The following is a 227,262-nucleotide window of genomic DNA, read 5'->3' as shown; positions in this document are numbered from 1 at the left end:
AGGTCCTTGGAAACGGCTGAGGAAATTTCAGATATTGCTTTCGGATTTATGGGCTCCAAGGCTCTTTTTTCTGCACTTCATGTAGATTTGTTTTCACTGCTTTCCGAAAAGACCTTGACGCCACAGCAAGTTGCTGAAGAAAGCGAGCTTGATCTTGATCGCGCCACAACACTGTTGACCGCGCTTACGAGCCTCGGGCTGGTGCGCCGGGAGGGAGCAGGCTTCACCAATTCGCCCGCAGCGGAGGCGTTTCTGGTGAAAGGACGGAAGTATGATTTCGGCGACTATCTGCGGTTTCAGATCGACAAGCAGATGTACCCCTTCATGACCCAGCTCAACGACGCCCTGACGGACAGTCTGGAAGACGACCAGGTTGCTTCCTACGAGACGTGGTTCAGCGACCCGGAAGAAGCACGGCTTTATTCCCGGTCCCAGCATGCAGGCTCGCTTGGGCCCGGGCGGGGACTTGCCAAGCTCGTGGATCTGTCCGCTGCCAAGCAGTTGCTAGACGTTGGCGGTGGCACCGGGGCCTTCTCGATTTCGCTTTGCAAGGCGTATCCGGGACTGCGATCAACCGTTCTGGATTTTCCGAATGTCGCCAAGGTAGGCGAAGAGTTCATTGCCGAAGAAGGCCTGCAGGACCGCATCCGCTATGCGCCGGGCAATGCCCTGAAGGACACATGGCCGGACAGCGCGGACGCAGTGCTGATGTCCTATCTCTTTTCCGGCGTCCCGGGCACGGCCATTCCCGGGCTTGTGCGCAAGGCGTTCGAGGTTCTGACACCGGGCAGTGACTTCATGGTGCATGACTTCATGGTCGACGAAAACCGCGACGGGCCGAAGCTGGCCGCGCTCTGGCAGCTTCAGCACACCGCCTTTAACCCGGAAGCCCGTTCGATCACGAGTTCCTACGTTGCCGGCTTGATGGAAGCCGCCGGGTTCACGGATATCGCAGTTGAAGTGATGATCCCGGGCATGACGATGCTGGTGCACGGCCGCAAGCCGGAATAGCATCACGCGGAAAACTGCGGCAAATGGGCATGATGTCCGTTTGCCGCAGTGCCTGGAACAGGCAAACGGATTAGGGACAAACTCTACGTGTTTTCCCTAAGATCCGGAGAAGAGATGTCTGCTTCATCTGCCCCCAAGGAAGTCCTGGTGCTACGGCTGCTTCTGGCCGTGCCCATCTTGAACCTGTTTCTCAAGGAAGCGCTTTATGGCGCGGACGATGCCAAATACTGGTTCATCGCCAATCTCGCGATGATCTGGGCGGTGTCGATCTATGCCTTCGGATACCCGGCGATCATCCTGCCGGCGCTGACCATGGTGCCGATGGCCTTCTTGTGGATCCTGGACGTCTGCCGCTGAGGCACAGCTCGCATGCGAGACATGGCAAGACAGGATTGCCAACCGCAAAGCGTGCTGCCGTCTTGAGGACGCAGCGCGCTTTTGCGTTTTAACAGTGCCGACTGATTGTCCGGTTAGCGCTTGCGGCGTTCGACGAACACCGCGCCCTTGAAGGAGAACACCAGCGTGCCGTCCTGATTGAAGGCCTGCATGTCGGAATGAACCAGACCCCAGTCCGGGCGGGTCCGGCTTTCGGTCTTGCCGGTGACCACACGCCGGTATCGCAGCGTGTCACCAACAAAGACCGGCCTGATCCACTTGAGATCCTCGAATCCGGGCGAGGGGCCGATATTGGCTGGTGTTTGCCCTGCTGCCAGCGCTTCTTCCTGAAGAGCCTTGTGCCTTGCGACCCAGAGCTTCATGAATACCGCTGCCGTGTGCCAACCGGAAGCGCACAGGCGACCGAAATGGGTCTGCGCGGCGGCCTCCTCGCTGAGATGAAAAGCCTGCGGATCGTATTTTTCCGCAAAACGCACGATGTCTTCCCGGGTGAAGGTGTGTTCCCCAAGGTCAAGCGTGTCACCCACTTCAATATCTTCGAAAAAGGCACTCACCGGGCGACCTCCCGTCTTGCGAACAGGTTCGGGTTTTCCCAGACGAGCACTTCAATGCCCTTCTGGTTCTTGGCCGTCACGCGAATGTTGACAAGTCCAAGGTCCGGTTTCGACCGCAAGTCTCTTGTGTCGAGTATTTCGACCCGGGCCGTTAGGCAGTCACCTGGATGAACGGGACGCTTCCACTGCAGTTTGGTGATACCCGGCGAACCTCGGCCGCTTGTTCTGGTCAGGAAATTTTCGGCAAGCAGACGCATCACCATCGAACCTGTATGCCATCCGGAGGCGGCGAGCCCGCCGAGGATGGATGCCTTGCCGGCCTCTTCGTCGAGGTGGAAAGGCTGCGGATCGAACTCGGCAGCGAAATCGATGATTTCGTCCCTGCTGACGGTGAGGGAGCCCAGCTCGAAGACCTGACCAGGTTCGAAGTCTTCAAAATAAAGGAGATCGGTCATGAATTCCGGTGGTGTTGGCAGTCCGCGGAAACGCGATGGTCCGCGTTCCCGCCTTGAGATTGGAAGAAAAGATCAGTCGTAATAGATCTCGTTATCATCCATGTAGACGTTGCTGGCTTCGCAGATATCGATGTCGATCGGATCGTCGAGAACTTCGGTATCGTCGTCGGCCAGCCAGCCGACCTGGAAGGTCTGCGCGCAATTGCCGGTGTCCGCGGCGAACTCGGCTTTCGCGCTTTCACCCGGCGAAAGCGGTCCGGACAGCCAGTTGTCCGACCAGCCGTCGCCGTCATTGGTGTAGAATCCGACGACAACGTTGTCTTCGGTGTTGTTGTAGATCTGGAAGTACCCTTGCGAGCCGGTTCCCTGTGCGACGGCTGCAGTCGCAGACGCCAGGAGGGCAAGGCCGAGAGTGGCAGATTTCAGTAGCTTCATGGCACGTTTCCCAGGTGGGCAGCCTTGCTGCCCGACAGTGTTGCGTTCAGAAGCTAGTCCCAGCCGTATCGGAAGTAAAACTAAATCCGCCAGCCTTCGTTCTTGCCTGGATCGCCGGTTATACGGTCACGTATTTGCGCCAGTTGTGCTCTTCTTGGAAGCCCAGAACCTCGCGGATCTTGCGGTTCGAAAACAGGGCCTCGTGCTCGCCGAGTTCCCGGCTCAGCGGCACATCGGGGAAGAAGCGCTTGAGGATTTCCGCATTCGGAATATCGACGGAATTCGTGTCGTTGCCGGCGTTGAAGACCTGGTAGCCGAGCCCGTCCTTTTCGAGGCAGCGGTTGACGATCTGACCGAGGTCGCGCGCATCGATATAGCAGAAGATGTTTCTGCGGCGTTGCGCAGGATTGGCAAAGAAATCCGGGAACCGGTCGTATTCGTGCGGCTCGATGACATTGCCGATCCGCAGCGCATAGATATCGAAGCCGGACCGGCGCTGGAAGGCGCGGGCGGTCTGTTCGTTGACCACCTTGGAAAGCCCGTAACTGTCCATCGGGTCGACGTCATAATCTTCTTCGACGGGCAGCACCTTCGGGTCGACCACGCCATCGGCGAAACAGACGCCGTAGGTGGTTTCCGAAGAGGCGATCACGATCTTGCGGATGCCGAGCTTCACGGCGGCTTCAATGACGTTGTATGTGCCGATCGTATTGACTTCGAAGGTTCTGTTGTCCGGATGAATGAGAATGCGCGGCACGGCCGCGAAATGGACCACCGCATCGAAAGTTGGCACCCCGTTGCCCGGTTCCAGTTCATCGAAATTGGCGTAGCTGGTCATGACGTTGAACATTTCACCCGATGAGGTGATGTCGGCGATGAGGTTGTCGACACCTGGATGATCAAGCGGTTTCAGGTCGACATTGACGACGCGATGTCCCTGGGCCAGCAGATAGGGAATGACGTGCCGTCCGGCCTTGCCGGAACCGCCGGTGAACAGAATGCGTTTCTGGGTGGTCATGGTTCAACTCCCCTGTTTTTGAGTTGCGTACATCATGGCCATTCCGACGCCGGAAGCCAGTGCCTGTTTTGTCTTTCTGGAAGAAAGACCTTGTTCTTCCGGAATGTGCCGGTGTGAGGGGCTGGAAGTCAGCAAGATTTATCAAAAAGCATGGTGCTAGGGTCCCATCAATCGAACGGGGCCAAGTCCATGACCAATCACGAAAAACTCACACTCTCACCGCGAGACAACGGCTATGTCCGCCGTTTCACAAGGGTGATCGAATATATCTACGCCAACCTCGACGAGGATCCTGATCTGGCAACGCTTGCCGAGGTGGCAGCCCTTTCTCCCTCACACTGGCACAGGGTCTGGCAGTCGACCTATGGCGAATCCATCTTCGCGACGGTCAAGCGTCTGCGCCTTCATCGTGCCGCGGGAGACCTTGCCTATACGGACCTGGCCTTGCCCGTCGTCGCAAAACGGGCCGGTTACGGCAGCCTGGAGGCTTTTTCACGCAGCTTCAAACAGGCTTACGGCCAGACCCCCACCGCCTACCGCTCCTCCGTTTCCTCGCGCCGGGTTCAGCCGGCCAACGGCGGTGCACCACTTCCCAAACAGAAAGGACCAGCTCCAATGCATGACGTTTCCGTCAAAACCCTTCCTTCCGAAACCCTGGCCGTGCTGCCTCACCGAGGCGCCTACATGGAAATCGGCAAGGCATTTGAGACACTTTTCGGCATTCTGGTGAGCCGTCAGCTGGTCGACCGGATCGGTGCGATGAAGGCGCTCTATTATTCCGACCCGACCCATGTTGCCGAAGATGATCTGCAGTCGGCTGCCGGAGCGGTCATAAACGATAGCTTCCCGGTCGATGCTCCGCTCGAAAAGCGGGAAACGCGTGCCGGTGACTACGCGGTGCTGCGTTACAAGGGACCCTACGCCGACATGAAATGGGCCTACGAGTGGCTTTACGGCGAGTGGCTGACGCAGTCCGGCCGTGAACCGGACGATGCGCCCTGTCTGGAAGTCTATCTCAACAACCCGCGCGACACGGCGCCGGCGGACCTTCTGACCGACATCTGCCTGCCTCTGAAGCCTGCTGCCTGAGCTCTGTTTCAGAGCGGCCAGAACAGCAGGATGGCCGGGATGCTGACGGCCAGGACGAGGATCTCGAGCGGCAGGCCCATGCGCCAGTAGTCGCCGAAGCGATAGCCGCCCGGGCCCATGATGATGGTGTTGTTCTTGTGGCCGATCGGCGTCAGGAACGCACAGGACGAAGCAACCGCCACCGCCATCAGGAACGGGTCGGAGTTCACCTGAAGGGAATTGGCGATCTGGACCGAGATGGGCGCTGCGATCAGGCAGGTGGCAACGTTGTTCAGGAAGTCGGAAAGGGTCATCGTCACCACCATCAGGATGGCGAGGGTGACCCATGCCGGAGCCGTCGAGGTGAGGGCGAGAATACCGTCGGCGATCAGCTGTGCGTTTCCTGCTTCCTCAAATGCTTGTCCAAGGGGGATCAACGAGCCGAGCAGCACGATCACCTTCCACTCCACGGACTGATAAACCTCCGATCCGCTGATCAGGCCGGCGGCGGCATAAAAAATCACACAGGCAGCCAGGGCCACCGGGAGATAGGCAAGGCCAGCAACGGCTGCTGCAATCGCAACGGCAAAGCCTGCGATCGCCAGCCAGGCCTTGTTGCGCTGCATGACGCCCGTCTTGCGTCCTTCCAGAGGCAGAACACCAAGCCAGGCGCAGGCGCTTTCCAGCCGCTCCGGGGTGCCCAGCAGCAGAAGCACATCACCCGGGCGTATCTCTTCGTGGCGAACGCGTTTCTGTACGCGGCGACCCTGCCTGGAAATGCCGAGCAAGGTAACGCTGTGGCCGTAAAGGAGACGCATGTCGAAACTCGACCGGCCGATGATCCTGGCATTGTCCGGCGCGATTGCCTCGATCAGTGACAGGGCGTCGTTGTTCAGGCCGCCCTTGTGCTGTTCTGAGCCGGCGAATTCCAGCTTGGCGGCGCCCATGAAGGCCTCGATGGCCTTGGGGTCGCCTTCCACGAAAAGGTAATCTCCGGATTTGATCGCCTCGCGGCGGGCAAACCCGCGTACACGCCGGCCATTGCGGATGAGGCCGATGATGGCGACATCCTTCTCGTCGGCAACTGGGTATAGATCGCCGACAGTGAGCGGCTTTTCTTCCGAGATTTCCCCGACCTTCAGTTCGGCCGCATAAAGGCTTTCGGCAAAGCCCTCTTGCTTCGGCTTGTCCCGGAAATGGCGGGGCAGCAGGCGCCAGCCGAACAGGGCAACAAAGGCAATGCCTGTCACTGCGACCACGAGGCCGACAGGGGCAAAATCGAACATGGAAAAGGGCGCGCCAAAGGCATCCGAACGATACTGCGCGATGACGATGTTTGGCGGTGTTCCGATCAGGGTGATCATGCCGCCGAGGATGGTTGCGAAAGACAGGGGCATCAGGGAGAGGCCGGGCGAACGTTCCGCCTTCTTGGCCGCCTCCATATCGAGCGGCATGAGCAATGCCAGCGCGGCCACGTTATTGATGATTGCCGACAGACTGGCGCCGACGATGGCCATGAGACCGATATGCCGCGACAGGCCTCTGGAAGCGGAAATCACCACGCCCGCAATCAGTTCCACGGCACCTGAGTTCATCAGCCCGCGCGAGACGATCAGCACGAGGGCAATGATCATGACGGCGGAATGGCCGAAGCCGGAGAAGATTTCCTCGGAAGGGACGAGACCCAGGAACGCACCCAGGATCAACGCGCCAAAGGCAATGAGATCGAAGCGGATACGGCCCCAGACCAGCAGTGCGAAGACAGTGCCGAAGAGGACGAACAGGGCAATCTGGTCAAAGGTCACGAACAGGCTCCGGCAAAGACTTCAAAATCCGGGTTCGACCTGAACATGGCCGACCCGCAATCTCAAGACCACTTAAAGGACTTGGTCCGTCTTCCTTTGCATTTCCGGCCGAACAGAGCTGGACAGCGCCGTTGTCGGAGAAACCGGGACCACGACTTCTAAACACGGATTGCCACCAAAAGGTTCCGCAGCTTTCAAGGGCGAGAGAAGGCCAATAAGACCAGGCCCGGAAAGCGGCTGCTTTCCGGGCCCTTGCAATGCGGCAATACCGGGGATCTCAACGCGAGCGCGCACACGCCCACCCGGGCCTGTCAAATGACCCTGACGGTCAGCTCCGGCAAGCCGTCGATGGTCGCCAGCATGAGATCGCCGCGCTGGACGGAGCCGACACCAGCGGGGGTTCCGGTCAGGATGACGTCGCCCGCACCAAGCTGGAACAGCTCGGACAGCTTGGCGATAATTTCCGGTATTTTCCAGATCAACTGGTTGAGGTCGCCTTCCTGGCGAAGCTCTCCGTTCACGCTGAGAGCAATCCGGCCCTGGTCGAGGAAGCCACTGTCTGCCGCCGGCATGATCCGGCCGATAGGGGCAGAGCGTTCAAAAGCCTTGGCGGCTTCCCACGGGCGCCCCGCCTTCTTGGCCTCCGCCTGCAGGTCGCGGCGGGTCATGTCGAGGGCAACGGCGTAGCCGTAAACATGTTCAAGTGCACTGGCTGCCGGGATGCTGCGCTTGCCGGACTTCAGAACGACCGCGAGTTCGACCTCGTGATGCACGTCGCTGGATAGGGGCGGATAGGGAAACTCGCCGGAAGGATCGAGGTTGTCCGGGTTCTTCTGGAAGAAGAACGGCGCTTCCCTGTTCGGATCGTGGCCCATCTCCACGGCATGAGCGGCATAGTTTCGACCGACGCAATAGACCCGGCGGACTGGAAAACCCTTCTGGCTTTCGCTGACGGGCAGGATCGTGGGGAAGGGAGCCGGAATGACGGTCGACATCGCAGACACTTTCGAGAATTGACGAAAGCCTGCTTGTACCGGGTTCGGCAGCATCCTGTCGAGCGGGAGTTATGTTCGCCCCGGTGGAGCCAGCCTTTGCCGTGCGATTTGTTGGGCACACCAGAGGCGTTCAGGCCGGAATGCAGGTGGTCCTATTGCCCTGGACTACGTTGGAGCCGGCTCCGCTTCTTCGTCCTGGCTGATACTACCGTCCTCCGAAGGCATGAACCAGATGACCACGAAGGCCAGCAGGCCGGCAGCGATCATGTAGAACGCCGGCGCGAGCTGCAGGTGAGTCTTGTCGATCAGATAGGTGGCAAACAGCGGTGCCGTGCCGCCAAAGAGCGCCAGCGGGATGTTGTAGCCGATGGAATAGCCGGTCACGCGTACGGACACCGGGAACTGGCCGACCATGGCGGCCATGAGCGGGGCAAAGAAGGCGGTGAGAATAACGGCCATGCCGAGCTGGCCCAGAATGACCATGACCGGATCCGGATGATGCACCAGCCAGAACATCGGCAGGGCGAAGAGGGCGACACCGCCCGATCCGAACAGCAGTATGGTTCTTCGGTCGATCCTGTCGGCGAGATAGCCGACAATCGGCAACAGCAGCATGAAGACGACCATCACGCTGGTGTTGATCGTCAGGGCCCGGCTTTCCGTGAACTTGACGTAGTCGACCAGGTAGGACGTGAGATAGACGAACGTCAGATAGAAGCCGACGCCGTTGAGGATGTTGCACGCTATCGTCCGCAGCAGGGCGGGTCGGTGGTTGCGCAGGACCTCGCCAACCGGAGCACTGACAGGATCGTGCGAGGAGGGCGGTTGATCCCTTTCTTCTGCCTTGGTGCCGCTGCGGATCATGAAACCGGTCAGGCCGACCAGCAGACCGAAGGCGAAGGGAATGCGCCATCCCCAACTTCCCAGATCGTCCGCCGGCAGGAGGCCGGTTGCCAGTGCCGCCACGCCGGAACCGAGCAGAATGCCGAATGTTGCTCCGACCAGGGCCCAGGAAACCGTGAAACACCGACGCTTGGGCGGGGCTATCTCGTAGAGATAGACGGTCGAGCCGGTGTATTCGCCGCCGACGGAAAGCCCCTGCAGCAACCGCAGCAGCGTCAGCAGCACGGGTGCGGCAATGCCAATCTGGTCGTAGGTCGGCAAGAAGGCGATCAGCGTCGTCGGAATGGCCATCAGGGCGACGGACAACAGAAGGGCCCGGCTGCGGCCGGTCTTGTCGGCAATATGGCCGAGCAGCAGACTGCCGATGGGACGCATGAGGAAGCCTGCCGCAAAGACACCGAAGGTGCTGATCAGGCTGACGGTCGGATCGTCACTCGGGAAAAACTGTTGCGCAAGGATGGGGGCAAGATAGCCGTAGACGGCGAAATCGTACCATTCCAGCGTGTTCCCCACCGTTCCCGCAATGATCTTGCGGATCCTGGTGTCGCTTCGTCCCGCCATATTGGCCCCTCCTGCAGGTCGAATTCCCGTTTGTCCGGGTAACCCTAGAGGGGATATCTTTATCTTCCGTTTCCGTGCCTTCTGAGGCAGGCGGCTGACCGGGAGGTGGAAGCGGACGGGAAACGCGCAGGCAGCGCCTGGCTGCCTGCGCGGGATTTCGTCAGGTGTTGAACTTGAAGAGCAGGACGTCGCCGTCCTTGACGACATATTCCTTGCCTTCGTCGCGAGCCTTGCCCGCTTCCTTGGCTGCGGTTTCGCCTCCGAGGCCGACGTAATCGTCGTAGGCAATGGTCTGCGCGCGGATGAAGCCGCGTTCGAAATCCGTATGGATCACGCCGGCTGCGCCCGGGGCCTTGGTGCCTTCGGTGATGGTCCAGGCGCGGGTTTCCTTCGGGCCTGCCGTGAAATAGGTGATCAGGCCCAGCAGGCCGTAGCCTGCGCGGATCAGCCGGTCGAGGCCCGGCTCTTCAAGCCCGATGGTCTCCAGGAACTCTTCCTGTTCTTCCTTGTCGAGCTGGGAGATTTCCGCCTCGATGGCAGCGGAAATCACGACGGCGGCAGCGCCTTCTGCCTTCGCCTTTTCGGCGACCTTGGCGGAGAGGGCATTGCCTTCGCCTGCGGATGCCTCGTCGACGTTGCAGACGTAGAGAACCGGCTTTGCAGTCAGGAGGTTCAGACCCTTCAGGATCTTCTCTTCATCCGGACCGGACACTTCCAGAACGCGTGCCGGCTTGCCGTCCTGCAGCAGGGCCAGCGCGGCTTCCATGACGGGCAGCACAGCCTTGGCTTCCTTGTCGCCGCCGGAGGCCTTTTTCTTCAGCGGTGCAATGCGGCGCTCAAGGCTTTCCATGTCGGCGACCATGAGTTCGGTCTCGACCGTTTCGGCATCGGCGATCGGGTCGACAGTGCCTTCCACATGGGTGATGTCGTCGTCTTCAAAACAGCGCAGCACGTGTGCGATGGCGTCGACTTCGCGAATGTTGGCCAGGAACTGGTTGCCGAGGCCTTCGCCCTTGGAGGCGCCGCGCACGAGGCCGGCGATGTCGACAAACGTGATGCGCGTCGGAATGACTTCCTTGGACCCTGCAACTTGACGGATCGCGTAGAGGCGCGGGTCCGGAACGGCAACTTCGCCCGTATTCGGCTCGATGGTGCAGAACGGATAGTTGGCAGCCTGTGCAGCTGCCGTCTTGGTGAGCGCGTTGAAGAGTGTGGACTTGCCGACATTCGGCAGTCCGACAATGCCGCACTGGAAACCCATGGGAGTTCGCTTTCGGTTGGTCTTGAGACTTTGCAGCGCTAAATGCCCGAGCCGGGTCAAGAGGTCAAGGCTTTGGCGGACTGCGGGCGGGTGTTTGTCAAGAGCATGTCAGGATGAAGCGGCAAAAGGAAAGGCGTCCGGCGATGTGATCCGGCTGAAAGCTTCCCTCCGGTTGTTTATCGGTTATAGTCGTGTGGGTGTTTTGGGCGATTGTTTTGGGAATTGGGACGCGATGATTTTCAGTCGCAAGAAACACGGGTTTCTGTGTGCATTTTCCGGCAGCCTGTTTGCCACCCTGGCTGCCGTCACCACTTGTGCCACTGTCTTCTCGGCAAATCCGGCATCGGCTCAAAGCTTCAATCCGCGTGATCTGACGGGCCTTTTGGGCGATGCGCCGATCGATCCTGCGCTGCTGGAAGGCGTCGGACAGGTAAATGTCACGCGGGCCTATATCCCCGACGCGATCGACCTGTCGCCAATGATGCCACCACCCCTGCTGCAGACTTACGGCAGCTGTGTTTCCTATGCCATCGGGTATGCCATGCGCGGATATTACGCTGCGCTTGAAAACAACGTGGAACCCGGCAACCGCACCTTCACGCCAAGTCCGGCGTTTCTCCATTCGCAGATCCGCAACCGGCAGGAGGCCTGTGAAACCGCCGGAAGTCATGCGTTTCTGGCGATGGCCTATTTCAAAGGCAACGGCTCTCCCGACCAGGACGACATTCCGGACGCAGCCATGTGTTCGGAACGGGTGGAAACCGCAACGATGGCCCCCGACAGGTTCCGCATTCGAGACTTCCTGTTCGTGTTCGACAAGGGTCGCCAGCGCCGCAACGCGACGGATCGGGATCTGGATGCGATCAAGCAGCAGCTGGCGGCGGGGAACCCCGTGGCCACCGGGTTCCTGATGGTCGGCGTGGTGCCGTCCTCCCAGACGCCGGACGGGGTGACGCTGCAATATCTGAAATCGGGAGAGATCTACCAGGGATCGCTCGGGCGTCACAGCGGGGCCGCCGGAGGCCACCAGATGGTGTTCGTCGGGTACGATGAACGGCGTCAGGCATTCCTCGTCCAGAACTCCTGGGGGCCATACTGGTCCGGAGACGGGTATGGCTGGATCAGCTACGAGGCAACGAAGGCCGACATGCACAACGCGTCGATCATGCGCACGTCCATCGTGCCGCCGCGTCCGGTGCCTGGGCTGACCAGAACCGACCGGGACAATGAGGTGGCCTTTGCAGAGGATAGCTGCAGCAGCCTTTACGTGAGCGAAGATACGCCGGACGGCATGCCGCTGCTCGCCGGTTTCGTGAGTACTCAGGAAGCGCTCCGGAAACTGGAAGCGGAGTTTCCGCCCGAGCAGCTTCAGAAAATCGATGTCAGGCCCTGGCCCGTCTGTGAAGCCCTGAAGACCCTTGCCCGGCCACTGGCGGAACCTTCGCGACCGCGCATTCGGCTCTTGGGAGGCAGCGCGGATCTACGCTACGGAGATTCGCTGGCCTTCGAGGTGACTGCGCCAGATTTCGCCTCGTTTCTCTATATCGTCTATCTGCAGGCCGACGGCACTGTGGTGAACCTCTTGCCGCGTCGCGGTCCGGTGCGCCAGCAGGTGCAATTCGGCGACCGTTTCGTCTATGGCGATGGCCGGCAGGGGCGTCAGAAGTTCACCGTGCAGCCACCTGCCGGATCGGAAGCCATTATCGTGATTGCAGCTCATAGCCCCGTCATCCAACTGGAAGAACTGGAAAACGGCGGATCCGGGCAATTCTCCATGCCTGTGAGCGCTGAAGGCGGCGCCGGTACCGCGGACGACAGATATTTCCTGACGGCATTGCGGGCAGGGATGGCGGACCGGCCGGACGAAATGAGCCTGCCACGTGAGATTTCTGCAGCCGTCCTTCATTTGACGATCCGGGAAGAGTGACACTCAAAGGTTTCGACATGCGCTTTCTTATCGAATTTGCAACCGCCCGCCTGGCATTGGCACCCGTTCTGGCTCTGCTGGTCCCCTTGATGCTGCCAACCAGCGTCTCCGCCCAGTCCGTCACGCCGGATCAGATCATCAACGCGTTGTTGCCAGACGCCGGCGCGCCGAAATCCCGGTCCATGCGAAAGCAGGAACCGCACCCGTTTCGCGGGATCAGCATCGAGGGCCAGTTGCCGCCGGAAGTGGAGCTGCCGCGCATCAATCTGACGGTCAATTTCGAGTTCGATTCCGCCTCACTGACCAACGACGGCATTCTGACGTTGCAGGCGCTCGGACAGGCCTTGCAGGATCCCCGTCTCAGGAACATGCGTTTCCAGATCGCCGGGCACACGGACCTGCGCGGCACGTCGGCCTATAATCTGGACCTGTCGAAACGAAGGGCCTTCATGGTCGCGGAGTTTCTGGCAGCGTTCTATACGATCCCCCGTGAACGGCTTGTGCCGGTGGGGTACGGCGAAAGCCGTCCTGTCGATCCGGGCGATCCGGCCAGCGGCCGCAACAGGCGTGTGGAGATCATCAACGTTCAGCCGCTGTCCTGACCGCCAAAGGCAGGCAGCCCGGTTGTGCCGGTGTTCTTGGAGGGACCGGCCTCAGTCGCCGCCGCCGAGCAGCTTCTTCAGCATGTCAGCCATGGGCCCTGACTTGGGCAAATTGACTGACTTACCTTGCCGGGCCTGGCGGATATGGCTCTGGCCCTTGGGTTTGGCTGGTGCGGGGGTGCCCTGTCCGGGGGCAACGGCCTTGGCGGCTCCAGTCGTGCCATCCTTTGCCTTGCCGTCCTGGCTCTTGCCCTTGCGCTGTGCCTTTTCGGGCTCCAGGGCCAGGGTCAACTTGTTGGCAAACTGGCTGTCCTTGCCTTCGGCCAGCAATGCAGCCTGATCGGCGACTTCCATCAGGAGCGGCTCGAGCCAGTCCCGATCGGCCTTTGCGAAATCACCCAGCACGTAGTTGGACACCAGCTTCTTGTCGCCCGGATGACCGATGCCGAGGCGCAGCCGGCGGTAGCTTTCGCCAATATGCGCCGTGATTGATCTCAGGCCGTTGTGGCCGCCGTGGCCGCCGCCGATCTTCATGCGGAATTTCGCGGGCGGCAGGTCGAGTTCGTCGTAGATGACGACAATGTCTGCCGGCTCGATCTTGTAGAACCGCATGGCTTCGCCGACAGAGCGGCCGGATTCGTTCATGTAGGTGCTGGGTTTCAGCAGCAGGACCTTTTCCGAGCCGAGGCGGCCTTCGGAAACCTGACCTTGAAAACGGGCTTTCCAGGGCTGGAAGCCGGAGTGGCGGCGATGGATCTCATCAACGGCCATGAAACCGATATTGTGCCGATTGCCTTCGTATTTGGCGCCCGGATTGCCCAGGCCGACGATCAATTTCATGGTGTGCCTTTCAAGGTAGAGCGTGCTGCATTTAGCGCAATGCAGACCGGCTGGCTAATCCTGAAACAAAAAAGCAGCCGATGGCGGCTGCTCTGCAAGTTTTCCCGCAAGGGGAAGGGAGGCGGAGACCGCCTCCCGATTTTTGAAGCAAGGCTGCAGCTTATTCAGCTTCGCCTTCACCTTCTTCTGCTTCAGCTTCGTCGTCGGTCTCTTTCATACCGGCCGGAGCAGCGATCGTGGCGATGGTGAAATCGCGATCGGTGATGGTCGGCTGGCAGCCTTCCGGCAGCTTAACTGCGGAAATGTGCAGGCTGTCGCCCGGCTGTGCCTTGGCCAGGTCGATTTCGAGAGCTTCCGGAATGTTGTCGGCCGGAACGGTCATTTCGACGGTGTGGCGAACAATGTTCAGGACGCCGCCCTTCTTGATGCCCGGGCAGGTTTCTTCGTTCAGGAAGTGAACCGGAACTTCAACCGTCAGCGTGGAGCCCTTGGCAACGCGCAGGAAGTCGACGTGCATGACGTCGTCGCGTACCGGGTGCAGCTGGAAATCCTTGGCAATAACCTGATGCTTTTCGCCGTCCACATCGATGATACCGATGTGTGTAAGGAAACCACCCTTGTGCAGGGTAATGGTGGTTTCTTTCACCGGAATGGTGATCGGCAGTGCCTGTTTCTTGTCGCCGTAGATCACGGCAGGGAGAAGGCCTTCGCGACGCAGTGCCCGTGCGGCCCCCTTGCCCACCCGGTCCCGTGCCGACGCCTTCAGCTCATAGCTGGCAGCCATGGCAAAACTCCTTCGAGTGTATAGGTAACGGACCGGCGAACCACCGTGCCAGAAGACTCATGTTGTCCGGGATCGGTCCAGAAGCGCCTCCTCCAGGGGTGCAGGCGCGAGCGCGGATATACCCAAAGCGCAAGGAAAGTGCAAGTCCGCAGTCGCTCGTTTGTCGCAGGGAACTGCGGAAATTTCAAGCTGGTCACCCGCAAACCGGTCTGTAACACAGATTTGCTGAACCTTCCGGTTGACCGATTGGCTCGTCCGGAAGAGGCTGCGGTCCTCTGTGCGGGTGTGTCTCCCGCTGTCCGAAACCGTTTTGCTGACCTTCCCTGTCTGAAAGAATCGACCCCATGGCCATCGATGAAGACCTCAACGACCGTTTGCGCGAGGCGCTTGGAAACAGGGCAGGCATCAGCGAAAAAAGGATGATGGGCGCGATGTGCTTTCTGTTGCATGGCCACATGATCGCGGGTGCCGACCGCACCAGGGAGGGCGAACGGCGTTTCATTTTCCGTCTTGGCAAGTCCAGCCATGCTGCCGGGCTGGCACTGCCGGGTGCTGAACCGATCGTTCAGGGCGGGCGCACGTTGAGTGGCATGTTCTTCGTCGGTGAAGACGATTGCACCGACGAAGTTCTCCAAAATTGGCTGGATCTTGCCATCGCCAATGCTTTGACACTGCCGCCGAAAGGTGCCTGACCTATCCGTTGAGCCTTTTCGATGTGTCTTCCTGAAAGGCCGGGTCGGCTTTTTTGGCGAAGGAGACACGCCAGGGTTCAGCCAGCTCTTCAAGTTCTGACAGAGCCTTTGCCACCGCCGGATCCAGCCGAGGGTTGAACCGGGCGTGGATCACCTCGCGCAGGTTCCAGTCAGGGCAGGGGCGTTCAACGACGGTCAACTCGTCGCCTGCCTGAAACGACCCTTCCTGCAGCACCCGGAAATACCAGCCGGTTCGGCCTGTCTTCTGGAAATGGGCTGCCTGCGTGGGGTTGTCTGTGTGCATGTTCAGCTTCCAGCAGGGCTGGCGGCCCTGGGAAATCTGCATGCGGACCGTGCCGGCCGACAGGATGTCGCCGATGCACAGGTCTTCCTCGGTAAAGCCTTCTGAAGCGATGTTCTCGCCGAAACCGCCGGGCTGATAGATTTCCGCCTTTTCCGGAAAGGCGTCCCGCCAGTGGGCATAATGCTCCGAAGGATAGATATGCAGTGCCTTTTCCGGTCCGCCATGTACGGAAAGATCCGCCTGACGGTCCGTGGTGATGCCGGTGGAGCTGACCTGGAGGATACCATCTGCGCGGGTCTTGCGGATGGCAGACGGCTCCTTGCCCTCCCAACGGTGTTCTGGTTCCCCGGTGAAGAGGGAGACGATACGGGCTTTGGCGGTCATGGCTGATGGCTTTCGGCTGGTGTGTGTTCGTGGCAGAGCTGTGCGGCATCGACAGGCGAGAGCGGCACGTTGAGCAGCTTGCAATAGCCCCCCGTTTCCCGTGCCTCGTGATGGCGGCAGGTGCGGCAGAGGCCGAATGAGCGGCCCCCCCGCTGGTGCAGCATCGTCAGGACAAGTGCTTTCAGGGACGAGGCCAGCGACGCGGCGACGTCCGGCGGCAAGGCGTCGATGACATTCTCCAGAGACGAAGGGTCATGCAACAGGTCCCGGCCTGCCTGGGTGACGTCATAACGAATGCTGCGCTTGTCTTCGTCAGAACGCGTTTCGGCAATCAGCTCCTTGCGGGAAAGCGCCTTGAGGGTTTGCGAAGCCGTGCCGCGTGTCGTTGCCAGAAAATCGGCCACGTGCGAGGGCGCGCGTGAAAAGCGGTTTGCCCGGGCAAGATAGTTGAGCGCAGCAAACTGTGACGGGTTCAAAGGCCCGTTCCATTCCTCGGCAGCGGCAAGACGCGTCAACCGGTCGATCAGGTCGCGAATGGTCTGTGTGTCGGTTGGAGCAAACATGCTCTCTATGTAGCGAGTCGAAATTAAACTTGCAATAGTTTCGACTCGCTACTAATAAGACTGCGTCCTCAATCAAGGAGAAAGCCGATGTACAAATCCATTTCCCAAGCTGTTTTGATCGCAGGTATGTCAACGATCGCCCTGCCGACTGTGGCATCTGCAGGCGGCAATCACGCGCTCCACCAGACGGGAGCAATCCTGTCGCAGGAAAACCCGGAGATCGACCCGAACTACGACATCCTGGCCGCCCATGTGCACCGCAAGGGGCGTGTCGTAACCTTCCACATGACACTGAAGGGAACGGCCGGTGCGAGCGTGCTGGAGGCAAACGGTGCGCTCGCAGGGGCGTCGGTGCAGTCCTATGTCTGGCCAACGTCACTGAAGCCGGAAACGGTCGGGTTTGAAGGGGGGAACGGCATCCTTGCGCTGGTGGCTACCAGCCATCCGGATTTCGACGACACACCGCTTTTTGATGAAGATGGCGACGGCGACCTTCTGAACGATGGCGCGAAATGGCACTCGCACTGGGTGGTGCTGACACCGAACGAGGCCTGCGGTGCCGGCGCACTCTCCGTGCAGGATATTCCCGATGGTACCAACCCGAAGATGCCGGCCACCTGGCCGGGCCTGCCGATCTACATCGACAGCCCTGGATTTTCACCCGTGTTGGAGGCAGAGGAAATTACCCTCAACGTGGCCTTTGCCGATGAAAGCACTGTTGAGACCCTGTCGTATGACGGCGTCACGTCGGCCCTGCGGGTGAACCAGAACGTCCACGCCCCACTGCTGTGCGTCGTCGACGTCTTCGACGTTGCCTCCGGCGATCTCAGCCTGCCGGGAAAATTGACCGGGAACTGAGCCGCATCAGCACCAACCACTCACCGCGTCATTGCCGGGCTTGTCCCGGCAATCCATGCCGCGACCGGGCCGGGTCCCTAGGCCGTGACTTGGGCAAGGAAATGGAATGGATGCCATGGTCGAGCCATGGCATGACGGGGGAAGGGGGCTCTGAGGGGCAGGGGTCGAACTTGGAAAAACGGTCAGCCCTCGTGCGGAGCGTAGGAGGCCGGGTCGACTTGGGCCGGACGTCCGGGGAGGGTGAGTTGCGCCTGCCGGGCCGGGGTTGTTGCGATCACCTTGCCGGACTTGACAACTGCAAGACGCGTTGCCTTCAGGCGAATGGCCTCGATCGTGTCCCGGGCCTGCAGCAACACGAAATCCGCCTTGCAGCCTTTGTCCAGGCCGTACCCGTCCAGGTTCATCGCCTTGGCCGGATGCGCGGTGACGCAGTCGTAGCAGTAGCGGATGGCGTCGCGGCTGGTCATCTGGGCAACGTGAAGCCCCATGGAGGCGACCTCCAGCATGTCGCCGGAGCCCATTGAGTACCAGGGGTCCATCACACAGTCGTGGCCGAAGGCGACATTGATGCCGTAGGACCGCATCTCCGGAACACGGGTCTGGCCGCGGCGCTTGGGATACGTGTCGTGGCGGCCCTGGAGCGTAATGTTGATAAGCGGGTTCGCAATGGCATGCACTTCCGCTTCGGCGATCAGCGGCAACAGTTTGGAGACGTAGTAATTGTCCATGGAATGCATGGACGTCAGATGCGATCCGGCAACGCGGCCCTGCAGCCCGAGGCGCTGGGTCTGATAGGCGAGCGTCTCGATGTGACGTGACATCGGATCGTCGGTCTCGTCGCAGTGCATGTCGACCATCAGACCGCGTTCTGCCGCGATTTCGCACAGCCGCGCGACCGAACGGGCACCGTCGTCCATGGTGCGCTCGAAATGCGGAATGCCGCCGACGATGTCGACGCCCATGTCGAGTGCCGTCAGAAGGTTCTTCTCGGCAGTGGCAGAGCGGTAGAGCCCGTCCTGGGGGAAGGCGACCAGTTGCAGGTCGATGTAGTCCTTCACCTTCTCTCGCACTTCCAGCAGGCCTTTGACGCCGGTCAGCTTGTCGTCGCAGACATCCACATGGGTGCGGATTGCCAGCAGTCCCTGCGAGACGGCCAGATCGCAATATCTCAGGGCCCGCTCGACAACGGCATCAACCGTCAGGATGTCTTTCAGTTCTCCCCAAAGCGCGATGCCTTCCAGCAGCGTGCCGCTGCGGTTCATGCGCGGCAGGCCGAGCGACAGCGTCGCATCCATGTGGAAGTGGCTGTCGACAAACGGCGGCGACACGAGGTGTCCGCCAGCATCGATCACCTGGCCGGCGTCCGCCGTGATCCCGGCTTCCACAGCCTCGATACGGCCGTTCCGGCAGGCAATGTCGATGCCGTGGCGGCCGTCGGGCAGGTTGGCGTTCTTGACGAGGAGATCGAAACTCATGGGACTGTCTCAGCGTTGACCACGGAAGTAGGGCACAAGAAGAGCCCTTGGATAGTCTGCCCGGCGGGCAACGACAATCAGCGCGGCGATGGAAAGCAGATACGGCATCATCAGGAACACCTGGCCGGGAATGAAACTGCCGACCTCGGTCTGAAGACGCACCTGGAAGGCATCAAAAGCCCCGAAGAGCAGAGCGCCGATCAGGGCCTTGCCGGGTCGCCAGGAGGCGAACACCGTCAGGGCGATGCAGATCCAGCCACGGCCGTTGACCATGCCGAAGAAAAACGCGTCGAAGGCCGACATGGTCAGGAACGCGCCGCCAAGCGCCATGATCGCGGAGCCCGCAACCACCGTACCGATGCGGATCGCATAGACCGAGAGGCCCTGCGATTCCACGGCAGCCGGATTGTCGCCGACCGCCTGAATGGCCAGGCCGAGCGGGGTCCGGTAGAGCACATAGGCCGTAACCGCGACCAACAGCAGGGCGAGGAAAGTCAGGGGCGTCTGCTGGAACAGGGCCGGCCCGAGGAACGGCAGGTCGCTCAGGCCCGGAATGTCGAGCGGCTTGAAAGCCTCGATCCGGGGCGGTGACGAGACATCCGGCAGGGCCGTCCGGTAGATGAAATAACTGAGCGAAGTGGCAAACAGCGTCACGCCAATGCCCGAGACGTGCTGAGAGAGCCCGAGAGGCACGGTCAGAATGGCGTGGATCAGTCCGAAGAAGGCGCCGGCCATCGCCGCGACCAGAACGCCGCCCCACAGGCCTGCGCCGAGCCAGACCGCCATCCAGCCGGCCATGGCACCGGCGGTGAAGATGCCTTCGATGCCGAGGTTGAGGACGCCGGCGCGTTCGCAAACAAGCGCTCCGATGACGCCGAAGATCAGCGGGGTCGCGATGCGGAGCGCGGCCGCCCAGAAGTTGGCGGAGATGAGAATGTCGAGGATCTCGGTCATTCTGCCGCCTCCGGGTTTGCCTGGCTGCCGACGAAGCGGATCTTGAAGCGCAGGAACAGACCGGAGACGAGGACGCACAACAGCGCCATGGCGACGATCAGGTCTGCCAGATAGTTGGAGACACCAGTGGCACGGGACATGGAATCGGCCCCTACAAAGATGCTCGCAATGAAGAGAGCCGCCAGAACGACACCGGCCGGGGAGAGCCCGGCAAGCATGGCGACAACGATGCCGGAATAACCGAAACCGGGTGATAGGTCAGCGGTCAGATAGCCTTTCAGACCGGCAACTTCACCAACGCCGGCGAGACCTGCCAGCGCGCCGGACAGAAGCCCGACGCGAATGAAGGTTGCGGTGACCGGAATGCCGGCGTGTCGGGCGGCAGCGGCGTTCTCGCCGACCGCGCGGATTTCGAAACCCCAGACGGTGCGTTTCAAGAGGAAATAGACGCCGAGCGATGAAACGAGGGCGATGACAAGACCCCAGTGAATGCGCATCCGGTCCATCAGCTTGGGCAAGGCCGCTTCATCGAGAATGGGTTCCGACTGTGGCCAGCCCATGCCCATGGGGTCCTTCATCGGGCCTTCCAGCATCATCTGCACGAAGAGCAGGATGATGAAGTTCAGCAGCAAGGTGGTGACGACTTCATCGACGCCAAGCCGGGTTTTCAAAAGGGTTGGACCAAGCATGACCAGCCCGCCGGCGAGCGCACCGGCAACGATCACCATGGGAATGAGAAGGTAGGGCGGTGCGGAAATGACGCCGGTGCCGACGGCAACCGCCGCAAGGGCGCCGGCATAAAGCTGGCCTTCCGCGCCGATGTTCCAGAGCTTGGCCCGGAAGGCGACGGCTGCCGCCAGGCCGGTGAGGATCAGCGGTGTCGCCCTTGTCAGCATTTCGGTGAAGGCAAAGAGTGAGCCGAAGGCGCCCTTGGCCATGAGGCTGTAGGCTTCGAACACCGACAAGCCGGCAAAGGCCATGGGGATGGCGGCAAGCACCAGGGCAGCAACGGCGGCGGCAATCGATACACCCAGCATACGGGAAACGGAGGAGGGGGCACGCGGTTCGAAGCGGATCATGCTGCGTCCTCCGCATTGTGGCCGGCCATCCTGAGGCCGAGAGAGCCGCGGTCCAGCATCTCGCTCGGTTCGGCTTCGGAAAGATGCCCGCGGTGGATCACGGCGATCCTGTCGGAAAGGCGCATGAGTTCGTCGAGATCCTCCGAGATCAGGATGACACCGGCCCCGCGGTCGCGAGCCGCCAGCAGGCGCTTGTGAACATCGGACGTGGCGCCGACATCCAGCCCGCGCGACGGCTGGGCAGCCAGCACCACCTTTGGAACAGTTTCAAGGGTTCTGGCCAGTACGATCTTCTGGATATTGCCACCCGACAGTAGCCGCGCCGGGCTGTCCTCACTCTGGCAACGGATATCGTAGGCCTTGATCAGGTTGCGCGCCCGCTCCCGCATGGCGGAGAACCGCAGCAGACCGAGGCGCTGGTTTTCCGGTTTGCGGATGGCTTCGATGGCAAGGTTTTCCGAAACGCTCATCGCTCCGACAATGCCGTCGTGGTGACGGTCTTCGGGAATGCGGGCAAGGCCGTTGTCGATCATGGTTCGGGCACTTGCGTGGCCGATCACCGTGCCTTCCAGCGTCATGGATCCTTGGGTGAGCGGTTCCAGACCGGAAATGACCCGTGCAAGCGTCGTCTGGCCGTTGCCCGAAACTCCGGCAATGCCGAGGATTTCACCGGATTTCAGCGTGAGATCGACCGCGTGCAAGGCGTCGCGGCCATGTCCGGCGGAGGCCTTGTTCAAGACGAAAAGCGGTGCGCCCGGTGTGCCGGGGGACCGCATTGTCTCGACAATGGCATGGCCGACCATCAATTCGGCCAGCTTGCGCCGGTCGCATTCCGCTGTCGGCAGGTCGGCCACCTTGCGGCCACCGCGCAACACGGCGACCCGGTGCGAAGAGGCAAGGACTTCCGCCAGCTTGTGCGAGATGAAGATGATGCCGAGCCCGTCGTCGGCCAGCTTTTTCAAGGTCGCGAACAGAGTGTCGGATTCCTGGGGTGTCAGCACAGCGGTCGGTTCGTCCAGAACCAGCACGCGGGCATCGCGGTAGAGCGCCTTCAGGATTTCCACCCGCTGTTTTTCGCCGACGGAAAGCTGGGAAATACGGGCGTCGAGGGAAACCGTCAGGCCGGAGCGGGCCATCAGCTCTTCCAGTTTGCGGCGCGCAGGCGCCCGGGAAGAGGAAAGCGCGGCAAGCCGTTCCGTGCCCAGAAGGATGTTGTCGAGCGCGCTCAGGTTTTCGGCAAGGGTGAAGTGCTGGTGCACCATGCCTATGCCGGCCTGGAGCGCGGCATGCGGCGACCCTGGTTCCAGTTCGCTCAAGCCGGAGCCGTCCGGCGAAACCATGACCCGGCCTTCGTCGGCCACGTAGTGCCCGAAAAGGATGTTCATCAAGGTGGTCTTGCCGGCGCCGTTCTCGCCGAGAAGGGCAAGGATCTCGCCCTGTTTCAAATCGAGCGATACGTCGCCATTGGCCGTCAGAGCGCCGAAGCGCTTGGTGATGCCGTCCAATCGCAGCACGACACCAGCGTCCTGTGCCGGACCTGCCATATGATCCCCCCGGGAAAAGAATGAGTGCCGCACTTGAACCCCGCGGCCGGGAATCGCCGGCGGTCATTGTGACCGCCGGACGTGGCAGGCGAAAGCCTACATGGTGGATTTCGGTTCGCTGTCGTTCACATTGACGCGGAACAGGCCGTCGAGGATTTCCTGCTCCTTGGCCTTTGCCGCGGAAACCGCGTCGGCTGGAGCAAGGCTTTCGTCAACAACGAAGCTGCCGCCGCCGTAGGACATGAAGCTGTAGGGGCCGAAATCGGCAGGTTCAAAGGTGTCGCTGGCAACAAGGCCGATCGCCTTGTCGATGGTCGGTTCCATGTGCCACAGCGCGGAGGACAGGATGGTGCCCGGATAGTCGCTTGCCGTGTCGATCACGTTGCCGATCGCCAGAATGCCCTTTTCCTTGGCCGCATCGGAAACGCCGAAGCGCTCTGCGTAAAGAATGTCCGCACCCTTGTCGATCATCGCGAAGGCAGCTTCCTTGGCCTTGGGCGGGTCGTACCAGGAGTTGATGAAGGTCACGAGGAACTTCACGTCCGGGTTCACGGAAGTTGCGCCTTCCATGAAGGCGTTCATCAGGCGGTTCACTTCCGGAATGGCGTAGCCGCCGACCATGCCGATGACATTCGACTTGGTGGTGGCGCCGGCGATCATGCCGGAGAGATAGCTCGGCTCGTGGATCCAGTTGTCGAAGACGGCAAAGTTCGGCTGAGCCGGTCCGAAGGACGACCCCATCAGGAAAGCCGTGTCCGGATATTCCGCAGCCACCTTGCGGGCGGCACGCTCGACGGCGAATGCTTCGCCAACCACCAGATCCATGCCCTGTTCGGCGTATTCGCGCATGACGCGCTCATAGTCGGTGTTGGCAACGTTTTCGGAGAAGGTATAGGTGATTTCACCGCGTTCCTGGGCGGCTTTCAGCGCCTTGTCGATGCGGCTGACCCACTGCTGTTCGACGGGAACGGTGTAGATCGCTGCAACCTTGACCGGGTCGGCGGCATTGGCGGAAGGAACGGACAGTCCTGCCGATACTGTGACAGCCAGAGCGGCCGTCAACATGGCCCTGCGGGCCCTGGAAAATGGTTTGGAAGTGAGCATCTGAAATCCCCTGGAAAAGACCTTGTGCAGACTTAGATGACCACAAAATATGCGTGCTCACAAGCTGGGCAGGAGCTTCGGTGGCAAATTTTTTGAACAATTGGGAAAATTTGTGAAGCTTGGCGCGGACTGGTTGTGAGGGGTGGAAACTACCCGTCCGGTGTCGGCGTGAATGCGGCCCGAAGGAGCGGTTACAAGGTCCCGGCTGCAAAACCTGTGGCTGCCGGCATCCGGCTCCGATTCCCTCCCGCCGGCTCGGGCACGGCCGCAATTTTACGGCAGCGAGCAATACGGCAATCGCGGAAAAGGCAAGTCTTGCAGAAAAATGTGGGCTGAACGCAAAAACGCCCGGCACGGGCCGGGCGTCTTGAGCAGTCGACGTTTCGGCGATTAGCTGAAGAGGCTGGAAACCGACTTTTCCAGTGCCGTGCGGTTGATTGCTTCGCCGATCAGCGGGGCAATCGAGATTGCACGGATGTTGGCTGCAGCCGTGATGGCGGCAGTCGGTTCGATGGAGTTGGTGATGACCAGCTCCTTCAGCTTGGAAGAGGTCACGCGGGCAACGGCACCACCGGACAGAACGCCGTGAGTGATATAGGCCGTTACCGACTGTGCGCCCTTGGACAACAGGGCTTCGGCAGCGTTGCAGAGCGTGCCGCCACTGTCGACGATGTCGTCGACCAGGATGCAGTCATAGCCTTTGACATCACCGATGATGTTCATGACTTCCGATTCCCCGGGCTTGTCGCGACGCTTGTCGACGATGGAGAGCGGAGCTTCGATGCGCTTGGCAAGTGCACGGGCGCGCACCACGCCGCCGACATCCGGAGACACGACCATCACATTGTCGGTCGCGTAGCGTTCCTTGATGTCGCGCGTCATGACGGGCGCTGCGAACAGGTTGTCTGTCGGGATATCGAAAAAACCCTGGATCTGACCGGCGTGGAGATCCAGGGTTAGAATGCGGTCGGCACCGGCTTCGGTAATGAGATTGGCCACCAGCTTTGCCGAGATCGGGGTTCGGCCGGAGGCGCGGCGATCCTGCCGGGCGTAGCCGAAATACGGAATGACCGCGGTGATGCGGCGGGCAGAGGACCGGCGGAGCGCATCGATGATGATGAGCAGCTCCATAAGGTGGTCGTTTGCCGGGTAGCTGGTCGGCTGGACGACGAATACATCTTCGCCGCGTACGTTTTCCTGGATTTCTACGAAGATTTCCTGGTCGGCAAACCGCCGGACCTGGCATTTGGCGAGAGGGGCATCCAGGTATTTGGATATTTCCTCAGCCAGGGCTCGGTTGGAATTGCCCGCGACGATCTTCATGAGCCGCAAGTCCTTCTGGTGCGACGGCGGTTTTGCAGACAGGTTGTGCCTTGCAAACACGCGGAAAGGCCTAGGTCTTAAGTCATGTGCCGGGTGCCGGGAGCCTCGCTCGGAAACCCTCGGCAGGCGGCGGCGTTGTAACAACCAAGCAACCGGACCACAACAGGCGTTCGTGCCTGACGCCCGCTTTTTTTTATTTTTTGTGACGCCACGCCGGAATTACCCGGCAAAGCAATTCATTATCGGTTGAGCCAAGCCTTGATTTCCACCATCGAGCGATTGGCAATGCGTGACAGCGTGCCGGAGCTGACAGCCTGCCATGGGTCGCCCGAGGCTCCGCCGGTATCTTCCGTTCCGGAGATTCGCTTCACGCGGCGACCAGAGCTGTCGACGATGTCGAAAACGTAGAAGACCGTGCCGTTGGAAGGCTGCCCGGTGGCCGACAGATAGCCATTGACCCGGTAGGTGGCGGCCGCGCCGATGCGGCGTACCAGCGTGATGCCCTGTTTGCGGGCTTCGGAGCCGATCATTTCGGACAGCTCGTCGGCAATGTTGCCCGGTGCACCGGTAAACGGTTCGAACGCGAAGGTGATGCCTTCTTCCGGGTCGACCTGACCGGCGATCGTCGGCGCGGTGACAGTGGTCGAGATCGGAGTAGGGGGCTGTGGAGCAGCCTGACAGGCTGCAAGCCCTGCTCCAAGCAGTAGAACCGCCAACAGGCGCCGGGAAGAAATGGATTGTTGGGTGGTCTTGTCTGTCATGGAGACGCTTGGCTCTCGCGGTCGATATCGTCGTGGCAGCGGCCCTGCCGGAAACGCGAAACGCGAACCGGGCCGCAAGGTTGAAACTGGTTTAGCCTGACTTGACCGGCAGGTCGAGAGGCAGCTTGGACAAGCACTCTGGCGTTCCGGTCGTGGTCAGATAGGTCTGGCCGAGCGTCATGGCGGTTCCGGAGTTGGAATCCATCAGGATCATATGCATGAAGATGACCATGTCGGGCTTTACCTCGGCCGGATTGGCCCGGTACGCCATGGGCATATCCATCCAGCTTGGTGTGAACCTGGCACCCAGGGAATAACCGCAGGCGTTCAGCCGGTGCGGCATCAGGCCATGAGCGTCCACCCGTTCCGCATGAGCGTCGAAAACATCGCCGAATGTCTTGCCGGGAACGAGCTGTGTTTCAACGGCGGCCAGTGCTTCACGTGCGGCGGTGTACATCTCCAGATGCCGGTCCGTCGGCGTGCCGATCACCACTGTGCGCATCAGTGCGGCATGGTAGTGGCGGTAGGCGCCTGCCCATTCCAGTGTCAGTTGGTCCTGTTCGGACAGGTTCCGGCGACCTGCCTTGTAACGGCACAGGAGAGCGTCGCGGTCGGAGCCGATGATGAACTCGTTGCCGGGGTAATCGCCGCCACCTTCAAAAATGGCTCCCTGCATCGCAGCCAGGATGCGGCCCTCGTCGGCTCCGGGGTGGATTTCATCCATTGCCGCATAAAAGGCCTTGTCCGCCAGCTCCGCGGCCTTGCGCACATAAACGATTTCCTCGGCGCTTTTCACCGCACGAAGTTCGGGGATCAGGGGCGAGGCATCGCTGACATCGGCGAAACTTGTAAGTTCCTCGTTCAGCTTCAGGGCTATTTTGCCGGTCATGCCCTGTGTGTCGTATTCAACGCCCAGCTTGCAGCCGAGCAGGTCCATGTCGAACAGCAGTTCCTTCAGCTGCAGCACCGGGCTGGCGGAGCCGCGGTCGATCCAGATGCGGATGTCCTCGATGTTCGAGGTGTGCTTGGCCTGGCGTTCGTCGGCAGATCGGGTGAGGAGCACCCGGCGTCCTTCCTTCGTCACCACGAGGCACTGGAAGAAGCAGAAACCGAAGGTGTCGTAGCCGGTCAGCCAGTACATGCTCTCCTGGGCGAAGAGCAGCATGGCATCCAGCTTCTGCGCCTCCATGGCGGCTTTCAGCTTGTCAAAGCGGCTTTCAAACTCGGCATCGGAAAAATGAAGTGCCATGGGTGGTCCTCACAAAAGTGCAATCGCGCTGATCTGGCGGCCGTAATCCGGTTCCTTGCGATGGGTCGTCCGGCGGTAGGAGAAGAAGCGGTCTTCATCGGCATAGGTGCACAGTGCCAGGTCGGCAACGGCCCCCAGTCCAAGAGCCTGAAGCTTGTCCGTAATGAAGGCGGGCAGGTCGAACATGAAGTGCTCTGCCCGTTCCGAAGGCTTGAAGTAGCGGGTGTTGTCCGGGTGTTCCTGAAGGAAACGTTCCTTGAATTCGGGGCCGACCTCATAGGCGCCCTGCGAAATCGTCGGACCCAGCACCGCCGTGATGTTGGTTCTGGTCGCGCCGAGAGCCTCCATGGCGGCAACCGTATTCTGCAAGATGCCGGTAACGGCGCCTTTCCAGCCTGAATGGGCAGCGCCGATGACACCCGCCTTGGTATCTGCAAACAGAAGCGGGCCGCAATCGGCCGTCGCGATGCCGATGGCAAGGCCCGGTGTGGCCGTGACCAGGGCATCGGCCTTGCGGTCTGCATCCTGTGCGAACGGTGCGCTGACAGTGATCACGTCGGCGGAGTGGATCTGATAGGGGGACACCAGGCGATCGGCACCAATACCGAGCTGGCCGGCAACACGGTCGCGGTTTTCAAGAACGCTGCTGCGCTCATCGTCCGAACCGAGACCGATATTGAGGCTGGTGTAGATGCCGCCGGAAACGCCGCCCTGGCGGGTGAAGAAGCCGTGCCGGATGCCATCCAGCTTCAAGACGTCTGCTTCAATTTTCATTCAGGGCTCCTGAGGGGGAGGGGATTCGCCACGCCAGCGACTGATCCTTGGGGTGTTCAGGACGCGCTGTCAAACGGGGGAAACGAATTTCCGGAATTCGTCACTGCGAGCACCTTGAAAAGATCCCCCATCTGGTCAGGCGCGGCCAGCCGTTCGACGGCATCGCGGATCGCCTCCTGTTCGCTGTGGGTTTTACCCGCACCAAGGGCACCTGCCCGTTCCAGAAGACCGGTGCGAAGCAGGAATTCGCCCTGGGTCAGCGGTTCCAGCGTGTGTGCTCCCGCCCGGACAGCCGCCGCCGCCAACGCCTCAAAATTCACATGGGCGGTCAGATCCGCTTCTCCCGGATGAGCCAGGACGTCGTCATAGGCGTGCCTGTAAAGTGCTTGCAGCGTGTCGCCGGCAGCAGTCTTCAGATACCCGTAGTCAATGAGGAGTGCTGCACCGCCGCTATCTGCAATCCGCCGGCCGATTTCTTCGGCGATCGCATTGGCTGCGGGCTGGGTTTCGAAGATCGTGCCGTCCGGTGCAGTGGAAAGGCCAGCGGGCACAGCGTCATCGGGCAGACGGGCGGTGCCGACACCGAAGATCAGCTCTCCGTGCTGCGAAAGCCCGATCTGGCGTTCCTGCCAGCCGTGTTCGGTCTTGACGAACTGATGGATCGGCAGGGCGTCGAAAAACTCGTTGGCAACCAGGATCAGCGGGCCGTCCGGAACGTCCTGGAACCGGTCGCGAAACTGCGGTTTCAACGGACCGCGCTTCAGAGCCGCTGACTGCATGTCCCTCAGTCGCTGGCTGGTCTCAACCAGGTTCAGGCGAGCCGCCTTCACAAAGGCAGGACGCAGGGCTGCCATCCGCAAGAGGTCGGACATCAGTGTGCCGCGACCGGGCCCAAGTTCGACCAGCTGAAATTCCGCGGGCTCTCCAAGTGCCTGCCAGGCGGACAGGCAGGCTGCCCCGACGAGTTCGCCGAACATCTGGCTGACTTCGGGTGCTGTGACGAAATCGCCCGCGGTGCCGAACGGTTCGCGCGTCATGTAGTAGCCGGCGTCCGGGTCCCCGAGGCAAACGGACATGTATTGTGCGACCGAAAGCGGGCCCTCGGTTTCGATCCGTACCTTGATCCTGTCTTTCAGTCCCGTCACGCCGCGGTTGCTCCGGTCCGGCGCCGGGCGGCCCAGATCATGGTTGCGAGGCCCGCCAGGATCATCGGTACAGACAGCAGTATGCCCATGGTGAGAAAGCCGCTCAAATAGCCGATATGGGCATCCGGAACCCTGTAGAGTTCTGCTATCGACCGGGCGATGCCGTAGCCGAAGGCAAAGGCACCGGCAAGAAAGCCGGGCTTTTGCAAAAGCTTGAAGCGCCGGCTGAGCACCATCAGAACCAGAAACAGCACGATGCCTTCGAGCGCGGCTTCATAGAGCTGGCTTGGATGACGGGGATCCGGTCCGCCGTTCGGAAAAACCACGGCCCAGGGTACATCCGTCGGCCGTCCCCAGAGTTCGGAATTGATGAAATTGGCGATACGGCCGAAGAACAGGCCGATGGGAGCCGCACAACCGGCAAGGTCGAACAGGGTCCAGATCGACAGGCCGCGTTTCCAGGCAAACAGGATCATCGCGATGACGGTGCCGGCAAAGCCGCCGTGGAAGGACATGCCACCGGTCCAGATCTCGAGCGCTTCAGCCGGGTGGGCGATATAATAGCCCGGATTGTAGAACAGCACGTAGCCGAGGCGGCCGCCGATGATGATACCGAGCGTTCCCCACAGCACGAAGTCGTCGATCTCGAGCTGTGTGGGGCGGGCAATGCCGCCCCACAGCCGGTCGTTGGCCACCAGCAGACGCATGTAGCGCCAGGCCAGCAGAATGCCGACGATATAGGCAAGCGCGTACCAGCGCAGGGCAAAGGGCCCGAATTCGACGAGTACAGGATCGATTGCGGGAAAGGGCATAACCAGAACAGGCGGCACGGCAGAACCTTCCGATGGTGCGCGGGCGGGTTTCGGGCTGAACGCTTGCGCGATCTTGTCCGCCTCGTCAAGCCGACACGGGTTTGTCAGGCCGGTGGGGCGCTGCCCGCAAGAGGGTTCGGGAGATTGCTCCTGTTGATAGTGAATTCGGCTGCGGCGGAATTGGTCCTTGAAGTTCCCGCCATTCCCTCATACCTCTCTCCCATCGCATGTTTTTCCGATCAAGGAGGGTCCGATGACCCAAGGCCCGAACCGTCTTCTCGATGATTTTGCCAAGCTGATGACCGACGCCGCCGGTGTTGCCCAGGGTGCCCGCCGCGAGGTGGAGACTGCCTTCCGTGCGCAGGCCGAGCGTTTCCTGTCCGACATGGACGTGGTTTCGCGCGAAGAGCATGAAGCGGTTAAAGAGATGGCAGTGCGCGCTCTGGACCGGATCGACGAGCTCGAATCGCGGATCGCCAAACTCGAAAATCCGGAATCCGGCGCTGCTGGAGACGCTTAACCCGATTTGTTGACGTCGATGTGAGCGTTTTCTGTTAATAGTTGATGACAGAATTACGACGCGTGAACATGGCGGGTTTGCGTTGATTTTGGGCAGTGTGATGAAAAATACCGCTGAGTCGTCCACAAGTTTCGGCTTTTTTCGCTCAATTGGTATGTATCGCTTAAGTCAATCCTGCTCCTATACTGAAAGATAACAGGGATTCGTCGGAGCAAGACGGAACCGGTTCCCTTCTAAAAGGGCCGTAACAGGACGCGTTTTGCTCCTCCGGCATGGGACTTTTCCCGGCGGCCCGCCCGGTTATCGTGATCGGGTTCCAGGCCCCCGGCTCAGAAGGGGAGTAGGCACATGAGCCTCATCGAGCTTGAACTCGAGCGACCTGGTAATCCCGTTGACACCATCGAGACGTTCGCCGCCTTGAACGACTGGACGTTCGAAAGGTCGGACGAAGACGAGATCACCATATCCCTGGAGGGGAGCTGGTGTGATTACCACGTCTCCTTCTCGTGGATGGAGGAAGTCGAAGCCCTTCATCTTGCCTGCGCTTTTGACCTCAAGGTCACCGAATTGCGCAAGACGGAAGTTGTCCGTCTGCTCGCACTGGTCAATGAACAGCTCTGGATGGGCCACTTCGATCTCTGGAACAAGGAGAACGTGGTGATGTTCCGGCAGTCGCTGCTTCTTGCGGGCGGTGCGGAGGCCTCCTCGGCACAGATCGAGGGAATGCTGACAAATGCCCTTGAAAACTGCGAACGTTTCTATCAAGCCTTTCAATTCGTCGTCTGGGCCGGTCATTCGGCAGCCGAGGCGTTGAATACGGCCTTGTTTGAAACCGCAGGAGAAGCATGAGCTTTTCAAAGGAACGGCCTTTCCTTCTTGTCGGAGCCGGCAAGATGGGCGGGGCAATGTTATCAGGCTGGATGGCGGAAGGGATCGATCCCGCCGCCATCGTGGTCAGCGACCCGCGTCTTTCCGAAGAGATGGACGCGCTCCTCAAGAAACACGGCATCCGCCATGTGACTTCGGTCCCGGATGACCTTACGGCTGGCATCGTGCTGGTGGCGATCAAGCCACAGCTCATGGACCAGGTCCTTCCCGGGCTGAAGTCTGCCGTTGCTGCAGACACGCTCGTGCTGTCGATTGCGGCGGGTACTCCGGTTGCCAAATTCGAGGAATACTTCGGCAAGGTGCCGATCTGCCGCTGCATGCCGAACACACCGGCCATGGTCAAACGCGGCATCACGGCGGTGTATCCGACTGAGGCAGTTTCCGCTTCTTCCCGTGAAGATGTCACCAAACTTCTGTCGGCGGTCGGAAAGGTGGTCTGGCTCGACAGCGAAGACCAGATCGATCTGGTGACCGGTGTCAGTGGATCGGGCCCAGCCTATGTTTTCTTCCTCGCAGAAGCCTTGAGCGAAGCGGGCAAGCAGGCCGGGCTTCCCGAAGAGATAGCTCATGAGCTGGCCGTTGCCACGGTGTGCGGGGCAGGGGAGTTGATGCACCAGTCCGGTGAACATCCCTCCATCCTGCGCCAGAACGTTACCAGCCCGAACGGCACGACGGCTGCTGCGCTTGACGTGCTGATGCACGCCGAAGGATTGCAGCCGGTTATGAGCGAGGCGGTTGCCGCCGCCGTCAAACGCGCGCGGGAGCTGGCCGGCTGAGGTCGTCCCGGCAACACGGGTTTAATCAGACAAAAGGCCGCCGGAACTCCGGCGGCCTTTTGGTTACCTGGCCTGAAAGCCGAAGGGCCTTCGAGCCGCATGGCGCGATTACTGCGCGTTGATGGTCGAAACGGCAAGATTGGTCAGCTTGCTGTTTGCCGCCTTTTCCTGGTCGAGAATGCCGGTCAGCAGGTCGTGGGCCTCATCGTGGCCGAGGACCTTGGCCCATTCGCGCAGTGTTCCGTAGCGGGCGATCTCGTAATGCTCGACCGCCTGGCAGGCAGCCAGCAATGCTGCGTTCCTGGCCGCGCCGCTCGCCTCGCTGATGATGCCGTCGGTTTCCTTGATAAGGCCTTCAATGGCATCGCACTTCTCGCCTTCCGGCTTCTTTCCGAGCGACTTGAAGACCTTTTCCAGAACCTTGACCTGGGATTTCGTTTCCTCCAGATGCTCACCGATCGCATCCTTCAGTTTCTTGCCGTTTGCAGCTTCCTGCAGTTTCGGCATGGTCTTGGTCATGGTTTTTTCGGCGTAGTAGATGTCCTGAAGCGTATGCTCGAAAGCATCGGCAAGCGTTTTCATGGGGCGTCCTTTCACAAGATGCGCTTGGCCCGGGGCGGGGCTCGGCAAAGGTCTGTCAAAGCCACCCGGAGACGATCGGCGCGATGCTCCGTTTCAACGGGGCTTCGCGTGGGGGAACCGATCGCTCGGGCGGAACAGGTCATGAGAAAGGTGACCGGGAGTCCTTCCGGACACTCCGTACACGGTCTCAGGCCCGTCAGTTCAGGAAACGCCGTGCCAGTCGGTTTGGTTCCTGTCCGGTGCCTGCATTTGCCTGAGACCCGCGTTCCTGGAGGGGCACTCCGACAGCCTGCGGCAGCGGGCCACCCTTTTCTGCAAGCGCCTGCGATCCTATGTTGAGGGCTGTAAACACACAGGAGGGCCAGCAATGGCGACCGCGAAGACCAAGCAGAAGATCCTGAAGACCTTTCTCGATCTGTTGTCGGAACATCCTTATGAAGACGTCTCGCTGCCGTTGATCGCCGAGACGGCCAAGGTCAAGCTTTCCGAAATGCGCAGCGCTTATGCCTCCAAGCTGAAGCTGGTTGCCGCCTTCCTGGAACAGATCGACACCGCTGTTCTGGACGAACGCGACGAGGATATGGGCGACCAACCCCCGCGCGATCGCCTGTTCGACATCCTGATGAGCCGCATCGACGCCATGGCCGAACACAAGGAAGCCGTGCGTGCGCTCCACAAGGCGGCGCGAAAGGATCCCGCCCTTGCGCTTGACTTCAACGCCCTTGAAGTGCGCTCGCAGAAATGGATGCTGATCGCTGCCGGGATCGATGTTTCCGGGGTCAAGGCAACCCTCGTTGCCCAGGGTCTCTCCGTTGCCTTTGCCCGTGTCATCGGCGTTTGGCTGGACGAGGAAGACGAAGGCATGCCGCGCACCATGGCGCGCCTCGACAAGGAACTGGACAAGGGCACGTCCTTCATGAAGCGGCTGAACAAGCTGGACGGCGTCGCAAAAGGCATCCGGTCGTTCTTCCGCAAGGCATCGGAACGCTCTGGCCGCCGCGGTGACAGGGCGGAAAGTGGCCGGGAAGACACAGACCTCGGCGGAGAGGCCCCGGCAGGCGCCTGAGCGCTGCCCGGGCCTTGCGAACAGTCATCTGACCGTCCATGGTCGCTCGCGGAACAAAAGGAATGTTTTCGTGAGCGATCAGATCAGTTTTGACGATTTCCTGAAAGTGGATGTGCGTGTCGGCCGCGTTATCAAGGCCGAGGAATTTCCCGAAGCACGCAAGCCTGCCTACAAGATGCAGATCGATTTCGGTCCGGAAATCGGCATCAAGAAAACCTCTGCACAGATCACCAAACACTACACGCCGGAAACCCTGGTCGGAAAGCTGGTGATGGCGGTGGTCAACTTCCCGCCGCGCCAGATTGGCCCCGTCATGTCCGAAGTGCTAACACTCGGCGTTCCGGATGCTGATGGCGAAGTGGTGCTGTTGTCGCCGACCAAGGACGTTCCGATCGGCGGTCGGCTTTACTGATCCGGCGCGCCTGGCCCCGTCTCCAGGGACAAGCTCGTTTCAGGGTTGCAGATTTCGCGCAAGCCGGTTCTGGCGTTCGATCACCCTCGGCAGGTCGATCGTGGTGATCTGACCGTCGTTGACGACCTGACGACCTTCCACGAACAGGTGTTTGACGCGTGTCGGGCCGGCGAGCAGCAGGGCCGCCGGATCCCAGCTGCCCGCGCTTTCTATGCCGGAAACATCCCACAGTGCGATATCTGCACGTTTGCCGAGGGCAAGCCGGCCGCAGTCCGGCCGGTTGAGCACATCGGCTCCGCCACGCGTCGCGATTTCCAGGGCTTCGCGGGCAGACATGGCATCCGCACCGTTGGCCACCCGTTGCAGCAGCATCGACTGGCGCGCTTCCAGGACCAGGTTGCCGGCATCGTTGCTGGCCGAACCGTCAACACCAAGGCCAACCTTCACCCGGGCGTCGCGCATTGCGCGAACAGGGGCAATGCCGCTGCCAAGCCGGCAGTTGGAGCAGGGGCAATGGGCAACGCCGGTGCCGCTGCCGGCGAACAACCGGATTTCCCGATCATCCAGTTTGACGCAATGGGCGTGCCAGACATCCGGCCCGGTCCAGCCGAGATCCTCGGCGTATTGACCCGGTCGGCAGCCGAATTTTTCCTGCGAGTAGGAAATGTCCTCATCGTTTTCCGCAAGATGGGTATGAAGCATAACCTTCTTGTCGCGAGCCAACAGAGCCGCATCGCGCATCAGGTCCCGGCTGACCGAGAAGGGTGAGCAAGGGGCAAGGCCGACACGAACCATTGCGCCTTCTGACGGGTCGTGAAAGGCGTCTACGACGCGAATGGAATCTTCCAGAATGCTGGCTTCCCGTTCAACAAGGCTGTCGGGCGGAAGGCCGCCGTCGCTTTCGCCAATACTCATGGCGCCACGGGTCGGGTGAAAGCGAAGGCCGATCTCTCTTGCGGCGGCGATGGTGTCATCCAGCCGCGACCCGTTGGGATAGAGGTAGAGATGATCGGAGCTGAGCGTGCATCCGGAAAGTGCCAGTTCGGCAAGTCCGGTTTGCGCGGAAACGAACATTTCCTCCGGGCCGAAGCGGGACCAGATCGGGTAAAGGGTCTGCAGCCATCCGAAAAGTAGGGCGTCCTGGCCACCGGGAACGGCTCTGGTCAAGCTCTGGTAGAGATGATGGTGCGTGTTCACAAGGCCGGGTGTCACGACGCAGCCACGAGCGGACAGCGTTTCGCCGGAGGTCTCCAGGTCTTTGCCGATTTCCGCAATCACGCCATCACGCAGACGAATGTCGACGGCTGACAGTTCCCGGCGGTCGTCATCCATCGTGAGGACGGTTTCGGCATTTTTCAGCAGAATTTCAGGCATGGTGCATTCCTCAAGTCCCCGTCTCATCGGAATGCGCTCGGCTGGTGGAAAACGGGGGCAAGAACCAGCAAGCCATTTGGTAGAAAATTGATGTTTGCCCAGTCAACCGGAAATTGGGTGGCGATTGTGTTCAATCACCTTGAAAGACTTTCAAATGAAACAAACTGGTGGCTGAAAAGGCAAGTCTCACGGCCAGTATGGCGGCGAATTCCTGCCTGGAAAGTAAAGTTTTCCTATGCCGGGATACGCAGCCGTGCCCGCAAGCCGCCCATTGGGCTGTCTTCGAGATAGAGGTCGCCGCCATGGGCACGGGCAATGTCACGGGCGATGGCAAGGCCGAGGCCGCTGCCGGTTTCATCCATGTTGCGAGCCAAATCCAGCCGGTGGAAGGCCCTGAAGGCAATCTCGCGCTGGTCTTCGGGAATGCCCGGGCCGTCGTCGTCGACGGTGATGGTGATCCAGCCTCTGTCGACCCGGCCGAGTACTTCCACTCGGTTGCCGTACTTGCAGCCGTTGGTGACCAGGTTGGAGAGGCAGCGCTTCATCGACAGGCGCCGGATCTCGACTTCCGGGAAACCTTCGAACCGGGTCCTAACATCGTGGCCCGAGATCTCCGCTTCTTCTTCCAGTTCCTCCAGAAGCAGCGACAGGTCGGTCTTCTGGATGTCCTCGTCGCCATCGCCGCTGGCGAAGGCCAGATAATCCTCGAGCATGTGGCTCATCTCGTCGACATCCTTGCGCATCGCCTCGCTTTCCGGCGAGCCGCCGAGGAACGCGAGCTGCAGTCTGAGACGCGTCAGAATGGTCCTGAGATCGTGGCTGACACCTGCAAGCATGGTGGTACGCTGCTCGATCTGCCGTTCGATGCGCCGTCGCATGTCGATGAACGCAAGGCTCGCCTGGCGAACTTCGCGTGCGCCGCTGGCCCGAAAGTTTTCCACCGGCCGGCCCCTGCCGAAGGCCTCAGCCGCATTGGCAAGGCGCACGATCGGGCGGATCTGATTGCGCAGGAACAACAGGGCGATGATCACCAGAACCAGCGACGTGGAGAACATCCAGACCAGGAAGATGTGCGAGTTGGAGGCGTAGGTCTGGCTGCGCCTTGTGAAGACGCGCAGGATGGAATCCTTCAACTGGATGCGGATTTCGACGAAGCGGGACCGGCCGACCGTATCGATCCAGAACGGTTTGCCAATGCGCTGCCCGATCGCCTGGCTCAGTTCCTGGTCGATGACGTCGAAGAAAGGTTTGGGCGTCGGAGGGGGCAAGGGTTCAAGCGGTGTCACCGTCATGGACATGCCGAGCGCCCGCGAGGCGAGTTCCTCGATGTTGGCGTAGTCCGGATCCTGCGGATAGTTCTCCAGAACATAGACCACGGCTGCAATTTCGCGCACCACGGCTTCCGACATCCTGCGCGAAACAAGCTGGTAGTGCCTCTCCATGAACACGAAGACGAGCACCGACTGCAGGATCACGATGGGGGCGACAATAATCAGGAAGGTCCGGGTGAACAGGCCCTTCGGCATGACCCGGTACATGAGCCTGGCGACCTGACGATAGACCGCCATCAGCGGTTTCAGGGGAACCGTCAGGGGAACGCGCCGGAAGAAGCTGTCGAGTCTCGCCATTTGTTTCCGGCTCAGTCGCACGCGAGCCTGTATCCGATGCCGCGCACCGTCTGCAGGTAGATCGGGTTTCCCGGATCCGTTTCGATCTTGCGGCGCAGCCGGTTGATCTGGACGTCGACCGTCCGCTCACCCAGGCCGCTATCATCACCGACGATCTTGTGGCGAGGAACGGTCGCGCCCGGTTGCTCGGCAAATATCGACAGGATCTGCTTTTCCCTGTCCGTCAGGCGCACCATGGCCTCGCCGTTCTTGAGTTCACCCCGGGAAGAATTGAACGAAAACGGGCCGAAGCGGATCTCTTCGCTGACAATGACCGGCTGCTGGTTGCCACGACGCAGGATCGCGGCAATGCGCAGCATCAGTTCCCGCGGTTCGAACGGCTTGGAAAGGTAATCATCAACACCGGCTTCCAGTCCGGCGATCCGGTCCGGGGCCTCGGAGCGTGCGGTGAGCATCAGGATCGGGACGGAAGAGTCCTGGCGCAGGGAAACGGCAAGTTCCAGACCGGTCTCACCCGGCATCATGACATCGAGGATGATCAGGTCGAACTCCAGCCCGGACAGGCACGTACGGGCTTCGGCCGCATGGGCGGCGGCGGTCACACGATAGCCGTTCTCCTTGAGCAACCTGGACAGAAGGTCCCTGATGCGCTTGTCGTCGTCGACCAGGAGAATGTGGTTGGCGTTGTCGTCAGGCACCTGGGCATTCATGTCGGCTTTGTCGTCCTTTTGTGACCTCTGCCGGTCAATCCTTCAGATCGTAGAGACTGCGTATCAGCTGCAGGATCTGAGGCCGCGCTTCGGGATCGATCATTCGGAGCAGAAACCTGCGGATAATTTCGTCGCTGCCATCTGGCAATCCAATTAGGGCGCGTTCAAGGCGCTTTTGCTGCAGGCTGGTAAGGTCCACAGCAAGGGCGTGTCCGCGTTCGGTGGTATAGAGCAGTCTCTGCCGCCTGTCGTGATGGCCTTCGCGCTGCTCGATGATGCCGGCGTCCACCAGTTGCTTGAGCACCCGGCCAAGGCTCTGCTTCGTGATCCGGAGAATGCCGAGCAGGTCAGTGACCATGATGCCCGGATTGCGATCCACAAAATGCAGAACACGGTGGTGTGCGCGGCCGAACTCGTACTTGGCCAGTACGTCATCCGGGTCACCGGTGAAGTCGCGATATGCGAAAAAAAGAAGCTCGATAAGGTCGTAGGACAGCGCGTTGGCGCCATCCGTATCGTCCCCTTCGGGCTGCCTGGGCCGAACCCCGTCCGTATCCCGTCTGAGGGGCGGTTGGTCCGGTTTGAAATTTACGTCAGTCATATTGACTTAATTCTGGTCGATTGTTACTTCTATCCGGTCGCGAACGAAATGATCGGTCTTTTTGATGCATTTTCACGCATCAGATGATAAACGAATCCTATCATCGTCGCCGCGGCCATCAGGATACCGATAGTTGGCGTGCTGTGCAAAAAATACAGCGGTAAAAAAGGCGCAAGTCTTTGGCGTCATTTGCCTCTGTTAAAGAGAAAACAAAACAACGCTCATAGAGCGAGCGGGAGATGAAAAATGGCTGGAACGCCTTTTGATCAGCTCAGTGGTGATATCTGGTACGACGGCACTTTCGTGCCTTGGTCGGAAGCCAAACTGCATGTTCTCAGCCACGGACTGCACTACGGCAGCAGCGTGTTCGAAGGTGAGCGTGCTTATGGCGGCCGGATCTTCAAGTCCGAAGAGCATACGGAGCGCCTGCTTGCATCGGCGCGCATGCTCGGTTTCGAGATCCCGTACACTGCTGAACAGATCAACGCTGCCAAGGAAGAAACCCTGGCGCGCATGAACCTGACCGATGCCTATATCCGCCCCGTCGCCTGGCGCGGTAGCGAGATGATGGGTATTTCGGCTCAGCACAACACCATTCACCTGGCGATCGCCACCTGGGAATGGCCGAGCTACTTCAAGCCGGAAGAGCGCCTGAAGGGCATTCGCCTGGATATGGCCGAATATCGCCGTCCGGCGCCTGCAACGGCACCGTTCAAGGCGAAGGCCGCCGGTCTCTACATGATCTGCACCATCTCCAAGCATGCCGCGGAAGCCAAGGGCTACACCGATGCGCTGATGCTGGACTGGCGCGGCCAGGTGGCCGAGGCGACCGGCGCCAACGTGTTCTTCGTCAAGGACGGCAAGATCCATACGCCGACGCCCGACTGCTTCCTGAACGGCATTACCCGCCAGACGGTGATCGGTCTGGCACGCGACCGCGGTATCGAGGTTGTCGAGCGCGTGATCATGCCGGAAGAGCTGCCGGAATTCGAACAGTGCTTCGTTACCGGAACGGCCGCTGAAGTGACGCCGGTTTCCGAGATTGCCGGAAATACCTATCAGGTCGGCGATATCATCAAGACCCTGATGCAGGACTATGATGCCGCTGTGCGTCCGCAAACTCCGGCCCTGCAGGCCGCAGCAGGCTGATAGAACTGCCGCACGGCAAGGACCAGAAAGGCGGGCATTGGCCCGCCTTTTATTTTGCGGTTATGTCGGAATGCGCCGTCAAAAGGAGCTTGCCGAGTAACTTGGCGCGTTCCACCGACCGGTCGCCATGAAGCGGCCAGGTCTGCGTCAGACCTTCCAGAAGAAGCGAGAGTTCGATTTCACAGCCCGCAAGCCCCGTTGCGCTGGCGGCGCGGTCGGCCACCTGTGTCTTGTGTTCCTTCAGGAGATCAAACAGCTTCTCGTCATGGGGAGCAGATGCCACAGCGGCATGGAACAGGCAGCCCCTCGTGGTTTCGGTTTCCATCCAGCTGGCGACCCGGTCGAGGATTTTACCAAGAGCTTGTTCCGGATCGGCCGGCAAGTCGCCAAACACCAGTTTCAGGTAGCGCCGGTGCCGATGCTCCAGGGCCGCGTAGACCATGTCTTCCCGCGACGGCAGGTATTTGTACAGTGTGCGAAGGCTTACGCCCGCCGCATCTCTCAAATCTCCCACGCTTGGTGAGGCAAAGCCGTTTTCGGCAAATGCCTGCTCAAGTCCCGAAGCGATCCTGGTCATGGTGTCGGTCATGCTTGACTATGTAGAATGATCGTTCTACACGTGGCAAGTAGAACGATCATTCTACCAAAGGAAAGCATATGGCGATCCCCGAAAAGATGAGCGGTGTCGTGCTGACGGGGCACGGCGGACTTGAGAAGCTGGTCTGGAGGACAGACCTGCCGGTTCCCGTGCCCGGAAAGAACGAGGTTCTGATCCGTGTCGGTGCGTCGTCGGTCAACAATACCGATGTGAACACCCGAACGGGGTGGTACTCCAAGGCCGTGCGTGGCGACACCGCCTCCGGCGCGGCTGACGGATATTTGGCCGACACCGGAGCGGATGGCAGTTGGTCCGGCAAGCCTTTGACCTTCCCGCATATTCAGGGCGCTGATTGTTGTGGTGAAATCGTTGCGGTTGGCGACGGCGTCCCGGCGAGCCGGATTGGCGAACGGGTTCTGGTGCGGGCGCTTCAATCCGTCGAAGCAGATGGCCAGGAACCTGCAATCTGGACCTTCGGGTCAGAGAGCAACGGTGGATTTGCACAATACGCGACGGCAAGATCTCACGATGCGCTTGCGATAAACTCCCGTCTGAGCGACGTCGAACTGGCTTCGTTTCCCTGCGCCTTTTCCACGGCTGAAGGAATGATGCAGCGCGCTGGTGTCAAGGCTGAGCGTGTGCTGATCACAGGGGCGTCCGGCGGGGTCGGCTCTGCGGCGATTCAGCTTGCCAAGCGCCGGGGGGCGCATGTCACGGCGGTTACCAGCCGGGAAAAAGCAGCCGACTTGCGGCTTCTTGGAGCCGACGACACACTGGATCGGGACGCGGTTCCGCTCCAACAGTCCTTTGACGTTGTGCTGGATCTCGTTGGCGGCCCTTCCTGGGGCAAGCTGATCGATGCGCTTTGCAACAGAGGGCGCTACGTCACATCGGGTGCGATAGCCGGGCCAATTGTCGAACTGGATCTTCGGACGCTCTACCTGCGTGATCTGATGCTTCTTGGAAGCACCTATCAGCCGGACAACGTCTTTCAGGACCTTGTGAGCTACATCGAAGCGGGCGAGATCCGGCCGGTGGTTGCTGAAACCTATCCCTTGCGCGAGCTGCGTGCCGCGCAGGAAAAGTTCCTGGAAAAAGCCTTCATCGGAAAAATCGCAATTGATGTCGGCGCGTGAAGCGCCGACATCAACATTTCATTCTCAGTCCTGGGACTGCTTGTCGTGCATGGCGTGGAACATGCGGCCACGCTCGGCGTAGAGAATGCAGCCGATGGCGCAAAGTCCATAGACTGTGTAGGCGAGGCCAAGGGGCTGGGTCGTGCCATCGAAAAGCTGCCCCATGATGTACCCCAGGATCGCGCCGCCAAGCGTCGAAATGGTGCCGATGACGGAGGAAGCGGTTCCGGCGATGGCGCCGAGCGGTTCCATGGCCATGGCATTGAAATTCGCGCCCAGGAAGCCGAAGCTGGTCATGATCAGCGTTGCCAGTATCATGAACGCCCAGAAGTTCTCCAAACCTAGAAACGCCAGAAGCCACACGATAAACCCGAGCGCGGTGTAGACGACCGCTGCCCCATGGGAGAGCCGCCGCATGCCGATGGCTTCCACCAGCTGCGCGTTGGTGAAGGACGCACCGGCCATGGTGATGGCAATGGCAGCAAAGACGATCGGGAACAGCGTCCCAAGGCCGAAAATGTCGACAAAGATCTGCTGCGACATGGCCAGGAACGAGAACAGGCCGCCGAAAATGAATGCGGTGCCGACCGTGTATCCAAGGCTCACGCGGGTGGTCAGAGCCGTCATATAGGCACTGACGATGGTGGAGACTTCCATCGGGCGGCGGTTTTCGACCGCCAGGGTTTCCGGCATCCTGAGGGCGGACCAGATCATCATCGCAACGCCGTAAATGAGCAGAAGCGCGAAGATCCAGTGCCAGCCGGCAATCAGGAGAACTGCCTGGCCGATGGAGGGCGCGACCACGGGAACGGCCATGAAGACCATCATCACCAGTGACATGACCTTGCCCATGCGCCTGCCGGTGTAGCAATCGCGCACGACGGAAAGCGCCGTGACGCGGGCAGCCGCACAGCCGATGCCCTGAAGGACGCGCGCGATCAAAAGCGTGTCGAGATCCATCGCGAAGATGGCGCCGATACTGGCAAGGCTGTAAAGCGCAAGGCCGCCGACCAGGATGCCGCGCCGCCCCAGTGCATCTGTTACCGGGCCGAAGAAGAGCTGCGCCCCACCAAAACCCACCAGATAGGACAGGAGCACAAGCTGGCGGTTGTTCTCCTCAACGATGTTGAGTGCATCGCCAATCGCGGGCAGGGCCGGCAGCATGACGTCGATGGCCATGGCATTCAGCGCCATGATCATGGCGATGATGGCGACAAACTCGGCAAAGGGAATGCCTGGCTCGCGCAGAACTTCTGAAGAAGAGCCTGAAGCACCCTTTTCTGCCGCCGGCGTTGCGGCGGCTGTGCCGGAGGGTTCACTGTCGTGTTTCACGGGGTCGGACCAATTCAAATGGGTGGGCTGCCGGGGCAGCCGCAAAGCTTGAGAATGGGAAAGAAGCGGCAGAGCGGCCTTGAATCAATAGCAGACTATTCGCTTGTGCAGCTCAGGTCCAGCGTGCGGCGTCCGTGTCGTCTTCGGTTTTCGCTTCCACCCAGGCTCCGGTGCCGCCTTCCGCAGGGTGTTCCTTCTTCCAGAAGGGGGCGCGGGTTTTCAGGTAGTCCATCAGGAAGTCGGCAGCCTCGAACGCGGCCCGGCGGTGGGAAGAGGCAGCGATCACCAGAACGATGTTATGCCCTGGTGCGATCTTGCCGAAGCGGTGGATCACGGTGAGGCCTGTCAGCGGCCAGCGCTCTGCCGCTTCTCCGGCAATCCGGGTCAATTCGGCTTCGGCCATGCCGGGGTAGTGTTCCAGTTCCAGTGCCGCCAGGGTTCCGGCTTCATCCCGGCACAGACCTGTGAAGGTCACCAGCGCACCGACGTCCTTGCGTCCTTCTGTAAGACGAAGGCTTTCGGCCTGCAGGTCGAAGTCTTCTGCCTGGACGCGGACAAGCGGGGTTGTGGCCATCGTTCAGCCGCCTGTCATGGGCGGAAAGAAAGCGACTTCCCGGGCATCGCCAAGCGCAGCGTCGGTTTCCACATGCATCTGGTCAAGTGCGACGCGAATGGCGTCTTCTTCCTCGAACGCGGCGGCGTGATTGTCGTCGAGTGTCTTCAGATGCGAGATCAGATCAGCAACTGTCGCAACCGATGCCGGAACCTCGATGGTTTCCTCTTCGACGCCGACCCGTTCACGGACCCAGGCGAAATAGCGGATGTTCATGAAACCTCCAGGTGGTGTGCGGTCAGGGCCGGTATGAAGGCGCCTATTCCGTTATCAGATGGCCGATGCCGGCCCGGAAATAATCGTACCCTGTATATAGGGTAAGCAGGGCGGCGAGCCAAAGTGCCACGAGGCCTGTTTGCGTCGTATAGGCGAACACGGTGTCGCCCGCCGGGCCTGCAAGCAGAAAGGCGACAGCGATCAACTGGACGGTGGTCTTCCACTTGGCAAGCTTGGTAACGGGAACGCTGACCTGCAGTTCGGCCAGAAATTCGCGCAGTCCCGAGACCAGGATTTCCCTGCACAGGATGATGATTGCCGCGATCATGGTCCAGCCGTAGATGGTTCCGTCACCGGCCAGCATCAGCAGACTGACGGACACCAGCAGCTTGTCTGCAATCGGGTCGAGCATGCGCCCGAGCGCGGACTGCTGTTGCCAGGCCCGCGCCAGGTAGCCATCGAAGAAATCGGTGATCGCTGCCAGAACGAACAGCGCAAGCGCAACCCAGCGGGCTGTGTTGCCTTCGAAATAAAAACAGACCGCAACCGCAGGAACCGCCAAAATGCGCCCATAGGTGAGGAGATTGGGCAGGCTCAGGACAATATTTCGTTTCATGTCGGCTTTCGGATTTCGGGCTGAACCCGGCGCTTTCGGCCCGGGATACGGGTTCCCGGCAGCGCCATGACTATTCATTTCCGGTGAAGATCCGGTCCTTGCTCAATCGAATATGCTATCGCCGACCTGGTCAATCATCAATTTGGCCTTGCGGATCATCTCGTTGGCCGCAGCTTCCTCGTCCGGCAGCGTGTCTGCACGAATGAAGGTATGCACCTTGGTTGTCTCGCCAACCTGCTTTTCAATCCGGCCGCTGACCTGCCATTGGCCGTTCGACAGCTGGGGCTGAGCGACGATCAGGTAACCGTCATAGTCCACCGTCGTTGCCTTCGAGGCGCCTTTGTTGCCGTCTCCGGAAGAGCCGAAAAGGGATTTGAACATCTTGCCGAGCATCTGAGGCCTCAATCCGTTTCATTTGCCCCCTTTTACGAGGGGCGGGGAAGGGCTTCAAGGGGAGAGGCCGGAGAAGCTTGCGGGAATTTGCATTCTTCAGCGCAAGGTGATGGCGCAGAGGCGTTTCGTCCGGCCTGCTCACGTGTTCGGCGATTTGAGGTTCCTGCGTTGACCGGCTTGAAGACCTAGCGGTCGAGCACGACGAAACCCTGACGTTCGAAGGCTTCGCGCGCGTCGGGGCCCTGGAGATAGGCTAGAAACTCTTCTTCCGCGGGTGTGTCCCGATTGGCCAGATCCGCCACCGGATACACAATCGGCGGATGGCTTTCTGCCGGAAAGGTTCCAACGACAGTCACATTGTCCTCTGCCACGGCGTCCGTGGCATAGACAATGCCGTAGGGCGCTTCACCCGTTGCCACCAGCGCAAGCGCGGAACGAACATTGTCCGACTGCGCTACACGTGGTTCCGCCTCGTCCCACAGCCCGAGGCTTTGCAGGGCTGCCTTGCCGTAAATGCCTGCGGGAACCGCGTCGACCAAAGCCATCGCAAGACGGTTGTCGCCCAGGATTTCGGGGAGGTTCAGATCGGCCGAAATATCGAGTGGCTTTGCTTCACGGCCATGTGCAATCAGGACGAGGGAATTGTTCAACAGGTCGAACCGGGTGCCGGCCTCCAGCAGCCTGTCCTTTTCCAGAACATCCATCCAGTCCGGATTCGCCGAGATGAAGATGTCCACCGGTGCTCCCTGCTGGATCTGCCGCGCCAGCGCCGAAGAGCCCGCAAGTGATATCACCAGATCGTGTCCGGTGGCTGCTTCGAAACGCTGTTCGATCTCTTCCAGGGCGTCCGCCAGGCTTGCTGCGGCAAAAACGGTGACTTCCCCTGCTGCCGCAGTGGTTGGCTGAGCCGCAAGGCCTGCAAGAAAGGCCGCACCAGCCAAAGAGCGCAAGCAGGCGAAGAGACTGGAATTGGACATGCAGCTGGTTCCTCAAAATTGCGATATGTTTCTTCGGGAATATCGCAGGCGAAGCTGCCAAAAGGCAAGCGTTATATTCCGTCGGGAATATCGCTTAGCAGGGTCTTCAGTTTTTCAATGTGCGGGTCTCCGGCGGCACGCGCCTTCAGTTCAATCGCGCGATACTCCTCGAGAACGGCGAGGCCGGTCTCGGTAATCTGCGCCCCACCGCCTTTTGCGCCGCCGCGGCTGCGTTCCACGAGGGGAGAGCGGAACATGGCATTGAGTGTTTCCACTAGTTGCCAGGCCCGCTTGTAGCTCATGCCCATCTCACGGCCCGCGGCCGCTATCGATCCGGTGCGCTGAATGCGTTCCAGCAACTCGGCCTTGCCGGGGCCCATCATTTCGTCCGGGCCGAACACGAGGCGGATGCGGAACCGGGGACTGCTGTCTTCGTCTCTCATGCGCCGATATTGACCTTGCCGGCCACGCCTGGACAAGGCGCAAATTTCGGTTCCGCGGGTTTGTCCAAGTGTGCCGGCGAGGTCGTCGCCGACGGATTGGCTCAGCGTACGGTAGACCCGGGCAATTCCGGACCGGTGCGCAGGTACCGCGCACCGGCTCGTTTGGTCTATTCAGCAGCCTCTTCCATTGGGCTCTGCCGCGCTGTGGCAAGCTCGCTTGCATCTTCCCAGCCGGGGGCATCGTCGAAAGCGATAACGGGGCGCTGTTTCTTCCGGTTGAGCAACAGTCTGGTGGCGTCCCGCTTGGCATAATGACCCGCCGGATCGGCAGCTGCCTTGGCGAAGGCGATCATGCCGAGGTCGATGTCCGCAAAGACGAGGCCTTCTTCGTCCTGAGCAATCTGAGTGCCGATTTCCTGTCCGTCCGGAGCGTAGATGCGGGTATAGCCGCCGCCGAGCGGGCATAGTGCTTCCTTTTCCGGATCGCCCTGGCAGAGCTCGTCCTGGATGTCCCTGGTGACCAGCGAGCAGGGTGCAAGCACGAAACAACCGCCTTCAACCGCGTAGATCATCGACGCCGCGTTGTTGACTTCGTGGCCAAGGGCGTAGGCCGTGCCCTTGTAGAGGTGGAGATTGGGCCAGGCGGCGCAATGGATCTGCTCGTTCTGGGCATACATGGCGTATTTCGACAGCGGTTGCAGGTGTTCCCAGCAGGCCAGCTGGCCGATGCGGCCGAGGGAGGTTTCGACCACGGCAAGATCAGAGCCGTCGCCTTCGCCATAGACCGTGCGTTCCACGTGGGTGGGTTTCAGCTTGCGCCGCCGGTTCACGACCGTGCCGGTCTCGTCGAAATGCCATTGGGCTATATAAAGCGAGCCGCCGTCACGTTCCGAGCAGCCCATGGAAAGCTGGATGTTGTTTTTCCGGCAGGCGTCGGCCAGGCGCTTTTCATGGTCCGATCCGGCGACGATGGAATTTTCGAAATAGCGTCCGGCAAACTGCATCTGCCAGGCGACGGGGCCGAGCCAGATGTAGTTTGGATAACCGGGCAGCCAGGTTTCGCTGAAGGCGACCAGTCTGGCTCCGGCTGATGCAGCTTCCTCGATCAGGCGCACGGCCTTGTCGATGCCGGCATCAAGATCGAGAAAACAGGGGGCAGCCTGGACGGCTGCGACTTTGAATTGCTTGGTCATGTGATGTCCTCCTAGGCCTCCCAGCCTGCCGGAGTGACGAAGAGATTACTTTTGCCCCTGAGCCAAAAAACTTGCGTTTTTGGGCAGACTGCCGAAAATCGACCAGTCGAACACGGAAACGGATATGAGCGGCCAGGCCTCATACAGCACAGTGGACATCGCCCCGCGCGATCGCTTCGCCTATTGGCGGGAAGCAGTCTGTGACTCCTATGTCCAGCTGGGCTGTGAAGCAGGCGAGGGCCCCGGTTTCGTCGGCAGTCTGGATATCGAGCGCCATTCGGCCCTGTCCGTTTCCAGAGTGTCCGGGACAGCCCACAGGGTGGTGCGGCGTCCCAGCGACATCCGGTCGGCGTCGGAAGCCGATTTCCTCGTCAGCCTGCAGACCGCAAACTCCTCGCGTCTGACCCAATTCGGAAAAACATCGGTGCTGCGTCCCGGCGACATGGTGGTCTATGACAGCACCCAGCCCTATTGTCTGGATCTGACGGAACCCTTCTCGCAAACGGTCCTGCAGTTTTCGAAGGCAAGTCTGCTCTCCCGATTGCCATTTGCCGAGACGCTCGGCGGAACCTGGATCGACGGGCAAAGCGACATCGGCCGTCTTGTGCGGGAGAGCATCCTGGCGTTTTCAGCCCACTTGAACAGCGGCTCTCCGGCGTTCGCCTCAACGCTTCAGGAAACACTTCTGGACCTTGTGGCGACCGGGCTGGCGGGCAGCCGCAAGAGCGAGCTGGCGCTTTCCTCGTTCGATCGTCAGATCCTGCTCAGGGCGCGCAGCTGCATTGCGCGCCGCATTCACGATCCGGAGCTGGACCGGAACCAGGTGGCGTCGGCCACCGGACTGTCGGTACGGCGTCTCAACGCGATCTTCCAGTGCGAAGGGTCTTCGATCGCAGGCGAAATCCGGCAGAAACGGCTGGAGGTCGTTGCAGCGGCGCTGCATGATGCGAGATTTGCAGCGATGTCGATCAGTGAAATCGCGATGCGCTGCGGGTACAACAATCTGCAGCATTTCTCGACACTGTTTCGCAAGGCTTTTGGCCGTTCGCCCCGGCAGTACCGGGGCGAGGAAGAGTAATCGCGGTAAAGGGTCCCGCGAAGGTGAAATCAGGCAGAGGCCTTGGCTGACTTAAGCTCGTCGCGGATTTCGATCAGGACGTCGATTTCCGACGGGCCGGTCTTGACCTCAGGCTCTACGTCGTCCGGCTTTTCAGCCATGGACTTGATCCGATTGACCGACTTCACAAGCATGAAGACGACAAATGCGATGATCATGAAGTTGATGCAGGACGTCAGAAAGGCGCCATAGGCGAAAACGGCGGCTCCGCTTTCACGAGCAGCGGCAAGACCGGTGCCGGCAGGAACCTCCCCGGACAGAACGACATACATGGAGGTGAAGTCGATGCCGCCGATGATGAGCCCGATAATCGGGTTGATCAGGTCATTGACCAGGCTGGTGACGATGGCGGTGAATGCTGCGCCGATGATGATGCCGACGGCAAGGTCCATGACGTTGCCCTTGGCGATAAAGTCGCGAAATTCCTTGATCATATGCATACCCCAAAAGTCTTCGGATCGCTGACCAGAGTGCGCGCGGTAGCACCTTCAACGAATTGGGCTGCGGCGGGGCTTCTTGTCAGAAAAACCGATAATCCTGCTCTAGGGGGCTTTGTCCATCACAAAGTGAGGGCACTGCGACCAGTCCGAGGTGCGGTGCTGCAAGGTTCCGAACGGAAAGTGGCGATCAGCCCAGCTTCCGCTCGCTCCAGTGACGGCGGCAGAGCGAGACATACTTGTCATTGCCACCAATAACGACCTGGTCGCCTTCCTCGACGATCTTGCCGTCCGCATCCAACCGGGCAACCATGGTTGCCTTGCGTCCGCACCAGCAGATGGTCTTGATTTCCTTCAGATTATCCGCAAGCGCCAGCAAGGCGGCGCTGCCGGGGAAGAGCTTTCCCTGGAAATCCGTTCTGAGGCCGAAGCACATCACCGGAATGCGCAGCGTGTCGGCCACCCGGGCGAGCTGCCAGACCTGGTCTTCCGTCAGAAACTGGGCTTCATCGACGAAGACCGCGTCGACCTTCTTCGCTTCGTCGGCGCGCAGTATGTGATCAAAGACGTTGTCAGCCGAGTTGAAGACATCGGCATCCGCTCCCAACCCGATACGCGATGCGATCCGGCCCTTGCCGCCCCGGTCGTCGAAGGCGGCGATCAGGAGCAGCGTGTTCATCCCGCGCTCCTCGTAGTTATAGGCGGCCTGCAACAGCACAGTCGACTTGCCGGCGTTCATCGAGGAGTAGTTGAAATAGAGCTTGGCCATGCGGAACTTTGGGAATCGGTCTTGAAGTTGCGGGCAGTTTTCAGGAAACCATCCGAAGCCTCAAACACTTTCCGGTTGAAGTCACAGCCAATGTCGCAATTTTCAGGTGCCGGGCGCAGGTCGCCGAAGTCAGTTGCTCGGCGTCTGGGCGATCTCCACGATCAGCGGCAAATGATCGGAACCGATATCGGGGCCAAGCGAAACGTTGACGATCTGGATGTCCCTGGAAACGGCGAACTGGTCGACAGGCGCACCGAGGATCCAGTGCAGGCTGTAGTCGAAGAAGAAGCGCGTCGTCTGCGGCCATCCGTCCGGATAGGCCGTCTTCAGCCCGTTTCGTGTCAGTGTCTGCTGGAATCGGGCAGACCAGGGTGAACTGTTCCAGTCGCCGATCGCCAGAATGTTGCTGCCGTTGTCGGCCTTCAAGGTATCGATGACGTTATCGGCCTCGTCGAAATAGCGGCGCTTGTTCTCCCAGCGGATCTTCGAACGCGGGCTGTCCGGATGAATGACCAGGAGATGCAGCGGCGCCGAGCCGGTGTCGACGGAGAGCGACAGCAGTTCCCTGTCGCCATCGTAATAGACATTGGCCCCGGGAGGGACATCGCCAGAGATGACACGGGTTTCTTCCGACGTTAGCGGAAAGCGGGAATAGACCGCCAGGCCTCCCAGGTCTCCGACCTTCAGGTATTCGGGAAATCCGTTCTTGCCGGCACCGCCGGTCGGCAACCCCAAGCGTTGCCAGCGGCGTTCCTGAAGCCACCACAGCACTTCCTGAAACACCACGACATCAGGCTGTTCCTTTTCCAGAAAGGCTTGCAACACCTTGTCGCCCAGAAACAGGTGTTCAAGGTTGATGGAGACGATCTTGAGCGGTCGATCTCCCGGTGCCGCGGGACCAAGGGGCTTGGTGTTGGCAAGCGTGCGAGCTCCGGTGAACCCGGCCAGGCTGAGAAAGGCGATCACGGCCACGAACCAGGTCAACCGGTACATCAGACGAAGCCGGTGCCGAACGAGGAAACCGGCCGCACCGCCAAGACACCCTGCCAGGCCTGCGGCCAGAAACTGTCGCAGGAAGAAGCTCATGTTGTCCGCAAGCCAGACGTCCGGCGCCAGAAAGGCAAGCAGGCCGAGCACACTGACTGCAATGGCACCAAGGCTTCCGCACCAACCAATCAGGGATAATACGCTATGGATCAGGGAACGCGGTTTAGCCTGGGGCTTTCGAAACATGGCAGCCTGGGTCCGATTTCATGAGAAGGCGGCTGTGCTTAGCACGGACTGTGCGGAAGGTGCGACCTGTTTTGCCGCAAAGTCAGTTCGCCTTTGCCTCGAGCGCTGCCAGCAGCGGCTGAATATGCGCTTGATAAGCCTTCCAGCGCCCGACGGACGAGCCATAGACAGGTCGGCGTGCCTGCTCGCGGCTGAATGTGAAGATCTGGGTGGTCTCATCAGGGGGCTTCAGACAATCGTCGTCCCAGTCCAGGCCGGTATGGGCGAGCAGGGCCCGACTTTCCGTCTCATTGTCGCTGACAAGGCTTTCATAGGACTGATGCCTCAAGGCAACCGGCAGAACCTCTGACCAGTGGGCCATCAGATCACGGTAGAGATTGAAATAGCGGCCGAGTGAAGCCTGGCTCTCATTGTAGGAATGATGCGGCGGTAGCGGCGTCATGTAGATCGAAAGACAGGTGTCTTCCGCGCTCCGCGTCACATGCACGAAACTGGCGTTGGGAAAAAGAAGGGCGAGAAGCCAGAGGTTTTCGTAATTGTGAGGCATCTTGTCGATTACACGGTGCGCTCTCTTGTCGATATCCTCCAGATGGGAGAGATAGCGGCGGCCGATGCGCTGAGCGTCCTGCCGTGTCATCTGACGGGCAGTCTCAAAGAGTTGCGGGCCGTGTGTCCGGCCGGACGCCAGATCATGAATCCGATCGGGGATGAATTGAAGCTCCCCCGCGGCCCGTGCTGCGGGGTGCCGGCCGATGATCCGCTCGACCAGGGTCGTGCCGGAGCGAGGCATGCCGAAAACGAAAACCGGCCTGTCACTTGAAAGCGCCCAGTCTTTCCGCTGTTCGAAAAACTCCCGGTCAAAGACGCCCTTGCAGGTTTCCACGAAGGCTTTCTGGACGCCCGGATCGTGGGCGGGGTAAAGGCCCGTCCGGTATCCGTCGAAAAAGGAAAATGCCTTGCCGGTGTCGCCTGCAGCGTCGCAGATCTTGCCTGCGGCAAACGCAAGACGGGTGACTTCGGCGGTTGCGGCGCCTTGTGGCAGGTTCGCAAGATGCCGTTCAATCCCCTCCAGGACACTCACCTTGAGAGTTTCGTCCTGAGCTTCGGCAGCCGCGGTCAGGATTGCTGGATCGGAAGGGGCCTCTGTGAAAGCGATGCGAATATGGTTTTCAGCAATCTCCCGATTGCCGAGGGTCATTTCCAGTTCGAAGAGGCCCAGATGAGCACGTGGCGACTGCGGATCAGCCTTCAGAGCCTGCTCGAAGGCCTGCCGGGCAAGTCCGGAGCGCCGGAGATCGGCGTAGACTTCACCGAGTACGCGTTGCGCGTATTCAGACCCCGGGGCGAGCGACGCTCCTTTGCGCGCATGAGGCAGTGCGTCTTCGCTGCGCCTCTCGATGTTGAGTGCGCTTGCGAGTGTGGTGTGAACCACTGCTTCCTTTTTCGCGCCTTTTGCGGCCTCTTCCAGATGGGGGATCGCCTGCGCGGTCCGGCCGAAGGAGAGGCAGGCGATGCCCAGGCCATACCGTGCGCGGGCATTGCGCGGATCGTTCTGGAGCACTGCCTCCAGAAGCGCCTGAGCGCGGTCGAATTGTCCTGCTTGAAGAAGAGCGAAAGCTTGTTCGGTCGGATCTGGGTGCATCTTTGTCCGGTGGTCTGCACCGCACAAGCGGCTGGTCTCGCGAACACACCCGTTTCCAAAAAAGGCGCGAAAGACGCGCCGGGTGCCGGTTTGTCGCTACAGCTTGTGATAAACCGGCCTGAAGATGCAACCCTCCGGTGTCAGGTTTCGATCCCTGCAAGTCCTTCGAGCAGCGGGCCAATGTGATCCCGGTACTTTTCGAAACGGTTCACGGCCCCAGTATGAATGGGTTGCCTGACCTGGGCCATGGAGAAGGTGAAGACCTGCGCCTCATTGCTTTCGTGATGGCGGCAGGCATCGTCCCATGCCAACCCGGCGTGACTAATCAGTGCGGGGCGCTCCGTATCCGGATCGCTCACAAGGGTCTCGTAGGACTGATTGCGGATCTCAACCGGCAACACCGTGCTCCAGTGCGCCATCAGCTTTCTGTACTGGCCATAATAATGGGCGAGCGATTGCTGGCTTTCACAGTACCCGTGCTTGCCGGGCAGGGGCGTCATGTAGATGGAGACGCAGGTATCGGCCGGGTTGCGGCTGACATGGCAGAAATGTGCATTGGGGAACAGGAGGGCGATCAGCCAGAGGTGCTCGAAATTCTGCGGCATCTTGTCGATCACGCGGGCACTTTTCTTGCTGAAACCGTCGAGCAGGGTCAGGTACTTGCGGCCGATGCGCTGGGCGCTCTTGCGGTCGAGGGCCAGGGCGGCGTCGAAGAAGGCGTTGTCACCGGTGTGGCCTTCCGTCAGGCCATCAATCTGTTCGTCAAAGAAACTCAATTCACCTGCGGCGGTCGCCTTGGGATGAGCGGACAGGATGGCCTCGACCAGCGAGGTGCCTGATCGCGGCATGCCGAAGACAAAGACGGGTCTGTCGCTGGTGAGGGCAAAATCCTTGCGGTCTTCGAAAAACTGTTTCGAGAAGACTTCCCGGCAGGTTTCGACATGGCGTTTCTGCCGGTCGGCATCATAGTGGCCGTAAAGGTCGTTTCGATGCTGCCCGAGATAGTGAAAGGCCTTGGGTGGGTCGCCGGTGTCGTCGCAGATCTTGCCGGCTGTGAAGGCAAGCCTTGCCCGCTCGACCTTCGCCATCGGCCGGTCCACATCGTTCAGCAGGGTCTCGATCTTTTCCAGCGCCTCTTTCTTCAGTGAAAGGTCGGAGAGGTCCCTTGCACTGATGAGAACCGAGGGTTCCTCGGGAGCCAGTTCCAGTGCGCGCCGGAAATGGGTTTCGGCTTCGTCCATCTTGCCGAGCGAGACTTTCAGCCGCGAGAGCGCCAGATGCGCGATCGCCGATGCTTCGTTGATGGCAAGTGCGTTTTGAAAGGCATGTTCGGCCATGACGGGCCGCCGCAGCCTTGCGTAGATCTCGCCCAGGGTGCGGTGGGCGAATTCGGACTTGGCGTCGAGGGCGACTGCCTTGCGCGCATATGGCAGGGCCTCCTCGAAACGGTTGTCGAGGGTGAGGGCATCCGCAAGTGTCGCGAAGATGACGGCTTCCTTCTTCGCGACCTTCGCGGCAGCTTGTAGATGTTCGATTGCCCGGGATGCGTGACCGTGGGTCAGATAGATGACACCAAGCCAGTGATTGACCTGCGGATCGCGCGGATTGGCTGCATTGAGATCGGTCAGGATCTCCAGCGCCATGCCGTAATCCTTTGCGTCGATGCACCGAAGCGCGGCTTCCAACGGGTTTGACACTCTCAGAATTCCTTGGCTTTGGCAAAATCATTGGCCGGGAGGAGCCGCCGGCCGGACGTCCTATTCATGAAAATGGTCATAGACCAGTTTGGCAATCGCCTCGGAAATGCCGGGCACGGCGGCCAGGTCGTCGACCCCTGCCTTGGAGACGGCCTTGGCCGTGCCGAAGTGGCGCAACAGGGCCTTCTTCCGCGTCGGACCAACACCCGCGATCTCATCCAGCGGGTTCCTGGTGATGTCCTTCTTGCGGCGGGCCCGGTGGCTACCGATGGCAAAGCGGTGCGCTTCGTCGCGCAGGCGCTGGACGAAATAGAGGACGGGGTCGCGCTCGGGCAGCATGAAGGACTGCCGGCCGGGGATGAAGAATTTCTCCCGTCCGGCATCCCGGTCGGGTCCCTTGGCGATGCCGACGAGCGGGACATCGGTAATGCCGAGGCTTTCCAGCGTCTCGCGGGCCGCGGTCAGCTGGCCCTGGCCGCCGTCGATGAGCACCAGTTCCGGCCAGGCCGGTACGCCGGTATCGGCAGGCGCCGTTTCCAGTTCGCTCTCATCAGTATCCTGGAGGGCTGGGTCGACCGCCTCCGGTTTGCTGTCTTCGCGGGCGTGTTCCTTCAACAAACGGGAGAAGCGCCGCGTCAGCACTTCGCGCATCATGCCGTAGTCGTCGCCCGGGACGAGATCTTCCGACTTGATGTTGAACTTGCGGTACTGGCCCTTGGCGAAGCCTTCCAGGCCCGCAACGATCATGCCGCCCACCGCATTGGTGCCCATGATGTGGGAGTTGTCGTAGACCTCGATCCGGCGCGGTGATTGGGGCAGGTCGAAAGCTTCCGCGACGCCTTTCAGCAAACGGGCCTGGCTGGAGGTTTCCGCAAGTCTGCGGCCAAGCGCCTCGCGTGCGTTGGTCAGTGCGTGGTCGACCAGTTCCTTCTTTTCCCCGCGTTTGGGGCAGGCGACGTCGACTTTTCGGCCTGTGCGTTCGGAGAGCGCCTGCGCGAGAAGGTCCTGTTCGCTCAATTCGTGGGAGAGCAGGATCTGACGTGGAGCGGGTTTATCGTCATAGAACTGCGCCAGGAAGCTTTCCAGAATATCGGCTTCCTCGAAGGACTTGTCGGCCTTGGGGAAGTAGGCCCGGTTACCCCAGTTCTGTCCGGTGCGGAAAAAGAACACCTGCACGCAGGTCTGGCCGCCTTCCTGGTGGATGGCGAAAACGTCGGCTTCCTCGACCGACTGCGGATTGATGCCCTGATGCGCCTGAATGTGTGACAATGCCGACAGGCGGTCGCGGTAGATGGCTGCGCGCTCGAACTCCAGATCGGCGGACGCGGCTTCCATCTGCTTTGCAAGCTGGGTCTTGATCAACTGGCTGCGGCCGGAAAGGAAGGCCTTGGCCTCCGACACCAGGCCGGCGTAATCCGCCGGATCGATTTCCCCGGTGCAGGGGCCTGCACAGCGCTTGATTTGATACTGCAGGCAGGGGCGGGAGCGGTTTTCGTAATAGCTGTCCGAGCAGGTCCGGATCAGGAAGGCTTTCTGGAGTGCATTGATGGTGCGGTCGACCGCGCCTGCCGAGGCAAAGGGTCCGAAGTACTCGCCCTTGCGCTTGCGGGCACCGCGATGCTTGACGATCGCGGGGGATTCATGATCCCCGGTCACCAGGATATAGGGAAAGGACTTGTCGTCGCGCAGCAGCACGTTGAACCGTGGCCGCAGGCGCTTGATCAGGTTGGCTTCCAGAAGCAGGGCTTCCGGCTCTGTCTGGGTGACGACGAATTCCATCGACGCCGTCGCCAGGATCATGCGCATGATCCGGTTGGACTGGCCCTGCAGGCGCGTGTAGCTGGTGACCCGTTTCTTGAGACTGCGGGCCTTGCCGACGTAGAGAACCTCGCCGTTTTCGTCCAGCATCCGGTAGACGCCCGGCCCGTTGGGCAGGCGCTTGACCTCGTCGGCAATGACCTCGACACCCTTGCGTGCGGGGGCATTGCCGGTCTCCGGCGCGGATACGGCGCTTTTTTCAGAATCAGTATCGTCCTGCATGCCAGACATTTAAGCCGCGCAAGGCGATAGGGAAAGAGGCGGGTGCGGCGAAGCGGTGCTCTGCTGCCAACTGGCGGCCAAAAGTGTCTTCAGGAGGTGTGACCCAGCACATAGACGGTGGCGATATAGGCGCAATAGGCCGCGGTCATGACAGCGCCGGATATACGGCCGAGACAGATGCGCATTCCAGCCAGGATTGTCAGCAGGATCGCACAGGCCAGCATCACCCAGATATCCAGCTTGAGGACTTCCTGCGGCACGTCGATCGGCACGATGACGGCGGTGATGCCGATGATGGCAAGCAGATTGAAGACGTTGGAGCCGATGACGTTGCCAATGGCGACGGCACCATGCTGGCGAATGGCGGCCATGACCGTGGTGGCAAGTTCGGGCAAGGAGGTGCCCAGGGCGATGACGGTCAGGCCGATGACGGCTTCGCTGACGCCCCAGGAGGTTGCGATCGACGTTGCTCCGCTGATGGTGAAATGCGCACCGAGCGGCAGGCCGACCAGGCCGAGAAGAATATAGGCAAGCGCGATCCAGACGGAATCGGGAACATCCTCAACCTCGTCCAGGCCATCATCGTCTTCCATCGGGATATCTGCAGCGGCGGCGCCCGCGGATGCCGCGGCGATGGCTTTCTGCTCTTTCCTGTGCTTCTGCGCCATCATGGTGGAGGCTGCAAGGAAGACACCGAGCAGTGCCAGAAGAATGAGGCCGGCGGTCAGGCCGATGGGCGTGAAGAAACAGAGCGCCATGAAAACAATGGTGACTGCGACCATGAACAGCGCGTTGCGCGTTGCGCCGGTTTCACCACACGGGGTTGCCGCAATCAGCGCGGGCATGCCCAGAACCAGAAGCACGTTGGCGATGTTGGAACCGACCACATTGCCGATGGCGATGCCGCCGGCGCCTTCCAGCGCGGCTTTCAGGGAAATGACCAGTTCGGGAGCAGAGGTGCCGAAGGCGACGATGGTCAGACCGATGACCAGATTGGGAATGCCCAGACGCTGCGCAATACCGACCGAACCCCTGACCAAGACATCGCCTGCGATAATCAGAACAACAAGTCCGCCTGCGAGGCTGATGTAGTCAAAGAGCATTTACGAATTTCCGGTTCGGGTCAGTTTCAATCTTCGAAGGCGGCTTCAATGTGGCAGCGCCAAAGTTCAACTTGGCGCCTTATACGCAATAGATCGGTGAGGGGAAAGCCGCGGACAAGGATCTTTCTACCGGCCAAATGGGGTTCCTGAATGCAAATTGCAATTGTCTTTACGGGTCTTTCATCCTGTCAGAATGTTGCCTCCATTTGTCATCAAAACTCCCCATTCTCAATCCTGATCCGCCACAAACGATCTCCATATCTTGTCATTGGGGGAGAGTGAGGACGCGGCTTTATACCCGTCCAACTCGCAACTGGCCGGCAATTTCCGGCCAACGCACTAATGGATAAAGTGGATCTGGAGTACTCAAATGAAACGTCTTGCACTTGCTGGCATGGCCCTGACAGCCGCGACGGTCGCATCGGCGCCTGTCCTGGCTGCGGATTTGCCGCAGTCGCCGGCACCGGCCTATGAGGCGGTTCCGGCTCCGCAACAGAGCATCGATTGGACCGGCCTTTATATCGGTGGCAATCTCGGATGGGCTTTCGGCCAGTTCGACAACAAGGCCGGCAACAACACCGGGCTTGGAGTGGATGCGAACGGCATCGCCGGCGGTCTTTACACCGGTTACAATTTCCAGGTGACGCCGAACATCGTGGTCGGCGCGGAAGCCGACTTCAGCCTGACCGACCTGGAAAAGTCCAAGTCCAACGGTGGCCTGACCCTGCGGTCCAAGTCTGACTGGAACTCCAACTTCCGTGGCCGTGTCGGTTACGCCTTCGACCGTTACATGGTCTATGGCGCCGGCGGTCTGGCAATTGCCGACCTGGAAGTTTCCGGCAATGGCGACACGGACAGCAAGACCGCCCTGGGCTGGACCCTTGGCGCAGGTGGCGAAGCAGCCATCACCAACAACATCAGCGCCAAGCTGGAATACGTCTACCAGGATTTCGGCGAACAGGATTTCAACCTGAACGGAACCGGCGTGAGCTCGGATTTCAACAATTCGCAGGTTCGCATGGGCATTGGCTACAAGTTCTAAGCCAGCCTCCCGGCCGATACGGAAAACCCGGTACCGCAAGGTGCCGGGTTTTTTCTTGTCTGCTTTCCGGGTGTCTTCGGCCGGCTGCGGCAAAGAGAAACGGCTGACGGGCGAACAGGCGGCCGGCGTATACAAGACGATACAAGTCGTTACAAGCTTTTCAGAATTTCGCCCCAGTACCGTGTTAGTTAAGGAACCTGACGTTAAGTGCCGGTGCCCGGGTGACTTCCCTACAACCCGCTAGCCCGGCCCTTCAGGTGGAGAGGCGAATGCGGTTTCTGATGCGCGGACTTGTCGGTCTGGCATTGATGGCGATCATGATCGGGTTTGCCGGTTTTGGCGGCTACCGTCTGTATACTGCCATGACGGCAGAAGAGACCGCGCAGCGACGTCCTGCCCGCGAACGCAGCTATTCGGTCAATGTCGCCGAGCTGACATCGCAAACGGTCGCGCCTGTCACGACTGCCTACGGCCAGGTGGAAAGCTGGCGGACGCTGGAACTCAGGGCCAGCTCGGAAGGCAGGCTTGTCGAGGTTGCCTCCAAGTTTCGCGACGGTGCCGCCGTCGCAAAGGGCGAACTGCTGCTGAGGATCGATCCGGCCAATGCGGAATTCCAGGTGCTGGACGCGGAAGCGGCCCTTGCCGATGCCGAGGCCCAGAAGGCGGAAGCCGCGGAAGCCATTGTCGGTGCCGAGCAGGAACTGGAAGCAGCCCGGCGCCAGCTGGACTTGCGCAAGCAGGCGCTGGAGCGTCAGCAGCAGCTGAGGGACAAGGGGTATTCCACGGCCGTACAGGTCGAGACCGAAGAACTGGCCGTCGCCTCCCTTGAACAATCGCTCAGCAATCGCCTGCAATCGGTCATCACTGCACGCAAGCGCATCGAGCGGATGGACCTGACGGTCAAGCGAGCCCGGCTCGCTCTGGACGATGCCAGGCGTACCCTGGAGGAAGTCACTCTGACGGCCCCCTTCACCGGTTATTTGTCTGAGGTCAACGCCACGCTGGGGCGCCGCGTCAGCTCTTCGGAGACGCTGGCCCTGTTGATCGATCCGGCGGCGCTGGAAGTTCGTTTCTCGCTGTCGACCGACGAATTTTCCCGGCTGCTGGATACCAGCGGAAGTCTGGTCAAGGCACCCGTCACTGCAGTCCTGCAGCTGGGAGGCCGGTCCATCGAAGTTCCAGGTACCATTGACAGGGCCGCGGCCGTGGTCTCTGAAGGCGAAGCGGGGCGGACGCTGTTTGCGACGCTGGATCTGGAGCCGGGTACGGTGCTGCGGCCGGGCGACTTCGTGAAGGTGAATGTGCTTGAACCGGAGCTGACCCGTGTCGCGAAGGTGCCTTCGGCGGCGCTGACGGAAGACGGCCGCATGCTGATCGTTGGCGAAGGGGATCGGATCGAGGAAATCAAAGCGACGATCCTGCGCCGGATGGGCAATGAAGTCATCGTGGCCAATGTCCCCTTTGGCGCTGATTACGTGCGTGAGCGCTTGCCGCAGCTTGGCACCGGTCTGAAGGTTACTCCCCGGCGCAACACCGGGGGGCAGGATGACCCGCAACCTGACGAGCCAGCGACGGCGCAGGCGCTGGAAGCGGGCGAAGCGCGTCTCTCCGGCGACCTGGTTGCGCTGGAACCTGAACGACGCGCGGCGCTGATCGATCAGTTGAACAGGTCCGACATGCCGGAAAACCGCAAGGCCAGGCTGCTTGCCCTTCTGAACAAGCCAATGGTGCCGAAAGAGCTGATCGAACGGCTGGAGCATGGCGGCGGTAACAGCGGCTGAACACCGCTGTAAACCCTGTCACATCCGACCTGATATTCTGATTGGAGTGTCCCGACATGCGTTCTCCTGGCGGATCGCAATTTGCCTCGCTGCTGGACTACATGGTCCGGCACCGCACAGCGGCGAACCTGCTACTGGCCATGATGCTGATCAGCGGGTTCGCGGCTTCGACGCAGATCCGGACGCAGTTCTTTCCCGATTTTGTCCGCGAGGAAGTGGACGTCGTCGTCAATTGGTCGGGCGCCGGGCCTGAGGATCTCGACCGGGCCGTTGTCGAAATCCTGGGGCCGCAGCTACTTGCCATCAACGGTGTCGACGAAGCCACATCCGTTGCGCGCGAGGGCCGGGCGAGCATCGAACTGGAGTTCGAGGACGGCTGGGACATGGGCCAGGCAACCGACGAGGTGAAGGCCGCCGTCGATCAGGCCCGCTCCAGTCTTCCCGAAGGCATCGACGAACCGGTGGTCACCCGCAGCGTCTATTCCGACCGGGTGACAGATGTCGTCATGTATGGGCCGGTCGATATCGACCAGCTTGCCCGCTTTGCCGAAGATCTCCAGACCGTCTTTTTCCGCCAGGGCGTCACGCGGGTCACCATTCGAGGACTGGAAGACCCGATCATCCGGGTGAATGTCGGCGAGAACATGCTGGTGCGGCATGGTCTGACGCTTGCCGAAATCGCTGACGTTGTTTCGGCGGAGATGGAAACGACGCCCGCAGGCGATGTCGCGGGCAGTTCCGCCCGGCTGCGTACCGGCCAGACCCGGCGCAGCGAGCAGGAGCTGGGAGAGATTGTTCTGAAAGCGCCCTCGCAAGGGGAAAAGCTTGAGCTGCGGTCCGTTGCCGACATTGTCACCGAAGGGGTGGAAAGCGGCCGGGCCTATTATCACAAGGGCATGCCGGCGGTGGTTCTGAGGGTCAGCCGCAGTGCCCAGGGAGACACAATCGAGATCCAGCGGGCCGTGGAGCGGATCACAGCGGACTTCCAGCACACCCTTCCAGAAGGTGTTGTCGTTCAGCTGACCAACACCCGCTCGCAGGCGATCATCGACCGGCTAGACATCCTGGTCGAAAACGGCATCTTCGGGCTGGCCCTGGTGCTGTTGTTCCTGTTCCTGTTTCTTTCAGCCAGAACGGCCTTCTGGGTGGCTGCCGGAATTCCGGTGGCGATGGCCGCCACGATCGGCCTGATGTATGTCTTCGGGATCACGCTGAACATGATCTCAGTGTTCGCGCTGATCATCTGTCTCGGCATCGTCGTGGATGACGCCATCGTGGTCGGCGAGCATGCCGACTTCCTGCACAGGCGCGGCTATTCGCCAGCGGAAGCCGCCAGTCTTGCGGCAAGGCGCATGACGGCACCGGTCTTCTGCGCCTCCATCACCACGCTGATTGCCTTTGTCGGGCTGGTTGCCATCGGTGGGCGCTTCGGCAGTCTTGTCGCCGATATTCCCTTTACGGTGTCGGTGGTGTTGATTGCCAGCCTGGTGGAATCCTTCCTCATCCTGCCGGCCCACATGAACCACGCGCTGAAGGCCAGCAAGAAGAAACACTGGTTCGACCTGCCCAACCGCCTGTTCAACCGGGGCTTCGTCTGGTTTCGGGAAAAGCTGTTTCGCCGGTTCGTCGGCTGGGTTCTCGCCGTGCGGTATCCGGCTATCGGCTTTGCGCTGATGGTCCTGGCGCTGTCGCTCACCTTGGTTTTCGACAAGTCGGTTCGCTGGCGGTTCTTCAACGCGCCGGAACAGGCGGTGGTTTCCGCCAGCATTGCCATGATGCCCGGGGCAAAACGCGATGACACCAAGGCGATGATTGCGGAGATGGAACGCGCGCTTGACGTGGTCAACCAGCGATACAGCGAGCAATACGGCGCCGAACCGGTGGTCTTTGCGCTCTCCACCGTTGGCGCTACGGCAGGGCGCGGCCTTATGGGGGCAGATACCAAGGACGCCGACCAGCTTGGCGGCATTTCCATAGAACTGCTCGACCCCGACCTTCGGCCCTATTCGGCCTTTCAGTTCATCGGCGACTGGCGCGAGGAGATCATAAATCCGCCGCTTCTGGAAACGCTGGCCCTGCGCGGCGAGCGCTCAGGCCCGGGGGGCGACGCGATCGACATCAAGCTCTACGGCAACTCCACGGAAAACCTGAAAGCCGCTGCAGAAAGCCTGAAGCAGTCTCTGGCGCCTATGGAAGGCGTCAGCGCGCTGGAGGATACGCTGGCCTATGACAAGCCGGAGCTGAACCTGACGCTGACACCGCGCGGCGAAGCCCTTGGCTTCACCACGGAGGAAATCGCCCGCATTCTGCGCAACCGGCTGGAGGGCATCGAGGTTGCCGAGTTTCCGATCGGCAGGCGAACGGCAACGGTGAAAGTGCTGTTGCCGGATGAGGAAACGGATGCCGCGTTTCTCTATTCAACGCGGGTGCGTACCGATGCCGGCACTTATGTTTCCCTGAGCGAGATTGTCAGTATCGACAGCACCTACGGCTTTGCCTCGGTCCGCCGCAGCGACGGGCTGCGCACGCTGCGGGTCTTCGGGGATGTATCGGAGGACAATCCGGCAGCCGCTGCCCGAGTGACCGACATGCTGCAGAACGAGCTTCTGCCACAGCTTGCCGCCGACTATGACGTCGAAAGCGAGATGAGCGGGCTGGCGGAGCAGGAACGTTCGTTCCTCTCCGATGCGCTGATCGGCTTTGCCATGTGTCTGGCCGGCATCTACCTGGTGCTGTGCTGGATCTTCGAATCCTGGACCCGGCCGCTGATGATCATGATCATCATTCCCTTCGGCTGCGTCGGTATGATCTGGGGCCACTACCTGCACGGTATTCCGCTGTCGATGTTCTCCGTGGTCGGTTTCATCGGCATGGCGGGCATCATCATCAACGACAGCATCGTGCTGGTGACCACTATCGACGAATACGCCAAGGACCACCCCTTCCGGCAGGCAGTGGTCAACGGTGTTTGCGACCGGTTGCGGGCGGTCGTGCTGACGACTGCAACGACGGTGTTCGGCCTGGCGCCGCTCCTGTTCGAGACCAGTCGCCAGGCCCAGTTCCTGCTGCCGACAGTCATCACGCTGGCCTACGGGCTGGGCGTCGGGCTGTTCCTTGTCATCCTTCTGGTGCCGGCTCTGCTGGCGGTGCAGAAGGATTTCGGTCAGGCGATCACCAGTGGCAGGCGGCTGCTCAAGCTTCGAGGCAGGACGCCGCTTTCCGGTGGACAGGCGTGACCGCAGGGGGAGGGTGCAGTGATGGACTGGAGCAAAGCCTGAAACCGGATCGGAACACCTGATCCAATCCCGACGTCTTACCAGAAAAGTATCTGATCAAGGTCAGTTCAATCAATCGTGGAAGGAGACACGCATTGGACCGTCGTTGGCTGGGCGATCGTGCCCTGTCTGTGCCCGTTCTCAGCTTGGGGACGGCGAGTTTCACGTCCGGGCCATGGTCCGGCAATGATGCGGGTGCAGCCCGGCGTCTTGTCGACATCTGTCTCGACGAGGGGCTGAACATGTTCGACACCGCGGACGTCTATGCCGGCGGAAATGCCGAAATGGTGCTCGGGCAGGCAATCAACGGGCGCCGGGACAAGGTGATCATCTCCACGAAGGCGGGTTTGCGGACCGGGGCGGGCGAACATGACGTGGGCAGTTCACGCAGCCACCTGCTGACTGCTGTCGAGGGAATGCTGAGCCGTCTGCGCACCGACTATATTGACCTGTTCCAGCTCCATGCGTTTGACGCAATGACACCGGTCGAAGAGACCATGGAGGTGCTGGATGACCTGGTGAAAGCGGGGAAGGTTCGGCACCTGGGTGTCTCGAACTATGCCGGCTGGCAGTTGATGAAGTCTCAGGCTGCGGCACGATACAATGGTTGGCAGCCGCTGGTGGCGCACCAGGTGTATTATTCGCTCATCGGCCGCGATTACGAATTCGAATTGATGCCACTGGGCCTGGACCAGGGCGTTTCAGCCCTGGTGTGGAGCCCGCTTGGGTGGGGGCGCCTGAAGGGTGGTGGGAAGCATGCTTCAGCAGGCCGACACAAGGACGCAACCCCGAACTATGCACCGCCTCTTTACGACGAGGCCCTTCTGGAGCGCGTACTTGCAGCGTTGGGGGAGGTGTCTCGTGACACGGGCAAAAGCGAAGCCCAGGTCGCACTGAACTGGCTTCTGCAGCGGCCGACCGTGGCAAGCCTCATCATCGGCGTTAGCAGCGAAGCTCAGTTGCGCAACAACATGGAGGCCACCGGCTGGGAGCTGGCTGCCGAACATATGCGTCTGCTTGACGAAGCCAGCACCACTCCCGTTCCCTATCCGTATTGGCACCAACGCGCATTCCCGGAACGCAATCCGCAACCGGTCTGATCATCGTTCCATCCCATGCCCAAACGGCGGGGGAGGGAACGTCCTAAGTGGATTAGAAGGGGCAGAGTGCGACCATTTCACATGCCGGTTTTCGGTAGCATGCCGAGGCCATGCCATGCGGCCTGATCCCGCTGCCAAGGGCATGAAACCTGCCGAAATGCTCGATGAGCTGGATCGGTCTATACACCTTGCAATCAAGGGGTATCTGATGCCCAACAATCAGAACAGGAAACTGGTCGGCGGCAACATCCACAGCGTCTGGGGACCAACCCACAAAGCCCCCGGCCTAGGTTGCTTCAAGGCCTGCTTGCAAGCAGGCCGGTTCGCGGCTTTGTACTTCGCTTGAGCCCTATGGCTCATGCCTCCCAGGTTATCAATCCGGGTTTACGCAGTGGATCCCTCTTTCGATTTGTGCAAAACCACATCATGTGCTTAATTTTTACGCGAATATTAACTGGGGACTAACCCCGTCGATTTTGATATATATAGTACAGGTTGTTTACCTGTGTGGTTCCAAATGAGTGATCATCAGTTCAATACCTCGGTCAGGATGGGCTCCGAACGGAATTTCGGGCTGGTCTTCGCCGTGGTCTTTTTGCTGATCGGGCTGTGGCCGGTCACTGGTGGCGCCGCGCCGCGATGGATTTTGCTATCCCTTGCGGCAGTTTTTATTGCCCTTGCCATGTTTGCGCCGCAGAGCCTGCGCCTACCCAACAGGTTGTGGTTCAAACTGGGTCTGCTGCTTGGTGCCGTGATGGCGCCGGTGGCGATGGCGGTTGTCTTTCTTTTAATCTTCATTCCCATCGGTCTTGCGATGCGAGCCAGCGGGAAGGATCCGCTTTCAAGGAAAGTGGATCCGAATGAAAAATCTTATTGGATTCCCAGAACCGACCAGCCGAAGTCCATGAAACTGCAATATTAGGACAAAAATACCGGCACGGTTCCCAGACAAAGCAAGGAATTGCCTCTATGTCGATGATCGCCGAATTGTGGGGTTTTCTGCGTGATAGGCGGAAATTCTGGCTTTTGCCAGTTTTCATTGTACTGGCGATTTTCGGAGCGCTGATCGTGCTCAGCCAGGGCTCGGCGGTCGCCCCCTTCATCTATGCGCTGTTCTAGACCAGTGACCGCGATCCTGGGGATCTCGGCGCTGTATCACGACAGCGCCGCTGCACTGCTGGTCGATGGCCGGATCGTGGCCGCCGCGCAGGAGGAGCGCTTTACCCGGCGCAAGCACGATGCGGGCTTTCCCGCCCATGCCATCGCCTACGTGCTGGACGAGGGCGGGCTGGACCTTGCCAGCGTCGATCACGTCGCGTTCTACGACAAGCCCTTCCTGAAGTTCGAGCGCTTGCTTGAGTCCTATCTGGCCTATGCCCCGCGCGGTTTCAATTCGTTTCGGATGGCGATGCCGGTCTGGCTGCGCGAGAAACTGTTCCTGAAGGATCTGCTGAAGCGAGAACTGAGCCTTTTCGAACCGGGCTTCTCCGTGGACAAGCTGCTGTTCGCCGAACATCACATCAGCCATGCCGCCAGTGCCTTCTACTCGTCACCCTTCGAAGAGGCGGTGGTGCTGACCATCGACGGGGTGGGGGAATGGGCGACGACCACGGTCGCGATCGGACGCGGCAAGGATCTGGAAATTCAGCGCGAACTGCATTTTCCGCATTCGCTGGGCCTGCTCTATTCCGCCTTCACCTATTACACCGGCTTCAAGGTGAATTCCGGCGAATACAAGGTGATGGGGCTGGCCCCCTATGGGCAACCGCGATTTCGCGACCTGATGCTGGATCGGATCGTTGATGTAAAGCCGGACGGCTCGTTCCGGCTGGATCAGCGTTATTTCAACTATGCGGCGGGTCTGACCATGACCAGCAAGGCCATGGAGGACCTGTTCGGCCACTCTGTGCGCCAGCCCGAGACGGAACCGCTGACACAGTTCCACATGGATATCGCCGCCTCGGTCCAGGCCGTGACCGAGGAGATCCTGCTGCGCATGACCCGCGCGCTGGCGCAGGAATACGGGATCCCCTCGCTGTGCCTTGCCGGCGGGGTGGCGCTGAACTGCGTGGCCAATGGCAAGATCTTGCGCGACGGCGCCTTTCGCGACATCTGGGTGCAGCCGGCGGCGGGCGATGCCGGGGGCGCGCTCGGGGCAGCGCAGGCCGCTTGGCATATGGAACTGGGCCAGCCCCGAAAGGCGCAGCCCGGCGATGCCATGCGGGGTGCCTATCTGGGGCCAGCCTTCGACGACGACCGGATCGCGGCGGATCTGACAGCGGCGGGGGCCAGCTTTACCCGGCTGGACGAGGGTGAGATCCTGGCCCGCAGCGCGCAGGCTCTGGCGGATGGCAAGGCCGTAGGCTGGTTTCAGGGACGGATGGAATTCGGGCCGCGCGCCCTTGGCAACCGGTCTATCCTTGGCGACCCGCGCTCGGGCTCCATGCAGAAGTTGCTGAACCTCAAGGTGAAATACCGCGAGAGCTTCCGGCCCTTCGCGCCCTCTGTCCTGCGCGAGCATGTCAGCGAGTGGTTCGATCTGGACGGGGACAGCCCTTACATGCTGTTGGTCGCCGATGTTGCCGAACGTATCCGGCGCCAGATGACGTCCGAGGAGCAGGCTCTTTTTGGCATCGACAAGCTGAACATCCGCCGCTCGGACATCCCCGCCGTGACCCATGTCGATTATTCGGCCCGCGTGCAGACCGTGCATCGCGACACCAACCCGAAATATCACGCGCTGATCTCCGCCTTTCACGACCTGACCGGCTGCCCGCTGCTGGTCAATACCTCGTTCAACGTGCGCGGAGAACCGATCGTCTGCACTCCGACCGACGCCTTCCGCTGCTTCATGGGCACCGGGATCGAGATGCTGGTCGCCGGCAATTGCCTGCTGGAGAAAGAGGCGCAGGACGCCTCACTGCACGAGAATTACGAAAACATGTACGAACTGGACTGACCGGAGGAGCCCTTGCACATCTTCGGCCGCCATCGCCGGATCGCTACCATCTTGTGCCTGATCCCGGCGGGTTACTTCCTGCTGACCGCGATCTTTGCGCTGGTGCATTTTGACGATTTCGCCTCAGACCTGCCCAGGCTGCTGCGTTATGTACTGGGGCCGCTGGCGATTGCCGCGCTGCTGGTTGGCTGCGCCTGGCTGCTGTCGCCCGACAATGCGCTGACGATGGGGATTACAGCCTGCTCGATCCTGGCCGGGATGTTCATGTTCGAGGGGTACATGCGCTGGCATAACCTGCCGCAGCGGATGGGGCTGGCCGGGATCGTCGATGGCGGAACCGATCTGGAGCGCTATGGCGGCGCCATGCCTCCGGCCTATACGATCAAGGCCCTGAATGCCAAGTTGGGGACCGAAACTCTGGCCGAGGCGGTGCTGGCCGGGACGCCCGGAGCCGAGATGCTGCTGTGCAGCCGTATGGGCGTGCCGGTCACGACACGGATCGACAGTTACGGTTTTCGCAATCCGCAGCCGGAAACCGTCGCACCGGTCGATCTGATGATCCTCGGCGATTCCTTTGCCGAGGGGATTTGCCTCGACGATGGCCAGCATTTCGTCGACCAGATGCGTGCGGGCGGGGCTTCGATCCTGAACACTGCCAGCCGGGGCGCAGGCCCCTTGTATGAACTGGCGGTCCTTGGCCGATATGGCCCGCATTTTCGCCCCCGCATCACCGTTCTGGCCTTTTTCGAGGGGAACGACTGGGAAAACCTGTCCGTTGAAACAGAACAGCCGTGGCTGCACGAGGCCCTGGCGCCGGAGGCCGATTTCGGCCCGATCGAGTTGGATGCGGCGCGGCGCGCGGACGCGGCCCGGATCATTGCCGGCTGGTGGCAGGGCACTGCTGCCACTCTGGAGGAATATCTGAGCCGCCGGGCCTATTTGCGCAATTTCCTCGCCCTTCAGGAAACCGCCAGCATCCTGGGGCTGCACTACCCCAAGGCGGCCAGCGACAACCCGGTTTTCGAGCAGATCCTGCATCGCATGAAGCAGATCGCGGATGGCTGGCAGGGGCGGGTGGTGGTGGTCTATATCCCCGCTCTCGACCAGTTCGGTGGGGTGTTTCCGCATGGCTTTCTCAGCGCTCCCCTACGCGAGAATGTGGCGCGCGCAGCCGAGAGCGCAGGGCTGGGTCTGATCGACCTGACCCCGACCTTTCGCGACTATCCCTCGCCGCTGGGTCTTTATGCGCCGGATGCGCATCTGAATGCCGAAGGCGCGGCGCTTGCCGCCGGCACGATCATGGCCGATCCGCTGATGACCCTTCCCTGACCCAACCTTGCCGAGTGGACGCTTGGTGCCGCGATGCCGTCGTTTTCCGCGCCGTGGTTGCCGAACTTTGCACATGGCCGTGCACCACCCCTCCAGCGTCGGAATGCCCTGTTTCTGACAACGGCGTTGACAGGCAGCCTCGTCATGTCTCCCGGGCTGACGACGCCGGCACGAGCGCAAGATCTGATTTGGGACGGCGCAGGGGCGACAGCCCAGGGCACTGTCGAAGGCGGGTCAGGACAAGGCGGCGAGGGCTTCTGCGTGCAGTGTGGCGTTGGCCGCGGCGAGAACCTGACCTTCAGAGTGCAGGCCCAGCCTTTCACCTTTCCAGTCGGTGATCACGCCTCCCGCACCCTCGATAACCGGAATGAGGGCCATGTAATCGTAGGGATGCAGATTCATTTCGAACACCAGATCAATGTGGCCTGAAGCCAGCAGTCCGTATCCGTAGCAGTCGCCCCCGAAGCGGCGCATGGCGACCTTGCTTGAGAGTGCCTCGAACTGCGCGCGTCCCTCGGTGTCGAACGTGTCGGGCGTGGTCGTGTAAAGGATCGCGTCGGCCAGTCGGTGCCTGCCACTTGTGCGGCAAGGTTCATCATTGAATGTTGAGGGTTCACCACGTCGCCCCGTCCAGCGTTCGCCGGTCGGCGGTATCGAGATGATGCCGAGTTCCGGTGTCCCGTTGAAAAGGCAGGCAATGAGCGTGCCGAAGGTCGGCATCCCGGAAACAAAACTCTTCGTCCCGTCAATCGGGTCGAGCACCCAGAGGTATTGGGCATCCAGACGTGCGTCCTCGTGCTCTTCGCCAAGAATGCCATGGGCCGGGAACTCTTTGAGGATGCTTTCACGCATCGCGGCCTCGATGGCGCGGTCAGCCTGCGTGACCGGGGAAAGGTCGGCCTTTTGTTCCACGTCCAATGGCTTGCGGAAGTAGGTCATCGCCATGGCGTCGGCCACGTTGGCGAGCCCGTCGGCAAAACGCGCCAGCATCTCCGTTTCGGGCGGCGTCGTGGAGCTTTGCATGGGTTTTCCTTGTCTGCGGGGAAGCTGGCAACGATGGTCAGCCGGCAAATTAACTCTAGACAAAATCCACAAAAATGCAAGACTACACAAATATCCCCAGAACCGCGAACAGAGGACGCGGCAATGACAAAGGGTCTCGGGAGGATCCGATCCGGGGCAGGCACTGGCACACGAACACGTGGATCAACAAGGAGAGACGACAATGAAGACCTGGACGAAATTCACCTTGGCTTCGCTGTTTGCCGTCGGCATGACGGCAACAGCCTCTGCCGACGAAATCACCGTCTACACTGCGCTTGAGGAAGAAGAGATCGCGGCCTACATCGAGGCCGCCCAGAAGGCGATGCCCGATACCGAGATCAATGTGCTGCGCCTGTCCACGGGCAAGCTGGGCGCGCGTCTTCTGGCAGAAGCGGGCAACCCGCAAGCCGACGTGATCTGGGGCTGGGCCGTCAGCGCCATGATGGATCCCCAGATCCTGGAGATGCTGGAACCCTACGCAGCCAAGGGCGTCGATGTTCTGCCTGCCTCCTTCCGTGGTGAAGATGGCAAATGGTTTGCTCCGATCGGCTACATGGGCGCGTTTTGCGTGAACACGGCACGGCTTGAGGAAAAGGGCCTGCCAATGCCGAAGAGCTGGAAGGATCTCGAGAACCCGGACTTCAAGGGCGAGATCCTGATGCCGGACCCGAATTCTTCCGGGACCGGATACCTGCACGTCAATGCGGTTCTGCAAACCATGGGTGACGAGGCTGGCTGGGCACAGCTCGAAGCCGTCGATCCGAATATGGCACAATATACTTCATCCGGTTCCAAACCCTGCAAGTCCGCACGCGTCGGCGAATACACCGTTGGTATCTCTCTGGCATTCACCGCGATGCAGTCCATCGAGGAAGGTTATCCTCTGGCAATGGTCTTCCCCGAGGAAGGCGTTGGATATGAACTGGAAGCATCCGGCCTGATGGAAAGCTCCGACAACAAGGATGCGGCAAAGGCCTTCCTCGACTGGACGATGTCTGACGAGGCAATCGGTCTCTACCAGCAGTACAAGGCGCTGATCACGGTTCCGGGTGTCGATGCTTCGCAAGCGGCTGAAAAAGCGGGCCTGCCGGCTGATATTTCGACCGTCCTGGCGAAAATCGATTTCGTCACCGCGGCCAAGAACCAGACGGCCGTGAAGGAAACCTGGAAAGAAAAACTGGGCCGCTGATCGTGCCCGCGGCAGCTCCGGCTGCCGCCAGAAGCGCGCGGGGCTTCACTGGAGGCCCGCGCACCTTTGACAGGAGACCGATCCGCCGTGTACTTGACCGTCCGTAACGCCACCAAGACCTTCGGGGCCTTCAAAGCGCTCGACAATGTCTCGATCGAGATCGATCGACGGGAATTCGTTTGCCTGCTGGGTCCCTCCGGCTGTGGCAAGACGACACTCCTTCGGCTGATCGCCGGCCTGACGGAGCTGAACAGCGGCGAAATCCTTCTGGAGGGGACTGCGCTTTCGAACCTTCCCGCACGCAAGCGAGGCTTCGGGATCGTCTTCCAGTCCTACTCGCTCTTTCCCAACATGACAGTGGCCGAAAACATCGGTTACGGGCAGAAGATCCGTGGTACGCCGCGATCGGAGATTTCACGGCGCGTGACGGAACTTCTGGAGCTGGTGAAGTTGCCGCAGGTCGCCGGCAAGTTTCCCGGTCAGTTGTCCGGCGGGCAGCAGCAGAGGATTGCGTTGGCACGGGCAATCGCCGTCGACCCGCGCGTCTTGCTGCTGGACGAACCGCTTTCGGCGCTGGATGCGAAAGTCCGGGCCGAACTGCGAGACGAAATCCGCCATGTTCAGCGTTCGCTCGGCATTCCAACCTTGATGGTGACACATGACCAGGAAGAGGCACTGGCGCTGGCGGACAAGATCATCTGCATGAACCATGGTGTCGTGGTGCAGGCCGGCACGCCGGAAGACCTCTACCATCGACCGGCGACGCGCTTTGTGGCGGACTTCATGGGGATCAGCAATCTCGTTTCTGCTGCCCCGATCCGGCGTGAATACCCGGATCTGATGGCAAAGTGGCCGGGGGGATCGGGGACGGAGCATGTTGCCTGCATTCGCCCTGAACAGATCAGTCTGACCCCGGCGCGGGACGGCAACGCCACGGTGCGCAGCATCAGTTTCCTTGGCAATCTCAGACGGCTTGAGGTCGACAGCGCGATCGGCCCGCTGGTTGTCGAGACCCACGGGTATAATTCCTGTCACGAGGGCGAACGCGTGAACCTGAGCATTCCACCGGAAGCCTGCACCTGGGTGGCTGACGACATCACCCACCAGCCTGCCGAGACCGCCGCATGAGCGGTGTGGAAACGATGACCACGCCAGCGCGCAAACAACTGGATGCAGACCGGCTGCTCACACTTGTTTGCGTTGGGCTGCCGCTGATTGGGCTCGTCCTCTTTTTTCTCTACCCGATGGTGATCGTGTTCCTGCGTTCCCTGACGGTTGACGATGGTTACGGGTTTGCCAACTACACGAGGGTTCTGGGGTCGACGGGGTTCTGGCGTGCGACCGAACATTCCCTGATCATGGGGGCTGCCACCACAGTTCTCAGCGTCTTCCTTGGTTTCATCATCGCGCATGGGCTCTATCGCTGCGCTTTCCGGGGCAAGTGGCTGATCCGCGGCGTGATCGTCCTGCCGCTGCTCGCTCCCTCTCTCGTACAGGCGCTCGGGCTGATCTTCCTTCTGGGACGCAACGGCGTCATCAGCCGTGCCCTGGGTGTCGAGATCGAAATCTATGGCTTCTGGGGGCTGTTGATCGCCAACACTCTTTATGCCTTGCCGCAGGCGGTGATGATTATCGGCGCGGCGCTGGTCCTGCTGGACGCGCGTGTTTACGAAGCTGCGGAAGTCATGGGGGCTTCGCCGTCACGCCAGTTTCGCGACCTGACCTTGCCCGCGGCGCGCTTCGGGATACTCAACGCGGCTTTCGTCTGCTTCACAATCACGATCACCGATTTCGGCAACGCGGCGGTGATCGGCGGGGACTACTCGGTTCTGGCGACCGAAATCTACTCTCAAGTGGTCGGCCAGCGGAATTTCAACATGGGAGCTGTCGTCGGCATCATGCTGTTGTTGCCGACGGTGGTTTCCTATGCGATCGAGCGTCAGGCGATGAAGCGGCAACAGGTCGGACAGATGGCTGGCCAGGTGCCGTATCGGCCCTCCTTCGCACCCGTGCGCGACCCGGTCATGGCGTTCCTGTCGCTTCTGGTCTGCACCGGCATCGTCGCGGTTATCGGCATTGTCGTCTACGCAAGCTTTGTCACCTTGTGGCCTTACAACATGGCGCTGTCGTTCAAGCACTACGACATCACATTGGCCGGGGGGTATTCCTCGCTCTGGATGACCATCGTGATATCGCTCATGGCGGCGTCGGGAGGCACGCTTGCCGTCTTCCTCCTGTGCCTTGGGCTGCGCCGCCTTCCGCGCAGCGTGGCCCAGCCCATCCAGATGCTGGCCGCCATGCCGGCCGCAGTGCCCGGGATGGTCCTGGGGCTTGCCTATATCCTGACTTTCAACTCAACCGCGACGCCGCTCTACCTTCTCTATGGGACGGCGGCCCTCATCGCGATCATCAACTTCTACCACTACCACACGCAGGGTTTTCTGACGGTGATGACCGGTTTTCGCCAGTTGCCCCGGGCGCTCGAGGAAGCTGCAGACAGTCTTGGAGCTGGAATGGCAAGGACGGCCGTCGATATCGTCGCGCCGTTCATTGCCCCAATGCTCGTTTCAGTGTTCTTTTTCCTGTTCATGCGGTCCATGGTAACCCTGTCGGCAGTCGTCTTCCTCACCACGCCTGACCTGAGTGTCGCGGCTGTCACCATCATGCGGCTGGACGATGCCGGTCTGACTTCGCAGGCGGCAGCCTTTTCCACCTGTGTGATGGCGGTCGTGTGTATTGCGCTTTTGAGCATGAAGGGAACGCTGGTGCTGATGGGACGAGGCAACCGGAGCAAGGTGCGGACCTGATGTGGGCGAAAGAACGTCACCGGCTCATCCTGTCCATGCTGAGTGCGAGCCAGCAGGTGAGCGCCAACGATCTTGCGCAGATGCTGAACGTCTCTCGCGAGACGGTGCGCCGCGATTTGCTGGACCTCGAAGAGTCTGGACAGGTCAGCCGCGTCCATGGCGGCGCGGTCTTGCCCGAGCCGCGTTCCGAGGAGCCCTTCCGACAACGGATGACGACGCAGATCCGGGCAAAGTCGGAGATTGCCCGCAAGGCTGCCGGACTGATCCAACCCGGACAGACGATCCTTGTGGACGCGGGCACCACTACAGCCCTGTTTGCCCGCGAACTGGCCAAGCTGTCGGATCTGTCGGTGATCACCAACTCGATTGATATTGCCACCACGCTGCAAGGGGCTGGCAAGGATGTGCTGCTGCTCGGTGGACGGATGGCGGCCGACGTCCCTTCGACGGTCGGCGAACTCACCTTGTCTGAAATCCGCCGTTTCCGTGTCGACCTGTGCTTTTCGGCTCCGGTTGGGGTGCATCCGGTCAAGGGTGCGTTCTTCTACGACCTGCAGGAGGCCGAAATCTCCAAAGCCATGGCGGCACAGGCGCAGCAGACGGTTATTCTGGCCGACCAGAGCAAGCTTGGAAAAACCAGCAGGGTTCAGGCCTTGGAGGCCGGAGAGATCGGCAGGCTTGTGACAAACAGGGCAGCAACTGAAGAGCAGGTAGCGGCCTTCCGCCAAGCGGCCATAGACGTAATGGCTTGAGAAGCGAAAACCGCTCGATAGACACGACCCGATTGCACAACGCGGTACAGATTTTCTGCACTCGCGCCTGGTTCGGCAAACTGAAACCTCTATTCAATGTCGTCTTCGTTCAGCTCTGGTGGAGGGAACGGCCATGGCGACATGGGGGATCGACACCCGCATCACGTTGCCGCTTCGCCCCATTCATCCCCAGCCTGCGTTACTCCCGACCGGATATCGACAGCCTTGATATCGAAAGCCCATGGTTTCAGCTTCCCGGCTCCATCCATTTTCAGGTCCTCAAGGAAGGGGGGTGAAAGTTCCAAATGGGTCAGCCAGGCTGGACAACGGGCAATGTTCCATCCCGGTTTGCGGGCCCTCGACGCTTGCGACATGATACAATTGATACAAACGGCAAGGCCAAACTGAAAAGAAGCTTACGTAGAAATGAGGTCCGGCCTGCCGCCCTTGCCGAGGCGTTGATACAAAGTGAGATCCAATGTTGCTTCAAGACGGAGCGAGTGCTTCTGAAAGTGAAGCCGATAGAAACCGGATCCAGCTGCTCATGGAAGAAGCTGTCGAGGCGCTGAGCGATGGCTTCGTGCTCTACGACAGTGACAGAAGGCTCGTTTTCGCAAACAAACGCTATGCGGAGATGCTGGGTCCGCACAAGGATCTGCTTGTGCCGGGCGCGCGGCTTGACGATATCGTCGGCAGCGCTGTCGGCAGTGGGCACATTTCCTTCGTTCGCAGCCCTGAAGGCGGTTTGCCTGGTGTCCTGGAAACCCTGGCAGCCAGGGGAAAACTGAAGATCGAGATCAAGGTTGCCGACGGCAGCCAGCACAAGATCTATCTCAAGCATCTGAAAGACGGCAGCATTGTCGTGAAGGTTCGCGACATCACGGAACAGCGGACCGCAGAGGCGCGTGCAAGAGAGATCCTTTACGGCGCGGTTGATGCCGTCGACGTTGGTATCGCGCTCGTCGATGATGATGACCGGCTGGTGTTTGCCAACAAGAAGTTTCGGGAGATAGGCGACCCGGACGGGAGGCTTTTCGTCCCCGGCCGTGCGATGCGCGACATCCATGGCGAGGCCATAGCATGCGGCCTGATCCCGCTTCCGGGGGGCATGAAACCCGCCGAAATGCTCGATGAGCTGGATCGGCTTATACGCCTTGCCATCAAGGGGTATCCGATACCCAACAATCAGAACAGGGAACTGGTTGGCAGCGCCTACGAGACAAATCTGAAAGGACGGCTGCTCACGATTGAAGACGTCACGGATCGCGTCAGGGCGGAGCGGCGCTTTACGACCGCGGTTGAACGGTTGCCGGTTGGCATCGCCTTTGAAGGGCCGGACGGGCAGTTCACGCATTGCAATGATGCGTTTGCAGCGCCCTTTCACCTGAACGCGGCCGAAATTCTAAAGCTGTCGGATATTGAGCGGATCGACTTGCTGGCACCGCAGATATCGATGGTTGCCGGTCAGGAAGTAGGTGACCGCGCGGCTGAGCTATTCACCGCTGCGGTCAAGCAGCAGCGCGAGACGCTGGAACCCATGGAGGTTCGCTTCTGGGATGGCCGGCACTACCGTGTCGAGCGAGCCATCTCCGAACACAACAGCCGCGTTGTCGTGGTCACCGACATCACCGCCTTGAAAGAAACCGAGGCCAGAAGCCTGGCCACCCTGAATGATGCCATTCAATCTCTCGATGAGGGGTTGGTGCTCTTCGACAAGAGCCTCAATTTCGTGCTCGGGAACCGGCTCTGGTACGAAATGTACTTCAGTGAACTGGCGCCGCCCGTTGCCGGGGAGAACATTCTCACCATCCTGGGCCGGTTGATCGACAACGGCATCGTTCTTGTTCCCGAAGGCGAAGACAAGACGTCCTATATGTGCGAGCTGACGCTTCTGGTGAAATCCTACCAGAAGAAGCAGGCCATCCATCTTGCCGGTGGACGTATTCTGCTGGCGTCAGCCCACAGAACCGAACTGGACGGGTACCTCGTCTCCTTTATCGACGTGACCGAGCAGCGACGGGCCGAGGAAGAGCAGCGCGAGGCGGATCTGCTTCTGCACAAGATCGTCGAGGCCTGCCCGGCAAACTTTCTCGTCTCCCGCATCGAAGATGGAAAAATCATCTACTGCCCGCCTGCTTCACGAGAGCGGTTCGGCGATATCGACACGACCCTCAATTTCTTCTTGAAGCCGGAGGATCGGGAGCGGTATCTGGAAGCGCTCTTGCCGACGGGAACACTTGATGATTACCGGGTTCAGTTCCGCAGGGCCGACGGTTCAATCATGGAAGGCATCACCGCCGCCCGCGTGACCGACTACAAGGGTGAGAATGTCATCGTGTCCTCCACAAGGGACATTTCGGACCTTCTGGCCATGCAGGAGGAATTGCAGAAACAGCGTGACATTGCCCACCAGAACGAAAAACTGTCCGCCCTGGGTGAGCTGCTTGCCGGTGTCGCACACGAACTCAACAATCCCCTTTCCATCGTTACCGGTTACGCCCAGATGCTTCAGGGAAAGCTCAAGGACCCGGTTCTGGAAAAGCGCATCGACCGCATCGCGGAGGCTGCCGACAGAAGCGCGCGGATCGTCAGGGCTTTCCTGTCCATGGCGCGCCAGCGACCGGCAAATCTGGAACCGTGTACGCTGAACGAAATCGCCTCGGTTGCCCTTGATCTTGCCGGCTACGGGCTGCGCTCCAACGGAGCCAGGATTGAGACGGAGTTTGATGAGGATCTTCCTTCAATCCTCGGCGATACGGACCAGCTGGTCCAGGTCGTTACGAACCTCATTATCAATGCGGAACACGCCCTTTCGCCGCTTGGCGAAGACGCGGTGCTTGTGCTGCGGACGTTCCACGACGGAAGAGACGGCCAGGCAGTCCTTGAAGTCCGGGACAATGGTCCGGGGATGACGAAGGAAATCAGGGACCGCATCTTCGAGCCGTTTTTCACGACAAAGGACGTGGGTGAGGGGACAGGTGTCGGCCTGGCATTCTGTCACCGGGTTGTCGACACCCATGAAGGCACTCTCGAAGTCAGTTCATCCGTTGGCAAGGGGACGAGTTTCTTCGTGCGGCTGCCCGCAATGGAAACTGAGGCTTCAATTGACACCTCGCAGGCCCAGCCAGGCGGAACGCATCACCGCAAACGGGTGTTGGTCGTTGATGACGATGTCGCGGTCAGCGAACTCGTTTGTGACCTGCTGGCAGATCTCGGATGCCAGGCAGTACAGGAAACCAGCGCACGCAAGGCTCTTGCGCGCCTGTCTCACACACCCGTCGATCTGATTATCAGCGACTACAAGATGCCGGGCATGGACGGTGCCGCATTTTACAACAGCCTGATCGGGTTATCGCCCGGTTACAAGGATCGTATCGCCTTCATGACGGGCGATGCCATGGGGAAGTCCGTTCAGACATTTCTGATCGAAAGCGAGCGCCCCTACATTGAAAAGCCCATTTCCAAGAAGGATCTGGCTTGTTTGTTAAATCAACTGGACAGCAGGAAAAACACATCATGAGCGGGGCTCCGGGTGCGAAGCAAATTTTGGTCTGTGACGACGAACCTCATCTTCGCGAAATGGTTGCCGAGTATCTCGCCGAGCGCGGCTATGATGTTGTTGAGGCGCCGAACGCCAACGACATGAAACGGCTTCTGGAGAGCCTGGAACCGGCGCTGATCATTCTGGACGTGAACATGCCTGGTACGGATGGTCTGACCGCGTTGCGTGACCTTCGAACCACCTCGACCGTGCCGGTAATCATGTTGACCGCAGCAAGTGACGTGATCGACCGCGTGGTGGGGCTGGAAATGGGAGCCGACGATTATGTCGGCAAACCTGTCGACCTGCGCGAACTGGAGGCCCGGATCAAGGCCGCACTGAGGCGCAGAAGTTTTGACGAGACAAGTGCGCAGCAGAAGGATCGGCAAGCAGGCACAGTTCCCTTTGGTACCTGCCGTCTGGATCTGGACGGGGCGAGGCTGATCGGTGGCGACGGTCAGGAAATTGCGATTACGTCGATGGAGTATCAGCTGCTCAGGGTGTTCGTCGAGAACCGAGGGCGCGTTCTCAACCGGGACCAGTTGCTGGAACAGGCACACGACAAGGGCTGGGAACCTTTCGATCGTTCGATCGATCTGCGTATTTCAAGGCTGCGCCGCAAGATAGAACTCAATCCCACAAAACCCGAGACCATCAGAACGGTCCGTGGGTTGGGCTACGTCTTCAATTAAGTGCTCTTCCCGGCGACCCGGGAAACTCCTTAAGCTGTGATACCTGCCGCAAATTCCAGTTCGTCGAAGCCGGAATTTGCGTCCTGTTGGCCAGCATCCACGCTTTTTGGCGCATCAATCCAGCCCCAGATCCGCGTTGTCTCCTTGTGAACGGTAACAATTGTACCTTTGGTGTGTGCAGGGGCGGGATTTTTGATACCAGGCGGACATGGGAAAACGCTTTCCCCGGCGCGTGATCCGGCTTTCCAAGTTTTTTCAAAAGATGTTTTTCTTCAGTCGTTTACACAGGTCTTGTCTGGGGTTTTGTCGCCCAGCTCAATGCCCGTTCAGACCTCGCATTTGAAACAATGTGTCGGATATTTCTGTGGGGCGATCGCCCGGATACAATTGAAACACCCGGTGAAACGAGGCTGAAAAGAAAGGTTCCCATCTTTGGTGTGTCGGCAAGGTCGCCGACGCCAAAACCAAATGGAGAACTACTATGATGAAAACCACTTCTTTCGCACTGGCCGCTGTCATGTCCACGTTCCTGATCCAGGCAACACCTGCTTCCGCTGGCCAGAGCTGCTGGGGACTTGAAGGTCAGGCGCTTCAGGATTGCATCGACAATCTTGTCGACGAACTTGGCAAGATCGGTCACGAAAGCAATTCCGAAACGCAGACCGTGAAGATCAAGAAATCTTCCCGTCAGAAATCTCGTTGAGGCCTAACCTCGACCGGAACTGACAACCAGAAACCCTCGGCGTGAACAAGACGCCATAAGGGTCACCTCTCCTGCGGTGCAATTCGACTGGAATTGATGTGTTTTGGCTTGCTTGCCAGGTTTTACCCATCAAGCCGTTGAATTGCCCGCAGACAGGTTTTCATGAAGAAGACATCTGAAACGGCCGGTTGGCCCCTTCAGGCAAGCTCTCTTCTCCAGGCGTTTTGAAATTTCTACGCCGTTTTTGAATGCCTGCTTTTACCACCTAGCCCAAACTGTCGAGCAACCGATTTCAAGGCACGGCGCTGACTGACTTGTTCGGTTTTCGGTCCGGCTCATTGCAGGAAACGGAGGTGCTCAATGAACCAAGAATTGGTCAGCCCTTCTGATTACTGCTCTGCTGGTGTTGCAATAAAGGACTTCGGTCTGTCCAACAACAAAGGTCATATTCAAAGCCTAGGAACCGGTATTGCTATCTGGTGAGGTGGTGTCAGGTTGGGTCCTAGTAACAACGGAAATTAGACGTCAGAGTAGAATTTATGCTCGCATTGACGTTGATGCCGAAAATGGAGAAGCAATTGTCTCGCACTGCGGTACCGCCATACGGCGGGATTTCAGACTGGAGCACGCTGCGCGAGGTGGCAGCGCAAGGATACTCCGATGCAATTCTTTGCCTTGCCAGCATAGAGATTGTCGAGCGCTCCAACCGTGATAGCGTCTTGGGCCCACTAAACGAAAATGGAGCAACCAAGGCGGCGCGTTTGATGGTTGATGCCACCCTTTTTCGGGTCCAAATCTTTATAGTTCGCGCGTTTGCCCCAGTTCGGTACCCAGACGATCTTCATCTTAGAGCGGCAATAGATTTTTTAAAATATGACAACAGGGTTACTGAGGAACAGCGGATTGAACGCCGATCTAACCTTGAAATGGCAATAGCGCTTTTCGATGCCGCGGCTGTTGATCAACGCCTTGAGCCACTGAAACACATGCGGGACAAGATGCTGGCACATTGGGCGCGGCCAAACGAAAGCATCCCCAAGCCCCGGTATGTTGACTTGTTTAGTTTTGCTAAAATGACTTGCTCCATTTGGGAAGAACTCTCATTTGGTGCGGGAACAGTTATGATCGAACTTGATAATCAAATTGACGCCTACCGTGAGGCGGCTGACGATTTTTGGTCTATTTGGGAAAAGAAGTCGGGCGCTTAGGCTAACTATCAATAATTGATTCTGATATTTTTCTACAGCTAAGTGGCGAAAAGCCAATGGAAGGGGCCAAGACATGGCTTGGGCCCCTCCTGTTCTGTAACGGCAGGGTTATGCAGGGACTGACGGGTATTTCATGCCCGCGACTTCCTGCATCAGGCGGATCACCTGTGTGCTGTAGCCCGCCTCGTTGTCATACCAGACGTAAAGGACCAGCCGGTCGCCGTCGACGATGGTTGCCTGGCTGTCGACCACACCGGCATGGGTGGAGCCGACGAGGTCGGAGGAAACCAGTTCGGTTGAGGCCGTGTAGTCGATCTGGTCCTGCATCGGCGACTGCACGGAAATCCCGCGCAGGTAATTGTTCATTTCCTCGGCGGTCGTCTCGCGCTTGAGGTTCAGGTTGAGGATGGCCATGGAGACGTTGGGGATCGGCACCCGCACCGCGTTGCCGGTCAGCTTGCCCTTCATTTCCGGCAGGCACTTTGCGACCGCGCTGGCAGCGCCCGTGCTCGTCAACACCATGTTCAGGGGCGCGGACCGGCCACGGCGATCCCCGCTGTGGTAGTTGTCGATCAGGTTCTGGTCGTTGGTGAAGGCGTGGATGGTTTCCACGTGGCCGTTCTCGATCCCGAACTCGTCGTTGATCACCTTCAGCACCGGGGTGATGGCGTTGGTGGTGCAGGAGGCCGCGCTCAGGATCCTGTCCTCCGCCGAGATGTCGCCATGGTTCACGCCATAGACGATATTCTTGATGCTGCCCTTGCCCGGTGCGGTCAAGATCACCTTCGCTGCCCCGGGGCATTTCAGGTGCTGGCCAAGACCATCCTCGTCGCGCCAGATGCCCGTGTTGTCGACCACCAGTGCATTGCGGATGCCGTATTTGGTGTAATCGACCTCGGCAGGAGAGTTGGCGTAGATCACCTGGATGTAGTTGCCGTTGGCGATGATCGCATTCTGCTCTTCGTCAACGGTGATGGATCCGCTGAAAGCGCCGTGGACGGAGTCCCGTCGCAGCAGGCTGGAGCGTTTCTTCAGGTCGCCGGCCTTGCCGCCGCGCACGACAATCGCGCGCAGGCGCATCTTGTTGCCGGCGCCGACGCGTTCGATCAGCATGCGGGCAAGAAGGCGTCCAATACGCCCGAAGCCATAGAGAACGACATCCTGCGGTTCCTGCAGGATGGATGTCTTGCCGGTGTTGATGCTGGCCAGCTGCTTCTCGAGGAAGCTCTTAACGTCACCGCCTTCTTCCATGTAGCCGTGGCACAGCTTGCCGAGGTCGACGCGCGAGGCGGCCAGGTCCATCTCCAGCATTGCCTTGACGATTTCGAGGCTCTTGGTGACGTCCAGTTCCTGCCCGGTGATCTGCAGGGCATAGCGGTGTGCCTTGAGGATCTCGATGGCGGAGTTGTTCAGAAGACGCCGGCCGAAAATCCGGATGTTGATGCCGTAGTCACGGTAGAGATGCCCAACCAGCGGGATCATCTGCTCGGCAGCGGACTGTTGTTCCTTCCAGTTGTCGAAGTGGTTATCCATGGCCGCCATACACAAAACTCCCTTATGGTCTTTCCAGCGCGCTGAGTGGCAAGTCTTTGTCCTGCGCACGGTCTTTAGCTCTTGTGGAAACGTAATGTCCATAAGCAGTTTGAAGACTAATCGATTGAAATTTGGGGAGGGTGCTTTTGGTCGCATCCAGGCCGCTGGAAGCGTTACATCTGGAACCTTGCAAGTGCAGATAATCAACTCGCAGAGACTTGGTCTGAACGCAGAAGTGCAGAGCAAAACCTGGTAATTCACGCCCGTCGACGGCATTTGCTGTTGAATTCGGACTGCGGTTTCAAGCAGACATCGGGCGTCAGGCAAGTCCTGTGTTGATGACGTATCGGCTTCCGGAAGTCATGGGGTCGCGAGGCCTTTTCACACCCCGAGTTCACGCAGGCCTTTCTCTATCGTTTCGCGAGCGCCGTTTTCGGCAAACGGGAAGGACGCGAAGAAGACTTCCGAACTGATTTCCGGATCTGCCTGTCTCGCCCGGGCGAGCCATTGCCGGGCTTCTGCATTCTTGCCGACCAGGTGTGATGTCAGCGCCGCGATCAGGGAGATATGCTTGTGCGCACCAGGCATCTGCGCTGCTTTCACAGCAAGCTCTGCCGCCCTGTGCCTGTCGCCCAGTTGCAATTGCACCAGCGCACGTGCCGACACCATGCCATAGGCAAGCGGGTCGAGCGGACTGAGGTCCAGCGCCAGAGCAAGATCTGCATCGGCCTGCGCTGCCTGACCTGCCATCACGCTCACCAGCCCGCGTGTATAGACACCCTGCGCGAAACTGGGGCTGAGGCTGGTTGCCCGGTCAAACCAGGCGATTGAATCTTCCAGCCGGCCATCGAGCCAGGAACACCGCCCGGCATTGAAGTGAGCAAAAGGATCGAGCCTGTCGGTCTCCACCGCCTGCTGCGCCAGCGCGCGGGCCTTTTCGACCTCGGCTTCGGGATCTTCCGCAAAGCGCATGAAGGCTGATTGAAAATGCGTGAAGGACAACCCGCCCATGGCGCCGGAAAAATAGGGATCGCGTTCCAGGGATCGTGTGAACAGTTCTGACGCGCGGGCGTTGTCCTGCCGGTTGAACCGGTACATGTGATCCAGCCCCAGGTGAAAACAGGCCCATGCATCCAGTTCTCCCGGAGCGCGTCTGCGTGCGATGCGCACTTCGTTCTGCGGGATCTGAACCGCCAGACTGGCAACGACATGGCTTTCGATTTCCGGTCTGAGCTGCTGCAATTCGGACAGGCTGCCACGATAGTGTTCCGCCCAGATCGTGCCGCTGCTGGTCATGTCGATCAGCGAAACGCCGATCGTGACGCTCTCACCCGCAAGTTCGACCGTGCCGGTGAGCCCATAGCGAACGCCGAGTTGGCGACCGGCGGACAGCGGGTCCACATCGGGTCCGCGAAAGCGGAAGCTCGATCCACGTGCGATAACGAACAGCCAGTGCAGGCGCGACAGATCCGCAATGATGTCGGCAGGCAGCGCATCGGCCACGATTTCGTGCTGGCCCGGTTCGCCAAAATACTGGAATGGCAGGACGGCGATGGAGGGCCGCCCGTCGCGCGCGGTCTTCAGCGCTTCCTCAATTGCCGGGGCGGCCTGTTCCTCGGTGATCAGGCCCGAACGCGCCGGGGGTGCCTTTGCCTGGAGACTGGAAACCTCGGTTTCCGCGACAAACCGGAACCCCTTGCCATGGATCGTCCGGATGACTTTCTGTGTGCTGCCCTTGTCCCCGACAGCCTTGCGCGCAGCCTTGATCCGCGCTGCCACGGCGGTTTCTGAGACAATCCGTCCGTCCCAGACATGCTCGATCAATTCGTCCTTGCTGACCATCCGGTCGCGGTTTTCGACCAGCAGCAAGAGAAGGGAGAGGACTTGCGGCTCGATCGCCACGCGTTCGCCATCACGGCGCAATTCGAAACGTGTGCCGTCCAGTTCAAATCCGTCAAAGGTAAACACCAGGGCGTCGGCTTGCGGCACACGTTCCCCTTTCCCCGAAAGTCTTCATGAAAAGGTCAGTTATATTCATGTCCCCGTCAAGCATTGCCGCTGGGTAAGGCGTATCTCTTGTTCATCGGGAACGTCCGATGTTGCTTGGAAACACTGTTACTTAAACTAGGAGATATGAAATGCCGCTGGTTACGATCGATGTCATCAAGAACGTTTTCACCCCCGAACAGAAGCACCAGCTGATCGAAAAGGTGACCGAAGCCATGGTCGCCGTGGAAGGCGAAGCCATGCGCCCGGTCACCTGGGTTCGCATCATGGAAGTCGAGCAGGGTGACTGGGCCATTGGCGGTCAGCGCCTGGGCGCAGCGGACGTTCATGCCATGTCGGGCAAGAAAGTCGCCTGACGCTGCAAAAAATCTGTTGCAAGAAGGGCCGTGCCTTGTGGCGCGGCCTTTTGCGTTTTGAACGGAAGATGCCGGTAGGCGCTCATGCGCAATGAGACCCTTGCTTCCATGCTGAACGCATCACCTGCCGTCAAACCTCAAGCGAGGGAAAATCGTCCTGCAGCTTGTCGGAATACCTGCCGTCGAACGTATGAAGCCCCGCATGGCGAATTTCGGTCTGGTAGTCCAGCCAGATGGTGCCACCGCAACCGCGTACCCAGCGCAGGCTGAAGCTCTGGTCCTCATGCAGGAACAACCGACCGCTTGGCGTCGGAAGGTGGCCGAAGAAGTCGTAATACTCCATGTCGGCATGGGCGGGGATCAGCGACATGTCGGGGTAGTTGGTGACGACACCGCGTTCCACCATCGTTTCCGGCACCTTCCGGCTCAAGAGCGTCAGGCCTTGGCCTCCGGCGGGAATGGAGATGAAACCATCCTGGTGCTCGGGGTGCCAGTCGGTGTTGTCATAGTCGCGAAGCTGGTGATTGTAGGTCATGCAGCGGGAAACGAGCTGTTCCATCGGGCTGCGCTCGGCTTCCGGCAGGGCGGTTTCCGCTTCAATCAGCTGCCGGAGCAGATCCCAGTTGTAATATTTCTGCGGGTAGGACGCGCTGACGAAATCGCCGCCGAAGGCGACCAGACGCCACACGGCCTCAGGCGTGAACTCCATGTCGGAGTCGAGCATCAGCATGTGGCTGAATTGCTTGTGGGCGAGGAATTTGCTCATAAGGTGGTTGCGGTTGATGACGAGGTTTGCGGCACCATAGGTTTCGAACACAAACGGCAGTCCGTGGTGCTGGAACTCCTGCGTCAACGCGATGAGGGAGCGAACCGTCGGCAGTTCGACCTGGCCGCGGGTCGGCATGGCAATCATGATGATGAGTGGTGTTGCTCCGTCGGTCTCATTCGCCATTTCCTGTTGCCTTTCTAAAGGTGATGCCGGGGCATGGGTGTCGGGTGTCTCGGGTCAGGCGTCAGGACCTCGGCAGAGTTTCACCGGTTTCCTATGGTGCTTTCTTTGGAGTTACGAGTTGCGCCGGTCGCAGCTCTTCTGCTTCCTTGAACAGTGAAAAGGTCTGGTTCACGTAGCCGACGACTCCATTGATCTGCTGCAGATAGGCTTGCAGCTCCGGAGTGTGTTCCGCTTCCACCAGCTGGATGGCGCGAGACTGCGGATAGACTTCAAAAAGAACATAAAACAGCGGGTCTCCGCGGTGCAGGATGAGGGGAGCGGAGATATCGTGCCATTCGAACGCCCATGTCAGCGTTCTCGGCCAGACGTTGATCGGGAACCTTCCCGGTATCATCAGGCCGGGAAGCGAAGATTTCCCGACATGCTGAAACGGTGGCAACTGAGACATGTAGGTGGGTTCGTCCGCAACGAAGATATACGGCAGGCGCATCTGCAGGATGGGGCGGTCGGGCGAGCGCCATTCTTCGCGCGGATGAAGGATGATCAGGTGAGCGAAGACATCGTCTCGAACCGAGGACATTGGCCCGTCGGCGTTCACGACCACGGGTTCACCGAAGTCGGTTTCGGCCATCTGAAGGGAAAGGTCGCAAGGGCATAGTACTTCGAAAAGCCTGCTTTCGAGCCCCAGGACCGCAGGGCAGGCTGTCACGGATTTGGCATGGGTTCGCTGGCGCGGGGCTGAGGGCTGTTTCAGCCTTTGCGGTGGCTTGTAGACCAGTTGGGATTCGTCGCCCGCCAGCAGCCAGCCGATCGTTGCCTGCCCGCTACCTTCAGTGTTTCCGCCGCTTGCATCGACGGTAACGTTGAAACTCAGCACGGGAGCACCGCCCTTGTTATCGCCGGAATTGTGCACTGATCCAGGGCGGAGCTGGGAGCCAGCGATTGAGGCTCTTGTCGAGATAAAGGCCGGTGACGGTGTTGTAGGAAACGGTCACGGGCTGGCGGGTAAAGGGATCCGTGACTTGCCGCGTCTGAATTTGAGAAACGCCGTAGCCCGGTGAGAAGACGGTATTTGCGTTTGGAACCGGTGACCCCGCGCGCCCCCCGTAGACGGTGTTCATTATCGCGCGCCGTGAGCCGGGATGTCCCGGGTGGATGGTGTTCATTCCCGGTCGGCGGTAGCCTGCGCCACCAGCATAGACGGTCTCCATAGCTGCCCGCCGGAAACCGGGATGGCCGGCATAGATGGTATCCATCCCAGGTCGGCGATGGCCGGGATGTCCAGCGTAGATGGTATCCATCACCGGTCGGCGATAGCCTGGATGACCTGCATAGATGGTGTCCATCACCGGTCGCCGCGCGCCCGGATGCCCTGCATAGATCGTGTTCATCGCCGGCCGTTTGGAGAAGGGAGCGTATCCAGCCGGACCGGCGGTGAGGGTTTCGGAATGCATCTGTCCGGGCCGACTGCCCATGGAGCTGTCGGCTGACGGTCTTCTGCCTGCGCCCAGTTTTACGAGATCTTGATCGATCCCCGGTTTCTTTCGGTCAACCAAAGCTTATCCCTCAAGAACCAAATACTATAAAAGATTTAAGTGCTAAACTGACATAAAGTTACAAAATGCCTCTGCTTTCCGCAACTCCTTTCAGAGCTTCACCTACGTTCCTGACGACATTGCTCCAGTCACGCGGATGCTGTTGCCGGAAAAAACGCATTCCGGGATACCAGTCCGAACGATCTCCCTCAAAGCAGTGATACCAGTGGGGAAAAGTGTCGAGCAGAAGCCAGACCGGTGTGCCGATCGCCCCGGCAATATGTCCCACAGCACTATCGGTCATCACGATGACGTCCAGCGACTGGATCATGGCGGCGGTTTCGGCAAAATCGAAATCGTCACAATCGATGACAAGATCACCCAACCCGCCTTCGATGAGCTGGCGATGGGGCGGCCCTTTCTGCAGGCTGTAGAGTTGAACGAAGGGCAGTTCGGCAAGCGGCAGAAAATCCGAGAGCTGCGCTGCCCGGTCCGCGTTGCCACCGTAGTCCACGTTTCCCGACCAGAGGATGCCGACACGAAGCGGTGCTCTCGCCCTTGCAAGCAAGGCGTCTCGCCTTCCTGCAAACGCCGGATCGCACTTCAGGCGCGGAGGTGGGTAACGGGACGGATCATCGACACCAAGCAGATAAGGCAGTGACAGAAGCGAGATCTGATACTCGCAGCCATACCCAGGGAGCTCTTCAGCATTCTCGACCCAGATGTCGACACCTTGAAGGTTCTGCAGGAGGTGCGACAGGGCCGGGGGACACAGGAAATGGACGCTTGCGCCGGCAGCCTTCAAACCTGGCAGAAACCGAGCTGCCCAGATGATGTCGCCGTGCCCACCCTCGGGCAGAACCAGGATTTTCCTCTCCGTTGGCGGAGATCCGTCCCAGAAGGGCAGGTGGTGAACGGCGGCCGGAGTGATGCCGGCGCCGAAGCGATGCTCCCAAAGCGGCCAGCCACGCCGATAGTCCCTTTGCCCCAGAGCCAACCAGGAGGCTTCGATAGCTGAACCGGCATCGTCCGGATCGCCGCGCAAGAGCCTCTGAAAGATGTTGAATGCCTCGCCATGCCAGCCTGATCTCGAGCGGGCGACGGCCAGGACATAGTCTATCTCAGGATCGTCCGGCTGCAGGTTTTTCAGCTGTTCTGCCACGGCCAGGGCATTTTCCGGGCGTCCGAGGCGCAGATAGTGCGCAGCAAGGCGGTGCAGGGCGACGATGCTTGGCGGCGTGATGGCAGCAGCCCGGGTAAGACAGGCGAGTGCAGCCGTATCCCGCTCCTCCAGTAGATGAACCTCCGCCTGCAACAGCCAGGCGTCCAAATGATCCGGAGCGAGTTTCAGGCAGGCATCGGCATAGGCAATCGCCGTGGCACATTGCTCCCGGCCGAAGCTTCGCAGCGCCATTTCGTACAAGTCATCTGCCGTCAGTGGGCCGGGGTCTCTGGTCATTTGGCCTGCTGTGCTGTCCCGTTCACGTTGCTCTGTAGACTTCGTCTATGCCGATAAACTCGATCACCTCGTATCCCTTTCCGGCCATGAAGGAGGGGATCTCGGGACTGTCGGTAATGTTCTCGATGGTCCACACTTCGACCGGGATGGTCTCGAAGGGAAACTCTTCCAGGACAGCCATCTCGCCGCCTTCAACGTCGAGAGACACATAATCGATATGCTCAATTCCCGCGTCTGCCAGTATCTCCCTGATCGAGCGGACCGGTATCTTTGCAATGCGCTCGTCGTGCTCGGGATGCTGCCGGATCCTCTCCAGAAGGTCCGGAGCGATGTTTGCAAGCAGACCGCCGCTTTGGGTGTAGCCGGCTCGGATTTCCAGGAATTCCGCGAAAGGTGTCGGCGAGCCGACCGCAGCGTTGAGGCAGCTGCAGCCGCGAACGGACGTCGCCTTTGCAAAGTTTGCTGGTGACGGCTCAATCAAAAGCCCGGTCCAGCCAAGTTCCTTTTCGAAGAAAAGACTGTTTGAACCAGTGAGCCCGTCATATCCGCCAAGTTCCAGGAAAACGCCGCCTGTACGGTGTTTCAGAACCTCGTCGTTCAGGAACTTGTCCTGGCCGGATTGGCTGAAATACTGCTGGTGCATGCCCAGGGCCTTTTCCACGGCCCAGATCTCGTGCCGTAAGCCGCCCCGGCTCGGTCCGAAAACATGTTTCAGCTGACCGACAAGCGTTTCCCGAAGGTCTGTCAGGGCTTGCGGGGAATACTCGCTGTAGAATTCCGGCATGGTCATGAGGCAGTGAGGTCCTGGCTGATTTGAAATTGCTTTGAATTGAATGGTTCAAATCCATGCGAAAGTTACCTTAGGTTAGTTCAGGGTGCTGCCCAAATTCAAAGTCTTTGGTGATCCCGCTGTAAGGGGGCGCAAGGAGCACGCACTGGAGAGGGCGAAAGGTGACGGCGCGAATGAAAGACCAGACATCCGCATCCAGCCTGACCGAGGCATTCCTGGAGTGGTACATCGCCAACCGGCACAGTCCGGATCTGGCCGAGCTGAATGACTATCTGCTGAATGCCGCCTTGTCGGCGCGGGGCTACAACAATCTGGAGAGCGGCGAGACCTTCTTCGTGAAAGAGATCCTGGCCGCCACTGCACCGAGGCTCTGTTTCGACATCGGTGCGAATGTCGGCCGATACAGTCTTGATCTGTTGAACTACACGTCCGCCGACGTCATTGCCTTTGAACCACTGCTCTCAACGCATGGAGAGCTGGTGCGAAACACGCAGGCCTATGGCGACAGGATCGTTTGCGAAAACGTCGGCGTTGGTAACTTCGACGGCGAGGGGATACTGCATTTCGATGCAACGAACCCTGTTCTTGCCTCCTTCTCGCAGGAGGTGAAGAAGGTGAGTTATGTCACAAACGAGCAAACGGTGAAGGCGCGGGTGACGTCGCTTGATACCTATTGCCGGGTAGCCGGAATTACAGCGGTAGATCTTATCAAGATCGACACGGAAGGCTTTGAGACCGAAGTGTTCGAAGGGGCCGCCAGGGTGTTTTCCGAAATCAGGCCGCGGTTCATCCAGATGGAGTTCAACTGGCACCAGATGTTTCGCAGCAGGACGCTGAACGACTTCGCGGAAATGCTTCCAGAATACGACGTCTATCAGTTGCTGCCGAACGGTTGGACGCGGCGGGAGCCGAGAGATCCATTGGCGAATTTCTACCAGTTTTCAAACTTCGTGTTCGTCTTGAACGGACAAGGGGAGTTTCTGCAGACTGCTGACAACGGCGTATGATTTTATCTCGACAATACGAGACCCGAGTTCCGTATTGATCTCCTGCTTCAGTGCCGCGCGTTTGTCATTTGTCTGGTAAATGCGTCGTGCCAGATCCACGAAGCGGTCCTTGCAATCCTGCGATCGGTCGTAGTTGCGGATGTCGTCTTCGAAACTCCACAGACTTTCATTGAGGCTTTTCAGCCGGGCCTTCCAGGTGTGGACTTGGCCCGTATCAGGCATGTGCCGGTCGTAAATCTCGCTGAGCGAAGCCAATTCGAAGCGGACGTGTTCCAGTTTCTCCGGAGCGGATATGCGGTCGGCCTTGATTTCAAGGATGGTGATCTTGTCGAGGAGTTCAGCCGGTGAAATCGGTATGTAGATCATGTCGACCAAGACACATGCCTTTATGTTCATCCCGCCTGTTTCAGAACTGTAGCATCAAGTCGCTGGTCCGTTAATTGGTGTGCTTGCAGAGCAGGGGCACTGAACCTCCCTCCGAACAAAAAAAGCCAGCCCTGCGTCACCAGGGCCGGCTGATTGCATGTTGCTGCAGGCAGGCGATTACTGCAGCAGGGCCGGGGCGTTGTCCGGAACGGGGGCAGGCGGCACCTTGGTGTCGGTGAAGGCGGGGACGGCTGCTTCAAAGGCGTCCAGCCAGGCCACAAGTTTCGGATGGGTCTGCCGCCATTCACCGGCAAAACGGATATCCAGATAGCCGAGGGCGCAGGCGAGCGTCAGGGAGCCGGCATTGACGTCTGCAGCGGTTGCCGGAACAGGTGGCGTGTTGTCTTCAAAGTGCTTCAGGCCACGGTCCATCTTGGCTGCCTGATAGGCGTCCCAGGCCGGGTCGCGGTACTTCGGTTCCTTGAAGCGCTTCTCGTAGACCCGAAGGATGGCCGCATCCATGATGCCGTCCGCCAGTGTCTGGTCGCGCAGGACCGGAAACCGGGCTTCGCCTTCCGGAAACAGCTTGCCGCCGCCCGCCAGGAAGTCGAGGTATTCCAGAATGACGGAGCTGTCGTAGAGAACATCACCGTTTTCCAGGACCAGCGCCGGGATTTTGCCGAGCGGGTTCTGGCTGCGCAGGCTGTCAGAGGGATCGGCGGTATTGGCGTCTTCGATCTCGACCTTGCCCTTGAGGCCGAGAATGGACAGGGCGAGCTTCACCTTGCGGCCGAAAGGCGAAGGGGGAGACGAGCGAAGTTTCATCATGGGTCCGAACTCCTGAAAGAAGAAGGCGGTTGGGGTGTCTAAGACGGTTAGCGTGCGCCGGGTGGCGGCACGGACAGGCTGCCGGCGCGGCAGCCGGATCTGTCGACCTCGCGGCAGGCACGGAATTCCAGATCCCGCGTGAGGCAGATGCGGACTTCCTCAAGTTCGCCCCGGTCGCAGGTGACGGCAAGCCCGTCCTCCTTGAGGCCCGGATTGGCAAGCCGGAAGGCTTTCTCAACGGTATCGGGTGCGGCCTTGCCGCGCTTGTCGAGTGTGCGGAAGGCCCCGGGGATGGTGATCTTGTCGAAAGCCTCGCGGGTGAGGTCGAAGTAGTCTTCCGGCGTCAGGCCGGAGCAGGTGCCATGCTTGCGCCACTCGTGGAAGACGAGATTGTGGCTTGGCATGATGTCTTCCATCGAAACGGCGATTTGCCGGTCGATGCGCTTGGGCGCGCCGGGGCAGCTTTCCGGGAAGCCACGCTCGTATTGGGGCCACAGGCCATGCACGACGAAGCGAAAGGGCTTGGAGACATCACATTGATGCGGATTGACATCCGCGCCCTGTTGCTTGCAGTAGGTCGGCGACCAGGACAGGGCGAGGACATAAAAATCGAATTTTCCGGACTGATCAGCTGAAGCTGGCAGGCTCAGAAGTCCCGCCAGAAGGCAGGCGGACAGTCTTCCGATATGGCCGAGCAGCGCCATGGATCAACCTTCTTGGGGAGGCCGTGGCCTTAGTGCGGGCGCGCCGTACTGCAATGGTCGCCGTAGACCCGCCACTTGTCCAGAGGCGCGAGGCAGGCTTCCACATTCCAGCTGAGCCCGACGAAACCGGCGTGCTCTTCCACCATGTAGTGGACGGACTGAATGGTGCCGTCCGACAGGCTGGCCGTGCCCTTGCAGTAGCGGCGCTCGATCGGGCTGACGTCATTGCCGCTGTTGTTGACTTCACTGATGCCGTCGATGCTCAGGATCGTGCGACCGCCGTAATAGTCCTTGCGAGCCCGGGCGACGGTGCCTGCGACGGCACTTTGAACGGATGCGGCCGTGCAATCCGGCAAGCGCTTGTCACTGCCAAACGAGAAGTAGACACGGTCGTCATTCGCGGCAGCCGGTGCAGCCAAGCTTGCGCAAAAGGCCAAGGCTGACAGGGTCAAGCAGACGGATCGGGCAATACTCACGGCATAAACTCCGGAAATCAAACTGTGTAGGAGACGATGGGGGAGCCGGGTCGGAAGGTCAAGGTTCGATCCCGGTAAAAGTGTCACTGTAGGGGCTTTATTCGCCGATCAGCTGCGTTACGTTCCAGCTGGTGCCGGGTCCCTGGTGCAGGACGTCACACAACCAGGGCAGAACCAGACGCATTTCCTCCGCAAGCGTGAAAGGGGCGTTGATCAGTGTCATGCCCGAACCGAGCATTCTGGTGTCCGGGCCGCTCTTGCCAACGTTGAGGTCGAGGCTCAGTACGTCGCGCAGGCCAGCTTCGTCGAAGTCGCCATGCATGCGCCGGATCGCTCTGACATCCTTCATCGGATACCAGAGTGCATAGGTGCCGCCTGGCCATTTCCTGTAGGCCTTCACGACGGCGTCGGTCATGCGGGAGAATTCGTCCGTCACCTCGAAGGCGGGGTCGATCAGCACAAGACCGCGTTTCTCCTTGGGGGGCAGAAAGCTTCCCATGGCAAGCCAGCCGTCCAGGTGGATGGTCTTGACCTGATGGTCTCCCGCGAACCGCTCCGCGAGCGTCTTGAAATCCGCCGGGTGGAGTTCCGTCAGCGTCAGGCGGTCCTGCTTTCGCATCAACTGCCGTGCGACCATGGGCGAGCCCGGATAAACCTTCAGCGCGTCGCCGCCGTTGAGCGCGCGCACTGCCGTCAGCCAGGGAGCAAGCAATTCGGCTATCTGAGGCGGAATATCGGCCTCAAGCACCTTGCCGATGCCCAGTTGCCATTCACCTGTCTTCTGCATCTCCTGCGAATTGAGATCGTAAAGACCGATGCCCGCGTGGGTGTCGAGGATGCGGAAGGCTTTGTCCTTGCGCTGGAAATAGGCGATCAGGCGGGCCAGCACGACGTGTTTCAGGACGTCGCCGATGTTTCCCGCATGATAGGCATGGCGGTAGTTCATTCGGACTGGTTCCCGGAGGCAGGTTCAGCATCGCGCTTGAAGAAGATGACTGCCTTGTCGCCGTGGTCTGCCTTGCCGATTTCCGAGAAACCGAGACGGCTGTGGAACCGTATCGAGCCCGGGTTGGCAGGGCGTTCGTTGACTTCGCAGACGAAAACACGACCACTGCCGGCAAAACGTTCAAACAGCGCGCCGTAAAGGGCGTCGCCGATCTTCTTGCCCCGAAGGCTCTCGTCGACGCAGATCCGGTCGGTGTAGGCAAAATTTGAAACGCGTTCGCTCAGCCATTGATAATTGCGGCTGTCATAGCCGGCGCCGTCGCCCAGGCACAGCAGGAAACCGGCAGGCGTGTCGTCCACGACTGCAACAAGACAGACAAGGGCGGAATTGACCAGATCAAGCAGTTCTTCGGCCGTCAGTTCGTTGACGGCCGGAACAGCAGCATTGTTCAGCGGCAGCAACGCGCCGAGGTCGCCCGGCAGGAACGGTCGGATGGTCAGGGTATCGGATGAAACGGCAAGCATGGGGCACCACGGTGGATTTCGGACCCGCCTTATAGGGGCTTCGGCAGGAAGTGGAAAGATGTCCGCTGGATCCGTTGATTGCAGCTACTGCTGAGGATCTAGGGAAACCGGCACGGCTCCAAGTCAGGTCGGGGGAGGCGGTGCCGGCATTGTCGGTAAAAAGAATGTGGGCGCAGCAAGGCTGCGCCCACTTGCTTCATGCTCTCAAGCCTCTGTGTGGCAGGGGCTAGGGGAGCTTATTCTTCGGCAGGTCCGCCGTCGTCTTCCTGCGGTGCGTCGCCTTCTTCAAGCGCCTGCAGGTTGACCGCTTTGGGGCCCTTGCCACGACGATCCGGTTCGGTCTCGAAGGACACCCGCTGTCCGCTGTCCAGGCCGGCAAAACCGGATCGCTCGACCGCGGAAATGTGCACGAACACATCCGCATCGCCTTCGTCCGGAGTGATGAAGCCAAAACCCTTGTCGTTCTTGAAGAACTTCACGGTGCCAGACTGACGCGGGCCACGCTCGACCGGGGGCATGTCGCGCCGGGGGCGCTGCTGACGGAAGCCGTCGCCTTCGCCGCCTTCGCGCGGGCCGCCGCCATATCCGCCGCGTCCGCCACCGCCGTAACCGCCTTCACGGCCACCGCCGCCACCGTATCCGCCACGGCCACCGCCGCCGCCGCCATAACCGCCGCCATCGCGACCACCGCCGCCATAACCGCCGCCTTCGCGTCCGCCGCCGCCATAGCCGCCGCCTTCACGTCCGCCGCCGCCGTAGCCACCACGGCCACCGCCACCGCCGTAACCGCCACCGCCTTCGCGGTCGCCGCCACCGCCGTAGCCACCACGGCCACCACCGCCGCCGTAACCGCCCCGGCCGCCGCCATAGCCGCCTTCTTTATTGTCGTCGCGGCCGTAGCCGCCACCAAAATCATTGTCGCGTCCGCCGCGGTAGCCGCCATCCCGGCCGCCGCCATAGAAGTCTCCACCGAACTCGCTTCCGCCAAAATCACTGCCGAAGTCTTGCGGACCGCCAAACTCGCGCTTGCCGCCGCGCCGACCACGCGACCGCCGGTCCGAATCACCATCGTGCATTACCGAATCACCTTAATTGTTGCGCCCTTTCGGCACATAACGACCAACCTCACCCGCCTTCACAGTCGAGTCACCACACTCAGGCGCACTCCGTGCGTCTGATCAACATTCTGGGATCGGGTTGAAACAATCTTGCCACATCCCTCTCCAGCCGCTGCGTTATCATCATAAGGGCGGGACAGGGAAAATCGCAAGAAAATCCTTGGTGCAGGCGCTAATTGGAAGCGTTTTTCGGAGGCCAGGTACTTGACCAATTGGACAAGTCAGGTTCCGTACCGTCACATGTTTTCCTGGCCGCTTCTTCCAGCAGCACCAGGCCGGTGCCGTTCCACACCCATCGGTTCCACAGGCCGCATTCGCCAACTCCTGAACCCTTGAAGTAACTTACGAGCTGTTGATCGGCCGGAATCCATCTTGCGTTGTAGATGAGATCTGTTGCGACCGGACCCTTTTCCGACATGCGGGCGACATGCACCTGACGGGCTGCACCGTCCTTGCCGGAAAGGACAGCTACATAGGGGCTGTTGTAAGCGGTTGGAGCCCCGCAGGGGATGATGTAGAGCGCGGCGCTGTCGGCAAGCGGCACCCGAACGGCATTCAGGCTGGCGAAGATGGTCGGGTCGATTTCAGAGCACAGGCGGTTGGCAGACCAGACGGCAGCCACTTCCGGCGGGAGCTGGTCGGCGCTCATCAGCGGAATGGCGTGCGGGGCGTCCCTGGCAGGGTCGGTGCCGGGGGAGACGATGGCTGCAACGGTGCCGGTGCGGTCCTGGCGATTGTCGAGCCACAACAGACTGGATTTGAGGCCGAGGAGGGGGACGGGTACCGCGACCGGGTCGGTTCCGGTGGTCGCAGGTACGCTGATGGTGAGTTCCTTGCCCTTGCGCATGGCGTCAAGCAGCGTCGTTGTCGCCGGGCCTGTCGGATACCAGAAGCCTTCTCCACCGAGCGGACGGAAGCCGGCTGGCGGATTGACAGCCGGCTGCATCTCACGCAGCTGTTCGATCGGCAGCGCCTCGATCGGAGCGCCGTCGACCTCGAACTTCAAGGTGCCGTCCTTGGGCAGCTCAGTGTTGGTGGTTACACGGACAAGAGGCTGGGCCTCCGCCTGCCAGTCGCGGACGATGCGCACATCGACCCAGACCGACTGGCTGCGGGTGAACGAGGAGGCAAAGCACACGCCGGTATTGCCGCAATCGACCGTCCAGCTTTCGAAGCTGGGCGTCGTCCGGCCAGGCTGCGCCATTGTGCTCGAAGCGCCCAAAAGCGCTGCGGCAACAGTCATCAGCAATGTCAACAGTCGTGGCGTCATCAGCTCCGGCTATCCGAATGTGCTTGGCGTCTTCCAACAGGTCCATACATCTTGTACGAAATGCACGCGGCCAGGTGAAGCCGCGATTGACCAGAAACACGACACCGGATGGTGTTGTCCCGTATTTGTTACAATGGGCCGTGCGAGGCCGCTGTTGAAGGAGGCTACCATGGCGCAGGACACGACGAACTCCGGTGGGGATGAAAATCCGGAAGACGGCATGCCGCCAATCCAGGTGATGGTGATTGCCGTTACGCCGTTTCAGCAGAACTGTTCGCTCATCTGGGACCCTTCATCCATGCGCGGAACGGTGGTTGATCCGGGCGGCGATGTCGACAAGATCCTGGCAGCCGTGAACAAGCAGGGCGTGAATGTCGAAAAGATCGTTCTCACGCACGGTCATATCGATCACGTTGGCGGTGCGGCCGACCTGGCCGAAGCGCTGAAGGTGCCGGTGGAGGGGCCACACGAAGCCGATCAGATGCTGATCGACAGGGTGGCCGACCAGGCGGTGCAATTTGGCGTGGAAGGCGTCAAACCCGTGATGCCGGATCGCTGGATGGTTGAAGGCGACCAGGTGGAAATCGCCGGGCGGATGTTCGATGTTCTGCATTGCCCGGGCCATTCACCCGGCCACCTGGTGTTCTTCGACAAGGAACTGCGTTTCGCGATTTCCGGCGATGTTCTGTTCGCCGGCTCCATCGGTCGCACGGATCTGCCGGGCGGCGATCATGCGACCCTGATCAAGTCGATCCGCGAAAAGCTGCTGCCGCTTGGTGACGATGTCGCCTTTCTTCCTGGTCACGGCCAGGCCTCGACGATTGGCCATGAGCGTGAGACCAATCCGTTCCTGACCTGAGGTGCGGTGATGCCTTGATCCGGCGAGGGATTGCCCGCTTCGGGCAGCCCTCGGCGGGTTGGAAGACTAGAAATCTGATGCTGCCTGAGGTCCTGCTGCGCCGGTAGGGCGACGGCTAATGACTTTACCTGTTAGAGCAGGGCTCTCAGATCGTCGATGCGATCATTGACCAGCCAGCCGTAGTAGTTTTCCTGCGGCCAGCTTTGGCCGCTGCGGCGGTATTTCGCAGCCCGGCCCCAGGGATCGCCGAGATTGTAGAGCGTCGCGGTCAGGCCAGGGTTTTTCGAAATATCCACCTTGCCGACGGATTTATAGGCGGCAATGGAGTCCTGGATGATCGCGGCCATGTAGTGCAGCGAGATGTTCGGGTCCATGGTGGCCTTGTAGACTGCCTCTGAATCGGCTGCCGTCAGCTTGCGGAAGTTGCTTTGCTTGGCAACCCGGTCGGTCATCTTGAGGACCGTGAGCGGGCTCAACTGGCCAAGGCCGAAGCTCTGGCCGGAATAGAGCGGCTGGAAGAACGCTTCGTTGAAGTTCTTTTTCGGGTAACGGACGCCGTCAACCGAACGGCCGCGAAACTTGCCGTTCCAGACGTTCTCGTAACAGGACCAGCGGCGGTCCGAGCTTTTCTGAACATGGTCCTTGCGGCAGCGTTCGAACTCCGGGCGTTCGACGAACTTGTCGACGTGCACTCCGTTCAGCTCGAAGTCGAAGCGGATGCCGGCATAGGCGAGAGCCTTGACGTAGTAGGACTGGGCGCTGTCGAGCGTGTCGTAGTTGTAGGTGTGTTCGCCGACGATGGCGCCGATGATGTGGATCGGGTCGATGCCGTAGCGGGCGGCCACGCGCTTGATGGACCCCATCAGGCGGCGATCACGCTTCAATACGGCCAGAACCTTGTCGAACTTGGCATCGTAGGATGATTTGGAGGCGGCGGTACGGCGCGAAGAGGCGAAGGGGATCTTCGGCTGGCTCTTGAACCGGTTGCCTTCCGGCACCACCCGCACGGATTGGGCTTGCACGGTCGTACTTGTCGCGAGGGGCAGCGCCAAAGGAGCCAGGAGCAGGCCAAAAACCAGACATCCAGTCACCAGTCTGGAAATTCGGCCGAGATGACGGGTCTTCCTGCACACCATAATTTTTCTGCGCCTGGCTTTATCTTGTGTTTCTCGCCGACCAAATGCGGTCGTGCCGGCGAGCTCCAGTTGGTTCACATAGCTCGCTGGATGCGACTGTAAATAACTCATCTTGCAAAAAGCCCCCAGAAAAAACCACCGCAGCCGCGAAGATGCAACCGGTTCCTGTCTCTAGGGCAGGGACATCAACAAAGAAGTGATACCGGTCACAGCCCGGTGGATTGTTAGGAGCCGGGTGCCGAACGAAAGGCCGCGGCAGGCCCCATGCGCAGGCGGACAGCCTTTGGAACGTCCAGGAAATCGTAGAAGGCCCGGTGCTGACGCAAGCCGCACAACTCGCGCTGGATGGTGACATGCCAGAGAGCTTCACCGGCGTCGGCAAGCCGGTTTTGCAGGGTTTCGCTATCTGTTTCGGAACCGTCTTCCACCGATTTCAGATTGGCGAGAGCTGTCTCCAGCTTTTTGGTAAGCCGCGAAAGCGTGGATGCCTTCTCGTTGAGAATCTCGTTCTCGAGCGCTGCCGAGAGCGGATCCTTGTCGGCAGGTCTGGTCAGTTGAGGTGGGCGTACGGTCATGGCGTCGGTAGCTGTTGCGGCAATCTCACGCAGGGTCACACGGCGGCTCCTTTCGAGGCAAGCCTTTTCCGCAAGAGCCGACGTCGATTGAAACGCGGTGAGGCTCGGCCTCGGGAGGGCCAGAAGGTCGATCTGTTTCTCGGGAATTAGTCAATTCAACCGTAACTTTTAGGTGCTACCTACCCGATTATCTACGCATTTATACGGATCATTCCCGACCATGTTCAATGTGCTTGGCTGCATCTTCTATCAGCACAACATCGCGCTTGTGGGGCTCGCAGCTCTCGTTTGTCTGTTTGGATCGGCCGTTACCCTGCGGCTGTTGCGGCGTTGTGTGCGTGCGCAAGGCACACAGCGTCTCGGGTGGCAGTTTCTGGCGGCCGTTGCCGGTGGCGGCGGTGTCTGGACCACCCATTTCGTTGCAATGCTGGCCTACGAGCCGACCGCTCCGGTCTCGTTTGATCCGGCCCTGACACTCATTTCGCTTGTGATCGCGATTGTCGGGCTGTTTGTCAGTTTCGTGGTCAGCGGCCTCGGTAGCGGAAAGATCCTGACCGGCATGGGTGGGGCTCTCGTCGGAATTTCATTTGCGGCCATGCATTACACCGGGATGTTCGCCTACCGGATCACAGGGCTCGTCGAGTGGGACTTCGGCTACATCGTCGCGTCCGTCCTTTTGTCTGTTGCCCTGTCCGCTGCCGCGATCACCTTGATCTGGCGCACCTACCTGGGCTCTCGTCGGTATTGGGTTGCCGTTGCCCTGATGGTGACCGGGATCGTAAGCCTGCATTTCACCGGCATGACTGCGTTGCGGATCATCCCGATGTCGCAGAATTTCACGGAGGTCGATAACGGTGCTGCCCTTGCCCTTGCGTTGGCAATTGCCGTTGTTGCCCTGCTGGTTGTCGGCACCGGGCTGACGAGTTTCCTGATCGATAACAATGTGCGAGCCATATCCAGGCGGCAACTGCACCATGTTGCCGCTCATGACGCACTCACGGGCTTGCCGAACCGCACGAGCTTCCAGAGGCAGCTTGCCGGAAATCTCGATGGGTATTTGAACCCCGGCAAGAAGCTGGCGGTGATCGGGATCGATCTGAACCGCTTCAAGGAAATCAACGACACCTTTGGCCACGCTGCGGGTGACGAGGTTCTGCGCATCCTGGCCCGGCGCATGGAGCAGATCCTGCGCGATGATGAATTCATCGCCCGTCTCGGCGGCGACGAATTCGCAGCCATCAAGCCTTTCAGCGACAAGGATGAAATCCTGTCTTTTGCGAAACGGATAGAGAGCGTTTTCACCCGTCCGATCGAAATAGGGGCAATGGACGGCATCGTTGGCGCGAGCCTCGGGGCGGCGATCTGGCCTGACGATGCCCAGACGCCGGACGAACTGGTCAACAATGCCGACCTTGCCATGTATCACGCCAAGCATGGGTTTCTCGAAACGATCTGTTTTTACGATGCCAACATCGGTGCGACGGTTCGAAACAGGCGGCAACTGGCAGAAGATTTGAGACGGGCACTGGAGCGCGGCGAGCTCGAGATCCATTATCAGGTGCAGATGTCGCTGAATTCCAGCCAGGGCATCCGGGGATATGAGGCCCTGCTTCGCTGGACCCATCCCGTAATCGGCCCGATTTCACCGTCCGAGTTCATTCCCGTTGCCGAGGAAAACGGGTTGATCGCTTCCCTTGGAGCTTGGGTGCTCAACAAGGCCTGCGAGGACGCATCGCGATGGGAGCCTGCCTACCGGGTTGCCGTGAACGTTTCCGCTGTACAGTTCATGGACACCAACCTGCCACGGCTGGTGCATGAAGCCCTGGTGACGACCGGACTTTCACCGCACCGCCTGGAACTGGAGCTGACGGAAACCGCCCTTGTGAAAGACAAGGCCCGTTCGCTGCACATCATGCGCCAGATCAAGGATCTGGGCGTCGGTCTTGCGCTGGATGACTTTGGCACAGGCTATTCTTCGCTTGAAACCTTGCGGACCTTTCCCTTCGACAAGATCAAGCTCGACAGGGCGTTTGTTGGCGAAATGGAGCAGGACCGCCAGTCCAAGGCGATCGTGCGCGCCGTTCTGGCTCTCGGAAAGAGCCTGGACATTCCGGTGCTGGCTGAGGGCATTGAAACTGAAGAGCAGATGGAGATCCTGCAACAGGAAGGCTGCGACGAAGGTCAGGGCTTTCTGCTGGGGCGTCCATCGCAGGTCGATCGCCTGATCCAGCACGGCGGCCCCGTGCAAAACGAGGCGCGCAAACCGGCGGAACCAACGCGCAAGATGGCAGCATCGAAGAGTGAGCCTGTCGACGATAAAGACGATGGCCCGGCTTCCCTTCGTTCGCCTCTTGCCGCACGCAGTTGAGGCAGGGTAGCGGTCTTGTCATCAGGGCTGCAAGCGGCGTGTCGAGTTGCCGGGACGGGTTACCCGGCGGTTTTTTCCTGTGTCAGGTCCTTTTCAAACGCGATCAGGCACAAGAGCGCGCACAGTTTGATGAGGCAGGGCACGCCCGCATAAGTGAGGCTGAGCAGAAAGCCGAGTTGTGCGGTGAGGGCAGTTCCCGGCTGATACCCGAACAGGCCCAACAAAGGCAGCGTGAGGCCGGTGGCAAGGGCGAGACCGGACTTGGACAAGAACGCCATAATCGCAAACAGGCGGGAAGCTTCCCCCTGTCGCCGGTCCGTGTCGATATGGTCGGCCAATATGGCGGGTGGCAAGGCAAGGTCAGCACCTAGCGCCAGGCCGGACAGGGCGCAGACAAACGCATAGGCTGTCAGATCTCCCTCTCCCAGAAGAGCGGCCCAGCAGAACGTGAAGATGGCGCCGGCCAGTGACATTTGCCACGCCCGCACCTTGCCGAAATGTCGGGCAAGCCGGGTCCAGAGCGGCATCGAGATGACGCCTGACAGGAAATAGACCAGCAGAAAAAGCCCTGTGTAGCTCTCGGCCCCCAGCCTGTCGCGGATGAAGAACAGCACCAGGACGGCGGGGATCGCGCTTGCGAAAATATTGAGAAACAGCAGTCCGAAAAACAGACGCCTCCAGCGGCTTCGCAACAGGGTCCACCAACCCATTACCGGACCAGCTGTTTGCGGGTTCTCAAGGGGTGCCGACCGCATCCATCGTAACAGCAGCCACAAGGAGACCGCCAAAAGTGGCAGATAGCCAAGCGTCAAATAGAGAAATGCCGTTTCGAAGCCGGTCCGTGTTGCCAGTGCGGCGGGAAGGACTGACGCAATGAGGAGACCGGCAAGCCCGAACCCTTCCCGTGCTGCCGTTACCGGGGTCCTGTCGGAGGCGCTGGTTTTCCAGAGACCGCCCAGTGTCTGGTAGTTGATGGTGACGACCGAATATCCTGTGGTGCAGATGAGCACGGAGGCAGCAAACCAGACAAGCGGTGCCTCCTTCCAGGGATGAAACAGCATCCAGAAGCCCACGCCAAGCAGGATTGCGCCAAATGCCAGAACAGTCCCGCGCCACTGGTGAAACCGGTCGCTGAGGCTGCCAATGAAAGGATCCTGGATGGCGTCGAACAGGCGCAGGGCAAGAAGAATGGCGCCGAGCGTCGCCACGGGTTGCTGCAAGGTGACGGCATAAAAATCCGGGGCGTGCAGGTAGATCGGCAAACCGGCAAATGCCAGGGGAAACGCCATGACCCCATAGGTCGCAAGGCCGGAAAGCGTCACGCTTCCAGTATTACCGGACTTTTTTGGCAGAGCCGCAGCGTCGTCCGACAATCGTGTTGTCACGAACCGGACCCGACCAGTTGCGCACGCAACTGAGGATCACGCGTGTTGTTGCCCAGCCAGATAGCGAAGAATTTTTTCGTGAATGCCGGGTCGGAGATCGTGCCGAGCTTCTGGTTGCCGAGATAGAACTCGGTCTTGCCGCTGCTGGTGCGTACACCCGTAATCGATTGTCCGGGGGAGACATTTGGAAACAGGGCTTCCATCTGGGTTTGCCACTTGGCAAGCTGAGCATCCGAGACGCCGCCCTGCCGGCGGATTTCCTTGACCGAGCTTTCAGCGATCTGCTTGCCCTTGAAGGTGCGCAGATAGGTGAGCTTCAAGGCAAAAGGGGCGGACGGGCTATAAGTGCCTTGCGGGGCATAGAGTTCCGCGTCAAACACCTTGAAGCCGAGGAAGGTCATCCGGCCCTTGCCAACCAGTTCGGCAGACGGAAGCAGCCTGGCCGCTGAACCCAGGTCGGCGAAGGCCGCGCCGGCAGGTGCTGTAACAGCGAATGCCAGGGCGAGCGCGAAAGCGAACCTGCGCCACCGGAACCCTTGAGTCTTCAAATGAGGAAACATCGAACAACCCTCCGCAGATCTTGTCGTGTACCCAGCCTGAAAGGATCTACGGGGGAACCGCGTTGCCGGATTAGTGAAAGCAACCTTCTTTCGGAAAACCGCCACAGAGGAGACGGCCTGCCTTTCATCTCGCGGCTGTCTGGCGCCAAAACCACGGCGCTATGTGCGATAAGATCTCTTCAAGTCCTGCCTGCCGTTTTTTCTCGAAACGGTGGCAAGTTTTCCAGCTGTCATGTTTTCTTCGATTTCGCGATGCAGTATAGTAAGGGAAAGCATGGGCCTGCTGTGGACGCTGCGTCACTCAAGATGACGGCATCGGGAGCGGATCGGGTCTAGCAGCATGCAGCCGGTGAAATTCTCCGGCACAATTTCCATTTCTCAGGTGAGACCGCATCGTGCGGAACCTTAGGCGTCAGCTTGGACGATTGTCATGAGTGAGATCGATTTCAAACCGAAACTGAAGCAAAAGACGAAGGTGCAGCGGCCAAAGCTCTACAAGGTGATGCTGCTGAACGACGACTATACGCCGCGGGAATTTGTCGTCCTGATCCTGAAGGCGGAGTTCCGTCTGGATGAGTCCCAAGCTGAGGTCGTGATGATGACAGCGCACCAGAAGGGCATCTGTGTTGTCTCCGTCTATCCGCGAGACGTCGCCGAAACCAAGGCTACACGCGCTATCGATGCTGCGGTTCAACTTGGCTATCCGCTGCAGTTCACCGTTGAACCTGAGTGAAGCTGCTGCCGGCTAAATTCCTTCGTCAATTGTCATCGTCCATGCAGGCTTAGCCGCGCGCGCTCTGACGGCAGAGACGATCTTCTTGTGTCAGGTAACTGACAAAAAAGAGCTATTTGTCTTGGGGGAGACTGCCGGGGGGCAACTTGTTCTCGTCAAATGCCGGCCCGGGACGCTGTGCTGCTCAGACTGCGTTTCACCCTCGCACACCCTCATGCCGGAGGTGACTGGCACGAAATCTGCTGAATATGCAATCAAACGCTGCATATATCAGGATTTGTGCCAATATGGAACATTGTGCAAAGACAGTTGCTCCGAAACAGAACATTTCCTTTCGCAAGATCGTTGTAACCGGTGGCCTGGGTTTTATCGGGTCCAAGGTTTTCAAGCGTGTTGCAAGGATGGCGAATGTCGCCGAGACGGTGATCCTGGACCGGGTCTCCTACGCGGCTGATTTTCGCCGCCTGGCTCCCATCGGTGAAGCGGGAGATCTTCCCGTCATTCGCGGAGATATCCGCTCGCCGATCGATGTAGCGGCTGCGCTGTATGAATGCGACGCCGTGATCCATCTGGCGGCAGAAACCCATGTGCCGCGGTCGTTCGCCGACCCGGAACTCTTCTTTGACGTCAATGTGACCGGCACTGAAACCCTTCTGAAGGGGGCGCAGGACGCCGGCGTGAAGCATTTCATTCATGTCAGCACGGACGAAGTCTATGGTCCTGCAATGGAGGAGGTTCGCGAAACCGCTCCGATGCGGCCGACGACACCCTATGCGACATCCAAGGCCATGGCTGAGGAAGCCGTCATGATGGCTGCGCAAAATGGGCTCAGGTCAACGATCCTGCGACCGACCAATGCTGTTGGCACTGGACAGAACCCGGAAAAGCTGTTTCCGCGTTTCGTCATGCAGGCATTGAAGGGCCAGAAGCTGACGATTGAAGGCACGGGGGCCCAGGAACGCAGTTTTCTGCCCGTCAGCGATCTCGCTGCCGCCATCGGTCTGGTGCTCAACACACAGGACGAACAGGCGCTCGAGATCTTCAACGTTTCCGGGGAAGAGGACTTGTCTGTACTTGAGGTGGCGCGGCGGGTTTGCGAAATAACCGGCGTCTCCACCGGTCTTCATTTCATTCGGGATCGTGTAACCAACGATGCGGCTTACCGGATCGACGACAGCCGCCTGCGGTCTCTCGGGTACCGACAGAAGAGTTCAGTCGATCAGGAGCTGCGCGCGATCTACCGCGAAATGCGGGCCCGTGTCCGTCGCTTTGCCGACGAAGAAAGGTTCTGATGCTGAGCCTGCCGACAGAAGCTGCGCTTCCGCCGATCCGCTTTCATGCGCCGCATATTCCACCCGCAACTTACGATGCGGTGGCATCGGCGCTCAGCAGCAAACATCTGCGCTCCGGCGGGAGTTATAGCCGGAAGGCGAAGGCGCTGGTGAGCCAGCATGTTGGCCATGACCGTGTGTTCCTGACCAATTCCTGCACGTCCGCACTTGAAATTTCGGCCCTTGCGCTGGATCTGGGGCCGGAAGACGAGGTCATCGTTCCTTCGTTCACCTTCTGCGCAACCGCGACGGCCTTTGCCCGCAAGGGAGCGCGGATCGTGCTGGCCGACATTGATCCGGCAACGATGATGGTAACGCCGGAAACACTGGAGGCACGGCTGACAAGCCGGACCAGAGCTGTCGTCGTTGTGCATTATGGCGGCGCGGCAGCTCCAATGGCGGCAATCAAGGATCTGTGCGATCGGCACGGGGTCGTCATTCTGGAAGATGCGGCCCAGGCATTCGGCGCGAAGCAGGATGGCCGGGCCGTTGGGACGTGCGGTCTGTTTGCCGCCTATTCCTTCCATGAAACCAAGATCATCAGCGCCGGGCACGGCGGCGCTCTGGTGTTGAACAGCGACAATTCCCACCTGCGCGAGCGTGTTGAAGAGCTGTTGGCGCGAGGCACGAACTTTCCCGCCTTCGCAAGGGGCGAAGTCAACCACTATGAATGGACCTCGGTTTCTTCGAGCTTCGAAATGCCCGACCTGAATGCTGCCTTGCTTTACAGCCAGCTGGTGCATTCAAGAGAGATCCTCCTGAAAAGCCGCGCGATCTGGGCGTACTACGAAAAGTCTCTGCGGGATCTGCCGATCGAGATCCTGCGGCCAGGCAAGGGTACAAAGGCGAATGGCTATTCCTTTGCCTTCCTCGCAAGCGACCGGGAAACGACATACCGGATATTGCAGGGGGCTGCCCGAATGGGGCTTGGTATGCAGTCACACTACAAGCCGCTGCATCTCTCCAGCTTTGCCGGGCGGATTCTGGCGGGAAGCTGCGTTGGAGCGGAAAACACGTGGGGCCGGCTGGTGCGTCTACCGGTGCACATGGACCTGAGCACGGGTGATGCAGCCCGGATCTGCGAGTTCCTCAAAGTTGAACTTGGCTGAAGCGATCAGTTACTCCCGATTTTCAGCCGAAACCGCCCGGTGCAGCAGAGTGGCCAGGGTCTTCATTGCAAGCTGCGTATGGGACATGAAACCGGCCTGTTCGAAATAAGCGGTATCGCGCGCGAGCCGTTCGGGCAGGATTTCGCGTGCATAGACATCTTCGGCGTCGTTCGCGCCTTCGATCCGGTTCAAATTGGTCAGGGCCCACAGGGTGCCCGGGCTGATCAGGCCAGGCAGGAACAACAGCGATCTTCGCATCTCATCGTCATAGTAACGGGCGACAATGCCAGGGTCTTCCGGCCTCGGCCCAAAGAACGCCATGTCCCCCCGCAGGATGTTGAACAGCTGCGGCAGTTCGTCGAGCTTGGTGTTCCGCAGGAAGCTGCCGATGGGGGTGATACGGTTGTCCCGCACTTCGGTGATCGCGCTTGCGTCGCTCGTGCCGGGGCGCATGGTCCGGAATTTCACCATCGCAAAGGTACCACCGCCCAGGCCGGTTCGCCGGGCGATGAAAAACGGCGCCTTCCGGTCACCAAGCCAGACGAGAACGGCGATGCCGGCCAGAACCGGCGACAGCAGGATCAACAAAATGGCGGCGAATACCTTGCTCATCAAATCGTCATTGTACGGGGATGTCGCTGAAATACGCCCGGTGCGCCCGGACATTCTGCCGGAAACGCGGCAGGAAAACGGTCTTTGAAAAACGAGGCCCCGGACTTGGATAGCCGGGGCCTGATCTGCTCGTGTTATCTGTGGCCGGTTGACAAATGCCGGACAGAGGGCTGCGTCAGTCGCGCAGCTTGACGATCTTGTCGTCGCCGCCGTTCGGGGTGTTGTCGTCCGGACCGTCGTCGTCGGATCCGTCGCCGTCAATGTCGATCGGCTCGAATTCGTTCGAAAGCGGCTCGGTAATGCCAAGCTCGGCAGCCGGATCGTAGCCTTCGGTCAGTCCGAGTTCTTCGGCAGGACCGCGTCCTTCCATTGCCATCTGATAGTTCACGATGACCGACTTCAGCTGGACGATCTGCTCGTTGGCAGTGTCGACCTGGATCTTGTAACGCTGCAGACGCTTGTTCTCTTCGATCAGGTCTTCCAGATTGTCGGCGTATTTCTGGTTCTGGTTGCGCTGGTGGTTCAGGTCCGTCAGGGCCGAGTTGTAGCGCAGGTTCAGCTCACGCAGCTTGGCGGTGGTCGCCATTAGCTCGTTGCGGTCTTTTTCGTGGTTCTTCTGCGCACTGTCGAGCAGATGTTCGATTTCCTGCATGCGCTTGAGAAGATCGCGGCTGCGTTCCTTCAGCGTGGAGTTCTCGCGCGCCATCTCCTGCAGAGACTGGGCGCCGATGCGGCGCTGGGACGAGAGGTTTTCGATTTCCGCGTTCAGCGCATAGACCTCGTTGTCGTGCTTGCGCTGTTCTTCCTCAAGCCGGCTTTTCGCGTAGGCCAGTTCCTGATTTGCAACATCCAGATGAGACTTGAGGTCGATGTTGTCGTTGCGGAATTCGCCGACTTCTCGCTTGACCGCTTCCAGCTCGCTTGTGACCTGGTTGTTCTTGCGGATTTCGTCTTCCAGCAGCTTGGCGCTTTCGGACAGGTTCTGCTGCAGTTCCTTTTCGCGGTGACGAACCGCTTCCAGATCCGAACCGAGGCTCTCGGCATGTTTTTCCAGCGTCTCGAACTTGGCCTTGAGGTCGTTGAGCTTGCCGGAGAGATCAGACACCTGGGAATTGGCTTCCACGAGCTTGGCGCTCTGCAGCCGGTATTCCTCGTTGACTTTCTTGTTGTTGTCGCGAATGGAGACGATGTCGTTACGGGCGGTTTCCAGCGCCGTGCGGGTCTCGGTTGCACGCTTGCGCAGGGAATGGACTTCGGCCTGGGCATCTTCCAGCTGGGTGGTGAGCGTCCGGACCTTGTGTTCGGCGTCAAGCAGGTCGGTGGAGATCTTGGCGTTTTCGGATTTCAGCCGGACCTCGGTTTCCACGGTCGTCCGGGAGCCTTCAAGGTATTCGGCCATCAGGCGGATCGACGTCTGGCTTTCCGCAGCAAACGCAGCCATCTGTTCGAAGGTCTGGTTCAGACCGCCGATGCGGGACTTGAGCCCGTCCAGATGGTTCATCTTTTCCTGCATTTTCAGGGCGAACGGGGAAAGATGCTCGATATTGCTCTTTTCAGGAGCCTGCGCGGTTTCCTGAATTTCGCTTGCCTCTTTCACGGTCTCGACCCGCTGCTCCTGGTCACCGCCGGGGCGCGAGGATTTCGAGAAAATGCCCATTCCTGTCTCCTGACTTTCCCGCCGGCGCCGCCCGGCGAAAGATACGCAAAACTTTAACTCTTTATTAACCCATAAGCGCTGGCGGTTTCAACGACTCAGGGCAAGCTGACCGCAGAATACAGTGTGAAGTGTTACCCTCAAAAGACAGATATCCCCGGCATTTTAACGGATTTGCACCTATGGTTAACAAGTGTGGCGGGTTGCAACGGGCCGCACATGCCGCAAAGACTGTTTGCGGGCCGTTCCGAAGTGGGAAGGAGAGAGGGCATGACACCCGCTTATCTGATCTTCATGACCTTCATGACGCTGGCATTTCTCCTGATGATTGCCGGCTATGTGAGCGCTCTTCTGTTCATCAAGCGTCTCAACCTTCTGGAGGAGGCTGCGTTTTCGCCGCTGAAGGGCGTTGGCATGTGGAAACGGATGTTCACGCCTGGCGGGTTTGGTGACGAGGCTGAACCCGGACGCCGACGCATCGCGCGGCTCTATTTTCTGGCGCTGGCGGCTTTCGCGATTGCCATCGTCCTGTTTTTCGTTCTGCCGGCGGTCCCCCGTTAAATTCGGGCCGGGTTGTCTCAATCTTCGCTGATTGCAGTTGACGTCACTTGCCGTATCCGCCGAAATGCCGGGGATTTCTAAAAGTTTCCGCGGAGACAGATATGCGTATTTTCCAAAAGACATTCCTGTTGGGCCTTGCTCTGCTTTCCCTTTCCTGCCTCGCTGCCAGTGCCTATCAGGTGTTTCACACCTACAGGATTGCGGGCAGCGATATTCTGGCCGTTGCTGAAGGAAACCATGTCGATGAAGACCCGCTTGTCCTGTCCCTGAAGCTCGACATCGGCAGTGGGGAAACAACCGATCTGGTGATCGAGACAGACGGCGACATTGAAGAATGCAAGCTCCAGCTTGAAACCATCATGGGATCGCACTCGGCCTATGCGGAAATCGTCGTCGACATGAATGCCCAGACCATGAACGGCGTCCTGATGGTCCAGTGCGCAGTCTTTCATGGGCTGTTTCCGGAGAAGCAATAGGCCCGCCCAAAGCATCAATCAGACCACCATTCCAGATCGGCTCTCGGCTTGCACCTCGCTTGTCCGGAATGATGGTGGTGTTTTGGGGCGAAAGCTCTAATCCCCCATCTCGTCGATCGTCCAGCTCAGGGGCCAGCCCTCGGGCGGGCCGGTGATGCCGTCGCAGTCGGTCTTTTCGAGATATTCCATCAGGGTGTAGTTGCCGCTTTCCGCTTCAACCTCGTGGCGCTCGAAGGTGCCGCAGTCGTAGTTGGGCGAGTGGTAGGTGGTGCCCGTCACCTGGCCGCTGCCCGGGTCGTAGAACAGGTTGTTGACCAGGGCATGGTTGGGCTGGTTGAAGCCGGGGGGTGTCTCGAACTCCTTCCACTCGTCCAGCGACGGATCGAAGGGAACATGCATCGCCATGTAGTAAGGCACGTTGAGGTCGGCCATCTGACAGGGAACGACCCAGGTCTCCACGTCGCCTTCCGCGTAGTATTGCGCGCCGAAGGCTGGCACCGTTTCCGCAAGCTGACAACCCAGCGTGCGGTAGCCAATCATCTGGATCTCGTCCGGAAGCTCGCTGACCGTATAGACCTGACCAATCTCGCCGCGGTTGACGCCGCTGTTGCTGGTCTCCTGAGACGGCATGATCGGTGGCGGCAGATCGTCGACGGGTGCCTCGGCAACCGTTTCGGCTGGTGCCGGAGATGGGGCGGGAGCAGGCTGTGCCGGTGACGGGGATGAAGCGGCGGCTGCGGCAATGCCGGTGGCTTTGGCAGAAGGCAAACCTCCCCAGGCCACGATGGCGTCCTGCCGGCCGATGCGGCCCTGCACTTCATCCATTTTCAGGAGTGCATGGGTGATGCCGGAGAGCGAGACTTCGTAGGTGATCGTGCCCGCGCTACCGCCAAATTCGATCTGGATCGAAGCGTCCTGGCCGAGGCGCAGGTTTTCGATCAGGTCCCGGTCGGCGTCACCACCGAAGGTCATCTCATTGCCGGTGTAGACCTTTGCAGCCTTGCCGAAGAAACCGACATTGTCCTCGTCACCTTCGATTTCGATCCGAGCGCGCATGCCGGTTTCGAGCGGCGTTTTCGGCCTTAGGGTTACAAAAACCTGCGCGTCTGCCTTGGCGCTGCGTTCCACCTTAAGCCTGAACGCTTCGTCATTGGAACCGGTGCCTTCGGTTTCGGCAATGCAGTAGGTCTTCTCGTTGCAACGTAGCGACCAGTCGCCGAATTCGGTTCTCGCGAATTCGGCTGCCGCCGGCCCGGCAAGGACCAGCGCGAGCGATGAAAATGCAAGTATTTGTTTTGTCATGTCAGCCCCCTCTGACAATGCCGGCTGGTCGCCGGACCCCACCCCACCATGACCCTGTGCGACCGCAAGTCAATCGGGCGAAAGACGGATGTTCGGAAAGTCGAGGTGACGCAAGGGCACAACCGCATCCGCGAAAATGACGTTGGAACAAAAGCTCCGGTCACTTGTTTTCCTTCGAGTGTTCCAGGCCGTGATCGGTTCGGGAAAGTTCGTTGGGGGGCGAGAGGATGAAAAGAATGACGTCGAGATTGCTTCGAAATTCAACGGCCATGGCGCTTGTCCTGGCGATTGGCCTGCCGCTGCAGCCGGGCCTGCCACGTGCTCAGGAGACGACTGTCGATTGCGCGGCTAATCCGGATCAGGAAGCCTGCAAGAACCAGGAAGCCGCACCTGTGGAAGAAGCGCCAGCCACTGACGCGCCTGCCGAAGAAGCCCCCGCCGCAGAAGCACCTGCTACGCAAGCACCTGCTACGGAAACTCCTGCCGCGGAAGCTCCGGCTGAAGAAGCCCCTGCCGAGCCGGCAGCTGAAGAAAGTGCGGTGGAAGATGTTGCCCCCGAAGCTGCTCAGGAAACCCAGGCGGAAGAGCCGGCGCCTGCCGCTACTGAGCCCGTTGCGACGGAAGATGCGCAGCCTGAGGCGAAACCGACAGCCCCCGTGGAAGAAGCAGCTCCTGCCGAAAAACCCGCCGCGCCGGTTGAAGAAACCGCGCCGGTGGAAAAGCCCCTGACCGCTGAGGAAACGACCGCGCCGGAGGCAAAGCCGGAAGCGCCTGTCGAAGAAGCGGCGCCTGCGGAAGAGACCGCGGCCGAGCCGGCATCCGAACAACCGGTGGAAGGGCAACCGGCTGATGCCGGACAGGCAGATGCCGCGGAGAGCACGGAACCTCAGGCGGAAGAGCAGCCGGCGGATGCCGTTTCGACTGAAGCGCCTGCGGCCGAGGAACCCACTGCGCAGGAGAGCACCGAGAAGAGTGCCGAGGAAACCGCCCCAGCAGAGCCGGCTGCGGAAGAAACCGCTACCGATGAAGCTGGTGCCGATCAGAAAACAGCGGAACAGCCGCAGACTTCTGAAGAGATCGCACCTGCTCTCGCCCCGGTCGAAGCCACCGCGGCAGATGAAACCGTGACCGAGGAGCCGGGTGAGCCGATCGCGGCCCAAGCGACCGCACCGGCGGAAGAACCGGCGGCCGTCGTCTCGGACGACGCAACGGAAGCGCAGCGCGCCGAAATCAAGGCGAAGGAAGAACGCCGCCGTGATGAAGCCCGCGACCGCAGGCTGGAACTGCTTGGTGCCGCGGCTGTTGGTGTCGGCGTCGGCATGCTGATCCCGGCCCTTGGCGGCAAGGTGGTCGAGGATCAGGGTGACCGGGTCATCGTCGAGCGGGACGGCGAATATTTCGTGCGCAAGGACGAAAGCAGCCTGCTGCGCTATGGCGATGACGAGTTCCACGCCGAACGCCTGCGTGGCGGCCGCACGCGCGAAACAGTCACCCGCACCAACGGCGTGAAGATCATCACCATCCGTGACGAGGGCGGCTATGTGCTTTACCGCTCACGCCTTCTGCCGGATGGCCGCGAGTATGTGCTGATCGACAATCGCGAATACAACCACCGTCGCCGTAACTACGACCGCGAACTGCCGCCGCTGGAAGTCGGCATCCCGCGCGATCGTTACATCGTGCCGGCGGGCCGGGCGAACTATGACGAGATCTACCAGACCTTCACCGCGCCGCCGGTGGAACAGGTGGAGCAGGCCTATTCTCTGCGCGATATTCGTGAAAACGAACGCCTGCGCGACAAGGTGCGCCGGGTGGATCTCGACACGATCACCTTCGACACCGGCAGTGCCGTGGTGCGCCAGAGCCAGGTGCCGCAACTTGAGGACATCGCCCGCGCATCCCAGGCCCTGATCGATCAGGACCCGACGACAGTGCTGTTGATCGAAGGCCACACGGATGCTGTCGGCTCGGATGTTTCCAACCTCGCGCTTTCCGACCGCCGTGCTGAAACCGTCGCCCGTATTCTGGCGGACATTTATGGCGTGTCGCCAGAGAACATGGTCGTTCAGGGCTATGGCGAGGACTATCTGAAGGTCGATACGCAAGGCGCTGAAGAGCGCAACCGCCGCGTGACGATCCGCAACATCACGCCGCTTTTGAGCGCGCGCAGGTAACAGGCAAACGGTGCGGCGCCAAGTTTATTGGCGCCGCGTTTCCTGCCACGAACCGGGCCCGGGACAGGAAGGTCTCGCCAGATGTGGGAAGGCATCATCCTCGCCATAACTGACATTGACAATTCCTGATGGCCCGGCTCATGTGGCCGCACAGATCGGTCCGCGCCGGAATTCTCCGGGTGGTCCGGGATTGATACGATCCGCCTGGCCGACCCTCCGTAGGCGAGCGGCACATACGACAGAACCATTTTCGAAGGTCTTCATGCGACTGACACCTCCTTCCATTATCGTTTTCCTGATTTCTCTGGCCCTTTTTGTTGTCGCGGTGCTCCCCATGCTGGGCGTCGCCGTCCCCAGCATCGGCGTGTCCACCGTCCACCTGCTGATCGGTTCCTGGGCCGTGCTGGCCGCCGGCGTGCTGTTCAAGGGCATCTGAGCGGCTCAGATCTCGTAAGAAGATGAGCGAGCTACGCTCGCGCTGACGCGCTGGATTCCGGATCAGCGTGCAGCCTTGCTGCACTTGTCCGGAATGACGGTGGGGAGGAAAAGCTCGCCACACTTCTCACGCGTCCGAGTCCTAGGGCGCGATGGGGGCAGCGTTGAAAACGGATTTACCGTCAGAGTTACCCCTCCCTGACCACACCCACCCGTCATTCCGGACAAGCGTAGCGCAGCTACGCGCCGATCCGGAACCCAGACATATTTCATGCCAAAGGCATGACCTTAATTCTTGTGAGGCTTGGCGATGCACGGAATAGTCGCACCATGCCCGCTGCCGTCTACATTCTCGCCTCGAACCGCAACGGCACGCTCTATATAGGCGTGACTTCCAACCTGCCGCGCCGCCTCTACGAACACCAGAACGGCCTGATCGACGGCTTCTCCAAGACCTACGGGGCTACCAGGCTCGTTCATGCAGAACTTTTTGAACGGATGGATGAGGCAATCCTTCGGGAAAAACAGCTGAAGAAATGGCGGCGCAGCTGGAAGATCGACATCACCGAACGCAGCAATCCGCAATGGCTGGACCTATCGTCCTCGGCGCTTTTGTAAAGCGCCACGCAGACCCCTCGGATCTCCTGGATACCCGCAGCCTCATCCCCACCCACCCGTCGTCCCGGACAAGTGCGGCAACGCTGAACGCCGATCCGGGATCCAGACATATTCTGCGCCAGAGGCACGCTCATTTCCCATGGAGAGAGGACTGAGGAGCGAGCTGCGCTCGCACTGATGCGCTGGGTTCCGGATCGTCGCGCAGCTTCGCTGCGCTTGTCCGGAATGACAGTGGGGAGGAGAGGTCTGCTGGTTTCGCAAGGTCTGACGAGCTGGACCTATCGTCGTCGGCGCTTTTGTAAAGCGCCACGCAGCCCCCTTGGATTTCCTGGACTCCCCCAGCCACAGCCCCACCCACCCGTCCTCCCGGACAAGTGCGGCAACGCCGAACGCAGATCCGGGATCCAGACATAATCAGCGCCAGAGGCGCGCTCATTTCCCATGGAGAAGGGGACTGAGGAGCGAGCTGCGCTCGCGCTGATGCGCTGGGTTCCGGATCGGCGCGCAGCTTCGCTGCACTTGTCCGGAATGACGTTGGGGAGGAGAGGTTTGCCAGTTCGCCAAGGCATCACGAACAGGAGGCGTTAGCGTCGTAGGGCTGGTCTCGCCGCCGAGCTTATCGTCAAAGACACCTGTCCCTAGCTCCACCCACCCGTCCTCCCGGACAAGTGAGGCAACGCCGAACGCAGATCCGGGATCCAGACATAATCTGCGCCACAGGCGCGCTCATTTCCCATGGAGAGGGGACTAAGGTGCGAGCTCCGCTCGCGCTGATGCGCTGGGTTCCGGAACGTCGCGCAGCTTCTCTGCGCTTGTCCGGAATGACGGAGTTGACGAAAGGCTTTGGTCGCCTCGCAGCTTCAGGCTTCCACCGTCATTGCAGGGCTCGACCCTGCAATCCATGCCGTGTCTGTTCGACAATCGAAGCTTCTGTGTTGGGCTCCGTCAGGGCATGGATCCCATGGTCAAGCCATGGGATGACGACAAAGCAGGGCGATGCGATCAATCCAAGCCTCGTTATCCCGGTCCGTCGAGCCTTTAAATTCCCTCCAGCGGGGGGATCTCTTTACCGTCCCGGACGCCCGCTTTTCTTCGGTCGTCCGCGGTTGCGCTTCTCTTCTGCCGGGTCTTCGTAGGACCCCGCACCGATCTTTGCCCTAACCAGCGGTTTGACCGGGTCTGACGAGCCGAGGGGGACTTCCGTGCGGCCGACGGTCATTTCGTCGAGGGTGTTCTTGCGCACCTTGGCGCTGGGGGTGGGCAGGGCGTTCCGGTCCTTGGCGGCCTGGGCCTTGTCGCGGGCGGTCTGTTTCTTTTTGCCGCTCGCGCCTTCCTTGGTGCCGCCGGCGCCGAACTTGCGGTCGCCCTTGTAGCCGCCGGTCTTGCCGTCGACGTCGGACTGGCGGGCCATGGCGTCGTCGGCGACGGCCAGCTCGGTTGCCTGCAGGCGCTTGATCTCGTCGCGCAGGCGGGCGGCCGTCTCGAAGTCGAGATCGGCGGCGGCATCGCGCATCTGCTTTTCCAGATCCTCGATATGGGCCTTGAGGTTGTGACCGACGAGGTTGCCTTCCTCGGCGAAGCCGGCGTCGATGGTGACGTGGTCCTGCTCGTAGACGCTTTCCAGAATGTCGCCGATGGAGCGGCGGACGCTTTCCGGGGTGATGCCGTTTTCCTCGTTGTAGGCGAGCTGCTTTTCGCGGCGCCGGTTGGTTTCGGCGATCGCCCGTTCCATGGAACCGGTCATGTTGTCGGCGTAGAGGATGACCTTGCCGTCGACGTTACGTGCCGCGCGGCCGATGGTCTGGATCAGCGATGTTTCGGAGCGCAGGAAACCTTCCTTGTCCGCATCCAGGATCGCAACCAGCGCGCACTCGGGAATGTCGAGGCCTTCGCGCAGCAGGTTGATGCCGACCAGCACGTCGAAGGCGCCGAGGCGCAGGTCGCGCAGGATCTCGATGCGTTCCAGCGTGTCGATGTCGGAGTGCATGTAGCGCACGCGCACGCCGTTTTCATGCAGATATTCCGTCAGATCCTCGGCCATGCGCTTGGTAAGCGTGGTCACCAGCGTGCGGTAGCCTTTCTGGGCCACTTCGCGCACTTCGCCCAGAAGGTCATCGACCTGGCTGGTGGCCGGGCGGATTTCCACCGGCGGATCGATCAGCCCGGTCGGGCGGATGACCTGCTCGGCAAAGACACCGCCGGACTGGTCCATTTCCCAGGAACCGGGAGTTGCCGACACCGCGATGGACTGCGGCCGCATGGCGTTCCATTCCTCGAAGCGCAGCGGACGGTTGTCCATGCACGACGGCAGGCGGAAGCCGTATTCGGCCAGCGTTGCCTTGCGGCGGAAGTCGCCCCGGTACATGGCACCGATCTGCGGGATGGTGACGTGGCTCTCGTCGGCGAAGACGATGGCGTTGTCCGGCAGATATTCGAACAGGGTGGGGGGCGGCTCGCCCGGCTTGCGGCCGGTGAGATAGCGGGAATAGTTCTCGATGCCGGCGCAGGAGCCGGTGGCTTCCAGCATCTCCAGATCGAACATGGTGCGCTGTTCCAGCCGTTGCGCCTCCAGCAGGCGGCCGTGCTGGTTCAGCTCCTCCAGCCGGTGCTTGAGTTCGTCCTTGATCGACTTGATTGCCTGGTTGAGCGTCGGCTTGGGCGTGACGTAGTGCGAGTTGGCGTAGATCTTGACGCTTTTCAGTTCGCCCGACTTCTGTCCCGTGAGCGGATCGAATTCGGTGATCGACTCGATCTCGTCACCGAACATGGAAATGCGCCAGGCGGTGTCCTCGTAGTGGGCCGGGAACAGCTCGATGGTGTCGCCGCGCACCCGGAAGGTGCCGCGCTGGAAAGCGGCATCGTTGCGCTTGTATTGAAGGGCCACAAGATCGGCGATCAGCTGGCGCTGGTCCATGCGCTCGCCAACCTCGATGGCAAAGGTCATGGCGGTGTAGGTTTCGACCGAGCCGATACCGTAGATACAGGACACCGAGGCGACGATAATGACATCGTCGCGCTCCAGCAGCGAGCGGGTGGCGGAGTGGCGCATCCGGTCGATCTGCTCGTTGATCGAGCTTTCCTTCTCGATATAGGTGTCCGTGCGCGGCACATAGGCTTCCGGCTGGTAGTAGTCGTAGTAGGAAACGAAATACTCGACCGCGTTGTCCGGGAAGAACGACTTGAATTCGCCGTAGAGCTGGGCCGCCAGCGTCTTGTTGGGGGCCAGGATCAACGCCGGACGCTGGGTGCGGGAAATCACCTGCGCCATGGTGTAGGTCTTGCCCGAGCCGGTGACACCGAGCAGAACCTGCGTCTGGTCGCCGTTTTCCATGCCTTCCACCAGGTCGGCAATTGCGGTCGGCTGGTCGCCCTTGGGCTCATAGGCGGATTTCAGAACGATCGGCACGCCACCTTCGGACTTTTCCGGGCGTTCGGGCCGATGCGGCACCCAGAGCTCGCCGTTCTTGTGCAGGGGGTTACCGCTTTCGATCAGCGCGGACAGCGCCTCCACCGTCGCGGTGGCACCCTGGTTGCCGGTCAGCTCGCCGTACTTGCTTTCCTTGTTCTTCTTCTTGTTGTCTTTCTGGTGCTGCTTGAGCTGCTTTTCGAGGTTTTCGGCCTCTTCCAGAGACATGTCGAGACCGGCCACCGGGTTAAGACCGCCTGCCGCGCGTTCGCGGGCGCTGTCTGCCTTGCCGATGGAGGTGCCGCGCGACGACTTGGTCGGCTTTTCCTTTTTCGCACTCACGGTGGCACCGGCCTTGCGGCCTGACTTCCGTGACGCTGCACCGTCGGTCCGATCCTCTTTTCCCTCACCAGCGCTCCGGGGGGCTGCCTTCCTGGGCTCCGGCTTGTCTGCTTCCTGCGATATTTCCGCTGCCCAATCACTGATCGATCCGGACAGGGGCGTTCCGGAAAGTGACTTCTGGGGCGCTTCGCCGAAGCCGTCAGCAGAGGTCGTGTCGTCGGAGGAGGATTTGGTCGGGCGCTTGCTCATGGCCGCAATATGGTCCGGTTGCGCGCGTGAGGAAAGGGGGTGGTTGCGGGTTTGTTCCGCTTTTTGCCACTTCCTGTCAGTCTCCTGACATAAGGCTGTCAGGAAGTCCACCGACAGGCGGAGGTCGGTGGATGAAGATCAGAAAAAAATCGGCCCGCGAAGGGCAGGTGGTGCGGGCCGATGGAAAAGTTGGACATTGGCCGTTTGATGGGGCCTTGGCCAGTATCGGGCTGGCGTTCGCCCTGTCCGGATAGTGAGAATGACAGGGCGAGATGCCGAGCAGTTCAGTTCACGACCTGGAGTGCGGTCACCAGGCGGTCGCCGGACACTGTTGTCGTGAAGGTGATCAGGACTTCCGATCCGATCATCAGATCTTGCGAACTGAGCGTGTCGGTCAGAAGAAACCTGGACCCGTCTTCAAGGGAAAACAGGCCTTCGAAGGGATCGATGGACAGGATCGTACCTGCGATTTCATCTGCGAGCGCGGACCGAAGGCCGTGCGGGGGCAAAGTCAGCAACAACGGCGCCGTCGCAATCGCGATGAGCCATTTTGGCATTCACGTCTCCTTGTGCAAAAGGGGCGTCAGGATCCGGTCTCGGGGGCTTCGCGGATCCTGGAAAATGAAGGCGGCGCACCGTCAGCCTCCGTCAGGCCGAGGCAGTTTCGTGGCGCAGTGGCATGACGCTGGCTTAGGGCTGAACCTCTATGGAGAGGATCGAGTCGACGCCGTTTTCCGAGCCATTGTAGTGAATGGTGACAGTCTTTCCCGCAGCCAGGGTGTCCGGCACCGCGACGGAGCTGGAAATTGTCTGGAACTGTGTCTTGTCGCTCAGAACAAGCGTACGAGTTGCCGGGTTCCAGGTCTCTACGGAAGCGGTCACGCTGTCGGCAGCTGCGGGCACCAGGCCGGCAGCAAGGAAGGCAGCACCAAGGACAAAGCCGCGAATGGCCATTGCAGATATCCTTTCAAGGACAGAGATGTTTGAAGGTGCAGTGGTTTCGCGGCCATGACGGCTTGTTGCCAATGTCATGACGGCTTGGGTTCTCTATCCATCTCATGCCTTGGGAAATCCAGAAGCACTGCCTGGTGAGTGGCTTACGCGGGACGCGCTTGACCCTGCTGACGCGGATTCAGCGCTTGGATTGCGGCGGAAATTTGTTCGAAATCAGGGGTGCAAAAAATATTGTCTGACCAGGTTTCCGGCAGGGTTTAGAGCGCCTTTTCGGCGGGATTTTCGCCACGTTTGGGCGCGTAAGAGGCACAGGCACACGCGCCGGAAAATACACCTTCAAAGGGTGATGTGCCCACGTGAGGCTGTTGTTTCTCTTTGTAAATCTTTTGCGTGCTGCGTAGTTTGCTGAATATTCGGGGTTTCAGTCTCGTGCTATAATCGGCTCCATCAGATCACAAGCAGACAAGCTGCATCTTGCGCGGAGGAGGCGAAAGATGAGACTGAGAACTATTGTTGAAATCACCCTGATGACCGGCATGTTTTACGCGGTTACCCCGGCAGGGGCCGATCCGCTGGACCTGACCCATCAGCCGGATCTGACAGCAGCGAAAGTTGTCCTTGCAAGCCTGGATGGCGGGCTTGAAGTGCCGCCGATGCCCAACATGTCGCCGCGTCTGTCCGGCGCCGTGGAGCTGCCGGGGTCATCGACGGACAAGGGTCCGTTGATGCAGGTTGCCGGCCGTTGCGGTTCATCGGAGTATTACTGCGACTCGCCCGGTTTCCTTTATTGCTGCGGCAATTCCTCGGAAGGGTTCTACTGCGCTGCCGATGTCAACGGCTGCACGAAGTAACACCCGGCCGCGTCCGCCCACCCCACGGGCGGGCTAGCGGCAGTCGCAAACGGACATGCGTCCCTGCACGGTGGTACGCCACTGGCCGCTCCAGCTGAGACCGTTGCCAAAGCAGATGCCGGGGCATTTGCCCTGCGCATCAGCGTTGTTCCAGATCGGCCCGGCCTCGACGCTGCGCCCGGGGCTCGACTTCTCGCAGGAACACACCGACATCTGCCCCTGAATGGTGGTGTGCCACTGCCCGTTCCAGTTTGCACCCAGGCCGCTGCAGACCCGCGGGCACTTCGCCTGCGCATCGCCATTGTTCCAGATCGGCCCGGCCTCGACATTATAGGCCTGGGCAAGGGCGGTGGCGGGAAGGGCGAAAAGCACGCACAAGAACACAGCAAGACAGGCCGGCAATCGCATCGGGACCTCCGTAAACAGGCAATTCAAAGCAGTTTCCTGCACGAATCTTTCCCTGTCGACCGGGAATATCGCTGTCAGCTTGCTTCCCTCAGGATGGCATCCGGTCTTGGTGTTGCCAAACCGGGATACAGTCCGCCGTGCGGCCGGTATTTGGAAAATTACAAGCACAGAAGGTTACTGGTTCCGCTGTGTTCACGAAACAAGTGCAAGAGCTGCTGTCGAAAAGCAGCGCCATATCTGAGCTTGTGCAGGGTTTACTCGGAAAGCTGGTTCGCGAGGGCAATCAGGTTTTGAAGCAGTTCGTTCGATGCCATTCCAAATAATGGGGATGTGGCCGCATTGCTTGGTTTGAAGGAACGCTTGCTTTCAAGTTCTTATTGAGGAGATGAGAAACGTCATAGTTTAGTTGGCGGGATACAAGAATATCGTAGTTATCTGAAAGGCTTAAAAGTCCCCTGTCAAACATCCAATGGACAGTTCCTGACAAGGCAATACCGTTTTGAACTGAATCGTTTCCGCCGTGTTCAACGGGAATAATATGCGCGGCTTCCACTTCCGGTCGGCCCTTGCCATTGATAAGCCGTAAGCCAGTAAAAGAGCACGTGCGGTCATACAACTTGCGAATATGGAGCCGGAATTTGGTTTCTCTGAAGGGTCTATTATTTATGTAAGATAATATCCTTCGAACTTCTGGCGTTCCAGTAAGTGGGGTTTGCGAGATCTCTGAAAACCCATCGGCTGAATCTCTGTCTTCAAGTTCGTCTGTTCGAGCCGGCCAGTCATCTTTGTCAGAAAAACCTGCCGCAATCATGGTTGCGAAATCTCTTTTGCTAAGGGGACGGATCGCGCTTCTAACCCTTCCTCCATTCGGTTTTCCGGTTGAGTCAATTAGACCCGTTTCGTAACCTCCTCCTTCCAAGTAATTGAGAGGACGGTCAAAATCGATGCATTTGTCCAATACTGCATAAAAATGACCCGCGAGATTTTCGTCTGAAACCAAATCGGTGATTTTCGCAATCGCTGTGTAATACCGATTGGGTAAGCCTTCTACGGGGCCGTAATAAGCTATCCAATCCCCGACGGCCTGCCTGACCGTGCCCAAATATCTCTTCGGAAAGTGGTGTCGTACACCCCGAATGTCATCGTAGGGACTGTCAGGCTTGTAATAGAAAACAGCGTTGGCCATGAATCGGATAGGTTGTTGAGTTCAATCGAAAATTCAACCTATCCGACATTCAGATGTTGTCCAGAGGGGATCGGACAAAGCAGATTCTACTCTCCTCGCGGATACCTCTGGCTTTCTTCCACGATGTTCAGGTCCATGTGGTTGCGCATGTAGCGTTCGGAGGCTTTTTGCAGGGGCTGGTAGTCCCAGGGGAAATAGGCGCCGTTGCGCAGAGCTTCGTAGACGATCCAGCGGCGGGCCTGGGACTGGCGCACTTCGGCGTCGAAAGCGGCCATGTCCCATTGTTTCCCGGCGATCTCGGCAAAACGCACGGCGGTTGCGGCATGTGCCGGGTCGGCGGCGAGGTTGGTCAGTTCGTGCGGGTCGTCCGTCACGTTGAAGAGCAGCGGCGGGTCGAGTTCGCAATGGATGTATTTCCAGTCGCCCTCCCGGATGCCGACCAGCGGGGCGTAGGAGGCTTCGGCGGCATATTCCATCAGCACCGGTGCGGTGCGGGGCTCGCCTTTCGCCAGAGGCACAAGGCTGGTGCCGTCGGTCCAGGGCATGATCTCACTCATGTCGATGCCGGCGAGGTCGCAGACGGTCGGCAGAACGTCGAGCGTGCTGACCGGATCGGAAATGTGCTTCGGCGCGAGATCCGCGTCGGCAACCATCAGGGGCACGCGGGCCGAGCCTTCGAAGAAGTTCATCTTGAACCACAGGCCGCGCTCGCCCAGCATGTCGCCATGATCTGAAACGAAGAGGATAGTGGTGTCCTCGGTCAGGTCCATCGCGTCGAGCGCGTGCAGGATTTCGCCGATCTTGTCGTCCAGATAGGTGATGTTGGCGAAATAGGCCTGTCGCGAGCGGCGGATGTCTTCTTCGGTGATGTTGAAGTTGCGCCAGTCGTTGGCATCGAAGATGCGCTTTGCATGCGGGTCGTGGTCGTCGTAGTCCATCGCCGGAACCTGCGGCAGCAGGTGCTCGCAGTCCTCGTAGAGATCCCAGTACTTCTGGCGGGCGACATAAGGGTCGTGCGGGTGGGTGAAGCTGACCGTCAGGCAGAACGGGCGGTCGTATTTGCCGCGGCCGTAGTCGTGGATCTTGCGCACGGCCTGGAAGGCGACATCGTCGTCATATTCCATCTGGTTGGAAATCTCGGCAATGCCGGCGCCCGTGACTGACCCCATGTTGTGGTACCACCAGTCGATACGCTCGCCCGGCTTGCGGTAGTCGGGCGTCCAGCCGAAATCGGCAGGGTAGATGTCGGTGGTCAGTCGTTCCTCAAAGCCGTGCATCTGATCCGGACCGACGAAATGCATCTTGCCGGACAGGCACGTGGTGTAACCGGCGCGGCGCAGATGATGGGCATAGGTCGGGATGTCGGAGGCAAATTCGGCGGCATTGTCGTAGACGCCCGTACGGCGTGGCAGTTGGCCGGACATGAAGCTTGCGCGTGCGGGCGCACAGAGCGGCGAAGCGGTGTAGGTGTTCTCGTAGCGAATCGAACGGGCGGCAAGTTTCTTCAGGTTCGGTGCGTGCAGAAACTCCGCCGGGCCGTCCGGAAACAAGGTTCCGTTTAACTGGTCGACCATCAGGATCAGGATGTTCTTGCGCTTTCCCATGCTGCTTCTCCGCCGCGAGTGAGGACCTTGCCGCAAGTGTTAGCTTTTTTTTAATTGAGCGATCAATCAAAAACGGCATAGTATGAAAAACAGGCGTCTTGGTGGCTGGCAATTCTGTCCGGATCAAGGACGTTCAGGGCAGATTTCTTTCGCGCGGACACGTTCACGCGGCGTCATTTCCATAATGAGGACATCAAAAAGAGGGGACATGAAAATGGGAAATCTTAACAAGCACATCCTGCAGTCCGGGGTCTCCCGGCGCAGCATCCTGCAAGGTGCGGCAGCGATCGGCGGAGCGGCTGTTGCCGGTCAGTTCGCCATCGGTCCGGCAGCCGCGCAACCCAAGAAGGGCGGCACGTTCAGGGTTGGCATCGCCGCAGGCAACACCAGTGAAAACTATGACCCCGGCACCTGGGACAATGTCTTCGTGCAGGTGTTCGCCACATCCCGTCATGGCTACCTCATCGAGATCACCGCAGATGGTACCCTGGTGGGCGAAGTGGCGGAAAGCTGGGAGCCGTCTCCCGATGCCACGGTCTGGACCTTCAAGATCCGCCCGGGGATCGAGTATCACAGCGGCGGCACGGTCAAGCCGGAAGACGTGGTGGCCTCGATCAACTATCACCGCGGCGAAAACAGCACCTCGGCGGCGAAGCCTTTCGTTGATCCCATCAAGGATATCAGCGTCGACGGCGACAGCGTCGTGTTCACGCTGGAAGCGGGCAATGCAGACTTCCCGTTCGTGGTCAGCGACTATCACTTGCCGATCATGAAATCCTCCGACGGCAAGATCGATCCGACCAGCAGCGACGGTTGCGGTCCCTACAAGGTGACCAACTACCAGCCGGGTGTCATTGCCGAGCTGACCAGGAACGAGAACTACTGGAAGACCGACCGGGCGCATTTCGACGATGTCAAGCTGCTGACCATCGTTGACCCGGCAGCGCGTCAGTCAGCACTCCTGACCGGCAATGTCGATGTCATCGATCAGGTGGACCTGAAGACCGTCGGTCTGTTCAAGCGTTCGCCGAACGTCACGATCCTGTCGACCACGGGCACGCAGCACTACACGTTTGCGATGGACACGCGCACGGCGCCCTTTAGCGACAACAATGTACGTATGGCGCTGAAATATGCTGTCGATCGCCAGGAACTGGTCGACAAGATCCTGTTCGGCTACGGGGCGGTTGGGAACGATCATCCGATCAGCCCGTCAAACCGCTTCTTCGCGGACGACCTGGAACAGACCACCTACGATCCCGACAAGTCGAAATACTACCTGAAGCAGGCCGGTCTCGATTCCCTTGACGTCAGCCTTTCAGCGGCTGATGCGGCCTTCGGTGGTGCCGTCGATGCGGCCGTGCTTTATTCAAACAGCGCGAGCAAGGCCGGCATCAACATCAAGCCGACGCGCGAGCCGAATGACGGTTACTGGTCCGATGTGTGGATGAAAAAGCCGTTCTGCGCGGTCTACTGGGGCGGACGTCCGACGGAAGACTGGATGTTCTCCGTGGCCTATGCGTCAGGCGCTCCCTGGAACGATACCTACTGGGAGAACGAGCGTTTCAACCAGTTGCTGAAGACGGCACGTTCCGAGCTTGATGAAACCAAGCGCGCCGATATGTACCGCGAAATGCAGAACCTGGTGCGCACCGACGGTGGTGTGATTATTCCGATGTTCGCCAGCTATGTCATGGCGCACAACGAAAAGGTCCAGCATCCGGAAAAGGTTGCCGCCAACTGGACCCTGGACGGTTTCCGCGCCGTCGAACGCTGGTGGTTCGCTTAACAGAACCAAGACGGCACCTGCAGCCGTTCAGGCGAAGGCGGTGGAAACCGCCTCGCCGGATCGACCTTCAAAGCGCTCCAGTTTGGGGCCTTTCCAACGGCCGGCCGGGCAAGTCCCGCCGGCCGCTTTTTTCAATTGGACTTTTCCGAAATCAATTGTTGGCGAAAGGCCTCGACGTTGACGATCAGGCCCGGCAGCAACCATTGAAACAGCCGCACCACATCGCCAACCGGCTGCGCGTTGGTGTCCCGGGCAATCGCCGCTTGCAGGATTTCCGGTGTCAGTCCGCCAGGGTTGGGCAACGTCCGGGCAAGGTTGACCGCGCAGTCGTGAACGCGTTCGCAGGCCTTGTCATAGTCGGTGGTTTCGATCTGAGGACGTAGTGCATTCCACGCGACGCGAAAGTAGCTCGGCCAGCGGGCAAGGGCACGATAATCGGTGTTCACGAACGGCAGGCCGAGCGTGCGCATGATGTCGTCGTAGACGTCGCGCGTCTGGCTGTCTACGTGGTGCATTTCCATGAGCACCGGTGCCCCCAGTCGCCGCGGCCCGTGTTCGCTGTCGTAGGGTGAAATGGTGCTGCTTTCGCGAAGGTCATGGTTCTCGATCAGAAGCCGGGCAGCTGTCGCGATCAGGAGATAGGGCATGTTGCCGTGGGAGAAGACCTCGATCTCGTCTCTTATCCGCTCGAGTTCCTGATCCGCATACCCGCGTTTGCGCAAATCCCTTGTAATTTCCGGAACCGAAAAGGCGGCAACTTCCTGCTCTGCACATGATCTCAGCTCCGCGCAGGCTGCAACGAATTCCCTGCTTCCGGCAAGGTCTCGCAGTCCACCCCACAAGGCGGCGTAGAAGTTCGGATATTGTGCAAACGCCATCGTCACCACGCCCATCCATGGCACTTGCAGCACGGCCTTGGTGTCTTCGTAGACAGCGCGCAGCGCTTCGTCGGCACGGATCTCCGGAACCGTGGTCACCTGTGGCAAGGGGGAGGGCTTGCGGCGTTGTAGGGTCTTGCTAGCCTGTCCGGCAACCATCACCGCCAGTGCCTGAAGCCCTGTTTCATAAATGCCGGCAACCACGGAATGTGCCTCCTCTTCTGAAGCGCCTTCAGCATCGAACCTTCCCGACCATTCCACTTCGCAGCCGTTGCCGGTCGCAAGGATCCGGAAAGTCGAAGTGTAGTCACGCACGGGAAGGGGGGCAGAGAGTATGCGGTAGCTGTAGGTTCCGGGAACCGTTCCGTCGTCGGTCCGAGCTTCCTGGAGTATCGCGCCGTCCGGCAGTGTCAGGTGGCGCACCGTGCCGGAAGGTGTTTCGCTCGTCTTGCAGTCCGAAACGGCCGGATGCCATGCACCGATCTGGTCAAAACCACCTGCAAGCTGTTGCACGAGGTCTGGATGGACCGGCAGGGCTTTTTTTCGGTGAACGTCGATCATCGTCTTCCTCCCGTTCAAGTTTGGGCAATCGTGAAGTGGCAGCTGTTCATTGGTCGGGTTTGGTCGCGTCATCGGGCTGACGCGACCGGGCCGTTTGTTCAGGCGCCCATCTGCTGTGCGTCGTATTGGGTAACCTGCGGGAAATCATGCTCCGGGTCTGCCACGTGCCGCACATATTGGATCAGGGTGTAGATCCCGATGATCCCGATGGTTTCCAGAAGGGCCTTGTCGGAAAAACCGGCCTGCCGGACTGCATCAAGCGTCTGGGCGGTCACCTGGCCGCGGTTGCGGACGACTTCATTTGCGTAGTCGAGCAGGGCCTGCGTCCGCGCATCCTCCGCGCGGCCTTCCATTGCGGCCAGCATCTCGGTTTCGCTGCCGCCCTGCATCTGGCCCACTTTCATGTGAACGTTGACACAATAATCGCAGCGATTGAGTGCGGAAACGAGCATGGCTACCTGTTCGACCTCCTTGCCCGTCAGTTCTATGCCGTCGTTGACGCCGGCATTGAGCGCAAGGAAGCCCTTCAGCACATTGGGGGCATTGCCCGTGACCTTGAAGAGGTTGATGACGCCGCCGAATTGCCGCTTGGCCTCATCAAACGCCTCCTTCGTGGCTCCTGTTGCCTGGTTGGGTTCGATTTGAAGCATGTTTGGCATTTGTCGTTTCCTTTCGTGTGTCAACTGACCGACCAGTCAAGTGATGTTTAAACGTGCTCGGACGTCCGGTGTTTGCCGCAACTGGCGGCGGTTAGGGTTTAAGGCTGTTCAGATGAGAGAGGGCGCCGGGGGCAAGAAGGGTGATGTGCGATGGGTCGTTCTGCGCCTTGGCCAGCAGAAGCCCACCCTGAATGAGGCCGATGACGACATCTGCTCCCTTGTCGCAATCGATCCTGGCGAGTGAACCGGTCTCGATGAGCTGGTGCAGGATATCGCGCACCGGGGCTTTCCACGTCGTCAGTGCGTGCTTGATGGCCTCGCGTACAGGGATATCCACGGCCCCGAGTTCCAGGCTCATGTTTCCGACAAGGCATCCTTGTGCAAAGCCGTGCCGGACTTTCCAGTCCCGGTTTGCCCTGGCGGGAACGTCGAAGAGCTGGCGGAGCTTTTCTTCCGGTGCTGCGTCACTGTCGGCAATGTCGCGGAAAGCTTGTCCGAAAGACGTTGCATATCGCTCGATCGCTGCAGCCAGAAGATCCGACTTCGAAGGGAAGTAGTGGTACAGCGTTCCCTTGTTCACCCCGGCGCTCTTGCAGAGTTCCGTGGTGCCGACGGCACCGAAGTTGCGTCCCAGAAAGAGCTCGGTGGCGGTGTCGATGAGAATGTCGCGTGTCGTGGTCATGCGGGATTGATATTTCCAACTGACCGATCAGTCAATTGATTGACGCTCACCCCAAGTTCACGACGTCGCGAGGTGGGTCTTGCCGTCTTCAGGTCTGGATGCCTCGAAAACGGCCGAACCGGACCGAGATTGACCCCTGTCAGCAATGCAGCTCCGTGTCGCCAGATTTGATTTAGTTGAAAAAGACGCTTGACCTGGAGTGCACTCCAACCGGTACCTGAGGGAAATCGTTCCGTTCGGAGACTGACATGCGGATTGGCGACCTGGCCGAGAAATCGGGACTTTCGACCGACACCCTGCGCTACTACGAAAAGATCGGCCTTCTGCCGCGTCCCTTGCGGGACGGTGGTGGGCGGCGGGTCTACGATGCAACGATCCTCAGGTGGATCGACTTCCTGGACCGGCTGAAATCGACCGGTATGGGCATCAAGGACCGGCTGCGTTACGCGGACCTGCGTACAAAGGGCGAAGCTTCGTTGACGGAGCGCCGGAAGCTGCTGGAAGCGCACAGGGGAAAGGTTGCCGGCGATATTGCCCGGCTTACCGAGATGCTGGACGTCCTGGACGATAAGATTGATCGCTACAGAAGGATGGAAGCGGGTGAGACCGTTGATCCGGCCTTCGAAAGCTGCGCCCGGACCGAACACGGCGCGCCGCCAAGCAAGGAAGCTCCGAAACATGAGCACCGCCCTGGAGCGCGGCCGCGCGCTGACGCAGAAACTTAACCCCGATCTGGAAGCCATTCTCAGCGATCGTTACGACGATCTTCTGCCCGGATTTTCCGAAAGTCTGATCGAATGGGCTTACGGCCGGCACTATGCCCGGGAGGGCCTCGACCTGAAAACACGCCAGTTGTGCACCATCGCGGCCCTGACCGTGCTTGGCGGGCAGACGGCTCCGCAACTCAAAATCAACATTGAACACACGCTTGCCGCCGGTGCGGAGCGGAAGGAAGTCGTCGAGGCGATCTGGCAGATGGCCGTCTACGGCGGCCTGCCGGCAGCGATCAACGGCCTCAACGCGGCCCGGGAGGTATTTGAGGCACAGGATGCAGAGTGAGGGGATGTAGGCACACAGCGTTGCCGCCAAGATAAAGCTATCCGTGGTCATCCCGGATCTTCGCTTCGCTGCGTCCGGGATGACTAAAGACAGTTAGGTGTAAGGCGGCGATTGGATATCGGTGACGCCGGTATCCAGTTTCTGCAGAACCCCCAACTCAGGCTGCTGCGACATCCTGCAGGAACCGGTCGATCCGTGTGGTGACTTCGGCAAGTTGCCGGGTGGCTGCACCGGTGATTTCTTCCACTTCACGGGCAGACAGACTGGTTTCGCTGGAGCCTCGGGAGAGATCGCCGATATTTTCCGATACGCTTGCGGTCTGGCCCGCAGCCTGGGAAACGCCGGTGGAGATTTCCGCGGTGGCACCGGCCTGCTGTTCGACGGAACTTGCCATGGCGGCTGCGGTCTCGTTGACGGACTCCATCATTTCCATGATCGCGCTGATCGCGTCGACGGCGCCGTTGGTGGCCTGCTGGATTTCAGACACCTGGCTGGAGATTTCCTCTGTTGCCTTGGCCGTCTGACCGGCCAGTGACTTGACTTCCGAGGCAACCACGGCAAACCCACGCCCGGCTTCGCCGGCGCGTGCGGCTTCGATGGTCGCATTGAGCGCCAGCAAGTTGGTCTGCTCGGCAATTTCCTGGATGAGCTGGACAACCGCACCGATGCGTTCGGCGGCCGCCGACAGGCCCTTGATCTGGTCGTTGGAAGTGCGGGTGGCTCCTGCAACTTCCTCAACGCGCACGAGGGTGTCGTTGACCTGCCGGCCGACCTCCTGAACGGAAGCGCTGAGTTCCTCGGTGGCGGCCGCGATGGTCTGGACGTTCTGGCTGGCCTGGCTGGAGGCGGTGCTGACGTCTTCGGACTTGCCCGTCGTCGTGCGGGCAATCTCGGAAAGCTGCTCGGCCGTATTGTCGAGCTGATGCATGTTGCCGGTCACCGTGGCGAGTGCCTGCTCGATATCCTGACGGAACGAGGCGACAAGCGCATCGACGGTGGCCTGGCGCTGGCGGACACCTTCCTGGCTTGCAAGGGTTTCTTCTTCCAGCCGCATCCGTTCGATTTCCCGGTCACGGAAGGTTGCGACGGCCTGAGCCATGTGACCGATTTCATCCTTGCGGTTTGCAGCCGGAAGGTCGAGAGCCGTATCGCCGTCCCTCAGTTTGAGCATCGCGCCGGTCAGGCCCCGGATCGGGCGGATGATGGCAGTGGAGAGCAATACGACGAAGGCGATGCCCAGAAGCAGTGCCAGGGCAAGCGTAATGGTGATCTGCGTTTGAGCGCCGACGGCGCTTGCCAGCGCGGTCGCACCGGAATTGGCGCTGATGATTTCTGCCTGTTCCGTCAGGGAGGAGGCGGCGGCGGCAAAGGATTGTTCGCTTGCGCGCAGTGCCGCTGTCGAAGTGACGACTTCGGCAAAGGTGGCTTCAAGTTTTGGCAAGGCATCGCCACCGGCGGTAACAAGCGCCTTGAGTGGACCATTGAGAAGATCATTCAGAGCCTTGTCAGACGTGTTCTTGCCGGCTGAGGTTCGCACCGTGTCCAGATTGCCCAGTTCCGTGCGGGCATCGCCCAGATAGAGCTGGAATGTATCGGCGGCGTTTTGCGAGGATGTGTTCAGATAGTCTGAATAGGCGCTGCGGATGCCGAGCACGCTACGCGCCACACTCTGGGTGTAGTTCGACAGAAGCGCGATATCGGCGCTCGCCTTGTCGAAGTCCCGCAGTTCCTTCGTCAGGTCGTCAATCGGTGCTTCGGCGGCCTTGATGATCGTGTCGGCAAGGGTGATCAGTTCAAGGATGGCCGGTTCCAGTTTGTTTTTCCAGGCGTCCTCTTCTGGGGACTTCAGGTGCGCTTTCAGAAGCTTCTCAAAGGACTTGGAGCTTTTGGTGAGGTCCTTGACGCTGTCCTTGATCGTGTCTGTCTTCACCGTGCGGCGAACCGCCTTCGCGTCCTTGTCGAGGGCATCCACCCGGTCCGCCAGTTTCTTTGCCAGGGTCTTGTCTGGTGTTGCCGCAAAGGTTTCGGCTTCCTGCGCCAGCACCACAGTGGTGATGCGCATGTTGCTGAGCCGGGGGCTGACGTTGGACAGGTTGGTCATCTTGCCTTCGTTGGTGATGGCAAGGGCGGATCTGTAAGCGGCAAGGGCCTTGTATTCCTCGAAGGCCTTATTGGTGGTTGCAACCAGTTCGGAGGTGAGGGTGTCGAGGTTCGCAGCCGCTGTGTCACGGCTTTGCCGTGTGTCGCGCAGCGTCGCAAAGCCGGTCTCCAGGTCGCCGACGATGCTCGCGAACTGCGTTGCCGCCTGGGGTTGGCTTTCAGACAGGGCGAGACTTTCCTGCGAAATCAAACCAATGTCTGCGGCAACCGCTTCCGCCGTCTGGCTGCTGCCATCGCGACTGAATGTCTGGGCGTGGGACAACAACCGGGGGACGCTCCCCAGAAGTTCGTTGGCGGTCTTCGCCACCGTTACCGAGTTCTTGACCTCCGAGCTTGCGAACAAGCCCCCCGCACCGACCCCGATGGCGCACAATAGCATGGCGCCGAAGCCGATCTGCAGCTGGGTCTTGATCGGCCAGTCGAAAAAGGGGCGCTGCCGTGCCGGTTGTCCGGCCCGCTCATGCCTTGTTGCTGAGGGCTCGGTTGCAGTCTTCCTGAAAGGAAGGTTCACGAACTTCATTCTTGAGCTCCGGACGTTGTCTTGCCGAAAGCATTTTGAATTGAAAGTTTTAAGAAGACCCAAAAGAGACTTGCATTAATTATGGGCGGTCTTTTGTGTGCTTGTTGTGCAGGTAAGACTTTGGAAAGTAGTTTTCTGAAGTTATGCAACTTTTCGAGGTGGTTGCTCTGCAGCAGAGATAAATTGTCTATTGCGTCAATCGCTTGGGGTTGTTTTGTGGCGTTTTCTGAAGACGTGCGTTCAAAGCTGACTGCAGGCGATCGGTAACGGACTGGTCGATATGTGAGTTGCAGGCCAAAGCAAGTTCGACGGTCTGCAGGGTCAGCAGTTTCTCGATCTCCACCCCTTCCTGTTCCGCGACATAGGGAGCCGAAATCAGGCCACCCAGCCAGAGCTTGGTGTGACCTGACCGCAGCATGTTCGCATTGAGCCCATCTTCGTCCACCAGCACAAGATGGGGATGGCCGGCGTCCTGAAGTTCATTGGTGCTGGTCCAGCCGCCGACGGCTCCTGTCGAATAGCCGAAACTGTCTTCGACTGTCGAAAGTTCTATGGAACTGCCCTTCAAGGCAAAAAGGCCGTATCCGTCGATTTCCAAAGGTCCGACCCAGGTGAAATTCGGTTCGCGTTCCTGAGTGCGCCACAGGGCCATGAAACAATGGTTGGCGTTGCTCTCCACCGCATTCAACCCGCGTTTGAACGGCCGCATGTGCATCTCGACCGTTATGCCGGCGTCATCGGCGAGATCTAGTACAAGTTGGGTGACAGTTCCTGAGATTTTCCCGTCTTCACCAGGGAAATAGAGCGGTTTGTAGTCCTCGGTATAGATGACGATTTCAGGTTCGCTGGTCTCCACTGCAGAACTGGTGCTTGCTCCGGCAAGCGATAGTAGTGCCAAAAATAACAGTGATAACCTGATGTGCATGAAGGCTCCGGTTCATGCGTCCTGTCTCGAAGTTTCTTGCCGAAAGCTGCGCTTCGGATGCCACAGTACACATATTCGCGACTTCAAGAAGTCAATTCACTTGAGCGCGTCCGGCCTAGTCTTTCCTGTCCTGGCGGTCGCTGTGGCCGAGGTCCTTCTCCGGCCAAAGCAGGTCACGAAGCCGCTGTTTCAGCACCTTGGCCTCCGGAAAGCCTCCATCTGTCTTGCGGTCCCAGACAAGTTGACCGTCGCAGACGATTGTGAAAATGCCTCCGGTGCCCGGAACAAGGGTGACAGCACCGGCTTCTTCCGAGAAGGTGGACAGGATTTCCTGCGCCATCCATGCGGAGCGCAACAGCCAATTGCATTGGCGGCAGTAGGTGATGATGATATGGGGCGATGGGACGTTCGTCATGGCGTCCGGCCAGCTCCTCTGTTTCGCTCGATTGTTCCTGCTTGTGCCACAGCTTTCCTCTGACGCGCCAGACACCATTTTGCCGGACATCCTGGAGGCCTTTGAACGGCATCAGGACCTGCATCGTGTTTGTGGCTCTCCCCTGTCAGCCCGGCCCCAGCCTGGGCTGACAAACCGTGTGTTCAGGCTGGAGGCTGAGAAGGGCACGTTCTTCCTGCGGCTTCCCCGTCTGGAAGCGGCAGGCAACATCGACAGGAAGGCAGAGGCAAGAAACCTGATGCTCGCCGCTGCGACTGGAATTGCCGTGCCACCGGTATTTTGTGATGCGGAGGCCGGCATTCTGGTGACCCGCGCCGTTAAGGTCAGCGGCAGCCCTGCCGCTCTTTCGGAGCAGCCGTCGTACAGCCTGGCCCGTGCACTCGGCGAGGCATTGGGGCAATTGCACGGGTCCGGTGTGACCTTCGAAGGGCTGCTCGATCCGGACAGCGTGCTTCAGGCGCAGTGGCAAGGTCTTCGGGACGCAGTTCGGTGCCGGGAGGAAATGACCGGGCTGGAAATAGTGTTGCAGCCGATCGGTGCCGCCACCGCTGATGGTGCGGGTCCGGCGCTTGTTCCGAGCCATGGCGATCCATCCCCCGGCAACTGCCTCATGTCATGCGACCAGCTCTGGCTGATTGACTGGGAATTCTCAGGCATGTCGGATCCCGCCTGGGATCTTGCCTATGCCGTTCTGGAGCACGAGATGAGTGCGGATGAGGAGCAGGTGTTCCTGCAAGCCTATGCAGCAACAGGCGCTGCGGTGCCCGAGGCCGATCGTCTCTGCGTTATGAAGGCCAAATGCGACGCCGTGTCGGCCCTCTGGGCGCTGGAGCAGGTGGCGGCGGGGCGAGACGAGGACGTGTTTCTTCCCTTTGCACGGCAGCGGCGGGGCCGGGCGCTCCGGCAACTGGCCCGTCTTTCCTGAGCGCCCGGAAACAGCACCGAAGGCTTGAACGCCGGGATCAGTTGAGCGGATCCGGCCACTTTGGATCAGCCAGGCACTGACTGTATCTGTTCGACATCCGGTTGCGCAGAGACTGGTTTTCGGGTTCGGCCAGAAGCTGGTCCCAGATGCCGTCCGATTTCAGATATTCAAGCGTACAGCCGCAAGCGGCTTCGCAGATTTCTGTCGTGGCGGTCGTACCCTGGCAGGAAACGGTGCAATTGCGCACGAAGGCATTGGCGGAGCGGTCCATCTCCGGGCCGATCTGCGTTGCCGTCCACACAAGGCCGAACAGCAAGGGCTGATGCAGCAGATAGACTGGCAGGGAATGGCGGCCGAAGAACCGCGTCAGCCGGCCGGGACGGTTGGCGAATGTCAACCTGGACAGCGTTTGCCAGAGATTGATCTTTCGGAAAATCTTCGAGATGGCGACGCCCGCCAACGTCACGCCAGCCCAGGGCGCCAGCGGCACATAATCCACACTGGCAAAATCCGGTGTGCCGAGCCCTGTCCACAGCCAGAGCTGGCCGTCGAGGGCGGATGAAGCTGCCCAGAAGGGCAAAGAGAAAACGAACGCCGCAGCAAGCCCGGCAAAGACGAACGGAAGGCGCGTGAAGGGAAGGGCGATCACGCTGGACAAGGCAATGGAATGGAGAATGCCGAAGCGGACAAAGGTATCGCCGAAAGTGAAATAGGTGACCAGCGACACGGCGGCAGCGGCTGCGACGATCACGGCAAAGCGCCGCCAGAAGGCTTGCCAACGGATGCCCAGGTGGTGGGCGAAATCCAGACTGACGCCGGCCAGAAGCAGGAAACTGCCGGCGATCGAGGCGGCGAATATGCGCCAGCCTGTGCCCTGGGCAACGGGCCAGTCGACATAGGCAAACCAGGAAAGGTCCCAGGAGAAATGGTAGATCGCCATGGCGACAACAGCGAGGCCGCGGGCAAGATCAAGCACGGCCAGACGCGTTGAACGCATTAAGGAACTCTCTGAACGATGACCGGTACCGGTTTCGAGCGGTAGTGCCGGTATGGATTAGCTGCTGAACGCCACGACCAGTGTCGTGATCAGGGCCGACGCAGCGAGCATTGCGCCGACATATGGCCATGGAGACGGACGATGGACGGTAAACACGTCTTGGTTCGCCGGGTCTTGCAGCATGCCCTCAACTCCCTTGTCCCACCACGAAGTGGGGCAAGAGTGGGCCAAATGTCCGGCAGCGAAAAGATAGTAAATCAATTGCTAACCGGTTTTCCCAAGGAAAACGACCTGATGTGGAAGACCCGGCAATAATGACCTAGCCAGCTTGACCCGCCGAACGTCTTGAAGCCCGGGCGAAAACAGCGCTGTATCGGCTGTCAGAGGTCAAGCGCGTCGAGACCGGCTTCCAGGTGATCGGCCAGGAGCGGCATGCCGAGAAGATAGGTTGCTGTCGAACCGACGGCGCGCTCGCGTGCCTCGTCGACCGCTTGCTGGAAATCTTCAGCCTCGAAGTCACCGCGGCCGATCCAGGAGATAGCCACCAGTTCGGCAGCTTCATCCACGTTGAGATCCTCGATCAGCTCCCGCAGTTCCTCGTCGGAGAGGTCGTCGTTTTCCTCCTCCGCAAGGCCATCGTGACCGTGACTTTGCTCCAGGGCATCGGCGTCGAATTCGACGTCGCCTTCATGGCCGTCCTCGAACGTATCCTGAAGAGACGATGCAACTGCCCGCGCCTTCTGGGCGAGCAGGCGGATCGTGTCTGCTGAAAGTGTGAGGTCGATGTCCATTGCTGCCTCCGACAAACCCTTCGTTTCTTTATCGATCCACTTTTCGCCGTTGGCAATGGTCATGATGTGAAATCCCTCACTGGCGCCGGTTGCATCGGCGTAATACTACCACTTGAGGGCAAATGCCCCGTAGCGGATTTTGTTCCACATGGCTTGCCGGACGTTTCCGAACGCTCTCGCAAAGGCCTGGACTGCGGTTATCCCCGGTATTCAAGGTCGCGCCATGTGACACTGGTTAATTTCCGATCGATGCCAGCCTTGAACCGCGTGCGGTCTTGCAGATGACATGTGATCTTGCTTTACTTGGCGAACGAACAAATTCCTGTCCTTGACCGTGATCAACAGCGGACGCAACCGGCGGACCACCTGAGGGCGGTGAGGCAGCGGGCACTTGCACATATGCACTGCGGGGCTGTCTTGGATGAAGGTTCAAAGAGAACCATCGTTGGGCAGGAGACGTTATCCGGGGGCGGACCGGGCACTGAGGCCCGGCACTCATGTGCCAAGCATGAGGCCGGGTCTCGGCTTTTGAAAGGTCGGGCTCCAGGCACTGATCTTGACTTCCTGAAACGGACGGAGCCGCCGCGGCGGCTCGTTGTATGTCAAGCTGTCAGAACATGGCGCTTGCCGGCCGACCGGCGTTAGCCGGTGCCTGGCCGGTTGCTGAGTGCGCGACGGGCTCGGTCTTCGGGACACCGTTCGTGTTGGCCGGGTTTGCCATCGCCGCTGCTGCGACCAAAGCGGTTGCCAGCAGCATGCCCAGAAAGATTGCCTGCAACAGCGGCCGGGCTTCATGCAGGTCGCTTTTGGAGGGGACGGACTTTCTGGTTTTCTGGTTATCTACGCGTGCCATGGTGAAGATCAGTCAGGTTCGAGCGGTTGTATTTCGGTTTCTGTCAGTCTGCCTGCGCTTGAACGCCGGTCAGGTCCTGAAACAGTCGGCGGGCCAGCAGACGGGTAACGGCAACCATGGTCAGGAACGCGACCATCGGCAGCACCAGTGACGGCTCCAGTGCGGACATCAACATCAACAGGCCTGCTGCCACTATGAACAGCAAAACCGGTGGGAAGCTTACGTTCTGCGACTTGATGGTCGCCGGTACGGTCGTTGCGTGGGCCATTGGCTCCTCCATCCGCTGGGATGAGTTCAATCTCGTTTGAAATTGCGCCGGCACGCGGACGCGATTTAGACATGCGCCGTGTGTTTTCGTGACTATTTTGCGGCAAATTCGATCTATTTGCTGCCGCCTTGGCAAGGCGGCACAATAGGTAGTGTTCGTGCTCCGAATGGCGCTGCATTCAGGGGGGCGACGGTTCTGTTTTTCATTCCGGCAGTCTTGATGTGCGAAGGTGGAAGGTTGTGGTTCCGGGGGCTGAAGCCGGCCAATTAAGCTTTCGTAAAATTGACAATATAACTTCTCATAAAAACGTATTGCATTGTTTAATTACTGTAAAAACTGACATAACCCAGATATTTTACGATGCGATTTTAGTGTTTGTTTGCATTTCGGAAGCATGCTTGCTCGCCGGGACATCCGATACAAACAGACCAGGCATGGAATGACGATAAACGCTGCGCAGAGCGCCACGGTGGGCAAGCCGACAGACCCAGTAACGTCGACAGAACCATCGGTCCAGAAGGCCGGGGAGCCGCCGGCCTTGTCGCTGGCGGGTATCCAGTTTTTCATTGCCGATATCAGCAAGAAAACCATTCTCTGGCACGAGGTCGGTTCCCAGAGTTTCAATAGCGAAGTGCGGGATCTGCAGGAGGCGCCCTCCAACGAGGCACTGCGCCACCTGTCGCCAGAGGATCGTAAGACCATTCTCCGGCTGGTCCAGGGTGCGATCCGGGAAGGCCAGGCCGGGCCGTTCGACGTCGGCGGCGGGCCGGACCACCGTATCCCGGGCATTCCGATCGTTGCCTATCGTTACGAGTTGCCGGACGGCAAGATCCTTGCGATCTGCTTCCCCTCCATCGGTGAGAATGACAATAATCCGGGCCGGGTCGTACTGGGACTGGCGCCGATCCTCCAGCATTTCGTCGCGTCCTCCACACGCGTTGTGCTGCTGGTCGACAATTTCGGCTACGTGCGTTTTGCCAGCGACGGTTTTCTCAAGAGCTTCCAGATCGAGGATGCTCGCCTGATCCTGGGGCGCAACATTGCCCATATCCAGAACCGGGTCGGGCGAACGATCGTCTCCCTGACGCTTGCGGCATTGACGCGCCGGGCCAGTGCGACCGGGCGTGGCAAGTTTCTGCTGGCGTCCAACGACAGCGTCGAACTGAAATACGACGCCATGTATTTCCGTGTCGGCGGCACGGTGGGCGGGGTGCTGTTTTCGGCCGGTCATGCCGGTGGTGATGTCGACTTTGCCAGGGTCTTCGAAGCGTGCAGCGCGCCGATCCTGGTGGTCAACATCAAGTCAAAGATCATCATCGCGGCGAACAACGCAGCGATGAAGACCTACCATCTGACATCGGACGTCCTCGACAGCCGTCCGATCACCGAGATGCTGCTTCACCCGAGCAATTATGCGTCCCTGTTGACCTCTGCCAAAGACGCCTCGGAAGTTCCCCTGTCGGTGCCGGTGACGGTGCTCAATGGCCAGACCAAGAAAAAGCGCTTCAAGTGCACGATCATCGATGAAGACAAGGACGATCCGAAGCTGATCCTTGAAACGAGAAGCTAATCGCGCCCGCCACTGAGAGCGACTGAAACAGTACTTTACTTTTATGCCGCTGATGCTGCGTCACTGCCGTGGTGTTCCACGGCCCAAAGGTAGACCTGTCCAAGGATTTCGGTCAGGCTCCGGCCTTTCGGTGTGAGGGCATAGCGGACGCGGCGGTGGGCGTCGTCCAGTTCGGTACGAGCGACCAGTCCAATCTCTTCCAGGTGGCGCAGCTCCTGGGTCAGCACCTTGCGGCTGATCGGTTTCAGTGTCCGCTGTAGTTCCAGAAAATGATGATCCCTAGCGGTCAGGCAATGCAGAACCTTTGGGGTGTGTTTGCCGCCAATGCTTTTCAGCGTGTCGGCAACAGGACAGTCCTGCGTGCCAGGCAGGCGCCAGAGGGATGCGATCGGTTCGCTCATGTCCGTCTCCACCGGTTCGCCGGGGGTATGGCCCGTCCGGGTTACCAAAAGGTGCCTAATTGAACGTATTTCCGCGTCCGCCTAGGTGAAGAGCCAACCTATCACCAGGAAGAGAACGGCGGCAAACATGTCCGAGATCCAGATCCACACTATCCCGATCCTGCCATTCGGCATGGTCAACGCGTTTCTGCTGACCTTTGCCGGTGGTGCCGTGCTTGTGGATACCGGGCTGCCGGGCAGCGAGACCAAGATCGAGAAGGGGCTGGCGAAGGTCGGGCTTTGCCTTGCCGATCTGAAGCTGATCGTGGTGACCCACGGCCATATCGACCATGCGGGCAGCGCCAAGCGTCTTCAGAAACTGTCGGGCGCGCCAATCGTGCTGCATGAAGGTGATTTACCCTATTGCCGGGGCCAGGCTCCCATCCTGAAGCCTTCGGGGTTCTTCGGTCGGCTGTTCAAGCTTTCAGGCGCGATCGAACGGCCGTTTGCGAAGGTGGAGCCGGACATTCTTCTGTCAGGGGACCAGACACTGGATCTGACAGCCTATGGCGTTCAAGGTGTCATCTTGCCGACGCCAGGCCACACGCCCGGATCGCTGTCGGTACTGCTTGACGATGGCGCCGTCCTCGCGGGGGATCTGGCGGCGTCCGGCATTCTTCTGGGGGGAATCGCGCTGAAGGGTCGGCCCAAGCCGCCCCCCTTCGAAGAAGAGCCGCTTCAGGTCGTCCGTTCGCTGAAATTTCTGCTGTCCAAGGGGGCAAAACGCTTCTATCTCGGCCATGGCGGACCGCTTGATGCCGGGGTGATTGAAAGATACGCCGGCAAACTGGCGCAAGCGGCCTGAAAACTCCCGTTCTTCTCCGGATTTGGTCTTGTTTTCCGCAGCGCACGGATCTAGGGTCCGCGCGCTGTTAATCCCGTTTCCCCCTGGAGGACATTATGGGCTTTCTTGCTGACGCATTGGCGCGTGTTAAACCTTCTGCGACCATCGCCGTCACCAACAAGGCACGCGAGCTTAAAGCCGCAGGCCGCGATGTAATCGGTCTCGGAGCTGGCGAGCCGGATTTCGATACCCCGGAAAACATCAAGACAGCCGCCATCAAGGCCATCACCGACGGCAAGACCAAGTACACCGCTGTCGATGGTATTCCGGAGCTGAAGGCGGCCATCGTCGAAAAGTTCAAGCGGGAAAACGGGCTCACTTACGAAACCAGCCAGATCACCGTGGGAACCGGCGGCAAGCAGGTGCTTTACAACGCGCTGATTGCAACGCTGAACCCGGGCGATGAAGTCATCATTCCGACCCCTTACTGGGTAAGCTATCCGGACATGGTGCTGCTCGCAGGCGGTGAACCGGTAATCGTGGAAGCGGACAAGTCGACCTTCAAGATTACCCCGGAAGCACTCGATGCGGCGATTACATCGCGCACCAAGTGGCTGATCTTCAACTCTCCGTCCAACCCGTCCGGTGCGGCCTACACGGAAGCTGAACTGAAGGCGCTTTGCGATGTGCTGATGAAGCACCCCCATGTCTGGGTCATGACCGACGACATGTATGAGCACCTCGTCTATGACGACTTCAAGTTCACCACGCCTGCTCAGGTGGAGCCTGCTCTTTACGAGCGCACGCTGACCGTCAACGGCGTGTCGAAGGCCTATGCAATGACCGGCTGGCGTATCGGTTATGCCGGCGGTCCGGCTGACCTGATCAAGGCCATGGCCAAGGTTCAGTCGCAGTCGACTTCCAACCCTTGCTCCATCGCCCAGTGGGCGGCGGTCGAGGCGTTGAACGGCACCCAGGACTTCATCCCGAAGAACAACGAAGTCTTCAAGGGACGCCGGGACCTGGTTGTCTCCATGCTGAACCAGGCCAACGGCATTTCGTGCCCGGTGCCGGAAGGCGCGTTCTACGTGTTCCCGTCCTGCGCCGGTACAATCGGCAAGACGGCCCCGTCCGGCAAGGTGATCGAGAGCGACGAGGACTTCGTCTCCGAGCTTCTGGAAGCTGAAGGTGTCGCCGTCGTTCACGGTTCGGCTTTCGGGCTTGGTCCGAACTTCCGCATTTCCTATGCGACCTCGACCGAAGCTCTGGAAGAAGCCTGCACGCGCATCCAGCGTTTCTGCGGGAACCTGAAATAAGCTTATCGGACATCGAAAGATTTGCGAAAGGGCGGCCGGCGGCCGCCCTTTCCTGTTGTGGGCTGCATTTTCCGGTTGAGGAATGCGCGGTTTACAGTACAGTTCGAACGCTCTAGCCTTTCCCCGTCAGGTGGAGGTCGAGCGATGGCAAATTCACATCAAAAACAACTGCTTCTTGATCTGTTTGAAAGCCTGCCGTCGATTGTCTTCATTGTGCTCTGGCGACAGACGGGTGATCTGGAGCTTGCAGGCTGGAGTGGTTGCGGTCTTGCGGTTTTCGTTCTTGCCGGCTTTGTGCTGGTCAAAGTGCCCATGCACCCCGTATTGCTCGGTATCAATCTGCATATCCTGCTGGTGACACCGCTTCTGGTCGGCCTGTATCGGTTTGGTGACGGCACTCTGGCAGCATTCCTGACAGGCTATTCGTACAGCGCCGTTTTGTTGACCGTGACGCTTACCGGCGCGGTCTTGACCCTGTTCTCACGCGGTGGATTTGCCGGTGTCCCAGACTTGCCCAGATCGACGCAGTACCGATTATCGGTTCTGATGCTTGCGGTATCACTGGCTGGAACGGTCTGGGCGTTCCAGGCGCCGGAAAACAGCATTCTTCCGGTGATCGTCACCTTGACCCTTCTTATTGCCGGTCGCCGGTTTCTGCTTGCCCGTGTGTCGGACAGGTCGTCGAACGGTGGTGTGCTTGCCCCTGCTCTGGCAGGCAGTGCCGACACTACCGACGGTTACACCTGACCCTTTTGCCATTGCCGCGATTTTGACGTCTTGGCGCGTCATATCACTGGCGTGATCCGCGCCTTTGCTAAAAGCGGATATTCACAGCCGAACGGGAGTTCTCTACATGCGTATTTTGAAACCGGTTCTTGCCGCCATGGCCGTTGTGATTGCCATGCCGGCCCTTGCCTCCGAAGACAGCCCAAAGGTTGAAATCGGCAAACTGAGCTGCCTGGTGGAAGGCGAGCACAGTTTCATTGTTGGCTCTTCAGCAACGCTCGGATGCAGCTTTTCACCGGTCGACGGCGGAGCGGTGGAAAACTACAAGGGGACCGTCCGCGACTACGGGCTGGATATCGGCAAGACCAAACAGGCCACGCTGGTCTGGGGTGTGCTGGCACCTTCCGCAAACCGGAAGCCGGGCCTTTTGGCAGGCACCTACGGTGGGCTGACCGCCGGGGCAAGTGTTGGTGCGGGCATCAAGGCGAACGCGCTGCTGGGTGGTTTCGACCGCTCCATCGCGCTCAACCCTTTCAGCCTGGAAAGCCAGACAGGCACGAACCTGACACTGGGTGTCAGCAAGATGACGCTGGAACTGATCAACTAAGCCTCAGCGGCTGTCACTGTCCTGTTTCTCCGCTTTAGTCGCGGCAGCTTTCGTTCGCGCCGGCACAGGGAGTTTCTTCCTTGTCCGGCCGGGTGTTCTGCCGGTTGATCTGCTCGGTGCGGTTCAGACGCTCCGCACCGTCAATCTGTTGCCGGGTGGAGAAACCGGACTGTTGGCGGTTGAGGTTCTGGTTCAGCTGCTGACCGGCAGAAGGCAGCCGCGGCGAGGTCATCATGGGAGGACTGCGCAGCTGGGTCGATTGCGCATGCGCCGGTATTGCCGACGTGGCAGCTAGCAGGGCTGAACAGAGTATCAGGGTTTTGGTCACGCGTGCTCCTTTTGCCCGAGGCCGGTTCCAATTGGTTACATAGGCCACTGCGCGTCAATTTCACTATCTGCCAATTCCGGCAGGGCAATGGCACATGGTTGGGAAGGTCTGAAGGCGGGACTTTTTTCAGTCTTCAGCTCAAATTTTCTCCACCGCTTGCCGGTCTGGAGATCTCGGTCGGGAGAGCCTTTATAAGCCTCTGGGATCGGCGGTGTTTTGGATTTTTGTGCACTTTTGGCGAGCTGTCATCGGCCTGGAGACTGAGCCGAGACCAGGGCAAATTGCTGCGCTGCCGCGTAAGATTCCCTTGCGTTGCCGCCGATATCGGCGCGACGATGGTTCACCGCCCCTGGTCGATCGGCCGCAGTTTGGGGCTTGGTGCTGTTGAGTACCGGGCAAAAGGCCTTCGATCCCATCCGGGCGAGACGCGGCAGGCCGCGTCCCCCAGCCGGCCCTGCCGCGTTGTTACGAGATATCCTCGAACTAACGGGAGGCTCAGCATGGCAATCACTTCAAACGGAAAAGGATCTGCTGCGGGCAGCGCTCCGCGCTGTATCGCCCTAGTGGGTCCGTTCGGCAGCGGCAAGACCAGTCTTCTGGAAGCCTTGCTGGCGCGAACGGACAAGGTGGCCCGGCAAGGATCCGTCGCGAACGGAAATACGGTGGGCGACGCTTCGCCGGAAGCGCGTGCCCACGGCATGAGTGTGGAACTGAACATTGCGGACGCGGAATTCCTGGGAGATCGCTTCGTGTTCGTCGACTGCCCTGGATCCGTGGAGTTCCTGAGCGAAATGGACGGGGCGCTTTCCGGGGTGGATCTGGCCGTCGTGGTGGCGGAGGACGACGAGCGCAAGGTTCCAGCCCTGCAGCTGATCCTGAAAGCCCTTGAAGCCCGCGCCATTCCGCGGGTTTTGTTTTTAAACAAGATCGACAAGAGCACGCGGCGGGTGCGTGATGTCCTGAGCGTGCTGCAACCGGCATCTGCGGTGCCGCTGGTGCTGCGACAGATCCCGATCTGGGAAGACGGCCTGGCGACGGGTTTCATCGATCTCGCGCTGGAGCGGGCGCATGTCTATCACGAGAAGGAGGAAAGCACGCAGATCGACATGTCCGATGCGGATCTCGCGCGTGAGCACGAAGCCCGTTTCACCATGCTGGAACACCTGGCCGATCACGACGACGACCTGATGGAGGCGTTGCTTGAGGATATCGCCCCCAATCGCGATCAGGTGTTCGCCGATCTGGTGAACGAAATGCAGGACGGTCTCATCTGTCCGGTTTTCTTCGGCTCCGCAGAACACGGCAACGGTGTCAGCCGGCTGCTCAAGGCCTTGCGCCACGAGGTTCCAGGTGTCGACCTGCTGTCGCGCCGGGTGCTTGGCACGACGTCGCGCGCGATGCTGCAGGTCGTCAAGACGCTGCACACCCAGCACGGCGGAAAGCAGTCGATCGCCCGCGTTCTGGAAGGCGTGGTCTCCGACGGCGATACCCTGTTCCTCAATGGCGACACCGAAATCAAGGTGTCCGGACTGTTTTCTGTCTTCGGCCAGCAGGCGAACAAGATCGCAACGGCCGGCAAGGGCGATCTGGTTGGGCTCGGGAGGCTCGATGATGTCCAGACGGGCGACCTCCTGAGTTTCGAAAACGGAAAGATCGAAAGCCTTCAGGTGCTCGAACGGCGCAATCCTGTTCTGGCGACGGCGATTTCCGCCAAACAGCGCAAGGACGAGGTCCGTCTTTCCGCGGCACTGGCGAAACTGGTTGAAGAGGACCGCTCGCTGATCGTCTCGCAAAACCAGACAACGGCCGAAACGTTGCTTGCAGGGCAGGGCGAAATGCATCTGCGTGTTGCCCAGGAACGGCTTGCCGGAAAATACGGTCTGGATATCGCCGCCAATACACCGCACGTGCCTTATGCCGAGACGATCCGGTCAAGCACCAAGGTTCGTGGCCGTCACAAGAAACAGTCTGGCGGGCATGGCCAGTTCGGCGATGTGGTGATCGAGATATCTCCGCTACCGCGCGGCGAGGGCGTCCAGTTTTCAGACACGATTACCGGGGGCGTCGTGCCGAAACAATATATCCCGTCCGTGCGTGACGGCGTGTTGGATGCGCTGGGGCAAGGCCCGCTCGGTTTCCCGGTGGTGGATGTGTCCGTCTGTCTGACGGACGGCTCCTATCACTCCGTGGACAGTTCCGACCAGGCCTTCAAGATGGCCGGCATACTGGCAATCCGGGAAGGTCTGCCTGAGTGCAAGCCGGTGCTGCTGGAGCCGATCCACAAGGTGGTGATTGCCTGCCCGAGCGATGCGACCGCGCGGGTGAATGCGATCGTCTCGGCACGACGCGGACAATTGCTTGGCTTCGACGCCCGTCCCGAGTGGAATGGCTGGGATGAGGTGCAGGCGTTGATGCCGGAGGCGGAAATCGGTGACCTGATCATCGAACTGCGTTCGGCGACCGCCGGGGTTGCAAGCTACACCGCCGAGTTCGACCATATGGCGGAACTTTCCGGCAAGGCGGCGGATATTGCCCTGCAGAGGTCCGGCAGACAGGCCGCGTGAACGGTTGAGCACTGAAAGCGATGACAGAGGGGCCGGTTGGCCCCTCTGTTGTGTTCGCCTTATTAAAGCGCTGTACTGTTGATCACCTTGTTGTTGCGCTCAGTCACCAGGGCGTTATTTGCCATTGAAAGCCGATTCCGGTTTCCTTCGGAACAAACGGGAGACTGACAATGAATATACTGAAGAAACGCAGCTGGGAGCTTCCGGAACGGGAAGCAACACCGGAGGCCGTTTTCATGAACCGCCGGCAGATCCTTGCCGGCCTTGCCGGGGCTGGTGCGCTGTTGGGTACGGGCCTTGGAATTCGCCCGGCCTTTGCGGAAGAAGACCCGAGCGCGGGCCTTTATCCGGTCAAGCGTAATGAGACTTTTACGCTCGACAGGGACGTGACCCCGGAAGAGTTCACGGCGAAATACAACAATTTCTACGAGTTCGGCACGCACAAGCAAATCTGGCCGGCGGCACAGGAACTCAAGATCCGCCCCTGGACCGTTGTGCTGGATGGCATGATCGACAATCCGCAAGAGATCGGCATCGATGACCTTCTGGCCAAGATGCCTCTGGAAGAGCGGCTCTACCGGCATCGATGCGTCGAAGCGTGGTCGATGGCCGTGCCCTGGTCGGGATTCGCGCTTGCCGAGCTGGTGAAGCTGGCCGGGCCGCAGGCCGGCGCAAAATACCTGCGTTTTGAAACCTTCCTCGATCCGTCGGTTGCCAGCGGGCAGAAGCAGAGCTGGTATCCCTGGCCCTATGTCGAGGGCCTGACGCTGGAAGAAGCGACCAATGAACTCGCCTTCATCGCTACCGGCGTTTACGGCAAGCCGCTTGCCAAGCAATACGGTGCACCGATCCGGCTGGTTGTCCCGTGGAAGTACGGCTTCAAGTCGATCAAGTCGATCGTGAGGATCTCCTTCACCGACGAGCGTCCGGTCAGCTTCTGGGAGGAGATCCAGTCTTCTGAATATGGCTTCTGGGCGAACGTGAACCCGTCCGTGCCGCATCGCCGCTGGCCGCAGTCTTCCGAGCGACTGCTTGGAACGGACGAGCGCCGCAACACGCTTCTCTACAACGGCTATGAGGAACAGGTGGCCGGCCTCTACAAGGACCTGGGCAACGAACGCCTGTTCATGTGAGGTGAAGTGACATTACGTCATGCTGCATCGCAGCATGGTCTAGGCAAAAAAAGAGCCGGGTCTTAAAAGACCCGGCAGTTTATTTTGATTCACTGAAAACAGTGGAATCACCTTCCAGAGGGGAACAGCTGGTCGGAACATCACTGGGAGGAGGACGTGATGTCCGTGTGACCAACAGTGATGCTTATATGCAGTGCACAAGCTGCGTAAACAAGAGGCAGGGGCGCAGATCTGCTATGCATTTTACGCAGGGCTTGACTGAATGGTCAAAAATCGGACCAAAACCCCTTTAATTACAACAGATTGAATTAGTCGGTTTTTGCCGGCAGCTTCAAAAAAATTTTTAATTTCGAGTGAAAAAATCGATTGGTTCACCGAAATAAATGCAAATGCTCTCCCCGTGTGCAGTAATTTTGATGCCTAAATGTTGAGCTGATTTGGCGAATGAAACCTGAGTCTGTCCAGTCCCATGCTTTCCCAGCGGAATGGAGACGATCGGGTCGCTCGGTTGCCGCGGCGCAGGCCGAGTTCCGAGACCTTTTTAGGGGGAGAGTATCTGCAAAAGCCCCTGTAGGCCGGTCGTGCAGGCAAGCAGGCTTGCGTCCCGGTCAAGCCGGGGCTGGTTGAGCCAATCGCATTCGGGCAGATAGACGACAGGAGGGCAGGGTTAGAAAACCCAGCCTTCTGCATTTGCGAGCAGGAACTCGCGGAACGCGGTAACACGCGCGGTGTTCTTCAGTTCCGAAGGGTAGACAAAATAGGTGTCGAAGGAGGGCACCTTGTCGTCCTGGTCGGTCATGACAGGCGCCAGGTTCGACGACTTGTCGATGATGTAGTCCGGCAGAATGGCAATGCCCACGCCGGATTGAACGGCACGCTTGATGGCCACGATGTTGTTGGCCTTCAGGACGGACCTGCGTGGGCTTGTCGCGACGCGCCCGGCTGTTTCCAGCCAGTTCATCGAGCGGAGGTAGGCCGGAGCCTGTTCGCCAAAGGTGATCAGCCGGTGCTTGTCGAGGTCGTCGATCGACACAGGCGTTCCGAACCGTTGGAGGTATTCCGGTGCCGCATAGACATGGAAATGCACTGTAAACAGCTTGCGCTGGATCAGGTCCGGCTGGGTTGGCTGGCGCAAGCGGATGGCCACATCCGCTTCGCGCATGCCGAGGTCCAGTTCGTCGTCGTCGAAGATCAGGTGCAGGTCGACATCTGGATAGAGATCGATGAAGCTTCTGATCCGTGAGGTGAGCCAGGTGGAGCCAAGGCCCACCGTGGTTGTCACGCGTAGGGCTCCGGATGGCTTTTCCTTGCTGTCCGTCAGGCTCGACTGAACCGCTTCCAGCTTCATCAGCACGTCGTTGGCAGTCCGGTAAAGCAATTCGCCCTGTTCGGTCAGCAAAAGGCCACGGGCGTGCCGGTGAAACAGCGGAACGCCCAGATCGTGCTCTAGCGCACTGACCTGCCGGCTGACAGCCGACTGGCTCATATGCAGGGTGTCACCTGCATGCGTGAAACTGCCAGCCTGTGCGGCCGCATGAAAAATGCGCAATTTGTCCCAATCCATGCGTGCCCCTCCGCAGGACAGTCAGGCAGCCTATTCGGCGGCCTGCTTTGTCGACGTCACTTCATGTTCGGCCAGAAACTTCTCGGCTTCAAGGGCTGCCATGCAGCCCATGCCGGCAGCGGTTACTGCCTGCCGATAAATGTCGTCGGTGACATCACCGGCCGCAAAGACGCCCGGGATGGATGTCCTGGTCGAATCCGGGGCAGTTTCCAGGTAGCCGTTGGACTTCAGCGTGAGCTGATCCTTGAAGAGTTCGACCGACGGTGCGTGGCCGATGGCGATGAAGACACCGTCCGTGGAAATTTCCTGGAATTCTCCGGTCGCGGTGTTTTTCAACCGTACGCCGGTAACTGCTTTCGGCATGCCGCCGCCGAGGATCTCGTCGACCTGGTGGTCCCAGATGACGTCGATCTTCGGGTGCTGGAACAAGCGGTCCTGCAGGATCTTTTCCGCCCGCAGGCTGTCACGGCGATGAACCAGCGTCACTTTCGAGGCGAGATTGGCGAGATACAGCGCTTCTTCCACGGCGGTGTTGCCGCCGCCGACAACCACAACTTCCTTGTTGCGGTAGAAGAAGCCGTCACAGGTCGCACAGGCGGAAACGCCGGCGCCCATATAATCCTGTTCCGAAGACAGGCCAAGCCAGCGGGCCTGCGCGCCGGTGGCAATCACCAGGGCGTCCGCCGTGAACACCGTGCCACTGTCGGCTTCCAGGCGGAACGGGCGCTGGGACAGGTCAGCCTTCACGATGGTGTCGTAAAGGATCTTGGTGCCGACGTTTTCGGCCTGCTTCTGCATCTGTTCCATCAGCCACGGCCCCATGATGGGATCCGCGAAGCCGGGGTAATTCTCGACATCGGTGGTAATGGTCAGCTGGCCGCCCGGCTGAATACCGGCCACCAGCGTCGGCTCGATCATGGCGCGGGCAGCATATATGGCAGCCGTGTAGCCGGCCGGGCCGGAGCCGATGATCAGAAGTTTGCTGTGTTCCGTGCTCATGGGCGCACCTTTATCCTGTTTTCATGTCCCGGCGTTTGCGTTGCCAGGTTGGCCCATCGGGGCGTTGTTCCGGGTTTGCCGTGCGGCCGAAAAATCGCTCAAGATGCGTTGAGCGATCACCGGCGTGGCATCTATCGGCTCGTAGGTAGTGGTTTTCAGCGGACCTGGAAAGGGGTGAATGACACCCATGCGTCGCAAAGTCCCCAAAAACCGGGTGATCTTGTCGTGACCGCCGCTCGGCTCGAATACATGGACCGGCTTGCCAGTGGCTGTGGCCTCACCGATCATGTTCGTGGAATCGGCAGTGGCGATGATGGCGTCTGCCTTGGCGAGATAGAGGCCGTAAGGGTTGGGCTCCTCGCCTGTCCAGTAGAGGTGATTTCCCGATTTGGCCAATCCTGCAAGACCATAGGCCAATCCGGCCGGCGTGCGGCGGGAGGCTGTGATCATGAAATGCACATGTGCCGAATGTGCAAGCTCTCGCAGGCCACTCAAAAGGCGGTTCTGGTCGTCTTCGGAAAACCTGTGGTGCCGGCTGTCACCGCCGACAAGAACCGCAACACGGGGCCGTAGAAGACCATCTATCTCGGCAACCTGCCGGCTGCGGAGTTCGGCCAGTGTTGCGGCGGAGAACTTGTGTGGGGACGTCGGTGTTACAAGGACGTTCCGTCCGCGCAGCTTGTCATGCTCGGGTACCCAGATGAGATCCGCTGCATCTGGTCCTATGCGCGGGTCTTTCAGGAACACGGTAAAGGTCTTGCCTCCCGAGAGGCGCTTGACCCGGCGCAGATACGGGACCGCCCGGCGGCCGGACGCGATGGCGATATCAGGGTAGGGCGGGGCAATCGGGCTGCCGGGGCGGGTCTCCCGCTCGCGCAGATCGATCGGACCGAAGGGCATCAACCAGGTAAAGGGTGCACGCGGCGCTATGTGGCGTTCTTCAACAGGTGCGCCGAGGGCTTCGGCAACACCGCGGCACTGGGCAACATCGCCCGCCTTTCCATCGGTGAGGATCCAGAGGGAAGAAGGGGCTTTCTCCGGCGAAAAAGGCATGTTTTGGAGAAGTTCCCCTATCGTAATCTTTCGAAATCGTGCGCAATTTTGTTATAGTCTTGCACAAACGCGCAAAAAATCATAACTCGGCACACAAATAGAGGTTAGCTTGGGATTCCGGTATCGGGCAAGGCGACAGTCTTGCGAAAGACCCGAATGCCCACAGCATGGCGCGTCATGCGAAGCGCGAAGGAGACAGGTTTGAAAGCGCGGCTCGATGCCATTGATTGGCAGATCCTGAAGGAATTGCAGGATGACGGACGGATGACCAATGTGGAATTGGCCCGTCGGGTCGGCATATCCGCTCCTCCCTGCCTGCGCCGGGTGCGCGCGCTGGAGGAAGCCGGGCTCATTCTGGGCTACCGGACCCTGCTTGATGAAAAGCAGCTCGGTTACGACGTGACTGCGTTTGCGATGGTCGGGCTGCACAGCCAGACCGAGGCGGATCTGATCGCCTTCGAACAGACGGTTCAGAACTGGCCGCTGGTGCGCGAAAGCTACATGCTTTCGGGTGAGGTCGACTTCCTGCTGAAATGCGTTTCGCCGGATCTGCAGACCTTCCAGAATTTCATCATTCGCGAATTGACCGCTGCGCCCAACGTCGACAGCGTTCGTACGGCGTTGACAATCCGCCGCACAAAAGACGAGCCTGTCGTTCCAATCGATTGAAGTCCGAACCGGCTGCAAGAAGGAACAAGACGCCATGGCTGTGAAACGTGTCGTTGCCAACATCGCATCGCCGGATACCGGCAAGGCGCAAAGCTTCTACGGAGACGTGCTGGGCATGGACCTGGCGATGGATCACGGCTGGATCGTCACCTTTGCAGGCGAACGGGGGGCGATGGCCCAGGTCAGCATTGCGGCGGAAGGCGGTGCGGGAACGCCCGTGCCCGATTTTTCGGTCGAAGTCGATAACCTTGAAGAAGTGCTGGAAAAAGTGCAGGCAAAAGGCCTCGGCATCGAATACGGCCCGGCAGATGAGCCCTGGGGCGTCAGGCGCTTTTACGTGCGCGACCCTTTCGGGCGCCTGGTCAATATCTTGCAGCACGCGTGAGGCGCTGCCTGCCGATCCGGCAGGCAAGGGCGCCAACAAACTCACGAAGCCAGTTTTTTCACTTTTTTCTGGAGACGCCGGATCAGGGAGATGTCCCTGAGAGCCGCGGTGACCAGTGTAAAGGCGACGGTCACCAGCAGGATGGTCGTCAGTGCCGCAACGGGCAGCATCTGGTCATAGTGGTAGCTGTCGAGCGCCTGGTCGACAGGTTCAATGCCGGAATAGAACCTGCTGCGTATCGTGTCGCTGTAGGTCGTTATGCCAAAGTTGCCATACTTCAGATATTGCAGACCGAAGACGACGAAGAAGACGGCAACAGCCAGAGCGATCAGGTAGCCGGCCATCCGCACGGCGAACACGAAGGAGCTTTCGTGGCGTTGCGCGACGAGGCGCTTGAACATCAGGCGTTCGCGTGCCGTGAGCCTGGAAAACAGAAACCAGCGGTATATCCATAACGGCACCGACGCGATCAACAACCATACAGCAATCGCGTTAAAGACCATTGCAAATCCTCCGACACTTTCCGGTTGTCAGCTTAACGGCTGTGTCGTGGACGTCAAAGGGAAAGCTCTGCTTTTGCTGCGACTTAAGGACAGTCGCAGAACGCGCGTACGTTGCCGGGGAGCGGTGCCAGGCAGGTCCGGGTTCAAAGGGAACCCGGACATTGAAACGGCCAGGGGCAATTTTCAGGCCTGCTAAGACCGGGGACGGTCCCTGCAAAGAGAGGCCAGACCGGGAAGGCTCAACACTGAAAGGCTGGGATCAGACGAAGCGTACGTCCACGATCTCGTAAGACCGGGCACCGCCAGGGGCAGCAACTTCGACACTGTCGCCGATGGACTTGCCAATCAGGGCGCGGGCAATCGGAGAAGAAATAGAGACCTTGTTCTGCTTCACGTCGGATTCGACGTCGCCAACGATCATGTATTTCTTTTCTTCTTCGGTGTCCTCGTCGATGAGGGTGACGGTCGCGCCGAATTTGACGATGTCGCCGGACAGCTTGGTCACATCAATGATTTCAGCGCGGGACAGCTTGTCTTCCAGTTCCGAAATACGGCCTTCGTTCAGGCTCTGGGCTTCTTTAGCCGCATGGTATTCCGCATTTTCCGACAGGTCGCCATGCGCGCGTGCTTCAGCAATCGCCTCGACGATGCGCGGGCGCTCTACCGCGGTACGTTCCTTCAGCTCGTCCTGGAGCATCTTGTACCCGGCGGAGGTCATCGGAACTTTTTCCATTGGTCTCAGACCTTCAGCTTATTGGGTCCCCCTAATCTCGAGGACCGCGCTTTGACAAAAACAAACCAAGCCGGGAAAGGCGCGCTTTCCCGGCCGGTCACGAGTATAATAGCCTTAGCCGAAGTAGGATTGTAAAGGTCTTACTTCAAGGCTCCCAGCTTTATGGGCGGCAATGCCTTTCGCGGCAGCCACTGATCCTGCAAGGGTCGTGTAATACGGTACCTTGTTCAGAAGAGCCGCCCGGCGCATCGACCGGCTGTCGGAGATGGCCTGTGCGCCTTCGGTCGTATTGAAGACGAGCTGGACCTCACCGTTCTTGATAGCATCAACGATATGAGGGCGGCCTTCAAGAACCTTGTTGATCTTCTTCACCGCAATCCCCTTGTCCTCGAGGAACTTCTGGGTGCCGCCGGTGGCGATGATCGTGAAGCCGCCTGCTTCCAGGCTGCGGACGGCGTCAAGCACGCCGGCCTTGTCTTCGTCGCGCATGGAAACGAACACGGTGCCCTTGTCCGGAACCCCTGTGCCGCAGCCGATCTGGGACTTGGCAAAGGCCTTGCCGAAGGCTGTGTCGAGGCCCATGACTTCGCCAGTAGAGCGCATTTCCGGTCCGAGGATCGTGTCGACGCCGGGGAAGCGGGCGAACGGGAAGACAGCTTCCTTGACCGCGATATGGTCGAGTTTCTTCTCGCTGAGACCGAAGGAAGCCAGGCTTTCTCCTGCCATGATGCGGCTGGCGATCTTGGCGACCGGCGCACCGATCGTCTTGGCGACGAAGGGCACGGTGCGCGATGCGCGCGGGTTGACTTCCAGAACGAAGATCTCGCCGTTCTTGATGGCGTATTGCACGTTCATCAGGCCGCCGACTTCCAGTGCCAGAGCCAATGCCGTGGTCTGGCGCTTGAGTTCTTCAAGCATCTCTTCGCCGAGCGAGAACGGCGGCAGGGAGCAGGCGCTGTCGCCGGAATGGATGCCGGCTTCCTCGATGTGCTCCATGATGCCGCAGACGAACACGTCCTTGCCGTCGCAAAGGGCATCGACATCCACCTCGATCGCGCCGTCGAGATAGCGGTCGAACAGAAGCGGGTTGGTGCCCAGCACGGTGTTGATCTGGCCGGTCTTGTCGTTCGGGTACTTTGCCCGCACTTCCGCAGGGACCAGCTCCGGCAGGGTGCCGAGCAGATAGGAGTTGAGGGCTTCTTCGTCGCGAATGATCTGCATGGCACGGCCACCCAGGACATAGGACGGGCGAACCACAAGAGGCAGGCCGAGCTGACCGGCGATGAGGCGACCCTGTTCGACGGAATAGGCGATGCCGTTTTCCGGCTGCTTCATGTCGAGCTTGATCAGAAGCTTCTGGAACCGGTCACGGTCTTCGGCAAGATCGATCATGTCCGGTGACGTGCCGAGGATCGGCACGTCCGCCTTGACCAGCGCCTGCGCCAACTTGAGCGGGGTCTGGCCACCGAACTGGACGATGACGCCGTGCAGCGTGCCGTTCTCCTGCTCCTTGCGCATGATCTCCAGCACGTCTTCAGCGGTCAGCGGCTCGAAGTAGAGGCGGTCGGACGTGTCGTAATCGGTGGAGACGGTTTCCGGGTTGCAGTTGACCATGATGGTCTCGTAGCCCGCGTCTTCCAGCGCGAAGGCGGCATGACAGCAGCAATAGTCGAACTCGATACCCTGGCCGATCCGGTTCGGACCGCCACCCAGAATGACCACCTTCTTCCGGTCGGACGGGTTCGCCTCGCACGCGGGCTGCCCCATGAAGGGAGCCTCGTAGGTGGAATACATATAGGCAGTCGGGGAGGCGAACTCGGCAGCGCAGGTGTCGATGCGCTTGTAGACCGGGTGCACGCCCAGCTGCTTGCGGAGCTTGGCAACGTCCGATGCATCGAGATCGGCAAGGCTTGCCAGGCGCGCGTCGGAAAAGCCCATGGCCTTCAGTTTGCGCAAGTTCGCGGCATCTTTCGGCAGGCCGAGCTTGCGGACCTTCGCTTCCATTTCCAGGATGGCTTCGATCTGCTCCAGGAACCAGGGATTGATGCCGCTGGCCTCGTAGATTTCCTCGACCGTCATGCCAAGGCGCATGGCCTGGGCGACGTTGAGAAGCCGGGTCGGTGTCGGTGTCGAGACGGCAGCGCGCAGGGCGTTGCGGTCGTCGCCCTGATCAAGGCCCGGGATTTCGGTTTCATCAAAGCCGTTCAGGCCCGTTTCCAGACCACGCAATGCCTTCTGCAGGCTTTCGTTGAAGGTCCGGCCAATGGCCATCACTTCGCCGACCGACTTCATGGCAGTGGTCAGGGTTGCTTCGGAGCCCGGAAATTTTTCGAAGGCGAAACGCGGGATCTTGGTGACCACGTAATCGATGGTCGGTTCGAACGATGCCGGGGTCGCGCCGCCGGTGATGTCGTTCTCCAGCTCGTCCAGCGTGTAGCCGACAGCAAGCTTGGCCGCGATCTTGGCAATCGGGAAGCCGGTTGCCTTGGAGGCCAGGGCGGAAGACCGCGACACGCGCGGGTTCATTTCGATGACGACCAGGCGGCCATTGTCCGGATTGACCGCGAACTGCACGTTCGATCCGCCGGTTTCCACGCCGATCTCGCGCAGCACCGCAATCGAGGCGTCGCGCATGATCTGGTATTCCTTGTCGGTCAGCGTCAGGGCCGGCGCGACAGTGATGGAATCACCGGTATGCACGCCCATCGGATCGACGTTCTCGATGGAGCAGATGATGATGCAGTTGTCCGCCGTGTCGCGGACTACTTCCATTTCATATTCCTTCCAGCCGAGCAGGCTCTCGTCGATCAGGACCTGACCGACCGGAGATGCGTCGATGCCGGAGCGGACGATGGTTTCGAATTCTTCCCGGTTATAGGCAACGCCGCCGCCGGTGCCACCCAGGGTGAAGGCGGGGCGGATGATCGCCGGCAGGCCGATCTCGTCGATGGCGCGCATGGCTTCAAGATAGCCGGCATTGCGGTCGTAACCGACGATCCGGCCGTTCTCGTCGTGAATTGCCGGGGAGGAGGCAATTGCCGCGCGCGGGTTTTCCAGGCCGATGACGTCCATCGCAGCCCGGAACTTTTCGCGGTCTTCAGCCTTTTCGATGACATCGGCGCGGGCGCCGATCATTTCCACGCCGTATTTTTCCAGAACACCCATCTGTTCCAGATCGAGTGCGCAGTTCAGCGCGGTCTGGCCCCCCATCGTCGGCAGAAGCGCATCCGGGCGTTCCTTCTCGATGATCTTGGCCACCAGCTCGGGAGTGATCGGCTCGATGTAGGTCGCGTCAGCCAGGTCCGGGTCGGTCATGATCGTCGCCGGGTTCGAGTTGACCAGGATGATGCGATACCCTTCCTCGCGCAGCGCCTTGCAGGCCTGGGTGCCCGAATAATCGAATTCACATGCCTGGCCGATGACAATCGGACCGGCACCAATAATCAGGATGGAAGAGATATCTGTGCGTTTTGGCATCTCGGCTCGCAGCTCGCAGCGGCCTTTCCGGACAGCGGGCTCGCTATTCGGTCTGGCTCGGACATGAGGGTATGACTATGTTGGCTGAGCGCGTCTTATAGGGAAAAGCTGCGCAGGAGGGAACCCCGCCAGGGCGTGAAAGTCGACCTTTTGCGAGCTAAAATCACGACTTTATTCCGGCTTGGCAATTTCGGCGGGTAACGGGATCGTTGTCTGGCCGTCAAAGTCGCCGATCCCTTCCGACAATGCATAGCAGGCAAGGCGGATGGATTTGGGAATTTCAACGGGTCGCCCGTCGCGATTTCCCTTTTCGTAATACTGGATCATGCGCTTCTTCAGGCCCAGACGGTCTGCCGCATCCTTCTGCTTGAGCCCGAGTGCTCGCCGCCAATGGCGGAACTGCTGCGGGGTCATGCCGGGCATGGTGTCTTTGGATTTTGAATCGGCCATTTCGTCTTATTCCAGAATACCTTGGTTGCGGGCATCCCCTTGCGGGTTCGCTCGTCCGGTACTTCTGACAAAAATAACCTTGCTCATCGCTTGTCAATCGAGAAGTGCACAATGTGCTCTTTTGCGTCGATGGAGGTGGTTGAATTTGATGGTAAAATTGACCGTGTGGACAAAAAATTGATATACTTGTTCGGTGCCGTAACGGTTGGTCAAATAAGTGATAAGCTTAGATTTTTCCTTATCTTTTCATGAGGAGTAAGGCTGAATTGATATTCGCGCATAGCGGGTATTGTTGTGTATGTAGCGTTCATTTTCGTCTCGCGGATCACGATTCGTGAACTTTTTTGCCTACATAATATCTAAGGGAAATTCACTAATTGTAATAATCCTCAGGGTTAGGAGTAAGCGAACTAAGTAATTTTCCCTTGGTCGTTGCCGTGAGGTAAAGAAAATTTATTGTGGATTTATATATTCAAGAAAAGTCTAGTTCTTATATTCAGATTATCGATAATTAATATTTGTTCGTGTTTTGGCTAAAGTGCCCCTGAATAAACATTCGTAGTTGCGTGTCCTTTCTCGTAGGTTTTTAGTTTTAGTTTTCGCATAACTGAAACTTCCGTAAAAACTGGGCAATATTCCTAAATTTGGCGTAGATTTTAACTGTCGATCCGGTGTATTAGACTACTGCTTAGTCTCCTATGAGTTTGGCGTTGGGAGCTTCTGAAGCGAAGAGCATTGCGCTTCAAGCTGAGGGGGCTGTAATTGCGGTGCTAGTGGGACCTGATGAACCGGAGGTGGGACCGGCGAGTCGGGAGCGCAGCAAGACCCAGCCAGACTTGGAACAAAAAAGACAAGATCGGGCTTAAAAGTATGAACAATGTAGCAACCAAGATGGTCGTGGTGCCGGATATTGCCGGGCCAGGACAAGAAGTGATGCTTGACGATCGCGCTCTCGCGATCTCTGAAATGTCCGAGCGGTTCGACGTAACCCTCAGGACGCTTCGTTTCTACGAAGAAAAGGGTCTTCTCAATCCGGTTCGCAAGGGCGCACGCCGTTTCTACGGTCCTCGTGACGTTTCGCGGATGCGGGTAATCCTGCAGGCCAAGAAGATCGGCCTCACGCTTGCCGAAATCCGCCGGGTGATCAAGCTGGTCGAAGGCAACGGCAAACGGGAAGACCAGTTCAAGGAACTTCAGGAAATCTGCCTTGCGCAACAGGAAATCCTGGTGGAGCAGAAGCAGATGCTTGACGAGCAGATCGCAGAAGTCGGTCAGATCCTGACGGCATTTGACGAACTGATCGGATAAAGCTTCCGGCATCAGTTATCAAAAAACCCCGGTGTGCACTGCACGCCGGGGTTTTTTATTTGAGACAATGCTGCATTCCGGTGGCGGAGTGGCGTTGGCCGGCTGGTTCGTCAGCCAAACGCTTGTCTGCATTTCCCGGGGCCCGAGTAGGTCAGGCTGCCGATTTCGCGCTTTCCATCAGGTCGGTGAACCGCTTGAACAGGTAGTGGCTATCACGCGGGCCGGGGGATGCTTCCGGGTGATACTGGACGGAAAACACGGGTTTGTCCTTCATCGCCAACCCACAGTTGGATCCGTCGAACAGGGACACATGGGTCTGCTGAACGTTGTCCGGCAGACTGTCCGCATCCACCGCGAAACCATGGTTCATCGACGTGATTTCAACCTTGCCGGTGGTATGGTCGAATACCGGATGATTGGCGCCATGGTGCCCCTGGTGCATCTTGAGGGTCTTGCCGCCAAGCGCCAGAGCGAGCATCTGGTGGCCAAGGCAGATCCCGAACGTGGGAACGCCCGCATCGACAATCTTTCTGATCATCGGCACTGCGTAGTCGCCCGTTGCGGCCGGATCACCGGGGCCGTTTGACAGGAACACGCCATCGGGCGCTTGCGCCAGGACGTCATCCGCCGTCGCGGTCGCAGGGAGAACCGTGACCTCGCAGCCGGCGTCAGCCAGAAGGCGCAGGATGTTGCGCTTGATGCCGTAGTCGATGGCAACGACCTTGAACTTGCCGGCCTTTGCCTCGCCGTAGCCCTCGTCCCATTTCCAGGTTGTCTGGTGCCACTGGTGCGACTGGGTGGTGGAAGCGTCCTTGGCAAGGTCCATACCCACCAGGCCGGGCCAGTTTCTGGCGGCCGTTTTCAGGGCATCGACGTCGAATTTGCCGTCCGGCGAATGCGCGATCACTCCGTTGGGCACGCCTTTTTCACGGATCAGCGCGGTCAGCGCGCGGGTGTCGATGCCGCTGATGCCGATCAGGTTGCGGCTTTTCAGCCAAGCATCGAGATGTTTTGCCGCCCGGTAGTTGGCCGGATCGGTGATGGCGGCTGCCAGCACAACGCCGCGGATGCCGCTGTCTGCGGCCATGTTGACCGTCTCGATGTCTTCATCGTTGGTGCCGACATTGCCAATATGCGGAAATGTGAAGGTGATGATCTGACCGGAATAGGATGGGTCAGTCAGGATCTCCTGGTAACCGGTCATTGCCGTATTAAAGCAAATCTCACCAACGGCTTGGCCGGTTGCGCCGAGGCCCTGTCCCTCGATTACACTGCCGTCGGAGAGCACAAGCAAGGCGGTCGCCGGGGTCTCGGACCATGCGTCTGCAGTCGTCATGTCTTGTTTCCAGATCTTGTTGGTGACATCATGCGCTGCAGGAAGGGCGTCTGCGGCGGGCTGGAAAGCCCGCAAAAGGCCGCCTGCATTAAGCGCGGGACTCTATGGGAAGCGGCTTGGATCGTCAATATTGATCCTCTGAAAAAAGATCTTTAAAATTCAATGGCTTGGCTGAGGAAATGGAATGGCGCCCCTGAGCGCCGGGCCTCAGCGCGGCAGGGGTGGGGTGAACCATGCGCGATGTGATGCGCGAAAGAATCAACGCTGCCCTGAAAGCGGCACAGGACGAAGGCGACAAGCGCAGGTGCGCCACGTTGCGTCTGGTGCAGACCGCTGTGAAGGACCGTGAGGCTGCTGCCCGTGAAAACGGCAAGGACGGCGTCAACGAAACCGAAGTGATTGAGATCCTTCAAAAAATGATCCGTCAGCGGGAAACTTCCGCGGAAGAGTTCGAAAGCAGCGGACAGCTCGACCTGGCCGAGCAGGAGCGCGAAGAGCAGGAAATCATCCGTGAATTTCTGCCCGTTCAGCTCAGCGACGAGGAAATGCAGAAGATCTGCGAAGAGACGGTCAAGGATATCGACGCGCATGGTCTGCGTGACATCGGCCGCTGCATGAACGAACTGAAGAGCCGTTATCCCGGGAAAATGGACTTCGTGCAGGCGTCCTGCCTGGTGAAGGACATGTTGCGCGCTGACGGTGGTGAACAGGGCAGCACCGGGACTGGTAAACAGGACTGAGCCGCTGTTGCAGCCGGTGAGGCTGATGCAAAAATCTTCCAGAAGCCGGGCATGAGGCCCGGCACCACTGGAAACGACCTTCAAGACATTCTATTTTGGTGAACTGACCGGCGGCGCCCGAATGTGCCGATGGCAGGATGCCGTTTTCTGTAATCCGGACCCGTACACTGTTCCATGCGTTTCGAACCGCGCCTACTCGATGAAATTCGTGCCCGTCTGACCTTGTCGGATGTTGTCGGGCGGCGTGTGACCTGGGACAGGCGCAAGACGCAGCCGGGCAAGGGCGACTATTGGGCGTGCTGCCCGTTTCATCAGGAAAAGAGCCCAAGTTTTCACGTCGACGATCGCCGTAACCGCTACAAGTGTTTTGGCTGCGGTGCGTCCGGTGATCATTTTACGTTCCTGTGTGAAACCGAAGGGCTGAGCTTTCCGGAGGCCGTCGAACGCCTTGCCGAACAGTCCGGCGTCGGTCTGCCTGCGCCCGATCCCCAAGCGGCGCGGCGCGAGAAGAAGCGGGCCGGGCTTGCCGATATCTGCGAAATGGCGGCGCAGTTCTTTCAGGCCGAGTTCGCGGGCCCGCGTGGCGACACCGCCCGTGCCTATACGCAAAAACGCGGCCTGACACCCGACACCCTGCGCGAGTTCCGGTTCGGGTTTGCGCCTGAAAGCCGCGATGCGCTGAAGGGATATCTTGCAGCGCGCGAGATTCCGGAAGCTGCAATGATCGAGGCAGGGCTCATCATCAAGCCGGAAGACGGGCGCCCGTCCTACGACCGGTTCCGCGGACGTTTGATGATCCCGATCCAGGATGATCGTGGCCGGGTGGTCGCCTTTGGCGGGCGAACCCTGTCTCCGGACGGACAGCCGAAATATCTGAACTCGCCGGAAACACCCCTGTTTCACAAGGGTGTCATGCTGTTCAACGCCCATCGCGCACGCGAACCCGCCTTCAAAAGCGGCGAGGCAGTGGTGGTGGAGGGCTATCTCGATGCGATCGCCCTCTGGCAGGCGGGCATCCACCATGTGGTCGCGTCCTTGGGCACGGCCTTTACCGAAGATCAGGTGGTGCGGCTCTGGAAATTCGCCCCCGAACCGGTGATCTGCTTTGACGGCGATGCGGCAGGTGTTTCGGCGGCGCATCGCGCCATCGACCGGATCTTTCCGGTGCTCAAGAGCGGCTATTCGTTCCAGTTCTGCTTCCTGCCTGACGGCATGGACCCCGATGACCTCATCAAGCAGCGCGGGGTGGCAGGCTTTCATGACGAAGTCGAGCGGGCACAGTCCCTGTTCGATGTGGTCTGGGAGCGGGAGATTTCCGTTTCACGACTCGATACGCCTGAACGCAAGGCGGCACTGGAAAAGCGGTTCGATGATCTGATTGCCACCATTCGCGACGAGCGGGTGCGCCGACGGTATCAGCTCGATCTCAAGTTCAAGCTGTCGAATCTGTTCTTCGAGCAGGCACGCCAGTCCCGGCAGGGGGGCAAGGGTGGCAAGGGCGGTGGTTCAGCCGACGCGGCGTCTCCGCTCGGCACGGCACGCGAACGGGTTGCTGCCAGCCACGATTTCGGCACCGAACGGCTGGTGCTCGGTTTGAGCATGCGCTTCCCGCATTTGCTCGACAGGAACTTCGAGCGGTTTTCCAGGTTGCCTTTTGCCAATGACCTCCACAGGCAACTGCGGGACATTCTGTGCCGGATCGTCGACGATCTGGAAGCGACGCCCATTTCCGACCTGACCAGCGCATTCGAGGAACCGCTTCGGAACATCATGGGCGAAATGATGCTCGAAACCATCGGCATGCAGCAGCAACGTGGTGCGGAATTTTCCGCGCTGATCCATCGCTTCCCGCTTCTGAAATCCAACCCGCCGGAGGATTTCATCGAAGCGGCCTATCTGCACTTTCTCGATGTCCTGGAGCTCAATGCGCTGGAAGACGAACTCTCCTCCGAGCTTGCTACCGCGGACGAGCAACTCGATGAGCATTCCTGGATGCGCATCCAGGCCCTGACGCAGGACCTCAGCCGGAGGCGAGAGGAATGTGCGCGCGATGAAGCCGACCTTGCCGAGCGCGCCAAAAAGATCCGTACGGCACCTCCTGTGGCCGTGGCAGCTCATTGACGGAATGGCTTGCCGGTGGCTTAAACGAAGAGCAGCGGACCTTCAGTTGCGGAAAAGGGAACTTTTGGAGCAGCGACCCGTTTTCTGGCGACGAACCGGCATTGGGCCTGAAAATGCCCTCTTTGGTGTGCGCAGGAGCACAAAAATGGCATTTTCCAATTGACCGGTGACGAATCACACTTGCGAATCGCGTGAGCCGAGCTAAATAGAACCTTTGCAGCCCTCAAGCGCCGGAGCTTTCAAGCCTGCTCGCGGCAAAAGTCTTAATATAGCTGCAACCCGAACGAACACCTTTTACGCATCCGTTTCCGGATGCCGACAGAAAAGGCCGTGTGCTGCGTCGATGCTGAAATATGCCAATGTCGAAAAGTGTACGGTTAATTGGGACTTAAGGGACACGGCTTACAAACCTAACCGCAGTGATTCTTTCAGACGCCGCCGCACCACATGCTGGCGCGCTGGGGGTGAATTGGGTTGAAGCCAAACAAAGGGCGCGGCGTGGCCGGACCGGCCGCGAACTGGAGCACGATATGGTAGCCAAAGCGACACAAGCAGACGACACACAGGAGCAGAGCACGGACGGCCCTGACGGCCCTCTGCTGGACCTGTCGGATGCCGCTGTCAAAAAGATGATCAAAGCCGCCAAGAAACGCGGCTATGTCACCTATGATGAACTGAACGAGGTTCTGCCCTCGGAGCAGGTGTCTTCGGAAAAGATCGAAGACACCATGTCCATGCTTTCCGACATGGGCATCAACGTGATCGATTCCGACGAAGCCGAAGAAGGCCCGGAAGAAGTCGATGGCGGCGATCTGGTTGCCGCAAGCACGACGGCACTTGCCAAGAGCACCACGAAAGAGCCTGCCGACCGCACCGACGATCCCGTGCGCATGTATCTGCGCGAGATGGGGTCGGTCGAGCTGCTGTCGCGTGAAGGCGAAATCGCGATTGCCAAGCGCATCGAGGCTGGCCGCGAGGCGATGATTGCGGGTCTTTGTGAAAGCCCGCTGACTTTCCAGGCCATCATCATCTGGCGTGACGAGTTGAACGAAGCCCAGGTTCTTCTGCGCGACATTATCGATCTGGAAGCAACCTATGCCGGCCCTGATGCCAAGGCCGGCCCGGCCGTTGCCAATGACGATGTGGCGCCGGGCGAAGGCAATTCGGAAAACTCCGGCGGTGCGTCTGAAGACACCGAAAACGAAAGCGAAGACGGTGACGGCGAGGATGACGACGACGAGTTCGAATCCAACGTTTCCCTGTCCGCGATGGAAGCCGAGCTGAAGCCGGGCGTCCTGGAAACCTTCGACAACATCGCCGACAACTACAAGAAGCTTCGCCGCCTGCAGGATCAGCTGGTGGAAAACAAGCTGGCCAACAAGACCCTGTCGCCAAGCCAGGAGCGCCGCTACAAGAAGCTGAAAGAAGACATCATCGTTGATGTGAAGAGCCTGTCGCTCAACCAGAACCGTATCGACGCCCTGGTTGCCCAGCTCTATGACATCAACAAGCGCCTGATGGGCTATGAAGGCCGTCTGCTGCGTCTGGCCGACAGCTACAATGTCGACCGCACGGACTTCCTGAAGCAGTATCAGGGTGCCGAGCTCGACCCGAACTGGCTGCGCAAGGTTGCCAATCTTTCCACGCGCGGCTGGAAAAACTTCATCGCGAAGGAAAAGGAAACCGTTCGCGAGCTGCGTCAGGACATCCAGACGCTGGCCACCGAAACCGGGCTCGAAATCACCGAATTCCGCCGCATCGTTGCAATGGTGCAGAAGGGCGAGCGCGAGGCACGTATCGCGAAGAAGGAAATGGTCGAGGCGAACCTGCGTCTCGTGATCTCCATCGCGAAGAAATACACCAACCGCGGCCTGCAGTTCCTGGATCTGATCCAGGAAGGCAACATCGGCCTGATGAAGGCGGTGGACAAGTTCGAATACCGGCGCGGCTACAAGTTCTCCACCTATGCGACATGGTGGATCCGGCAGGCGATCACCCGTTCGATCGCCGACCAGGCCCGTACCATCCGTATTCCGGTGCACATGATCGAAACGATCAACAAGATCGTGCGTACGTCGCGCCAGATGCTGCATGAAATCGGACGCGAGCCGACCCCGGAAGAGCTGGCAGAAAAGCTGCAGATGCCGCTGGAGAAGGTTCGCAAGGTTCTGAAGATCGCCAAGGAACCGATCTCGCTCGAAACACCGATTGGTGACGAGGAAGATTCGCATCTGGGCGACTTCATCGAGGACAAGAACGCGGTTCTGCCCATCGATGCGGCCATCCAGTCGAACCTGCGCGAAACGACCACCCGCGTGCTCGCCTCGCTCACTCCGCGTGAGGAACGCGTGCTGCGCATGCGCTTCGGTATCGGCATGAACACCGACCACACTCTGGAAGAAGTCGGGCAGCAGTTCTCGGTTACCCGTGAACGTATCCGCCAGATCGAAGCGAAGGCGCTGCGCAAGCTGAAGCACCCGAGCCGGTCTCGCAAGCTGCGTTCGTTCCTGGACAGCTAAGCTGCCGGGAAGAGCTTGAAACATCAAAGAACCCGGCGGAGACGCCGGGTTTTTTTGAAACTTCGAACCTGAATTCAACCGGCAACTTTGCTTTAAGGGCGCTCTATTGGCCATCACCGCCGACATGGACCGGAACATGGTCGGGATCGAGCCTGCGGACCGGCGGCTTTTCCTGGGGGGGCTGGTGGTCTCCGCCGTGCTGCACGCGTTTGTGGCTTTGATGCTGCTGGAAGGCGTATCCGGCTATACGACCCAGCCCTTGCAGGACGTGGTTGAAGTCGAACTGCTGCCCCCGCCGCCGCAGGAGGAAGAGACGCCACCTGTGGAACTTGAGCAACCTGAACCGGAGCAGGAAGAGGTGGAAACACCCGAACAGCCCGAGCCGCCGGAACAGGAGCAGGCCGAGGAAGCCCCGCCGCCACCTCCACCACCGCCAGCGTCCGCTCGCGAAGACCTTGCCGAGACGCCCGAACAACCGCCAGAACCGTCCGTTCTGCAGGAAGTGACCGAGTTCGGCGAAGAAGACACGGGGCTGCAAGGGGAAGAGGAAACGCCGCCGGCATCCGCGGAAAGCGCATCCTCGGAGAGTGAGCAGCCGGCGGAAACCGACGCGCAGACGGATGAGGCCCAGGCGGGCGAAACGGACGCCGGCGAAGGGGAGGGTGAGGGCGAAGGTCAGGAGACCGAGGCTGCCGAAACCGACGCGCCGCAGGAGGATGCTTCGGAAGAAGCACAGGATACCGCCGCTGAAGACGTCGCTGATGATAGCGAAGCTCCTGAGGAGGCCTCAGACGTTGCCGAAACACCCGAACAGCCGGAGGCCCTGCCAGAGGAGACCGTTGGAACCGGCGCGGAAACGGACACGGCTGAAACCGGAGAGCAGCCCGCCGAAGACTTCGGAATTGTCGGACCGATCGCAACGAACAAGACGCCCGCTCCCAAACCACCGAAACCGGTGGCTTCGCCTCAACGCGACCAGGCAGGAGGAGGGAGGGCATCAGGCGGCTCGGAAGGACCTCCAGCCGGAATGATTGCGGCTCGGGAACTTTATTCCCGCGATATTCTGGATGATCCGCAGGCACGCACGGCCATGCGCGGCATGACCGAGGGCCAGCGGCTGAACCTCTTGTGCATGACCGAGTTGAGAGAGCAGATTGCTTCCGTCAGTTCCTTGCCGCCGGAACTGCTGCCGTCTTTCCGGCCTCGGGGCGGTAACGTTCTGCAGCCGCGTATCGCCGCTTTCCGCAGTCTTGGCCGCTGGTTCGACGTGGCTTTCCGCTGCGAGACGGACAGCGGCGTGACGCGTGTGGAGCGGTTCTCCTTCAAGATCGGCAAGGAGATCCCGCAAAGCCAGTGGCTGGAACGGGGACTGACGGGGTTCTGACCCCGCCAGTTTGACTGACCTCAGGACTGACTCTTGAATTGCAGCGACGCGTTGGCGATTTCGTGCGCACGCATGTTCACCGCCCAATTGTAGAACGAGGTCTTGCGAGAGGGGCCGAGTATGGAACTGATGATCACGTGCGACGGTGTCTTCATCGCCAGCGCGGTGAATTCCAGCGGCTCATCGCTTTCACTCGTGCGGGCACCGACGGTCACTTCGGTGGCTTCGATAAACGGCGGGTCGAGCGTCACTGCTTTCGACGTCGCACCCGCGTCGAAAATGATGTCGGAACCTTCGAACTCCCGTCTGGTCTTGCCCAGTTCCTGAACAAGGTCTACCGGCTGCTGTGCGCTGATCGCCTTCAGCCTGGCAAACCCGAGGATCTCGCCGTTGGAGCCCGTGCGGGCAAAGTCGATGGCCATGCGATCGGCTAGACCGGATTGCGGCTGGTTGACATGCCAGGACGCCGGGAAGAAGAAGCCGATGTCCTGGAACAGGGAAAAGTTGCTCCAGTCCTCGATCACGTTCGGCTGCCTGACCTGCTCGGTGCGGAAGGACCTGACGGCCATGTTGACGACGTCCGAAAGGGAAGCAAACTCGCTGGAAGGAACAAAGGCCTGGATCAGGATCAGCGTATTGCCATTCACCGTGACGGTGACGAGGCCGCGCAGTTCGTGGCCTTCGGCTCTGACGAAGCAGCTTGCGCGTGCGCGGCGAGCATCGATCGGCTGCAGGGTGTCGACATGCCAGGACGACAGGGAGCAGTAGTATTCGAGCCAGTGTGCGGCCGAGATTTCGTTGTTGAGGAGAATGCCGATCACCTGGACGGAGATATTCGTGGCCTGGGGAGGCTCGAAAACCGCAATGATGGTGGGGCTGTCCACCGTGAGGGGCTGCTCGTTGACCTGCTTTACCTCCCAGCTTCCGGGAAGCAGAAGCTGGAACGCAAACGGGGCCGGGCTGATTGCGGTCAGTTCGGCGGCGACATAGTCCTCAGTGGTCATTCCGATTATTACCCTTGGGTGTTCCTGCCGGCGGTCTCGAGTGCAAAACCACCTGTCTAATAAACTCCGACAAAGACCTTGAAGCCCGCCATCGGACCGGCCCCTGCCTTGGCTTCCGCAGTCACGCCATAGGCGCCACCGATTTTTCCTGCCTGCGCGCTGGCCCCGGCTGCAGCCCCGACACCGGCTTCTCCGCGGCCTCCGATTCGAAGGCCGTGGTCATAGGCACTGTCGAGCGTTCGTTTCGCCGGATCTCCGCTCACCCAGCTCAAAAACGGGCCAAGGGTGTTGTCGTACAGGGTTTTGGGACTGATGTTAATGGTGCCTTCGGCGCTGGCCTGTACCAGAACGAGTTCACCTCCGATTTTGCCTTCCACTCCCGCAAAATCTTCGGATTTTCTGAAGCCGACACCGCCTTCGGCTGAAGCGGACAAGGCTTCGCCTTCCACCTTGCCACCGACAAGCCCGTTGAGTGTCTTGCCTTCGGCCTTTCCGGTGATGGCGGCAACCTTTGCATTTGCATAAGCTCCAGCGGCAAAATCCCCGTTGATATCGCCGGATATGCCGAGCTTTGCCTCCGCGCTCGCCTCGGTCTTGAAATGACCGCCTTCCGATTCCCAGAAGGTCTTTTCCTTGCTGAACAGCTCATACTCGTATTCGGCGCTGACTTCAGCGTTCTCCTTCAGCTGGTCCTTGAGCGACCGCTTCTCGGTTTCCGGCGTCTTGATGCCTTTCGAGTTGTATCGTTCCTTGTAGGGCTTCTCGATACCCGTCTCCGCGCCGGCAGAGAACTTGTGCGGACTTTTTGCCGGAGGCGCTGCGCCGCCTGCTCCTCCGCCTCCGCCACCACCGCCTTGCGTTCCGATCAGAACCGTTGGCAGGCCGGTTATTATTGTTCCGGCCTTTGCGGTCAGATCTGTCATTCGCGCAGCAGGGCTGCCTTCGACCAGAACCGTCCACGCACCCGTAATGATGGGGTCACCACCAGCTGGAGGCGGCGGTCCGACGCAAACGCACATGTCGCCAACACGTGCCTGCGGCAGCTTGCCGGTAAGCACGGTATAGGCGCCTTTCCATACGATTGGCGCGGGAACCCCCATGCACATGGGACAGGTATGCAGGTCGGTGAGACGAGCGGCAGGAAAACCCATAAATGAACCGGTCTTAATAAAACTGCCGGATCATCGGAAAGTTGTTTCACACTGTCAATACTGCTTATCGCGACCAGGAGACGGCTCGTGCATGAAGAAGACCTTCGTTGCTGCAGAACAGGCAAAGGTCACCCGAGTTGAGGCGGCCGTTTTCTTCGAATGAAAGTTTACGCTACGACAATCACCAGAATTTCATAACCGTCAGTCTATCCTTCTCCTGCTTTCCCGATTGGCAAACGGAGGGATTATATGAGCGACGTCCGGCAGACCTTCTCCACCGCATCAGTTGCAAGCCTCGATAGTCCGCAGGCCTACATCGAGGAGACACCGATCTGGCGCGATGGTACGGATGTCGACAGTTCCATCCTGACCGGCATGCAGTGGCGAATCTGGTGGCTGGCCTGTGCCGGCAAGTTCTTTGAAGGCATGGTTGTCTTCATGACCGGCATCGCCCTGCCGCTGATCGGGCGGGAATTCAAATTGACAGCGGTGGAGCACGGGCTTGTCAGTTCGGCGATCCTGTTCGGCATCCTGATCGGGGCGACAGCACTGGGCGGGCTTGCGGACCGGTTCGGACGACGGGCGATGTTCATTGTCGAGATGGCGCTCTTCATCGCCTTTCTGCTGATGCTTTCGATAGCGCCGAACCTTTCGATTACCCTGATAGCGCTCTTCGGTGTCGGCCTGGCGCTCGGCTGTGACTATCCGACGGCGCATATGGTGATCTCGGAGAACATTCCGGCGCGGGCACGGGGACGGATGGTTCTGGGAGCCTTCAGTTTTCAGGCAGTCGGGGCATTGTCGGGTACAGGGCTTGCCTTTCTGACGCTCACCTGGTTTCCGGATCCCGAAGCCTGGCGCTGGATGTATCTGACGGCCGTTCCGCCTGCTCTTCTGATCCTGGCCGGCCGCTTCTTTGTTCCGGAAAGCTCCAACTGGCTGATCGTGAGGGGACGGGTAGCAGAAGCGGAAACCGCGCTGCTGAGATTGCTGAACCGGCGCCCCAGATATCCAAGCGAGATTTCGCTGAAGGCTGAAACAGCCGCTTCGCCGCATGCGCACAAGGTCAAGTGGAGCCGGTTCCTGACAGACCGGAAACTGTGCAAGGCGACGATCTTTGCGTCGGTTCCCTGGTTCCTGCAGGATCTCGGGACATATGGCATCGGCATTTTCACGCCGGTCATCCTGGCCAGTTCAATTGGCAGCAAGCGCGAGCACGCACAGTCGCTCTCTGATCTGGTCTACAATGATCTGCTTGCGGCGAAAGGTGCCGCCCTGATCGACGTGCTGCTGATTGTCGGCATTGTCTTTGCGGTGATGTTCACTGACCGGATCGGCCGTGTCCGCCTTCAGGTGATCGGTTTCATTGGCTGCGCCGTTGGTCTGGCGATTGCGGCTTCAGGCAACCATGCAGGACCCGGATGGGACGTCCCTCTGATCTTTGCAGGCTTCATGCTGTTCAACTTCATGACCAACATGGGTCCGAATGCGCAGACCTACCTGATTGCCGGCGAGGTGTTTCCTGTCGCCTATCGCGGCACGGGGGCGGGCCTTGCGGCGTCCTTCGCCAAGATCGGCGCCGTTCTGACTGCCTTCCTGTTTCCAATTCTACTCAAGGACCTGGGAACGGACGTGCTGCTGGCTGGCCTCGTGGTTACCTCGCTGCTGGGGGCGGTGGTGACGTGGGTCTACCGGATCGAGACGCGCGGTGCCGGCCTTGGGTGAGGAGGGCGGCTATTCGTTTGCGATGGCGTTTTCCCGCGCAGTCAATCTGTGACGTAGCACCAGCATCGCCAGGGCTGGAACCAATGTCAGGCCCGCATTGATGTAGAAGACGGAGGCGCCGGACCGCGCGACGGCCTCCCGGGTGAGCAGTTCTTCCGATCCCGGTGCAACAAGACCGGTGACAATTGCGATCAGTCCGGTAAGGCCGCCGCCGATGGCAATACCGGCAGAGGAAATGGTCGGCAGGATGCTGGAGACCAGGTTCTGGTCTTCTCCCTCGGCGGTGTACATCAGCGAACGCATCAGGATCTGGTTGCACAGCCCGTGGCCGGCACCGGCAACCACGGCAGCGAGCGCAAACAGAGGCAACGATGCGGTCGTGATCGCAAGAGCAGTGAGGGTCAAGCCGCCGGCGATCAGGAACGGACCGGTCGTCAGATAGGTCAGCTCGCGCTGCCGCGACGGTGCACGGGAAGAGATGACGGCGAAGATCGACCAGGAGAAGGCGAGCCCGGCGGCAACATAACTTGCCTGCGTCACGCTGAGACCCCAGTAGACCTGGCCGACCGTCGTCACGAAAACCGCCCGCACCGCAGCGGCAGCGGAAATGAGGAACACGATCCAGGTGCCGAGGCCGATCAGGGTCTGCGCCCGGAAGGCATCGCGCGGGAAAAGGCGATGCGGGCTTGCGGCGTCAAAGGTCAGCAGCAGCGCTGCGGTTGCCAGACCGGCTGCAATCGTCAGGGCAAGCGGCAGGGGCGCATGCAGCTCGCCTATCACGGTCAGGAGAAAGATGCTTGCTGCCAGCAGGGCAAGGCGAACCAGCAAACGGACCGGCAATCTTCTGGCCGTGGGGTCGCTGGCCGTGGCCGGACGCACTGCGCGCGCAGGCAAGGCCGTGTTCATCAGGACGAACAGCAGCAACACGAAGGGTATGTTGATCAGGAAGGCGGCGCGCCACGACCAGAGTTCGGACAGCAAGCCGGCCGAAACCGGCCCGATACCGGCTGCAACGGCCCAGACGCCTGCCAGCAAGGCAAAGACACGCGGGGCAATGTTGCTGGGGAAGAGATCCGGGATCAGCGAATAGCACAGCGCGATGATCATGCCTTCGCCGAAGCCCTGCAGGGCGCGTCCGGCAATTAGCCCTTCCAGAGATGTCGAGAGACCCGCGAGCACCGATCCACCCGCTAGCAGGAGCGACGCCAACAGGAAGGGACTGCGGGCACCGAAACGGACCTTTGCTGCGCCAGTGAGGCAGCCCGCCAGGATTGCCATCATTTCAAAAGAGGAAAATACCCAGAATGCTCGGTCCTGCCCGCCAAGATCTCGGATGATGTCCGGCAGGACTGCGGTGGTAACAAAGCCGTTTATGGCGTGGGATCCGACCCCCAGCACCAGCGCCAGTGTGCCGGCCGCGCGTTCCGGTGAAAAGAGTGACGGGCTGACGGGCGGAAGCGCTGGCGAGCTGATGGACATGACAACCTCGATAAAGAAAGTATTTTCTTTATATATTGAGCTTCGGAAATAAAGAAAGAAATTTATTTTTTTATTTTAGCGCCGATATGCGTCAGGGTTTAGCCGTCGAAGGCCCTTGGTTCATGCCGGCCCGGACGATGTAACCAGGGATGCCGAATTCGCGAAGAGACCTATTATGGATGGGTTTCTGTCAGTGCCAGGAAATGTGCGGGAACGGCATCCGTCAGCCAAACGCCGTTCTCCGTTCTGTAAAACGTGTGCCCCACGGCCTGCATTGCGCTGGCCGCGACCTGAAGAATTGCAGGTTTGCCGTGACGACTTCCGACCTTGTGCGCGGTGTCGCGATCCGGTGACAGATGCACATGGTGCCGCGCCATAGGTTTCAGGCCTTCGGCCAGAATGGGCGGCAGAAAGCGTGTTGCCGTTCCGTGGAACAGGAACTCCGGAGGCTGTAAAGCTGTGAGGCCCAGTTCAATGTCAATCGAATGACCCTGACGTGCGCGAATGTGTTTGCCGTCTTCGGAGAACTCGAAGCGTTTCTTGTCGTTGGTCGCGACGATTCTTTCCAGCTGATCCCTTTTGCAATCAAGGCCGAGGGCTCTGAAGGCGCCAAGGACATCAGCTACGTCAGCCCAACCGCTGTCTGACAGCATTAAACCGGCGTCTTCCGGTTTGTGTCTTAGCCAGAAAGACAGGCGTTTCGAGATCTTTGTGTCTGTTTTCATTGTCTTTTTCTTTAAAAGTATATTGTTTTCAATTTCTGGGATCCCTGCGAAAGCGGGCGAGCGCACCCTCAATCGAGGTGGCCTGGTGACAGGACCTGAACAGCCAGGGCCTGCAAGGGCCTTGCTGAAACAGAAACGGCGCAGGTTGCCCCGCGCCGTTCTGGCTCATGCTGCGTTGTCGTCCCGAAGCCGGACGAGGTCGTTCATGAGGCCTCCGGTTCCGTTGTGGACCGTGAGCCGGTCGACCTTGCCGGCAATGGCTTCGAGCGCTTCGAGCTCCTTGAGCCGAAGCATGACCGGGTTTTCAGCCATGACCTTGGCCGTGTTGAGAAGCGAACGGGTTGCGTTCGTTTCTTCACGGCGCCGGATCACGTTGGCTTCGGCTTCCTTTTCAGCTGCCACCACCTTGTTGAGGATCTCGCGCATTTCGCCCGGAAGGATCACGTCCTTGAGGACGATGTCGGAGACCTCGACACCGATTTCAGCCATGTCGGCCTTGATCTTTCCGGCAGCTTCCGCGTTGACCTCCCCCTTCTTTTCAAGGATCTGGTCGAGCTTGAGCGCGCCGAGCTGCTTGCGGAACACAAGCTGCAAGGCCCGGTAGAGCGTGTCGGTGAAGTCCTTCACCTCGGTTGCGGCCTTCACCGGGTCAACCACACGGTAATCCGCGGAGAGGTTGATCCGGATGGTAACGCGGTCGAGGGTCAAGACTTCCTGACCGGTGACGTCGAGAGCCTGACGCTTGAGGTCGATGACCTTCTGCGTCACGGTTCGGCCTGCCTTCCAGAAGGCATGCACCCCGGCTTCAAGCACCTTGGTGAGCACGCCATCCATGAAGAGGAGGGCGACACTACCGTCGGTCACCGGCACGATCACGAATTGCTGCGTCTGACGGGCATCCCCGAGCCGGCGCATGAGCTTCTGCGTGAGGGCCGGGTCGGCAGCCGTGTCGATGACCTCGAAGGTCCACGGGCCGGCATCCGTCCACAGGACAAGCCGCTCATCCGGGCCAAGCACGGTGTGGATACGGTTGTCCCGTTCCACAATCGCCACTTCACCCGGTCCGGTCCGGATAACGGTCAAGTGCTCTTCGGCAACTTGCGGAAGCTTATCGAAGAGCGCCTTCTCGTAGGCCGACCGGAACTGAGGCATTGCCATCGACTGGCGCTCGATCACCAGGGTGCCACGGCCATTTTCGAGGCTGTGTTCACCGGGTCCGAGAATGCCCTTGAGCTCTCCCTTGCAGATGTGGAGAGCCCGTTCCGTTTCAGAAATCACTACGCGGGTCCGCCCGCGGATCTTGTCGAGAAAAGTCGTCATTTCGATAATCCTTCCAATGCACTAAGGCACGTGGTTGTCCTTTCCGGTGTTGAAGATGGTTGGAGGTTGAGGAAACCGGTCGCTCGTCATGAGACGTCCGGGGTGAAACGATGAGACCCGAAGAGAGCACGAGGTCTCCCGGCGGGCCCTTGGCCAGAGGGCGTAGCAGCGGCAATGCGGGTTCCACCCGTTCGAAAACAGGCGGTTCCGGCAAAGCGGCGGCAGAGCCTTTGCCAAAGGCCGGGCGAAGCGACCTGGCGTCGGCGGTCAGGGCACTTTCACCCGAAGGCAAAAGGGCCAGTCCGCGTTCGCAAGACCTCTCCGGGTCCCCAATGGAACAGCTTGCATAGCTGCTGGCGTGACAAGCCAGTTCGGCGTTGGGGGCCGTGTTTTTGGAGCGAGAGTTGAACTCGCGACAGTCGGATTAAACGTCCGATGCTCTACCACTGAGCTATCCATGGAGCACATCACAGGAGTCGAACCTGTTGCTTCCGGGGTACACTCCCGGCGTTCAACCGTTAAACTTCATGCGCGATTGTCCGATCCACCAGAACAGCATCCGTACATGAGTGGGCAGGGCCTGATCATGCGGGTGGCGAAAAATGGCCGAACCGTTGATGTCTGTGCCAGTATGATGACCGGTGACGAGTTGATACTTCGAGAGCGGGTGCCAATGCAACCGGCAATTTCAAGAGAAGCGATGATTGTTGCTAATGTGATACAGTATGTTGTATTTTTATCACTTTTGCCCAGAGTGACGGCTGTCGCCCTGGGCGGGGACTTTGGTTGGTTTGAAGCGGTTTCGGTGAAGAACCGTAAACCGCAATCTCCTCGACCTCTTGCGCCGGGAAGACGGCGAAGGCAAACTCCCGGCCAGATTGTGTTTCCGCCCCTGCGAGGACCTATGGCCAACAAACAGTCCCGGTTTCTGATCGACACCTATTTTGCCGCCTTCAATGCAGGCGATACCAAGAAAATGGAAAGCCTGGTTGCCGACGACCTGATCCATGACGTCAACCAGGGCGAACGCCGTGTTGGCAAGGACAAGTTCTGGTCCTTCAACGTTCACATGACGCGCTGCTACAAGGAACGCCTCAGCGACATCGTGCTGTTCGTCAGTGAAGACGGGACACGGGCTGCTGCCGAGTTCATCGTCCATGGCAGCTATATCGGCACCGACAGCGGATTGCCGCCCGCGAACGGCCAGACCTACAAGCTGCCGGCGGGCAGCTTTTTCGAGATCCGCAATGGTCAAATCGCCCGCATCACCACCTATTACAACCTTCAGGACTGGATCGACCAGGTGACGGAAGGTGCGGGTGAAAAAGTGCCGGAAGAGGCCTGAACCAAAACCCTGCTTCTGCGCGAGTAGAGCCGGACAGGCAAAATTCATTTGATCAATCAGCTCTCCGTGCTCATCCGCGGGGAGCTTTTTTGTTTCTGAGAAGGGCGATCCCCTCGTTGATTGTTGCACACACGCAACCGTGAAGTTCGTTTTATTGACGATAATAATTAGACCGGTCTATTTCTAATTCAACGAACACCGCTGACAAGGCGCTGCATCGGCCGGATTAGCGGTGTCAGAAGTCGAAAGGAAACCCCTTGGCCAGAATACGCAACGAAGCTGCCTACGAGAGCGCGAAAACCCGTCTTCTGGATGTCGGTATGACGCTTATCCGGGAAAACAGCTTCGACGGGATCGGGATCAATGACGTGTTACGGGAAAGTGGTGTGCCGAAGGGGTCTTTCTACCACTACTTCGACACCAAGGAAGACTTCGGTCTCGAAGTGGCGCGTCACTACCACCGGGATCAGCTCGCTTTTGCAAAGGCCTGCCTTTCGGACCGCAAACGCTCGCCGGTGGAACGTCTGGAAGCATTTTTCTCCGGTGCCCGGGAAGGGATGAAGGACCGTGGCTACGCCCAGGGATGCCTGATGTGCAACCTGTCGACGGAGCTGGCTGACCAGAAACCGGTCTTTCAGGCGGAACTGGACCGTCATTGGCAGGCACTGACCGGTGAACTGGAAATCTGCCTGCGGGAGACGGATCTCTCCCGGATCGGACTGTCTCATCTCTCCCCGGCACAGGCTGCCGACTGGTTGATGAATTCGTGGAGCGGCGCGCTGACGAGAATGAAGGCAAGCCGCAGCGACGAACCCCTGGCGCTGTTCATGCGCACAATCTTCAAGAAAGAAGGGAAATGAAAATGACCACCCAAAAGACAATCCTGATTACCGGTGCAAGCCGGGGTATCGGGTTTCTGACCGCCCAGAAACTCGTGCAGGAAGGCCATATCGTTTATGCAGGCATGCGGGATCTGGACGGCAGAAACGCGGAAGCGGCCAAGGCGCTCAAGCTTTTTGCCGAAGGTCTTCCGGGCAAGCTTGTTCCGGTCGACCTGGATGTTGCTGACGAGAAAGGTGTCGAACGGACCGTCGCGGCGATCGAGGCAGAGCAGCCGATCGACGTTCTGGTCAATAACGCAGGCGTCATGCCAGTTGGCCTGACGGAAGGCTTCACCATGGAGCAGGCAAAGGATCTGTTCGACGTCAATGTTTATGGTGTCATGCATCTGACGCGGGCGGTGCTTCCCGCGATGCGGGCGCGGAAGTCCGGTCTCGTGATCAGTCTCAGTTCGGTTGCAGGCCGGTTCGGCATGCCATTCTTCGGCCTTTACTGCGCCAGCAAGTGGGCGATGGAAGCTTACTGCGAGTCGCTGCATTACGAGCTGGAGCCGTTCGGGGTCGAGTCCGTGCTGGTTGAGCCGAGTGGCCATGGCACTGACCTGGTGACCTCCGCCCCGGCTCCGGGGGATGCGGTGCGGGTTGGGCAATATGGCGATTATTCCAAGGGGCGCGACAGGTTGCTTGGCATGTTCCAGGGCATGTTCGATCAGGGTGAAGCCATCACCGATGCGGGTAACGTCGCAACCAAGATCCTTGAGCTGATCGCAATGGATGGATCGCGGCCGATCCGCACCCAGGTCGGGCAGGATATGGGTGTCACCGCCATCAACGAGGCAACCGCACCGATCCAGGCGCAGCTGGTGAGCGGATTGAAGCCGGTCTATCTGGGAGTCGCATCGTGAGCGGCAATGCCCTGATCGTCGGTGCCGGGCCGGGCCTCAGCGCGTCTCTGGCACGGACGTTCGCCAAGGAAGGCTACAGGGTGTCACTGGCTGCCAGATCTCCTGGAAAGCTGGAAGGGCTTTGCGCTGAAACCGGAGCAAAAGCCCATGCCTGCAATGCTGCCGACGCGGCCAGTGTGGCGCGTCTGTTCCAGGACCTGGACGATGCGGGGACAACGCCGGACCTTGTCGTCTACAACGCCAGTGGCCGCGTCCGCGGACCGGTTGCCGAACTCAATCTTGAGGATGTGCATGCCGCACTGGATGTGACCGCCTTCGGTGCGCTGGCCGTCGCACATGAAGCGGCAAAGCGGATGGTGCCAAAGGGGAAGGGCGTGATGCTGTTCACCGGTGCCTCCGCCGGCATCAAGGGCTTCCCGCAATCAGCGCCCTTTGCCATGGGCAAGTTCGCCTTGCGTGGCTTGTGCCAGTCACTTGCCCGGGAATTGTCGCCGCAAAACATCCACGTGGTTCATTTCGTCATCGACGGGGTGATCTACAATCCGGATCGTGGCGCGCCTTATGACGACCCGAACAAGACCCTTCATCCAGATGCAATCGCACGGACGTATCTGGAGATCTCGCGTCAGGACAAAAGCGCCTGGACATCCGAGTTGGAACTGCGGCCGAGTGTCGAGAAATTCTGATCCGGTAAACCGAAAGCCCCGGCGCGGCGGATGCCGTGCCGGGGCTTCGCTGTTTTCTTACTCTGCCGCATCCGCACGAGCGCCGAAGTGCCGTGCAAGTTCGTCGGCAAGATCGGTTCTCTCCCAGCCGAAACCGCCGTCTTCTTCCGGTGCGCGGCCGAAGTGGCCGTAAGCAGCAGTGCGCGCGTAGATCGGCTTCGAAAGTCCGAGACGCTCGCGAATCCCCCGCGGTGTCAGACGCACCATTTCGCGCAAGGTCTTGCCGAGAGCGACTTCATCCACCTTGCCGGTTCCCTGTGTGTCGACATAAACGGCGACCGGCTCCGGCATGCCAATGGCATAGGCGAGCTGGATCAGGCATTTGTCGGCAAGGCCGGCGGCGACCACGTTCTTGGCGAGATAGCGCGAGGCATAGGCAGCCGACCGGTCGACCTTGGTCGGGTCCTTGCCGGAAAAGGCGCCGCCACCATGGGGAGCTGCACCGCCGTAGGTGTCGACGATGATCTTGCGACCCGTGAGGCCGGCATCGCCATCAGGTCCGCCAATCACGAAGCGGCCAGTCGGGTTGATATAGATCCGGTTGTCGGGAACGGTCCAGCCGACGGGCAAGGCATGCAGGATGAACGGCAACACCGCTTCGCGCACTTCTTCCTGGCTGACATTTTCGCCGTGCTGAGTGGAAACGACCACGGCATCGATGCCGGTCGGACGGCCGTTTTCATAGCGAAGCGTCACCTGGCTCTTGGAGTCCGGGCCAAGGCGCGGTTCGCGCCCGGATTTCCGGGCTTCGGCCATGGTGCGCAAGATCTTGTGCGACAACAGGATCGGCGCAGGCATCAGCTCCTCGGTCTCGTTGCAGGCATAGCCGAACATGATGCCCTGGTCGCCGGCCCCTTCCTCGCCCTTGTCGCCTTCATCGACACCCATGGCGATGTCGGCCGACTGACGGTGCAGGCGGTTGACCACTTCCAGCGTCTGCCAGTGGAAACCTTCCTGTTCATAGCCGATGTCGCAGACGGCTTCACGCACCAGGCTCTCGACCGTATCGAGGACCTGGTCGGGGCCACGAACTTCCCCCGCGATGGTGACGTGATTGGTGGTGGTCAGCGTTTCGCAGGCAACGCGGGCGTCAGGGTCCTGTTCCAGGAAAGCGTCCAGAATGGTGTCGGATATCCGGTCGCAGACCTTGTCCGGGTGTCCCTCGGAAACGGATTCACTGGTGAATAGCCAGGATCTTTGCGTCATTGCGCGCTCCTTGTCGTTTTGGAAAGGATAGTCCTGCCCGGGGCGGTGTATGGCGCCCGGGCAGGGAGATCGGGAAGGAAGGGGATCAGACAGGCTTGCGGAACAGCTGGATGCCCCAGGCCAGCTGGCCGGCGTCCGCGGCATCGACCCAGTTCATGAGCCCAAGCGCCATCTTGTCGAGATAGTCGGCGGAAGCGCCTTCGTTGCGCAGCTTGTCGTAGTTGGCGAGAAGCTCCTCGCGTACCCGGAAATAGTGATTGCGCAACTGCTGCGTCATGTCCCGCTGTTCGACGGTTTCAAAGCCCAGTGCTTCTGCCGTCTCGCGGTAGAAGCGCATCGACCCGAGGCTGTTGAGCTGCAGGCGGTCATAAACCGGCTGGAGAGCTTTCGGGTCGGCATCATCGGCCTGCATCGGGTCAGTGAAGATGAAATAGCCGCCCGGCTTCAGCACCCGGTGGACTTCCTGCAGCACCTTGTGGCGCTGATCGGAGTGCAGGATCGCATCCTGGCTCCAGACAATGTCGAAGCTTTCCGGCTGTTCCGGAATATCCTCGAAGACGCCGTGCTCGACGCGGATCCTGTCCTTGAAACCCTGCTGGATGTTGCGGTGCCGGTTGGTGTCGTTCTGGACATCGGAAATGTTCAGGCAGACCGCGCTGCAGCCACTGGCCTTGACCAGCTTGCGCATCGCGCCGCCATAACCGGAGCCGATGTCGAGAACCTTGGCATCCGCACCCAGGTTGGGCAGCATGCCGGCCATCTCGTCGATGGTGAGGTCCGACGCTTCGCGAATGTTGCTGGTGTCGTCGTAAAGGCCGATGTGAAGGTCCTGGCCGCCCCAGACAAGGCTGTAGAACGTGTCGGCGTCGTCACTGTCGTAGTAGCTTTCGGCAACTTCGCGGATATCCGTTTTGCCGTCTTCAGGGCGCGCGCCACCCCAGCGAACCAGGTGCAGGCTGGATTTTTCGGCAATGTGAATGAAGAAATCCGGATCGTTTTCCGCAAAGGTCTCCTGGAAGTCACCATAGGTGCGGACCCGCTCGAAGCCTGCCTCCGACAGGAGACGGCGCATGTAGTTCTTGCGGATGGGGCACATGTTCAGCGTGTACTCGGCCCCATCGGGAAAGCTGTATTTGAAGCGGGCGAGGCCTTCGTCCATATGCACCGGTTCGGCCTTCACCTTCTTTCCGGCATAATAGTATTTGTGCTTGTTGGAATAGCCCTGATCCAGCATCGCATCGTAGTTGCGCTGATCGATGATCAGGATGCCGTCGTGTTTGAGCGCGGCATAGAATTCGGCAAGCGCCCGGCGGCGGTCCAGTTCGTCGTGCAAGTGAGTGAAGGAATTGCCGAGGCAGATGATGGCGTCGTATTTGCCCTGAATGTCCCGGTTCAGCCAACGCCAATCAGCCTGTACCGTCTTCAGGATCATGCCGCGTTTCTGTCCGTTCTGGAACGCCTTTGCCAGCATGGCAGCGGAGCCGTCGGCCGAAGTCACGTTAAAGCCTGCGCGGGTCAGCCGCACGGAGTGGAAGCCGGTTCCGGTTGCGACATCGAGCACGGTTTCCTTGCCGCGGGCGCGCAGCACGTCCATGAAGAACTGTCCCTCGCTGTCGGCGCGCGCGTCCCAGTCGATCAACTCGTCCCACTTTTCCACGAACGACATGATGTATTCGCCGCGGTAGAGATCCGTTTCCCGGTCTGCGATCGGATCCCGGCCATAAGCCTGCTCGTCCAGTTGCAATTCGGCATTGGCGGACAGCTGTTGAGCCTGCATGGATAGCGTCTCCTTTTTAAGGCGCGCGATGCCGCACGGAACAGGCCGCAGCGTGCACGCGCTCATGCACCGCCCGGAGGTCGGGCAGCGAGCGTCGGAATGGTTCTGTTGCAAGCCCGGCGGGAGGTGCATAGGTGCACTGGGCGGAATTTAGCCGACCCTTTGCGCGAAGGGTCGAGTGCCGGACTTTTCAGGAAGGCGCACAAGGCAGCGAATGGGTGCTGCAGGTGCGGAAGATGGGCTGTTGGAAGCCCTGTACATCCGCTAGTGAAGCGGTGTGCGCCTTTCACTCATTGGGTGCCGGGACCTTAACAAACACCGGTTTCATTACAACAGCCGGTCTCGGAAAAATCGGGAATGAACCGAAAAGTGCTGGTTAAGCCTTTGTAATCAAATAAATCTTTTTTTGTAAAACTTTTCTGACACATTCGTGGGCAGCACACTCCAGGCGTGCTGCCCACTGTTTTTCGGCTGCCTTCATGCGCCCTGATAGTCCGGCATGCGCCGCTCGATCCATCCGGTGAGGCCCTCGTGAACGTCCCGCGTGGCTGCCATGCGTGCAAACTGCTCCTGTTCGATCCGCAGGCCTTCGGAAATGGTCGTGTTGAGCCCGCGCGTGACGGCAGTCAGGATCCTGGAAGCAGCCAGCGGCGAGTGACGAAGGATGCGCTCTGCGAGGGCAAAGGCCGCCTCCAGTTCGCTGCCGTCGGTGACGACCTGGTTGACCAGTCCGAGCTCATGAGCTCTGTGCGCGGAAAAGCTGTCACCGGTGAGAAGCAGTTCCAGGGCCCGTTTGCGGCCTGCAAGGCGCGGCAGACGCTGCGTGCCGCCGAAGGTCGGCGGGATGCCGATATTGATCTCCGGTTTGGCAAAGAGTGCGCTTTCGCAGGCGACGGCAAGATGAACCGCTTCGGTGATCTCGCAACCGCCGCCGTAGGCCAGACCATTGACAGCGGCGATGACCGGCTTGGGAAAGTTTTCCAGGCGCGCAGTCATGCGCTGGCCCCGCTGGCAAAATTCGCGTACCGCGACGTCTATGCCCTCCGCGATGGTGCGCGAAAACTCGTGAATGTCTCCACCTGCCGAAAAGGCGCTCCTGCCTGCGCCGGTGATGACGACAGCACGAATGCCGTCGTCCGCTTCCAGTTCGTTCAGATGTGCCAGGATGAGGTCGTTCGTAGCGTAGTTGAGCGCGTTCAGCTTCTCGGGCCTGTTGAGGGTAAGCAGCGCAATGGGGCCGTGGCGGTCCAGAAGAACAGGGGCAGTCATGGGCTTTGTCCTTGGTTGAAAGTCGATAGAAGGACGCTAGCGACGGCGCGCATTGAAGTATATTCACTGGTGAGTATACTTGATTGATGATCAAACCTGCCGAAACAGCCAGAGAGCGGATCCTGACCGCTGCCAACAAGCTCTTCTATGCGGAGGGAATCCGTGCCGTCAGTCTCGACACGATCGCGGAGAAGGCCGGTATCACCAAGAAGACGGTTTATTACCATTTCAAGAGCAAGGACGACCTGATCGAAGCTTATCTGGCGTCACGAGATCAGCCCAACCTCAATCAGTTCCGGAAGTGGTTTAGGGAGGCCGAAGGTGATCTGCCGGACAAGGTGGAGGCAATCTTCCGCCAGATAGCGCTTTCTGCAAGGCACCCGAAATGGAAAGGCTGCGGTTTCCTGCGAACGGCGGCGGAACTTGCCAATATGCCCGGACATCCGGCGATGAAGGTTGGTGCCGGTCACAAGAAGAAATTCGAGGCGTGGATGGCGGAAGAATTCGAGGCTGCAGGTGTCGGCGGAGCGTCGCACCTGGCCCGTCATATCGTGCTGCTTCTGGATGGCGCGTTTTCAACCATCCTGGTTCACCGCGATCCTGCTTATGCGGAAGCTGCAGGAGAGGCGGCGCGGGCACTGGTAGCATCGGCGGTGCTCAATCAGGCAGGCTGACGATCAGTTCCGTCCCATGAAAGCCTGGCTCCGCCAGTCTTGCTGGGGCACTGGGCTTTCACTCGATCTCTTGCCTTACTGAGCCTCGGCCTAGAAGAACGCAGGATTGCGGGCGACGATCTGATCGACCTGCTGCAACGTGCCTGACAGATGTTCGCGGACAGCGGTTTCCGTGGCCGTTTCGTCACTTGCCTCGATACCAGCCAGGATGAGCCCGTGATATCGCAGGATGCTGGCGGGTTTACCGGGGTCAGGTAGGTTAAGATTGCGCAACCGGTCGATATGGCCGGAGCGCGACGCTACGAGCTGACACAGGCTGGCAAGTCCGACCGCCTTGAACAGCGACAGGTGAAAGCGTTTGTCGAAGGTGGCAAAGAGGCCAAGATCGCCCTCGGCATGTGCCGTTTCCTGAAGCTTGAGGATCTGACGGGCAGGGGCGATGGAGGATTTGTCTTCCTGTCTGGCCAGGGTGCGTGTCACCTCCAGTTCCAGCGACAGGCGCAGAAACTGGGTTTCGCGGGCATGGTCGACGTCGATCTTGGAGACTTCGGTCTTGGATTGCGGGTAGATGGTCAGCAACCCTTCTTCTTCCAGCTTCATCATCGCATCGCGCACAGGGGTCTGGCTGACACCGTAGTGGGTAGCCAGATCCGTCCGCGACAGGCTGAGCCCGGGCTTGAGGTCCAGCGAGATGATCCGCGCGCGCAGCGATTCCTGGATCTGCTGGCTGACGGAGATCCGCCGGATCCTTTCACCGCTGCCGGCGTCTGCCGCCTTGTTCGGGTCGTCCAGCAACCGAGCCAGTTCAACCGTCATCGCTGATCCTCTCATTCAAACGCACGATTCTTCTCGGGAGAAGATAGAACAGACTTGCAAGAAATGCACTAATATATTAATGCATCAGATAGCGGGAGGAGGAGCTCCCCGCGCAATCGAGTGGAGGACACCATGAAATTCACCGCCGCTGCCCTGGCAGCTTCGGTCTCCGTCATCGCAACAATGGCGCAGGCAGAGACCTTCAGCATTCAGACCTCTTTCAATGCAGGGGACTTTTCGACCCAGTATCTGACGGAAACCTGGCTTCCGAAAATCAAGGAAATGACCGACGGCCGGGTCGAGATCCAGCTGACGCCGAACGGATCCGTGGTGCCGGCACGAGAAACGCCTGATGCTGTTGCGGCCGGCGTTTTGGATGGCGACTTCACCTCCGTGAACTACTTTGCAGGCCGCGAGCCGGCCTACGCCATCATGGGCGACCTCATCTCCGGTTACGACACGCCGCAGCAGATGATCGGTTTCTGCAAAGATGGCGGCGGCGAAGCCGTGATGCAGAAGGCAGCCGATGCCGTGACCGGCGGAGAAGTGCAGGTGGTTGCCTGCGGGCCTTATTCTCGCGAAGCACTGCCGGCCCGCGTGCCGATCCGCACGTTCGAAGATCTGGAAGGCAAGAAGATCCGCTCTCCGGAAGGGCTTGCCGCCGCGGTCTTCCAGGCTGCCGGTGCGTCGCCGGTATCCATTCCTTTCTCCGAAGTCTATGGCGCTCTGGAAAAGGGCATTGTCGATGCAGCAGACGCCTCGGCCTACGTCAACAACGACGCGACCGGTCTGCATGACGTTGCCCCTTACCCGCTTTATCCCGGCATTCACTCCATGCCGTCGATGCAGTTCACCATCAACAAGGCGAAGTGGGATGCTTTGAGCCCGGAAGACCAGAAAGCCCTGCGCGACTGGTGGTACGAAGCCATGTTCGCAATGGCGGCTGAAGTCGACAAGAAGGACCAGGAGCTGGCCGCACGGGATGGGGCTGGCGAGAAGATCGAAGTGATCAACTGGGCCCAGGAAGATCGCGACCAACTGCGCGAGATCGCCCGGAAGGAATGGGAGAACTACGCCCAGAAGTCGGACCTTGCCAAGGAAGCGCTTGACGCGAACCTCTCCTACATGACCGAAATCGGTCTCTTCAAAAACTAGCACCCGGCCAGTGACGCGTGCCCTTGCTTTCCACCTTGCAAGGTGAGGGCACGCAGCTTTCTTGCCAAAGCTCCTGCGCGCGCACAGTCTCGATGACCTGGCCTTGTGCTCGGCCGGATTCACCTGTCCGCTTCAGGTCTGCATTCAGGGAGAGATGATGAAACGCCTATTTGCGCGTTATGCCGATGTCATGGACAGTGTCAGTGTGTTCATCGGTCATGGCTGTTCCGTTCTGTTTTTCGCCTGTATCGCGGTTTCCGCGCTCGAGGTGGTGATGCGGTACGGGTTCGACAGCCCGACTGTCTGGTCGACGGAACTTGCCATGACGCTCTGTGCTTCGGCCTGGGTGCTTGCCGTTGGTTATGTCACCCAGCGGCACCGCCATATTTCCATCACCATGATCGAAACGCTGGTCAGTCCACGGGTCTGGCGCGTAATGCGCCTGTTGCAGATGGTGATCGCGGCTGGCGCGGTGATTGTCCTGACCATGGCCCTGTGGGATCCGATGCTGAAAGTTCTGAAGCGCACCGAGCACTCGGGAACCGCGCTGAACTCGATCCAGCCGACCTATCTCAAGATCCTGCTTGTCGCTGGTTGCGTTCTCTACATCCTCCAGCTTGCCGCCAACATCATTCGCTGGTGCCAGCGCACCGAAGGGGAGATCGCCGGTGGGCATTGAACTCATTACCCTTCTGATCGTCGTCGCGCTGCTGGCGCTGATGGCGCTGGGCGTTCCGCTTGGCATCACCACACTGACCGTGTCCCTGGCAACGGCGATCCTCTATTTCGGCGAACGTGCCGGTTTCTTCATCGTTGCTGCCAATGTCGGCGAGGTTCTGCACAAGTACGAGCTGATCGCCGTTCCTTTCTTTGTCTTCATGGCCAACGTCCTCGAGCGATCGGGGATCGCACAGTCACTGTTCGACAGCATGGCGATCCTGGGCGGGCGCTTCCGCGGTTCGGTCGCGGTGCAGACCTGTGTCGTCGCGGTGGTGCTGGCGGCAATGTCCGGCATCATGGGCGGCGAGATCGTCATGCTCGGCCTGATCGCGCTGCCGCAGATGCTGCGGCTCGGGTATGACCGCAAGCTGTCCATCGGCATCATCTGCGCTGCCGGCGCCTTGGCAACGCTGATCCCGCCCTCGGTCGTTCTGATCGTCTACGGTCTTGCGGCCCAGGTTTCGATCACCAAGCTCTTCGCCGCCTCCGCCGTGCCGGGGCTGATCCTCGCCAGCCTGTTCATCATCTACATTCTGATCCGTGTGCGCTTCAATCCGGCACTGGCACCGATCTACGACATTCCCGAAACCGGTTTGCCGCTGTTCCAGCGCGTCAAGTTCCTGAAAGGGGTTGTTCTGCCAGGGCTTCTGATCGGTGCCGTGCTCGGCGTCATTTATTCCGGTATCGCCACCGTCACGGAGGCCGCAGCTGTCGGAGCCGTGGGTGCTCTCGTGGTTGCTGCCGTCCGCAATGAGCTTTCGTGGAAGATGGCACGTGACGCCATGCGCCAGACGGTGCTGACGGTTGGGTCCATCATCTGGCTGGTGCTGGGGGCCGTCTCGCTGATCGGCATCTACAACCGGATCGGCGGCGGCGAATTCCTGCGCGGCCTGCTGACATCCCTTGATATCGCACCGATCCTGGTCATCGTCGTCATGATGCTGATCGTCATGGTGCTCGGCACGTTCCTGGAATGGATCGCGATCATCTTCATCACCGTACCGATCTTTGCACCGGTGGTGGTGGATCTCGGCTTTGATCCGGTCTGGTTCGGGGTGCTCTTTGCCATGAACATCCAGATCTACTACCTGTCGCCACCTTTCGGGCCAGCCTGTTTCTTCCTGAAATCCGTGGCGCCAAAAGATATCCAGCTGCAGGAAATCTTCGCCGCCGTGCTGCCGTTCATCGCCCTGCAAGCTGTCGGCCTGTTCCTGGTGCTGTTCTTCCCCGATCTGGCCCTGTGGCTGCCGAACCTGCTGGATTGAGGAGGTTGAGATGAAAATCACCGACAAGGATCTCACCCGCCAGGATGAGGATATCGCACTGGGAGAATTCGCGGACGAAGAACGCCGCGACGACCGGTTCGGCAACTGGCCGGAGGTTGCCGGCCTCGTCTTCACCCTCATCGTCATCTGGCTGACCTTTGCCTTCACCGGATAAAATCATGACGCACAAAGCCCCAAAAGACTTACGATCCGCGCGCTGGTTCGCTCCTGACGATCTGCGCAGCTTCGGTCATCGCTCGCGGATGATGCAGCTCGGCTACTCGGAAGAGGACTTCCGTGACAAGCCGGTCATTGGCGTGCTCAACACCTGGTCGGAGTTGAACACCTGCCATTCCCACTTCAAGGAGCGGGTGCAGGACGTGAAGCGCGGCGTCTTCCAGGCGGGAGGCTTTCCCGTCGAGATGCCGTCGCTCTCGGTCGACGAAAGCTTCACCAAGCCAACCTCGATGCTCTACCGCAACATGCTGGCCATGGAGACGGAGGAGATGATCCGTTCTCACCCGCTGGACGGCGTGGTGCTGATGGGAGGCTGTGACAAAACCACACCCGGTCTTGTCATGGGGGCGATCTCGGCAGGCGTTCCGATGGTCTATCTGCCAGCAGGCCCGATGTTGCGCGGCAACTACGCCGGCAAGATCCTGGGGTCGGGGTCCGATGCCTGGAAATACTGGGACGAGCGCCGGGCCGGCAACATTTCCGACGATGAATGGCTCGGGATCCAGGGTGGTATCGCCCGCTCGGCCGGAACCTGCATGACAATGGGGACGGCTTCGACCATGACGGCCATTGCCGACGCAATGGGGCTGACCCTTCCGGGAGCATCTTCCATTCCGGCGGTTGATGCGGGCCATCAACGCATGGGAGCCGATTGCGGCCGGCGCATCGTTGAGATGGTCTGGGAAGACCTGACACCGGACCGGATCATCACGGATGCCGCCTGCCGGAACGCCGCTGTCGTGGCGATGGCCACCGGCTGTTCCACCAATGCGGTCGTCCACCTTATCGCGATGGCGCGCCGGGCAGGTGTTGAGCTGTCGCTCGACGATCTGGACGCCCTTGGCCGGGTGACACCGCTGATCGCCAATGTGCGACCTTCCGGCAGGGACTACCTGATGGAGGATTTCTTCTATGCGGGCGGTCTGCGCGCGCTGATGAAACAGATCGAGGACCGGCTGGATCTTTCCGCGCTCACCATCACCGGCAAGACGCTCGGTGAAAACCTGGAAGGCGCGGTCGTCTATAACGACGATGTCATCCGACCTCTCTCCAACCCTGTGTACGAGGAAGGTTCGCTCGCCGTTCTGCGCGGGAACCTCTGCCCTGACGGGGCCGTGATCAAACCGGCGGCCTGCGATCCGAAGTTCCATTTCCACGAAGGGCCGGCCCTTGTCTTCGACAGCTACCCTGAAATGAAGGCGGCCATCGATGACGAGACCCTGGAGGTCACGCCGGACCACGTCCTGGTGCTCCGCAATGCCGGGCCTCAGGGCGGGCCGGGTTTTCCCGAATGGGGCATGCTGCCGATCCCCAAGGCGCTGATCAAGCAGGGCCATCGCGACATGCTGAGGATCTCCGATGCGCGCATGTCCGGCACCTCCTATGGTGCCTGCGTGCTGCATGTCGCGCCGGAAAGCTACGTCGGCGGACCGCTGGCGCTGCTGAAGACCGGTGACATCGTCCGGCTGGATCTCGCCAACCGCCGCCTCGACATGCTGGTGGAGGAGGTGGAACTGGAGGCCCGCAGAGCCGCCTGGCAGGCCCCCGTGCCACGGTTTGAGCGCGGCTACGGTTATCTCTTCCAGCGACACGTCACCCAGGCCGACAAGGGCTGCGACTTCGACTTCCTGCAATCCGACTTCGGCCGCACCGCCGGCGAACCCGATATCTACTGAGGACATCATGAGCGACTACACACTTTCCGACGACACCCGCGCGAAACTGAAAAAGGTCTCGACGGCCTCCGTCGCGACGGCGCTCTACAAGCGCGGCTTGCGCAACCAGTTCATTCAGGGTGTGGTGCCGGTAGCTCCGAAAGACGAAAACATGGTCGGTCAGGCTTTCACGCTGCGCTACATCCCGGCTCGGGAAGACCGCAATCCGATCACGGTTTTTCACAATCCGGACCATCCGCAGCGGGTTGCGATGGAAACCTGCCCGCCGGGCCACGTTCTGGTGATGGATGCGCGCAAGGATGCGCGCGCGGCAACGGCCGGTTCCATCCTGATCACCCGGCTGGCGCTACGCGGCGCGGCCGGTGTTGTCTCCGACGGTGGTTTCCGGGACGCGGAAGGTATCGGCGCACTCGACATGCCTGCCTATTACGCCAAGCCGTCAGCTCCGACCAACCTGACCCTGCATGAGGCGCTGGACATCAACGTGCCGATATCCTGCGGCGATGCTCCGGTCTTTCCCGGGGACGTTCTGGTCGGCGACAAGGATGGCGTCATGGTGATCCCTGCACATCTGGCCGACGAGCTTGCGGACGAATGCACCGGCATGGAGAGCTTTGAGGATTTCGTGCTGGAAGAAGTGAAAGCCGGAACGCCGATCATCGGTCTCTATCCGCCAACGAAGGAAGAGAACGTGCAGAAGTACGAAGCATGGCGGCGGAAAACCGGGCGGTAGGGGGGCGTATACTCTAACCAACCCAAAACCTCATCCTGAGGAGCCGCAATGCGGCGTCTCGAAGGATGGGCGGCACACTCCGAGCGAGCAGCCCATCCTTCGAGACAGCGCTGAAGCGCTTCCTCAGGATGAGGTTGCGTGTGTGGGGCTGCGGAGTCCGATTGAACATAACCCCAATCAGCCCCGCGTTCTTTGCGGGCAAGCCTACCTTGCCGGCATGCCTTTCGCGCGGAAAAAGCGTTTCTGGGCGGCGATGCGGAACTGGGCGTTGGCGGCGCCATAGCCCTTGTAGCCGCCGCGGCGTTCGACAATCTCGAAGAAGAAGCCTTCGCCGTAGGTCGGGCTGTACAGCTGGAAATATTCGCCGTTCTCGTCTCGGTCATAGAGAATGCCCGAGTTTTTCAGGTCGTTGAGGAAGTCTTCTTCCAGCCCGAAACGGGCATCCAGATCGTCGTAGTAGTTCGGCGATATCACCAGCGGGGTGAAACCGTTGGCTTGCAGTGCCTTCACTGTCTTGAAGATGTCGGCGGTTTCGAAGGCAATATGCTGCACACCCGATCCGAAACCTTCCGAGATGAAATGCCCGGCAAGGGTCCTTCGGTTCTCCGCCCCGTTGAGCGTGATCCGCAGGCTGCCGTCATCATTTTCGATGGCCTGGCTGCGGACGAGGCCTGCCGGGTCGATGACATCCACCATGGCAGTCTTCTCCGTGTCGAAGATCGACCGGTAAAACAGAAGCCAGGTGAGCATCTCGTCATAGTTCATTGTCTCGGCGAGGTGGTCGATGCGGAGCAGGCCGGCATCACCTGTCGCCCCGTCCTGATCAACCGGTTCGAACTCGATTTCCCACACCCGTGACAGATCCTTGCTGTCGTCGACGAAATGAATGACGCTGCCGCCAAGAGCGCGGATCGCAGGGATCTTCAATTCGCCCGGCCCGACTGGCTGTTCGAAGGTTTTGGCCCCCAGGGTCTCGGCACGGGCAACAGTTGCCGAAGCGTCTGCAACCTTAAGGCCGATGTCACAGACATTGGTGCCATGCGAGATGTAGGACGCATGGGCGAAGCCGCGCGGGTCGGTGTTGATGACGATGTTGATGCCGCCTTGCCGCCAGAGTTCGACCTCCTTGGAGACGTGCTTGCCGGCCTTGTGGAAGCCGAGCGTCGTCAGCATGGCCGACAGGTCGTTTGCTTCCTTGCGGTCGGCGGCAAATTCAACGAACTCGATACCAGCAACCGGTACCCTGTCGGGCATTTCGGGAACGGGGATCCGGATGCCGGGTTCGGTTCGCCGGACCTGGTCCATCAGGTAGAGCAGGGAGCGGTAGCCGTCGACCGCAATGGATTTCGGCGAACCGCCACGGAACTGGTCGTTGAAGATCTCCAGCGAAAGCACGCTGTCATAACCTGTTGCCGCAACGGCCCGCATGAAACCGGTCACGTCCAGATCACCTTCGCCTGGCATGTTGCGGAAATGGCGGCTCCAGTAGAGCAGGTCCATGTTGAAGTTCGGCGCGTCGGCCAGCTGGACGAAGAAGATCTTGTCGCCGGGAATGGCCCGGATCGAATCTGGGTCTATCTTGCGCGACAGGGTGTGGAAGGAATCCAGGATCAGGCCCACGTTGGGGTGGTCGGCTCTGCGCACGATTTCCCAGGCATCGCGGTGATCGTTGACGAAACGGCCCCAGGCGAGGGCCTCATAGCCGATGCGGATACCGCTCCTGGCGGCAAGGTCACCCAGCTCTGCAAGATCATCGGCGGCACGATCGATGCCACCAAGCGCGATGGGAGATACGTTGGAGCAGATCAGCACAAGATCCGCGCCCATTTCCTGCATGAGGTCGAACTTGCGTTCGGCGCGGGCGAAGGTTCGGCTGCGCTGTGGCTCGGGCATGCCTTCAAAGTCGCGGAAAGGCTGAAACAGCGAGATCTCCAGGCCATGGTCGCGGACCATCTGGCCGACGTCCTTCGGACTGCGGTCAAACGCCAGGAAGTCGTTTTCGAAGATCTCGACGCCATCGAAGCCTGCAGCCGCAATTGCGCTGAGCTTTTCGGCTAGGTCGCCTGCGATGGAGACTGTGGCGATGGCGGTTTTCATGGGGACCTTCCGTGGGTTCAGTAGCCCATTATGCGGGGCAGCCAGATGACCGTTTCCGGTACAAATGTGAGGAGCAGCAGCACCAGCACTTCAACGAAGAAGAATGGCAGTATGGCCATGGTCAGCCGGGCCATGCCGACCTGGGCGATGCCTTCGGCGACGAACAGACAAAGGCCGAGTGGCGGGGTGATCAGGCCGATCATCAGATTGAAGATGACAAGGATGCCGAAGTGGACCGGGTCCACGCCCATGCCGACCGCAATCGGATGCAAGATGGGCACCAGCACCAGCATGGCGGCGATGCCTTCCAGAAACAGTCCGACGAACAGGAACAGGAGAATGGTGGCAATCAGGAACGTGGTCTTGCTGTCCACATTCAACAGCACCCAGTCGGTCAGCATGTTCGGAACGCGGTTGTAGGTCAGCAGCCAGTTGGCGGCAGAGACCGCAGCAATGATGATCAGGATGACCGCGCTGTCGCGCATGGCTTCGGAGAAAAGTCGTGGCAGGGAAGACAGCTTGATGTTTCGATAGACGAAGATGCCGAGGAAAAGCGCATAGGCGACAGCGAAACTTGCCGCCTCTGTCGGTGTGACGACGCCGAGCAGGATGGAGCCGACCACGAACACCGGCATCAGCAATGGCAGTATCCCGCCGAGAATGGCCTTGCTGGCCGGTTCCGCGGTCAGCCCTATTGCCTGATCGCCGTGATCGACCTTCACGGTCAGCATTACGAAGACGGAGAGGAAAATCGCCAGCAGAATGCCGGGAATGATGCCGGCAAGGAACAGAGCCGGCACCGAAACGCCGGAGACGATCAGCGCGTAGATGATCACCGGGATGGATGGCGGGATGATGGGCCCGATCACGGATGAGGCCGCCGTCAATGCTGCCGCGAAGGGGCGGGAATAGCCGTGTTTTTCCATCTCGGGAATGAAGACCCGGCCGATGGCGGATGTGTCGGCAACCGCGGACCCGGAAAGACCGGCAAAGATCACCGATGCCCAGATGTTGACGAGCGTCAGACCGGCGCGCAGCCGGCCGACCAGAACATTGGCAAAGGCAATGATGCGGCCGGTGATGCCGCTTTCGTTCATGACTTCGCCTGCCAGCACGAACAGCGGAATGGCAAGCAGGGGGAAGGAGTTCATGCCTTTGAACATTTCCGTTGCGACCACGCGCAGGGAATAGGGCGCTTCGCCATAGCCCATGAACACCAGCAAGGCTGCAATGATGGCAAGAGCAATTGGAACACCAGTGGCGAGCCCGATGAGAAGGATTGCGTAGATCATGCCTGCACCGCCTTGATGGCCGAGATGCGTTCAAAGAACTTGAGAGCGGCCGCCACGGCCAGCAATGCGCCGCCGATGGCGATCGCATACTGCCAGGTGCCGACCTTGGCGACCCAGACCAGCGAGTCGATGCCTGTGGTTTCCGCAAGCCAGTTGCCGGCTGATTTCAGGCCCGAAGCGTCAAGGTTGCCTCGGCGAACGGCGAAGGCATGCCCGGAGAAGGCGAGGGCAACACCGGTTGCGAAACTGACCAGGTCGACGGCCGCGAAGAGTTTTTCACGAACGGAGACAGAGAGAAAATCGGTCAGCACCGTGAAGCGGATATGCCTGTCCTGCAGATAGGCAAGCGCGAGACCGAACATGACACCGTAGATGGTCAGATAGATAGGCAGTTCCTCGCCCCAGGATACCGACTGACCGACCGTGTAGCGGCGGAGCGAATTGACGAAGATGATGGCGAAGACGAGGGCCATCGACAGGCCGGCTCCAAGCGCAAAGAGGCGCCGGGCAAATTCATTGACCGTTTTCATGTTCCAGGTCCTGCTTGTTCAGCTTTTGGCTATTCAACTGACTTTGATTGAACAGCCAAAAGCTGATCTTTTCCAACATTCCAGAACCCCGGGCGGCAAACCGCCCGGGGCCTTGACCGGATTACTGGCTCGCAGCAGCAACGGATTCCTGCAGGCGGTCGATCCAGACCGCATCTTCACCGAGTTCGCCGCGCAGATATTCAACAACCGCCGGCTGTGCCTTTTCGGCAAAGGCTGCGATTTCGTCAGCGGTCGGAGAATAGACCTGCATGCCTTCTGCCTGAACCTTGTTGACGCCTTCAGCCGTGCTCCACTGCTGGATGGAACGGCCCATGTTGCCGGCAATGCGCGCCGCACGGGCAACCACGGCCTGCTGGGCCGGAGTGAGCGACTGGTAGAACTCGTCGGAGATCAGGATGAAGTCGGCGGCGTAGACGTGGCCGTCGAGGGTCATGTATTTCTGCAGCTTGTGCAGGCCGTTGTTGTAGATCACGCCGACCGGGTTTTCCTGGCCGTCAACGACACCGGTGGAAAGCGCGTTTGGCAGTTCGGTCCAGGCGATCGGGGTCGGCTCGCCGCCGAGGCCTTTCACCATTTCCACGTAAAGCGGGATCGGCTGCACACGGAACTTCAGGCCTTCCATGTCCGCAGGCGTCCGGATTTCGCGAGTGCCGTTGGTGAAGTTCCGGAAGCCGGTTTCGCCATAAGCCAGCGTGCGCAGGCCGGTCTGTGCAAGGCAGTGTTCGGCAAGTGCATCACCGAAGTCACCATCCAGCACGTCCCAGGCAATGGTTGCCGAAGAGAAGGTGTAGGGAATGTCCAGAACGGACGCGGCCGGGCAAGCCTTGGACATGGCGCCGGACACCAACACGACCTGGGTCAGGTTGTCCTGGGCCTGGGCGACCAGCTCGTCTTCGTTGCCCAGCGCACCGGCCGGAAACAGTTCCACCGTCAGATCGGTTTCGCCTTCAACGATGTTCTTGAAGATATGAGCGGCAGCACCTTTCTTGGAGGCGGTCCATTCGTCCGGGTCGACATGGGCCAGACGGATAGTCTGAGCCTGGGCCGCGGCGGCGAGGCCGACTGTGAGAAGGGCAGTAGCTGCCAGGGATGAGAATTTGAAACGCATGACTTCCTCCCGTTTGCGTAACATTTTCAAAATGACCATTTCCGCTTTCGTGATGATGCGAAACCGGAAGGGGTTAAGCGTCCGCGGTCTCCCGCGGCATTTCGTCGAAGGCGTCGAACGTCGCCTTCATTCGGACCGGATCGGCACGCCGACCGGTAAAGAGTTCAAAGGCCCGTACAGCCTGGAACACCGCCATGCCTGACCCGGGGAGCACCCGGCAGCCGAGCCTTCTCGCGCCAGCCAGGAGTTCCGTTTCGAGCGGGAAATAGACGATGTCCGCAACCCACATGTCGGGCTTGAGCAGCGCGAGCGGGAACGGTGTTCCTGGTGTCTTGGCCATGCCGACCGGGCTTGCGTTGACGATGCCGGACAGGTTGGCGCAGCTTGCAGCATCAACGGTCGTGACCGGTTCCACGGTCAGTCCCTGACGATTTGAGCGGACCTGCCGGGCAAGTTGCTCCACGCGCACGGTGTCGACGTCGAAGATCTTCAGGTGCTGGACACCGCAATCCGCCAGCGCGTGGGCAACTGCAACGCCGGCTCCACCAGCGCCGATGAGAAGCACCGTCTTCAGGGACACGCCGATCATGTTCTGGCGAAAACTCTCGGCAAATCCCCACAGGTCGGTGTTGTGGCCAATGCGCTTTCCATCCCGGAACACGATGGTGTTGACCGAGCCGACAGCCGCCGCGTTGGGCGATAGCTGGTCCAGCAGCGGGATCACTTCCATCTTGAACGGGTAGGTCACGTTGAGACCGTTGAAACCAGTCACTTCGGCCGCGTGCACAATAGCTTTCAGGTTCTGTTCGTTCTCGGGAAGCGTATCGACATCGATAATGCGATAGACGCCGCGCAGACTCTGTGCTGCTGCTTCGGCCATGTGCATTTCCGGCGTCCTGGAACGGGCAATACCCCTTCCGATCAGGCCGGCCAGTACGATGTTGCTTGCTGCTTCCACCCAGGTTCCTCCCAGAAACCTCATTTGGCAGCCCCGTTTTCGGGGTCTGTATGGCTGGAGATCGCATCTCCTGATTTTCAAAATGTACTAACCAGTTAATTCAGTCAAGGGAAATGTACTGTCCGGTTAATTTGGGCTGGTAACCCGGTCCGGGCTGGTTTAGAAAAAGGCATGTCGATCAATGAGTCTGAGCTGCCGGAAAAAAATTCTTCACGGGGTCGCTGGAAGCAGGACCCGGAGGGAGTGCGTGCGAATATCCTGGCCGTCGCCCTGGAGGAATTCTCCGCGAACGGTCTTTCCGGTGCCCGCATGGATGAAATCGCGGCCAAGACGCGCTCATCCAAGCGCATGATCTATTATTATTTCGGCGACAAGGAGAGCCTCTACCTCAAGGCTCTGGAAGCGGCCTACAAGAAGGTGCGCAAAGGCGAAGAACAGCTGGAGCTGAACCATTTGCCGCCAAGGGATGCACTGTCGAGGCTTGTGGCCTTCACTTTCGATCATCATCGCGAAAGCCCTGCGTTCATCCGTCTGGTCATGATCGAAAACATTCATCATGGCCGCTATCTCGAGCAGTCGGACGAGATCAAAAGCCTGAACGAAGCGGCGATTTCCCAAATTGCCGGCATTTATGCAAAAGGGGTGGCCGAAGGCGTCTTCCGCGATGGCCTGACGCCTTTGAGGATCCATTGGCTGATCTCGGCCATGAGCTTTTTCAACGTCTCCAATGCGACGACCTTCTCCATGCTGTTCGGTCCGGAATTGCAGTCGGCATCCGGTCAGGTTTCCCTCAAGGGCGATGTCTGCGAAACGGTAATGCGTTTCGTCGCTGCCTGATGTTCGAGCGCCAGCAAGGCTCTTCTTCTGTACCCACCTTCTAGTTTCCTCCCCCGATCCGGAGGCTGCTCAGCCTGTGGCGGCAATTGACAGCGCTAAAGAAACTATATAACTAGAAATATAGTTATATTAAATGAGGCGCAGATGGATCTGGAAATTGCAGCGCAAGGGTTTGCGGCACTGGGCTCGGAAGCCCGGTTGCAGGTGGTGTTGACCCTGGTGAAAGCCGGGCAGGGTGGTTTGACGGTCGGCGATATTCAGACCCGCACGGGCATGCCTGCGTCAACGCTTGCGCATCATCTGAAGTTTCTCGCCTCGGCAGGCCTGGTGTCCCAGGAAAAGGACGGCCGCTCAGTCATCAACCGGGCAGCCTATGGCCATCTGGAAAACCTTGCCGGTTACATCCTGAAAGAGTGCTGCGTGGACGAAAAGGGTTGTGAGTGCCCATCCCCGCAAAAGGAGCCCGCCGATGTCTGATACGATGAACAACCTTCGGCCGAGTGGCGGCGGCGCAAGTTGTTGCGCTCCGAAGACCGCCTGCTGCAACACGCCGGCTTCGAAATGGTCCCTGAAGTCTCTCGCCGTTTCGAAATACCTTCTGTCGACCTGGACGATTGTCGTCGGCGGTCCGTTGCTGGTGCTGTTGCTGGACCAGCCGCACTTCGTCGCTTTCGTAACCTTCGCGCTCTCCGCCTTCGCGGGAACATTGCCGTATATTGCTTTTGCCGTTGCTTTGATCGCCTGGCTCAAGGCGGCCGGCGCAGAGGCGTTTGTCGGACGTGCGTTCGAGGGACGCGAGACACAGGCAATCTTTCTCGCAGCCCTGTTTGGTGGTCTTGCACCGTTCTGTTCCTGCGAGGTCATCCCGTTTATTGCCGGTCTTCTGGCGGTTGGTGCGCCGTTGTCAGCCATCATGGCGTTCTGGCTGTCCTCTCCCTTGATTGACCCGCCGACATTGCTGATCACTGCCGGTGCACTGGGATGGCCCTTTGCCGTCGGCAAGGCGGTCTTTGCGGTGGCGCTGGGTCTTTTCGGCGGTTTTTCCGTTGCACTTGCGCTGCGTAGCGGCTTTCTGGCCAATCCGGTGAAAATCGGGGCGGCGACCGGTGGCTGCGGCTGTGGCGCTTCTGCGAAGACAGGGCGGCCGGTCTGGCAAATCTGGAAAGAGACCGAGCGCACCGACAAGTTCCGGATCGAACTGAAAGCCAATGCACTGTTTCTGATCAAGTGGCTGGCATTGGCGTATGTGCTGGAAGCAGCTCTCGTCACCTATGTCCCCGCAGACCTGATTGCGCAGGCTGTTGGCGGCGACGGGCTGGGGGCAATTCTTCTGTCCGCATTGATCGGCATGCCTGCCTATCTCAACAGCTACGTGGCACCGCCACTTCTGGCTGGTCTGATGGACCAGGGTATGAGCGCCGGTGCCGCGATGGCGTTCATGATTGCAGGCGCTGTCAGCTCGATCCCGGCAATGGCTGCCGTCTGGTCACTGGTCAGGCCGCAGGTCTTTGCCGCTTACATCGGTCTGGGATTTGCGGGTGCGGTGCTGTCAGGTCTTGTTTTCCAGCTGATCTTTTGAGGGAGTGACAATGCGTACGAACGTTTCTGTCACGGTCAGAGCCGATGAGGCTCGCCACAAGCTGCTGGTGCCGGTCGGCTTGCCGACGCCACACCAGATGCCTGTCGGTTTCGAGATCAAGGGCGGAAAGCTGGGCCTGGCCGGAGAAATCACTACCGGCCAGATGGTGGCCGTGGTGACGGTGGAACCCGGGGCAGACGTTGTGGTGAATTACGAATACCGCGACGAAGGGCCGGGCTATCCTGAAGCAGTGTTTGCGCCACTGCGCAACCGTTTTACCCGGGCAGCTCAAGATCTCGTCTATGATGCGATCAACATTGCCGACAGTCAGCCCGACGGTCACGCTGCCATTCAGGCGCTCGTCAACGCGGCGGCCGAAAAGTTCCGCTATGCCCATCCTCAGGTTCGTTTCAACGAGGGGTGCGAAGAAGTGCCCTATCTGTCGTGCGGGCTGACCGAAGGGTCCTGCGTCGACATCAACACCTACCTGATCGCCAGCCTGCGTGCCGCCGGCTTCGAAGCCGGTTACGTGACCGGATACTTTTTCCCGCAAGAAAAGAACGGCAGCTGCGACGACATGCACTGCTGGGTGGTGACACGGCATCAGGGCGTGGTGCTGGAGTGGGACATTGCCCATCACCTGAAGATGGGCACACGGGAGATCTGCTGCGGGCTCAACCCGAAGCCGGGTGACCGGGTTGCGCTGGCCCATTCGATGGGGCTGACATTTCCCGAACTGGGGATCTTCTGCGAAAAACTGATTGCAGAGCCCGTCTGGCTTTCGCCGGACGGGCTGGAAAAGGCGGAGATCACGATCCGACGGGATATCGTCTGACGTCGACAGGGGAGGAGGTCTCTCACCCCTTCTTGCGGCTGAAGACCATCTTCTGGTTGGCGAGGCGTTCCGGCGGGCCGATCCAGGCCCAGGCCAGAAGTGCCGGCTCCAGCTTGGACACGGTGATCCGGTGCATATGCTCCGGCGGGTTGAAGATCATCGAACCGGGGGCATAGACCCCCTGGTGATTTTCCGAAACCGCTCCTGAAACGCAGATATAGCTTTCCGATATGCCGCTGTGAGCGTGGGCCGGATATGTACAGCCCGGTGCGAACAGGACCAGGCCCAGAATGACGTCCGTCGTCAGAACCGGTCCGTTCGGTCCGCAGATTTCCGCGTAGGCATACGTCTTGTCGAGGCCGCGCGGCACTTTCTCGTAGCCATACTGCCAGATGAGATGGTCCCGGACACTTTCGATGGCGCGCACCAGCGGAGCGGTTCGCTCCTGCTTGCCCTCGTCAAGGGCACGCCGGAGATGTGCCGTCACGGGTTTGTGGGCCGGGGCATCGAAGCGCATTTCCGGATCGGATTTCAGCACCCGTCCAATTGCCTCGCGCACCGCGCGCTGATGAGCCCGAATCTTGTCGCTGCCACCGGACGAGAGGAACCGGTAGGCCTCGTAGAATTCCCGCAAAAGATAGCCCCAATCCGGGAACTCGGCGAGGCGGCGGCTGGCCAGAGGCTGTTCTTCCGACATGTTATTTTCCAGCACGGCTTGTCCTCCCGCACCCTGATCACGATCGGCCTGAGCCTATCGGAACGGAGCGTAGCGGCTTCTCTCTTTACGGCAACCGAAAATACATAACCGTCATGCGCGGTTTGCGTCAGAACGTCTCTTGCGCTCGCCGGACAGGCAGATAATCTGGCCCTCCATTCCGCAGGACAGAATTCATGACAGTTGTGATTGTTGGAGCCGGTATTTCCGGACTTTCCACCGCTTGGGCCCTGACAAAACGAGGCGTGCCCGTCACGCTTCTGGAACAGGGGCCAATCCCCAACCCGCTTTCGGCATCCGGTGACCAGCACCGTATCATCCGCCGGGCCTATGGCGGCCAGGGCGGCTATCAGCGCCGCATCGGCGATGCCTACGCGGCATGGGACGAGATGTGGAACGACCTGGGTGAGAAGCACCTCGCCGAAACGGGATTCATGCTGTTGTCGCAGGAACCGGGCGATGGCGGCGAGGTCTATCGGGACGGTCTGGTCGAGGGCGGCTATCCGTTCGAGGACCTGACACCGGAAGAAACGGCGAAACGGTTTCCCTTCGTTGATCCGGCGACGATCCGTTATGGCGCTGTCAGCGACGAGGGCGGCGTTCTGCTGTGCCAGAAAATTGCTGCCGGAGTGCGCGACTGGCTGATCGCCAAAGGAGCTGATGTGCGCGAAAACGCACAGGTGACTGCCGTCGACACATCCGCGGGCACGGTGACCCTTGCCGATGGCAGCACGGTCTCCGGAGAGCATGTGATCGTGACGGCCGGCGCCTGGACGCTGGGGCTCTTCCCGAAGCTGGACATCAGCCTGACGACTTACCGGACCGCGGTTGTCTATCTGACGCCGCCTGAAGATCTGCGCGAGGCCTGGGAACGATCGCCGGCGATTCTCGATCCGGGCGGGCCGATCGACGGTTACATCCTGCCTCCGGTCGCCGGAACCGGCCTCAAGTTCGGGGCGGGTATTCACAAGTACAAGGCTCCGCCGAACCAGGATCGGATACCGGTTGCAGGCGAAGGCGAGACCCTGCGCGACTATTTCTCTCCGCCGTTCGGCCGGATCAAGGAATACCGCGTCGATGACGTCGTCACCTGTGCCTACACCTTCACCTCAGACGAGCATTTCTTCGCAATGAGCGAAGGCAAGACCACTGTCGTCTCGGCCTGTTCCGGACATGGCTACAAGTTTGGTGCCGTCGTGGGGCAGAAACTGGCGGAAGGCTTTACCGGCAACGACATGGACGCTGCGCGCGTGTGGCTGGAAGCACGCGATTAAGTCATCTGGCGTAAAAAAGAAGGCTCCGGCTTGCGAGATTGCCGGAGCCTTTTCTGTTTCGGCTAGTGCCGGGAAGATACCATCCGCATCATGATGCCATCCTTCAGGGCAATATGATGGTAGAGCGCTCCCAGCACATGCAGTGCGATCAGCACGATGAAGAACGGCTTGCTCAATTCGTGGATTTCTTCCGCAGTGTGGATGCCGCCGTACCAGGCAAGAAGTCCGGTGATCGGTGCCAGCAACATGAGCAGATAGAGCAGGCCGTGGACACCCCTGGCGGCCAGTTCCTGGGCTCTTGAAGTGGGGAGCGGGGCAGGGACGCCGAATTTTGCCCGCACCAGAAGACGAATGACAGTCAAGGCCAGAACGGCAATGCCAACCCAGATGTGGGCGTTGGCCAGAAAGGCGGTTGCCGCATCCGGCACGCCGCCGTCGCGCAGCACATGTTTGAGATCGCCCATGCTTTCGCCGAAGATCAGCTGAAATAGGATCAGGGCGGCGATCACCCAGTGCAGAATGATATGGATCGGACTGTAGGACGCTGGCTGTGTCGTGGACATGGCGCGCTTTGGCTCCTCGCAAAGAAAAGAAATGCCAAATATTAGTGCCACGCCAGGGCAGGCAGAGGTATCGGGGATTTGTACTATTTGGTAACAGGTCCAGGCGGTTTTGCGACAATTGAAACAAACGGACCTGTGCCCAGCGGTCAGGCGGTTTTTGAAGGACGGGAGGCATCATGCCAGCTGAGATCAGAACGCTGACGGGCGAGGAATTGACAGCTGCGCTGAACGATCTTGCGCGCCTGAGGATATCCGTCTTCCGCAGCTGGCCATATCTCTATGAGGGGTCTCTGGAGTACGAAGCCGGATACCTGCAACGCTATGCCCGGACGGAGGGCGCGGTGATTGTCGGTGCATATGACGGCAGCCGGCTGGTTGGCGCGGCGACAGGTGAGCCGCTCGGAGCCGAACTGGAGGCTTTCAAAACCCCTTTCCTCAAGCAGGGACTGGATCCGGAGAACGTCTTCTACATGGCCGAATCCGTTCTGGATCCTGCCTACCGTGGCCAGGGCATCGGCCATCGCTTTTTTGACGAGCGCGAAGCGCACGCCAGGCGGCTCGGTTTCGGTGAAGCAGCCTTCTGTGCGGTGATCCGCCCGGACACGCACCCGCTGAAGCCGGCGGACTACGCCCCGCTCGATCCGTTCTGGCGCAAGCGCGGTTACGAAAAGCTGGAGGGTGTCGTCGTGACGTTTCCCTGGCGCGATGTCGGCGAGAACGAAGAAACCGACAAGCCGATGCAGGTTTGGCACCGGAACCTTTGAGGGAACCCGGCGACCCGCTGACCGGTGAACGAAGTTTTGGACAAAAGAAAACCGGGGCCTGGAAACCAGGTCCCGGTTTTTTTGTTTCCGGCGCGTGGTTACTGCAGCGTCCAGCGGATGGTGACATTCGCGCTGATGGTTTCCTCGCCCGCCTCGATCGGCACATCGGCGGATTTGGCCATCATCATGCCCTCGGCCCGCATCATGTACGGGCGCGGCATTTCTGTACCGGTTTCCGTGATGTCGGCAATGGCGCCGAGATCGACACCGGCAGCGGCAGCAAAGATGCCTGCCTTGTGCCGAGCGTCCTCGACGGCCTTCTTGCGGGCTTCATCCAGTATCTCGTCGGCATTGCTGACTTCAAAGCGGATGGAATCGACCGAGTTTGCACCGCTTTCGACGACAAGCGTCAACAGCCCGCCAAGCTTGGCCAGATCGCGGATCTTGACCTCAACGCCGTTGCGAACCTCATAACCGGCAATATCCGGCTGGCTGCTGGAGTTCTTGGAGTGATCGTAGCGCGGGTAGATGCCGAACCCCTTGGTCTGGATGTCCTTGGCTTCGATGCCGTTTGCTTTCACCGCTTCAATGACCTTGGCGATTGCGGCGCTGTTTTCAGCCAGAACATCGGCAGTGGATTTGCCGGTGGTGACGACGCTTGCGGAAATGACGGCCATGTCGGGGGCAACGGAAACTGCACCGCGGCCCTGCATGGTGATCGTGCCGGCCGGCGCCGGGGAATCCTGCGCGACAGCCGGCGCGGCACTCACGAGCGCGGCACTGAGGCCAGCGGCCAGAACAGCCTTGCGCAGCAGGGAGACGGAGGGGAAAAGAGGGGCATTCATATGAACTTATCCTTGATGGAAACAGTTTGTTCGATGGCCGGACACTCGCTTGTGATTGCGGCGGCGTAATGACGGTTGTGTTCATCTGCCGTTCATCGGTAAAACCCGGCAGATGTCCTCGAAGGTCGTTTGAAAATCTTCCCCGGAGGCCTAACCCGTGGTGCCGGTCTTGCCCGACAGGCCGCCGACCTCGCCGGTCTGCGACAACAGAATCGCAATCGGCCTGGAACCTTCGAAACGGGCGCAGACGATCACGATCATCACCGTCAGCGGGACGCACAGAACCATGCCGACAACACCCCAGATCGCCCCCCAGAAGGCCAGCGACAACATGATGACGAGGCCTGACAGATTGAGGTTGGATCCCATCAGGCGCGGTTCGACCAGATTGCCGATGGTGAACTGGATGAGGCCGAGGCCCGTCGCAATCGCGATGAAGGGACCCAGCGTGTCGTAATAGACCACCGCCAGGAGGCTCGGAAAGATCACGCCGATCAGCGAACCGATGGTTGGAATGTAGTTGAGCAGAAAGGCGATGAAGCCGAACAAGGCCGCGTAAGGCAGGCCGATGGCGATCAGAACAAGGCTGGTCAAAACGCCCGTGGCAACGGAGACGGCGGTCTTGATCGAGAAATAATGCATGATCGAGCGGTTGATCTCGGCCCGCATGGCAAACGCGGCTTCAGCCCGCTCGGGCGAAGGAAACAGGCGTTCGAACTTGCGGTCGAATGTCGACTGCTCGAGCACCAGGAACAGGACGTAGATGAACACAAGACTGGCCGACCCGGCCAGCGTCGTCACCAGGCTCGCCCCCGCGGTCACCATGCGCGGCACGATGGAATCGGGCAGAAGGTCCTTCAACTCGATCGGATCATTAAGGTGCAGTTGGGTGGATGCCTGGGTGAAGAGTTCTTCCAGCCGCCGCTGATAGGTTGGTGCGTCCAGTGCAAGCTGGGTGAGATTGACGGTCACGATGTCGAGCACCACGGTGCTGGCAAAGAAGATCGTCAGCAGCGCCAGTGAAAACGACACCAAACGGGGCAGGCGCCAGCGGCCAAGCGGAATATGCGCAAAGACATGTGCCAGCGAGTTGATCATGTACCAGACGATCAGCGCGATCACGAACGGCAGGATGAGGGACCGCCCGACCACCAGCAGCCAACCGATCATGCACACAAGCAGGACACTCAGCGTGGCGGTGAGAAGCGGTGATCGCATGGTGGCTCCGGCGGGCGAGTTTGGCAGGTCTGTTCCCCGGGCGACTCGTCAAAGGCCCGGCTGCCTCATTTAGACCCGATGGCGCAGGCGAACGGAACCGCTTTTTCCATCAAGGCGATCCAGACCTTTTGAGAAACGCTTCCACCGCGCCAGTTTCCCAACCTTTTTCACCCTGCCGTTGCAAAGCACTTGCCCCGGAGATTGGCCATGGTATAGGGAACCAGACGCAGGGCCTTGCAAAGGCTTCGCCCTGCCGTGGGCCTGTAGCTCAATTGGTTAGAGCCGTCCGCTCATAACGGATTGGTTGGGGGTTCGAGTCCCTCCAGGCCCACCATTTCCTTTAAAATCAATGCCTTAGTCGCTGTTTTGCCGTGGTGGGACATCATGGTGGAACATCGCGATGATTATTCCAGGCTACCTAAGCCGCTCTAGGCACGGCGTTTTCTACTTCCGCTGGCCCTATCCGAAGGACCTTCATCCTCAGACACAGTCATCAACAATCAAGGTGTCGCTGAACACGAGAGATCTGCAAATTGCTCTGTCGCTAAGCATGGACCTGAGATACGAAGCAAAGAAGGTACTTCTGTTCGGACTTCGTCACAGGATGACATACGAAGAGATCCGCAGGCTGATAAAGCAGCACTTCACGCGACTTCTCGATAGCAAATTCAAGAGCATCGCGGTACATGGCCGGCTGCCGTCAGACGTGGTCCTGGCGTTGCAGAATGGTGCGACATTCGCCCAGCAGATTTTGGATGGATCGGATGATGACCTGATCGGTTCTGCCGAAGCGGTGAGGGACCTGCTCGCTAAAGAACAGGGACAAGTCGCTGTTGACGGGGCCGACTTCGAAACGGTTCGCACGGAGTACGTTCGCGGATACCGGGAGTACTGCAACGAAGTCCTGGCGCATGATCAGACCTACGAAACGATTGATCTGCGGACGACAGATACCCCGCAGACTTCCTTGTCAGATCCGAGGCTGTCGCGACCAGCACCATTGTGTGCTTCCACGGTAACTCTGGCAGATGTGATCAAGACCTACTCGGAAGAGGCCGGTGTAGGTGCGCAGTGGGCACCCAAGACCGAGTTGGAAAAGCGAGGGCACTTCGACCTGATCTGCGAGGTGCTTGGCAGTAGCAAAGATCTTTCAGCGATAACGCGAAACGACGCGCAGGCGGTGAAGAAGGTACTGCTGAAGTACCCGACGAACCGACACAAGAACCCGAAGACACGCGGTAGGCCCCTGTCGGAGGTTCTGGAGTTGAGGGATGTCGCAACTCTGAATGTGCAGACCATCAACAAGTACCTTCAGACCTACGGCACGATGTTCGAGTGGGCGCTTCGCAACGGGTATTTGGAGAAGAACCACTTTCAAGGGCTGACGATCAGGCAGAGTTCCAAGAACAAGACAGACCGAAAACACTTCGATCAAAAACAGGTGGCAACCATCATGGAAGCACTTGTCGGACCGGATACGCCGCTGGTGCGGAAGCCCTATCAAAAATGGGGGCCGCTCATCGCTTTGTTCACGGGAATGCGGCTCGGTGAAGTGTCTCAGCTCAACCTCTCAGACCTCAAACAGGAGGGCAGTATCTGGTACTTCGATGTGAACGACGAGGGCGACAAGAACGTGAAGTCCGCTGCTGGCATTCGCACGGTACCAGTGCATGTGCGGCTGATGGACCTGGGGCTGTTGTCGTATGTCGAGGAGCTCAAGACCAGAGGAGCTACAAGGTTGTTCCCGGAGTTCACCTACACCAAGAACAATGGTTACGGCCGCAACCTTGGTCGCTGGTTCAACGAGAAGTTCTTGCCTGCGCTGTCGCTAAAGTCAGAGGAGTTGGTGTTCCATAGCCTACGGCACACTGTAATTACGAACATGCTGCAGCAGAACGTTCCGATGTCGATTGTCCAGGCGTTAGTCGGACATGAAGCAGGTAGCGTGACAGACCAACATTACCATGGTGGTTACACAATGGAGCAGTTGCACGATGCTATCCATAAGCTGCCCTATGGCTGGCACACCGACAATGTAGTTCAGATACAAGTCAGACGTGATGCTGTCGTCGAGATGTAGTTGATCAAAAAGGATAGATACAAACAGTGTATCTGTTGCCTGATCTGATTGTTGTAATGCAGTCATTTGATTGAGTGTCCGGAATTGTTGTAGTATTGCTATATTTTATGGTAGCTAATAATGTATCTATTATTATAGTTGTCTTAATAGATATCATCAGATCGTATCTAGTATCTATAACCTGACCTAGATTGTCTGAGTTGTATCTGTATCCCGTCCCAAGCCGAGCCTGCGTGACCTCGGCGCGACCGATACAAGGGGTGTAATCCCAGTATCGGTCGGCTCTGGCCCTGCGGTGTCGCGGCAGCCAGTGGGACGGGAACGCATCAGCGACAATCTAGGGAACCTGTCTGGTTTCCTGACCTGAGTTGCCTTGAGCGTGATCTTGTAGAGCCCGTCGATAGTTTTCTATCTAATACGAGACAGCGAGGCGTGACCTTCCAATTGAGCTGATCCCTTGCAGCGGTCGCAGGCGGGACTTTGCGACTGGCCTAGTCGCATCAAAGGGCAGTTATTGTGCACGAAGGTAGGCTTCTTGCGTAATGGATCATTTGTGGCGAAAGTGCAGGATCCTCATATTGCAACCTTATGCGCCTGTTCTAGGGTGCCCAACCGAAAAACTGAGGCGTGTAATGTTCAACAAGACCTGGGCGAATGTGTTCCTCGCACTGTCCGTGCTTTTCCTTGGGGCCTTCGGGTACTTCCTCTGGGCAGATGGCAATGGGCAGATGACCTCATTGATCGCAGTGGCATTATGCTTGGTGGCATCCCGCTTCGGCGACCTGAAAACGCTTAAAGTTACACCGGGTAGTGTTCATGCAGAAATGCAATCGGTAGTAAAAGAGGCGAAGGCTACTATTGATCAGCTTCATTCTCTCGCGATCAGCCAGTCGAAATTCATGCTTCAGATGAACCAAGCGGAGGGACGTTGGGGGGGAGCTTCACGCGCAGAGAAAGACCGAATTCGATCCGAAATCCTGTCCATTCTTGTGAAGCTTGAAGTCGATAGGGACGCAATCGAAGAGGTGAAATCCGTTGAGTATCCCTACCAGCACTTCGACTACTGTAGTGCCGTAACCAAGAACTTGAAGGGAGCTTCAGGATTGGGTCTCTCCCCCGCACAACAAGAAAAGTTCAACGCGTTTTTCTCTAGTGACATCAGGAAGGGCATTGGCTTCGAGCCTAGCCCCAACGAACTCGAAGAGTTCCTCCAAGAGAACGACCTAATCGACGACGAGGTGAAGGAACGACTTTTGGACTATCGGCAGTTTCACGAACACCAAACGCACAGGCGAAAGAGCGACTACGTGTTGGGTTCTGAGTGAGTGGCGAAGGGTGACAGCTCCATAAAGGGCTGACGCACGATCACGTTGCCAGCGCGCGGTACACAGACGCCCTACCGATCTTGAGCCGCTTCGCGATCTCGGAGGCTCCCAGTCCCTCGACCTTCAGTTTTTTTACCTGTTCGACGTCCACGCTCGGCTTTCGCCCCCTGTAAACGCCTTTGGCCTTGGCCTTGGCGATGCCTTCCATCTGACGCTCCCGGCGGATGTTGGTTTCGAACTCCGCGAACACGCCCAGCATGCCTAGAAACGCCCTGCCAGCAGCCGATTTGGTGTCGATAGGCTGCTCCGTAGCCTGAAGGTCAACGCCGCGCTCCTGAAGCTCCCTGACGATGTCCTGAAGGTCTCCGATGGAACGGGCGAGGCGATCAATACGAGTGACCATAAGTGTGTCACCTTCGCGCAGGAACTCCAGCAGTGCGTTCAGCTCTGTCCGGCCAACTCGAGAGCTCCCGCTGACCTTCTCCTCCCGTACGATCTCGCACCCGGCCTTCTTGAGGGCTTCTACCTGGATGGAAGGGTCCTGCTCGATTGTGCTCACCCGAGCGTATCCGTATTGGGTCATGACAGCCTCTGTCTCAGTAGGGTCTAGACCCTTTACAGCAAGTGTCTCAGAATTGTCAATATGATCTTATTGGGACGGTTGTTCTGTCTCGTCAGACTGTCTCTCTGGAGTGTACTCGATTGAAACAACGCAATGATTATTTGCGCTTGCTCGCTGAAGCTTTCGGGGTTGCGTCTATAACAACAATCTCGGAGGCTTGTTCACCGGCAGCCAGGCGGTCGGCTCGAATTTTTTGAATGGTATTCAGTTTGTCACCCATATCGCCATAGTCCATGATGACGAATACGCCTCTATTCGTTCGTGCTGCCTCTTTGTATATCTCTAGTTGTTTTTCGTATCCGTGAACTACTGTTCCGGATGATCTTTTCATCTCAACAACAACTCTTGCGTTGTATCCTTGTGAGTATTTGAAGTCCATAGGGCCGCCCCCCATGTTTGCTTCGGGGCTAATGTCGATGTTGTTGGCTTCGCAGTAGCTGTCGGCGATTGCATAGTATATTAGTTGAGCTGCGCGTTCTTTTTTGGGTTTGTCGCCAATCCAAAGCTCCTCCCAGAGGTTGCCGTGCTCGACATGTTGCTTGAACATGTTCAGTGTGTCTCTAACAACCTCCTCGATCACCGTGACCCCTCCGGCAAGATCGTACTTCTTCGTGCTCTCGAATGCCTTGAGATCAGAGCTCAAGATTTCTTTTAGCTTGTAGTAGCCGAGTGCGTCATCGTTGGGGTCGTAGTTGCTAGTTATTCCCTTTAAGGCTGCAAGGAGCGCGTTCAACGCATCTGGCGACTGCAGTGCCGCCCTCTTGAGTGCCTCTTTGCGCTCGGCCACAGTCGGCGTTGCTATACCGGCAAGCAACGCGTTTACCCGATCCCTGATATCGCGATTGGCGGCTGCGGCTTCGTCTATTTCAGACCAGTCTTTGGCGTCGGGCAGTGCTCGAACAATGTCTTCAGGTACCAGTACGAGGGCTCGCTCTTTACCAGCTGCCGAAGTGTAGTGTGGCAAGGCTATGGTCTTTGCGCCCGTGGATAGTTTGGTGGGGATGCCTAATTCTCCGCACACTTCGTTGGTCAACGTGGAGAGTTGAGGCTCGATAACTCGCGAAGTCAGGTCGCTTATTGTGTCAGGTCCAACTTGCTCCTCAAAGAAACCCATCAGTGAGATCATTTCGGGGTCTCTTGCCCCGAGCTCGATTATGTCCTTCGTCGTTCGAAGGATTGTGTCTCGCAGCTCTTCGGGTCTGGATGTGCCTGCTCTGTCACTCCCGCCGTACCCAAGTCCATTGGCGGGCGGCTCTTCAAGGCTCAGAAGTTTCTGAGCGCCCTTCCATGCGGCGTCACCTTCCCCTTGGCTGATGATGAGTAGTCGAATAACTTTCGTGAAATGATCTCGGAAGGCGTTGTAGGCGTCTGTTCGAATGACTTCGAAACTCGACTTGTCCAGCAAGATGGGGTCGACAAACAACTGTGTGTCAACGTTCAGGAATGGGTCGACTATTCCTCTTTTTTTGAGTTCGGCTTCATCAATATTGAAGTGCTCGGAGAAAAGTATTGGGTCTTTTATTTTTGCCATTTATCAATTGCCTCGCAAAGAGAGACAACATCTTGCAACCCATATAGCTAGGATGCAATCAGAAACTGTATAAGTGCCGGTGGAGGGGATGCCTATTCAAGGTCACTCAATTGCTTGCTGCGGAATGGCGCTCGGCGGCGCTTTGGTTCGCGCTGATATGAGAGGGGTATGGGGGGCGTCATGACTGACGTGGGTTTAGATACCCCCGCGAAAAATCTCGTCGTAAAAACCGGATCGACCTATGGATCGTAACCGTTCCGACACGGTTCGCAAGGCCCCTGTGAGCCTCTGGGAGCGTCACTGGCTGCGATCTACGGTGTGGCCGCTATGGAGCACCCCAGAGCCTTTGGAGCTCGTCCTGTGGTCGCTGTTTTGTTCTGCCACTCAGCGGGTGCGGGCGCTCTCAACCTCTTGCCAGGCGCAGTCTTGCAGTTCCCTGCTGTCGCGTCCGCAGAACCAAATCGTTGCTGGTATTTGCCAGTGCGCCAACGTCTGCTCCGCGAGATACCGGTGCCGTAAACAGGGGCTAGAGGTCTTCGCTTCTTTGCAGATTAGTATGATGCCAGGTCGCAGGTTTAGCTCACTGGCATAGTACAAGCTTTGACCAACAGCCTCAGCCCACTTCTCGCTGAAGTCCACCTCGATAGCCAAGTCTTCAGACACGCAGTCTACCTCTGTCCGAGTTGGTAGTTGCACGCTCGTGTTGAACTCGTTGCACAACACTATCTGGTACTCTTTCTCAGACCTGTTTGACGTGCCGCGATTGCTCTCTGCGAGCGCCGTCGTGACACCTAGAGTGTAGACGCAGGCAACCGCTAACAGGTATGCCAAATTGCAACCAGCTTGCATTGGTTGTTGCATCAGTCAGTTCCTTGTGATCATTGCCTGTTTTCAGCTACAGTGGGGTCACTGCGATGTGAAAGCTTGAGCTGACACCATTGCTACTGCAACAGCGACAGAGTTCAAGTACATCGCCCAAAAACGGTGCCTGCTGAAGGTGATGACTAAAGTTTGTCTATCGAGCTCTTGTGCTCAGATCGGTCCACATGTGCGTACCGCTGCACCATCGCAATGCTCCTCCAGCCTCCCAGCTGCTGCAACACCCGCAAGTCCTTGTTTGCCATGTAGTGCCAAGTTGCCCATGTGTGCCGACAACCGTGCGGAGTGAAATGCTCAAGTCCAGCGTGACGTACTGCAGTCTGGAACGCTGATTTGATCCGTGTGCCAGCGGACGTGTCCAGCTCTACGTCCTTCTTCGGCTTTGTGTACGGTTGCTGGTTTTGTTTCCGGAATACCGCGCCAGATCTGTGTGGTAGGTCTGACAAAGCCTCCACCACACGCACGTGTAGTGGTACCCCGCGAGCCTCTCCGTTCTTTGTCCGAATGAACGAGACGTGTCGCCGCTCAAGGTCCACCTGCTTCCAATCGAGGTACAAAGCCTCCCCGGTCCTGGCCCCGGTGTACAGCATGAACAGCACCAGAGGTCGTAGTGACGGATTACAGGCCGCTAGGAGGCGTTCGGCTTCGTTCTTGGTCAACCAGCGTGGCGACGAGGCTGGCGGCTGCCTGGGACGCATCACAGTACGTTTGCTGCACCATCCTTTGCCAGCGGCGTGGTTCAACACAGCGGAGACCGGAGAATAGAACTGCCGGTTCTGTGTCGAAGGTGCACAATGCCGGTACAGTTTCATCGCGGACATATCGATTGCGTCTTGCGAGAGCGTCGAGAGCTTGTTGTCACCGAGGGCACAGATGATCCGATGCAGGAACCGCGCTTCTCCACCTCTCGCGATGTAGTCCTCTGCAGCGTCCCGGAAGGTCTTCACCGAGGCGGGGCCGTAGATCGAAGCTTTCAGTAATTCCGCTTCACGGACAGCCATGATCTCCTGAGCGGTGGCCTTCGAGGTAACGCGGGTGCTTTCATAGACCTGCTGTCCGCGTACCGTACCTCTGATGTACCAGTACGGACGTTTGTTCCTTTTGATGAGCTTTAACGACATGATGTTCTCCGAGCTTCTTGGCTCGAAGCATTCAGCCCATCCATGGATAAATCAAGTATTTATTTGTGTAATTATCAAGCAATCATCAGGTATATTATTCAGCTTACTTATAGATCTGCTCTCTTTTTGTGATTAAGTACACGATCAACTGCTTTAATTATCGCCAGTCTTAACTTGTTTCTATTTGCGCCACTGTGAAGTTCTCGATGGCAGTTCGGGCAGACAGCGACCGCGTTACATACTGTGTCAGGTCCGCCCTCTGCCAGTGGTCTGACGTGATGTACCTCCAGGAATGGGCTGCCGTCGTCCCGTTTGAACGGTGCCGGTTTTCGACAAAGCTCGCAGATACCCTGGGCTTGTGCTTCCACCCACGCCTGAACGACAGGATCTCTTTTGTAGGTACTCGCCGTCCTCGGCGCTTTATCTACCGTTTGATGTCCTGGTGGAGGTCCAGCGTCTGCACCACCGCCTCGTTTCAGTTTCACTCGTTCTGACTGCAGTCGGACCTCGAAGTCCTCAGGGTCTGCTACAGGTGCTTCGTGAATGTCCTGTCGGCCAAACACTTCGTTGATTATGCGAATAAGTACCGTCGCAGGTCTGCCGATGTGGCCTAGCGGCTTGTAACCGTCGATTACATCCATGCCGAGCGCCTTCATCAGGTACGAGATGTTATGCATTCTGCGCTCGTAGGCACTCTCGGTTCTGCCTGTCAGCTCTGAAGCTAGTACCGCTCTTCTAACTTCGGACTTGTTCACAGGTGTACCGGTCAACTCTGCAGTTAATATCGAGTGGTACGCCACCACGCATGCTCGCAACTCTTGCTCAGTCCAGCCCTTCTGGCTGCCTGCTGCAACAATGCCACCGTTCGAAGCATGCTGGTCTGCCATGTGTTGGATCTCCCCTCGAGCGTTTGTCGTTCTCAGTACAACCCCGCCAGGAGACATGAAAGGGGTAGTTGCACGGCTCGCTGCGTGTGTGTTTCAATGACGCTACCGACTGGAACGAAGAAGAAGCACAGAACTGCCCTGAACAAGAAGCCCAAAACGGTGACAAGCCGTCCGTCGGGTTGAACGTCGTCGCATGACGCGTCGGCGAATAACCATGAACGGAGAATTACAATGCGATACGCGATTGTTGATGGTCAGCGCCGAGAAGCGGCTCGTGGCCTTGAAGGAACGTGCCCGGGCTGTGGTGACCCGCTACAGCCCCGCTGCGGAGAAGTTCGTGTTCACCATTGGGCGCACCGTGGCACGCGGCACTGTGACCACTGGTGGGAACCTGAGACGCCCTGGCACCGCGCGTGGAAAGACGCATTCCCTGCGGACTGGCAGGAGGTCCGTCAGCAAGCCACTAACGGAGAATGGCACATAGCAGACGTCAAGAGCCCCCACAGAGGCGTTCTTGAATTTCAACACTCCCACATAAGCCTGGATGAACGGCGCTCCCGAGAGTGGTTCTATGGACGCATGGTATGGGTGGTGGATGGTCTCAGGCTAAAACGTGACCTACCGGCATTCGAAGAGGCGCTACAGTCCCGTCACGCCGCGTCCTCAAGACCGATCCTTTACGACGTACCCATAGTGGGCAATCATCTGCTGGCTCGTTGGCTTGATAGTCACGTGTCTGTTTTTTTCGACTTTGGTGACCACGACTGGGGGAACCTGTCAAAGAGGGCTCGGGAGCCGATTGTGTGGTGGTTCCGTGGCGAAAGAAGCCACTCTCACGCGCGTTTGGTGCCTGTGCGTGTCAGTAGCCTGATTGGCCACTACCGCGATGCAGAAGAGAGTTTGAAGTTGTTGGCTATACCGGCTGCGCCAAGGCCACGTGCAAAGTTGACCTCGCCACCTTCACCGCAAGGTCGGAGCAGGCAGGCGGACTGGCGTACCCGGTATCGTGCTTGGAACGGCATCGGAAGAAGATTGTAGCTGACTAGACCTTGATGATGGCTTAGAAGGGGAACACGACGGTGGGACATCGTGTTCCACCTCTCACTGCTGCAGACCAACGATCTCAAGGCGTTAGGGTACTGGTGGGCGCTCCCTCCGGGCCCACCACTCCACTTTTTGGGTATTGATTTTCCTGCATTTTTTCCTCTTTTTGACCCACTCGAATTGCGGTGGGGAGAAAGTGGGACATTTTTGCGTTCCGTTGATATTTCCAGACGATCAAAAGCGGACTTCGCCAGCCGTTTCTGTTCCACCTTTTTCGTATAGATCCGGGCAGTCTTGGAATCGCTCCATCCGAAGACGGCCATGAGCTGGTATTCGCTGGCACCTGCTTCCGCCAGCACCGTTGCTGCGGATTTTCTGAGGCCATGTGAGGAGCACTGTTTCAGGCCAGCCGCATCGCACCAGTCCCGCATTTTGTTGCCAAAGCCGTTCGAGCTGAACGGTTTACCGTACTCGGTTGTTAGAAAGGTCTCTTTTCCGTGAGGGGTGCTCAAGAGAGTCTGCTGAAGCTGGTGAGTTATAGGCAGGTCAATTTCAGCATTAGGGTTTTTTCCGGAGCCTTTTTGGGGAGTGAACAAAATGCTCCCCTTCACAAGGTTCTTCGGCCCAAGTTTGACAACATCGGAGCGACGGGCTCCGAGGTTCAGCATCAGTTCAAGGGCGAGGCGTGCCTGAGTTCCGACTGGGTGTACTGACCTATAAGTGTCTATTTCAGCCCGCGTCCACGTGTGAAAACCATCCGAGTGATTGATTTTCGTAACGCCGGTTGTTGGGTTGCCCGTCAACGGGAAACTGCGAACTATATCGTCATTCGCCAGGGCCCAGTTGAATAGGGCTCTTAGATACTTCACGAGCTTGTCCGCAGCTGCCGGAGTTTCCCGGCGCTTCATCTGGCTGGCTTCGACATCAGACTTTCTGAGTTTCTGAAACGGCAGATGGCCAACTGCCTCGCAGTAGCGACCTAATACGCTGTGTTTATCCCGTTGTGTCGCTTTATCCTGCTCCTGAAATGTCTTGGATCGCTGGTACTGGAAAAACAGCCAGCCAATTGAGCCTGGCTTCCATTCGTCAGAGCGCTTCTCAGTTGAACGCTCAACGTCTCCTGCCATCACACGATGGTATTCTGCGTTGAACGCCTCGGTGACGCTGCCATTCTCATCCAGATAAGCAGACTGCATCCGGTATTTGGGCATGCCAGGTCGACGCAGATAAAACCGGACGTTGCCGTGCCGGTCCACATCTGCCGAACAGTATTTGAACGGGATTTTTTTCCGGTTAGCCGACCGCATAGTCGAACGGATTTTCGGCGTCTTCATCTTCAACAGTTGAGTTCGCTTCTGTAAGATCGTGAAGGCTCGACCGGAGGTCATCAACGAACCACCGCCTTAGCCCACCAATCTTATAACCTTTGGGCATCCAGCCGCGACCGACCCACGTGTCGAAAGTTGTCGGGGAAATGTCCAACATGTCGGCGGCGGTTGAACGACTAACCGCCAGTTTTGCCGACCGAGTGTGTTTCTGGGAGTGGAGCATTGCAGGCATGGAGACGGTCAAGCTTTTGAAGGAGAAAGGGCGTTCGTTTCGACAATCGGCTCGATGGTATTGTTTTTGATGAACTCTTCGATCGCCCCTGTGGGAATGAAAATACCCCCGCCAATTTTGACGTATCTGAGCTCCCGATTTTCAATCAATTTGCGTATCCGGCTTTTAGGCCAACCGGTGCGGCTGGATAGCTCATTCACCGTTTCAAGCTCTACGGTCATTGTGCCCAAATCTCTCCGATAGTATTTGTTGTACCGAGTGATGCGAATTTATATCCGAATGAATTCAATGTACACAAATGGGTACTCGGATCAAGTCTGTTATGTCTGATATCGGCAAGCGTTTGGCTATCGTGCGGGAACGTGAAGGATTTTTGCAAATCCCATTCGCCCAGGAATTGGGTGTTTCTCAGAGCGCTTATAAAAATTATGAGCGTGGTGCCAGACCTGTACCAGTCAGCTTGATCGCCAGGATTTGTGAGGATTATGGCGTATCGCCTGCTTGGCTTCTGCTAGGAGAAGGGCAGATTAATAGCGACATGAATGGTGAGCTAGTTGAAGCCGCTGTTCTTGCTGTGGAAAAATTTGCGAAAATGAATGATTTGGAACCACCCGTTGAGAGAAAAGCGAAATTAATTCGATTTGTATATGAAGAGGTAATTTCTGGAAGAGATTTCGGAGATAAAGAGCTCAAGCGAATATTTAATACAGTCATGTGAGAGCTGCATGAAGAGCGAAAAAGCGGAAGTTATTTCTGAAGCACTTCTTTCGATGTTGAACAAGAAATTTTCGGAAACATCTAAAAGAGAAGCCGACGATAGTTTGTTTAGTGGACTCTGCTTCTATCGAAAAAAACGTCGAATTCTGAGTGAAGAAGAAATTCTCCAGTTCTGGAAGCGAAATGTGATGCGCAGCAAAGTCGTTTCTTTGTGTGCGTTGATCATACCATTTTTTGCGGCATTTCTGCTGTTTCAGGGGGTGTTGGAGGCAACCACCATCTGCTGGGTCGGGCTTGGTGGTCTGGTTATTTACGCGTTTTGTCAGCTCTTGCTGATTGAGGGACTCGAAAGGCTCCTGGGAACTTGGAGAGCCGCTTCGTTCAAAGAAACCCGGAAGAATGGCGAAAAGGCGTGGAAGTTTGTTGACGCGTCTGAGCTGAGTTTCCCAACCACTTCACGCGTCGATAAGGCCGAGGGGGCTTCGAACTAACGCTTCCATTGCGCGGGCGCTTGCTGTTCGCCTCACTCTTAAACTTGAATTGTGCGTCTAGTAGACGTACATTCCGCCGTGGGGTTGCCCTTCGAACCACGCGAGCAAAGGAGGCGAATATGTTGGGAGCAACGGAGCTGGCTTCTTCTCTGACAGAGAAGAGCGATGCCAGGCTGAATATCCGCACCAAAGCCTCGATAAAGGCGGCTATTGAAAAGGCCGCTGAGCTTTCCGGCATGGATCTCAGTACATTTACGACAAACGCGGCATTGCTGCGTGCACAGGATGTTATTGCAGCCCATGAACGGACGGTGCTGGCGCCGGTCGATCATGCCGCATTCTTTGATGCTCTTGAGCATCCGGCCGCTCCGACAGAGAAGCTGTTGGCCGCGGCGAAGCTGCACAAGGAGATGGTTGCCGACAGTGAGTGACATATCTCGGCCTCTCAAATTCGAGCCGTTCGATCCAGACAAACACGATCGAGCGGCTTTTTCATGTGGTGTCGACCAGGTTGACAATTATTTCAGGAAAACAGCAAACAAGCTCCAGAAAGCCGGAAATGTTCGGGTGTCTGTGCTGCTCGATGCGGATGAGCAATTGCTAGGCTTCTACGCTGTCAACGCGCATTCAGTCGATTATGCCGAGTTGCCAAAAAAGTATGTTCGAACGCGGCCGAGCCACGGTTCGATCCCGGCTGCCTATATTTCAATGATTGGTGTTGACCAGAGATTTCAAGGCAAGGGACTCGGTGGCATCTTGCTCGTTGAGGCTTTGAAAAACCTCGCCCGTGCTTCCGAGACACTCGGCATTGCTGTGGTGCTCATGGATGTCTTGAATTGCGGAAACGAGGAGGCAACCAACCGGCGTCTCGTCTTATATACCGGCTATGGTTTTACACGGCTGGAAAATGACCCGCTTCGCCTATTTCTTCCCATTCAGGATGCGCGGGTTTTGTTGACTAAATGAGGTCTCTGCCCGGAGCAACGCCATGTCGATTAGGCACTATTTACAGAAATTGATTAGTGGCTGTCGTTAATAAGCAAAAACGGCATTTGCTTTAATAAGGTTGATGTGCCTCCCGTCTTTGGATCGCCCCTTGCGGCCTCTAAGCCGCCCCAGGCAGCAAGCGCCCCCAGGTCGGTCATTTGCCGGTTCTCGGCTAGATCTGCAAAGCAGTTGTTCTCGGCCAGTCTCCCTATCCAATCGAGGATTGAAGCGCAGCGCCTCGATATTCGAGCTCACGACGTCGGCTTTCGAAGTCGCTCGCTACTTCCGTGTCGCGCTTGTATCCAGCGAGTTGCTGCTCGATCTTCTCAAGCTTGCCCAGCATTCGACTAAGCAGCTTACAAGCGGAAAAGTCCGCGACGGGACGGCGCTCGACGTCACCCCACCACTCTTCCAAGGCGGTGACACCTTTCTCAAGGAGATTAATTAGGACAACGTCTGCTGTCGCCAGCCTGGCGACCCCCTCAAAGACACGAAGGCGGTCGCCCGCACGCGCGTTCATGTGATCGATCGCTTCGAAATACGCACGAGCAAAGTCGAAGCGCTGTCCTATCAAAGTGTTGAAGTAGTGCTGCTCAAGTCGTGTCCGACGGATCTTAGCCGTGATGCGCTCCACTGCTTCAATAGCGAGTTCTGCGATTCGATCGCGATCCCCCCTAATCCGAGCGGTGCTAATCATTTCGCTATTGGCTCTCAGATGCGCGGCAAGCGAAATGTCGCGGTCGGGCTCATTGGAGATGCGCGTTCTGGTAAGTTCCCGTAACCCACTCCAGTCTTCAATCTGGGTCTTCGCCCGAATCATGTTTGGCAGTAATTCCGACTTGGTGCAGCCAAGCTTTGCTGCTGCGTCTAACTCCCGGTCGGCCTCGCGGAACTTTGGTGGTCGCGTGCGGAGAAGCGCTGCACCGAGAATACTCGCGGCGTCGCCGTTAGTCGGAAACTTTTTCCGAAGTTCTTTCCCGACGATAAGTGCCTCGTCAAAGCGTTCGTCGTTCCACAGTCGGACGATCGACCGTATGCCTGCTCCGACCTGACGCTCCTGGCTTCCACTACGTTCGTGCGCACGGCCCACAGCCACTTCTACCAAACGCGCGGTGTCACCGAGTTGCCCTCTGACCAATTCGACAACGGCCTGTAGCTCGTCCGGAACGCTGATGGCGGTGTCCCCGTGACCTTTTGAAATCGTCGACATCAAGTGATAAGCTTGTAGACTAGCGATGTACTCTCGAACCGCCCTTGGCTGCATTTCAATTACCTCTGCGATGTCGCCTAGAGTTGTTTCGCCAAGCAACAGGACGGCGTAGAGTACGCGAGCCTCCATGCCGCTCAGCCTAGCTAGCTCTCGCTCAAAAGCGAAACGCCGGATTTCGTCGCCGTCGCGCCCTTTCCACTTCTCCACCACCTCACGCCTGTTCTCGCCAAGTTTTACAAGCCTTACAATTGATGCCGCGAATAGCGGTGATCCGGACGAAGCATCATGGATCTCATCTAGTTCAGCACCTCGATAGGGCTGAACGCCAAATGCGGTACACAAATTAGCTAAATGCGCTTCGAAGTCGGGCCGCTCCAGTCCTCTGATTTTAACGATCGCTGTTGGCGGCAGTCCTTGATCTATTCGCGACGTCATGAGTATTCTGGACGGAGGTAATTCGTGACCGACGGTTCTAAGTGCGACGCCGTTGAGAGCTGCAACGGTTTCCTTCTGCTCGTCGGGAGAGAGGGTGTCGAGGTCATCTACGATGACCAAAGTCGGGATTGTAGAGAGTGCTTCAACTAGTCGGTCGCCCACTTCGGCGAAGCTCGGTTCCTCCTCTGCGACGGGCATTTCATGGCTGAGTGCCTTTAGCACCTCGTTGAACAAAGAATCGAGATCGTTGAAATCTACTCGAGATGTGGGAACCATCCGGCCGCGCAGTGCAGAAAAGGTCTGTTGCTTAGCCGTCAACCAGATGACCATCTCGACTCCGCCCGCGCCCGTCTCTATCACTTCTTCAGCGAACCGATAGGCCAAAGTCGTTTTTCCGAGCCCGCCGATGCCAGTGATCAATCGGACGGGACTGCGGATGTCCCCAACCCATCTACGCAGTTGCGCTAGTTGTTCTTCGCGACCTACGAACTCTAGCAAGTCGCTATCGCGGGCCGGGAGATGCCCCTGGACGGCAACCTTCGCTAGACTTGTTACTTGCTCTGGGGGAAGACGTTCCGAATGCAGGAACAGCCAGTCCTCGTGCGTGTTCGTCGCGGGCCGGCACTCATCCCGTATTCTAACGTAGACTTCATCGTTGAATGTTCGTTTGCTGTTCGACTTTTCCGGCCCCTTACGGACTAGTTTAACGGGTGGCGCGCCTGCAGACCGGCGGGGAATGAGAAGTAGACCAAGCAATACTACCGCGCCGTCCGTGCAGGAAAACTCAAGCGTATGATACAGGCACTCGATGCTGGTGCCGGCGTAGCTCTGGAGTGTCTTGTTTAGATCGGCACAATTGAATTCGTTTGTAATCCCCTTGATACGACTACGACCCTTATCTGTGACACCGAAGAGGATATAGCCACCATAGGCATTGTGGAAGGCGACGGCATCCTTCACAATTTCGGCTATTGCGATACGGTGCGCAACCTTGTCTGCGTCGCTAAAATTTTCCGGCAGACTTGGCACTTGAGCTTTATAGTCCCAAAGTTGGCCTTCGCAGTCGAACGGACGGCCAGCGGGCAATAGCAGGTGAAGGATATCCTGCGTAAGGGTATGATTGTCGACAGCAACCTTTAGTGCGTCAATGACGTCGTCAGTACTCAAGTTTCCCCCAATAAGTCTCATTGTTTTTTTATCCAATCTAGCAACCTTTACGCTAGTTTGCCATCGACTCGGGAGCGACAAAGTTGCATTCTGAATGTTCGGGTAATCATCGCCAAGCGTTCAGGGGTGCGGGCTCGAAATTATAGCTAAATGAGCTTTATTCAATTGAGTGTAGGGTTATAGCAGGTGGAAATTCCTGGTACCAATCGCGCTGAAGGAACGGTTAACGCATCTACCGTCGCGATAGAACCTCTACGCAAACGACGACTCAGTGGTGAGCTATACGAGCGCGACGCAAAGATCGCGGTGCTGATCGCCGAACTGGCGACCCTTCCACGAGAAGATCTGATCGCCAGGGCTGCAATCTCGAAACGCTCCGATCCCGGGTATGTTCCCAGCGAATGTCTAATCTATTTCATTCGCGCAAGCCGACGCGACAATAATGAGGCATGGTTTGAGCGGATCTATCGTATTCTGATTGGGCGCGTGCTGCGTAGCTTGCCAAAATCGGAAAATCCAGACGGAAAGACAGAGTCCCTGACGCGCGGAATTGTGCGTGACAAGGTCTTCAGTCGGTTTGTAGAGCTGCTTTCGATGGATCGTGGTACTTATATTGAAAAACTTGACTACTTTGAAGTGCGTTTCGACGGCGCACTCGCCAGCCTGCGACGCGATGCGCAAGAACAAGCGTGGCGTGATGAGAACCGTTCCCGGCCACTCGAATACGACCGGGAGAGCGGCGAACCGTCCTCCGAGGTAGAGGCGGCAACGGGGAGCGACGATCCATTAGAGAGTTCTGATTTTGATGATGAAGCTTACCGGGTACGGTTCGAAGCAGCGATTGAAGCTCTACCCCCAGAACAAAGTAGGATCATTCATATGTTGAGACAGGGCTTCCCCATCGACTCGAAGGTGCCGGATGTGATGACCATTTCCAAGGCGCTAGGTCGCTCCGAAAAAACCATCCGAACATATCGCGACAAGGCATTTGCCGCCCTTCGGGTGACTATGGCTGATGGAGACGACCGGTGAGCCCCGCGGGCGAACGACCGTCTCGGGAGACCGTGCTCGATGACTTTTCGGTCGAAAGCGAACCAAACCGGTCGACCTTGGACCGCTATCTGCGGCTTTATCCGGAATATGGCGAGGAACTAGTCGATCTCGCGCGCGAATTAAGTCGTGAAGTCCTTGATGACGAATCGTCACTTTCCGATGATGATCAGGCACTTGTCGATGCTGCCTGGGCGCAACATGCGGCCGCTTTGCCACCCGAGTTCTCAGATCCATTTGTAGCGCTTACCGTTAACGAATGGCGGGCGGTAGCCCAACGCCTTGATGTGCCTCGGCAAGTGGTAACCGCTCTGCGCGAGCGGCGAGTGATCTTCTCAAGTATTCCGCGTCGGTTTCTGCAGAGCTTTGCCGAGGCTGTGCGCAGTTCCAGTGCGCAGTTGGAATCGGTGTGGGATTTGGCGCAGCCAGCAGGTGCGCGCAGCTATAAGGCGGATGGCAAGCCAATGGTAGGCGAGCAAGTGACCTTCGAGCAGGTGCTGATCGACGCAGGTGTTTCGGCAGAGAAACGCGCCTGGTTGCTGGGTGAGACTGACTGATATGGACGCGGTTGAGCTCGCAAGGCAAATTGCCGCCGAGCTTCATGTCCGTCTTGTCTCATCTGGCGCCGATCCCTGGTCGCCCTACGATTTTGCTGTTGCAGAAGCAAGGCGACGGGGGATTGACGTCGAACCAACGGCGGCGGGAGCGGCAGTCCTCAACGGTGGCCGTGCGACGTTCGTCGCAGAGGACGAATTGATTCTTCACGAGAATGTTGGCTCTCCATTCGAACAGGCATTTCTGGTTGCGCATGAGATCGGGCACGTCGAGCTTGGCGACGACCCGGATGATGAGCCGGCGATAACAATTGATCCGGCTCGGGCAGCTGATGCTTCGCCGGTCGGAATGGACCGGGTTGTTGATTACGGCCGTCGGCAACGACGTGAGGTCCAGATGGACCTCTTTGCGCGCGAATTCCTGCTGCCCCGCATCGTGGTGCGGACGCTCCACGTTGACGAAAAGCTCTCCGCGTCCGATGTCGCCACCAAGCTCGGCGCGCCGTTTGAGGTGGTCGCGCAACAGTTGCTCGACGCCTTACTGCTGCCTTCGATACCTCCTGCAATAGCGACATCGCCATTGGAACGTCCACTCAACCCGCTGCAAGCAGCGGCAGCAATGCATCGGGGGGAGGCCTATCTACTGGAGGCGGGTCCGGGCACAGGGAAGACTCAGACGCTGATAGCGCGCGTCGAAGGCCTATTAGAAGAAGGCGTTGATCCGCGACGCATCCTCCTTCTGACCTTTTCGAACAAGGCGGCGGGGGAAATGTCCGAACGTATTTCGCTACGGCGCCCAGAGGCGGCCGCCGCGATGTGGATAGGCACGTTCCATGCGTTTGGTCTCGATATTATTCGCCGGTTCCATGAAGAACTCGGCCTGCCGAAAGATCCTCGGATGATGGACCGGACGGAGGCGGTGGAGCTCTTGGAGGAGGAATTTCCGCGTCTTCGACTCGAGCATTATCGAAACCTCTATGATCCGACCCAGGTCATCGCCGATATTCTGGCTGCAATCTCTCGTGCGAAAGACGAAGTTGTTGATGCTGGGACCTATGCTGAATTAGCAAACAACATGCTTGCGAAAGCTGAGAAACGCGAAGCAGCCGAGCGAGCGGGCGAAGTTGCTCGTGTCTATGCTGCGTATGAGCAGCTTAAGCGAGATGCGCATTGCGTAGACTTCGGCGATCTTGTGTCGATGCCGGTTCAGTTGCTCGAAAGGGATGCCACTATATGCGCTACACTAAATGCGCAATACGACCATGTCTTGGTGGACGAATATCAGGACGTGAACCGAAGCAGTGTGCGGTTGTTGAGCGCTCTACGGCCAGACGGACGCAATCTCTGGGTGGTCGGCGATGCCAAGCAGTCGATCTATCGCTTTCGCGGCGCTTCTTCCTTCAACATGATGCGCTTTGGTGTGGAGGATTTTCCCGGCGGCAAACGCGGGCGATTGAAGCTTAACTATCGTTCCGTGCCAGAAATCGTCGCTGGCTTTTCGAGCTTCGCGATCACAATGCGTGCCGGTGACGCAGATAGTGACCTGGAAGCGGAGCGGGCCGTAAATGGGCACATGCCCGAGTTGCGAAAAGTGAAGCGCGCCGAACAGCAGCAGGTTGCTTTGGCTGACGCAATTGAGGAACTCCGCAGCGAGGGCCATGCGTATCGTGAACAGGCGGTACTTTGTACTGGCAACGAGAAGCTGTCGAGGATTGGGCAGGACCTCGAACGCCTCGGAGTGCCGGTACTCTTCCTGGGAAGCCTATTCGAGCGCGATGAGGTCAAGGATCTACTGGCGATTCTGTCGATCCTTGTCGATCGGCGTGCCATGGGTTTAGTACGTATTGCCTGCTGGCGAGAGTTTGCCTTGTCTTTCAGTGATGTGGCGGCGGTTTTCGAGTATCTGCGGACAAACGATCTCACACCGGCAGGCTGGTTCCAGAAAATCGAATCAATCCCCGGTGTGAGCGACCCGGGGCGCAAAGTGTTCAGCCAGCTTTCGGCAGTGCTGGAAGGATTTGATCAGACTGTATCGCCTTGGCACGTGCTCGCAACACTATTGCTCGATCGCACGCGCATTGCCGCGCGTCTTGGAACGTCGGAGAAACTTGCCGATCGAACGCGTAGCATCGCGATCTGGCAGTTTTTGAATTTCGTTCGAGCGCAGCCGGCGGGGCAAGGCTTGGCCATCAGTCGCCTGCTCGATCGCGTACGCAGGCTTGTTCGTCTAGGCGACGACCGCGATCTGCGTCAGTTGCCAGCGGCGGCTCAACATCTGGACGCGGTGCGTTTGATGACCATTCATGGCGCCAAGGGGCTGGAATTCAGCGGTGTTCATATTCCCGGTCTTAACAGTGACACTATTCCGCGCACCCCACCCTCACCGCCCTGTCCAGCGCCCGATGGCATGATCGCGGGTGCCGAAGGCAGCGCTATCGAAGCGTTCTATTCTGGTCAGGTCGAGGAGCAGGAGTGCCTCTTTTATGTCGCCCAGTCACGCGCTCGGGACCGCTTGATCTTCTATGCGCCAACGGAAAAGAGCAACGGTCACAACAGACCGATTTCTCCGTTCCTGGATCGTCTTGGTGTCACGCTGACTCGGAGGATGGTCACGCCCCAGCGCATCCTTCCCACAGCGGCGGATGCGCAGGACATCAATCTCGTGGTCGACGGACGACTTAGCTTCGGCGCTCCTCAGATTGCTCTGTATGAAACCTGTCCCCGCCGGTTCTTTTACACGCACGTCCTGCAGGTCGGTGGCCGAAGGACAGCAACGCCTTTCATGCGTTTGCATGAGGCGGTTCGCGCGGTAGTCGAGGTTATTATTGCGTTGGACGTCCCCCTTTCGGAGAGAGTATTGCAGGATCACACCACCGCGGCGCTCGCTGCCAACGGACTTGCAGAGCATGGCTATCGCGCGGAATTCCGCGATCTGGCGTTGGGAATGCTGCGTTTTCTGCTTAGTAACCGGGCCGGTGCAGCGGGTGAGGCGCCGGAGGCATTAAGTATCGATTTCAGCGGGGAGGAAATCATTGTTCGCCCCGATGAGATTTTGGTGCGGTCAGATGGAGTTCGCTCCGTACGCCGCATTCGCACTGGCCATATGCGTTCTGCAGAGAGCAAGGATGTCGGTGCGGCGGCATTGATTCTGGCGGTTCGGCAGGCCTGTCCTGGTGCTGTTGCGCAGCTCGTCCATCTTTCTGATGGCGAAACCTATGACCTTTCGTTGTCAGAGCGCGAGTTGACGGGGCGCAAAGAGAAGTTGGCCAAATTTCTGGGCGATATCCGTAGAGGACGGTTTCCGGCCAAGGTTTCGTCGCGTACCTGCCCGAATTGTCCTGCCTTTTTCATCTGTGGGCCGGTCCCCGGCGGCCCCTTGAAAAAAAAGTTCGCCTAACCTTACCGGTCGGCGAATCTCGTTCCGATTGGACCTTTAGAGCCGCGGCACCGCCTCGGTCAAACCTAAGGATCCAATCTTATGAACACTGAAGAACTTCTTGAATACGACGACCTCGGCGACGCCCTGCGCGAAGGCCGGGCATTGCGTCCGGCGCGGGGATATCGCTTTCTCCTCGCGCAGGGCGATCTTAACTTCCAGCCCCACGTGGTGAGCGATCCTGTGCCGCTCGGCCGACAGCTGCTGGAGGCCGCTGCACTCGAACCGCGGGACGGTTACAGCCTGTTCGCGATCCTGCCTTCGGGAGACCTCGAGGACGTCCGGATGAACGAGCCCTTCGATTTGAGCGAGCGGGGTGCTGAGCAGTTCGTCGCGTTCCTTACGGACCGCGACTTCAAGTTGACTCTCAAGGACGACGAACTGCGGTGGGGCAAGCCGGTCATCAGCGGCAGGGTGCTTTACGGACTCGCCAACCCCGGCAAGCGGGAAGCCGTCTTCCTCGAGGTTCCCGGCGGTGAAGATCGCCTGATCGAGCATGGCGAACTGATTGATCTGACGCAGCCCGGCATCGAGCGGTTCATCGTCGCCCGGCTGACGTTCGAGATCATCGTCAATTCGCGGCCGCGTACGGTGAACAACCGCACGGTCACGTTCGAGCAGATCGTCCAGTTCGCTTTCCCAGGTCAGCATGAGCCCAACGTTGTCTTCTCGATGACTTATCGACACGCGGCATCGACGCCGCACGCGGGTGAGCTCGGGGCTGGCGGCTCCGTCGACGTCAAGAAGAAGGGCACGGTGTTCAATGTCACGCGCACTGTTCAGTCGTAATCCAGACCTCAAGCGGCTGCGGGACGAAGGTTACTTCGTCCAGCGGCAGGGTGGGTACCTCGTCATACGCGAGGTGCCCTATGTCGATGCGTACCGCGAGGTGCGCATCGGTACCCTCATCTCCAACCTCACGCTGGCCGGCGACCAGACGCGCACGCCCGACACCCATGTCGTCCACTGGGACGGCGACTTTCCGTGCCGTGCTGATGGGACGCCTATTCAAGGAATCTCGCATCAAACCGGGGCATTCCACCTCGGTCACTGTCTGAAGGCGACGCACAGCTTCTCAAGCAAGCCTGATGGCGGTTATACGGACTACCACCATAAGATGACGAGCTACGCCAATATCATCGCGGGCCCGGCCGCAGTGCTGAAGCCCGGGATGACCCCTCGCACCTTCCGCGAGCCGGAAGAGGAGGAGGACAGCGTCTTCAACTATGTCGAGACCGCCTCCGACCGTGTCGGTATCGGCGTCCTGACCGAGCGGCTCGTCAACGAGCGGGTCGCAATCATCGGCGGTGGTGGCACCGGCGGCTACATTCTGGATTTCGTCGCCAAGACGCCAGTCCGCGAAATCCGCCTATTCGACAGCGACGAGTTCCTAACCCACAACGCGTTTCGGGCGCCTGGCGCGCCGACCCTGGAGGTGCTGAGGGAAGCGCCCAAGAAAGTCGAATACCTGAAGCGGATCTACGGCCGGATGCACCGGAACATCTTGGCTCACGATGTAGAGCTAAGCGCCAACAACCTCCACCTTCTCGACGGCGTCACCTTCGCGTTCCTGTCGCTCGATGCCGGTGATGCGAAGCGGCTGATCGTGGAGAAGCTCGAGGCGATCGGTGCCGCGTTTGTCGATGTCGGGATGGGTCTCGAACTCGACGACGGATCGCTCGGCGGCATCCTGCGGGTGACTGCTAGCACGCCGGAGAAGCGGGATCACGCCCGGCAACGCATCTCCTTCGTCGGCGGTGGTGCCAAGGACATCTACACATCCAACATTCAGGTCGCAGATCTCAACGCCTTGAATGCCGTGCTTGCCGTTGTGAAGTGGAAGAAGATCCGAGGTTTTTATCGTGATCTCGAGCGTGAGCATCACTCAACCTACACCACGGATGGTAACCTTATGATCAACGGGGACTTTGAATGATGCGGTATAACCGGCTCGAACATCGTTTCGTGGAACATATCCCTGAGCGCCTTGAGCCAGGTGTTCTCTATGTGTCTTTTCAATATGCGACATCGACGCATAGTTGTTGCTGCGGCTGTGGCGAGGAGGTCGTCACACCACTCACACCGACGGACTGGAAGATGACGTTTGACGGCGAGACAGTCTCGCTTCAGCCGTCGATCGGTAATTGGATGCTGAAGTGCCAATCCCATTATGTGATTAAGAACGGACAGGTGATTGAAGCTGGTCCCTGGAATGACGAGCAGGTCGCGGCTGCGCATCGTCGTGATCGCGCAGCCAAAGCGCGGTTTTATGGACAACCGGAGAAAGTGGAACTTCCTGCGCAGCCTTCGGCCGCACCAGAGCTTAAAGGTGGCCTTTGGACTCGTGTCCGGCGCTGGCTTTCTGGTTGTTAGCAAGGACATGTTTGGGATTCCGTGATCTGGTCGAAGAAGACCATGATCGGAGCGTGCGATGCGAGGGTCGTTGGTAGGCTTGACCTCTTGCGACCTCGGCTTGCGATCGGTACCGCGTTCTGAAATTGTAGAATGGTAGCGTCTCCGGAGACACACTCCGGTAGCTACCATTCGTCTTTCGGCTCCGTTCCTTTCAATTCTTCAGATCGCAAGGAACAGCATAGTATTGCGCAACGTTAGCGTTTCATTTCGTTGTGGCGACTTCTCTTTAACGCGCTTTGTTGTAAACGCTGCTCGGTGTCCCCAATGCTGCGCATAGCTCTTCCACCGATTTGCCGGAGGACACCGGCGCACTGAGCAAGTCGAGCAAGGCCTCGTTGAAAGCCCGTTGTGAGCTGATGGACTTGTCGAGCAACTTCTCGAGCTCGGTCAGTCGCTCTTCCAGCAAGCCGGTCGAGCGTTTTTCCAAGTGCTCCAGCTGAGCGGTCGAATGTTCGAAGGCTTTGGTCAAGCGTTCGACCAAGCTCAGCAACCCGCGCTCGAGCGGTGTCAGGGTTTGTTGGGATGGCTGGTTCGGGGAGGGGAGATTGGTGTCTGTCATGGGGCTCTACTTCGTTTCCTGGCAGACGAACTGCTCCGGTGTGCGCTGGCAGCGTTGATAGGTGCCGGTTTTGGTGTTGAAGATTAGGACCGGAAATTCCGAATAGGTCGCCTGATTGAATGCTGAGGTGATGAGTGCCCCTCTCAAGTGGTTCTCCAGGAACAGGACCCCACCGAGGGTCAGGACGGCCGAGATTAGGACCGCCGCCGACAGTTTCAGCCAGCGGTTCTTCGCCGCCAATCTCTCGTTTTCTGCCATGCTGATTTTCAGCTGATGGGTCTGTTCCTCGCTCGACCTCAAGTGCCTTTCTAAGGTCGCGCTCAGTTTCTCCAGGGATGAGTGGATATCTTTGCTGACTGTAGAGCCTGCGCTTTTCAACATGCGCTCGATATTCGTCTCGGAGGTCTGAAAGGCTTCGAGCAGCGAGGCGTTTTGATACTGGTGCATCTGCTCGATGTTCTCGCTCAGCCGCTCTCTGAGCGTAAGCGGCGGCTGTCCCCCA

The 227,262-nt window shown here is 59.3% G+C and carries 214 protein-coding genes and 3 tRNA genes (1 of these 217 only partly in view); 95 read left to right on the top strand and 122 right to left on the bottom strand.

Going from position 1 to position 227,262, the window contains the following annotated elements; all coding sequences use genetic code 11:
* Together Q666_RS60695 and Q666_RS60690 are read left to right on the top strand one after the other, a co-directional pair.
* Positions 1–1,011: the 3' portion of a methyltransferase gene (locus Q666_RS60695; RefSeq protein ID WP_022998113.1), read on the top strand. It extends 12 nt beyond the left edge of the window; 1,011 of the gene's 1,023 nt are visible here — the last part of the coding sequence; its start codon lies off the left edge, out of view; its stop codon occupies positions 1,009–1,011.
* Positions 1,012–1,125: 114 nt separating this feature from the next.
* Complete coding sequence (locus Q666_RS60690; protein ID WP_022998112.1) at positions 1,126–1,368, top strand: hypothetical protein; 243 nt, start codon at positions 1,126–1,128, stop codon at positions 1,366–1,368.
* Between the two features lie 113 nt (positions 1,369–1,481).
* On the opposite strand, the gene Q666_RS60685 is transcribed toward Q666_RS60690, so the two are convergent.
* The 4 genes from Q666_RS60685 to Q666_RS60670 form a co-directional block, all read right to left on the bottom strand.
* Positions 1,482–1,961: a MaoC family dehydratase gene (locus Q666_RS60685; RefSeq protein ID WP_022998111.1), complete on the bottom strand. Its 480-nt coding sequence runs from the start codon at positions 1,959–1,961 to the stop codon at positions 1,482–1,484.
* Entirely contained in the window at positions 1,958–2,416 is a 459-nt protein-coding gene (locus tag Q666_RS60680) for a MaoC family dehydratase (protein WP_022998110.1), read from the bottom strand. The genes Q666_RS60685 and Q666_RS60680 overlap by 4 nt, the downstream gene beginning before the upstream one ends.
* A 72-nt stretch (positions 2,417–2,488) precedes the next feature.
* Complete coding sequence (locus Q666_RS60675; protein WP_022998109.1) at positions 2,489–2,851, bottom strand: hypothetical protein; 363 nt, start codon at positions 2,849–2,851, stop codon at positions 2,489–2,491.
* Positions 2,852–2,969: 118 nt separating this feature from the next.
* A complete protein-coding gene (locus tag Q666_RS60670; protein WP_022998108.1) occupies positions 2,970–3,869 on the bottom strand; it encodes an NAD(P)-dependent oxidoreductase in 900 nt (299 codons plus the stop codon).
* Positions 3,870–4,058: 189 nt separating this feature from the next.
* Here Q666_RS60670 and Q666_RS60665 point away from each other — a divergent pair, with 189 nt between their 5' ends.
* The gene (locus Q666_RS60665; RefSeq protein ID WP_022998107.1) at positions 4,059–4,958 is read left to right on the top strand and encodes an AraC family transcriptional regulator; all 900 of its coding nucleotides are present in this window, start codon (positions 4,059–4,061) and stop codon (positions 4,956–4,958) included.
* An 8-nt stretch (positions 4,959–4,966) separates the two neighbouring features.
* Here the strand turns inward: Q666_RS60665 and Q666_RS60660 are convergent, their stop codons facing one another.
* From Q666_RS60660 to ychF, 4 genes are all read right to left on the bottom strand, one after another.
* Positions 4,967–6,742, bottom strand: a complete 1,776-nt coding sequence (locus tag Q666_RS60660; protein ID WP_022998106.1) for an SLC13 family permease — start codon at positions 6,740–6,742, stop codon at positions 4,967–4,969.
* A 311-nt stretch (positions 6,743–7,053) separates the two neighbouring features.
* Positions 7,054–7,737, bottom strand: a complete 684-nt coding sequence (locus Q666_RS60655; protein WP_022998105.1) for a fumarylacetoacetate hydrolase family protein — start codon at positions 7,735–7,737, stop codon at positions 7,054–7,056.
* Positions 7,738–7,902: 165 nt separating this feature from the next.
* Positions 7,903–9,201, bottom strand: a complete 1,299-nt coding sequence (locus Q666_RS60650; protein WP_022998104.1) for an MFS transporter — start codon at positions 9,199–9,201, stop codon at positions 7,903–7,905.
* 160 nt (positions 9,202–9,361) lie between these two features.
* Positions 9,362–10,462 carry a redox-regulated ATPase YchF gene (ychF, locus tag Q666_RS60645; protein ID WP_022998103.1) on the bottom strand — a complete coding sequence of 367 codons (1,101 nt, stop codon included), beginning with the start codon at positions 10,460–10,462 and terminating at the stop codon, positions 9,362–9,364.
* Between the two features lie 232 nt (positions 10,463–10,694).
* On the opposite strand from ychF, the gene Q666_RS60640 reads away from it, so the two are divergent.
* Positions 10,695–12,389, top strand: a complete 1,695-nt coding sequence (locus Q666_RS60640) for a DUF4384 domain-containing protein (RefSeq protein WP_022998102.1) — start codon at positions 10,695–10,697, stop codon at positions 12,387–12,389.
* Positions 12,390–12,406: 17 nt separating this feature from the next.
* Positions 12,407–12,991, top strand: coding sequence for an OmpA family protein (locus Q666_RS60635; protein WP_152533457.1), 585 nt, complete (start codon positions 12,407–12,409; stop codon positions 12,989–12,991).
* A gap of 51 nt (positions 12,992–13,042) precedes the next feature.
* Here Q666_RS60635 and pth read toward each other — a convergent pair whose 3' ends face one another.
* Together pth and Q666_RS60625 are read right to left on the bottom strand one after the other, a co-directional pair.
* Positions 13,043–13,831, bottom strand: coding sequence for an aminoacyl-tRNA hydrolase (gene pth, locus Q666_RS60630; RefSeq protein ID WP_022998100.1), 789 nt, complete (start codon positions 13,829–13,831; stop codon positions 13,043–13,045).
* Between the two features lie 160 nt (positions 13,832–13,991).
* Positions 13,992–14,615 (bottom strand): 50S ribosomal protein L25/general stress protein Ctc, encoded by a 624-nt coding sequence (locus Q666_RS60625; protein ID WP_022998099.1) that lies wholly within the window; start codon positions 14,613–14,615, stop codon positions 13,992–13,994.
* Positions 14,616–14,959: 344 nt separating this feature from the next.
* Here Q666_RS60625 and Q666_RS60620 point away from each other — a divergent pair, with 344 nt between their 5' ends.
* Positions 14,960–15,307 carry a hypothetical protein gene (locus tag Q666_RS60620; RefSeq protein WP_022998098.1) on the top strand — a complete coding sequence of 116 codons (348 nt, stop codon included), beginning with the start codon at positions 14,960–14,962 and terminating at the stop codon, positions 15,305–15,307.
* A 1-nt stretch (position 15,308) separates the two neighbouring features.
* Here Q666_RS60620 and Q666_RS60615 read toward each other — a convergent pair whose 3' ends face one another.
* Positions 15,309–15,995: an MOSC domain-containing protein gene (locus tag Q666_RS60615; RefSeq protein ID WP_022998097.1), complete on the bottom strand. Its 687-nt coding sequence runs from the start codon at positions 15,993–15,995 to the stop codon at positions 15,309–15,311.
* Positions 15,992–16,558: a MarR family transcriptional regulator gene (locus Q666_RS60610; RefSeq protein WP_022998096.1), complete on the bottom strand. Its 567-nt coding sequence runs from the start codon at positions 16,556–16,558 to the stop codon at positions 15,992–15,994. Before Q666_RS60610 ends, Q666_RS60615 begins: the two co-directional genes overlap by 4 nt.
* 87 nt (positions 16,559–16,645) lie before the next feature.
* Between Q666_RS60610 and Q666_RS60605 the strand changes: the two genes are divergently transcribed.
* Positions 16,646–17,416, top strand: a complete 771-nt coding sequence (locus Q666_RS60605) for a hypothetical protein (protein ID WP_031268257.1) — start codon at positions 16,646–16,648, stop codon at positions 17,414–17,416.
* Positions 17,417–17,598: 182 nt separating this feature from the next.
* On the opposite strand, the gene Q666_RS60600 is transcribed toward Q666_RS60605, so the two are convergent.
* The 11 genes from Q666_RS60600 to lgt all read right to left on the bottom strand — a co-directional run bounded on the left by Q666_RS60600 (position 17,599) and on the right by lgt (position 29,636).
* Positions 17,599–18,891, bottom strand: a complete 1,293-nt coding sequence (locus tag Q666_RS60600; protein ID WP_022998094.1) for an amidohydrolase family protein — start codon at positions 18,889–18,891, stop codon at positions 17,599–17,601.
* Between the two features lie 9 nt (positions 18,892–18,900).
* Positions 18,901–19,845 (bottom strand): ABC transporter permease, encoded by a 945-nt coding sequence (locus Q666_RS60595; RefSeq protein ID WP_022998093.1) that lies wholly within the window; start codon positions 19,843–19,845, stop codon positions 18,901–18,903.
* A complete protein-coding gene (locus tag Q666_RS60590) occupies positions 19,842–20,924 on the bottom strand; it encodes an ABC transporter permease (RefSeq protein WP_022998092.1) in 1,083 nt (360 codons plus the stop codon). Before Q666_RS60590 ends, Q666_RS60595 begins: the two co-directional genes overlap by 4 nt.
* Positions 20,921–22,468, bottom strand: a complete 1,548-nt coding sequence (locus Q666_RS60585; RefSeq protein ID WP_022998091.1) for an ABC transporter ATP-binding protein — start codon at positions 22,466–22,468, stop codon at positions 20,921–20,923. Before Q666_RS60585 ends, Q666_RS60590 begins: the two co-directional genes overlap by 4 nt.
* A 96-nt stretch (positions 22,469–22,564) precedes the next feature.
* The gene (locus Q666_RS60580) at positions 22,565–23,572 is read right to left on the bottom strand and encodes a BMP family protein (protein ID WP_031268255.1); all 1,008 of its coding nucleotides are present in this window, start codon (positions 23,570–23,572) and stop codon (positions 22,565–22,567) included.
* Positions 23,573–23,962: 390 nt separating this feature from the next.
* Entirely contained in the window at positions 23,963–24,895 is a 933-nt protein-coding gene (locus Q666_RS60575; RefSeq protein WP_031268253.1) for a ribose-phosphate pyrophosphokinase, read from the bottom strand.
* A 239-nt stretch (positions 24,896–25,134) separates the two neighbouring features.
* Positions 25,135–25,656 (bottom strand): hypothetical protein, encoded by a 522-nt coding sequence (locus Q666_RS60570; RefSeq protein ID WP_022998088.1) that lies wholly within the window; start codon positions 25,654–25,656, stop codon positions 25,135–25,137.
* 91 nt (positions 25,657–25,747) lie between these two features.
* Complete coding sequence (locus Q666_RS60565; RefSeq protein WP_022998087.1) at positions 25,748–26,905, bottom strand: Xaa-Pro peptidase family protein; 1,158 nt, start codon at positions 26,903–26,905, stop codon at positions 25,748–25,750.
* A gap of 9 nt (positions 26,906–26,914) precedes the next feature.
* The gene (gene pgeF / locus Q666_RS60560) at positions 26,915–27,679 is read right to left on the bottom strand and encodes a peptidoglycan editing factor PgeF (RefSeq protein WP_022998086.1); all 765 of its coding nucleotides are present in this window, start codon (positions 27,677–27,679) and stop codon (positions 26,915–26,917) included.
* 56 nt (positions 27,680–27,735) lie between these two features.
* Positions 27,736–28,824, bottom strand: coding sequence for a class I SAM-dependent methyltransferase (locus Q666_RS60555; protein WP_022998085.1), 1,089 nt, complete (start codon positions 28,822–28,824; stop codon positions 27,736–27,738).
* Positions 28,821–29,636: a prolipoprotein diacylglyceryl transferase gene (gene lgt, locus Q666_RS60550; RefSeq protein WP_022998084.1), complete on the bottom strand. Its 816-nt coding sequence runs from the start codon at positions 29,634–29,636 to the stop codon at positions 28,821–28,823. Before lgt ends, Q666_RS60555 begins: the two co-directional genes overlap by 4 nt.
* A gap of 253 nt (positions 29,637–29,889) precedes the next feature.
* Between lgt and Q666_RS60545 the strand changes: the two genes are divergently transcribed.
* The 3 genes from Q666_RS60545 to proC all read left to right on the top strand — a co-directional run bounded on the left by Q666_RS60545 (position 29,890) and on the right by proC (position 31,820).
* Positions 29,890–30,156: an accessory factor UbiK family protein gene (locus Q666_RS60545; RefSeq protein ID WP_022998083.1), complete on the top strand. Its 267-nt coding sequence runs from the start codon at positions 29,890–29,892 to the stop codon at positions 30,154–30,156.
* Positions 30,157–30,504: 348 nt separating this feature from the next.
* On the top strand, positions 30,505–31,005 hold the full coding sequence (locus tag Q666_RS60540; RefSeq protein WP_022998082.1) for a YbjN domain-containing protein: 501 nt from the start codon (positions 30,505–30,507) through the stop codon (positions 31,003–31,005).
* Complete coding sequence (proC, locus tag Q666_RS60535; protein ID WP_022998081.1) at positions 31,002–31,820, top strand: pyrroline-5-carboxylate reductase; 819 nt, start codon at positions 31,002–31,004, stop codon at positions 31,818–31,820. The genes Q666_RS60540 and proC overlap by 4 nt, the downstream gene beginning before the upstream one ends.
* Positions 31,821–31,928: 108 nt before the next feature.
* Here proC and Q666_RS60530 read toward each other — a convergent pair whose 3' ends face one another.
* Positions 31,929–32,402 carry a ferritin-like domain-containing protein gene (locus Q666_RS60530; RefSeq protein WP_022998080.1) on the bottom strand — a complete coding sequence of 158 codons (474 nt, stop codon included), beginning with the start codon at positions 32,400–32,402 and terminating at the stop codon, positions 31,929–31,931.
* Between the two features lie 367 nt (positions 32,403–32,769).
* Between Q666_RS60530 and Q666_RS60525 the strand changes: the two genes are divergently transcribed.
* Both Q666_RS60525 and Q666_RS60520 read left to right on the top strand, forming a co-directional pair.
* Complete coding sequence (locus Q666_RS60525; RefSeq protein ID WP_022998078.1) at positions 32,770–33,468, top strand: TetR/AcrR family transcriptional regulator; 699 nt, start codon at positions 32,770–32,772, stop codon at positions 33,466–33,468.
* A gap of 70 nt (positions 33,469–33,538) precedes the next feature.
* Entirely contained in the window at positions 33,539–33,880 is a 342-nt protein-coding gene (locus Q666_RS60520) for a tRNA-binding protein (protein WP_022998077.1), read from the top strand.
* 39 nt (positions 33,881–33,919) lie between these two features.
* On the opposite strand, the gene Q666_RS60515 is transcribed toward Q666_RS60520, so the two are convergent.
* From Q666_RS60515 to Q666_RS60500, 4 genes are all read right to left on the bottom strand, one after another.
* Complete coding sequence (locus Q666_RS60515) at positions 33,920–35,254, bottom strand: 8-oxoguanine deaminase (protein ID WP_022998076.1); 1,335 nt, start codon at positions 35,252–35,254, stop codon at positions 33,920–33,922.
* Between the two features lie 233 nt (positions 35,255–35,487).
* A complete protein-coding gene (locus Q666_RS60510; RefSeq protein WP_208993787.1) occupies positions 35,488–36,822 on the bottom strand; it encodes an ATP-binding protein in 1,335 nt (444 codons plus the stop codon).
* A 71-nt stretch (positions 36,823–36,893) separates the two neighbouring features.
* Positions 36,894–37,592, bottom strand: coding sequence for a response regulator transcription factor (locus tag Q666_RS60505; RefSeq protein ID WP_022998074.1), 699 nt, complete (start codon positions 37,590–37,592; stop codon positions 36,894–36,896).
* Positions 37,593–37,626: 34 nt separating this feature from the next.
* A complete protein-coding gene (locus Q666_RS60500; protein ID WP_022998073.1) occupies positions 37,627–38,193 on the bottom strand; it encodes a MarR family winged helix-turn-helix transcriptional regulator in 567 nt (188 codons plus the stop codon).
* A 246-nt stretch (positions 38,194–38,439) separates the two neighbouring features.
* On the opposite strand from Q666_RS60500, the gene Q666_RS60495 reads away from it, so the two are divergent.
* The gene (locus Q666_RS60495) at positions 38,440–39,342 is read left to right on the top strand and encodes a branched-chain amino acid aminotransferase (RefSeq protein ID WP_022998071.1); all 903 of its coding nucleotides are present in this window, start codon (positions 38,440–38,442) and stop codon (positions 39,340–39,342) included.
* A 49-nt stretch (positions 39,343–39,391) separates the two neighbouring features.
* On the opposite strand, the gene Q666_RS60490 is transcribed toward Q666_RS60495, so the two are convergent.
* Complete coding sequence (locus Q666_RS60490) at positions 39,392–39,919, bottom strand: TetR/AcrR family transcriptional regulator (RefSeq protein ID WP_031268248.1); 528 nt, start codon at positions 39,917–39,919, stop codon at positions 39,392–39,394.
* 80 nt (positions 39,920–39,999) lie between these two features.
* Between Q666_RS60490 and Q666_RS60485 the strand changes: the two genes are divergently transcribed.
* Positions 40,000–41,076, top strand: a complete 1,077-nt coding sequence (locus Q666_RS60485; protein WP_022998069.1) for an alcohol dehydrogenase family protein — start codon at positions 40,000–40,002, stop codon at positions 41,074–41,076.
* Between the two features lie 24 nt (positions 41,077–41,100).
* Here the strand turns inward: Q666_RS60485 and Q666_RS60480 are convergent, their stop codons facing one another.
* The 8 genes from Q666_RS60480 to Q666_RS60445 all read right to left on the bottom strand — a co-directional run bounded on the left by Q666_RS60480 (position 41,101) and on the right by Q666_RS60445 (position 46,859).
* On the bottom strand, positions 41,101–42,324 hold the full coding sequence (locus Q666_RS60480; protein ID WP_228866656.1) for a multidrug effflux MFS transporter: 1,224 nt from the start codon (positions 42,322–42,324) through the stop codon (positions 41,101–41,103).
* Positions 42,325–42,520: 196 nt separating this feature from the next.
* Complete coding sequence (locus Q666_RS60475; RefSeq protein ID WP_022998067.1) at positions 42,521–42,982, bottom strand: molybdenum cofactor biosynthesis protein MoaE; 462 nt, start codon at positions 42,980–42,982, stop codon at positions 42,521–42,523.
* A 3-nt stretch (positions 42,983–42,985) separates the two neighbouring features.
* Complete coding sequence (gene moaD / locus Q666_RS60470) at positions 42,986–43,237, bottom strand: molybdopterin converting factor subunit 1 (RefSeq protein ID WP_022998066.1); 252 nt, start codon at positions 43,235–43,237, stop codon at positions 42,986–42,988.
* A 43-nt stretch (positions 43,238–43,280) separates the two neighbouring features.
* The gene (gene pgsA / locus Q666_RS60465; protein WP_022998065.1) at positions 43,281–43,853 is read right to left on the bottom strand and encodes a CDP-diacylglycerol--glycerol-3-phosphate 3-phosphatidyltransferase; all 573 of its coding nucleotides are present in this window, start codon (positions 43,851–43,853) and stop codon (positions 43,281–43,283) included.
* A gap of 102 nt (positions 43,854–43,955) precedes the next feature.
* Entirely contained in the window at positions 43,956–44,246 is a 291-nt protein-coding gene (locus Q666_RS60460; RefSeq protein WP_022998064.1) for an HlyU family transcriptional regulator, read from the bottom strand.
* A gap of 185 nt (positions 44,247–44,431) precedes the next feature.
* Entirely contained in the window at positions 44,432–45,223 is a 792-nt protein-coding gene (gene modA, locus Q666_RS60455; RefSeq protein WP_022998063.1) for a molybdate ABC transporter substrate-binding protein, read from the bottom strand.
* 71 nt (positions 45,224–45,294) lie between these two features.
* Positions 45,295–45,666 (bottom strand): winged helix-turn-helix domain-containing protein, encoded by a 372-nt coding sequence (locus Q666_RS60450; protein ID WP_022998062.1) that lies wholly within the window; start codon positions 45,664–45,666, stop codon positions 45,295–45,297.
* 167 nt (positions 45,667–45,833) lie between these two features.
* On the bottom strand, positions 45,834–46,859 hold the full coding sequence (locus Q666_RS60445; RefSeq protein ID WP_022998061.1) for a carbon-nitrogen hydrolase family protein: 1,026 nt from the start codon (positions 46,857–46,859) through the stop codon (positions 45,834–45,836).
* 124 nt (positions 46,860–46,983) lie between these two features.
* Between Q666_RS60445 and Q666_RS60440 the strand changes: the two genes are divergently transcribed.
* Positions 46,984–47,937, top strand: a complete 954-nt coding sequence (locus tag Q666_RS60440; protein WP_031268246.1) for a helix-turn-helix domain-containing protein — start codon at positions 46,984–46,986, stop codon at positions 47,935–47,937.
* Between the two features lie 29 nt (positions 47,938–47,966).
* On the opposite strand, the gene mscL is transcribed toward Q666_RS60440, so the two are convergent.
* The 7 genes from mscL to Q666_RS60410 all read right to left on the bottom strand — a co-directional run bounded on the left by mscL (position 47,967) and on the right by Q666_RS60410 (position 56,897).
* A complete protein-coding gene (gene mscL / locus Q666_RS60435) occupies positions 47,967–48,410 on the bottom strand; it encodes a large conductance mechanosensitive channel protein MscL (protein WP_031268245.1) in 444 nt (147 codons plus the stop codon).
* Positions 48,411–48,603: 193 nt separating this feature from the next.
* Positions 48,604–49,182 carry a thymidine kinase gene (locus Q666_RS60430; protein ID WP_022998058.1) on the bottom strand — a complete coding sequence of 193 codons (579 nt, stop codon included), beginning with the start codon at positions 49,180–49,182 and terminating at the stop codon, positions 48,604–48,606.
* A gap of 129 nt (positions 49,183–49,311) precedes the next feature.
* Complete coding sequence (locus Q666_RS60425; protein WP_051990206.1) at positions 49,312–50,415, bottom strand: endonuclease/exonuclease/phosphatase family protein; 1,104 nt, start codon at positions 50,413–50,415, stop codon at positions 49,312–49,314.
* Positions 50,416–50,497: 82 nt separating this feature from the next.
* The gene (locus tag Q666_RS60420; protein ID WP_022998056.1) at positions 50,498–52,057 is read right to left on the bottom strand and encodes a tetratricopeptide repeat-containing sulfotransferase family protein; all 1,560 of its coding nucleotides are present in this window, start codon (positions 52,055–52,057) and stop codon (positions 50,498–50,500) included.
* A gap of 140 nt (positions 52,058–52,197) precedes the next feature.
* Positions 52,198–53,754, bottom strand: a complete 1,557-nt coding sequence (locus tag Q666_RS65260; RefSeq protein WP_152533456.1) for a tetratricopeptide repeat-containing sulfotransferase family protein — start codon at positions 53,752–53,754, stop codon at positions 52,198–52,200.
* A 60-nt stretch (positions 53,755–53,814) separates the two neighbouring features.
* Positions 53,815–55,794 carry an excinuclease ABC subunit UvrC gene (gene uvrC / locus Q666_RS60415; RefSeq protein WP_022998054.1) on the bottom strand — a complete coding sequence of 660 codons (1,980 nt, stop codon included), beginning with the start codon at positions 55,792–55,794 and terminating at the stop codon, positions 53,815–53,817.
* 89 nt (positions 55,795–55,883) lie between these two features.
* On the bottom strand, positions 55,884–56,897 hold the full coding sequence (locus Q666_RS60410; protein WP_022998053.1) for a calcium/sodium antiporter: 1,014 nt from the start codon (positions 56,895–56,897) through the stop codon (positions 55,884–55,886).
* 370 nt (positions 56,898–57,267) lie between these two features.
* On the opposite strand from Q666_RS60410, the gene Q666_RS60405 reads away from it, so the two are divergent.
* The 9 genes from Q666_RS60405 (at position 57,268) to Q666_RS60370 (ending at position 68,383) form a co-directional block, all read left to right on the top strand.
* Positions 57,268–57,939 carry an outer membrane protein gene (locus tag Q666_RS60405; protein ID WP_022998052.1) on the top strand — a complete coding sequence of 224 codons (672 nt, stop codon included), beginning with the start codon at positions 57,268–57,270 and terminating at the stop codon, positions 57,937–57,939.
* 269 nt (positions 57,940–58,208) lie between these two features.
* Positions 58,209–59,720, top strand: a complete 1,512-nt coding sequence (locus Q666_RS60400; protein WP_022998051.1) for an HlyD family efflux transporter periplasmic adaptor subunit — start codon at positions 58,209–58,211, stop codon at positions 59,718–59,720.
* Positions 59,721–59,776: 56 nt separating this feature from the next.
* Positions 59,777–62,956 carry an efflux RND transporter permease subunit gene (locus Q666_RS60395; RefSeq protein WP_022998050.1) on the top strand — a complete coding sequence of 1,060 codons (3,180 nt, stop codon included), beginning with the start codon at positions 59,777–59,779 and terminating at the stop codon, positions 62,954–62,956.
* A gap of 134 nt (positions 62,957–63,090) precedes the next feature.
* On the top strand, positions 63,091–64,095 hold the full coding sequence (locus tag Q666_RS60390; protein ID WP_022998049.1) for an aldo/keto reductase: 1,005 nt from the start codon (positions 63,091–63,093) through the stop codon (positions 64,093–64,095).
* A gap of 115 nt (positions 64,096–64,210) precedes the next feature.
* The gene (locus Q666_RS66630) at positions 64,211–64,441 is read left to right on the top strand and encodes a hypothetical protein (RefSeq protein WP_022998048.1); all 231 of its coding nucleotides are present in this window, start codon (positions 64,211–64,213) and stop codon (positions 64,439–64,441) included.
* Between the two features lie 171 nt (positions 64,442–64,612).
* On the top strand, positions 64,613–65,017 hold the full coding sequence (locus tag Q666_RS60380) for an SxtJ family membrane protein (protein WP_031268239.1): 405 nt from the start codon (positions 64,613–64,615) through the stop codon (positions 65,015–65,017).
* 47 nt (positions 65,018–65,064) lie between these two features.
* A complete protein-coding gene (locus Q666_RS66475) occupies positions 65,065–65,214 on the top strand; it encodes a DUF5989 family protein (protein ID WP_022998046.1) in 150 nt (49 codons plus the stop codon).
* A gap of 4 nt (positions 65,215–65,218) precedes the next feature.
* Positions 65,219–67,054: a carbamoyltransferase gene (locus Q666_RS60375; protein ID WP_022998045.1), complete on the top strand. Its 1,836-nt coding sequence runs from the start codon at positions 65,219–65,221 to the stop codon at positions 67,052–67,054.
* Between the two features lie 12 nt (positions 67,055–67,066).
* On the top strand, positions 67,067–68,383 hold the full coding sequence (locus Q666_RS60370) for a hypothetical protein (RefSeq protein ID WP_022998044.1): 1,317 nt from the start codon (positions 67,067–67,069) through the stop codon (positions 68,381–68,383).
* Positions 68,384–68,617: 234 nt separating this feature from the next.
* Here Q666_RS60370 and hisN read toward each other — a convergent pair whose 3' ends face one another.
* Positions 68,618–69,406, bottom strand: coding sequence for a histidinol-phosphatase (hisN, locus tag Q666_RS60365; protein ID WP_022998043.1), 789 nt, complete (start codon positions 69,404–69,406; stop codon positions 68,618–68,620).
* A 202-nt stretch (positions 69,407–69,608) separates the two neighbouring features.
* Here hisN and Q666_RS60360 point away from each other — a divergent pair, with 202 nt between their 5' ends.
* From Q666_RS60360 to Q666_RS60325, 9 genes are all read left to right on the top strand, one after another.
* Positions 69,609–70,616 carry an ABC transporter substrate-binding protein gene (locus Q666_RS60360; RefSeq protein WP_022998042.1) on the top strand — a complete coding sequence of 336 codons (1,008 nt, stop codon included), beginning with the start codon at positions 69,609–69,611 and terminating at the stop codon, positions 70,614–70,616.
* An 87-nt stretch (positions 70,617–70,703) separates the two neighbouring features.
* Positions 70,704–71,744: an ABC transporter ATP-binding protein gene (locus Q666_RS60355; RefSeq protein ID WP_031268234.1), complete on the top strand. Its 1,041-nt coding sequence runs from the start codon at positions 70,704–70,706 to the stop codon at positions 71,742–71,744.
* On the top strand, positions 71,741–73,423 hold the full coding sequence (locus tag Q666_RS60350; protein ID WP_022998040.1) for an ABC transporter permease subunit: 1,683 nt from the start codon (positions 71,741–71,743) through the stop codon (positions 73,421–73,423). The genes Q666_RS60355 and Q666_RS60350 overlap by 4 nt, the downstream gene beginning before the upstream one ends.
* A complete protein-coding gene (locus Q666_RS60345; RefSeq protein WP_022998039.1) occupies positions 73,423–74,175 on the top strand; it encodes a DeoR/GlpR family DNA-binding transcription regulator in 753 nt (250 codons plus the stop codon). Before Q666_RS60350 ends, Q666_RS60345 begins: the two co-directional genes overlap by 1 nt.
* Before the next feature lie 478 nt (positions 74,176–74,653).
* A complete protein-coding gene (locus Q666_RS65255) occupies positions 74,654–77,695 on the top strand; it encodes a PAS-domain containing protein (protein ID WP_022998037.1) in 3,042 nt (1,013 codons plus the stop codon).
* On the top strand, positions 77,692–78,408 hold the full coding sequence (locus Q666_RS60335) for a response regulator (RefSeq protein ID WP_022998036.1): 717 nt from the start codon (positions 77,692–77,694) through the stop codon (positions 78,406–78,408). The genes Q666_RS65255 and Q666_RS60335 overlap by 4 nt, the downstream gene beginning before the upstream one ends.
* A gap of 481 nt (positions 78,409–78,889) precedes the next feature.
* Complete coding sequence (locus tag Q666_RS60330; protein WP_022998035.1) at positions 78,890–79,111, top strand: hypothetical protein; 222 nt, start codon at positions 78,890–78,892, stop codon at positions 79,109–79,111.
* Between the two features lie 360 nt (positions 79,112–79,471).
* Positions 79,472–79,594: a hypothetical protein gene (locus Q666_RS66875; protein ID WP_286133734.1), complete on the top strand. Its 123-nt coding sequence runs from the start codon at positions 79,472–79,474 to the stop codon at positions 79,592–79,594.
* A 56-nt stretch (positions 79,595–79,650) separates the two neighbouring features.
* Entirely contained in the window at positions 79,651–80,319 is a 669-nt protein-coding gene (locus tag Q666_RS60325) for a hypothetical protein (protein WP_022998034.1), read from the top strand.
* 108 nt (positions 80,320–80,427) lie between these two features.
* Here the strand turns inward: Q666_RS60325 and Q666_RS60320 are convergent, their stop codons facing one another.
* Both Q666_RS60320 and Q666_RS60310 read right to left on the bottom strand, forming a co-directional pair.
* Positions 80,428–81,861 (bottom strand): glyceraldehyde-3-phosphate dehydrogenase, encoded by a 1,434-nt coding sequence (locus Q666_RS60320; protein ID WP_022998033.1) that lies wholly within the window; start codon positions 81,859–81,861, stop codon positions 80,428–80,430.
* 372 nt (positions 81,862–82,233) lie between these two features.
* Complete coding sequence (locus tag Q666_RS60310) at positions 82,234–83,841, bottom strand: winged helix-turn-helix domain-containing protein (RefSeq protein WP_022998031.1); 1,608 nt, start codon at positions 83,839–83,841, stop codon at positions 82,234–82,236.
* A gap of 149 nt (positions 83,842–83,990) precedes the next feature.
* On the opposite strand from Q666_RS60310, the gene Q666_RS60305 reads away from it, so the two are divergent.
* Positions 83,991–84,215 carry a tautomerase family protein gene (locus Q666_RS60305; protein WP_022998030.1) on the top strand — a complete coding sequence of 75 codons (225 nt, stop codon included), beginning with the start codon at positions 83,991–83,993 and terminating at the stop codon, positions 84,213–84,215.
* Positions 84,216–84,345: 130 nt separating this feature from the next.
* Here Q666_RS60305 and Q666_RS60300 read toward each other — a convergent pair whose 3' ends face one another.
* From Q666_RS60300 to Q666_RS60285, 5 genes are all read right to left on the bottom strand, one after another.
* Positions 84,346–85,167: a hypothetical protein gene (locus tag Q666_RS60300; protein ID WP_022998029.1), complete on the bottom strand. Its 822-nt coding sequence runs from the start codon at positions 85,165–85,167 to the stop codon at positions 84,346–84,348.
* A 91-nt stretch (positions 85,168–85,258) separates the two neighbouring features.
* Positions 85,259–86,044 (bottom strand): hypothetical protein, encoded by a 786-nt coding sequence (locus Q666_RS60295; RefSeq protein WP_022998028.1) that lies wholly within the window; start codon positions 86,042–86,044, stop codon positions 85,259–85,261.
* 16 nt (positions 86,045–86,060) lie between these two features.
* On the bottom strand, positions 86,061–86,642 hold the full coding sequence (locus tag Q666_RS60290; protein WP_152533455.1) for a hypothetical protein: 582 nt from the start codon (positions 86,640–86,642) through the stop codon (positions 86,061–86,063).
* A gap of 139 nt (positions 86,643–86,781) precedes the next feature.
* Positions 86,782–88,161 (bottom strand): tetratricopeptide repeat protein, encoded by a 1,380-nt coding sequence (locus Q666_RS65250; RefSeq protein WP_152533454.1) that lies wholly within the window; start codon positions 88,159–88,161, stop codon positions 86,782–86,784.
* A 22-nt stretch (positions 88,162–88,183) separates the two neighbouring features.
* Positions 88,184–88,951, bottom strand: coding sequence for an FkbM family methyltransferase (locus Q666_RS60285; RefSeq protein WP_022998025.1), 768 nt, complete (start codon positions 88,949–88,951; stop codon positions 88,184–88,186).
* A 173-nt stretch (positions 88,952–89,124) separates the two neighbouring features.
* Here Q666_RS60285 and Q666_RS60280 point away from each other — a divergent pair, with 173 nt between their 5' ends.
* Positions 89,125–89,958: an FkbM family methyltransferase gene (locus tag Q666_RS60280; RefSeq protein WP_022998024.1), complete on the top strand. Its 834-nt coding sequence runs from the start codon at positions 89,125–89,127 to the stop codon at positions 89,956–89,958.
* Here the strand turns inward: Q666_RS60280 and Q666_RS65770 are convergent.
* The 8 genes from Q666_RS65770 to Q666_RS60245 form a co-directional block, all read right to left on the bottom strand.
* On the bottom strand, positions 89,893–90,354 hold the full coding sequence (locus tag Q666_RS65770; RefSeq protein WP_286133733.1) for a DUF6165 family protein: 462 nt from the start codon (positions 90,352–90,354) through the stop codon (positions 89,893–89,895). The two genes, Q666_RS60280 and Q666_RS65770, sit on opposite strands and share 66 nt — an antisense overlap.
* A 147-nt stretch (positions 90,355–90,501) precedes the next feature.
* Positions 90,502–91,152: a glutathione S-transferase family protein gene (locus Q666_RS60275; RefSeq protein ID WP_022998022.1), complete on the bottom strand. Its 651-nt coding sequence runs from the start codon at positions 91,150–91,152 to the stop codon at positions 90,502–90,504.
* Between the two features lie 47 nt (positions 91,153–91,199).
* A complete protein-coding gene (locus tag Q666_RS60270; RefSeq protein WP_022998021.1) occupies positions 91,200–91,856 on the bottom strand; it encodes a ribonuclease T(2) in 657 nt (218 codons plus the stop codon).
* 29 nt (positions 91,857–91,885) lie between these two features.
* Positions 91,886–92,332: a hypothetical protein gene (locus Q666_RS60265; protein ID WP_208984223.1), complete on the bottom strand. Its 447-nt coding sequence runs from the start codon at positions 92,330–92,332 to the stop codon at positions 91,886–91,888.
* 97 nt (positions 92,333–92,429) lie between these two features.
* On the bottom strand, positions 92,430–93,278 hold the full coding sequence (rlmJ, locus tag Q666_RS60260) for a 23S rRNA (adenine(2030)-N(6))-methyltransferase RlmJ (protein WP_022998019.1): 849 nt from the start codon (positions 93,276–93,278) through the stop codon (positions 92,430–92,432).
* Positions 93,275–93,802, bottom strand: a complete 528-nt coding sequence (locus Q666_RS60255; RefSeq protein WP_022998018.1) for a GNAT family N-acetyltransferase — start codon at positions 93,800–93,802, stop codon at positions 93,275–93,277. Before Q666_RS60255 ends, rlmJ begins: the two co-directional genes overlap by 4 nt.
* A gap of 236 nt (positions 93,803–94,038) precedes the next feature.
* Entirely contained in the window at positions 94,039–94,878 is an 840-nt protein-coding gene (locus Q666_RS66870) for a cold-shock protein (RefSeq protein ID WP_022998017.1), read from the bottom strand.
* A 214-nt stretch (positions 94,879–95,092) separates the two neighbouring features.
* Complete coding sequence (locus tag Q666_RS60245; RefSeq protein WP_022998016.1) at positions 95,093–96,190, bottom strand: DUF1176 domain-containing protein; 1,098 nt, start codon at positions 96,188–96,190, stop codon at positions 95,093–95,095.
* A gap of 169 nt (positions 96,191–96,359) precedes the next feature.
* Between Q666_RS60245 and Q666_RS60240 the strand changes: the two genes are divergently transcribed.
* Positions 96,360–97,049 carry an MBL fold metallo-hydrolase gene (locus tag Q666_RS60240; RefSeq protein ID WP_031268222.1) on the top strand — a complete coding sequence of 230 codons (690 nt, stop codon included), beginning with the start codon at positions 96,360–96,362 and terminating at the stop codon, positions 97,047–97,049.
* 131 nt (positions 97,050–97,180) lie between these two features.
* On the opposite strand, the gene Q666_RS60235 is transcribed toward Q666_RS60240, so the two are convergent.
* Both Q666_RS60235 and Q666_RS60230 read right to left on the bottom strand, forming a co-directional pair.
* Positions 97,181–98,185, bottom strand: coding sequence for a DUF1402 family protein (locus Q666_RS60235; protein WP_031268221.1), 1,005 nt, complete (start codon positions 98,183–98,185; stop codon positions 97,181–97,183).
* 224 nt (positions 98,186–98,409) lie between these two features.
* Positions 98,410–98,799, bottom strand: coding sequence for a DUF6665 family protein (locus Q666_RS60230; RefSeq protein ID WP_022998013.1), 390 nt, complete (start codon positions 98,797–98,799; stop codon positions 98,410–98,412).
* A 181-nt stretch (positions 98,800–98,980) separates the two neighbouring features.
* On the opposite strand from Q666_RS60230, the gene Q666_RS60225 reads away from it, so the two are divergent.
* Positions 98,981–101,128 (top strand): bifunctional diguanylate cyclase/phosphodiesterase, encoded by a 2,148-nt coding sequence (locus tag Q666_RS60225; RefSeq protein WP_022998012.1) that lies wholly within the window; start codon positions 98,981–98,983, stop codon positions 101,126–101,128.
* Between the two features lie 59 nt (positions 101,129–101,187).
* On the opposite strand, the gene Q666_RS60220 is transcribed toward Q666_RS60225, so the two are convergent.
* Positions 101,188–102,513 carry an MFS transporter gene (locus Q666_RS60220; RefSeq protein ID WP_208993781.1) on the bottom strand — a complete coding sequence of 442 codons (1,326 nt, stop codon included), beginning with the start codon at positions 102,511–102,513 and terminating at the stop codon, positions 101,188–101,190.
* Positions 102,510–103,073 (bottom strand): chalcone isomerase family protein, encoded by a 564-nt coding sequence (locus tag Q666_RS60215; RefSeq protein ID WP_022998010.1) that lies wholly within the window; start codon positions 103,071–103,073, stop codon positions 102,510–102,512. The genes Q666_RS60220 and Q666_RS60215 overlap by 4 nt, the downstream gene beginning before the upstream one ends.
* A 430-nt stretch (positions 103,074–103,503) precedes the next feature.
* Between Q666_RS60215 and clpS the strand changes: the two genes are divergently transcribed.
* The 3 genes from clpS to Q666_RS60200 all read left to right on the top strand — a co-directional run bounded on the left by clpS (position 103,504) and on the right by Q666_RS60200 (position 106,246).
* Positions 103,504–103,806, top strand: a complete 303-nt coding sequence (gene clpS, locus Q666_RS60210) for an ATP-dependent Clp protease adapter ClpS (RefSeq protein WP_022998009.1) — start codon at positions 103,504–103,506, stop codon at positions 103,804–103,806.
* A gap of 287 nt (positions 103,807–104,093) precedes the next feature.
* Complete coding sequence (locus Q666_RS60205; protein ID WP_022998008.1) at positions 104,094–105,098, top strand: NAD-dependent epimerase/dehydratase family protein; 1,005 nt, start codon at positions 104,094–104,096, stop codon at positions 105,096–105,098.
* Positions 105,098–106,246 (top strand): aminotransferase class V-fold PLP-dependent enzyme, encoded by a 1,149-nt coding sequence (locus Q666_RS60200; RefSeq protein WP_022998007.1) that lies wholly within the window; start codon positions 105,098–105,100, stop codon positions 106,244–106,246. The genes Q666_RS60205 and Q666_RS60200 overlap by 1 nt, the downstream gene beginning before the upstream one ends.
* A gap of 9 nt (positions 106,247–106,255) precedes the next feature.
* On the opposite strand, the gene Q666_RS60195 is transcribed toward Q666_RS60200, so the two are convergent.
* Together Q666_RS60195 and Q666_RS60190 are read right to left on the bottom strand one after the other, a co-directional pair.
* Complete coding sequence (locus Q666_RS60195) at positions 106,256–106,858, bottom strand: sugar transferase (RefSeq protein ID WP_022998006.1); 603 nt, start codon at positions 106,856–106,858, stop codon at positions 106,256–106,258.
* Positions 106,859–107,033: 175 nt separating this feature from the next.
* Positions 107,034–108,515, bottom strand: a complete 1,482-nt coding sequence (locus Q666_RS60190; protein ID WP_022998005.1) for a hypothetical protein — start codon at positions 108,513–108,515, stop codon at positions 107,034–107,036.
* Between the two features lie 267 nt (positions 108,516–108,782).
* Between Q666_RS60190 and Q666_RS60185 the strand changes: the two genes are divergently transcribed.
* Both Q666_RS60185 and Q666_RS60180 read left to right on the top strand, forming a co-directional pair.
* The gene (locus Q666_RS60185; RefSeq protein WP_022998004.1) at positions 108,783–109,073 is read left to right on the top strand and encodes a hypothetical protein; all 291 of its coding nucleotides are present in this window, start codon (positions 108,783–108,785) and stop codon (positions 109,071–109,073) included.
* A 101-nt stretch (positions 109,074–109,174) separates the two neighbouring features.
* Positions 109,175–109,549, top strand: a complete 375-nt coding sequence (locus Q666_RS60180; RefSeq protein WP_022998003.1) for a hypothetical protein — start codon at positions 109,175–109,177, stop codon at positions 109,547–109,549.
* Positions 109,550–109,645: 96 nt separating this feature from the next.
* Here Q666_RS60180 and Q666_RS60175 read toward each other — a convergent pair whose 3' ends face one another.
* Positions 109,646–110,851 (bottom strand): DUF1176 domain-containing protein, encoded by a 1,206-nt coding sequence (locus tag Q666_RS60175; protein ID WP_022998002.1) that lies wholly within the window; start codon positions 110,849–110,851, stop codon positions 109,646–109,648.
* Positions 110,852–111,087: 236 nt separating this feature from the next.
* Between Q666_RS60175 and Q666_RS60170 the strand changes: the two genes are divergently transcribed.
* The 3 genes from Q666_RS60170 (at position 111,088) to Q666_RS60165 (ending at position 114,078) form a co-directional block, all read left to right on the top strand.
* Positions 111,088–113,025, top strand: coding sequence for an OmpA family protein (locus Q666_RS60170; RefSeq protein WP_152533453.1), 1,938 nt, complete (start codon positions 111,088–111,090; stop codon positions 113,023–113,025).
* A gap of 262 nt (positions 113,026–113,287) precedes the next feature.
* Positions 113,288–113,461: a hypothetical protein gene (locus Q666_RS66325; RefSeq protein WP_022997999.1), complete on the top strand. Its 174-nt coding sequence runs from the start codon at positions 113,288–113,290 to the stop codon at positions 113,459–113,461.
* A gap of 329 nt (positions 113,462–113,790) precedes the next feature.
* Positions 113,791–114,078, top strand: a complete 288-nt coding sequence (locus Q666_RS60165; RefSeq protein ID WP_022997998.1) for a GIY-YIG nuclease family protein — start codon at positions 113,791–113,793, stop codon at positions 114,076–114,078.
* A 1,066-nt stretch (positions 114,079–115,144) separates the two neighbouring features.
* Here the strand turns inward: Q666_RS60165 and uvrB are convergent.
* From uvrB to Q666_RS60150, 3 genes are all read right to left on the bottom strand, one after another.
* Positions 115,145–118,075, bottom strand: a complete 2,931-nt coding sequence (gene uvrB, locus Q666_RS60160; protein ID WP_022997997.1) for an excinuclease ABC subunit UvrB — start codon at positions 118,073–118,075, stop codon at positions 115,145–115,147.
* A 284-nt stretch (positions 118,076–118,359) separates the two neighbouring features.
* Complete coding sequence (locus tag Q666_RS60155) at positions 118,360–118,632, bottom strand: DUF1344 domain-containing protein (protein ID WP_022997996.1); 273 nt, start codon at positions 118,630–118,632, stop codon at positions 118,360–118,362.
* A gap of 133 nt (positions 118,633–118,765) precedes the next feature.
* On the bottom strand, positions 118,766–119,029 hold the full coding sequence (locus tag Q666_RS60150) for a hypothetical protein (RefSeq protein ID WP_022997995.1): 264 nt from the start codon (positions 119,027–119,029) through the stop codon (positions 118,766–118,768).
* Between the two features lie 494 nt (positions 119,030–119,523).
* Between Q666_RS60150 and Q666_RS60145 the strand changes: the two genes are divergently transcribed.
* Positions 119,524–119,880: a hypothetical protein gene (locus Q666_RS60145; protein ID WP_022997994.1), complete on the top strand. Its 357-nt coding sequence runs from the start codon at positions 119,524–119,526 to the stop codon at positions 119,878–119,880.
* A 33-nt stretch (positions 119,881–119,913) separates the two neighbouring features.
* On the opposite strand, the gene Q666_RS65245 is transcribed toward Q666_RS60145, so the two are convergent.
* The 3 genes from Q666_RS65245 to betC form a co-directional block, all read right to left on the bottom strand.
* The gene (locus Q666_RS65245; RefSeq protein ID WP_200863726.1) at positions 119,914–120,330 is read right to left on the bottom strand and encodes a mannan-binding lectin; all 417 of its coding nucleotides are present in this window, start codon (positions 120,328–120,330) and stop codon (positions 119,914–119,916) included.
* A gap of 241 nt (positions 120,331–120,571) precedes the next feature.
* The gene (locus tag Q666_RS65765) at positions 120,572–121,390 is read right to left on the bottom strand and encodes an HNH endonuclease (protein ID WP_286133732.1); all 819 of its coding nucleotides are present in this window, start codon (positions 121,388–121,390) and stop codon (positions 120,572–120,574) included.
* 170 nt (positions 121,391–121,560) lie between these two features.
* On the bottom strand, positions 121,561–123,078 hold the full coding sequence (betC, locus tag Q666_RS60140) for a choline-sulfatase (protein ID WP_022997992.1): 1,518 nt from the start codon (positions 123,076–123,078) through the stop codon (positions 121,561–121,563).
* Between the two features lie 214 nt (positions 123,079–123,292).
* Between betC and Q666_RS60135 the strand changes: the two genes are divergently transcribed.
* Positions 123,293–124,867 (top strand): ABC transporter substrate-binding protein, encoded by a 1,575-nt coding sequence (locus tag Q666_RS60135; RefSeq protein WP_035909848.1) that lies wholly within the window; start codon positions 123,293–123,295, stop codon positions 124,865–124,867.
* Positions 124,868–124,998: 131 nt separating this feature from the next.
* On the opposite strand, the gene Q666_RS65240 is transcribed toward Q666_RS60135, so the two are convergent.
* The 3 genes from Q666_RS65240 to Q666_RS60125 all read right to left on the bottom strand — a co-directional run bounded on the left by Q666_RS65240 (position 124,999) and on the right by Q666_RS60125 (position 127,647).
* A complete protein-coding gene (locus Q666_RS65240; protein ID WP_022997990.1) occupies positions 124,999–126,306 on the bottom strand; it encodes an SRPBCC family protein in 1,308 nt (435 codons plus the stop codon).
* A gap of 98 nt (positions 126,307–126,404) precedes the next feature.
* On the bottom strand, positions 126,405–126,965 hold the full coding sequence (locus tag Q666_RS60130; RefSeq protein ID WP_022997989.1) for a carboxymuconolactone decarboxylase family protein: 561 nt from the start codon (positions 126,963–126,965) through the stop codon (positions 126,405–126,407).
* 91 nt (positions 126,966–127,056) lie between these two features.
* Positions 127,057–127,647: a TetR/AcrR family transcriptional regulator gene (locus Q666_RS60125; protein WP_022997987.1), complete on the bottom strand. Its 591-nt coding sequence runs from the start codon at positions 127,645–127,647 to the stop codon at positions 127,057–127,059.
* A gap of 248 nt (positions 127,648–127,895) precedes the next feature.
* Between Q666_RS60125 and Q666_RS60120 the strand changes: the two genes are divergently transcribed.
* Both Q666_RS60120 and Q666_RS60115 read left to right on the top strand, forming a co-directional pair.
* Positions 127,896–128,372 (top strand): MerR family transcriptional regulator, encoded by a 477-nt coding sequence (locus Q666_RS60120; protein ID WP_006937472.1) that lies wholly within the window; start codon positions 127,896–127,898, stop codon positions 128,370–128,372.
* Positions 128,326–128,706, top strand: a complete 381-nt coding sequence (locus tag Q666_RS60115) for a carboxymuconolactone decarboxylase family protein (protein WP_022997985.1) — start codon at positions 128,326–128,328, stop codon at positions 128,704–128,706. Before Q666_RS60120 ends, Q666_RS60115 begins: the two co-directional genes overlap by 47 nt.
* Before the next feature lie 157 nt (positions 128,707–128,863).
* Here the strand turns inward: Q666_RS60115 and Q666_RS60110 are convergent, their stop codons facing one another.
* The 3 genes from Q666_RS60110 to Q666_RS0134180 form a co-directional block, all read right to left on the bottom strand.
* The gene (locus Q666_RS60110) at positions 128,864–131,386 is read right to left on the bottom strand and encodes a HAMP domain-containing methyl-accepting chemotaxis protein (protein WP_022997983.1); all 2,523 of its coding nucleotides are present in this window, start codon (positions 131,384–131,386) and stop codon (positions 128,864–128,866) included.
* Positions 131,387–131,573: 187 nt separating this feature from the next.
* Positions 131,574–132,284: a transporter substrate-binding domain-containing protein gene (locus Q666_RS60105; RefSeq protein ID WP_161633190.1), complete on the bottom strand. Its 711-nt coding sequence runs from the start codon at positions 132,282–132,284 to the stop codon at positions 131,574–131,576.
* 142 nt (positions 132,285–132,426) lie between these two features.
* Positions 132,427–132,726, bottom strand: coding sequence for a SelT/SelW/SelH family protein (locus Q666_RS0134180; protein WP_031268203.1), 300 nt, complete (start codon positions 132,724–132,726; stop codon positions 132,427–132,429).
* Between Q666_RS0134180 and Q666_RS60100 the strand changes: the two genes are divergently transcribed.
* On the top strand, positions 132,725–133,690 hold the full coding sequence (locus tag Q666_RS60100; RefSeq protein WP_031268202.1) for a phosphotransferase: 966 nt from the start codon (positions 132,725–132,727) through the stop codon (positions 133,688–133,690). The genes Q666_RS0134180 and Q666_RS60100 overlap by 2 nt on opposite strands.
* Positions 133,691–133,727: 37 nt before the next feature.
* On the opposite strand, the gene Q666_RS60095 is transcribed toward Q666_RS60100, so the two are convergent.
* The 4 genes from Q666_RS60095 to Q666_RS60080 form a co-directional block, all read right to left on the bottom strand.
* A complete protein-coding gene (locus Q666_RS60095; RefSeq protein ID WP_022997979.1) occupies positions 133,728–134,687 on the bottom strand; it encodes a heparan-alpha-glucosaminide N-acetyltransferase in 960 nt (319 codons plus the stop codon).
* Positions 134,688–135,067: 380 nt separating this feature from the next.
* Complete coding sequence (locus tag Q666_RS60090; RefSeq protein ID WP_022997978.1) at positions 135,068–135,541, bottom strand: DUF3775 domain-containing protein; 474 nt, start codon at positions 135,539–135,541, stop codon at positions 135,068–135,070.
* A gap of 547 nt (positions 135,542–136,088) precedes the next feature.
* Positions 136,089–136,331: a hypothetical protein gene (locus Q666_RS60085; protein ID WP_022997977.1), complete on the bottom strand. Its 243-nt coding sequence runs from the start codon at positions 136,329–136,331 to the stop codon at positions 136,089–136,091.
* Positions 136,332–136,374: 43 nt separating this feature from the next.
* A complete protein-coding gene (locus Q666_RS60080; RefSeq protein WP_152533452.1) occupies positions 136,375–136,599 on the bottom strand; it encodes a hypothetical protein in 225 nt (74 codons plus the stop codon).
* 439 nt (positions 136,600–137,038) lie between these two features.
* On the opposite strand from Q666_RS60080, the gene Q666_RS60075 reads away from it, so the two are divergent.
* Positions 137,039–138,169: a hypothetical protein gene (locus Q666_RS60075; RefSeq protein ID WP_208993780.1), complete on the top strand. Its 1,131-nt coding sequence runs from the start codon at positions 137,039–137,041 to the stop codon at positions 138,167–138,169.
* Positions 138,170–138,210: 41 nt separating this feature from the next.
* On the opposite strand, the gene Q666_RS60070 is transcribed toward Q666_RS60075, so the two are convergent.
* The gene (locus tag Q666_RS60070) at positions 138,211–138,570 is read right to left on the bottom strand and encodes a helix-turn-helix domain-containing protein (RefSeq protein WP_145915728.1); all 360 of its coding nucleotides are present in this window, start codon (positions 138,568–138,570) and stop codon (positions 138,211–138,213) included.
* 127 nt (positions 138,571–138,697) lie between these two features.
* Here Q666_RS60070 and Q666_RS60065 point away from each other — a divergent pair, with 127 nt between their 5' ends.
* The 4 genes from Q666_RS60065 to Q666_RS60050 all read left to right on the top strand — a co-directional run bounded on the left by Q666_RS60065 (position 138,698) and on the right by Q666_RS60050 (position 142,042).
* Complete coding sequence (locus Q666_RS60065; RefSeq protein ID WP_022997973.1) at positions 138,698–139,414, top strand: MBL fold metallo-hydrolase; 717 nt, start codon at positions 138,698–138,700, stop codon at positions 139,412–139,414.
* A gap of 95 nt (positions 139,415–139,509) precedes the next feature.
* Positions 139,510–140,709: a pyridoxal phosphate-dependent aminotransferase gene (locus Q666_RS60060; protein ID WP_022997972.1), complete on the top strand. Its 1,200-nt coding sequence runs from the start codon at positions 139,510–139,512 to the stop codon at positions 140,707–140,709.
* 144 nt (positions 140,710–140,853) lie between these two features.
* Positions 140,854–141,456: a hypothetical protein gene (locus tag Q666_RS60055; protein WP_022997971.1), complete on the top strand. Its 603-nt coding sequence runs from the start codon at positions 140,854–140,856 to the stop codon at positions 141,454–141,456.
* Between the two features lie 106 nt (positions 141,457–141,562).
* Positions 141,563–142,042 carry a DUF992 domain-containing protein gene (locus Q666_RS60050; RefSeq protein WP_022997970.1) on the top strand — a complete coding sequence of 160 codons (480 nt, stop codon included), beginning with the start codon at positions 141,563–141,565 and terminating at the stop codon, positions 142,040–142,042.
* Positions 142,043–142,076: 34 nt separating this feature from the next.
* On the opposite strand, the gene Q666_RS60045 is transcribed toward Q666_RS60050, so the two are convergent.
* The gene (locus Q666_RS60045) at positions 142,077–142,370 is read right to left on the bottom strand and encodes a hypothetical protein (RefSeq protein ID WP_145903515.1); all 294 of its coding nucleotides are present in this window, start codon (positions 142,368–142,370) and stop codon (positions 142,077–142,079) included.
* Between the two features lie 500 nt (positions 142,371–142,870).
* Between Q666_RS60045 and Q666_RS60040 the strand changes: the two genes are divergently transcribed.
* Positions 142,871–144,934 carry an elongation factor G gene (locus tag Q666_RS60040; protein ID WP_031268197.1) on the top strand — a complete coding sequence of 688 codons (2,064 nt, stop codon included), beginning with the start codon at positions 142,871–142,873 and terminating at the stop codon, positions 144,932–144,934.
* Between the two features lie 170 nt (positions 144,935–145,104).
* Complete coding sequence (msrP, locus tag Q666_RS60035; RefSeq protein WP_022997967.1) at positions 145,105–146,067, top strand: protein-methionine-sulfoxide reductase catalytic subunit MsrP; 963 nt, start codon at positions 145,105–145,107, stop codon at positions 146,065–146,067.
* A gap of 667 nt (positions 146,068–146,734) precedes the next feature.
* Here the strand turns inward: msrP and Q666_RS60030 are convergent.
* From Q666_RS60030 to Q666_RS60020, 3 genes are read right to left on the bottom strand one after another with little or no spacing between them, the layout of a single operon-like run.
* Positions 146,735–147,631, bottom strand: coding sequence for a LysR family transcriptional regulator (locus Q666_RS60030; RefSeq protein ID WP_022997966.1), 897 nt, complete (start codon positions 147,629–147,631; stop codon positions 146,735–146,737).
* A gap of 30 nt (positions 147,632–147,661) precedes the next feature.
* Positions 147,662–148,630 carry a thioredoxin-disulfide reductase gene (gene trxB / locus Q666_RS60025; RefSeq protein WP_022997965.1) on the bottom strand — a complete coding sequence of 323 codons (969 nt, stop codon included), beginning with the start codon at positions 148,628–148,630 and terminating at the stop codon, positions 147,662–147,664.
* Between the two features lie 21 nt (positions 148,631–148,651).
* A complete protein-coding gene (locus tag Q666_RS60020; protein WP_022997964.1) occupies positions 148,652–149,683 on the bottom strand; it encodes a mitochondrial fission ELM1 family protein in 1,032 nt (343 codons plus the stop codon).
* Between the two features lie 201 nt (positions 149,684–149,884).
* On the opposite strand from Q666_RS60020, the gene Q666_RS60015 reads away from it, so the two are divergent.
* Positions 149,885–150,352, top strand: a complete 468-nt coding sequence (locus Q666_RS60015; protein ID WP_031268195.1) for an Lrp/AsnC family transcriptional regulator — start codon at positions 149,885–149,887, stop codon at positions 150,350–150,352.
* Positions 150,353–150,386: 34 nt separating this feature from the next.
* Entirely contained in the window at positions 150,387–150,737 is a 351-nt protein-coding gene (locus Q666_RS60010) for a VOC family protein (RefSeq protein WP_022997962.1), read from the top strand.
* 41 nt (positions 150,738–150,778) lie between these two features.
* Here the strand turns inward: Q666_RS60010 and Q666_RS60005 are convergent, their stop codons facing one another.
* The 4 genes from Q666_RS60005 to Q666_RS59990 all read right to left on the bottom strand — a co-directional run bounded on the left by Q666_RS60005 (position 150,779) and on the right by Q666_RS59990 (position 155,900).
* Entirely contained in the window at positions 150,779–151,240 is a 462-nt protein-coding gene (locus tag Q666_RS60005) for a hypothetical protein (protein WP_022997961.1), read from the bottom strand.
* A gap of 259 nt (positions 151,241–151,499) precedes the next feature.
* Positions 151,500–151,973, bottom strand: coding sequence for a transcription elongation factor GreA (gene greA, locus Q666_RS60000; RefSeq protein WP_022997960.1), 474 nt, complete (start codon positions 151,971–151,973; stop codon positions 151,500–151,502).
* 114 nt (positions 151,974–152,087) lie between these two features.
* The gene (carB, locus tag Q666_RS59995) at positions 152,088–155,450 is read right to left on the bottom strand and encodes a carbamoyl-phosphate synthase large subunit (RefSeq protein ID WP_022997959.1); all 3,363 of its coding nucleotides are present in this window, start codon (positions 155,448–155,450) and stop codon (positions 152,088–152,090) included.
* A gap of 171 nt (positions 155,451–155,621) precedes the next feature.
* Positions 155,622–155,900, bottom strand: a complete 279-nt coding sequence (locus Q666_RS59990) for a helix-turn-helix transcriptional regulator (RefSeq protein WP_022997958.1) — start codon at positions 155,898–155,900, stop codon at positions 155,622–155,624.
* 870 nt (positions 155,901–156,770) lie between these two features.
* Here Q666_RS59990 and Q666_RS59985 point away from each other — a divergent pair.
* Positions 156,771–157,208: a MerR family transcriptional regulator gene (locus tag Q666_RS59985; protein WP_022997956.1), complete on the top strand. Its 438-nt coding sequence runs from the start codon at positions 156,771–156,773 to the stop codon at positions 157,206–157,208.
* Between the two features lie 151 nt (positions 157,209–157,359).
* Here the strand turns inward: Q666_RS59985 and carA are convergent, their stop codons facing one another.
* Complete coding sequence (gene carA / locus Q666_RS59980) at positions 157,360–158,544, bottom strand: glutamine-hydrolyzing carbamoyl-phosphate synthase small subunit (RefSeq protein ID WP_031268189.1); 1,185 nt, start codon at positions 158,542–158,544, stop codon at positions 157,360–157,362.
* Between the two features lie 245 nt (positions 158,545–158,789).
* Here carA and Q666_RS59975 point away from each other — a divergent pair, with 245 nt between their 5' ends.
* The 4 genes from Q666_RS59975 (at position 158,790) to Q666_RS59960 (ending at position 165,308) form a co-directional block, all read left to right on the top strand.
* Positions 158,790–159,284 (top strand): GatB/YqeY domain-containing protein, encoded by a 495-nt coding sequence (locus tag Q666_RS59975; RefSeq protein ID WP_051990208.1) that lies wholly within the window; start codon positions 158,790–158,792, stop codon positions 159,282–159,284.
* A gap of 174 nt (positions 159,285–159,458) precedes the next feature.
* Positions 159,459–161,405, top strand: coding sequence for a DNA primase (gene dnaG / locus Q666_RS59970; RefSeq protein ID WP_022997953.1), 1,947 nt, complete (start codon positions 159,459–159,461; stop codon positions 161,403–161,405).
* Between the two features lie 530 nt (positions 161,406–161,935).
* A complete protein-coding gene (gene rpoD, locus Q666_RS59965) occupies positions 161,936–163,924 on the top strand; it encodes an RNA polymerase sigma factor RpoD (RefSeq protein ID WP_031268185.1) in 1,989 nt (662 codons plus the stop codon).
* Positions 163,925–164,030: 106 nt separating this feature from the next.
* Positions 164,031–165,308, top strand: coding sequence for a DUF930 domain-containing protein (locus tag Q666_RS59960; protein WP_022997951.1), 1,278 nt, complete (start codon positions 164,031–164,033; stop codon positions 165,306–165,308).
* A 20-nt stretch (positions 165,309–165,328) separates the two neighbouring features.
* Here the strand turns inward: Q666_RS59960 and Q666_RS59955 are convergent, their stop codons facing one another.
* Both Q666_RS59955 and Q666_RS65760 read right to left on the bottom strand, forming a co-directional pair.
* Positions 165,329–166,312, bottom strand: coding sequence for a hypothetical protein (locus Q666_RS59955; RefSeq protein WP_022997950.1), 984 nt, complete (start codon positions 166,310–166,312; stop codon positions 165,329–165,331).
* A gap of 56 nt (positions 166,313–166,368) precedes the next feature.
* Positions 166,369–167,463 carry a PAAR domain-containing protein gene (locus Q666_RS65760; RefSeq protein ID WP_022997949.1) on the bottom strand — a complete coding sequence of 365 codons (1,095 nt, stop codon included), beginning with the start codon at positions 167,461–167,463 and terminating at the stop codon, positions 166,369–166,371.
* 249 nt (positions 167,464–167,712) lie between these two features.
* Between Q666_RS65760 and Q666_RS59950 the strand changes: the two genes are divergently transcribed.
* Positions 167,713–169,188 (top strand): MFS transporter, encoded by a 1,476-nt coding sequence (locus Q666_RS59950; protein WP_022997948.1) that lies wholly within the window; start codon positions 167,713–167,715, stop codon positions 169,186–169,188.
* Between the two features lie 9 nt (positions 169,189–169,197).
* On the opposite strand, the gene Q666_RS59945 is transcribed toward Q666_RS59950, so the two are convergent.
* The 5 genes from Q666_RS59945 to Q666_RS59925 form a co-directional block, all read right to left on the bottom strand.
* On the bottom strand, positions 169,198–170,667 hold the full coding sequence (locus tag Q666_RS59945) for an MFS transporter (RefSeq protein WP_022997947.1): 1,470 nt from the start codon (positions 170,665–170,667) through the stop codon (positions 169,198–169,200).
* A gap of 173 nt (positions 170,668–170,840) precedes the next feature.
* Positions 170,841–171,392, bottom strand: a complete 552-nt coding sequence (locus Q666_RS59940) for an RNA 2'-phosphotransferase (protein WP_022997946.1) — start codon at positions 171,390–171,392, stop codon at positions 170,841–170,843.
* A gap of 165 nt (positions 171,393–171,557) precedes the next feature.
* A complete protein-coding gene (locus Q666_RS59935) occupies positions 171,558–172,712 on the bottom strand; it encodes a slipin family protein (protein WP_022997945.1) in 1,155 nt (384 codons plus the stop codon).
* Positions 172,713–173,105: 393 nt separating this feature from the next.
* Positions 173,106–173,169: transfer RNA gene (locus tag Q666_RS59930), tRNA-Lys, on the bottom strand.
* 1 nt (position 173,170) lies between these two features.
* Positions 173,171–173,245: transfer RNA gene (locus Q666_RS59925), tRNA-Thr, on the bottom strand.
* 371 nt (positions 173,246–173,616) lie between these two features.
* On the opposite strand from Q666_RS59925, the gene Q666_RS59920 reads away from it, so the two are divergent.
* The 4 genes from Q666_RS59920 to Q666_RS59905 all read left to right on the top strand — a co-directional run bounded on the left by Q666_RS59920 (position 173,617) and on the right by Q666_RS59905 (position 176,487).
* On the top strand, positions 173,617–174,057 hold the full coding sequence (locus Q666_RS59920; RefSeq protein WP_022997944.1) for a ketosteroid isomerase-related protein: 441 nt from the start codon (positions 173,617–173,619) through the stop codon (positions 174,055–174,057).
* 257 nt (positions 174,058–174,314) lie between these two features.
* Positions 174,315–174,917, top strand: a complete 603-nt coding sequence (locus tag Q666_RS59915) for a TetR/AcrR family transcriptional regulator (protein WP_023014618.1) — start codon at positions 174,315–174,317, stop codon at positions 174,915–174,917.
* 2 nt (positions 174,918–174,919) lie between these two features.
* Complete coding sequence (locus tag Q666_RS59910) at positions 174,920–175,801, top strand: SDR family oxidoreductase (protein ID WP_035909885.1); 882 nt, start codon at positions 174,920–174,922, stop codon at positions 175,799–175,801.
* Positions 175,798–176,487 carry an SDR family NAD(P)-dependent oxidoreductase gene (locus Q666_RS59905; RefSeq protein WP_022997941.1) on the top strand — a complete coding sequence of 230 codons (690 nt, stop codon included), beginning with the start codon at positions 175,798–175,800 and terminating at the stop codon, positions 176,485–176,487. Before Q666_RS59910 ends, Q666_RS59905 begins: the two co-directional genes overlap by 4 nt.
* A 57-nt stretch (positions 176,488–176,544) precedes the next feature.
* Here Q666_RS59905 and metK read toward each other — a convergent pair whose 3' ends face one another.
* From metK to Q666_RS59890, 3 genes are all read right to left on the bottom strand, one after another.
* A complete protein-coding gene (gene metK, locus Q666_RS59900; protein WP_022997940.1) occupies positions 176,545–177,732 on the bottom strand; it encodes a methionine adenosyltransferase in 1,188 nt (395 codons plus the stop codon).
* Positions 177,733–177,817: 85 nt separating this feature from the next.
* Positions 177,818–179,509, bottom strand: a complete 1,692-nt coding sequence (locus Q666_RS59895) for a methyltransferase domain-containing protein (protein WP_022997939.1) — start codon at positions 179,507–179,509, stop codon at positions 177,818–177,820.
* A 477-nt stretch (positions 179,510–179,986) separates the two neighbouring features.
* Entirely contained in the window at positions 179,987–180,778 is a 792-nt protein-coding gene (locus Q666_RS59890) for a crotonase/enoyl-CoA hydratase family protein (RefSeq protein WP_022997938.1), read from the bottom strand.
* A gap of 86 nt (positions 180,779–180,864) precedes the next feature.
* On the opposite strand from Q666_RS59890, the gene Q666_RS59885 reads away from it, so the two are divergent.
* On the top strand, positions 180,865–181,452 hold the full coding sequence (locus Q666_RS59885; RefSeq protein WP_022997937.1) for a TetR/AcrR family transcriptional regulator: 588 nt from the start codon (positions 180,865–180,867) through the stop codon (positions 181,450–181,452).
* Between the two features lie 90 nt (positions 181,453–181,542).
* Here the strand turns inward: Q666_RS59885 and Q666_RS59880 are convergent, their stop codons facing one another.
* Complete coding sequence (locus Q666_RS59880) at positions 181,543–182,268, bottom strand: GntR family transcriptional regulator (protein ID WP_022997936.1); 726 nt, start codon at positions 182,266–182,268, stop codon at positions 181,543–181,545.
* A gap of 132 nt (positions 182,269–182,400) precedes the next feature.
* Between Q666_RS59880 and dctP (Q666_RS59875) the strand changes: the two genes are divergently transcribed.
* The 6 genes from dctP (Q666_RS59875) (at position 182,401) to Q666_RS59855 (ending at position 188,054) form a co-directional block, all read left to right on the top strand.
* Positions 182,401–183,423 carry a TRAP transporter substrate-binding protein DctP gene (gene dctP / locus Q666_RS59875; RefSeq protein ID WP_022997935.1) on the top strand — a complete coding sequence of 341 codons (1,023 nt, stop codon included), beginning with the start codon at positions 182,401–182,403 and terminating at the stop codon, positions 183,421–183,423.
* Between the two features lie 157 nt (positions 183,424–183,580).
* Positions 183,581–184,102, top strand: coding sequence for a TRAP transporter small permease (locus tag Q666_RS59870; protein WP_031268181.1), 522 nt, complete (start codon positions 183,581–183,583; stop codon positions 184,100–184,102).
* Positions 184,092–185,408, top strand: coding sequence for a TRAP transporter large permease subunit (locus Q666_RS59865; protein WP_022997933.1), 1,317 nt, complete (start codon positions 184,092–184,094; stop codon positions 185,406–185,408). The genes Q666_RS59870 and Q666_RS59865 overlap by 11 nt, the downstream gene beginning before the upstream one ends.
* 10 nt (positions 185,409–185,418) lie before the next feature.
* Positions 185,419–185,583, top strand: a complete 165-nt coding sequence (locus Q666_RS66470; RefSeq protein WP_022997932.1) for a hypothetical protein — start codon at positions 185,419–185,421, stop codon at positions 185,581–185,583.
* Positions 185,584–185,587: 4 nt separating this feature from the next.
* Entirely contained in the window at positions 185,588–187,321 is a 1,734-nt protein-coding gene (araD, locus tag Q666_RS59860; protein ID WP_031268179.1) for an L-arabinonate dehydratase, read from the top strand.
* Positions 187,322–187,328: 7 nt separating this feature from the next.
* Positions 187,329–188,054, top strand: coding sequence for a ribonuclease activity regulator RraA (locus Q666_RS59855; protein ID WP_022997930.1), 726 nt, complete (start codon positions 187,329–187,331; stop codon positions 188,052–188,054).
* A gap of 204 nt (positions 188,055–188,258) precedes the next feature.
* Here Q666_RS59855 and Q666_RS59845 read toward each other — a convergent pair whose 3' ends face one another.
* From Q666_RS59845 to Q666_RS59825, 5 genes are all read right to left on the bottom strand, one after another.
* The gene (locus Q666_RS59845; RefSeq protein ID WP_022997928.1) at positions 188,259–190,151 is read right to left on the bottom strand and encodes a bifunctional sugar phosphate isomerase/epimerase/4-hydroxyphenylpyruvate dioxygenase family protein; all 1,893 of its coding nucleotides are present in this window, start codon (positions 190,149–190,151) and stop codon (positions 188,259–188,261) included.
* Between the two features lie 17 nt (positions 190,152–190,168).
* A complete protein-coding gene (locus tag Q666_RS59840; protein ID WP_022997927.1) occupies positions 190,169–191,443 on the bottom strand; it encodes a TRAP transporter large permease in 1,275 nt (424 codons plus the stop codon).
* Positions 191,440–191,973, bottom strand: a complete 534-nt coding sequence (locus Q666_RS59835) for a TRAP transporter small permease subunit (protein ID WP_022997926.1) — start codon at positions 191,971–191,973, stop codon at positions 191,440–191,442. Before Q666_RS59835 ends, Q666_RS59840 begins: the two co-directional genes overlap by 4 nt.
* 121 nt (positions 191,974–192,094) lie before the next feature.
* On the bottom strand, positions 192,095–193,102 hold the full coding sequence (dctP, locus tag Q666_RS59830) for a TRAP transporter substrate-binding protein DctP (protein WP_031268177.1): 1,008 nt from the start codon (positions 193,100–193,102) through the stop codon (positions 192,095–192,097).
* 73 nt (positions 193,103–193,175) lie between these two features.
* Positions 193,176–194,084 (bottom strand): shikimate dehydrogenase, encoded by a 909-nt coding sequence (locus tag Q666_RS59825; RefSeq protein WP_022997923.1) that lies wholly within the window; start codon positions 194,082–194,084, stop codon positions 193,176–193,178.
* A 147-nt stretch (positions 194,085–194,231) separates the two neighbouring features.
* On the opposite strand from Q666_RS59825, the gene Q666_RS59820 reads away from it, so the two are divergent.
* The 4 genes from Q666_RS59820 (at position 194,232) to Q666_RS59805 (ending at position 197,311) form a co-directional block, all read left to right on the top strand.
* Positions 194,232–194,897 carry a TetR/AcrR family transcriptional regulator gene (locus Q666_RS59820; protein WP_022997922.1) on the top strand — a complete coding sequence of 222 codons (666 nt, stop codon included), beginning with the start codon at positions 194,232–194,234 and terminating at the stop codon, positions 194,895–194,897.
* Positions 194,898–195,041: 144 nt separating this feature from the next.
* Positions 195,042–195,374, top strand: coding sequence for a metalloregulator ArsR/SmtB family transcription factor (locus Q666_RS59815; protein ID WP_022997921.1), 333 nt, complete (start codon positions 195,042–195,044; stop codon positions 195,372–195,374).
* Positions 195,367–196,476: a permease gene (locus Q666_RS59810; RefSeq protein ID WP_022997920.1), complete on the top strand. Its 1,110-nt coding sequence runs from the start codon at positions 195,367–195,369 to the stop codon at positions 196,474–196,476. Before Q666_RS59815 ends, Q666_RS59810 begins: the two co-directional genes overlap by 8 nt.
* Positions 196,477–196,486: 10 nt before the next feature.
* Positions 196,487–197,311 (top strand): transglutaminase-like domain-containing protein, encoded by an 825-nt coding sequence (locus tag Q666_RS59805; RefSeq protein ID WP_022997919.1) that lies wholly within the window; start codon positions 196,487–196,489, stop codon positions 197,309–197,311.
* A 22-nt stretch (positions 197,312–197,333) separates the two neighbouring features.
* On the opposite strand, the gene Q666_RS59800 is transcribed toward Q666_RS59805, so the two are convergent.
* Positions 197,334–198,008 (bottom strand): dimethylsulfonioproprionate lyase family protein, encoded by a 675-nt coding sequence (locus Q666_RS59800; RefSeq protein ID WP_031268172.1) that lies wholly within the window; start codon positions 198,006–198,008, stop codon positions 197,334–197,336.
* Positions 198,009–198,202: 194 nt separating this feature from the next.
* Here Q666_RS59800 and Q666_RS59795 point away from each other — a divergent pair, with 194 nt between their 5' ends.
* Complete coding sequence (locus Q666_RS59795) at positions 198,203–199,300, top strand: FAD-dependent oxidoreductase (RefSeq protein ID WP_022997917.1); 1,098 nt, start codon at positions 198,203–198,205, stop codon at positions 199,298–199,300.
* A 62-nt stretch (positions 199,301–199,362) separates the two neighbouring features.
* On the opposite strand, the gene Q666_RS59790 is transcribed toward Q666_RS59795, so the two are convergent.
* Positions 199,363–199,863: a cytochrome b/b6 domain-containing protein gene (locus Q666_RS59790; protein ID WP_022997916.1), complete on the bottom strand. Its 501-nt coding sequence runs from the start codon at positions 199,861–199,863 to the stop codon at positions 199,363–199,365.
* A 176-nt stretch (positions 199,864–200,039) separates the two neighbouring features.
* On the opposite strand from Q666_RS59790, the gene Q666_RS59785 reads away from it, so the two are divergent.
* The gene (locus tag Q666_RS59785) at positions 200,040–200,627 is read left to right on the top strand and encodes a GNAT family N-acetyltransferase (protein ID WP_022997915.1); all 588 of its coding nucleotides are present in this window, start codon (positions 200,040–200,042) and stop codon (positions 200,625–200,627) included.
* Between the two features lie 98 nt (positions 200,628–200,725).
* Here Q666_RS59785 and Q666_RS59780 read toward each other — a convergent pair whose 3' ends face one another.
* Together Q666_RS59780 and Q666_RS59775 are read right to left on the bottom strand one after the other, a co-directional pair.
* Complete coding sequence (locus Q666_RS59780) at positions 200,726–201,472, bottom strand: SIMPL domain-containing protein (protein ID WP_022997914.1); 747 nt, start codon at positions 201,470–201,472, stop codon at positions 200,726–200,728.
* 150 nt (positions 201,473–201,622) lie between these two features.
* Complete coding sequence (locus tag Q666_RS59775; RefSeq protein ID WP_023014617.1) at positions 201,623–202,690, bottom strand: AI-2E family transporter; 1,068 nt, start codon at positions 202,688–202,690, stop codon at positions 201,623–201,625.
* A 257-nt stretch (positions 202,691–202,947) separates the two neighbouring features.
* Here Q666_RS59775 and Q666_RS59770 point away from each other — a divergent pair.
* The 3 genes from Q666_RS59770 (at position 202,948) to Q666_RS59760 (ending at position 206,095) form a co-directional block, all read left to right on the top strand.
* A tRNA-Ile gene (locus tag Q666_RS59770) sits at positions 202,948–203,024 on the top strand.
* A gap of 66 nt (positions 203,025–203,090) precedes the next feature.
* On the top strand, positions 203,091–204,770 hold the full coding sequence (locus tag Q666_RS59765; RefSeq protein ID WP_022997912.1) for a site-specific integrase: 1,680 nt from the start codon (positions 203,091–203,093) through the stop codon (positions 204,768–204,770).
* Between the two features lie 632 nt (positions 204,771–205,402).
* Positions 205,403–206,095 (top strand): hypothetical protein, encoded by a 693-nt coding sequence (locus Q666_RS59760; protein WP_022997911.1) that lies wholly within the window; start codon positions 205,403–205,405, stop codon positions 206,093–206,095.
* A gap of 40 nt (positions 206,096–206,135) precedes the next feature.
* Here Q666_RS59760 and Q666_RS59755 read toward each other — a convergent pair whose 3' ends face one another.
* The 6 genes from Q666_RS59755 to Q666_RS59720 all read right to left on the bottom strand — a co-directional run bounded on the left by Q666_RS59755 (position 206,136) and on the right by Q666_RS59720 (position 213,960).
* Complete coding sequence (locus Q666_RS59755) at positions 206,136–206,678, bottom strand: recombinase family protein (protein WP_022997910.1); 543 nt, start codon at positions 206,676–206,678, stop codon at positions 206,136–206,138.
* A 136-nt stretch (positions 206,679–206,814) separates the two neighbouring features.
* Entirely contained in the window at positions 206,815–208,248 is a 1,434-nt protein-coding gene (locus Q666_RS59750) for a hypothetical protein (protein WP_022997909.1), read from the bottom strand.
* Between the two features lie 1,004 nt (positions 208,249–209,252).
* Positions 209,253–210,248: a site-specific integrase gene (locus tag Q666_RS59740; protein WP_022997907.1), complete on the bottom strand. Its 996-nt coding sequence runs from the start codon at positions 210,246–210,248 to the stop codon at positions 209,253–209,255.
* 107 nt (positions 210,249–210,355) lie between these two features.
* Positions 210,356–211,135 (bottom strand): HNH endonuclease signature motif containing protein, encoded by a 780-nt coding sequence (locus Q666_RS59735; protein ID WP_161633189.1) that lies wholly within the window; start codon positions 211,133–211,135, stop codon positions 210,356–210,358.
* 878 nt (positions 211,136–212,013) lie between these two features.
* Positions 212,014–213,567, bottom strand: a complete 1,554-nt coding sequence (locus tag Q666_RS0134155) for a tyrosine-type recombinase/integrase (RefSeq protein WP_200863725.1) — start codon at positions 213,565–213,567, stop codon at positions 212,014–212,016.
* Between the two features lie 180 nt (positions 213,568–213,747).
* Positions 213,748–213,960, bottom strand: coding sequence for a helix-turn-helix domain-containing protein (locus Q666_RS59720; RefSeq protein WP_022997902.1), 213 nt, complete (start codon positions 213,958–213,960; stop codon positions 213,748–213,750).
* Between the two features lie 101 nt (positions 213,961–214,061).
* Between Q666_RS59720 and Q666_RS65235 the strand changes: the two genes are divergently transcribed.
* From Q666_RS65235 to Q666_RS59705, 4 genes are all read left to right on the top strand, one after another.
* Positions 214,062–214,457: a helix-turn-helix transcriptional regulator gene (locus Q666_RS65235; protein ID WP_161633188.1), complete on the top strand. Its 396-nt coding sequence runs from the start codon at positions 214,062–214,064 to the stop codon at positions 214,455–214,457.
* A 7-nt stretch (positions 214,458–214,464) separates the two neighbouring features.
* On the top strand, positions 214,465–214,947 hold the full coding sequence (locus Q666_RS59715; RefSeq protein ID WP_022997900.1) for a hypothetical protein: 483 nt from the start codon (positions 214,465–214,467) through the stop codon (positions 214,945–214,947).
* A gap of 119 nt (positions 214,948–215,066) precedes the next feature.
* On the top strand, positions 215,067–215,378 hold the full coding sequence (locus tag Q666_RS59710) for a DUF1778 domain-containing protein (RefSeq protein ID WP_022997899.1): 312 nt from the start codon (positions 215,067–215,069) through the stop codon (positions 215,376–215,378).
* Positions 215,371–215,913: a GNAT family N-acetyltransferase gene (locus Q666_RS59705; RefSeq protein WP_023014616.1), complete on the top strand. Its 543-nt coding sequence runs from the start codon at positions 215,371–215,373 to the stop codon at positions 215,911–215,913. The genes Q666_RS59710 and Q666_RS59705 overlap by 8 nt, the downstream gene beginning before the upstream one ends.
* A gap of 229 nt (positions 215,914–216,142) precedes the next feature.
* On the opposite strand, the gene Q666_RS59700 is transcribed toward Q666_RS59705, so the two are convergent.
* Positions 216,143–218,746 carry an RNA-binding domain-containing protein gene (locus Q666_RS59700; RefSeq protein ID WP_161633187.1) on the bottom strand — a complete coding sequence of 868 codons (2,604 nt, stop codon included), beginning with the start codon at positions 218,744–218,746 and terminating at the stop codon, positions 216,143–216,145.
* A 192-nt stretch (positions 218,747–218,938) separates the two neighbouring features.
* Here Q666_RS59700 and Q666_RS59695 point away from each other — a divergent pair, with 192 nt between their 5' ends.
* The 6 genes from Q666_RS59695 (at position 218,939) to Q666_RS65755 (ending at position 226,159) form a co-directional block, all read left to right on the top strand.
* Positions 218,939–219,778, top strand: coding sequence for a response regulator transcription factor (locus Q666_RS59695; RefSeq protein ID WP_051990207.1), 840 nt, complete (start codon positions 218,939–218,941; stop codon positions 219,776–219,778).
* 32 nt (positions 219,779–219,810) lie between these two features.
* On the top strand, positions 219,811–220,353 hold the full coding sequence (locus tag Q666_RS59690) for a hypothetical protein (protein ID WP_286133730.1): 543 nt from the start codon (positions 219,811–219,813) through the stop codon (positions 220,351–220,353).
* 1 nt (position 220,354) lies between these two features.
* Positions 220,355–223,747, top strand: a complete 3,393-nt coding sequence (locus Q666_RS59685) for a UvrD-helicase domain-containing protein (protein ID WP_031268165.1) — start codon at positions 220,355–220,357, stop codon at positions 223,745–223,747.
* An 81-nt stretch (positions 223,748–223,828) separates the two neighbouring features.
* Positions 223,829–224,575, top strand: coding sequence for a multiubiquitin domain-containing protein (locus Q666_RS59680; protein WP_022997892.1), 747 nt, complete (start codon positions 223,829–223,831; stop codon positions 224,573–224,575).
* Entirely contained in the window at positions 224,550–225,722 is a 1,173-nt protein-coding gene (locus tag Q666_RS59675; protein WP_022997891.1) for a ThiF family adenylyltransferase, read from the top strand. Before Q666_RS59680 ends, Q666_RS59675 begins: the two co-directional genes overlap by 26 nt.
* On the top strand, positions 225,719–226,159 hold the full coding sequence (locus Q666_RS65755) for a DUF6527 family protein (protein ID WP_081713375.1): 441 nt from the start codon (positions 225,719–225,721) through the stop codon (positions 226,157–226,159). The genes Q666_RS59675 and Q666_RS65755 overlap by 4 nt, the downstream gene beginning before the upstream one ends.
* A 268-nt stretch (positions 226,160–226,427) precedes the next feature.
* Here Q666_RS65755 and Q666_RS59665 read toward each other — a convergent pair whose 3' ends face one another.
* Positions 226,428–226,760 (bottom strand): hypothetical protein, encoded by a 333-nt coding sequence (locus Q666_RS59665; protein WP_022997889.1) that lies wholly within the window; start codon positions 226,758–226,760, stop codon positions 226,428–226,430.
* A 6-nt stretch (positions 226,761–226,766) separates the two neighbouring features.
* A partial coding sequence (locus Q666_RS66320; RefSeq protein ID WP_035909824.1) for a hypothetical protein occupies positions 226,767–227,262 on the bottom strand: 496 nt, incomplete at its 5' end.

This window comes from Labrenzia sp. C1B70, assembly GCF_000475395.1.
GTDB lineage: Bacteria > Pseudomonadota > Alphaproteobacteria > Rhizobiales > Stappiaceae > Roseibium > Roseibium algicola.
The sequence above is the reverse complement of the archived record's forward strand: the minus strand, read 5'-3'. Positions and strand labels throughout refer to the sequence as shown.

Excerpts from the sequence above, each read along its gene's own strand:
- Q666_RS60690 (WP_022998112.1), top strand. The coding sequence starts at position 1,126 with ATGTCTGCTTCATCTGCCCCCAAGGAAGTCCTGGTGCTACGGCTGCTT.
- Q666_RS60680 (WP_022998110.1), bottom strand. The coding sequence starts at position 2,416 with ATGACCGATCTCCTTTATTTTGAAGACTTCGAACCTGGTCAGGTCTTC.
- Q666_RS60675 (WP_022998109.1), bottom strand. The coding sequence starts at position 2,851 with ATGAAGCTACTGAAATCTGCCACTCTCGGCCTTGCCCTCCTGGCGTCT.
- Q666_RS60670 (WP_022998108.1), bottom strand. The coding sequence starts at position 3,869 with ATGACCACCCAGAAACGCATTCTGTTCACCGGCGGTTCCGGCAAGGCC.
- Q666_RS60665 (WP_022998107.1), top strand. The coding sequence starts at position 4,059 with ATGACCAATCACGAAAAACTCACACTCTCACCGCGAGACAACGGCTAT.
- Q666_RS60655 (WP_022998105.1), bottom strand. The coding sequence starts at position 7,737 with ATGTCGACCGTCATTCCGGCTCCCTTCCCCACGATCCTGCCCGTCAGC.
- Q666_RS60650 (WP_022998104.1), bottom strand. The coding sequence starts at position 9,201 with ATGGCGGGACGAAGCGACACCAGGATCCGCAAGATCATTGCGGGAACG.
- ychF (WP_022998103.1), bottom strand. The coding sequence starts at position 10,462 with ATGGGTTTCCAGTGCGGCATTGTCGGACTGCCGAATGTCGGCAAGTCC.
- Q666_RS60640 (WP_022998102.1), top strand. The coding sequence starts at position 10,695 with ATGATTTTCAGTCGCAAGAAACACGGGTTTCTGTGTGCATTTTCCGGC.
- Q666_RS60635 (WP_152533457.1), top strand. The coding sequence starts at position 12,407 with ATGCGCTTTCTTATCGAATTTGCAACCGCCCGCCTGGCATTGGCACCC.
- pth (WP_022998100.1), bottom strand. The coding sequence starts at position 13,831 with ATGAAATTGATCGTCGGCCTGGGCAATCCGGGCGCCAAATACGAAGGC.
- Q666_RS60625 (WP_022998099.1), bottom strand. The coding sequence starts at position 14,615 with ATGGCTGCCAGCTATGAGCTGAAGGCGTCGGCACGGGACCGGGTGGGC.
- Q666_RS60620 (WP_022998098.1), top strand. The coding sequence starts at position 14,960 with ATGGCCATCGATGAAGACCTCAACGACCGTTTGCGCGAGGCGCTTGGA.
- Q666_RS60615 (WP_022998097.1), bottom strand. The coding sequence starts at position 15,995 with ATGACCGCCAAAGCCCGTATCGTCTCCCTCTTCACCGGGGAACCAGAA.
- Q666_RS60610 (WP_022998096.1), bottom strand. The coding sequence starts at position 16,558 with ATGTTTGCTCCAACCGACACACAGACCATTCGCGACCTGATCGACCGG.
- Q666_RS60605 (WP_031268257.1), top strand. The coding sequence starts at position 16,646 with ATGTACAAATCCATTTCCCAAGCTGTTTTGATCGCAGGTATGTCAACG.
- Q666_RS60600 (WP_022998094.1), bottom strand. The coding sequence starts at position 18,891 with ATGAGTTTCGATCTCCTCGTCAAGAACGCCAACCTGCCCGACGGCCGC.
- Q666_RS60595 (WP_022998093.1), bottom strand. The coding sequence starts at position 19,845 with ATGACCGAGATCCTCGACATTCTCATCTCCGCCAACTTCTGGGCGGCC.
- Q666_RS60590 (WP_022998092.1), bottom strand. The coding sequence starts at position 20,924 with ATGATCCGCTTCGAACCGCGTGCCCCCTCCTCCGTTTCCCGTATGCTG.
- Q666_RS60585 (WP_022998091.1), bottom strand. The coding sequence starts at position 22,468 with ATGGCAGGTCCGGCACAGGACGCTGGTGTCGTGCTGCGATTGGACGGC.
- Q666_RS60580 (WP_031268255.1), bottom strand. The coding sequence starts at position 23,572 with ATGCTCACTTCCAAACCATTTTCCAGGGCCCGCAGGGCCATGTTGACG.
- Q666_RS60575 (WP_031268253.1), bottom strand. The coding sequence starts at position 24,895 with ATGAAGATCGTCGCGGGCAATTCCAACCGAGCCCTGGCTGAGGAAATA.
- Q666_RS60570 (WP_022998088.1), bottom strand. The coding sequence starts at position 25,656 with ATGACAGACAAGACCACCCAACAATCCATTTCTTCCCGGCGCCTGTTG.
- Q666_RS60565 (WP_022998087.1), bottom strand. The coding sequence starts at position 26,905 with ATGGCACTTCATTTTTCCGATGCCGAGTTTGAAAGCCGCTTTGACAAG.
- pgeF (WP_022998086.1), bottom strand. The coding sequence starts at position 27,679 with ATGAAAATTGAAGCAGACGTCTTGAAGCTGGATGGCATCCGGCACGGC.
- lgt (WP_022998084.1), bottom strand. The coding sequence starts at position 29,636 with ATGCCCTTTCCCGCAATCGATCCTGTACTCGTCGAATTCGGGCCCTTT.
- Q666_RS60545 (WP_022998083.1), top strand. The coding sequence starts at position 29,890 with ATGACCCAAGGCCCGAACCGTCTTCTCGATGATTTTGCCAAGCTGATG.
- Q666_RS60540 (WP_022998082.1), top strand. The coding sequence starts at position 30,505 with ATGAGCCTCATCGAGCTTGAACTCGAGCGACCTGGTAATCCCGTTGAC.
- proC (WP_022998081.1), top strand. The coding sequence starts at position 31,002 with ATGAGCTTTTCAAAGGAACGGCCTTTCCTTCTTGTCGGAGCCGGCAAG.
- Q666_RS60530 (WP_022998080.1), bottom strand. The coding sequence starts at position 32,402 with ATGAAAACGCTTGCCGATGCTTTCGAGCATACGCTTCAGGACATCTAC.
- Q666_RS60525 (WP_022998078.1), top strand. The coding sequence starts at position 32,770 with ATGGCGACCGCGAAGACCAAGCAGAAGATCCTGAAGACCTTTCTCGAT.
- Q666_RS60515 (WP_022998076.1), bottom strand. The coding sequence starts at position 35,254 with ATGCCTGAAATTCTGCTGAAAAATGCCGAAACCGTCCTCACGATGGAT.
- Q666_RS60510 (WP_208993787.1), bottom strand. The coding sequence starts at position 36,822 with ATGGCGGTCTATCGTCAGGTCGCCAGGCTCATGTACCGGGTCATGCCG.
- Q666_RS60505 (WP_022998074.1), bottom strand. The coding sequence starts at position 37,592 with ATGAATGCCCAGGTGCCTGACGACAACGCCAACCACATTCTCCTGGTC.
- Q666_RS60500 (WP_022998073.1), bottom strand. The coding sequence starts at position 38,193 with ATGACTGACGTAAATTTCAAACCGGACCAACCGCCCCTCAGACGGGAT.
- Q666_RS60495 (WP_022998071.1), top strand. The coding sequence starts at position 38,440 with ATGGCTGGAACGCCTTTTGATCAGCTCAGTGGTGATATCTGGTACGAC.
- Q666_RS60490 (WP_031268248.1), bottom strand. The coding sequence starts at position 39,919 with ATGACCAGGATCGCTTCGGGACTTGAGCAGGCATTTGCCGAAAACGGC.
- Q666_RS60485 (WP_022998069.1), top strand. The coding sequence starts at position 40,000 with ATGGCGATCCCCGAAAAGATGAGCGGTGTCGTGCTGACGGGGCACGGC.
- Q666_RS60475 (WP_022998067.1), bottom strand. The coding sequence starts at position 42,982 with ATGGCCACAACCCCGCTTGTCCGCGTCCAGGCAGAAGACTTCGACCTG.
- moaD (WP_022998066.1), bottom strand. The coding sequence starts at position 43,237 with ATGAACATCCGCTATTTCGCCTGGGTCCGTGAACGGGTCGGCGTCGAA.
- pgsA (WP_022998065.1), bottom strand. The coding sequence starts at position 43,853 with ATGAAACGAAATATTGTCCTGAGCCTGCCCAATCTCCTCACCTATGGG.
- Q666_RS60460 (WP_022998064.1), bottom strand. The coding sequence starts at position 44,246 with ATGCTCGGCAAGATGTTCAAATCCCTTTTCGGCTCTTCCGGAGACGGC.
- modA (WP_022998063.1), bottom strand. The coding sequence starts at position 45,223 with ATGTCCAATTCCAGTCTCTTCGCCTGCTTGCGCTCTTTGGCTGGTGCG.
- Q666_RS60450 (WP_022998062.1), bottom strand. The coding sequence starts at position 45,666 with ATGAGAGACGAAGACAGCAGTCCCCGGTTCCGCATCCGCCTCGTGTTC.
- Q666_RS60445 (WP_022998061.1), bottom strand. The coding sequence starts at position 46,859 with ATGACCAAGCAATTCAAAGTCGCAGCCGTCCAGGCTGCCCCCTGTTTT.
- Q666_RS60440 (WP_031268246.1), top strand. The coding sequence starts at position 46,984 with ATGAGCGGCCAGGCCTCATACAGCACAGTGGACATCGCCCCGCGCGAT.
- mscL (WP_031268245.1), bottom strand. The coding sequence starts at position 48,410 with ATGATCAAGGAATTTCGCGACTTTATCGCCAAGGGCAACGTCATGGAC.
- Q666_RS60430 (WP_022998058.1), bottom strand. The coding sequence starts at position 49,182 with ATGGCCAAGCTCTATTTCAACTACTCCTCGATGAACGCCGGCAAGTCG.
- Q666_RS60425 (WP_051990206.1), bottom strand. The coding sequence starts at position 50,415 with ATGTTTCGAAAGCCCCAGGCTAAACCGCGTTCCCTGATCCATAGCGTA.
- Q666_RS60420 (WP_022998056.1), bottom strand. The coding sequence starts at position 52,057 with ATGCACCCAGATCCGACCGAACAAGCTTTCGCTCTTCTTCAAGCAGGA.
- uvrC (WP_022998054.1), bottom strand. The coding sequence starts at position 55,794 with ATGCAGGACGATACTGATTCTGAAAAAAGCGCCGTATCCGCGCCGGAG.
- Q666_RS60410 (WP_022998053.1), bottom strand. The coding sequence starts at position 56,897 with ATGCTCTTTGACTACATCAGCCTCGCAGGCGGACTTGTTGTTCTGATT.
- Q666_RS60405 (WP_022998052.1), top strand. The coding sequence starts at position 57,268 with ATGAAACGTCTTGCACTTGCTGGCATGGCCCTGACAGCCGCGACGGTC.
- Q666_RS60400 (WP_022998051.1), top strand. The coding sequence starts at position 58,209 with ATGCGGTTTCTGATGCGCGGACTTGTCGGTCTGGCATTGATGGCGATC.
- Q666_RS60395 (WP_022998050.1), top strand. The coding sequence starts at position 59,777 with ATGCGTTCTCCTGGCGGATCGCAATTTGCCTCGCTGCTGGACTACATG.
- Q666_RS66630 (WP_022998048.1), top strand. The coding sequence starts at position 64,211 with ATGCGGCCTGATCCCGCTGCCAAGGGCATGAAACCTGCCGAAATGCTC.
- Q666_RS60380 (WP_031268239.1), top strand. The coding sequence starts at position 64,613 with ATGAGTGATCATCAGTTCAATACCTCGGTCAGGATGGGCTCCGAACGG.
- Q666_RS66475 (WP_022998046.1), top strand. The coding sequence starts at position 65,065 with ATGTCGATGATCGCCGAATTGTGGGGTTTTCTGCGTGATAGGCGGAAA.
- hisN (WP_022998043.1), bottom strand. The coding sequence starts at position 69,406 with ATGCAAAGCTCCACGACGCCGCCCGAAACGGAGATGCTGGCGCGTTTT.
- Q666_RS60360 (WP_022998042.1), top strand. The coding sequence starts at position 69,609 with ATGAAGACCTGGACGAAATTCACCTTGGCTTCGCTGTTTGCCGTCGGC.
- Q666_RS60350 (WP_022998040.1), top strand. The coding sequence starts at position 71,741 with ATGAGCGGTGTGGAAACGATGACCACGCCAGCGCGCAAACAACTGGAT.
- Q666_RS60345 (WP_022998039.1), top strand. The coding sequence starts at position 73,423 with ATGTGGGCGAAAGAACGTCACCGGCTCATCCTGTCCATGCTGAGTGCG.
- Q666_RS65255 (WP_022998037.1), top strand. The coding sequence starts at position 74,654 with ATGTTGCTTCAAGACGGAGCGAGTGCTTCTGAAAGTGAAGCCGATAGA.
- Q666_RS60335 (WP_022998036.1), top strand. The coding sequence starts at position 77,692 with ATGAGCGGGGCTCCGGGTGCGAAGCAAATTTTGGTCTGTGACGACGAA.
- Q666_RS60330 (WP_022998035.1), top strand. The coding sequence starts at position 78,890 with ATGATGAAAACCACTTCTTTCGCACTGGCCGCTGTCATGTCCACGTTC.
- Q666_RS66875 (WP_286133734.1), top strand. The coding sequence starts at position 79,472 with ATGAACCAAGAATTGGTCAGCCCTTCTGATTACTGCTCTGCTGGTGTT.
- Q666_RS60325 (WP_022998034.1), top strand. The coding sequence starts at position 79,651 with ATGCTCGCATTGACGTTGATGCCGAAAATGGAGAAGCAATTGTCTCGC.
- Q666_RS60320 (WP_022998033.1), bottom strand. The coding sequence starts at position 81,861 with ATGGCGGCCATGGATAACCACTTCGACAACTGGAAGGAACAACAGTCC.
- Q666_RS60305 (WP_022998030.1), top strand. The coding sequence starts at position 83,991 with ATGCCGCTGGTTACGATCGATGTCATCAAGAACGTTTTCACCCCCGAA.
- Q666_RS60300 (WP_022998029.1), bottom strand. The coding sequence starts at position 85,167 with ATGGCGAATGAGACCGACGGAGCAACACCACTCATCATCATGATTGCC.
- Q666_RS60290 (WP_152533455.1), bottom strand. The coding sequence starts at position 86,642 with ATGGGCAGTCGGCCCGGACAGATGCATTCCGAAACCCTCACCGCCGGT.
- Q666_RS65250 (WP_152533454.1), bottom strand. The coding sequence starts at position 88,161 with ATGACCAGAGACCCCGGCCCACTGACGGCAGATGACTTGTACGAAATG.
- Q666_RS60285 (WP_022998025.1), bottom strand. The coding sequence starts at position 88,951 with ATGACCATGCCGGAATTCTACAGCGAGTATTCCCCGCAAGCCCTGACA.
- Q666_RS60280 (WP_022998024.1), top strand. The coding sequence starts at position 89,125 with ATGAAAGACCAGACATCCGCATCCAGCCTGACCGAGGCATTCCTGGAG.
- Q666_RS65770 (WP_286133733.1), bottom strand. The coding sequence starts at position 90,354 with ATGAACATAAAGGCATGTGTCTTGGTCGACATGATCTACATACCGATT.
- Q666_RS60275 (WP_022998022.1), bottom strand. The coding sequence starts at position 91,152 with ATGATGAAACTTCGCTCGTCTCCCCCTTCGCCTTTCGGCCGCAAGGTG.
- Q666_RS60270 (WP_022998021.1), bottom strand. The coding sequence starts at position 91,856 with ATGGCGCTGCTCGGCCATATCGGAAGACTGTCCGCCTGCCTTCTGGCG.
- rlmJ (WP_022998019.1), bottom strand. The coding sequence starts at position 93,278 with ATGAACTACCGCCATGCCTATCATGCGGGAAACATCGGCGACGTCCTG.
- Q666_RS60255 (WP_022998018.1), bottom strand. The coding sequence starts at position 93,802 with ATGCTTGCCGTTTCATCCGATACCCTGACCATCCGACCGTTCCTGCCG.
- Q666_RS66870 (WP_022998017.1), bottom strand. The coding sequence starts at position 94,878 with ATGCACGATGGTGATTCGGACCGGCGGTCGCGTGGTCGGCGCGGCGGC.
- Q666_RS60245 (WP_022998016.1), bottom strand. The coding sequence starts at position 96,190 with ATGACGCCACGACTGTTGACATTGCTGATGACTGTTGCCGCAGCGCTT.
- Q666_RS60240 (WP_031268222.1), top strand. The coding sequence starts at position 96,360 with ATGGCGCAGGACACGACGAACTCCGGTGGGGATGAAAATCCGGAAGAC.
- Q666_RS60235 (WP_031268221.1), bottom strand. The coding sequence starts at position 98,185 with ATGGTGTGCAGGAAGACCCGTCATCTCGGCCGAATTTCCAGACTGGTG.
- Q666_RS60225 (WP_022998012.1), top strand. The coding sequence starts at position 98,981 with ATGTTCAATGTGCTTGGCTGCATCTTCTATCAGCACAACATCGCGCTT.
- Q666_RS60215 (WP_022998010.1), bottom strand. The coding sequence starts at position 103,073 with ATGTTTCCTCATTTGAAGACTCAAGGGTTCCGGTGGCGCAGGTTCGCT.
- clpS (WP_022998009.1), top strand. The coding sequence starts at position 103,504 with ATGAGTGAGATCGATTTCAAACCGAAACTGAAGCAAAAGACGAAGGTG.
- Q666_RS60205 (WP_022998008.1), top strand. The coding sequence starts at position 104,094 with ATGGAACATTGTGCAAAGACAGTTGCTCCGAAACAGAACATTTCCTTT.
- Q666_RS60200 (WP_022998007.1), top strand. The coding sequence starts at position 105,098 with ATGCTGAGCCTGCCGACAGAAGCTGCGCTTCCGCCGATCCGCTTTCAT.
- Q666_RS60195 (WP_022998006.1), bottom strand. The coding sequence starts at position 106,858 with ATGAGCAAGGTATTCGCCGCCATTTTGTTGATCCTGCTGTCGCCGGTT.
- Q666_RS60190 (WP_022998005.1), bottom strand. The coding sequence starts at position 108,515 with ATGGGCATTTTCTCGAAATCCTCGCGCCCCGGCGGTGACCAGGAGCAG.
- Q666_RS60185 (WP_022998004.1), top strand. The coding sequence starts at position 108,783 with ATGACACCCGCTTATCTGATCTTCATGACCTTCATGACGCTGGCATTT.
- Q666_RS60180 (WP_022998003.1), top strand. The coding sequence starts at position 109,175 with ATGCGTATTTTCCAAAAGACATTCCTGTTGGGCCTTGCTCTGCTTTCC.
- Q666_RS60175 (WP_022998002.1), bottom strand. The coding sequence starts at position 110,851 with ATGACAAAACAAATACTTGCATTTTCATCGCTCGCGCTGGTCCTTGCC.
- Q666_RS60170 (WP_152533453.1), top strand. The coding sequence starts at position 111,088 with ATGACGTCGAGATTGCTTCGAAATTCAACGGCCATGGCGCTTGTCCTG.
- Q666_RS66325 (WP_022997999.1), top strand. The coding sequence starts at position 113,288 with ATGCGACTGACACCTCCTTCCATTATCGTTTTCCTGATTTCTCTGGCC.
- Q666_RS60165 (WP_022997998.1), top strand. The coding sequence starts at position 113,791 with ATGCCCGCTGCCGTCTACATTCTCGCCTCGAACCGCAACGGCACGCTC.
- uvrB (WP_022997997.1), bottom strand. The coding sequence starts at position 118,075 with ATGAGCAAGCGCCCGACCAAATCCTCCTCCGACGACACGACCTCTGCT.
- Q666_RS60155 (WP_022997996.1), bottom strand. The coding sequence starts at position 118,632 with ATGCCAAAATGGCTCATCGCGATTGCGACGGCGCCGTTGTTGCTGACT.
- Q666_RS60150 (WP_022997995.1), bottom strand. The coding sequence starts at position 119,029 with ATGGCCATTCGCGGCTTTGTCCTTGGTGCTGCCTTCCTTGCTGCCGGC.
- Q666_RS60145 (WP_022997994.1), top strand. The coding sequence starts at position 119,524 with ATGAGACTGAGAACTATTGTTGAAATCACCCTGATGACCGGCATGTTT.
- betC (WP_022997992.1), bottom strand. The coding sequence starts at position 123,078 with ATGGGAAAGCGCAAGAACATCCTGATCCTGATGGTCGACCAGTTAAAC.
- Q666_RS60135 (WP_035909848.1), top strand. The coding sequence starts at position 123,293 with ATGGGAAATCTTAACAAGCACATCCTGCAGTCCGGGGTCTCCCGGCGC.
- Q666_RS65240 (WP_022997990.1), bottom strand. The coding sequence starts at position 126,306 with ATGATCGACGTTCACCGAAAAAAAGCCCTGCCGGTCCATCCAGACCTC.
- Q666_RS60130 (WP_022997989.1), bottom strand. The coding sequence starts at position 126,965 with ATGCCAAACATGCTTCAAATCGAACCCAACCAGGCAACAGGAGCCACG.
- Q666_RS60125 (WP_022997987.1), bottom strand. The coding sequence starts at position 127,647 with ATGACCACGACACGCGACATTCTCATCGACACCGCCACCGAGCTCTTT.
- Q666_RS60120 (WP_006937472.1), top strand. The coding sequence starts at position 127,896 with ATGCGGATTGGCGACCTGGCCGAGAAATCGGGACTTTCGACCGACACC.
- Q666_RS60115 (WP_022997985.1), top strand. The coding sequence starts at position 128,326 with ATGAGCACCGCCCTGGAGCGCGGCCGCGCGCTGACGCAGAAACTTAAC.
- Q666_RS60110 (WP_022997983.1), bottom strand. The coding sequence starts at position 131,386 with ATGAAGTTCGTGAACCTTCCTTTCAGGAAGACTGCAACCGAGCCCTCA.
- Q666_RS60100 (WP_031268202.1), top strand. The coding sequence starts at position 132,725 with ATGGCGTCCGGCCAGCTCCTCTGTTTCGCTCGATTGTTCCTGCTTGTG.
- Q666_RS0134180 (WP_031268203.1), bottom strand. The coding sequence starts at position 132,726 with ATGACGAACGTCCCATCGCCCCATATCATCATCACCTACTGCCGCCAA.
- Q666_RS60095 (WP_022997979.1), bottom strand. The coding sequence starts at position 134,687 with ATGCGTTCAACGCGTCTGGCCGTGCTTGATCTTGCCCGCGGCCTCGCT.
- Q666_RS60090 (WP_022997978.1), bottom strand. The coding sequence starts at position 135,541 with ATGACCATTGCCAACGGCGAAAAGTGGATCGATAAAGAAACGAAGGGT.
- Q666_RS60085 (WP_022997977.1), bottom strand. The coding sequence starts at position 136,331 with ATGGCACGCGTAGATAACCAGAAAACCAGAAAGTCCGTCCCCTCCAAA.
- Q666_RS60080 (WP_152533452.1), bottom strand. The coding sequence starts at position 136,599 with ATGGCCCACGCAACGACCGTACCGGCGACCATCAAGTCGCAGAACGTA.
- Q666_RS60075 (WP_208993780.1), top strand. The coding sequence starts at position 137,039 with ATGACGATAAACGCTGCGCAGAGCGCCACGGTGGGCAAGCCGACAGAC.
- Q666_RS60070 (WP_145915728.1), bottom strand. The coding sequence starts at position 138,570 with ATGAGCGAACCGATCGCATCCCTCTGGCGCCTGCCTGGCACGCAGGAC.
- Q666_RS60065 (WP_022997973.1), top strand. The coding sequence starts at position 138,698 with ATGTCCGAGATCCAGATCCACACTATCCCGATCCTGCCATTCGGCATG.
- Q666_RS60060 (WP_022997972.1), top strand. The coding sequence starts at position 139,510 with ATGGGCTTTCTTGCTGACGCATTGGCGCGTGTTAAACCTTCTGCGACC.
- Q666_RS60055 (WP_022997971.1), top strand. The coding sequence starts at position 140,854 with ATGGCAAATTCACATCAAAAACAACTGCTTCTTGATCTGTTTGAAAGC.
- Q666_RS60050 (WP_022997970.1), top strand. The coding sequence starts at position 141,563 with ATGCGTATTTTGAAACCGGTTCTTGCCGCCATGGCCGTTGTGATTGCC.
- Q666_RS60040 (WP_031268197.1), top strand. The coding sequence starts at position 142,871 with ATGGCAATCACTTCAAACGGAAAAGGATCTGCTGCGGGCAGCGCTCCG.
- msrP (WP_022997967.1), top strand. The coding sequence starts at position 145,105 with ATGAATATACTGAAGAAACGCAGCTGGGAGCTTCCGGAACGGGAAGCA.
- Q666_RS60030 (WP_022997966.1), bottom strand. The coding sequence starts at position 147,631 with ATGGATTGGGACAAATTGCGCATTTTTCATGCGGCCGCACAGGCTGGC.
- trxB (WP_022997965.1), bottom strand. The coding sequence starts at position 148,630 with ATGAGCACGGAACACAGCAAACTTCTGATCATCGGCTCCGGCCCGGCC.
- Q666_RS60020 (WP_022997964.1), bottom strand. The coding sequence starts at position 149,683 with ATGCCTTTTTCGCCGGAGAAAGCCCCTTCTTCCCTCTGGATCCTCACC.
- Q666_RS60010 (WP_022997962.1), top strand. The coding sequence starts at position 150,387 with ATGGCTGTGAAACGTGTCGTTGCCAACATCGCATCGCCGGATACCGGC.
- Q666_RS60005 (WP_022997961.1), bottom strand. The coding sequence starts at position 151,240 with ATGGTCTTTAACGCGATTGCTGTATGGTTGTTGATCGCGTCGGTGCCG.
- greA (WP_022997960.1), bottom strand. The coding sequence starts at position 151,973 with ATGGAAAAAGTTCCGATGACCTCCGCCGGGTACAAGATGCTCCAGGAC.
- carB (WP_022997959.1), bottom strand. The coding sequence starts at position 155,450 with ATGCCAAAACGCACAGATATCTCTTCCATCCTGATTATTGGTGCCGGT.
- Q666_RS59990 (WP_022997958.1), bottom strand. The coding sequence starts at position 155,900 with ATGGCCGATTCAAAATCCAAAGACACCATGCCCGGCATGACCCCGCAG.
- Q666_RS59985 (WP_022997956.1), top strand. The coding sequence starts at position 156,771 with ATGAACAATGTAGCAACCAAGATGGTCGTGGTGCCGGATATTGCCGGG.
- carA (WP_031268189.1), bottom strand. The coding sequence starts at position 158,544 with ATGACGACTGCAGACGCATGGTCCGAGACCCCGGCGACCGCCTTGCTT.
- Q666_RS59975 (WP_051990208.1), top strand. The coding sequence starts at position 158,790 with ATGCGCGAAAGAATCAACGCTGCCCTGAAAGCGGCACAGGACGAAGGC.
- dnaG (WP_022997953.1), top strand. The coding sequence starts at position 159,459 with ATGCGTTTCGAACCGCGCCTACTCGATGAAATTCGTGCCCGTCTGACC.
- rpoD (WP_031268185.1), top strand. The coding sequence starts at position 161,936 with ATGGTAGCCAAAGCGACACAAGCAGACGACACACAGGAGCAGAGCACG.
- Q666_RS59955 (WP_022997950.1), bottom strand. The coding sequence starts at position 166,312 with ATGACCACTGAGGACTATGTCGCCGCCGAACTGACCGCAATCAGCCCG.
- Q666_RS65760 (WP_022997949.1), bottom strand. The coding sequence starts at position 167,463 with ATGGGTTTTCCTGCCGCTCGTCTCACCGACCTGCATACCTGTCCCATG.
- Q666_RS59950 (WP_022997948.1), top strand. The coding sequence starts at position 167,713 with ATGAGCGACGTCCGGCAGACCTTCTCCACCGCATCAGTTGCAAGCCTC.
- Q666_RS59945 (WP_022997947.1), bottom strand. The coding sequence starts at position 170,667 with ATGTCCATCAGCTCGCCAGCGCTTCCGCCCGTCAGCCCGTCACTCTTT.
- Q666_RS59940 (WP_022997946.1), bottom strand. The coding sequence starts at position 171,392 with ATGAAAACAGACACAAAGATCTCGAAACGCCTGTCTTTCTGGCTAAGA.
- Q666_RS59935 (WP_022997945.1), bottom strand. The coding sequence starts at position 172,712 with ATGACGACTTTTCTCGACAAGATCCGCGGGCGGACCCGCGTAGTGATT.
- Q666_RS59920 (WP_022997944.1), top strand. The coding sequence starts at position 173,617 with ATGGCCAACAAACAGTCCCGGTTTCTGATCGACACCTATTTTGCCGCC.
- Q666_RS59910 (WP_035909885.1), top strand. The coding sequence starts at position 174,920 with ATGACCACCCAAAAGACAATCCTGATTACCGGTGCAAGCCGGGGTATC.
- metK (WP_022997940.1), bottom strand. The coding sequence starts at position 177,732 with ATGACGCAAAGATCCTGGCTATTCACCAGTGAATCCGTTTCCGAGGGA.
- Q666_RS59895 (WP_022997939.1), bottom strand. The coding sequence starts at position 179,509 with ATGCAGGCTCAACAGCTGTCCGCCAATGCCGAATTGCAACTGGACGAG.
- Q666_RS59890 (WP_022997938.1), bottom strand. The coding sequence starts at position 180,778 with ATGACTGCCCCTGTTCTTCTGGACCGCCACGGCCCCATTGCGCTGCTT.
- Q666_RS59885 (WP_022997937.1), top strand. The coding sequence starts at position 180,865 with ATGATCAAACCTGCCGAAACAGCCAGAGAGCGGATCCTGACCGCTGCC.
- Q666_RS59880 (WP_022997936.1), bottom strand. The coding sequence starts at position 182,268 with ATGACGGTTGAACTGGCTCGGTTGCTGGACGACCCGAACAAGGCGGCA.
- dctP (WP_022997935.1), top strand. The coding sequence starts at position 182,401 with ATGAAATTCACCGCCGCTGCCCTGGCAGCTTCGGTCTCCGTCATCGCA.
- Q666_RS59870 (WP_031268181.1), top strand. The coding sequence starts at position 183,581 with ATGAAACGCCTATTTGCGCGTTATGCCGATGTCATGGACAGTGTCAGT.
- Q666_RS66470 (WP_022997932.1), top strand. The coding sequence starts at position 185,419 with ATGAAAATCACCGACAAGGATCTCACCCGCCAGGATGAGGATATCGCA.
- araD (WP_031268179.1), top strand. The coding sequence starts at position 185,588 with ATGACGCACAAAGCCCCAAAAGACTTACGATCCGCGCGCTGGTTCGCT.
- Q666_RS59855 (WP_022997930.1), top strand. The coding sequence starts at position 187,329 with ATGAGCGACTACACACTTTCCGACGACACCCGCGCGAAACTGAAAAAG.
- Q666_RS59845 (WP_022997928.1), bottom strand. The coding sequence starts at position 190,151 with ATGAAAACCGCCATCGCCACAGTCTCCATCGCAGGCGACCTAGCCGAA.
- Q666_RS59840 (WP_022997927.1), bottom strand. The coding sequence starts at position 191,443 with ATGATCTACGCAATCCTTCTCATCGGGCTCGCCACTGGTGTTCCAATT.
- Q666_RS59835 (WP_022997926.1), bottom strand. The coding sequence starts at position 191,973 with ATGAAAACGGTCAATGAATTTGCCCGGCGCCTCTTTGCGCTTGGAGCC.
- dctP (WP_031268177.1), bottom strand. The coding sequence starts at position 193,102 with ATGCGTTTCAAATTCTCATCCCTGGCAGCTACTGCCCTTCTCACAGTC.
- Q666_RS59825 (WP_022997923.1), bottom strand. The coding sequence starts at position 194,084 with ATGAGGTTTCTGGGAGGAACCTGGGTGGAAGCAGCAAGCAACATCGTA.
- Q666_RS59820 (WP_022997922.1), top strand. The coding sequence starts at position 194,232 with ATGTCGATCAATGAGTCTGAGCTGCCGGAAAAAAATTCTTCACGGGGT.
- Q666_RS59815 (WP_022997921.1), top strand. The coding sequence starts at position 195,042 with ATGGATCTGGAAATTGCAGCGCAAGGGTTTGCGGCACTGGGCTCGGAA.
- Q666_RS59810 (WP_022997920.1), top strand. The coding sequence starts at position 195,367 with ATGTCTGATACGATGAACAACCTTCGGCCGAGTGGCGGCGGCGCAAGT.
- Q666_RS59805 (WP_022997919.1), top strand. The coding sequence starts at position 196,487 with ATGCGTACGAACGTTTCTGTCACGGTCAGAGCCGATGAGGCTCGCCAC.
- Q666_RS59800 (WP_031268172.1), bottom strand. The coding sequence starts at position 198,008 with ATGTCGGAAGAACAGCCTCTGGCCAGCCGCCGCCTCGCCGAGTTCCCG.
- Q666_RS59795 (WP_022997917.1), top strand. The coding sequence starts at position 198,203 with ATGACAGTTGTGATTGTTGGAGCCGGTATTTCCGGACTTTCCACCGCT.
- Q666_RS59790 (WP_022997916.1), bottom strand. The coding sequence starts at position 199,863 with ATGTCCACGACACAGCCAGCGTCCTACAGTCCGATCCATATCATTCTG.
- Q666_RS59785 (WP_022997915.1), top strand. The coding sequence starts at position 200,040 with ATGCCAGCTGAGATCAGAACGCTGACGGGCGAGGAATTGACAGCTGCG.
- Q666_RS59780 (WP_022997914.1), bottom strand. The coding sequence starts at position 201,472 with ATGAATGCCCCTCTTTTCCCCTCCGTCTCCCTGCTGCGCAAGGCTGTT.
- Q666_RS59775 (WP_023014617.1), bottom strand. The coding sequence starts at position 202,690 with ATGCGATCACCGCTTCTCACCGCCACGCTGAGTGTCCTGCTTGTGTGC.
- Q666_RS59765 (WP_022997912.1), top strand. The coding sequence starts at position 203,091 with ATGATTATTCCAGGCTACCTAAGCCGCTCTAGGCACGGCGTTTTCTAC.
- Q666_RS59760 (WP_022997911.1), top strand. The coding sequence starts at position 205,403 with ATGTTCAACAAGACCTGGGCGAATGTGTTCCTCGCACTGTCCGTGCTT.
- Q666_RS59755 (WP_022997910.1), bottom strand. The coding sequence starts at position 206,678 with ATGACCCAATACGGATACGCTCGGGTGAGCACAATCGAGCAGGACCCT.
- Q666_RS59750 (WP_022997909.1), bottom strand. The coding sequence starts at position 208,248 with ATGGCAAAAATAAAAGACCCAATACTTTTCTCCGAGCACTTCAATATT.
- Q666_RS59740 (WP_022997907.1), bottom strand. The coding sequence starts at position 210,248 with ATGTCGTTAAAGCTCATCAAAAGGAACAAACGTCCGTACTGGTACATC.
- Q666_RS59735 (WP_161633189.1), bottom strand. The coding sequence starts at position 211,135 with ATGGCAGACCAGCATGCTTCGAACGGTGGCATTGTTGCAGCAGGCAGC.
- Q666_RS0134155 (WP_200863725.1), bottom strand. The coding sequence starts at position 213,567 with ATGACCTCCGGTCGAGCCTTCACGATCTTACAGAAGCGAACTCAACTG.
- Q666_RS59720 (WP_022997902.1), bottom strand. The coding sequence starts at position 213,960 with ATGACCGTAGAGCTTGAAACGGTGAATGAGCTATCCAGCCGCACCGGT.
- Q666_RS65235 (WP_161633188.1), top strand. The coding sequence starts at position 214,062 with ATGTCTGATATCGGCAAGCGTTTGGCTATCGTGCGGGAACGTGAAGGA.
- Q666_RS59715 (WP_022997900.1), top strand. The coding sequence starts at position 214,465 with ATGAAGAGCGAAAAAGCGGAAGTTATTTCTGAAGCACTTCTTTCGATG.
- Q666_RS59710 (WP_022997899.1), top strand. The coding sequence starts at position 215,067 with ATGTTGGGAGCAACGGAGCTGGCTTCTTCTCTGACAGAGAAGAGCGAT.
- Q666_RS59685 (WP_031268165.1), top strand. The coding sequence starts at position 220,355 with ATGGACGCGGTTGAGCTCGCAAGGCAAATTGCCGCCGAGCTTCATGTC.
- Q666_RS59680 (WP_022997892.1), top strand. The coding sequence starts at position 223,829 with ATGAACACTGAAGAACTTCTTGAATACGACGACCTCGGCGACGCCCTG.
- Q666_RS59675 (WP_022997891.1), top strand. The coding sequence starts at position 224,550 with ATGTCACGCGCACTGTTCAGTCGTAATCCAGACCTCAAGCGGCTGCGG.
- Q666_RS65755 (WP_081713375.1), top strand. The coding sequence starts at position 225,719 with ATGATGCGGTATAACCGGCTCGAACATCGTTTCGTGGAACATATCCCT.
- Q666_RS59665 (WP_022997889.1), bottom strand. The coding sequence starts at position 226,760 with ATGACAGACACCAATCTCCCCTCCCCGAACCAGCCATCCCAACAAACC.